The 230,686-nt window shown below is 47.9% G+C and carries 182 protein-coding genes, 2 tRNA genes, 1 other RNA gene, 9 pseudogenes and 3 CRISPR repeat arrays (1 of these 197 only partly in view); of the genes and pseudogenes, 104 read left to right on the forward strand and 90 right to left on the reverse strand.

The features are described 5' to 3' along the window. Window positions 1-147 precede the first annotated feature (147 nt). Both panC and panD read left to right on the forward strand, forming a co-directional pair. The gene (panC, locus tag DYH27_RS11175) at window positions 148-1,005 is read left to right on the forward strand and encodes a pantoate--beta-alanine ligase (RefSeq protein WP_029216629.1); all 858 of its coding nucleotides are present in this window, start codon (window positions 148-150) and stop codon (window positions 1,003-1,005) included. Window position 1,006: 1 nt separating this feature from the next. Continuing rightward, window positions 1,007-1,351 carry an aspartate 1-decarboxylase gene (gene panD / locus DYH27_RS11180; RefSeq protein WP_004354715.1) on the forward strand — a complete coding sequence of 115 codons (345 nt, stop codon included), beginning with the start codon at window positions 1,007-1,009 and terminating at the stop codon, window positions 1,349-1,351. Between the two features lie 263 nt (window positions 1,352-1,614). Here panD and thrS read toward each other — a convergent pair whose 3' ends face one another. Then, complete coding sequence (gene thrS / locus DYH27_RS11185; protein ID WP_013672154.1) at window positions 1,615-3,564, reverse strand: threonine--tRNA ligase; 1,950 nt, start codon at window positions 3,562-3,564, stop codon at window positions 1,615-1,617. 150 nt (window positions 3,565-3,714) lie between these two features. Continuing rightward, window positions 3,715-4,757: a CRISPR direct-repeat array (repeat unit 37 nt; unit sequence GTCTTAATCCTTGTTTTAATGGAAGATACTCATTGAG). 66 nt (window positions 4,758-4,823) lie between these two features. Between thrS and DYH27_RS11190 the strand changes: the two genes are divergently transcribed. After that, window positions 4,824-5,804 carry an IS982 family transposase gene (locus DYH27_RS11190; protein WP_036876464.1) on the forward strand — a complete coding sequence of 327 codons (981 nt, stop codon included), beginning with the start codon at window positions 4,824-4,826 and terminating at the stop codon, window positions 5,802-5,804. A 22-nt stretch (window positions 5,805-5,826) separates the two neighbouring features. Further along, a CRISPR array of direct repeats spans window positions 5,827-8,896; the repeat unit is 37 nt; unit sequence GTCTTAATCCTTGTTTTAATGGAAGATACTCATTGAG. Between the two features lie 233 nt (window positions 8,897-9,129). Here DYH27_RS11190 and cas2 (DYH27_RS11195) read toward each other — a convergent pair. From cas2 (DYH27_RS11195) to DYH27_RS11255, 13 genes are all read right to left on the reverse strand, one after another. Beyond that, a complete protein-coding gene (gene cas2, locus DYH27_RS11195) occupies window positions 9,130-9,600 on the reverse strand; it encodes a CRISPR-associated endonuclease Cas2 (RefSeq protein ID WP_025067537.1) in 471 nt (156 codons plus the stop codon). 322 nt (window positions 9,601-9,922) lie between these two features. Next, a complete protein-coding gene (locus DYH27_RS11200) occupies window positions 9,923-10,939 on the reverse strand; it encodes a CRISPR-associated primase-polymerase type B (RefSeq protein WP_029216520.1) in 1,017 nt (338 codons plus the stop codon). A gap of 104 nt (window positions 10,940-11,043) precedes the next feature. Further along, window positions 11,044-12,036, reverse strand: coding sequence for a CRISPR-associated endonuclease Cas1 (gene cas1 / locus DYH27_RS11205; protein ID WP_025067538.1), 993 nt, complete (start codon window positions 12,034-12,036; stop codon window positions 11,044-11,046). Between the two features lie 104 nt (window positions 12,037-12,140). Continuing rightward, on the reverse strand, window positions 12,141-12,497 hold the full coding sequence (locus DYH27_RS11210) for a hypothetical protein (protein ID WP_029216521.1): 357 nt from the start codon (window positions 12,495-12,497) through the stop codon (window positions 12,141-12,143). Then, window positions 12,478-13,770 (reverse strand): TIGR02221 family CRISPR-associated protein, encoded by a 1,293-nt coding sequence (csx2, locus tag DYH27_RS11215; protein ID WP_025067539.1) that lies wholly within the window; start codon window positions 13,768-13,770, stop codon window positions 12,478-12,480. The genes DYH27_RS11210 and csx2 overlap by 20 nt, the downstream gene beginning before the upstream one ends. Window position 13,771: 1 nt before the next feature. Then, window positions 13,772-14,770 (reverse strand): Card1-like endonuclease domain-containing protein, encoded by a 999-nt coding sequence (locus DYH27_RS11220; protein WP_025067540.1) that lies wholly within the window; start codon window positions 14,768-14,770, stop codon window positions 13,772-13,774. A gap of 212 nt (window positions 14,771-14,982) precedes the next feature. Further along, the gene (locus tag DYH27_RS11225) at window positions 14,983-16,680 is read right to left on the reverse strand and encodes a TIGR03986 family type III CRISPR-associated RAMP protein (RefSeq protein WP_025067541.1); all 1,698 of its coding nucleotides are present in this window, start codon (window positions 16,678-16,680) and stop codon (window positions 14,983-14,985) included. A gap of 3 nt (window positions 16,681-16,683) precedes the next feature. Beyond that, the gene (locus DYH27_RS11230; RefSeq protein ID WP_025067542.1) at window positions 16,684-17,094 is read right to left on the reverse strand and encodes a TIGR04423 family type III CRISPR-associated protein; all 411 of its coding nucleotides are present in this window, start codon (window positions 17,092-17,094) and stop codon (window positions 16,684-16,686) included. Continuing rightward, complete coding sequence (locus DYH27_RS11235; protein WP_025067543.1) at window positions 17,075-18,460, reverse strand: RAMP superfamily CRISPR-associated protein; 1,386 nt, start codon at window positions 18,458-18,460, stop codon at window positions 17,075-17,077. Before DYH27_RS11235 ends, DYH27_RS11230 begins: the two co-directional genes overlap by 20 nt. A gap of 14 nt (window positions 18,461-18,474) precedes the next feature. After that, on the reverse strand, window positions 18,475-19,923 hold the full coding sequence (locus DYH27_RS11240; protein WP_025067544.1) for a hypothetical protein: 1,449 nt from the start codon (window positions 19,921-19,923) through the stop codon (window positions 18,475-18,477). Window positions 19,924-19,927: 4 nt separating this feature from the next. After that, window positions 19,928-20,479 carry an RAMP superfamily CRISPR-associated protein gene (locus DYH27_RS11245; protein ID WP_013672144.1) on the reverse strand — a complete coding sequence of 184 codons (552 nt, stop codon included), beginning with the start codon at window positions 20,477-20,479 and terminating at the stop codon, window positions 19,928-19,930. Beyond that, window positions 20,476-21,951 (reverse strand): Cas10/Cmr2 second palm domain-containing protein, encoded by a 1,476-nt coding sequence (locus tag DYH27_RS11250; RefSeq protein ID WP_013672143.1) that lies wholly within the window; start codon window positions 21,949-21,951, stop codon window positions 20,476-20,478. Before DYH27_RS11250 ends, DYH27_RS11245 begins: the two co-directional genes overlap by 4 nt. Before the next feature lie 3 nt (window positions 21,952-21,954). Beyond that, the gene (locus DYH27_RS11255) at window positions 21,955-22,632 is read right to left on the reverse strand and encodes a CRISPR-associated endonuclease Cas6 (RefSeq protein WP_004353472.1); all 678 of its coding nucleotides are present in this window, start codon (window positions 22,630-22,632) and stop codon (window positions 21,955-21,957) included. Window positions 22,633-23,051: 419 nt separating this feature from the next. On the opposite strand from DYH27_RS11255, the gene DYH27_RS11260 reads away from it, so the two are divergent. From DYH27_RS11260 to mobV, 5 genes are all read left to right on the forward strand, one after another. Beyond that, window positions 23,052-24,275, forward strand: coding sequence for a site-specific integrase (locus tag DYH27_RS11260; protein WP_029216522.1), 1,224 nt, complete (start codon window positions 23,052-23,054; stop codon window positions 24,273-24,275). A gap of 2 nt (window positions 24,276-24,277) precedes the next feature. Next, window positions 24,278-24,661: a hypothetical protein gene (locus DYH27_RS11265; protein ID WP_019189219.1), complete on the forward strand. Its 384-nt coding sequence runs from the start codon at window positions 24,278-24,280 to the stop codon at window positions 24,659-24,661. Between the two features lie 468 nt (window positions 24,662-25,129). After that, window positions 25,130-26,377 carry a primase-helicase family protein gene (locus tag DYH27_RS11270; RefSeq protein ID WP_029216523.1) on the forward strand — a complete coding sequence of 416 codons (1,248 nt, stop codon included), beginning with the start codon at window positions 25,130-25,132 and terminating at the stop codon, window positions 26,375-26,377. Between the two features lie 11 nt (window positions 26,378-26,388). Beyond that, window positions 26,389-26,805: a hypothetical protein gene (locus DYH27_RS11275; protein WP_025067546.1), complete on the forward strand. Its 417-nt coding sequence runs from the start codon at window positions 26,389-26,391 to the stop codon at window positions 26,803-26,805. Between the two features lie 221 nt (window positions 26,806-27,026). Next, window positions 27,027-28,382 (forward strand): MobV family relaxase, encoded by a 1,356-nt coding sequence (mobV, locus tag DYH27_RS11280; protein ID WP_029216524.1) that lies wholly within the window; start codon window positions 27,027-27,029, stop codon window positions 28,380-28,382. A gap of 96 nt (window positions 28,383-28,478) precedes the next feature. Here mobV and DYH27_RS11285 read toward each other — a convergent pair whose 3' ends face one another. Together DYH27_RS11285 and DYH27_RS11290 are read right to left on the reverse strand one after the other, a co-directional pair. After that, the gene (locus tag DYH27_RS11285; RefSeq protein WP_081640769.1) at window positions 28,479-29,846 is read right to left on the reverse strand and encodes a C10 family peptidase; all 1,368 of its coding nucleotides are present in this window, start codon (window positions 29,844-29,846) and stop codon (window positions 28,479-28,481) included. Window positions 29,847-29,906: 60 nt separating this feature from the next. Further along, on the reverse strand, window positions 29,907-31,328 hold the full coding sequence (locus tag DYH27_RS11290) for a C10 family peptidase (RefSeq protein ID WP_025067548.1): 1,422 nt from the start codon (window positions 31,326-31,328) through the stop codon (window positions 29,907-29,909). Window positions 31,329-31,375: 47 nt separating this feature from the next. Between DYH27_RS11290 and DYH27_RS11295 the strand changes: the two genes are divergently transcribed. After that, on the forward strand, window positions 31,376-31,783 hold the full coding sequence (locus DYH27_RS11295; RefSeq protein WP_029216525.1) for a hypothetical protein: 408 nt from the start codon (window positions 31,376-31,378) through the stop codon (window positions 31,781-31,783). Window positions 31,784-32,328: 545 nt separating this feature from the next. Here the strand turns inward: DYH27_RS11295 and DYH27_RS11300 are convergent. The 3 genes from DYH27_RS11300 to DYH27_RS11310 form a co-directional block, all read right to left on the reverse strand. Continuing rightward, on the reverse strand, window positions 32,329-33,828 hold the full coding sequence (locus DYH27_RS11300) for a DUF5687 family protein (RefSeq protein ID WP_029216526.1): 1,500 nt from the start codon (window positions 33,826-33,828) through the stop codon (window positions 32,329-32,331). Continuing rightward, window positions 33,829-34,443, reverse strand: coding sequence for a LolA-like putative outer membrane lipoprotein chaperone (locus DYH27_RS11305; protein WP_013672142.1), 615 nt, complete (start codon window positions 34,441-34,443; stop codon window positions 33,829-33,831). A gap of 114 nt (window positions 34,444-34,557) precedes the next feature. Beyond that, the gene (locus tag DYH27_RS11310; protein ID WP_029216527.1) at window positions 34,558-37,020 is read right to left on the reverse strand and encodes an FtsK/SpoIIIE family DNA translocase; all 2,463 of its coding nucleotides are present in this window, start codon (window positions 37,018-37,020) and stop codon (window positions 34,558-34,560) included. 105 nt (window positions 37,021-37,125) lie between these two features. On the opposite strand from DYH27_RS11310, the gene DYH27_RS11315 reads away from it, so the two are divergent. The 3 genes from DYH27_RS11315 (at window position 37,126) to tilS (ending at window position 40,471) form a co-directional block, all read left to right on the forward strand. Further along, complete coding sequence (locus DYH27_RS11315; RefSeq protein ID WP_013672140.1) at window positions 37,126-37,800, forward strand: 3'-5' exonuclease; 675 nt, start codon at window positions 37,126-37,128, stop codon at window positions 37,798-37,800. Window positions 37,801-37,908: 108 nt separating this feature from the next. Next, complete coding sequence (locus tag DYH27_RS11320; protein WP_025067549.1) at window positions 37,909-39,111, forward strand: class I SAM-dependent rRNA methyltransferase; 1,203 nt, start codon at window positions 37,909-37,911, stop codon at window positions 39,109-39,111. Further along, on the forward strand, window positions 39,101-40,471 hold the full coding sequence (gene tilS / locus DYH27_RS11325) for a tRNA lysidine(34) synthetase TilS (RefSeq protein WP_025067550.1): 1,371 nt from the start codon (window positions 39,101-39,103) through the stop codon (window positions 40,469-40,471). Before DYH27_RS11320 ends, tilS begins: the two co-directional genes overlap by 11 nt. A 257-nt stretch (window positions 40,472-40,728) precedes the next feature. Here the strand turns inward: tilS and DYH27_RS11330 are convergent, their stop codons facing one another. The 5 genes from DYH27_RS11330 to DYH27_RS11350 all read right to left on the reverse strand — a co-directional run bounded on the left by DYH27_RS11330 (window position 40,729) and on the right by DYH27_RS11350 (window position 44,046). Continuing rightward, entirely contained in the window at window positions 40,729-41,244 is a 516-nt protein-coding gene (locus DYH27_RS11330) for a hypothetical protein (RefSeq protein WP_025067551.1), read from the reverse strand. Between the two features lie 115 nt (window positions 41,245-41,359). Further along, window positions 41,360-41,935 carry a crossover junction endodeoxyribonuclease RuvC gene (gene ruvC, locus DYH27_RS11335; RefSeq protein WP_004353484.1) on the reverse strand — a complete coding sequence of 192 codons (576 nt, stop codon included), beginning with the start codon at window positions 41,933-41,935 and terminating at the stop codon, window positions 41,360-41,362. 26 nt (window positions 41,936-41,961) lie between these two features. Next, on the reverse strand, window positions 41,962-42,606 hold the full coding sequence (locus DYH27_RS11340) for an MBL fold metallo-hydrolase (RefSeq protein WP_025067552.1): 645 nt from the start codon (window positions 42,604-42,606) through the stop codon (window positions 41,962-41,964). Between the two features lie 76 nt (window positions 42,607-42,682). Beyond that, the gene (rsmG, locus tag DYH27_RS11345) at window positions 42,683-43,306 is read right to left on the reverse strand and encodes a 16S rRNA (guanine(527)-N(7))-methyltransferase RsmG (RefSeq protein WP_025067553.1); all 624 of its coding nucleotides are present in this window, start codon (window positions 43,304-43,306) and stop codon (window positions 42,683-42,685) included. 83 nt (window positions 43,307-43,389) lie between these two features. After that, on the reverse strand, window positions 43,390-44,046 hold the full coding sequence (locus tag DYH27_RS11350) for an RsiV family protein (protein ID WP_004353504.1): 657 nt from the start codon (window positions 44,044-44,046) through the stop codon (window positions 43,390-43,392). 182 nt (window positions 44,047-44,228) lie between these two features. On the opposite strand from DYH27_RS11350, the gene DYH27_RS11355 reads away from it, so the two are divergent. The 3 genes from DYH27_RS11355 to DYH27_RS11365 all read left to right on the forward strand — a co-directional run bounded on the left by DYH27_RS11355 (window position 44,229) and on the right by DYH27_RS11365 (window position 47,213). Next, the gene (locus tag DYH27_RS11355) at window positions 44,229-44,852 is read left to right on the forward strand and encodes an HAD family hydrolase (RefSeq protein WP_025067555.1); all 624 of its coding nucleotides are present in this window, start codon (window positions 44,229-44,231) and stop codon (window positions 44,850-44,852) included. A 155-nt stretch (window positions 44,853-45,007) separates the two neighbouring features. Then, window positions 45,008-45,826, forward strand: a complete 819-nt coding sequence (gene panB / locus DYH27_RS11360; protein WP_004353444.1) for a 3-methyl-2-oxobutanoate hydroxymethyltransferase — start codon at window positions 45,008-45,010, stop codon at window positions 45,824-45,826. Between the two features lie 211 nt (window positions 45,827-46,037). Next, window positions 46,038-47,213, forward strand: a complete 1,176-nt coding sequence (locus DYH27_RS11365; protein ID WP_025067556.1) for an MFS transporter — start codon at window positions 46,038-46,040, stop codon at window positions 47,211-47,213. A 95-nt stretch (window positions 47,214-47,308) separates the two neighbouring features. Here DYH27_RS11365 and DYH27_RS11370 read toward each other — a convergent pair whose 3' ends face one another. Next, window positions 47,309-49,519 carry a RelA/SpoT family protein gene (locus tag DYH27_RS11370; RefSeq protein WP_025067557.1) on the reverse strand — a complete coding sequence of 737 codons (2,211 nt, stop codon included), beginning with the start codon at window positions 49,517-49,519 and terminating at the stop codon, window positions 47,309-47,311. Between the two features lie 189 nt (window positions 49,520-49,708). Between DYH27_RS11370 and DYH27_RS11375 the strand changes: the two genes are divergently transcribed. Together DYH27_RS11375 and rho are read left to right on the forward strand one after the other, a co-directional pair. Next, window positions 49,709-51,226: a DUF4301 family protein gene (locus DYH27_RS11375; protein WP_025067558.1), complete on the forward strand. Its 1,518-nt coding sequence runs from the start codon at window positions 49,709-49,711 to the stop codon at window positions 51,224-51,226. Window positions 51,227-51,694: 468 nt separating this feature from the next. Continuing rightward, window positions 51,695-53,641 (forward strand): transcription termination factor Rho, encoded by a 1,947-nt coding sequence (rho, locus tag DYH27_RS11380; RefSeq protein ID WP_025067559.1) that lies wholly within the window; start codon window positions 51,695-51,697, stop codon window positions 53,639-53,641. 300 nt (window positions 53,642-53,941) lie between these two features. Here rho and DYH27_RS11385 read toward each other — a convergent pair whose 3' ends face one another. Both DYH27_RS11385 and DYH27_RS11390 read right to left on the reverse strand, forming a co-directional pair. Then, entirely contained in the window at window positions 53,942-55,198 is a 1,257-nt protein-coding gene (locus DYH27_RS11385; RefSeq protein ID WP_025067560.1) for a type IX secretion system plug protein, read from the reverse strand. After that, window positions 55,195-55,641, reverse strand: coding sequence for a hypothetical protein (locus DYH27_RS11390; RefSeq protein WP_004353475.1), 447 nt, complete (start codon window positions 55,639-55,641; stop codon window positions 55,195-55,197). The genes DYH27_RS11385 and DYH27_RS11390 overlap by 4 nt, the downstream gene beginning before the upstream one ends. A 166-nt stretch (window positions 55,642-55,807) precedes the next feature. Here DYH27_RS11390 and galE point away from each other — a divergent pair, with 166 nt between their 5' ends. Then, the gene (galE, locus tag DYH27_RS11395) at window positions 55,808-56,845 is read left to right on the forward strand and encodes a UDP-glucose 4-epimerase GalE (RefSeq protein ID WP_004353506.1); all 1,038 of its coding nucleotides are present in this window, start codon (window positions 55,808-55,810) and stop codon (window positions 56,843-56,845) included. Window positions 56,846-57,614: 769 nt separating this feature from the next. Here galE and DYH27_RS11405 read toward each other — a convergent pair. From DYH27_RS11405 to DYH27_RS11440, 8 genes are all read right to left on the reverse strand, one after another. Then, entirely contained in the window at window positions 57,615-58,043 is a 429-nt protein-coding gene (locus DYH27_RS11405; protein ID WP_004353503.1) for a biotin/lipoyl-containing protein, read from the reverse strand. Between the two features lie 10 nt (window positions 58,044-58,053). Continuing rightward, entirely contained in the window at window positions 58,054-58,203 is a 150-nt protein-coding gene (locus tag DYH27_RS13445; protein WP_169447816.1) for a hypothetical protein, read from the reverse strand. Between the two features lie 17 nt (window positions 58,204-58,220). Continuing rightward, on the reverse strand, window positions 58,221-59,786 hold the full coding sequence (locus DYH27_RS11415; RefSeq protein ID WP_029216528.1) for an acyl-CoA carboxylase subunit beta: 1,566 nt from the start codon (window positions 59,784-59,786) through the stop codon (window positions 58,221-58,223). 165 nt (window positions 59,787-59,951) lie between these two features. After that, window positions 59,952-62,090 (reverse strand): YgiQ family radical SAM protein, encoded by a 2,139-nt coding sequence (locus tag DYH27_RS11420; RefSeq protein ID WP_029216529.1) that lies wholly within the window; start codon window positions 62,088-62,090, stop codon window positions 59,952-59,954. Between the two features lie 396 nt (window positions 62,091-62,486). Next, window positions 62,487-62,825: a hypothetical protein gene (locus DYH27_RS11425; RefSeq protein WP_025067561.1), complete on the reverse strand. Its 339-nt coding sequence runs from the start codon at window positions 62,823-62,825 to the stop codon at window positions 62,487-62,489. Window positions 62,826-62,849: 24 nt separating this feature from the next. Then, window positions 62,850-65,441, reverse strand: coding sequence for a golvesin C-terminal-like domain-containing protein (locus tag DYH27_RS11430; RefSeq protein WP_025067562.1), 2,592 nt, complete (start codon window positions 65,439-65,441; stop codon window positions 62,850-62,852). Continuing rightward, complete coding sequence (locus tag DYH27_RS11435; RefSeq protein WP_004353453.1) at window positions 65,438-66,001, reverse strand: 1-acyl-sn-glycerol-3-phosphate acyltransferase; 564 nt, start codon at window positions 65,999-66,001, stop codon at window positions 65,438-65,440. Before DYH27_RS11435 ends, DYH27_RS11430 begins: the two co-directional genes overlap by 4 nt. Continuing rightward, entirely contained in the window at window positions 66,002-66,274 is a 273-nt protein-coding gene (locus DYH27_RS11440) for a hypothetical protein (protein ID WP_004353446.1), read from the reverse strand. It abuts the gene before it with no gap. A gap of 335 nt (window positions 66,275-66,609) precedes the next feature. On the opposite strand from DYH27_RS11440, the gene DYH27_RS11445 reads away from it, so the two are divergent. Together DYH27_RS11445 and DYH27_RS11450 are read left to right on the forward strand one after the other, a co-directional pair. Continuing rightward, a complete protein-coding gene (locus DYH27_RS11445) occupies window positions 66,610-68,253 on the forward strand; it encodes a diphosphate--fructose-6-phosphate 1-phosphotransferase (RefSeq protein WP_025067563.1) in 1,644 nt (547 codons plus the stop codon). Between the two features lie 467 nt (window positions 68,254-68,720). Further along, on the forward strand, window positions 68,721-69,611 hold the full coding sequence (locus DYH27_RS11450) for a glycoside hydrolase family 25 protein (RefSeq protein WP_025067564.1): 891 nt from the start codon (window positions 68,721-68,723) through the stop codon (window positions 69,609-69,611). Here DYH27_RS11450 and prmA read toward each other — a convergent pair. Next, a complete protein-coding gene (gene prmA, locus DYH27_RS11455; protein ID WP_025067565.1) occupies window positions 69,520-70,386 on the reverse strand; it encodes a 50S ribosomal protein L11 methyltransferase in 867 nt (288 codons plus the stop codon). The genes DYH27_RS11450 and prmA overlap by 92 nt on opposite strands. 179 nt (window positions 70,387-70,565) lie before the next feature. Between prmA and DYH27_RS11460 the strand changes: the two genes are divergently transcribed. Continuing rightward, complete coding sequence (locus DYH27_RS11460; protein WP_081640778.1) at window positions 70,566-71,612, forward strand: hypothetical protein; 1,047 nt, start codon at window positions 70,566-70,568, stop codon at window positions 71,610-71,612. A 42-nt stretch (window positions 71,613-71,654) separates the two neighbouring features. Beyond that, the gene (locus tag DYH27_RS11465; protein ID WP_025067567.1) at window positions 71,655-73,265 is read left to right on the forward strand and encodes an OmpP1/FadL family transporter; all 1,611 of its coding nucleotides are present in this window, start codon (window positions 71,655-71,657) and stop codon (window positions 73,263-73,265) included. A 946-nt stretch (window positions 73,266-74,211) separates the two neighbouring features. Here the strand turns inward: DYH27_RS11465 and DYH27_RS11475 are convergent. From DYH27_RS11475 to DYH27_RS11500, 6 genes are all read right to left on the reverse strand, one after another. Then, window positions 74,212-74,877, reverse strand: coding sequence for a Crp/Fnr family transcriptional regulator (locus DYH27_RS11475; RefSeq protein ID WP_025067569.1), 666 nt, complete (start codon window positions 74,875-74,877; stop codon window positions 74,212-74,214). 113 nt (window positions 74,878-74,990) lie between these two features. After that, window positions 74,991-76,007, reverse strand: a complete 1,017-nt coding sequence (locus DYH27_RS11480) for an FAD:protein FMN transferase (protein WP_025067570.1) — start codon at window positions 76,005-76,007, stop codon at window positions 74,991-74,993. A 131-nt stretch (window positions 76,008-76,138) separates the two neighbouring features. Further along, complete coding sequence (locus tag DYH27_RS11485) at window positions 76,139-76,831, reverse strand: DUF6048 family protein (protein WP_025067571.1); 693 nt, start codon at window positions 76,829-76,831, stop codon at window positions 76,139-76,141. Continuing rightward, window positions 76,785-77,288: a DUF6452 family protein gene (locus tag DYH27_RS11490; protein WP_013672116.1), complete on the reverse strand. Its 504-nt coding sequence runs from the start codon at window positions 77,286-77,288 to the stop codon at window positions 76,785-76,787. The genes DYH27_RS11485 and DYH27_RS11490 overlap by 47 nt, the downstream gene beginning before the upstream one ends. 88 nt (window positions 77,289-77,376) lie before the next feature. Further along, window positions 77,377-78,330, reverse strand: coding sequence for a glycosyltransferase family 2 protein (locus tag DYH27_RS11495; RefSeq protein ID WP_004353437.1), 954 nt, complete (start codon window positions 78,328-78,330; stop codon window positions 77,377-77,379). A 134-nt stretch (window positions 78,331-78,464) separates the two neighbouring features. Further along, on the reverse strand, window positions 78,465-79,004 hold the full coding sequence (locus tag DYH27_RS11500; RefSeq protein ID WP_025067573.1) for a DUF4199 domain-containing protein: 540 nt from the start codon (window positions 79,002-79,004) through the stop codon (window positions 78,465-78,467). Between the two features lie 153 nt (window positions 79,005-79,157). Between DYH27_RS11500 and ffs the strand changes: the two genes are divergently transcribed. Together ffs and DYH27_RS11510 are read left to right on the forward strand one after the other, a co-directional pair. After that, window positions 79,158-79,250, forward strand: an RNA gene (gene ffs / locus DYH27_RS11505) — signal recognition particle sRNA small type. 7 nt (window positions 79,251-79,257) lie between these two features. Beyond that, window positions 79,258-79,331 (forward strand) — tRNA-Thr (locus tag DYH27_RS11510). Window positions 79,332-79,489: 158 nt separating this feature from the next. Here the strand turns inward: DYH27_RS11510 and DYH27_RS11515 are convergent. Continuing rightward, a tRNA-Lys gene (locus tag DYH27_RS11515) sits at window positions 79,490-79,562 on the reverse strand. Between the two features lie 375 nt (window positions 79,563-79,937). On the opposite strand from DYH27_RS11515, the gene DYH27_RS11525 reads away from it, so the two are divergent. Further along, window positions 79,938-81,188 (forward strand): phosphoglycerate kinase, encoded by a 1,251-nt coding sequence (locus DYH27_RS11525; RefSeq protein WP_029216530.1) that lies wholly within the window; start codon window positions 79,938-79,940, stop codon window positions 81,186-81,188. Between the two features lie 571 nt (window positions 81,189-81,759). Here DYH27_RS11525 and rlmH read toward each other — a convergent pair. The 4 genes from rlmH to DYH27_RS11550 all read right to left on the reverse strand — a co-directional run bounded on the left by rlmH (window position 81,760) and on the right by DYH27_RS11550 (window position 84,206). After that, complete coding sequence (rlmH, locus tag DYH27_RS11535; protein WP_025067576.1) at window positions 81,760-82,230, reverse strand: 23S rRNA (pseudouridine(1915)-N(3))-methyltransferase RlmH; 471 nt, start codon at window positions 82,228-82,230, stop codon at window positions 81,760-81,762. Between the two features lies 1 nt (window position 82,231). After that, window positions 82,232-82,795, reverse strand: a complete 564-nt coding sequence (locus DYH27_RS11540; RefSeq protein ID WP_025067577.1) for a Maf-like protein — start codon at window positions 82,793-82,795, stop codon at window positions 82,232-82,234. A gap of 14 nt (window positions 82,796-82,809) precedes the next feature. Next, complete coding sequence (locus tag DYH27_RS11545; protein WP_025067578.1) at window positions 82,810-83,328, reverse strand: KdsC family phosphatase; 519 nt, start codon at window positions 83,326-83,328, stop codon at window positions 82,810-82,812. Between the two features lie 77 nt (window positions 83,329-83,405). Then, window positions 83,406-84,206 (reverse strand): Rossmann-like and DUF2520 domain-containing protein, encoded by an 801-nt coding sequence (locus DYH27_RS11550; RefSeq protein ID WP_025067579.1) that lies wholly within the window; start codon window positions 84,204-84,206, stop codon window positions 83,406-83,408. A 132-nt stretch (window positions 84,207-84,338) separates the two neighbouring features. Here DYH27_RS11550 and kdsB point away from each other — a divergent pair, with 132 nt between their 5' ends. The 6 genes from kdsB to pyrF all read left to right on the forward strand — a co-directional run bounded on the left by kdsB (window position 84,339) and on the right by pyrF (window position 90,067). Then, on the forward strand, window positions 84,339-85,079 hold the full coding sequence (kdsB, locus tag DYH27_RS11555; protein WP_025067580.1) for a 3-deoxy-manno-octulosonate cytidylyltransferase: 741 nt from the start codon (window positions 84,339-84,341) through the stop codon (window positions 85,077-85,079). 111 nt (window positions 85,080-85,190) lie between these two features. Then, on the forward strand, window positions 85,191-85,667 hold the full coding sequence (locus tag DYH27_RS11560; RefSeq protein WP_025067581.1) for an energy transducer TonB: 477 nt from the start codon (window positions 85,191-85,193) through the stop codon (window positions 85,665-85,667). 131 nt (window positions 85,668-85,798) lie between these two features. Further along, window positions 85,799-86,962 (forward strand): AIR synthase-related protein, encoded by a 1,164-nt coding sequence (locus DYH27_RS11565; protein WP_025067582.1) that lies wholly within the window; start codon window positions 85,799-85,801, stop codon window positions 86,960-86,962. A 4-nt stretch (window positions 86,963-86,966) separates the two neighbouring features. Next, entirely contained in the window at window positions 86,967-87,923 is a 957-nt protein-coding gene (locus DYH27_RS11570) for a membrane protein (protein ID WP_025067583.1), read from the forward strand. Window positions 87,924-87,942: 19 nt separating this feature from the next. Continuing rightward, the gene (gene prfA, locus DYH27_RS11575; protein WP_025067584.1) at window positions 87,943-89,055 is read left to right on the forward strand and encodes a peptide chain release factor 1; all 1,113 of its coding nucleotides are present in this window, start codon (window positions 87,943-87,945) and stop codon (window positions 89,053-89,055) included. A 184-nt stretch (window positions 89,056-89,239) separates the two neighbouring features. Further along, the gene (gene pyrF / locus DYH27_RS11580) at window positions 89,240-90,067 is read left to right on the forward strand and encodes an orotidine-5'-phosphate decarboxylase (RefSeq protein WP_025067585.1); all 828 of its coding nucleotides are present in this window, start codon (window positions 89,240-89,242) and stop codon (window positions 90,065-90,067) included. Between the two features lie 504 nt (window positions 90,068-90,571). On the opposite strand, the gene dapA is transcribed toward pyrF, so the two are convergent. The 4 genes from dapA to DYH27_RS11605 all read right to left on the reverse strand — a co-directional run bounded on the left by dapA (window position 90,572) and on the right by DYH27_RS11605 (window position 94,928). After that, on the reverse strand, window positions 90,572-91,456 hold the full coding sequence (gene dapA / locus DYH27_RS11590; RefSeq protein WP_025067586.1) for a 4-hydroxy-tetrahydrodipicolinate synthase: 885 nt from the start codon (window positions 91,454-91,456) through the stop codon (window positions 90,572-90,574). A gap of 202 nt (window positions 91,457-91,658) precedes the next feature. Next, window positions 91,659-92,585 (reverse strand): EamA family transporter, encoded by a 927-nt coding sequence (locus DYH27_RS11595; RefSeq protein WP_013672103.1) that lies wholly within the window; start codon window positions 92,583-92,585, stop codon window positions 91,659-91,661. A 12-nt stretch (window positions 92,586-92,597) separates the two neighbouring features. Continuing rightward, window positions 92,598-93,359, reverse strand: coding sequence for a tRNA pseudouridine(38-40) synthase TruA (gene truA, locus DYH27_RS11600; RefSeq protein WP_029216531.1), 762 nt, complete (start codon window positions 93,357-93,359; stop codon window positions 92,598-92,600). 24 nt (window positions 93,360-93,383) lie between these two features. Further along, a complete protein-coding gene (locus DYH27_RS11605; RefSeq protein ID WP_025067587.1) occupies window positions 93,384-94,928 on the reverse strand; it encodes a ComEC/Rec2 family competence protein in 1,545 nt (514 codons plus the stop codon). A 108-nt stretch (window positions 94,929-95,036) separates the two neighbouring features. Here DYH27_RS11605 and DYH27_RS11610 point away from each other — a divergent pair, with 108 nt between their 5' ends. Then, a complete protein-coding gene (locus tag DYH27_RS11610; RefSeq protein ID WP_025067588.1) occupies window positions 95,037-95,876 on the forward strand; it encodes an EFR1 family ferrodoxin in 840 nt (279 codons plus the stop codon). 92 nt (window positions 95,877-95,968) lie between these two features. On the opposite strand, the gene DYH27_RS11615 is transcribed toward DYH27_RS11610, so the two are convergent. From DYH27_RS11615 to tamL, 11 genes are all read right to left on the reverse strand, one after another. Then, window positions 95,969-96,127: a DUF4295 domain-containing protein gene (locus DYH27_RS11615; protein WP_004353501.1), complete on the reverse strand. Its 159-nt coding sequence runs from the start codon at window positions 96,125-96,127 to the stop codon at window positions 95,969-95,971. Window positions 96,128-96,172: 45 nt separating this feature from the next. Then, a complete protein-coding gene (rpmG, locus tag DYH27_RS11620) occupies window positions 96,173-96,361 on the reverse strand; it encodes a 50S ribosomal protein L33 (RefSeq protein ID WP_004353469.1) in 189 nt (62 codons plus the stop codon). 5 nt (window positions 96,362-96,366) lie between these two features. Further along, the gene (gene rpmB, locus DYH27_RS11625; protein WP_004353458.1) at window positions 96,367-96,630 is read right to left on the reverse strand and encodes a 50S ribosomal protein L28; all 264 of its coding nucleotides are present in this window, start codon (window positions 96,628-96,630) and stop codon (window positions 96,367-96,369) included. A 125-nt stretch (window positions 96,631-96,755) separates the two neighbouring features. After that, window positions 96,756-97,259, reverse strand: a complete 504-nt coding sequence (locus DYH27_RS11630; RefSeq protein ID WP_004353449.1) for a CinA family protein — start codon at window positions 97,257-97,259, stop codon at window positions 96,756-96,758. A gap of 34 nt (window positions 97,260-97,293) precedes the next feature. Further along, a complete protein-coding gene (gene tsaD, locus DYH27_RS11635) occupies window positions 97,294-98,325 on the reverse strand; it encodes a tRNA (adenosine(37)-N6)-threonylcarbamoyltransferase complex transferase subunit TsaD (protein WP_025067589.1) in 1,032 nt (343 codons plus the stop codon). A gap of 65 nt (window positions 98,326-98,390) precedes the next feature. Continuing rightward, on the reverse strand, window positions 98,391-99,254 hold the full coding sequence (gene map, locus DYH27_RS11640) for a type I methionyl aminopeptidase (RefSeq protein WP_025067590.1): 864 nt from the start codon (window positions 99,252-99,254) through the stop codon (window positions 98,391-98,393). A gap of 409 nt (window positions 99,255-99,663) precedes the next feature. After that, window positions 99,664-100,143 carry an SsrA-binding protein SmpB gene (gene smpB, locus DYH27_RS11645; RefSeq protein WP_013672099.1) on the reverse strand — a complete coding sequence of 160 codons (480 nt, stop codon included), beginning with the start codon at window positions 100,141-100,143 and terminating at the stop codon, window positions 99,664-99,666. After that, entirely contained in the window at window positions 100,140-100,646 is a 507-nt protein-coding gene (locus tag DYH27_RS11650; RefSeq protein ID WP_025067591.1) for a DMP19 family protein, read from the reverse strand. Before DYH27_RS11650 ends, smpB begins: the two co-directional genes overlap by 4 nt. Before the next feature lie 152 nt (window positions 100,647-100,798). Beyond that, complete coding sequence (rd, locus tag DYH27_RS11655) at window positions 100,799-100,963, reverse strand: rubredoxin (RefSeq protein ID WP_004353445.1); 165 nt, start codon at window positions 100,961-100,963, stop codon at window positions 100,799-100,801. A gap of 218 nt (window positions 100,964-101,181) precedes the next feature. Further along, window positions 101,182-101,982: an MBL fold metallo-hydrolase gene (locus DYH27_RS11660; protein ID WP_025067592.1), complete on the reverse strand. Its 801-nt coding sequence runs from the start codon at window positions 101,980-101,982 to the stop codon at window positions 101,182-101,184. Window positions 101,983-102,101: 119 nt separating this feature from the next. Continuing rightward, window positions 102,102-104,366, reverse strand: a complete 2,265-nt coding sequence (tamL, locus tag DYH27_RS11665) for a translocation and assembly module lipoprotein TamL (protein WP_025067593.1) — start codon at window positions 104,364-104,366, stop codon at window positions 102,102-102,104. Between the two features lie 152 nt (window positions 104,367-104,518). On the opposite strand from tamL, the gene DYH27_RS11670 reads away from it, so the two are divergent. Both DYH27_RS11670 and hisC read left to right on the forward strand, forming a co-directional pair. Then, a complete protein-coding gene (locus DYH27_RS11670; protein ID WP_025067594.1) occupies window positions 104,519-105,247 on the forward strand; it encodes an RNA methyltransferase in 729 nt (242 codons plus the stop codon). A gap of 49 nt (window positions 105,248-105,296) precedes the next feature. Then, a complete protein-coding gene (hisC, locus tag DYH27_RS11675; protein ID WP_025067595.1) occupies window positions 105,297-106,343 on the forward strand; it encodes a histidinol-phosphate transaminase in 1,047 nt (348 codons plus the stop codon). Window positions 106,344-106,450: 107 nt separating this feature from the next. Here the strand turns inward: hisC and DYH27_RS11680 are convergent, their stop codons facing one another. Continuing rightward, entirely contained in the window at window positions 106,451-107,122 is a 672-nt protein-coding gene (locus DYH27_RS11680; RefSeq protein WP_025067596.1) for a YggS family pyridoxal phosphate-dependent enzyme, read from the reverse strand. Between the two features lie 35 nt (window positions 107,123-107,157). Continuing rightward, entirely contained in the window at window positions 107,158-107,646 is a 489-nt protein-coding gene (locus DYH27_RS11685) for a DUF4494 domain-containing protein (RefSeq protein WP_013672093.1), read from the reverse strand. 225 nt (window positions 107,647-107,871) lie between these two features. On the opposite strand from DYH27_RS11685, the gene DYH27_RS11690 reads away from it, so the two are divergent. From DYH27_RS11690 to DYH27_RS13695, 3 genes are all read left to right on the forward strand, one after another. Next, the gene (locus DYH27_RS11690) at window positions 107,872-109,077 is read left to right on the forward strand and encodes a pyridoxal phosphate-dependent aminotransferase (RefSeq protein WP_025067597.1); all 1,206 of its coding nucleotides are present in this window, start codon (window positions 107,872-107,874) and stop codon (window positions 109,075-109,077) included. 102 nt (window positions 109,078-109,179) lie between these two features. Then, entirely contained in the window at window positions 109,180-110,427 is a 1,248-nt protein-coding gene (locus DYH27_RS11695) for an ABC transporter permease (RefSeq protein WP_025067598.1), read from the forward strand. 56 nt (window positions 110,428-110,483) lie between these two features. Next, entirely contained in the window at window positions 110,484-110,612 is a 129-nt protein-coding gene (locus DYH27_RS13695) for a hypothetical protein (protein WP_257881436.1), read from the forward strand. A 576-nt stretch (window positions 110,613-111,188) separates the two neighbouring features. Here DYH27_RS13695 and DYH27_RS11700 read toward each other — a convergent pair. Then, window positions 111,189-113,492: a transglycosylase domain-containing protein gene (locus tag DYH27_RS11700; RefSeq protein ID WP_013672091.1), complete on the reverse strand. Its 2,304-nt coding sequence runs from the start codon at window positions 113,490-113,492 to the stop codon at window positions 111,189-111,191. 163 nt (window positions 113,493-113,655) lie between these two features. On the opposite strand from DYH27_RS11700, the gene pyrB reads away from it, so the two are divergent. The 3 genes from pyrB to pyrI all read left to right on the forward strand — a co-directional run bounded on the left by pyrB (window position 113,656) and on the right by pyrI (window position 115,608). Further along, the gene (gene pyrB, locus DYH27_RS11705) at window positions 113,656-114,603 is read left to right on the forward strand and encodes an aspartate carbamoyltransferase (RefSeq protein ID WP_029216532.1); all 948 of its coding nucleotides are present in this window, start codon (window positions 113,656-113,658) and stop codon (window positions 114,601-114,603) included. 25 nt (window positions 114,604-114,628) lie between these two features. Next, window positions 114,629-115,048 carry a hypothetical protein gene (locus DYH27_RS11710; protein ID WP_231287419.1) on the forward strand — a complete coding sequence of 140 codons (420 nt, stop codon included), beginning with the start codon at window positions 114,629-114,631 and terminating at the stop codon, window positions 115,046-115,048. Between the two features lie 104 nt (window positions 115,049-115,152). Continuing rightward, window positions 115,153-115,608: an aspartate carbamoyltransferase regulatory subunit gene (pyrI, locus tag DYH27_RS11715; RefSeq protein WP_004352654.1), complete on the forward strand. Its 456-nt coding sequence runs from the start codon at window positions 115,153-115,155 to the stop codon at window positions 115,606-115,608. Between the two features lie 201 nt (window positions 115,609-115,809). Here the strand turns inward: pyrI and DYH27_RS11720 are convergent, their stop codons facing one another. The 7 genes from DYH27_RS11720 to ppdK form a co-directional block, all read right to left on the reverse strand. Further along, window positions 115,810-116,550, reverse strand: coding sequence for a YebC/PmpR family DNA-binding transcriptional regulator (locus DYH27_RS11720; protein WP_004352669.1), 741 nt, complete (start codon window positions 116,548-116,550; stop codon window positions 115,810-115,812). 12 nt (window positions 116,551-116,562) lie between these two features. Beyond that, window positions 116,563-119,031: a phenylalanine--tRNA ligase subunit beta gene (gene pheT, locus DYH27_RS11725; RefSeq protein WP_025067599.1), complete on the reverse strand. Its 2,469-nt coding sequence runs from the start codon at window positions 119,029-119,031 to the stop codon at window positions 116,563-116,565. A gap of 17 nt (window positions 119,032-119,048) precedes the next feature. After that, on the reverse strand, window positions 119,049-119,333 hold the full coding sequence (locus DYH27_RS11730) for a hypothetical protein (RefSeq protein WP_081640775.1): 285 nt from the start codon (window positions 119,331-119,333) through the stop codon (window positions 119,049-119,051). 572 nt (window positions 119,334-119,905) lie between these two features. After that, window positions 119,906-125,794: a CRISPR direct-repeat array (repeat unit 47 nt; unit sequence GTTGTGAATTGCTTCAAAATGTGTATCTTTGCAGTAGCAAGCACAAT). A gap of 106 nt (window positions 125,795-125,900) precedes the next feature. Beyond that, complete coding sequence (gene cas2 / locus DYH27_RS11735) at window positions 125,901-126,233, reverse strand: CRISPR-associated endonuclease Cas2 (protein WP_025067601.1); 333 nt, start codon at window positions 126,231-126,233, stop codon at window positions 125,901-125,903. Then, on the reverse strand, window positions 126,233-127,159 hold the full coding sequence (gene cas1, locus DYH27_RS11740) for a type II CRISPR-associated endonuclease Cas1 (RefSeq protein ID WP_025067602.1): 927 nt from the start codon (window positions 127,157-127,159) through the stop codon (window positions 126,233-126,235). Before cas1 (DYH27_RS11740) ends, cas2 (DYH27_RS11735) begins: the two co-directional genes overlap by 1 nt. Continuing rightward, window positions 127,156-131,424: a type II CRISPR RNA-guided endonuclease Cas9 gene (gene cas9 / locus DYH27_RS11745; protein WP_025067603.1), complete on the reverse strand. Its 4,269-nt coding sequence runs from the start codon at window positions 131,422-131,424 to the stop codon at window positions 127,156-127,158. The genes cas1 (DYH27_RS11740) and cas9 overlap by 4 nt, the downstream gene beginning before the upstream one ends. Window positions 131,425-132,089: 665 nt before the next feature. Beyond that, on the reverse strand, window positions 132,090-134,810 hold the full coding sequence (ppdK, locus tag DYH27_RS11750; RefSeq protein ID WP_036854977.1) for a pyruvate, phosphate dikinase: 2,721 nt from the start codon (window positions 134,808-134,810) through the stop codon (window positions 132,090-132,092). A gap of 206 nt (window positions 134,811-135,016) precedes the next feature. On the opposite strand from ppdK, the gene rlmD reads away from it, so the two are divergent. The 13 genes and pseudogenes from rlmD to DYH27_RS11810 form a co-directional block, all read left to right on the forward strand. Next, window positions 135,017-136,453 carry a 23S rRNA (uracil(1939)-C(5))-methyltransferase RlmD gene (gene rlmD / locus DYH27_RS11755; protein ID WP_025067604.1) on the forward strand — a complete coding sequence of 479 codons (1,437 nt, stop codon included), beginning with the start codon at window positions 135,017-135,019 and terminating at the stop codon, window positions 136,451-136,453. Window positions 136,454-136,484: 31 nt separating this feature from the next. After that, entirely contained in the window at window positions 136,485-136,658 is a 174-nt protein-coding gene (locus DYH27_RS13450; protein WP_155803265.1) for a hypothetical protein, read from the forward strand. A gap of 795 nt (window positions 136,659-137,453) precedes the next feature. After that, on the forward strand, window positions 137,454-139,838 hold the full coding sequence (locus DYH27_RS11760; RefSeq protein WP_025067605.1) for a TonB-dependent receptor: 2,385 nt from the start codon (window positions 137,454-137,456) through the stop codon (window positions 139,836-139,838). 98 nt (window positions 139,839-139,936) lie between these two features. Then, window positions 139,937-140,517, forward strand: a pseudogene (gene pnuC / locus DYH27_RS11765) (nicotinamide riboside transporter PnuC). A 120-nt stretch (window positions 140,518-140,637) separates the two neighbouring features. Next, window positions 140,638-141,405, forward strand: a complete 768-nt coding sequence (locus DYH27_RS11770) for a thiamine diphosphokinase (RefSeq protein WP_025067606.1) — start codon at window positions 140,638-140,640, stop codon at window positions 141,403-141,405. Window positions 141,406-141,628: 223 nt separating this feature from the next. Continuing rightward, on the forward strand, window positions 141,629-142,603 hold the full coding sequence (locus tag DYH27_RS11775) for a glycoside hydrolase family 130 protein (RefSeq protein ID WP_004353840.1): 975 nt from the start codon (window positions 141,629-141,631) through the stop codon (window positions 142,601-142,603). A gap of 153 nt (window positions 142,604-142,756) precedes the next feature. Continuing rightward, the gene (locus DYH27_RS11780; protein ID WP_025067607.1) at window positions 142,757-145,012 is read left to right on the forward strand and encodes a GH92 family glycosyl hydrolase; all 2,256 of its coding nucleotides are present in this window, start codon (window positions 142,757-142,759) and stop codon (window positions 145,010-145,012) included. A 52-nt stretch (window positions 145,013-145,064) separates the two neighbouring features. Beyond that, a complete protein-coding gene (locus tag DYH27_RS11785; protein ID WP_036860757.1) occupies window positions 145,065-147,164 on the forward strand; it encodes a glycoside hydrolase family 20 protein in 2,100 nt (699 codons plus the stop codon). A gap of 232 nt (window positions 147,165-147,396) precedes the next feature. Continuing rightward, window positions 147,397-149,547: a GH92 family glycosyl hydrolase gene (locus DYH27_RS11790; RefSeq protein ID WP_029216653.1), complete on the forward strand. Its 2,151-nt coding sequence runs from the start codon at window positions 147,397-147,399 to the stop codon at window positions 149,545-149,547. A 99-nt stretch (window positions 149,548-149,646) separates the two neighbouring features. Continuing rightward, window positions 149,647-150,738, forward strand: coding sequence for a phosphotransferase enzyme family protein (locus DYH27_RS11795; protein ID WP_007367399.1), 1,092 nt, complete (start codon window positions 149,647-149,649; stop codon window positions 150,736-150,738). After that, window positions 150,735-151,388 (forward strand): carbohydrate-binding family 9-like protein, encoded by a 654-nt coding sequence (locus tag DYH27_RS11800; protein WP_025067608.1) that lies wholly within the window; start codon window positions 150,735-150,737, stop codon window positions 151,386-151,388. The genes DYH27_RS11795 and DYH27_RS11800 overlap by 4 nt, the downstream gene beginning before the upstream one ends. Window positions 151,389-151,685: 297 nt before the next feature. Beyond that, a complete protein-coding gene (locus tag DYH27_RS11805) occupies window positions 151,686-153,893 on the forward strand; it encodes a sodium-translocating pyrophosphatase (protein WP_029216654.1) in 2,208 nt (735 codons plus the stop codon). 485 nt (window positions 153,894-154,378) lie between these two features. Beyond that, window positions 154,379-155,152, forward strand: a pseudogene (locus tag DYH27_RS11810) (phage integrase SAM-like domain-containing protein); the annotation flags it as partial. Window positions 155,153-155,161: 9 nt separating this feature from the next. Here DYH27_RS11810 and DYH27_RS11815 read toward each other — a convergent pair. Further along, window positions 155,162-155,920, reverse strand: a complete 759-nt coding sequence (locus DYH27_RS11815; RefSeq protein ID WP_025067609.1) for a hypothetical protein — start codon at window positions 155,918-155,920, stop codon at window positions 155,162-155,164. Between the two features lie 170 nt (window positions 155,921-156,090). On the opposite strand from DYH27_RS11815, the gene DYH27_RS13620 reads away from it, so the two are divergent. Both DYH27_RS13620 and DYH27_RS11830 read left to right on the forward strand, forming a co-directional pair. Next, a complete protein-coding gene (locus tag DYH27_RS13620) occupies window positions 156,091-157,467 on the forward strand; it encodes a site-specific integrase (RefSeq protein ID WP_025067610.1) in 1,377 nt (458 codons plus the stop codon). Continuing rightward, window positions 157,464-157,868, forward strand: a complete 405-nt coding sequence (locus DYH27_RS11830) for a hypothetical protein (RefSeq protein ID WP_025067611.1) — start codon at window positions 157,464-157,466, stop codon at window positions 157,866-157,868. The genes DYH27_RS13620 and DYH27_RS11830 overlap by 4 nt, the downstream gene beginning before the upstream one ends. Before the next feature lie 209 nt (window positions 157,869-158,077). Here DYH27_RS11830 and DYH27_RS11835 read toward each other — a convergent pair whose 3' ends face one another. Both DYH27_RS11835 and DYH27_RS11845 read right to left on the reverse strand, forming a co-directional pair. Continuing rightward, complete coding sequence (locus tag DYH27_RS11835) at window positions 158,078-158,866, reverse strand: carboxymuconolactone decarboxylase family protein (RefSeq protein ID WP_081640807.1); 789 nt, start codon at window positions 158,864-158,866, stop codon at window positions 158,078-158,080. Window positions 158,867-159,099: 233 nt separating this feature from the next. Continuing rightward, window positions 159,100-159,372: pseudogene (locus DYH27_RS11845) on the reverse strand (transposase); the annotation flags it as partial. Between the two features lie 202 nt (window positions 159,373-159,574). Here DYH27_RS11845 and DYH27_RS11855 point away from each other — a divergent pair. Then, on the forward strand, window positions 159,575-159,919 hold the full coding sequence (locus tag DYH27_RS11855; protein WP_025068505.1) for an ISAon1 family transposase N-terminal region protein: 345 nt from the start codon (window positions 159,575-159,577) through the stop codon (window positions 159,917-159,919). 1 nt (window position 159,920) lies between these two features. Continuing rightward, window positions 159,921-160,904 (forward strand): ISAon1 family transposase, encoded by a 984-nt coding sequence (locus tag DYH27_RS11865; RefSeq protein WP_455430468.1) that lies wholly within the window; start codon window positions 159,921-159,923, stop codon window positions 160,902-160,904. Between the two features lie 336 nt (window positions 160,905-161,240). Here the strand turns inward: DYH27_RS11865 and DYH27_RS11875 are convergent, their stop codons facing one another. Together DYH27_RS11875 and gpmA are read right to left on the reverse strand one after the other, a co-directional pair. Further along, window positions 161,241-162,233 carry a 2-hydroxyacid dehydrogenase gene (locus tag DYH27_RS11875; protein WP_025068420.1) on the reverse strand — a complete coding sequence of 331 codons (993 nt, stop codon included), beginning with the start codon at window positions 162,231-162,233 and terminating at the stop codon, window positions 161,241-161,243. A gap of 33 nt (window positions 162,234-162,266) precedes the next feature. Beyond that, on the reverse strand, window positions 162,267-163,013 hold the full coding sequence (gpmA, locus tag DYH27_RS11880; protein ID WP_025068419.1) for a 2,3-diphosphoglycerate-dependent phosphoglycerate mutase: 747 nt from the start codon (window positions 163,011-163,013) through the stop codon (window positions 162,267-162,269). Between the two features lie 133 nt (window positions 163,014-163,146). On the opposite strand from gpmA, the gene DYH27_RS13455 reads away from it, so the two are divergent. Beyond that, window positions 163,147-163,305: a hypothetical protein gene (locus tag DYH27_RS13455; RefSeq protein ID WP_172462792.1), complete on the forward strand. Its 159-nt coding sequence runs from the start codon at window positions 163,147-163,149 to the stop codon at window positions 163,303-163,305. A gap of 201 nt (window positions 163,306-163,506) precedes the next feature. Here DYH27_RS13455 and DYH27_RS13460 read toward each other — a convergent pair whose 3' ends face one another. After that, window positions 163,507-164,337 (reverse strand): hypothetical protein, encoded by an 831-nt coding sequence (locus tag DYH27_RS13460; protein WP_029216699.1) that lies wholly within the window; start codon window positions 164,335-164,337, stop codon window positions 163,507-163,509. Window positions 164,338-164,468: 131 nt separating this feature from the next. On the opposite strand from DYH27_RS13460, the pseudogene DYH27_RS11900 reads away from it, so the two are divergent. The 3 genes and pseudogenes from DYH27_RS11900 to DYH27_RS11920 all read left to right on the forward strand — a co-directional run. Continuing rightward, window positions 164,469-164,903, forward strand: a pseudogene (locus DYH27_RS11900) (IS1380 family transposase); the annotation flags it as partial. 563 nt (window positions 164,904-165,466) lie between these two features. After that, a pseudogene (locus DYH27_RS11910) lies at window positions 165,467-166,375 on the forward strand (IS1380 family transposase); the annotation flags it as partial. A 280-nt stretch (window positions 166,376-166,655) separates the two neighbouring features. Continuing rightward, window positions 166,656-168,650, forward strand: coding sequence for a helix-hairpin-helix domain-containing protein (locus DYH27_RS11920; protein ID WP_025068416.1), 1,995 nt, complete (start codon window positions 166,656-166,658; stop codon window positions 168,648-168,650). Between the two features lie 50 nt (window positions 168,651-168,700). Here the strand turns inward: DYH27_RS11920 and DYH27_RS11925 are convergent, their stop codons facing one another. The 3 genes and pseudogenes from DYH27_RS11925 to DYH27_RS11935 form a co-directional block, all read right to left on the reverse strand. After that, a complete protein-coding gene (locus tag DYH27_RS11925; RefSeq protein ID WP_029216684.1) occupies window positions 168,701-169,450 on the reverse strand; it encodes a hypothetical protein in 750 nt (249 codons plus the stop codon). A gap of 172 nt (window positions 169,451-169,622) precedes the next feature. Beyond that, a pseudogene (locus DYH27_RS11930) lies at window positions 169,623-170,209 on the reverse strand (SMI1/KNR4 family protein). A gap of 78 nt (window positions 170,210-170,287) precedes the next feature. Next, window positions 170,288-170,464, reverse strand: a pseudogene (locus tag DYH27_RS11935) (hypothetical protein); the annotation flags it as partial. Window positions 170,465-170,591: 127 nt separating this feature from the next. Between DYH27_RS11935 and DYH27_RS11940 the strand changes: the two are divergent. Further along, a complete protein-coding gene (locus DYH27_RS11940; RefSeq protein WP_025068414.1) occupies window positions 170,592-172,046 on the forward strand; it encodes an IS4 family transposase in 1,455 nt (484 codons plus the stop codon). A gap of 242 nt (window positions 172,047-172,288) precedes the next feature. On the opposite strand, the gene DYH27_RS11945 is transcribed toward DYH27_RS11940, so the two are convergent. Then, window positions 172,289-172,798 carry a hypothetical protein gene (locus tag DYH27_RS11945; RefSeq protein WP_025068413.1) on the reverse strand — a complete coding sequence of 170 codons (510 nt, stop codon included), beginning with the start codon at window positions 172,796-172,798 and terminating at the stop codon, window positions 172,289-172,291. After that, the gene (locus DYH27_RS11950; protein ID WP_025068412.1) at window positions 172,779-173,900 is read right to left on the reverse strand and encodes a DUF262 domain-containing protein; all 1,122 of its coding nucleotides are present in this window, start codon (window positions 173,898-173,900) and stop codon (window positions 172,779-172,781) included. Before DYH27_RS11950 ends, DYH27_RS11945 begins: the two co-directional genes overlap by 20 nt. Before the next feature lie 199 nt (window positions 173,901-174,099). On the opposite strand from DYH27_RS11950, the gene DYH27_RS11960 reads away from it, so the two are divergent. The 3 genes and pseudogenes from DYH27_RS11960 (at window position 174,100) to DYH27_RS11980 (ending at window position 178,212) form a co-directional block, all read left to right on the forward strand. Continuing rightward, window positions 174,100-175,401: an IS1380 family transposase gene (locus DYH27_RS11960; protein WP_115338021.1), complete on the forward strand. Its 1,302-nt coding sequence runs from the start codon at window positions 174,100-174,102 to the stop codon at window positions 175,399-175,401. 560 nt (window positions 175,402-175,961) lie between these two features. Continuing rightward, window positions 175,962-176,777: a class I SAM-dependent methyltransferase gene (locus DYH27_RS11970; protein WP_081458250.1), complete on the forward strand. Its 816-nt coding sequence runs from the start codon at window positions 175,962-175,964 to the stop codon at window positions 176,775-176,777. Between the two features lie 134 nt (window positions 176,778-176,911). Beyond that, window positions 176,912-178,212 (forward strand): annotated as a pseudogene (locus DYH27_RS11980) (IS1380 family transposase). A gap of 139 nt (window positions 178,213-178,351) precedes the next feature. Here the strand turns inward: DYH27_RS11980 and DYH27_RS11985 are convergent. Together DYH27_RS11985 and DYH27_RS11990 are read right to left on the reverse strand one after the other, a co-directional pair. Further along, window positions 178,352-178,666 carry a helix-turn-helix domain-containing protein gene (locus DYH27_RS11985; protein WP_004384326.1) on the reverse strand — a complete coding sequence of 105 codons (315 nt, stop codon included), beginning with the start codon at window positions 178,664-178,666 and terminating at the stop codon, window positions 178,352-178,354. Between the two features lie 11 nt (window positions 178,667-178,677). Next, window positions 178,678-178,965 (reverse strand): helix-turn-helix domain-containing protein, encoded by a 288-nt coding sequence (locus tag DYH27_RS11990; RefSeq protein WP_025067441.1) that lies wholly within the window; start codon window positions 178,963-178,965, stop codon window positions 178,678-178,680. Between the two features lie 432 nt (window positions 178,966-179,397). Between DYH27_RS11990 and DYH27_RS11995 the strand changes: the two genes are divergently transcribed. The 5 genes from DYH27_RS11995 (at window position 179,398) to DYH27_RS12015 (ending at window position 184,176) form a co-directional block, all read left to right on the forward strand. Beyond that, window positions 179,398-180,681 (forward strand): VapE domain-containing protein, encoded by a 1,284-nt coding sequence (locus tag DYH27_RS11995; protein ID WP_025067442.1) that lies wholly within the window; start codon window positions 179,398-179,400, stop codon window positions 180,679-180,681. 219 nt (window positions 180,682-180,900) lie between these two features. Then, entirely contained in the window at window positions 180,901-181,875 is a 975-nt protein-coding gene (locus tag DYH27_RS12000; RefSeq protein WP_025067443.1) for a toprim domain-containing protein, read from the forward strand. Window positions 181,876-181,879: 4 nt separating this feature from the next. Continuing rightward, window positions 181,880-182,344: a DUF3408 domain-containing protein gene (locus DYH27_RS12005; protein ID WP_025067444.1), complete on the forward strand. Its 465-nt coding sequence runs from the start codon at window positions 181,880-181,882 to the stop codon at window positions 182,342-182,344. Window positions 182,345-182,702: 358 nt separating this feature from the next. Beyond that, window positions 182,703-183,134: a plasmid mobilization protein gene (locus DYH27_RS12010; protein ID WP_025067445.1), complete on the forward strand. Its 432-nt coding sequence runs from the start codon at window positions 182,703-182,705 to the stop codon at window positions 183,132-183,134. Next, window positions 183,118-184,176, forward strand: coding sequence for a relaxase/mobilization nuclease domain-containing protein (locus DYH27_RS12015; RefSeq protein WP_025067446.1), 1,059 nt, complete (start codon window positions 183,118-183,120; stop codon window positions 184,174-184,176). The genes DYH27_RS12010 and DYH27_RS12015 overlap by 17 nt, the downstream gene beginning before the upstream one ends. 459 nt (window positions 184,177-184,635) lie before the next feature. Here DYH27_RS12015 and DYH27_RS12025 read toward each other — a convergent pair whose 3' ends face one another. Beyond that, window positions 184,636-185,088 carry an NUDIX domain-containing protein gene (locus tag DYH27_RS12025; RefSeq protein WP_025067447.1) on the reverse strand — a complete coding sequence of 151 codons (453 nt, stop codon included), beginning with the start codon at window positions 185,086-185,088 and terminating at the stop codon, window positions 184,636-184,638. 509 nt (window positions 185,089-185,597) lie between these two features. Here DYH27_RS12025 and DYH27_RS12030 point away from each other — a divergent pair. The 30 genes and pseudogenes from DYH27_RS12030 (at window position 185,598) to DYH27_RS12165 (ending at window position 223,512) form a co-directional block, all read left to right on the forward strand. Then, window positions 185,598-186,842, forward strand: coding sequence for a site-specific integrase (locus DYH27_RS12030; RefSeq protein WP_025067448.1), 1,245 nt, complete (start codon window positions 185,598-185,600; stop codon window positions 186,840-186,842). A gap of 29 nt (window positions 186,843-186,871) precedes the next feature. Further along, window positions 186,872-187,279, forward strand: coding sequence for a hypothetical protein (locus tag DYH27_RS12035; RefSeq protein ID WP_244595181.1), 408 nt, complete (start codon window positions 186,872-186,874; stop codon window positions 187,277-187,279). 244 nt (window positions 187,280-187,523) lie between these two features. Beyond that, window positions 187,524-187,823 carry a helix-turn-helix domain-containing protein gene (locus tag DYH27_RS12040; RefSeq protein WP_025067450.1) on the forward strand — a complete coding sequence of 100 codons (300 nt, stop codon included), beginning with the start codon at window positions 187,524-187,526 and terminating at the stop codon, window positions 187,821-187,823. A 21-nt stretch (window positions 187,824-187,844) separates the two neighbouring features. Beyond that, window positions 187,845-188,165 carry a helix-turn-helix domain-containing protein gene (locus DYH27_RS12045; RefSeq protein ID WP_081458228.1) on the forward strand — a complete coding sequence of 107 codons (321 nt, stop codon included), beginning with the start codon at window positions 187,845-187,847 and terminating at the stop codon, window positions 188,163-188,165. A gap of 5 nt (window positions 188,166-188,170) precedes the next feature. Then, window positions 188,171-188,521 carry a helix-turn-helix domain-containing protein gene (locus DYH27_RS12050; RefSeq protein ID WP_023983521.1) on the forward strand — a complete coding sequence of 117 codons (351 nt, stop codon included), beginning with the start codon at window positions 188,171-188,173 and terminating at the stop codon, window positions 188,519-188,521. A gap of 6 nt (window positions 188,522-188,527) precedes the next feature. Further along, on the forward strand, window positions 188,528-188,878 hold the full coding sequence (locus DYH27_RS12055; RefSeq protein ID WP_244595182.1) for a helix-turn-helix domain-containing protein: 351 nt from the start codon (window positions 188,528-188,530) through the stop codon (window positions 188,876-188,878). A 52-nt stretch (window positions 188,879-188,930) separates the two neighbouring features. Continuing rightward, the gene (locus DYH27_RS12060) at window positions 188,931-190,511 is read left to right on the forward strand and encodes a DUF4099 domain-containing protein (RefSeq protein WP_029216419.1); all 1,581 of its coding nucleotides are present in this window, start codon (window positions 188,931-188,933) and stop codon (window positions 190,509-190,511) included. A gap of 75 nt (window positions 190,512-190,586) precedes the next feature. Next, a complete protein-coding gene (locus DYH27_RS12065; protein ID WP_025067452.1) occupies window positions 190,587-192,701 on the forward strand; it encodes a type IA DNA topoisomerase in 2,115 nt (704 codons plus the stop codon). Window positions 192,702-193,105: 404 nt separating this feature from the next. Beyond that, window positions 193,106-193,522, forward strand: a complete 417-nt coding sequence (locus tag DYH27_RS12070; protein WP_025067453.1) for a DUF1896 family protein — start codon at window positions 193,106-193,108, stop codon at window positions 193,520-193,522. Next, entirely contained in the window at window positions 193,512-199,148 is a 5,637-nt protein-coding gene (locus DYH27_RS12075) for a helicase-related protein (RefSeq protein WP_025067454.1), read from the forward strand. The genes DYH27_RS12070 and DYH27_RS12075 overlap by 11 nt, the downstream gene beginning before the upstream one ends. A gap of 296 nt (window positions 199,149-199,444) precedes the next feature. Further along, entirely contained in the window at window positions 199,445-199,867 is a 423-nt protein-coding gene (locus tag DYH27_RS12080) for a GPW/gp25 family protein (RefSeq protein WP_025067455.1), read from the forward strand. Between the two features lie 11 nt (window positions 199,868-199,878). Continuing rightward, window positions 199,879-201,660, forward strand: coding sequence for a type VI secretion system baseplate subunit TssF (locus DYH27_RS12085; RefSeq protein WP_025067456.1), 1,782 nt, complete (start codon window positions 199,879-199,881; stop codon window positions 201,658-201,660). Beyond that, window positions 201,657-204,098 (forward strand): AAA family ATPase, encoded by a 2,442-nt coding sequence (locus tag DYH27_RS12090; protein WP_029216418.1) that lies wholly within the window; start codon window positions 201,657-201,659, stop codon window positions 204,096-204,098. Before DYH27_RS12085 ends, DYH27_RS12090 begins: the two co-directional genes overlap by 4 nt. A gap of 191 nt (window positions 204,099-204,289) precedes the next feature. Continuing rightward, window positions 204,290-205,021: a hypothetical protein gene (locus tag DYH27_RS12095; RefSeq protein WP_244595183.1), complete on the forward strand. Its 732-nt coding sequence runs from the start codon at window positions 204,290-204,292 to the stop codon at window positions 205,019-205,021. A 14-nt stretch (window positions 205,022-205,035) separates the two neighbouring features. Beyond that, a complete protein-coding gene (locus DYH27_RS12100) occupies window positions 205,036-205,920 on the forward strand; it encodes a TssN family type VI secretion system protein (RefSeq protein WP_025067458.1) in 885 nt (294 codons plus the stop codon). Further along, entirely contained in the window at window positions 205,907-207,085 is a 1,179-nt protein-coding gene (locus DYH27_RS12105; RefSeq protein ID WP_025067459.1) for a type VI secretion system baseplate subunit TssK, read from the forward strand. Before DYH27_RS12100 ends, DYH27_RS12105 begins: the two co-directional genes overlap by 14 nt. Before the next feature lie 14 nt (window positions 207,086-207,099). Continuing rightward, on the forward strand, window positions 207,100-207,570 hold the full coding sequence (gene tssO, locus DYH27_RS12110; RefSeq protein WP_025067460.1) for a type VI secretion system TssO: 471 nt from the start codon (window positions 207,100-207,102) through the stop codon (window positions 207,568-207,570). Window positions 207,571-207,618: 48 nt separating this feature from the next. Further along, complete coding sequence (tssO, locus tag DYH27_RS12115; protein ID WP_025067461.1) at window positions 207,619-208,065, forward strand: type VI secretion system TssO; 447 nt, start codon at window positions 207,619-207,621, stop codon at window positions 208,063-208,065. Between the two features lie 12 nt (window positions 208,066-208,077). Next, entirely contained in the window at window positions 208,078-209,019 is a 942-nt protein-coding gene (locus DYH27_RS12120; protein WP_025067462.1) for a PKD domain-containing protein, read from the forward strand. Further along, the gene (gene tssR, locus DYH27_RS12125; protein WP_025067463.1) at window positions 209,016-211,286 is read left to right on the forward strand and encodes a type VI secretion system protein TssR domain-containing protein; all 2,271 of its coding nucleotides are present in this window, start codon (window positions 209,016-209,018) and stop codon (window positions 211,284-211,286) included. The genes DYH27_RS12120 and tssR overlap by 4 nt, the downstream gene beginning before the upstream one ends. 460 nt (window positions 211,287-211,746) lie before the next feature. Beyond that, on the forward strand, window positions 211,747-212,145 hold the full coding sequence (gene tssD, locus DYH27_RS12130) for a type VI secretion system tube protein TssD (RefSeq protein WP_025067464.1): 399 nt from the start codon (window positions 211,747-211,749) through the stop codon (window positions 212,143-212,145). Between the two features lie 108 nt (window positions 212,146-212,253). Beyond that, the gene (locus DYH27_RS12135) at window positions 212,254-214,047 is read left to right on the forward strand and encodes a type VI secretion system Vgr family protein (RefSeq protein WP_025067465.1); all 1,794 of its coding nucleotides are present in this window, start codon (window positions 212,254-212,256) and stop codon (window positions 214,045-214,047) included. A gap of 1 nt (window position 214,048) precedes the next feature. After that, window positions 214,049-215,410, forward strand: coding sequence for a hypothetical protein (locus DYH27_RS12140; protein WP_029216417.1), 1,362 nt, complete (start codon window positions 214,049-214,051; stop codon window positions 215,408-215,410). A gap of 30 nt (window positions 215,411-215,440) precedes the next feature. After that, a complete protein-coding gene (locus DYH27_RS12145) occupies window positions 215,441-219,736 on the forward strand; it encodes a DUF6531 domain-containing protein (protein WP_025067466.1) in 4,296 nt (1,431 codons plus the stop codon). Beyond that, window positions 219,736-220,578, forward strand: coding sequence for a hypothetical protein (locus DYH27_RS12150; protein WP_025067467.1), 843 nt, complete (start codon window positions 219,736-219,738; stop codon window positions 220,576-220,578). Before DYH27_RS12145 ends, DYH27_RS12150 begins: the two co-directional genes overlap by 1 nt. 76 nt (window positions 220,579-220,654) lie before the next feature. After that, window positions 220,655-220,795, forward strand: coding sequence for a hypothetical protein (locus tag DYH27_RS13465; protein ID WP_155803256.1), 141 nt, complete (start codon window positions 220,655-220,657; stop codon window positions 220,793-220,795). Window positions 220,796-220,828: 33 nt separating this feature from the next. Continuing rightward, window positions 220,829-221,005, forward strand: a complete 177-nt coding sequence (locus tag DYH27_RS13470; protein ID WP_169447814.1) for a hypothetical protein — start codon at window positions 220,829-220,831, stop codon at window positions 221,003-221,005. 260 nt (window positions 221,006-221,265) lie between these two features. Next, window positions 221,266-221,400 (forward strand): annotated as a pseudogene (locus DYH27_RS12155) (RHS repeat-associated core domain-containing protein); the annotation flags it as partial. A gap of 252 nt (window positions 221,401-221,652) precedes the next feature. Beyond that, window positions 221,653-222,111 (forward strand): type VI secretion system contractile sheath small subunit, encoded by a 459-nt coding sequence (locus DYH27_RS12160; RefSeq protein ID WP_025067469.1) that lies wholly within the window; start codon window positions 221,653-221,655, stop codon window positions 222,109-222,111. 18 nt (window positions 222,112-222,129) lie between these two features. Then, entirely contained in the window at window positions 222,130-223,512 is a 1,383-nt protein-coding gene (locus DYH27_RS12165) for a DUF5458 family protein (RefSeq protein ID WP_036860321.1), read from the forward strand. Window positions 223,513-223,593: 81 nt separating this feature from the next. Here the strand turns inward: DYH27_RS12165 and DYH27_RS13315 are convergent, their stop codons facing one another. From DYH27_RS13315 to mobA, 4 genes are all read right to left on the reverse strand, one after another. Continuing rightward, window positions 223,594-223,833 (reverse strand): hypothetical protein, encoded by a 240-nt coding sequence (locus DYH27_RS13315; RefSeq protein WP_147287466.1) that lies wholly within the window; start codon window positions 223,831-223,833, stop codon window positions 223,594-223,596. A 294-nt stretch (window positions 223,834-224,127) separates the two neighbouring features. Beyond that, window positions 224,128-226,140 carry a conjugal transfer protein MobC gene (mobC, locus tag DYH27_RS12175; protein ID WP_029216416.1) on the reverse strand — a complete coding sequence of 671 codons (2,013 nt, stop codon included), beginning with the start codon at window positions 226,138-226,140 and terminating at the stop codon, window positions 224,128-224,130. Between the two features lie 60 nt (window positions 226,141-226,200). After that, a complete protein-coding gene (gene mobB, locus DYH27_RS12180) occupies window positions 226,201-227,448 on the reverse strand; it encodes a conjugal transfer protein MobB (protein WP_025067472.1) in 1,248 nt (415 codons plus the stop codon). After that, the gene (mobA, locus tag DYH27_RS12185) at window positions 227,433-227,876 is read right to left on the reverse strand and encodes a conjugal transfer protein MobA (protein WP_025067473.1); all 444 of its coding nucleotides are present in this window, start codon (window positions 227,874-227,876) and stop codon (window positions 227,433-227,435) included. The genes mobB and mobA overlap by 16 nt, the downstream gene beginning before the upstream one ends. A gap of 649 nt (window positions 227,877-228,525) precedes the next feature. On the opposite strand from mobA, the gene DYH27_RS12195 reads away from it, so the two are divergent. The 4 genes in view from DYH27_RS12195 to DYH27_RS12210 are tightly spaced (at most 12 nt apart) and all read left to right on the forward strand, a layout consistent with a single transcriptional unit that may run on beyond the window. Next, on the forward strand, window positions 228,526-229,299 hold the full coding sequence (locus DYH27_RS12195) for a ParA family protein (protein WP_029754964.1): 774 nt from the start codon (window positions 228,526-228,528) through the stop codon (window positions 229,297-229,299). A 5-nt stretch (window positions 229,300-229,304) separates the two neighbouring features. Beyond that, entirely contained in the window at window positions 229,305-229,757 is a 453-nt protein-coding gene (locus DYH27_RS12200; RefSeq protein ID WP_025067475.1) for a DUF3408 domain-containing protein, read from the forward strand. A 12-nt stretch (window positions 229,758-229,769) separates the two neighbouring features. Continuing rightward, window positions 229,770-230,027 carry a DUF3408 domain-containing protein gene (locus DYH27_RS12205; RefSeq protein WP_004351993.1) on the forward strand — a complete coding sequence of 86 codons (258 nt, stop codon included), beginning with the start codon at window positions 229,770-229,772 and terminating at the stop codon, window positions 230,025-230,027. Further along, on the forward strand, window positions 230,024-230,686 hold the 5' portion of the coding sequence (locus DYH27_RS12210) for a hypothetical protein (protein WP_025067476.1). The gene runs 27 nt beyond the window's last position; only the first 663 of its 690 coding nucleotides appear in the window; its start codon is at window positions 230,024-230,026; the stop codon falls past the right edge of the window. The genes DYH27_RS12205 and DYH27_RS12210 overlap by 4 nt, the downstream gene beginning before the upstream one ends.

Here is a 230,686-nt window from a genome sequence, read left to right on the forward strand (position 1 = left end):
TGCAAAGGTACGAAAAAAAAACGAGATACATTTCGCTTTTGGGTTAAAACGAATAAAAAGTAGATTCCATTGAGATTATTTAATTAAATTCTCGTCTATTCAATTATTTTGTTGTTACTTTGCACCCTGTAAAATTATTAGTCACTGATGAAAGTTTTTAAAAAGATTGTTGAACTCCAGAACGAGCTTTTCTCCTGTCGCAAAGAAAGCAGAACCGTGGGGCTGGTTCCTACGATGGGTGCGCTGCATGATGGACACGCATCACTTGTAAAACGAAGCGTTGAGGAGAACGATGTGACGGTCGTCTCCGTTTTCCTGAACCCGACTCAGTTTAACGACAAGGGCGACCTTGAACGTTATCCGCGGACTTTGGAGGCCGACTGCCGACTCGTCGAGACGTGCGGAGCCGATTATGTCTTTGCCCCGTCCGTCGAGGAGATCTATCCCGAAGGGGACAATCGCCATTTCGAATTCCCCCCTCAGTCGACCGTGATGGAGGGTGCAAAGCGTCCGGGACATTTCAATGGCGTCTGCCAGATTGTCAGCAGACTGTTCTATATCGTACGTCCGGACAGGGCTTATTTCGGCGAGAAGGACTGGCAGCAGATAGCCGTCATCAAACGTCTTGTCGATTTCATCGGCATGAAGGACACTATCAGGATTGTCGAATGCCCGATAGTACGTGATGCCGACGGACTGGCGAAGAGTTCGCGCAACACGCTGTTGACAGCTGACGAGCGTGCCGTTGCGCCGAAGATTTATGAAGCCTTGCAGGCAAGTGTGGAATATGCCAGGACACACAGCGTGGCAGAGACCCACGACAAGGTTGTTGCCGACATCAATGCCGTTGAAGGACTTGAGGTTGAATATTTTGAAATCGTTGACGGCAGCACACTGCTTGAGGTTGCCTCATGGGAGCAGTCGCCTTATATTGTCGGCTGCATCACGGTCTATTGCGGCAAGACACCTGTCCGGCTGATCGACCATATCAAATACAGAGGATAGTATGCAGATTGAAGTTTTGAAGAGTAAGTTGCACTGTGCAACCGTCACGGAGGCAAACCTCCATTATATGGGAAGCATTACCATCGACGAAGATCTGTTGGATGCAGCCAACATGATTGCCGGTGAGAAGGTTCAGATTGTCAACAACAACAACGGCGAACGTTTTGAGACCTACATCATCAAAGGCGAACGGGGCAGTGGGTGCGTCTGCCTCAACGGTGCCGCCGCTCGGAAGGCGGTCGTCGGCGATGTGGTCATCATCATTTCTTATGCCCTGATGGACTTTGAAGAAGCCAAGACGTTCAAACCGACCGTCGTGTTCCCCAAAGAGGGCAACAGGCTTTAGTCAATCAGGACAAGAACATTCTTGAAAGCAGAAATCCGTGCGGCGGTAAACCGAAAGAGGGTTCTCCGGAAAGCTGCAAGACAGAACGGAATATATAAAACAGCCATATCCGGGCATTGAATGCCTTGATATGGCTGTTTTATATTGGGAGGGAATACAATTTTGCATGATGCACAGACCGGACTTTTCAGCCGGTCAGGCTTCCGGCATTCCCCACCGTCTCCCCATCCTCTGAACGGAAAGGAAGTCGATGGGGCGGTGCGTCAATCCAGTGTCTTCAGCTGGTCGGCAACTTCTGCATTGATGCGTTCTGCGAAAGCCTCCATGGTCATGGTTGCCTGTTCGCCGCCACCCTGCTGCCGCATGGAGACAAGCCCTTCCGCAGCCTCCTTCTCACCGACAATGACCATGTAAGGTACACGCTTCAACTCGTTGTCCCGGATTTTTCGGCCGATTTTCTCGTTGCGGTCGTCCATGATGGAACGCAAATCGTGCGCATCAAGGTAAGCCTTGACCTTGAAAGCATAGTCATTGTATTTCTCCGAGATGGGCAGGATGGCCACCTGATCAGGTGTCAGCCATAGCGGAAAATGCCCGGCCGTATGCTCGATGAGAACAGCTGTGAAGCGTTCGAGCGAACCGAACGGGGCACGGTGAATCATCACCGGAGTCTTCTTCGAGTTGTCCTCGGCCGTGTATTCGAGCTTGAAGCGGTTAGGCAGGTTGTAATCCACCTGGATGGTCCCCAGCTGCCAGCGGCGTCCGATGGCATCCTTCACCATGAAATCGAGCTTGGGACCGTAGAAGGCGGCCTCGCCCAGCTCTACGCGTGCCTTGAGCCCCTTCTCTTCACAGGCCTGCTTGATGGCAGCCTCGCTCTCTTCCCATACCTCGTCAGACCCGATGTACTTCTCTTTATCGTTAGGGTCACGGAGAGAAATCTGAGCCTCATAGTTGTCAAAACCGAAAGTCTTGAACACCTTGAGGATAATGTCAATATTCGTTTCAAACTCTGTCTTTACCTGTTCGGGACGGACGAAGATATGGGCATCGTCCTGCGTGAAGGTACGGACACGGGTCAGACCGTGCAGCTCACCGCTCTTCTCATAACGGAACACTGTACCGAACTCGGCGATACGCAGCGGGAGGTCTTTGTACGAGCGTGGCTTGTAGGCGTATACCTCGCAGTGGTGCGGACAGTTCATCGGCTTGAGCATATATTCCTCGTCCTCCTCCGGTGTGTGGATAGGCTGGAAAGAATCCTTGCCGTAGTGGGCATAGTGCCCGGAAGTAACGTAGAGGTTCTTGCCGCCGATGCCCGGTGTGATGACCTCCTGATAGTTGTAGGGACGGAGAAGGCGGCGTAGCAGATCCTGCAGGCGCAGGCGCAGCTGGGTTCCCTTCGGCAGCCATATCGGCAGCCCCTTGCCCACACGGTCGGAGAACATGAAGAGTTCCATTTCCTTGCCGATCTTGCGGTGGTCGCGTTTCTTGGCCTCCTCGAGCATGACGAGGTATTCGTCGAGCATCTTCTTCTTGGGGAAGGTGATGCCGTAGATACGTGTCATCTGCTCGCGCTTGGCATCGCCGCGCCAGAAAGCACCGGCCACGCTGGTGATCTTGATGGCCTTTATGGCACCTGTGGAAACAAGGTGCGGACCACGGCAGAGATCAGTGAAATGTCCCTGTGTATATGTCGAGATGGTGCCGTCCTCGAGGTCCTGCTCGATGTGCTCCACCTTGTATTCCTGTCCGTCAGCAGTGAACTCCTTGATGGCGTCGGCTTTTGAAACGTCATGGCGGATTACCGGCTCGTTCTTCCTGGCCAGCTCACGCATCTTCTCCTCTATTCTGGGAAAGTCGTTCTCCGAGATAGTCTGCCCCGCAGCCGGCATCACATCATAGAAAAAGCCGTTCTCCACTGCCGGACCGAAGCCGAACTGAATGCCCGGATAGAGTTCCTGCAATGCCTCGGCAAGCAGATGGGCAGAGGTGTGCCAGAAAGTGTGCTTGCCTTCTTCGTCATCGAACTTGTACAGGGCAATGGTCGCATCTCCGTTGATGGGACGGTTCAGTTCTGTCGTTACGCCATTGACACCGCAAGATACAACGTCACGGGCGAGAGCCGGCGAAATACTCTCGGCGATTTGATAACCAGTCACACCCTGTTCGTATTCACGAACGGAGCCGTCTGGGAAAGTGATTTTAACCATACTACAAATTAGTTTTATAAATCAAATGTTGTGGCAAAGGTACTACTTTTAATTTATAAATCATAATTTTTTTGCCCCCAAAGGCTCTTCTTCCGAATCCTTGTTCTAATATTGAGTGAAGGTTGAGGACGCAAAGCGAATTCTTGCAAAGTCTTAATCCTTATTTTAATGGAAGATACTCATTGAGGCCATTATGTATCGGCAATTATCTGACGCTCGATGCGCAGAGTCTTAATCCTTGTTTTAATGGAAGATACTCATTGAGAGCGTGGTAGCTATGTTTCCGACACAGCAAGATGTATCTTAATCCTTGTTTTAATGGAAGATACTCATTGAGCAAATCTCGGTACAAAACGTGAAAGCATTTATCAGTCTTAATCCTTGTTTTAATGGAAGATACTCATTGAGCACGCCTGGAATCACGCTTTTGGCGTGAGGCTGTGAAGTCTTAATCCTTGTTTTAATGGAAGATACTCATTGAGGCACGGCAAATGTTATTAATTCATTAAAATTTTACGTCTTAATCCTTGTTTTAATGGAAGATACTCATTGAGATGCTGTTAGGCTAATAGTCTAATGTGCATACGCTTTGTCTTAATCCTTGTTTTAATGGAAGATACTCATTGAGAATCATGACGACATTTAAGAATTACACACCCCATGTCTTAATCCTTGTTTTAATGGAAGATACTCATTGAGGTATTGAAAAATCTGAATGGCTTAAAGCAGCCAAGTCTTAATCCTTGTTTTAATGGAAGATACTCATTGAGTTATTCCGGAACCGAATACTGCTGCTCCGATGAATGGTCTTAATCCTTGTTTTAATGGAAGATACTCATTGAGTAACAGATAAGAAAAACAAGGTCGTTATAACATTTGTCTTAATCCTTGTTTTAATGGAAGATACTCATTGAGTAGTCAATCCGAATTTACTTCGCATTGGTCTGTTTGGGCGGTCTTAATCCTTGTTTTAATGGAAGATACTCATTGAGCAGCTTCTCCTGCCGGCCGGCCATCCGGCCGCAGTTTTAATGGAAGATACTCATTGAGGGCTTGCGAACCGGTCGGGAATCTCCACGCCGGTCTTAATCCTTGTTTTAATGGAAGATACTCATTGAGTCATTTTCATGATGGTGAATTTTTGCCTTATCGTTGGTCTTAATCCTTGTTTTAATGGAAGATACTCATTGAGTACGATGTGAAATCGACTTCATTGATTATGTTGTACCCGTTGGCGGAATTAAAATGTAGCTATAATGATATACAAAAAGTTGCACATATCGTTGATTTTTAGTAACTTAGTGAAGTCAAAACCATTAAGTACAAATCCTCGTATGTGCAACTTATACACAAAATTCGTCAAAATCCTTGAGATATGCAAGCAATTCTCTCACAACCTTGTCAATGAGCAGGGAAATATACCCCGTCGTGGTCCCATGCCAAAATTTTCAGATTTGGAGGTCGTTGCCTTGTCCTTGACAGCGGAATCAGAGAGCATTGATAGTGAAAAATGGCTTTTTGATTATAAGCTTCAGGAGTACAAAGACAAAATACCTAACCTCATATCTCGCAGGCAATTCAACGACCGTAGAAAGAATACCGCAGGATTATGCGAAGACATACGAAAGAGAATCGCTGCCCAAATGGACGGTGGGGAAACTCAATTCTTCGTAGATTCCAAGCCGATAGCCGTATGCAGGGTTGCCAGAGGGAAGCGTTGCAAGATGGGGCGAATGGGAGATTTCTCACAAGCACCGGATTTCGGCTTCTGTGCATCTCAAAATATGTATTACTTTGGCTATAAACTCAATGCACTCTGTGGGTTAAGTGGGGTGATACACTCCTATGACTTGTCAAAGGCCAGCGTGCATGACCTCAATTATATGAAAGATGTCAAGCTGGTCTATCATGACTGTAACATCTATGGCGACAAGGGATATATAGGGGCTGATGTTCAACTCGATCTTTTCCAAACGGCTCACATTAGATTGGAATGTCCATATAGGCTGAACCAAAAGAATTGGAAACCAAAATTAATCCCTTTTGCCAAAGCCAGAAAAAGGATTGAAACTCTCTTCTCACAACTCACAGATCAATTTTTGGTTATCAGGAATTATGCGAAAATAACAAATGGTCTGTTTGCCCGAATAATCGGGAAAATTAGTGCGCTGACCATATTACAATATGTCAACTTTATTAATAACAAACCCATCGGAAGAATTAAATACGCACTAAATTAATTCCGCCAACGGGTTATGTTGTGTCTTAATCCTTGTTTTAATGGAAGATACTCATTGAGTTGGTAATTCCCTTAATACGATCTTCTATTCAGGTCTTAATCCTTGTTTTAATGGAAGATACTCATTGAGTTCATTGCGAGTTTTTTGCCTCCAAGTTTTTCTTGCAAGTCTTAATCCTTGTTTTAATGGAAGATACTCATTTAGGTATGACCTCCCGCCGGTCCGTACGCAGACAGAAAGTCTTAATCCTTGTTTTAATGGAAGATACTCATTGAGAAGTCAATTTTATGAAGAAACTGAACGAAATTGCAAGTCTTAATCCTTGTTTTAATGGAAGATACTCATTGAGACGATGTCAGAAGCCCTCAAATGCGCTGTCTTAATCCTTGTTTTAATGGAAGATACTCATTGAGTAATTAAGTATTTAGTTGATTTTCAATTTTTTTATGGTGTCTTAATCCTTGTTTTAATGGAAGATACTCATTGAGGCGACCATGCGAGTGAACAGATATTTTGTAAAGTCTTAATCCTTGTTTTAATGGAAGATACTCATTGAGTGGTAGGCACTCGCTCGAAAGAGGCAACAAGCTGGTCTTAATCCTTGTTTTAATGGAAGATACTCATTGAGTGATTTCGGTAATCCATAAATTGCAATTAATATGGGTCTTAATCCTTGTTTTAATGGAAGATACTCATTGAGTTTTATAGACCACAGTAATGCACCTATGCTGTTAGGTCTTAATCCTTGTTTTAATGGAAGATACTCATTGAGATATCAGAATCTATCAATGATATTTTACCAGATGGTCTTAATCCTTGTTTTAATGGAAGATACTCATTGAGAGTATCAAACTTATTTAAAGTAATATGATTAAAGTCTTAATCCTTGTTTTAATGGAAGATACTCATTGAGGCAGAATTTGAAAAATTCCAAGTTGGTTTTTGACGTCTTAATCCTTGTTTTAATGGAAGATACTCATTGAGAATTAAACAAATAACCCAAAATGAAAATAAACATAGTCTTAATCCTTGTTTTAATGGAAGATACTCATTGAGATATCAGAATCTATCAATGATATTTTACCAGATGGTCTTAATCCTTGTTTTAATGGAAGATACTCATTGAGAGTATCAAACTTATTTAAAGTAATATGATTAAAGTCTTAATCCTTGTTTTAATGGAAGATACTCATTGAGGCAGAATTTGAAAAATTCCAAGTTGGTTTTTGACGTCTTAATCCTTGTTTTAATGGAAGATACTCATTGAGAATTAAACAAATAACCCAAAATGAAAATAAACATAGTCTTAATCCTTGTTTTAATGGAAGATACTCATTGAGTCCTTTATGGATTTTACATAAGAAGGGCACAAGTAATATGTCTTAATCCTTGTTTTAATGGAAGATACTCATTGAGCATCTTAACATGCGAAAAAAACAAGGATTGGCGGTCTTAATCCTTGTTTTAATGGAAGATACTCATTGAGCTTGATGCGGCCCCATGAAGTGCCGGCGATGACATTGTCTTAATCCTTGTTTTAATGGAAGATACTCATTGAGTGCCCAGAATAAATATAAACTTCAAAAACAACAAGAGTCTTAATCCTTGTTTTAATGGAAGATACTCATTGAGACAGCACATTGTAGCGTAGCGGTTCAGCTCTGCCGCCTGTCTTAATCCTTGTTTTAATGGAAGATACTCATTGAGCTGCTGAAGAAGGGCAAGGAGATTACGGTAGAGGTCTTAATCCTTGTTTTAATGGAAGATACTCATTGAGTGAGGTGTGGCAAGATAAAAAGCCAAAACCTACGTCTTAATCCTTGTTTTAATGGAAGATACTCATTGAGCCGTATGCCTCTTCCGCATGGGAGACGCATCCGCGTCCGTCTTAATCCTTGTTTTAATGGAAGATACTCATTGAGCAGCCGGGGGCTGGGCAGCATAGGCAGGGCAATGTCTTGTCTTAATCCTTGTTTTAATGGAAGATACTCATTGAGGACCTGAGATGTCTGCAGAACCTCGTAAGAGAAAGGCGTCTTAATCCTTGTTTTAATGGAAGATACTCATTGAGCCTTCCGAAAGGAGGGGAGGGGAGGGCAGAGGCCGGGTCTTAATCCTTGTTTTAATGGAAGATACTCATTGAGATAACGAGTACTTACAATCTTTGGGGCTTGATGAATAAGTCTTAATCCTTGTTTTAATGGAAGATACTCATTGAGAGGATATACGTGCTGCAAGCAGCTATTTTAGTGTGTCTTAATCCTTGTTTTAATGGAAGATACTCATTGAGAACGAGTTCATCTGGTACGACGGCGACGGAAATTGTCTTAATCCTTGTTTTAATGGAAGATACTCATTGAGCCTGAAGGAGGACAACCTTCAATATTACTGTCAGGTGTCTTAATCCTTGTTTTAATGGAAGATACTCATTGAGCCAACCCCAAGTCAAGGGTACGTACAAAGGAAGTGCGTCTTAATCCTTGTTTTAATGGAAGATACTCATTGAGTGCCCGAAATAATTTTAACTTAAAGCTGACCTATCGGTCTTAATCCTTGTTTTAATGGAAGATACTCATTGAGTTCCTTTGTCTCGTGTTAATCCTGCTGTTCTTGATACAGTCTTAATCCTTGTTTTAATGGAAGATACTCATTGAGTGTAGCAAAGTTAGCGCAAAAACTGCATTTTTCACATAGTCTTAATCCTTGTTTTAATGGAAGATACTCATTGAGAGCTGTCATGGAATGACCCGTGGGTGTCCCTGTCGTCTTAATCCTTGTTTTAATGGAAGATACTCATTGAGTACTTTGAAATGTTTGCACGTGTCGGATAAGTGGTGTCTTAATCCTTGTTTTAATGGAAGATACTCATTGAGCAATCGGGTTCACATTCAAGTATTTGAAGGTTGAAGTCTTAATCCTTGTTTTAATGGAAGATACTCATTGAGGGAAGCGGAAGAGAAAGATAAATTCCGGGCCGCCGCCCTGTCTTAATCCTTGTTTTAATGGAAGATACTCATTGAGTCAAAGAGTACAACAGAAAGCTGTATACGATACAGTCTTAATCCTTGTTTTAATGGAAGATACTCATTGAGAGTAAAGACTTGTATTCCTTTATATGCCGCAGCCTCATGCGTGTAAGACCTAAAAATGCTTGAGGAATTAAGAGAAATTAACCATGTTCCAAGCGAGTGCAAAGGTACGAAAAATTGTGCAGAAAGTCAAAGATCGATGCGTTAAATATTCTTTATGGAGGAAGCATTGCTGCTGCTTTCCCTCATGGGGAGGACATTCTTCCCTCATGTGGAGGGCATTCTCGCTGCCGTCTTCAGAAGAACAATGTGTTGCGCGAACGGATGATGACATCTATGCTGATGTCTTCACCGATGATCTGCATTGCCCGGATCTGATCGGTGGAGATAGGACAGACGATGATGCTGTCGTGGTTGTCGTAAAGCGACTGCACCTCGGCAAGGTCGCTTTTAATTTCATCGTAGACGGTCTTGTCGAGGTCGGCAAGGAAGATGGAACGCTGGATGCGTGTGCATCCTTTCCGTTCCAGGTATTTTGCGATATGATAGCGTACCTTGTCGCTCTCAATATCATACATGACGAAGAATAGCATATTGGTTGCCGGTCTTATGGGTCTGTTTACGATTCCCATGAGAAAATCCACTCGTTCCTGCAGTGTCGGCAGACAGCTGAAGTCGCCGGTCCGTCGGTTGATGACGGGCGATTTCTGCACACCGGCTCTGCTGAGCTTGCGTAAGATTTCTATGTAGGGGATTGCTTTTCGCATGGGCTCTCGGGATGATTCGACTATCTGTTTTGCAGGAAATGTCCGTTTTTTTGAACCTTTACGGTACTGCCTGTTTTCCGACCGGAGGTTGTCTGCCTCCCAATCAATGCCTGTTTGCTTTCTTACTGATGCCCTTCCGGCCTGCAACTAACGCCCTTTTGCAATGCAACTGAGCGTCTTTTCAACAGCCCCTTTCAGACTTTCTGCAAGTAGCTGTAAATGTGTTTTTTAGAGTTGAGGCCGATAACGTTCTTCTAGAGTATTTGACAGAGCCGGCACTCCGCTCCGTGAGCCGGAGACACGGTTGTTCTGTCTGTTTTTTTTACTTCTCCAGAAAATTGCCGACCAGTCCGGCGAGCAGTTCGTTCAGTTCCTCATTGGTTCCGAGACGCGGCGAGACGACGATGCTGAACCCCCGCTTTCCGTAGAAGAGATTTATCTCGGCCTCCTTCTGTCCCAGCCGTGCCCGTATTTTCTTGGCGTATTGAATGTTGATGATTTCAGTCACCTGCAGTCCGGTCGCCTCTATGAAGCATTTCAGATCGGCAATGATTTCGTTGAGCCGTTCGGGCACGTAGGCCGGAGGCGGATCAGGCTGCAGCCGTGCTTTGGGGTTGAGCTGCTGGCGGATGCGTGCCAGCACCTCCTTGTCCGGGTCCTTCGGACGGGATGTCTGCCCGTCATCGCTCTTGCGTGTCACCTTGTCGTGCTCGTCCTGTTCGTGCTTCATCTTGAAGACGGTATCGGGGTCGGCCTCGTCGATATATGCCTTCATGTCGACAGGGATGGCATCAGGATTGTAGTAGGCGTCGGGGTCGATGCTGACAAAACACGCTCTTGCCACATCCGAGGTTCTGCCGTCGGCCACCTGTGTCAGGTTATGGCGCATGGCGAAGGTAGCCGCAAAGGCCTTGTAGAAGATGGAATACAGGCCTGCATCGTAGCACCGTTCCTTGAGCCGGAACATCACCTTTAGACCGTCTTCGCTCGGTGAGGCGAAGCACATCATCACCTGTTCGTCGCAGATGATGTCTTCTCGTACCGTCTTCAGCGACAGCCGCTTGGCAGACAGATGGTCGAAGTCGAGGATGAAGCTCTCGGTATAGGCGAAGTTTTCTTTCCGCCGGAAAGCAGGATAGAACTGTCCGCAGACAAAGTAGGGAAGTCGCCGTTTCAGCTGGGCGTAGCCTTTGGCATCCATGCTGTAGACGATGCGCAGCTGCCGGACGGCGGCGGCGATGGCAGGCTTGGGATTGCGCAGACTGTTGTAAAGATACGCTTCCTGCACTTTCCGCAGTTCGTCTGCCGTTGATTGTATGTTTGTTCCGAATAGTAGCATAGGGAAGAGGTTTAGGAGTTGAAGGAGTTAGGGGGATGGAGTTTATGAGTAAAAAAAGTCCGATGATGCAAGCCTATGTTTTTACCGTTTTACTTTTTACTCTCTTACCTTTTTACAGTTTTAGTTTCCTCTTTGAACTTCTGTGCGAGCGACTGCACGTAGAGAGTGAGCTGGGTGAGGCGCGAGCGTGTGGTGCCTTTCACGGTGACAACCTCATCCATGTAATCGTTGAGCGACTGGATGAGTACACGCCGTCCGAGTGCTTCGAGCCAGTAGGAACCGTCTTCGCGGACGGAATAGAATTCTTCGGTGATGACGTTCTGTGCAAGGAGGGTATAGACGACGTAGTCTATCCATATACGGTACATCTCGATGACATCGTAGACGAGTACCGGGCGGTTGTAGTCGTCCCGGTGCAGCACCCCGATATAGGGGTCGACGCCCGCCTTGATGAGCGCTCCCTCAATCCTGCCGTAGAGGATTCCGTAGCCATAGTTGAGAAAGGCGTTCGCCACGTCGAGCGCAGGATGCTGCGACCGGACGTTGAAACGGAACTGCTCTGGGAGGAAGGCATTGATGGTGTTGAAGTAGATGCGTGAAGCCTGCCCCTCCCATCCGCGGAGCATGGGAGCGATGTCGTTGACGATGTCGCCGTCGAGGACACGGATCTTGTTGCGGTAGTCTTCCAGCCGGGCGACGTTCTTCTCCGTGGGTTCGTCCGTGTGGTCGCTCGTGTCGAAGAGCATCATCAGTGCCTGCTGGTTTTCAATCTTCCTGAGCAGGACCTCCTTGATCCAGTCTACGGCGCGGTGGGAATAGACGAAGTTCAGCTGCCCTTTCCTGATGGTGGAGATGCTGCCGTACTTCGGACTCCATATCCGTCCGATAGGTTTCCCTGTCCGGTCCATGAACATGACTTCTATCTCGTGTTCCACGGCCAGCATCACGGCATCACTCGTGATCTGTGCGCCGCGGCTGATCTGTATGCTGTCTATGCCGACGGCAGGTATGCGCTGTTTTCCGTCGGACGTGCTGATGACGAATCCCTCGTTGTCACGGTTGAGGGAGACACCGTAAGTGTTGAGTATCAGTTCCATAAAGTCTTGTTTTTGATTTTTTATTTTTTCCATACGGCTTTGCCGGGGTTTGATGCCTGTACCTTCCGGAGGCCGGTTTCACGCCAGACCGGGGCTTCCGTATTCTAATATTCTCTGAACCGGACGAAGGAGAACTGCACCAGTTTCCGGTCGCCGTCCAGTTCTTCCACGATTCGTTCTGAGGTTGAGGCTACACAGCACACACCCGCCTCCTTGAGCTGACGGGCGACATGATAGCAGAAGGTCATCTCACCCATGACGTGTACCGTAAGCCCCCTCGCAGGGTAGTGCTTCAGGATGTCGTCAACATAGGCCGTCGCCATTGCCTGCACATCCCCGGCAGAAAGCTCCGGACTGATGTCCGGGAAAGGCATCTCCTCCAGTCCGCCGTATTCCTTTGCCGCAGCAAGCTGTACGGATGACCATGTGGAGAGGGGATGGTTAGAGAGGTTGAGGAACATTGTGTAAGATTTCTTTTATGTTATGGTAATTCTTATCAAATTGAGCTATAAGGTCCTTATCGCTTTTTTTTGCATGATTGATGATGTTCCTGTCTCCAGAAAGTCCTCCATAATATGGTCTTAAGGCCTTAATGACAGGGTGCTCAAGTAACTGGTAAAACAGCTTTTTGAGTTCTATCCTTTCGTTCTTGTATTCCTTCATTTTGATATCTAATGAAAGAAGGACAGAGATAAATTCGCGACAAGTTTTATTTTTCTCTCTTTGAAGCAATTTACATCCAGGAACTATCAAGTCCTGTACCCTGCTGATTGTCATTTCTTCAGCCAAAGTGTATGCCTGTTGTATCATTCCATACTTTCTTGCCCAATGAATTGCAGCCTCAACATTCTCATAGGTATCGTATGGCTTGAAGACGCTGATTTCAGTCTGAACTTTCACAATCAGTTTCTTATGTGCATTTGTAAGGTGTTTCGATTCTTTGACTGATTCCACGAGTGTCTGTAGTTCGTGGATTAGTTCTCCATGTTTAATATCGTCCATTTTACAGGTCGATATTGCTAAGTCGAAACCCATCATTTTTTTCTTAATACGATCCATTTCCTGCTTGTCCTTTCCTTTTCCCTTTACAATGCTTATCAGATTGGAAACAGCTGTCATCTTTCCATATAGATGAAGATTATTGGCGGCAGAGGACAGCTCTTGCAGGCAAATGATGCTTGTCAAGTCAATGATGGGGGCAATCCTGTTCTCTATGGGAATTCTGCTTACCTCGTATGTCGGCCCCAGCTTTTCGAATGCACCGTAATAGACAGCTTTCAGATTTGTCCCCTTTAAGTAGTGAGCATAATTGAACAAGATGGCCGAGAACATAGGTATTGACCGGAAAGCATGTGTTACATCAAAAATGATATTGTCATCTTTCTCCAATTTGTCATAGACGCTGTTAAAGATAGACCAAATATCCTCTTCAGAAAACCCTTCCTTTATTTCTACCATTTCGGTTTGAACGGGTAAATTCATTCTCTTTAGTCGGCTCGAAAGTCCTTCCACTTCGGTGTCCTCCTGCCCATTGTCAATCCAGTTCTTCTTTTTTGAGAGTGCGGTACAGAATATCAGTATTTTGTCTTTCTGTGTCCATTGTCCACACAGAATTTCGACTAGAGCTTCTTGGATAAACCTCACTGGGCGAGCTGAAATGTCCCCCTGAAAGTCATAATAGGTTTCAAGATAATTGTTTGTTCCTAAAAAAGAAACGAATACATTTCGTGCCATACTATAAATCTATTTTCTTTTTTAAAAGTTCTTTACCATCTATGATATTACATATACCAAGTATACGCATTCGTTTATTGATATTTTTGCACGAGGAGTCAGATAGTTTTTCCATTTTGTGAAGCGTGAAAATATAAGGACGTACGCTGAGGCCAAAGTCTTTGCTTATAGCCGCAAGTTTATAAAGATAATCTTCGATGGTATGTTGTGGCTCTTTTCCATATCCTATCATACTGACCTTGCACTCGATGATGTACAGCGTGTTTTCAAACATAAAGGCAACATCTACTTCGTTGTCATTCTGTTCAGAGGCATTACGAAATATCTTTAGGGACATTGCGATATCCTGATTTCGCAAACATAGTTCTTGTTTGATGCGCAGGTAAGTATATTCTTCAAACCAAGTACCTGAGTAATAACGTTTGTCTATAGCTGTAACGGCTTGGTGTGAGTGGACAATCTCACTTGAGAGATAGAAATTACACTTTTTCTGTTTCTCGAACAGCCTGAAAGTAGTTTCTCTATCTTTCAGCAAAGTATTATTACATTCGAACTGAAGTCCGTATAATGTAAAATACTCTTTGAGCGAAATACGGTACTGTAAAGAATGAATCTGGGCATTACGGATATCTCCGTAGGTGTTTTTGCCAATTGGAACATAGTAGAAGGAAGTGTCGAATTTACAAAAGAACTCATAAACCATTAATGCCATAATCTTTGTCCCCCCGGTAAGGTTGACTATGTAATGGGCTTCCCGTGGAAAGCTAGTCTGTGCAAGAATCCGCAGTCCTTTTTGGTACAAGTCACTTTCTACTATAACTTTTACCACGCTGTTTTCTTTCATACCCAGGGCATCTTCAAGGTGAGCTGCAATCCTCTTTTCTTCTGTGTATGGTGTTCCGATAAATAGTAAATCATTGAACTGTCCCTGCATCTCTTTTATGAAGAGGTAGTTGGGGACAAGATGGTCGCTTAGTATAGAAACAAGTATTTTCTTCATACCATTTTATTATAAGATTTTGATTCCGGTAAGTAGGAGAGAATCCTAATAGTGTAACCAGGCATCATTTTCATTCTCAGTGGTGTTTACTCACAGAGTGATTAACAATCGCTTCCACTTTTATTGATTATATCTTTTTTGAATGATGGCATCTTGACAGAAGGACACACCTTACCAGAGGTTTTCATACATATTATGTATGAAAATTTAATCTATTTTATGGGACTAAAATCATTGATAGACATTTTTAGTTTCTTGATGATCTCGAATTCACTTTTCTTTTTCCCAGCCGAAGGATTATAGTTGTCCAGTCGTGGATAGCGGATTGAATAATCTGTATAGTTATCAGAAGCTATCTGTATGAGGTTTCTCACATAACTCCGGTACTCACCAATGCTGATATGGGTATTATCACAGACTTTTCTGTAAAAAAGCTCCATCAGTGTATCTGTTTCTAAGGCATAAGAATCACTGTTGTTGGGCTTAAGGTCTAACTTCAAATCTGTCATTCTCATTTTTCCATAACCGAATGGTTTAGCATATCCTAAAGTATGATGGCATTCCTTATGGTTACAGAATGTAAGTGCTGCCAATAATGCTCCAACTTCATAGGGATGCAGATTATGTATATGTATTTCTGTTGTGAAACTTGCCCCAGCCTTCAACGCTACAAATGAAGATTCGCTTCCTTTCCCCAGTTTTGTTCCTTTCTGAACATGGTTGTGTACTAAATAACGCTTCCATCCTGATATGATTGGATTGTCAGAAGCAAAGGTGGTCAGCTTTTCTCTATTTTGCTGCAAATAGAAAGGATAATACGTTGGTTTTGGGGAGCCTAGAATGAACGTATGTTCACCTTCCTGTTCTGCATTCTCAATGAATGCATTAGAGAATCTTACCCTTCCTTTGAGACATATCTCTTTCTGATTTTTGACATGCGGATTTACATAGCCGAAGAGAGCCTGCGACATATCAAAAGTGTCTCCTTTATAGCTTTCGGGAAGGCAATCATGTATCTTTTTCTGATATGGCATTCTATACAGAAATGAGAATCCAAAATCTTTTACATAGATTCCCGCTTCATCTTTCTCCGACCTGTAAAAACAGGGGGCAAGTCCTCTGTATCCAACAGCTTTCAATTCATCCATACTGGAGAAATTGTGTATTTTCTTTTTCCAGAATATCCAAGACTTGTTTTTATTTTCTTTCTCATGAATAAAGAGGAAATCTTTGAGTTCTTTATCCCTTAGCGGTATGAGATTTCCCTGATTAATAGAAGCTGGAAGAGCAAAGTCGTATTCATGGTGCTTGTTGCTCATAAAGCCAGAGAAAAACCAATAGTGAAAAAGATTGTCTTTCGTCTGGAAGACATAACCGTTCGGTAACATCCTGTACTTCTCACCTACAGTTTTACCTTTTCTAACATCTACTCCCTCCTCGATCTTTATATCCTCATACGAAACTTTCCAGTTGTAACAAGGGATAATATAATATTTCCCATTTAAGAGTATGAGAAAGCCACTTTTGGGGTGGACTTCTTTAAGCTCATAGTCTTTGCTTATAAGGTCTCTCATACTGAACCGTGAATTTTCCGTGAAATTTCTTATGTTGGATAACGTTATTATGTCAAACACCGAGTGCACCATACCCTTGATGGATGTGGATGGTACAAAATACCGACCTTTAATATTGCAACTTCTTTTGTCTTCTGACCTGACGCAAAAAGGACTTTCTGCTTTGAAAGTCACAAATATATTGCCCGATAGTCCATCACTAAAAGGTACATCGTTGGCAAACAGAAATTGGAGTTTCTCTTCTTCTCCATACTTGAAAACATGGTTACTTAGTGGAACGAAACTATATGGATTATAGAATTGTTCTTGTAAAGTTGGTTGTTTGGTTTTATACATAATCTATTCCTCCTTTTTCTTGAATCCGACAAACAGTTCTTTCTCTATTTCCAGTACATTCATGCTGTGGCAGGCGGGGTCGGGAGTCTCCGTCCAGTAACGGAGGAACTCAGCCCACAGGGCATCCGAATGGTCCATGCGCTGGGTGAGATAGCACAGGCGGTCCGTGTCCTTGCTGTTGAAGTCGGATGGCTTCACCTTGTCTATATAAATACGGTATCGTCCATCAACATACTTTATGCTGATGGAAATGCCCTTCTCATGGTTGAACAGATAGCCTTCTGTCACAAACGGATTATGGCCGTCAAACAGTCCTCTGTCAATCAGAGCCTCGGGACAATACACACATGGATGGTTCTTATTGCTCATCCACAGATAGCCTTCGTAAGGAAGGTCAAAGTTTATATTCATCATAGATCGTTTCTCCGTTTTTATTTAGTTTCCCTTTGAATGTTCCGTTGCCGCGGTTCACGCCTCCCCCCAGCGGCAGATAGCCTTTGCAGAGGTCGATCAGCGCTGCTTCAAAGGCTTTGACGATTTTTCCGTCTTTTTCATCTACAGCCGTTTTTCGGAGCATCAATTCAAGGTTGAAAGTCTTTCCGGGTGCATAGAGTACTTCCTCTGAGAAGAGTGCTCCGTCGACCGCTCCACCTGTAAAACGGTCTATCTTGACATGATTGAGCACTTTCTTTTCAAGGGGTGCTTTCTGCTTCTCGATGACATCTGAGAAAAGAATGTTCCCTCGCTGCTTGTTCTTTCCTTTGCGGTCGCCTTCAGAACCGAATAAAGTCTTTACGGCTTTATTTTCTTTGCCGGTACCCTGTTCAAGTTCTTCTGCGGTTTTTTTATCTGCAAATACTCCTTCCAGCCGGTTGTAATGATAGGCCGTGCGATGTGCCAGTGCGCCTTTGACGGAGGAGGCTGGGATGAGTATCACTCGTTCCAGCTCCTCAACAGTTGCTTCTCCCCTGTCCCATGTGACGACCGGTTCCCGCACAAAGGTCATGTCCGACCGGTCGTCGCCGAAACCAGAGCCGAAAAACATGAAGTCGACAGGCCTTAGTTCCAGTGTGTATAAGATGCAGTCAGACTCTTTTGTCGCAGATGGTGTGTACGGCCTGTACCCTTCCCATTCCTTTGCCAGTGACGAGGACTTCCCAAGGTAGAGCTCTAGCTCGTTCGGTACACAGAGATCCAAGTCCCTCCGAAGGATGCCGACAACTTCTATCTTTCCGAATCCGCTCCGGCTTCCACTGCCGATACGGAATCCATCCGATTGGATGATGGAAAGTATCGTGTCCATTATGCCGGGCTTGTCTTTTTCTGCCATCAGTTCTATCTCGAAACAGAAACGTACGCCTTTCGGTACGATTTCTTCATCGAACTTACCGTTTTTCACAGCCGTCCCCTGCTGGTTGATGCGTACATGCTGGCGGATGGGCAGCTCACGGCACAACTGTGTGATTTTGTCTTTTACGAGGTTCAGTCCGTCAATAGGATTCCCGTTGGCCGACAATATCTTGCCTTCAGAAAGAATGATTCGCGACCCCTCTCCATCCTTCTTCGTCTGAAATCCCATCCAATACTCCTGTAGTTCCTCTGGGAGTGAATGTCGGATAAGTCCTGCCAAGGTCGTTGCAGGGATGTAAGGCAGTTCGTTTATATCTTTTGAAACGACAGAGTCGGTCTTGATGTCCTTGTTCCCGCTTCCGATTGCAAGCGGCGTTTCTGTTTCCAGGATGATTCTTGCCAGTTGCCTGTATCTATATGTATTTTTCATTTTAGTTCACTGTTTTATGGTTTACAAATCTTCGCCATTTCTGATGCCAGGTTGATGACAGCCTCCTGCAGATATCCCTTGAAATCCTCATTCTCCAAGAATTCCCAGAGCCTTTCCTTTCGTCCACGTTGATTCCATTTTTCTGCTGCCATTCCGTGGTTGATATAGCCTTTTCCCTCCTCGTCTTGTTTCCTGCTGCCGATGATTTCTTTCAGCTTCTCTTCATCTTCGTAGACCATGGCAAGACTGCGGATGCTTCCCCATTGCGAGGCGAACACATCTTGCTTGAACAGTTCCTTGTTTGTTTCAACAAATTTGTTTACCTCCGTGATGATAATATTCTGTTTTTCAGCATCTTCCTTTCTCTTTCGCAGGAATCGTACCAGGCTGCTGTCTACTCCTTTTCCTCTCTTCTCGCAGGCAGGCTTCTCCTGCTTGACAAACTGGAAGATAGAGTGCCCCTCCTTGTCGCCCTGTAGGAAAACCGGGTTGTAGACAACCTGTCCGAACCCTTCAGTCAGATAGCAGCCTACGGTGCCTGTTGCAGGCGGCATACAGTCTGTCTCTACAAGAAAGACACTTCCTTTCTCTATTCCGCAGCGGTCAGCATCGAACGCCTGCCGCTTGTAGTTCCACGGCGCATACTGGAAGGTGCGAATCTGAGACCGTCCCCAGTCAATCTCTCCATGCTCTATCCCGAGGTCGGCAGGCTGTGGCCGGAACGTGCTGTTCCCATACCCGTCGAAAAAGACAAGGCGGCTGTCTGCATACACGGCGACGTACTGCCGGCTGCCAATGTACAAGGGAGTCTGCAGTGTGGCAGCTTCTTCAAAATCACACTCTGCTATTTCCACGCATCCATACTGTGCAGAACGTGAGCGTCCCACATGATGAAGTCCGCAGATGGCTTTGACAATGGCGTCTTTATACGCCTTTGCCTCCTCGTCAATCTCAATGGAGAACAGCAGGACGAGTCCTCTGCAAAGAGCTTCGTAGCCGAATATCTGGTTGTCCATCGGCCTCCGTGTGTCGCTGTCGTATGCCGACTTGACGGCAAAGTCCTTGTCGACGGTAATCTGCGTGGCAATATGATCCGGACCGAAAGCGCAGAAGCCCTCCCGGCATTGCCTCAGCTGCATTCCCCGGGCGGCATCGTCCTCTACGAGATGGCGGACATAGCAGCCGTCTTCCATTCCTTTCAGTTTCGGATAGAAGAATGCGGCGGGTATGCGCAGTCCCCTTGTGCCGTTGGCTGAAGGGTGGGCATCGCCGAAGCGGACGTGTCCGCTGTGGAAGATGAGCCATGCAGCCTCGTCCGTCTCCTCATATAATTGTGCTGCAACAATCCCCAAAAAGTTGTTCCCCGGAATGAAGTCCAGGCTTCTTCTTTTCCCTTTTGTTGCCGACGAGTCGTTCAGAACAATGTCTGAAAGCAGCTCGCATCCGAATTGTATCTTTTCCATAGTCTTAATCTTCTTTTGTTATCTCACAACGTCCGTAGCCGCGGTTGCGTCCCAGCCCCATCCGCTTGATCCATCTGAAGGCATGGGTCAGTACCTCCACATCTCGCTCGTCGACATTCATCACCGTGCCGTAGACACAGCAGGGTAGCGTAGTCTCCACCTTCCGGAGCGAATGGTCTTTTGCAATACCGTCCGCCCCGATGGCTGTCGATGCCACCGACCGGTAGAGATGTGGCGTGAGCTGCTGGCTGATGATGGCATCCCGTTCTCCTTTGTCGAGTGTCGCATTGGTGAACGACACATCACTTCTGCACCCGAAGCTGTCCGAATCGCCTCCCTGTCCGAAAAGCCGGTGAATACTCTCCTCTGGAACATCCATGAACTGGGTGAGCATGGCAGCTGCCTCACGGAGCAGTCCCTTTACGGTGCGTCCTGGCACATAGGGCAGACCGTCTCGGTCCTTGATGACCAGTTCGTCGGTATCGGCACCTGCGGCAAGTCCCGATCCACAGTGCCAGCTGGAAAAAAATGTTATCTTGTATCTTACGTCTGTCATTGTCTTTCCTCCTTTGTCTGTTGGTTTATAATCGTATGGAGTGCCAGCACATCGTATGCCGGGTACACTTTCCTATCCTTTTCCAACGGTCTTCCGTCTGTGAGTTTTTCAATCAACAGCCGCTGGCTTTCATTCATCGTCAGCAGCCGTTTCAATCTTTGGGCAGCCTTTCCCCCGTTTTCGTACATGAGCGTCAGCCACTGTCTGATACCGGTTTTTATGCCGTCTGTCTGTTCGTCGTCCAGCATTCTACTCAGACTTTCCAGTTCGTCTATACTGTAGTGGGCTGCAGGTTCCTGTCCTTTGTTGAGAAAATAGGGGCCGTAGCAGAATGAGTTGCCATCGGCAGTCGTCAGCTCACGCCTCTCTATTTCATCATAGTTCATGATGAATGAGTCCTGCACCTTGTGGAACATCAGGCAGGAGGGAGCCGTGGCGGCATTGTTTTCTTTTGCCCGCTTTTTTGCCCTGGTACATAGCTGTTCAGCCAGGGTATAGCCATAATAGAAAGGATAAGCCGCTTTTGTAAAAGCCACGCCGGCACAGGCTGTCAGCCGTTCCATGCCGGCTTTCTCCAGAATGCGCCGCAGTTCGCCTTCACCAGTGTTTTTCTCGAACTGTCTCATGAATTCCGCAACATATTCTATTGCGAGGTCTCCGCGGATGATGGCGGTCATGTCGTCTCCCCCCAGCACGATCGGGCGGATGGGTATGGTGTCCTTCCAGCCCTCTTCAGGGCTTACCTTCCGGTAGGCAGCATTGGCGGCAGCAAGTGTCGCATGGTCCAGGGCATGGGAGAACCGTTTGAAGTCGTCTATCTGATGTCCGATTTCCTGCACGACCCGTCCAAGGCCGTTGCCGTCAGCATGGACAATGGCTATCCAGTCGTTCTTCCCTGTCATCTTGGATATTTCAAAAGGAATGGAAGTACCTGCCTGTAGTTTTACGGCCTTTCCGAAGCTCTTCTGGCAGAGACACGGCGTATCGTTGCGCTTCCTTTTCGCAAAGGTAGAGGCATCAAGGGGTTCATTGTTGTCAACAGTTATGATGGGAAAGCCCGTCTGTGGCGACCGTTTCAGTCCGAGCCTCCCTGTCGTCACGCTCCTGCCGGGCCTGTTCCGCTGACTGCGCAGTTTGCCTTCAAGTTCGTTCACAGCCTGTGTGAAATCATCGCCAAGTTCCACAACAGCCTGGCTGATGGTCACTCCAGGTGCCTCGGTCATCACCTTTCTCGGGAACGTACGCACCACCTCCCTGCATTCGGCTTCTGTCTCGAAGACGTACTTCACATTCCCCGCTGCCGATATAATCCGGTTGTTTTCCGTCCACTCTTCTCCCACTGTCTGTTGGAAGAGGTCTGTGCAGATGAACTCTACTAACTCACTTGCTCCGACAATGTCTTTCAGCTCGTTAGTCTGGAAGATGAACCGTTGGATGCCTTGTACAGATGCTCCGTATAAAAACTTTGTCATATGTTATAGATTGTTTTGTTTTTCCTTGGTCAACAGGCCTGCCCCTATGCTGCTGTGTTTTCCCAATCCGACGTATTCAGGCAGCAGGATATTGGTTTTGAAACAGAGGTCCATGCTTGTCAGGCAGACGTGCTTGTAGTTGACGGGGCGGACTGCAGAATAGTCTGTGATGACCGTCTGGAGATGGAAGTCAATGAAGATTCCCAGCCCTTTCAGCAGGGAAAGGATGTTCCCTGTCAGAATCTGTTCCAGCAGATGCAACCGGCCGACCATGCTTTCTGTCGACTGGAACAGTGCATGGTTCGTCTCGTTCAGCGGCAGCCAGCCACGAAGGTGATAGAGGAGGGGAGAGGGAGACTGCCTCACGTCGGTTTCTCCTGAGCTGATGCTTTCGATCTTCAACTCTGTTTTCCTGTTACCGATATTGATGGTGAAATCGCCGTCTGCAAGCAATTCAGCCATGGCCTGCACTCCCTCACCGATACAGACGATGGCTGCTTTTCCACCCATCCGTTTATATTGAATCAACGGGTAGGCATAGCGCAAAGTTGTGCCGTCATGGTTGTGGAACAGCAGGTTGCCTGATGGGACGGCAGCAATGATGGCACCTCGGAACAAAGGCAGTTCCGAATGGTGTAAAGGCAGATTGAACCGGATGGTGAGTGTCTTTATCTGGGTCATAGTTTCTTTTTTCTGTTCAGGCCATTATGTGTCTTACCATTGAATTTACGCAACTCCAGGTATTGGACCTCGGCATAACGCAAATCGATGCACGGTGTTTAGGTTTTTCGATACAAAGATACAGAAAATTGCTGTAATATTTGCATAAAGTCGGCAGTTTAACGCAATTGGGCTTGATTATTAAGGACATACGGCGCAAACTGCAGAAAATCCGCCACCTGCCACGAGGCAGTAATATGCGGATTATTGCGACAGAAAGGTTTTCAAATCGTTACCCGAAAGCAGGGTAACCACCTCCACCAAAAAGGAGAAAAACAGCGATTTTCCGTGCATCCGTTGCTGTTGCTTTGTTGCTCCATATTTTGCATAGCAGGGTTAGGCTCTTTCATGTTTAATTTTGCAACCAAAAAGAAGAGGCAATGGCAAGAAGCACATTCAAGGTGCTGTTCTATGTGAACGGCAGCAAGGAGAAAAACGGTATCGTCCCCATCATGGGGCGTGTAACAATCAACGGCACGGTGGCACAGTTCAGCTGCAAGCGCACCATCCCGAGGGAGTTGTGGGATGTGAGAGGCAACAGGGCGAAAGGTAGGAGCAAGGAAGCCATCGCAACCAATCTCTCGCTTGACAACATCAAGGCGCAAATCATCAAGCACTACCAAAGGCTTTCCGATCGTGAGGCATTCGTCACGGCAGAGATGGTGCGCAACGCCTATCAGGGGCTTGGCAGCGAGTACGACACCCTGCTCAAATCCTTTGACAGGGACTGCGCCTCCCTGCTCAAGCGTGTGGGCAAGGACAGGAGCATGGGGACATACAAGGTGATGCTCAGGGCAAGGGAAAACACGGCGAGGTTTATCCGCTACAAGTACAACCGCAGCGATATGTCGATGCTGGAACTCACCCCCGACTTCATCAGGGACTTCGCCGTGTACCTCAGCACGGTGAAAGGAAACAGGAACGCCACTATCTGGCTGAACTGCATGTGGCTCAAGGGCGTGGTGATGCGTGCGCACTTCAACGGCAAGATACCCAGAAACCCGTTCGCGCAGTTCCATGTCAGTCCGAACACGAAGGAGCGTGAGTTCCTTACGGAGGACGAGCTGAAGGCACTGATGTTGCACGAGTTCGCCGACAGTCACTCCGCCTTCGTGCGTGATTTGTTCGTCTTCGCCTCCTTCACCGCCCTTTCGTTCGTGGACCTGAAGGAACTCACCACCGACGATATAGTGGAGGTGAACGGCGAGAAGTGGATACTTGCGAGAAGACACAAGACGCATGTTCCGTTCCAAGTGAAGTTGCTTGATGTCCCCCTGCAAATCATCGAACGATACAGACCTTATCAGAGAAACAACTCCATATTCGGGGACATCAACTACTGGACGGTCTGCAAGAGGCTCAAGAAAGTCATCTGCGAGTGCGGTATCACAAAGGACATCTCCTTCCACTGCGCAAGGCACGGCTTTGCGACATTGGCACTCAGCAAGGGCATGCCCATCGAGAGCGTGAGCCGTGTACTCGGACACACGAACATCGTAACCACGCAACTCTATGCGAAGATAACCACCGAGAAACTCGACACCGACCTCTCCATGCTCGGCAGTAAGCTCAACGTATCATTCGGCAATATCAAGATAGGATAACAATGAAAGGGAAAGATACAAACAACAATGCTCGTCAGATAATCACGATGGACGAACACGGGAACGTCACTATACCCAACGGCGAGATATGGATGGGCGAGTATGAGATTGCCAACCTGTTTGGCGTGTTCGGACATTCCGTCCGCACGCAGGTCAAGGAAATATACAAGGTCGGGCTGCTGCATCCCTGCACGGCAGAGAGGAACATAAGGGTGGCGGAGGGTCGCTGGCTTGATGCGTACAGCCTTGAAATGGTCATAGCCCTTGCGTTCCGTATCAGGTCGCAAAGGGCAAAAAGGCTTCGGGAGCATGTCATCGCAATGCTGAACGAACGGCACGAAAGGTTTGTCATGCTCCTTCCTGCACGGGCAGGCAGTCCCTGCTGAAACGCCTTGACAGAGGTTTATAGAGGTTTATCCCCTTGTGTCGATGGGGAATAAACCTTTTTCTTTTTGGGTGGTTGAAGGGCAGGGATAACAGTCAGGGACGAGTCGTATAGGACTGCCGAGAAAAGAAAAACATACCGAACACAACTTCTTTTATTTTGATGAATTGATGAATATTGATATAATATGATTGAATATCAAGCGATTGCAAGTTCATCAACATATCATCAGACGCTTGCGAACGATGAAAGAAAAAGGCATTTTCCCTTTTTCAGCAACCCTCGACAAATCCTGCAAAATTATCCTCCTGTTCCCCTCAATTCTTGCTCCGCACCTCCCTGCTTTCCCCTGTTTTTATTCCATTCCGTTTTTCTTTCACCGTTCCGCGCCATTCTTCACAAGTAGTTTTCCGAACGATGTCCGTAACTTTGCACGATGCTATATATCAACCATTTAAGCAAGAAAGAAATGGATAAGAAAAACAATGACGGGCTGCTGGAAGATATGCCCGAAAAAAGAAAAAAGGACGGGGCTTTCGTCCGTGTGGGCACAACGCTCTACAAACTTGCAGACATGCCTCTTGTCGGAGGCGGTTTTGTAAGGAAGCGCATCGTGTGGAACAACGAGACGCTCCGTCAGGACTACGGCAGGGACTATCTGGCGACCGTCCCGAAGTATGACGGTTTTTGCACCGTCCCCGACCATGTGAACTATCAGCCCGTAGTAGGCAGTTTCCTCAACCTCTACGAGCCGACGGGACATCATCCGAAGCAAGGGGAGTTTCCCCATATCGAGGCATTGGCAAGGCACATCTTCGGGGAGCAGTACGAACTTGGCATGGACTACCTGCAACTACTCTACCTGCATCCCATAGAGAAACTGCCCATCCTGCTGCTCGTATCAGAGGAGCGCAACACGGGCAAGAGCACGTTCCTCAACTTCCTCAAAGCCCTCTTCGGGGGCAATGTAACCTTCAACACCAACGAGGACTTCCGAAGTCAGTTCAACTCGGACTGGGCAGGGAAACTGCTCATCCTCGTGGACGAGGTGCTTCTCGACCGCAGGGAGGACAGCGAGCGGCTCAAGAACCTCAGCACCACCCTTTCCTACAAGGTGGAGGCGAAGGGCAAGGACAGGGATGAGATTTCATTCTTCGCCAAGTTCGTACTATGCTCCAACAACGAACGTCTGCCCGTCATAATCGACACAGGAGAGACACGCTATTGGGTGAGGAAGGTGGGGAGGATAGAAAAGGACGACACGGACTTCCTGCAAAGGGTAAAGGAGGAAATACCCGCCTTCCTCTATTTTCTCCAGCACCGCACGCTCTCCACGAAGAAAGAGAGCCGTATGTGGTTCAGTCCCGAACTCATCCACACGCAAGCCCTGAGCAGGATTATACGGAGCAACCGCAACAGGACGGAGGTGGAGATGGCGGAAACCTGCCTTGAAGTCATGGACTGCATGAAAGCGTCCGCTTTCTCTTTCTGCATCAACGACATGCTCCTTCTGCTGAACTGCGCAGGCTGCAGGACGGACAGGACGCAGGTAAGGCGTATTGTGCAGGATATATGGAAACTCACTCCTGCCGAAAACACGCTCACCTATACGACCTGCCAACCGAGCTATGACAACATGCGCCCATACACGGAGGTAAGGCGCACGGGGCGTTTCTACACCGTCGGCAGGAAGCAGTTGGAGGAAATGCAGGGATAGGGGGAGTGGAAATGATGAGACTCAGCTTCGATAAGTGGCTTGATGAGGGCATGATGAAAGCATATTCTGTTGATTTCCAGATTATTGAAACAATATTCATCAATTCATCAGAATTTTCATCACTCCGACTTCGGTGGGAAACGGCAGTGGCATTACAGGCTGAAACGGAACAGGCAAGACACGCTGATATAAGCAACAGAAAAAGGCAGTCACGGCAAGCCGTGCATTCTGTATTTCCAAGCATGCAGGGTATTCAGATATTCGGGTGCAGTCCAAGTATGCCTTCGGAGAAACAAGTCCAATCGGCAGCATCGATGGAGAAACCGTGGGGACTTCAGGTTATAAGGGAAAGAAGTGGCAGGGGCAAATGCCCACGTGGTAAGTACGGTACGGATATTTTCAAAAGAGAAAATACCGTAGCTTATTAGGGGATTTTCTTAACGCTTCACTCTGTGTCCGCTAAAAATCCCTCAATAAGCCAACAGGGTTGCACCCCTCTGGACACCCCCTGCCGAGCCTGTCGGCATAAAGAAACGAGCAAGCCGAAAGGAAGTCTTTCCTCCTTTCAACGATTGTCCACCGACCGTATCTAAGGACATCAAGGCAACGAAAACAAGATAATGACAACATCTAAAAAAGACAAAAGGATATGGGATATTGCGTATTGCATTTGGAAAAGGCAAAGGGAGCCGACAGCGGAATGTCGGCTCACATCGAGCGCACCATCGTGCCGAAGAACATAGACCCTACGAGAACGCACCTCAACCGTGAGTTAATCAGGTTTCCCGACGGTGTGTGCAACCGCACGGCTGCCATACGCCACCGCCTTGACACGGCAGGGCTGAAACGCAAGATAGGGAAGAACCAAGTACAGGCAATCCGCATCGTGCTGAGCGGAACGCACGAGGATATGGAACGAATGGAAAACGAAAGGAGGCTCGGAGAGTGGTGCGATGACAGCGTGGCGTGGCTGAGAGAGACCTACGGGGCGGACAACCTCGTGTCGGCAGTCCTGCACATGGACGAGGAAACACCGCACATCCATGCCACCGTAGTGCCGATAGTGCAGGGTGAGCGCAGGAAGCAGAAAAAGGAAGAGAAGGCAAAGCGCAGGTACAGGACGAAAGCGACAGCCCCACGCCTCTGCGCAGACGAGGTGATGAGCCGTGCCAACCTCATCAGGTATCAGGACACCTACGCCGAACACATGGCGAAGTACGAGCTGAAAAGGGGTGTCAGGGGCTCGACAGCCAAGCACCTCTCCACGCATGAGTATTACCGCAATCTCATCACGCAGGGCGAGGACATACAGGAGAACATCGCCAACCTGCTGGCAAGGGAGGCGGAAGCACGGTGCATCATCGAGGAGGCGGAGCAAGCCAAAATGGAACTCGCACGCATCAAGGCGGAGAAAAAAACGGTGGAACTGAAAAACTCAGCTACCAAGACCGCCACAGCAGCACTCAACGGCATCAACTCCCTGTTGGGCGGTAATAAAGTGAGCAGGCTTGAAAGCGAGAACAGGCAGTTGCATGGTGAGGTGGCGGAACTGAAAGAGAGCATCGGACAGATGCGCACGGATATGCAGAAAATGAAGGAAAGCCACGTCGCCGAGCGGTTGCGAGCATCGGAGCAGCATCAGCGTGAAATCGGCAATCTCAGGCGCATCATCGACAAGGCAAAGGAATGGTTTCCCATGCTTGCCGAGTTTTTCCGTATTGAAAGGCTTTGCCGTTCGGTCGGATTGTCAGAGAGACACACGGACGAACTCCTGCAAGGCAAAGTACTCGTTGTTACGGGGAAACTGCATTCTGATGAGTACAGGCGTTCGTTCGCCGTTGAGAAGGCACGCTTGCAGGTGGGCAGGGAGGAAAGGGATGGGAAGACCGTACTTGACCTGCTCGTGGACAAAGTGCCGATTGCCACGTGGTTCAAGGAAAAATGGGAGAAAAAAATCGAACAGAAATCTATGTTTTGCAAAATGAACAGAAAAATTCGATTATAAAAGAAAAAATATTTTACCAAAGCCATATCTTGTGGGAACATTGGGTAAATACAACGAGGGGGCTTCAAAGCAAAAAAGCCCTCTCGTATTCATTATTTATTTCCGTATTTCTGTGATAGCAGATAGTTTATATCGAAAATTACCATCTTCCTTACTATTGCTTCTTGTTTTTTCAAAATCTGTCTCAGGACCTTTATCTGTATTAAAAGCACCGCTATAATAATAACCACTATCCCAGCCATTCCATCCCATATTACACAACAAATAATACTTTCGTTGTATATAAGAACCTATGGTTTGCCCATTTTTTATGCGGAAGACAGAACGGCTCATTTCTAATAATCCGTGAACCAACCAACAATGCCCACCTGAGTATGAATACCAAGTCTTTATAGTAATGCCTAAAAATTTCTTTTTGTGTTTCGTTTCCTTTGCATAACCACTTACTAATACATAGTATCCTTTCCTTAATTCATTGACAATGTCTGTTTCATTGTAATCTTTTTTTATTCCTCCAGATGAGAACCCTAAATTCTTAAGAGTTCTCGGGATGTTATCAGTAGAAGCGGAACTCCCTTTATTTTCATCAGTTTCATTTTCTGGGTATTTGGCATAAGTAACATCTAAATTTTGTCGTAAACCTAATTGTTGCATAATCCTTGCTATATAAGGGATTGCAGGAGGATATGGATTCCAAGTCTTTACATAACGATTCATAATCTCCCAATCAAAATCATAACCGTTGTATCGTTTGGGAAATTTATAAACGGATAATAATTGTGCAACAGCCGTTGGTACGCAGCCTGTGCTGGATAATTTTCCATCCGTTAATGGGCAAAATTGATTGTAAGGACTTCCCTGCCCCCACTCAACAGGACAATATCCTTCTTTCATTTCGGAAAAAGTTTTTTCCCATTTTCCATATACAACAGAAATTTCATCGTTTTCATTGATTCTGTTATTTTCGTTAAACTCATCAATCTCCTTAATGATTTGGACTTCCATATTTGCCAAAAATGGTACAAGATTAGGATTGTCTATGACACCATCTTGAGGGATTTCTCCTTTATCTGTAAGCACTAACATTGGAGTAACCCTTGTATCTCCGCTCATTATAGCATATCCACCACCTTGAAAATTGAAAATATGTATATTTGTTGAATTATCAACATCTGACCTTGTCATTCCTCCAACTCTTGTATCTATAGAAGTGCCATCTACTTTGAGGGTAAATTTATTTTTCAGGATGGGATTTTTTGGAGCAATAGAGTTTACACGAGTTGTTTTGCCTAAAAGAATTTCATTGAGTTCTGTTTCTGCATCATTGATATTTCTCTCATAGGAAGTTACTATTTTTTCCTCATCTTTTTCTTTTAACTCTATCTCATTTTGCATACATGAGCTAAGAAAAAACAAAAATATAGCGCAAACTATATATATTGTATTGTTCAATTTTAAACGCATATTCTATAAGTATTTAAAGAAAAGGCAATCTCGTTTGAATAGCGAGATTGCCAAAAGATGTTAGTTTAAACGAGCATTTGGATAACATGCCAAATTTATATCGTACAAATCTCCTCCACAATCGAAGTCAATACTTCCGTCATAACGATATAAATACCAACCATCAAAACTTCCTCCCCATCCCATATTAGCATGGCAATAAACATTGTACCTCTTTAAGATCCTGCGAGGTTGTTTTGGTGAAGGAGCCACATTAGAGGGACGAACGCGAATTTGATAACCATCAACAACCCAAGCATGTGAACCATTGGTAAATGCTCCTGTTGCTCTTGTTCCTCTGATGGCTCTTGCAGTTCCTCTACATATAACTGGTCTTCTTGAATTTAAAGAGTTTGCCATGTTTTGGAAAGTACAAGAGTTTTTTCCATCAATATGGACATTCCATTTTTTTACATAATTTGCAACTGCATCTACAGAAACAGAACCTCCTTCACTTGTAAATTTTGTGCCGCTTCCATCTGCAAGATTCTTTATTAAAGAGGCTAACCTTTTATCTTCCTCAGTAAGCTCATGGTATCCCCAAAAAATCGGAGAATAACTTCCTAAATTACCCCAATAAAATTTCTGTCCTTCAGGAGTTGTAATGTCATTGATATTCGGTTGTAAATACGCCAAGACTTGTGCCCAAGCAATAATTGTACACCCTGCAGGATGGCGTCCGTCATAACCATAGCCAAAATCATATTCTGGGGGACATTTAGGCACATAAAGATTATAAGGACTTGTCTGATTCCATTTTGTTTTTAGCATAGGCTCAACTATTTTATATAATTGCCCAGAGGGATTGTCTGTGGCAGAACTACGTGTTACAGGAGTATTGTTTACAAGGTATTCTACATGTTTCATCCCCTTCTTCCTAATTTGCATATTGACATAAGCTTTTGTTTTTTCACGAAGAGAATCTTCGCATTGCTTAATTACGGCAATCTCTTGCAAGGCTATGTTCATTGCATTTTTTATCATCAAATCTGCTGTTTCGTTTGGTGAAAAGAAATCTCCTTCCTCAGAAAAGGCAATAACATAAGGGAAACGGCAATCTGAACTTACAATCATACTAATAGGCTTCTTGGCTTGATGGTCAACCCATTTTAATTTTGTAAAGTATATTTCTTCACCTTTTTCGTGCTGTTTTGTAGTCAAGGATAAACTAATTTTTTCTTTTTGCACATTTGATAAAGAATTTAAGGCAGACCTTGTATTAGATCCCTTAATACTTCCGATGTATGATTTCGCAATGCTTTCAACCTCCTCATCCGATAAGTCTTTCTTATCAGGATAGGCAATACTATTGTACTCTTGTTCAGACAAAGAGATATAAGATTTATGACCGTTATCTATAACGGTATCTACTTCATCCATTTTGTCACTACACCCACTCAGAATAAAGAGTACTACCGGTAAAAATTTTAGATAATTCTTCATAATAAATTGTTTTAGTTTGTATTCGCTTACAAATATAATCAATATTCATGTTGCTTCCAAATTTTTATCACCCTTTTTTCTTATATTGCGTTAAAACACCAACAAATGATGATGGGAATTTTGGGGAATTAGAGTTTTTATGTACTTTTGTAGCAAAGAGCAAACCTCTAAGCAAGACAAGGCAAAGCATAGCAAACAGAACGGTTTCCAAATCGTTACCCGAACACCAGCCTATTGTGCGGAACACCCTTCTACAAAGGGTTGTCGCTTTTCTATCCAAAGTTACAGAAAAATTTTTATTTTCTGATAAAAAAACAAAAAAAACAATTCAATCAATGATTAAAAATGCAGAAAAACACAGTGAGGAAAAATCATATTCTGTACAGGTCTTGGTCGGAATTTCTGCCGTTTACCTGTCGATTGCCATCAGCCCCCTTCTCTTCTCTGTCTTCTGAGGTATTCCCTTTCTGATGTTTCTTTTCCGTATGATCCTGACCTGTAAAATCTGAAAAGAATGTAGCGTGCCGGAAATATATTTACATTACTACTGCATCAGGCTCTGTTTCCAGAGCTTAGGACGTATATAAAATACATTGAGAATACCATGCTGAATTATACAGGCCGCTACCTGTGCGCCAATTAACGCCTACTTGCATTGTAACCAACGCCTACATGCACTGCAGCTGAGGCCTACTTGAAGTCTAAGTAAGCACCTTTTCCTTTCACTGATATATGTAGCTGTGAACAAGCGACTTACAAGACGAATACAGCCTCTCTTCCCTGTCCTGCATGATTCGACATAAAAAAAAGAAGCATACGGGATTCATGAGGACCGCCCGAACAGCAGTGGGTAAAATATCATGACAAACAATATGAGTCGCAACAAAATTCTTTGTATTGACAAGAACCACCGGTTCAAGTTACTTTCCCAGGCCTGCCATCTCAAGAAAACTTTTACGAAATGTTCTGAAAAATTCCGTTGATTTTTTTTAGAGCTGCCTTACCTGCTGTTTCGGAAACCGTCAATCTGGTCATACTGTTTCTTCTTCATTTTCCTGCTGATTGATGCAATCCAACGCCGATGGGCAGCGATGAAAATGATGCCGGAAAAGGACAAGGCAGCATCGGTCAGTCCGGGCCGATTGAGCCACCAACTGCCGATGGCGACAAAGGGCAACGGACTAAAGAGAACAATAAACGGTATGAGAATCAAAATATAAGACGTGCGTTGCATTTTTCCTGTATAGGCGGCATTCAGAGGCTGCGTCACCTTATTATATATAGCCATCTGAAAAAAAATGCGATAGCAGACACCTGCAGTGAAGAGTGCATAGGCGAGGATTGTCCACAGGCTTACCCTGCCGAGGAGAACGGCAGGCAGCAGCAACAGCAGCGGCAGCAGCAACAGTGCAGAATAGAAATAATACTTTGCCAGCAGCAGGGTGAAGATGCTGTCCCGCTGCATGAGCAGGCACTCAAAGTAATTGCCCTCAATGCACATGATTCTCGTGAGAAAAGCGATGCCATAGATGACAAAACTGTAAAAAAGGAATGCATGGCTCTCTTTTGCAGGCAATTCGAGGCCGAGGAACAAGCCCAGTGCATAAAAGGCGATGAAGGCCGTGTTGGAAATGAACAGGTAACGAATCCGTCTGTTACGGAAGATGGACCGTACCTCCAGCTTGAAGTACTCTCCCATGAGATCGAACCGCTCAAGGAATGCAAGCCGTAGAGAGGGTTGCTCCCCGTTGGCGGATGCGGCGGCATATTGTTCCTGACGAGTCCAGTCGTAAAGAACGCGGCGGTTCAGTCCTGTCAGTGCAGCCAGCAGCAGAAGCAGAACGGCATAGACACATACGTTCCCTGCCATCAAGGCATCACCGGCACGGGCAAAGAGGCTGATGTAGTTTTGTGGGGAGGAAAAGAAAAAGGGGGTCGCGGCAGCAGAGAGATAGACAACTGCCGGCAGCAGCCAGTAGCGGAGGCGTTGTGCTATGAGTACCTGAGTAAACTGGAAGAACTGTCCGTTGGCGAGCAGCAACAGATACAGGCCGAGCGTATAGCCTGCCATTGCCTTTACCCCCCGTTCGGGAACGACGGTCATGATGCCGAAAGGAATACATAGAAAAAGAAAAAATGTGTTCTTGACGTGCAGCAGCTGGCGGATAATCAGGCAGTCCGTACAGGCATATTTGGGCAGCGGGAGCAGGAGATAGGGGCGTACCTGTACCGGCCTCCGGCTGTCGGATGCATACCGGAAGACATAGTCGAAGAAGAGTAGAAACGGCAGCAGTCCGAAGATGAAACGGTAGCTGCCAAGATGTCCTGCGGAAACAAGCTCTGCCAGTTTCAGGCCGGCCCATGCCATATAGCCACAAACGAAAACAGCCAACAGGCAGTAAAGATACTTTGCTGCCTTGTTGGCTGTCTGCTGCTCTGCCCTTCTGCCAGACAGACGGAAGAGCGTATGCAGGGTAAATATGGCTTCCCGGCAGGTCATTTACCGGAGGTCTATGATTTCGGCGGACGGATGGCTCTTCCTGTTGAAGGTGAAGAGGGCATCGGAGAGGTTCTTGCGCTGGATGCCGGACACAGTGATGGTAGTCCATTTACCGCCCTGCTTCATCCTGATGGCCTGCAGCTGGTAGTTTTTGCTGACGGTCACATATACTTCCTGCACACTGCGTTGGGCATTAGCTGCCTTCATGTGTACCAGATAGGCGTTGCCCTTGTTCGTCATCGAGAGATCGTACCCCTGCCGGTACATTGTCATCAGGGAATAGGGATTCATCGAGAGCCGCTGTGCTTCGGTGGGAGTGGAAATGTTCACTTCGTTGGTAGACTTCATGTACGACCACTGTGTCTTTCCGTTGAACCAGATGGTCATCTGCGGAGTGGTGGCAACGAACTTCGTTCCTTTTACGGATATTGTGCCCGATGTTCTGCCTACAGAGCCCGGTCTGGAGAGGGCGAAACGGGCGGTGACTCCCCCCTGGTTGGCAACAATGGCAGTAGCCTTGTCCAGACAGGTTCTGGCCTGGTTGGCATTCTGTGCAAAGATGCTGTCTGCCATGAAGATGACTGCCAGCAATAATAAATACTTAATCTGTTTCATCGTTGTGATGTTTTGTCTGTTTTGTTCAAAATAGTCATGGAGGTTGTTACCGACGGACTGTCTTCTCCGGACAGGCGGCACGATGCGTCATCCGGTTTGTCCGCCTTGCGGGTATTATCCACGTAAACTTGCAAGCATATTGTCGAGGCTCACCTCGTCGCCGATCAGCACTTCGCGTGGTTTCGAGCCTTTGGCCGCCCCCACGATGCCGGCCTTTTCCATCTGGTCCATCAGTCGTCCGGCACGGTTGTAGCCGATGGACAGTCGGCGTTGGATCATACTCGTCGAACCCTGCTGGCTGATGACAATGGCACGTGCAGCCTCTTCGAACAACGGGTCGAGACTGTGCGCATCCAGTGAACCGCCTCCGCTCACCTCATCTTCTGACAGCGGCTCCGGAATCTCCAAAGGATGTACCGGTCCCAGCTGGTTGGCGATGAACTTTGTTATCTTCTCAACCTCGGGAGTATCCACAAAGGCACACTGCACACGCACAGGATCGGCGCCGTTGAGATAGAGCATATCACCGCGTCCGACAAGCTGCTGCGCCCCCGGACGGTCGAGGATGATGCGGGAATCCATCATGGCACCGACACGGAAGGCAATACGGCCCGGGAAGTTCGCCTTGATGTTACCGGTAATGATGCTGGTGGTCGGTCGCTGTGTTGCAATGATCATGTGGATGCCGACGGCACGTGCCAGCTGGGCTATACGGGTGATAGGCATCTCCACTTCCTTTCCGGCAGTAAGTATCAGGTCGCCGAACTCGTCGATGATAACGACAATGTACGGCATGAACTCATGTCCGTCTTCCGGGTTCAATTCATGGTTGAGGAACTTCTGGTTATACTCCTTTATGTTTCTCACTCGGGCTGCCTTCAGCCTGTCGTAACGCTCGTCCATGAGCACGCACAGGCCTTTCAGTGTCTTCACGACTTTCTGTACATCCGTGATGATAGGCTCGTCCTCGTTCTCTTCGACAGCTGCCATGAATGGTTTTGCAATCGGGGAATAGACACTGAACTCAACCTTCTTCGGGTCGACAAGTACAATCTTGAGTTCATTGGGATGTTTCTTGTAGAGCAGGGATGTGATGATGGCGTTCAGTCCGACGGACTTACCCTGACCTGTGGCACCGGCAACAAGCAGGTGGGGAATCTTGGCAAGATCTACCATGTAGACCTCGTTGGTGATAGTCTTGCCCAATGCGATCGGCAGTTCCATCGTTGACTCCTGGAACTTCCTGGAGTTAAGGATAGAGTACATGGAAACGATGTTCGGCTTGGCATTCGGCACCTCGATGCCGATGGTACCCTTACCCGGCATGGGTGCGATGATTCGGATGCCAATAGCCGCCAGGCTCAGTGCAATGTCATCCTCGAGGTTCTTGATTTTGGAGATGCGGATGCCCTGTGCCGGAGTGATTTCGTAGAGGGTAATAGTAGGGCCGACAGTAGCCCGTATGCTGCGAATCTGTACGCCGAAGTCGTTCAGCACCTTGATGATGCGGTCCTTGTTCGCCTCCAGCTCCTCCTGGCTTACATAGTTGACCTTGGAGTCGGAATCATATTCTTTCAGTAGGTCGAGGGTCGGAAATTTCCAGTTGACAAACGGCTCGCGTGGGTTGATAGGTGTCAGCGGCAGGTTACTGTTCGCAACAGTCTTTCCCTGTGCCTGTTCATTCCTCCGGGTTCTTTCCACTTCAAAACCGGGAATTCTCTTTCCATCTGTATTCTTCGTATGGCCACTTTCACCGGAAGTGTAGAGCGAATCGGGTTCACGCAGCACCGTTGCCGGCCCCGTCTGCAGATCGATGGGCTGAGAGAGTTCCGGGTCGACAAGTTCCGGAGAATCGTCAGACGCACCATCAGCAATCGTCTCATCGTCATAAAGACTATCGGAAGTTTCTCTGCTGTTATGGTGAACCACTGTGAACTTCACCTTGTCCCGTATGTATCCGATCGGATTCATCATCTTACGTACAACGGTGATGGTCTCCGAAGTAAGATAGGTAAGGTAAGCCAGCATGACAATGACGAGTATCGCCATCAGTCCCGTTGTACCGACAAGGTTTTCCATGTATTGTACGCAGAAAGCACCGTGGTCGCCGCCGGGATTGAACACCTGGTCGCCCATCAGGGGGGTGAGGAGCTTGGCAAACGTAATTGAAGACCATATCATGACGAGGGCCATTCCCATGAACCATTTCATCAGGTTCAGCTTCTTGTAGGCACCCATCATACGGAGACCGCAGAGGATGATGAAGGCTGGGATGATAAAAGCAGGAATCCCGAAACAGCGAGAGATAAGTCCGTATGACAGCAGGGCTCCGAGCGATCCGCAGGCGTTCTGGAATGCCCTGCCAGTGTTTTCGACCTCACCGGGGCGCAGGTCGGTGACAAGACTCTGGTCGGCCGCACCGGTATTGAAATAGCTGAAGAAAGCCACGCAGATAAAAAGCGCAACACCCAGAAGGATAAGCCCGGCAACAAATCCCGTCTTGTCATTAATGATACTGTTGAGTCCGATTGCTTCGGTGAATGTCTTGCTTTTACGTTCCGTTTTTTTCTTTGCCATTGATCAATCTTCGTTTTATCCTTGCAAAAGTAATAAATTCGTGCCACATAAGTTTACGATTTCAGACTTTTTTTCTTAATTTTGCAGGTCAGTATACAATCCGAAATGAACAGAGTATTATACAACAAATTCGACAAAAGCAGAATATCGCAGTTGCCAAGAGTTACTTTTCCAGGCAAGATTGTCGTTGTCCTGAATGAAGCTGAGGCTGAGAAAGCGGTTAATTACCTGCTCTCGCGTGACATCATCGGCATTGATACCGAGACGCGCCCCGTCTTCCGGAAAGGACAGCACCATAAAGTTGCGCTTCTGCAGGCGTGCGACCGTGAAGTATGTTTTCTGTTCCGACTGAACATCATCGGTATACCAGACTGTGTTAAACGGTTCCTCGAAGATACGACCGTTCCGAAAGTGGGGCTTTCGCTGGGCGATGACATGCTGATGCTGCATCAGCGTTCTGCGTTCAAACCGGGCTATTTCATCGACCTCCAGGACTATGTGAAGTCACTGGGCATCGAGGACATGAGCCTCCAGAAGCTGTACGCCAATGTCTTTCACGAACGTATAACCAAGCGTGAACAGCTGTCGAACTGGGAAAACCAGATACTCAACGATAAGCAGAAGCTTTATGCCTCGACGGATGCATGGACGTGTATCAATCTCTATGAACGCTTGCACGAACTGAAGCATACAGGTGATTATGAGCTGGTTGTTGTTCATGAGAAAGAACATACGGATTCTATTCAAACTGAAAAAGCGACAGAGAGCATAAGGATTTGATACTTCTTTTCTGATTACCATCACGATGATATGATTTTTCTTCATGCTGAACAATTCATGTCAGACGGACTGGTGTAAGCAATTTAATCAAAATAATCGAGAAACTTTATGTATAAGCAAATATATCTGAAAAGGGGCAAGGAGGACAGTCTTCTCCGCTTTCATCCATGGATATTCTCCGGTGCCATCAGCAGGATTGACGAAGGACTTGAAGAGGGTGAGACCGTACGCGTCATGACACATGATGGCAGGTTTATCGCTGTCGGACATTTCCAGATCGGTTCTATTGCCGTCCGAATTCTTTCGTTCCGTGATGTAGAGATTGACGACACTTTCTGGGAAAGCCGGCTGAGAACAGCCTTTCAGGTGCGTCGGGCTATCGGCGTTATTCGTGAGTGGAAGGAGGATATTCATTTTTCCCCGAACACCACTTACCGGCTTGTCCATGGAGAGGGTGACAATCTACCGGGACTGATAATCGACGTATATGGCAGGACGGCAGTCATGCAGGCTCACTCCGTGGGGATGCACGTGTGCCGTTTCGTGATTGCCAAAGCTCTTGTGAAAGTGATGGGAGACAGGCTGGACAGCATCTATTACAAAAGTGAGACAACCCTCCCATTCAAGGCTGAACTCGGTCAGGAAAACGGCTTTATCCATGGTGGCACCGATGATGACATTGCAGTTGAGAACGGATTGAAGTTCCATATCGACTGGCTGAAGGGGCAGAAGACCGGTTTTTTCATCGACCAGCGGGAGAACCGTTCGCTGCTGGAACGATACGCCAAAGGGCGTAGCGTACTCAATATGTTCTGCTATACGGGCGGTTTCTCTGTCTATGCCATGCGAGGCGGGGCTGAGCTGGTACACTCTGTGGACAGCTCTGCCAAGGCCATAGAATTGACAGACAGGAATATCGAGCTCAACTTCCCAGGTGACACACGACATGAAGCTATCTGTGAGGATGCCTTCAAGTATCTTGACGATCACGACGGAAAGTATGATCTCATCGTCCTCGACCCGCCTGCCTTTGCCAAACACCGAAAGGCTCTGAAGAACGGACTGCGTGGATATACACGACTGAACTTCAAGGGTTTTGAAAGAATCAAACCCGGCGGAATTCTCTTCACTTTCAGCTGCTCGCAGGTTGTAACAAAGGAGAACTTCCGGCAAGCCGTCTTCACAGCTGCTGCACAGGCAGGGCGCAAAGTACGCATTCTGCATCAGCTTCACCAGCCGGCCGACCATCCGATAAATATTTATCATCCCGAAGGGGAATACTTGAAAGGACTGGTTCTCTATGTTGAATAAGGTCAGGCGTTTCATAGCTTTCGAGCATCTGCTTCAGGCAGACAGACTTTATCTGGTAGCACTCTCAGGTGGTGCCGACAGCGTCTGCCTGTTACTCTGTCTCAAGGAATTAGGCTATCGGATTGAGGCTGTTCACTGTAATTTCCACCTGCGTGGAGAAGAAAGCCAGCGTGACGAACAGTACTGTCAGGAGCTATGTGTACGTGAGAACATCCCACTTCATAAGGCACACTTCGATACAAAGACCTATGCGGCACAGCACAAGGTAAGCATAGAGATGGCTGCACGCAGTCTGCGTTACCGCTATTTCTTCCAACTGAAAGAGACACTGGCAGCAGATGCTGTCTGTACAGGACATCATAAGGAAGATTCGGTAGAGACGATTCTCATCAATCTTGTCCGTGGCACGGGGCTTAATGGTCTGATGGGAATCCGTCCAAGAAAAGGCGGTGTAGTCCGTCCGCTGCTCTGTGTTACACGTCAGGAAATTGAGCAGTATCTCCGCAGCCGTTCTGTGTCGTTTGTGACCGACAGCACAAACCTTGTAGACGATGTGGTACGCAACAAGATCCGTCTGAATATTCTTCCGCAGCTGGCCGAGATAAATCCTTCTGTCAATGATGCCGTCCTGACTGCCGCCAATCACCTCTCTGAGGTCGATGCTATTGTGCGGGATTCTTTGAACATGGCTTTGGATAAAGCTGTCAGGCCAATTGGCTCAACCAGTCCGGGAAATTCTTTTTATCCACTGGAACATACTTTCAAAATTGATTTGAAGGTTGTCCGGCATTTTCCATCGCCTGCCTATCTCCTCTTCCATATTTTAAAGCCGCTTGGTTTCACACCTTCTCAGATTGCAGAGGTTACAGCCCATCTTGAAGGACAGCCAGGGCAGGTCTGGGCATCTTCCACCCATGAACTCACACACGACCGGGACTCGCTTCTTGTCATGCCTGTAGTGGCAGAGAAGCCTCGTGAACTTATCATCCCGGAGACAGGACGCTATGTTTATGATGATGGACTTTCCATCCGCCTGACGAAAGAGAACCGCTCTCCCGCTTCAAGTCCCTCCTTCTCAAGAAATCCTGCCATCATTGACCTCGATGCCTCCTCTATCCGGTTCCCGCTGACCCTCCGCCGTACCGCTGAGGGCGACCGCTTCATGCCTCTTGGCATGAGCGGAACCCAACTCGTAAGCGATTTCCTCACCAATCTGAAGCGTAACCGTTTCGAGAAACGTAGTCAACTTGTTCTTCTCGATGCCTCAGGTGTCATTCTCTGGCTACTCGGTCTCCGTATCAGTGAGTGCTTCAAAGTCAGCTCGCACACAACTTCCTGCCTGCATATTGAACTGCTTTGAGCTTCGTGTATAGTGGGTTGGATTGCAACTGACGATCACTTCGTATTCAACTAACGCCTACTTCGTGTTCAACTAACGCTTACTTGCATGCCAACTAAGCACCGTTTTTTACATCGGTTATAACCATCTGGAAACAAGATGTTTGCAATGTGAGGAAAGACACAGTGGAAAAACGGAATGGGGAACTGACTCCAAATCCATGGAAATGCGCTGACACAATTTGTAAAAAGCATTATCGGCCTGCCATCCATCAGTTTTTATTCTGCCAGCTTCTTCTTCACTTCCGCAAGTGCCGCAATCCAATCTGTGTCAAGCGAGAACTGAGTAAGATAATCTTCACGGTTGAAATAAGCCAGAACGAGGTCTTTGTCGGGATCGTTGTAAAGCGGATGGTTGATGCTTGTATCCCGAAAAATCTTTAGAATGCGGTCCTTGTCACGCTGTTTCACCGCACGGGCGTATTCCTTTGTAAAGAGGTTGACGTACTCGTGCATGTAATAGGCCATCGAATCGAGCTGGGCATTGAGATGGGCAATCTCCTTATTGGACAGTTGACTTGTCGTATCGACGATTGCCGACAAAGTGCGAGTGTTCAGGTAGGTGATGGCATCCACCTTGAAAGAAGCGGCCTTACGTACATTAACATCTTCTTTCGTGTCGGTTGCGACCTTGTAGGCACTCGTGTAAATTTGTTTGGAAACCCGTTCCTGCTGGGCGTTTGCCGACAATGCAGATACGAACAGGAAAGCCAAAGCTATCATTACAGTTTTCATACATTTAAATATTTCTATTATCCTAATTTGTATTTTCGACGAATTTAGAAGTTACCGGTTTAAATCAACAAGGTTCCGATTTCTTTCTTTTCCGCTATGGCAGCCCTTAACCGGCTCATCTTACCCTATCGGTATTCTTCCTGGCAAAATCCTTCCACGAACCATAATGTCTGGCATCTGTAGTGGGGCGGTTCATTTGCAGGAAGTGACAATAAGCAGCGGCAACGGCATCTGTGGCATCCATGAAATGAGGCATCTGGTCGTCGCGAAGATGGAGCAGTTTCTGCAGCATACCGGCAACCTGATCCTTGGAAGCCGACCCGTTTCCGGTGATTGCCATCTTGATTTTCAAAGGAGCATATTCACAGATGGGGACATCATGATGGATGGCTGCAGCAATGGCAACGCCTTGCGCACGTCCGAGCTTCAGCATTGACTGCACGTTCTTGCCGAAGAAAGGAGCCTCGATGGCAAGCTCGTCGGGCAGATACTCGTCAATGATACCCGTGACACGGTCGAAAATCTTTCCCAGTCGCAGATATACATCCTTCTCCTTGCGCATATCAATGACACCCATGACTATCAGTTCTGCCTTGTTCCCACGAACACGCAGCACGCCATAGCCCATGACGTTAGTCCCCGGATCGATACCAAGGAGTATCTTTTCCGACTGTAAATTTCCTTTCTGCATTCCTGACTGTCTGAATCAGACCTATCTCAGCGGTCCATATAGGGATTATGGGCAAGTTCGAAGCCGATAGAAGTCTGGGGGCCGTGTCCCGGATAGACTACGGTGGCATCCGGAAGCTGTGCAAGCTCGCGCAGGCTGCTGATAATCTGGAACATACTTCCACCGGGGAAATCGGTTCTGCCGATACTTCCCTTGAAAAGCGTATCACCGGTGAACAGAACGTTCTCTTCTGCACAATAGAAGGATACTGAACCTTCAGAATGGCCAGGCGTGTGGATGACTCGGAACACATGAGTTCCGAACGAAATCTCCCTGCTCTCGGAAAGCCTCAACTCACCGGCCGGAAGTCTGCAATCCAACTTCATCCCCAGCATCTGTGCAGCTGCCTGCTCCGGATTGTTCATGAATACGGCATCGTCTTCAGCAACCTCCGGCAGAAGACCGAAAGCCGAGTGGACAGCCGCGTCGCCAAGGTGATGGTCAAGATGACCGTGTGTGCCGAGGTTGTGGACAGGGTGCAGTCCGTTTTCCTTTATATAGGAAACAATCGTTCCCTGTTCATCTTCCGTGAGGGCTCCACAGTCAATGATGACACATTCCTTGGTATCGTCACTGACGACGTAGCAGTTTTCCTGGAGAGGGTTGACCTCGAATGTTTTGATTTTAAGCATAAGCGATTATGATGAATAATGACCAGAACAACTATGAAGAGGGCATTGAAAAACGACGAAAATAATCTGCCGGAAGCTATGCCGGTACGTAAACGAGATACTTCTCCTTAAACCACGCTTCATCGAACCATTGTGACAGTTCTGTTCTTTCTGCAATCTTCCGGAAAGGCTTCAGTTCTTCATCAAGATTTCCACCTTTAAGGACCATTACACCATTGGGGAGGGCATTATGCTGGTCACGTGCAATATTTTTTCTGACGATTTTCATCAGGTCTGGCAGCGGCATGACGGCACGTGAGACGATGAAATCGAACTTTCCTTTCTCCTCCTCTCCGCGCTGGTGGACAGGCAGGACATTGTCGAGACCGATGGAATCGGCAACTTCCTTTGCCACCTTTACCTTTTTACCGGTCCCGTCAATGAGTTTGAAGTTGGATTCAGGAAAGAGAATGGCAAGTGGTATTCCTGGGAAGCCACCGCCCGTACCAAAGTCGAGGACGTTTGTTCCTTCCCGGAAACGGATACGGCGGGCAATCGCCAATGAGTGCAGGATATGATGCTCATAAAGATTATCGATGTCCTTGCGCGAAACGACATTTATTTTCGCATTCCAGTCGTGATACAGAACATCGAGTGCGGCAATCTGCTCTTCCTGTCTGTGGGTGAGATGGGGAAAATACTTCTTTATTATCTCTGTCATGATTTTATAGAGGATAAGTGGATGATAGACGATGATGGATGATGGTCATCATTAAGCGATGATGGGTAATCCCTGAGAGGAAATCAATTGTCGACGGCCACCCTCACTTCCTGCCGGCTGATTTCTCCCGGCGTATAGATGAAGACCGTAGAGTCATCTGTTAGAATGAAATTGTCTGCGGGATAGGGACTGATTCCTACGAAATAGCCTTTTGATTGTAAACCCGCAACGTCCCCATTGTCAAGGTCTTCCCGCTCAGCCATACGCCCGATGATTTCCTTTGTCAGTTTTTCTTTATAATCTTTGCCGAATTGTTCCTGCAGGCTGATCAGATGACCGTCCTTCAGACTGAAGTTGCGTGCAATTGTATACTTCGTCGACTGACCGTTACCATTGTTGATGGCAATGTGCGAGAGAGCTGTGACATAATCGCCGGATGCGGCTCTCAGCTCTGTCTTGATGGACAGTTCACCGATCAGCTGGCTCCGTTCTTTTTCTTTCTGACGTATGAGACGTGCCACTTCCATATACTCTTTCACGTATTGACGCACAAAGGCTGGGATAGCAGTCTGTGGAGAAAGACGGTCATAACTGATGGAGAAATAGTCGGGTTGCAACAGCCCCATTCGCAGTAAAGAGTCGTTGACGACAGCATATTTCTTGTCTTTCAGACAGGTGAAAGCAACATGGACATGGCATTGTATCGCATCTGAAAGACGCGCTAAAGTATCAGCAGACACGACAGTTGTTGCAGCCTCAAGCCTTTGGGGGGTGCCTTGCTTAGAGCTGCAGCTTCCAGTCAGCATCAGGACGACCACGGAGAATACGAATAATTTTAATAACTTCTTTGTCATATATAATCGACAAAGTTACAAAAAACTTTTGTAACTTTGCATTATACATATTATAATAAAAGGAAAGAATGGTAAAAGCATGTTTGTTTGATCTGGATGGCGTTGTCTTCAACACGGAACCATTATACACTTTGTTCTGGCACGATATGGGACGGAAGTACTGTCCTCAGATTGCTGACTTTGAGTATGTCATAAAAGGACAGACACTGGTGCAGATATTCGACAGGTATTTTCCGGGTGAGGAAAAAAAACAGCATCAGATTACACAGTCTCTGAATGACTATGAAAAGAATATGCCGTATGATTATGTCGATGGATTCGAAAATTTTATAAAGGATATCCAAAGTAAAGGTATAAAGACAGCCATCGTCACAAGTTCCAATCTTGCCAAGATGGAGAATGTGTACGCCCGGCATCCGGAGTTCAAGAAATACTTTAACGCAATCCTTACCTCTGAAGACTTCTCTGAAAGCAAACCTTCTCCCGACTGTTATCTGAAAGCAGCGGAAAGGCTCGGTGTCTCCACCAAGGATAGTGTTATCTTTGAAGACAGTGCTGCCGGATTGCGTTCAGGCACTGCCTCCGGTGCCCGTGTCATCGGGCTTGCAACCACTCTTCCTGTGGATGAAATCAAGGTTTTCACCCGAGAAGTTATCTGCGATTATAAAGGTTTCACTTTGTCAGTTGACTAAAAAGAAGTAACTTTGCAGGCTGGAAGTGGATTCCAAACTGCATAGTTCTCCGGAACATGGCTTGTCGCCTTTGAATTGCGGGGCATTCACAATCTCGCAAGGCAATCGCAATCTCGTATTGCAGACCGGCTCCAGAGACGATAGGTATTATATATATGGGATATTTAATAACAGACAAGAAAAAAGTTACAGCCAAGACATTGTTGCAGATGAAGGCTGCAGGTGAAAAGATTACCCAGATGACTGCCTATGATTTCACGACAGCCGGAATTATCGACACAGCCGGGATAGACAGTATCCTCGTCGGCGATTCTGCATCCAATGTGGTGGCCGGCAATCAGGATACGACTCCTATCACTCTTGAAGAGATGATTTATCATGCACGTGCTGTGGTCCGTGCATGCCGGCATTGTCTGGTCGTCTGCGATATGCCTTTCGGATCCTATCAGGTAAGCCGAGAGGAAGGAATACGCAATGCGATCCGCATCATCAAGGAGACAGGTGCCGGGGCAGTAAAGATGGAAGGCGGCAAGGAGATTGCCGAGACCGTGAAAGGAATCGTAGACAGCGGAGTCCCTGTCGTCGGACATCTTGGTCTTACTCCGCAAAGCATACACAAGTTCGGCGGATATGGGCTGAGGGCAAAGGACGACGCAGAGGCAGAAAGACTTATAGAGGATGCCCTTGCGCTTGATGCTGCAGGCGTGAGTGCAATCACACTTGAGAAAGTACCTGCTGCTCTTGCCACGAAGGTGACATCGATGGTGAAAGCTGCCACCATCGGTATCGGTGCCGGCAGCGGAACTGACGGACAGGTACTCGTCTATGCGGATGCACTTGGAATGACGCAGGGATTCAAACCTAAGTTTCTCCGTCAGTTCGCCAACGTCGGAAAATGTATGACGGAAGGTGTACAGGAGTATATCAAATGCGTGAAGGAAAAGTCTTTCCCTTCCGATGCGGAAGCATATTGATATACATTGTATTTCTTGCTTCATGATTATCATACGACAGACTGATTTTCTGATAATCATTGAAGATAATCATTGAATAGGATATAATCAAGATATGCAAGACATGGACAGGGCTACACCATCGGTACTTGATGAAACCGTAGGGAAGAAGGGCCGGAGAAGTCTGTCTCTGATTCTGAAATTACAGCTTTTGGATTCTGGAAAATAGCTTATGGATACTCAAAACATACCTGTTCACGTGCGACTTTGGAACAAGCGTTTCTGGATGCTGGCAATGGCAAACCTCCTGCTGGTTATGTCTTCTTACATGCTTCTTCCGGCAATCCCGCTGCGAATGGCAGAGTGGGGGTATACCCAGATCCAGACCGCATGTGTGTCTGGAATCTTCTTTGTGGGAATGTATCTGTTCGGCAGTCTGTCCGGATATCTTGTGCAACGTTATCGGCGCAAAAATGTCTTCTGCATCTCTACATTGCTGCTGCTGGCAGTTACCGGAATTTTCTACTATCTGAACACACTGTCCGATGACACATTGGATTACACACTGCTCATACTGCTCCGTTTCCTGCAGGGAGCTTTCTATGGTCTGTCCCAGCTGGTACTTCTCAGTACGCTGATCATCGACACCGTCGAGGCTGTACACCGTACAGAAGCCAATCATGCCGCAACATGGTTCGGACGTTTTGCTCTTGCACTGGGACCGTTGACAGGCATTCTTGCTTACCGGCACGCACAATTCAGTTCTGTACTGGTTCTTTCGTGCGCCTGTCTGACACTTTCTTTTGTTTTTGTCGGTCTCGTCCGTTTCCCGTTCCGTATGCCGAGCGAAGATCTCCACTGTTTTTCTTTCGACCGTTTCCTGTTGAAAGGCAGCCGCTGGCTGTTCCTTAACATTATGCTCGTCACCTCTGTAGCGGGTCTTCTGCTGACCATCGAGCATACGCCTCATTTCTATGGATTTGTCATGCTGGGCTTCCTCGTGGCTATTCTTGCAGAACGGTTCGCATTTGCCGATGCCGACCTTCGCAGCGAGGCAACTGCGGGAATGATTGCGATGGGAATCGCCATCCTGCTGCTGATAACGAACAGTCAGAAGAGTGTAGACTATATTGCGCCTGTTCTCATCGGATTCGGTATAGGGATAAGCGGCAGCCGCTTCCTGCTCTTTTTCATCAAACTGTCAAGGCATTGCCAACGAGGAACAAGCCAGAGCACCTACCTCCTTGCCTGGGAAACTGGTATTGGAGCCGGGATGACAGTTTCTTTCGGCCTGCTTGGCTGCTCTCAGATTCCTGTATTATGGGTGTGCCTGGGACTTCTGGCTGCTGCTTTGATTCTCTATGTTACTTTTGTTCACGGATGGTATATGGCGCATAAAAACCGGTAGGGTGTGACGGACAGGCCTCTCCCAACCGATTCTTTTTTCCATCAGAAGCCGATACTTTCTCCCTCTCTCCGGCAGGAAGTGTGAAAAGTTCTCCGTCATATCCTTACAACCTCTTTGACACCTTTCACTGTCCGCAGTTTCTTGATAAGCATGTTCAGCTTGGAGTTGTCATCAAGTAGAACAACCAGATTACCTGAAAAGAGACCGTCATGCGAGTCGATATTGATAGACCGCATGACGATTTTTTCGTCTTTAGAGATGACATTGGAAATATTGCTCACAATGCCGATGTCGTCGTTTCCGATGACACGCAGGGTGATGGCATACTGTGAAGAACCCTTCCCGCTCCAGCGTGCCTTGACGATACGATAACCGAAACGCTTGCGCATCTCCGGAGCATTAGGACAGTCGCAGCGGTGAATCTTGATGCCACCGCTGACGGTCACAAATCCGAAAACCGGATCACCGTAGATAGGGTGGCAGCACTTGGCAAGCGAGAAGTCAAGCCCTTTGAGGTTCTGGTCGATGACAAGCACATCATCGTTCTTTCTCAGATACTCTGTCGTCGGGTTCTCAAGCTCGAAGTTCTCCGCACTCTCAGTCTCCTTGGGCTGGTTGAGATTGTGGTCGTGGCTGTAAACCTTCTGGTATTCCTCAATGACATAATTAGGGTCGAGCTTCTCGTCAGCAATCTGTTTGTAGAACTCAGATACCTCTTTGAAGCCCAGCTTGCGCAGAAGATGCCCCATGGTGGCCTCTTCGATATCTATCTTTTTGTTCTTGAACCTTCGTTCAAGAAGCTCCTTGGCATAGAGACCGTCTTTGACCTGTGTCTCTTTCAGTGCCAGACGTATCTTGGCCTTCGCACGTGATGATTTGCAGATGCTGAGCCAATCCTGCTTGGGCTTCTGCGTCGTCGATGTCAGGATTTCAACAGTGTCGCCACTGTGCAGCTCGGTACGGAAAGACACGTTCTTTCCGTTGACCTTCCCACCTACACACTGATTCCCGATTCTGGAATGGATGTGATAGGCGAAGTCAAGCACCGTCACACCCTTGGGAAACTTCAACAGGTCGCCTTTCGGTGTGAAAACGTAGATTTCCTTCTCATAAAGATCGGACTTGAACTGGTCCATCACCTCAAGATTGTCGCCGGCCTCAAGTGCTGAACGGATTGAAGCCAGCCAGTCGTCCATGCCGCCTTCAGCCTTCACGCCTTTATACCGCCAGTGGGCAGCAAGACCATGCTCGGCTATCTCGTCCATGCGTTCTGTGCGAATCTGTACTTCCACCCATTTTTTTTCAGGACCGAGGACCGTGATGTGCAGGCACTCGTAGCCGTTGGACTTGGGAACAGAGAGCCAGTCGCGCAGACGTTTCGGATTGGGCTGGTACATATCCGTTACAATAGAGTAGGCCTGCCAGCACTGCATCTTCTCCTTGTCCGCAGGCGAGTCAAGGATAATGCGGATGGCAAAAAGGTCATAAATGCCCTCAAATCCGCATTTCTGCTTCTTCATCTTCTGCCAGATGGAATGAATGGACTTCGTTCTCCCCTTGATGTGAAACTTCAATCCAGCTGCCTCAAGGTGCTCGCTGACAGGCATGATGAATCTGCTTATGTAGGCATCACGTGCAGCTTTTGTAGCATTCAGCTTGTCTTTAATAAGGTAGTAGGCATCGTGTTCGAGATACTTCAGGGAGAGGTCCTCGAGCTCACTTTTCAGCTGATACAGTCCCAGCTTGTGTGCCAGAGGCGCATAGAGATAACTTGCCTCCTCCGACACCTTCCGCTGTGCCTCCTTGTTCTCCACATCGCGTATCTGCCGCATGAGGTTGACACGGTCGGCAATCATGATCAAGATGACACGCATATCTTCGGCAAAGGACAGCAGGAGATTACGGAAATTCTCGCTCTCGATGACTGGTGTCTTCTGGTAGAGCGTCTGTATGCGGATAAGCCCGTGAATGATTCTTGAGACACCGTCGCCGAATCGATTTTCTATTTCTTCGAGCGAGAGCGTCCCTCTTTGGACACTCTGGTGCAGGAGAATGGCTATGACGGAATCACGCTTCAAGCCTATGTCCTTAACCGCAATGGCAGCTGTCTGCAATGCGCAGAGGATGGGATTCAGCCCGAAGACGTTACGCCGGATGGTATTGTCGGCTATCGAATCGTGCAGGTGTTCGCGCAGCTTGGGAAGGTCGTTTTCGAGAAACGACTGCCCGAGCGTCTCCTTCAGTTCTCCGAGTATCAGCTCCGACTCTTCTTTCTCTTCATCCGTGTAAATGAATATCTCTTCCATAGGGCACATTACGTTTTATAGTTCATGGGCAAAAGTACATAAAAATCCCGACATATAAGCCTGCCGATATGAAAAGGTACAAAGGAAAAAGTCTTTATTAAGAATAAAACAGACAATTCGTTTCTTTCTTTCGATTAAATTCGTTATTTTTGCATTTACAAAACAATCTTTTATAATACTCTACCAATTATGTTGAAGAAAGAAGACCTAAAACAGATTCACGAGAAAGGAATTAGTGAGGAACAGATCAGCAGGCAGCTAGAAGACTTCAGGCGAGGTTTCCCCTACTTGAAACTGGAAGGTGCGGCGACACCAGGACAAGGGGTCTCGGTGCTCGACATGAAAGCCTGTGAGGCAGCATGCCGCACATGGCATGATTATCAGGCGGACGGTCACAGAGTGGTCAAGTTCGTTCCGGCTTCAGGTGCAGCCAGCCGGATGTTCAAGGATCTCTTTGCTTTCCTCAACGGAGACCATGAAGCACCTGTGAGTGAATTTGAAAAAGAGTTCTTTGCCAATATCCATCATTTTGCTTTCTTCAAGGAACTGTCCGGCAGATGTCTGCAACAGGAAGGCAGATCCGCTGACGAACTGATAGCCGACGGACACTATAAGGCAGTTGTTGCCACCTTGTTGAACAAGGAAGGACTGGACTACGGACAGCTGCCGAAAGGTCTGCTCCTCTTCCATTCCTATGATGACGGAATGCGCACGCCTATGGAGGAACATCTGGTTGAGGCAGCACGTTATGCGGAAAGCAACAAGAAGGCACACGTACATTTCACCGTATCACATGAACATCTGGACCTTTTCAAACAGAAAGTTGTGGAAAAACAGGCGGAATACGAAAAGAAGCTGGGAGTCAGCTTCGACATTTCTTTTTCGGAACAGAAACCCAGCACAGACACTATCGCTGTGAACCTCGACAACACGCCATTCCGCAACGAGGATGGTTCGCTGCTCTTCCGTCCGGGAGGACATGGGGCACTGATAGAGAATCTGAATGATATGGACGCAGAGGTGGTATTCATCAAGAATATTGACAATGTTGTGCCTGACCGATTAAAGGACTCGACCGTCAGATGGAAAATGATCCTTGCCGGGAAACTTGTCGAGCTGCAGAAACGTACTTTCGGATATCTGCGCCGGCTGGACAGCGGTCGCTGTACACGTGCAGAACTGGAGGAGATGGTCGGTTTCCTGCAAGATGAACTTTCGTGCCGGAAGCATGATGTACTGAGTCTTGACGATGCTGCACTGGCCGGTTACCTGCACCGGAAGCTGAACCGGCCGATGCGTGTATGTGGCATGGTGAAGAATGTAGGAGAACCTGGAGGCGGCCCGTTCCGGACTTACAATCAGGATGGGACAGTCAGCCTGCAAATTCTGGAAAGCTCCCAGATTGACAAGAATGACGATGCATCCATGAAGATGTTTACAGGAGGTACGCATTTCAATCCTGTTGACCTGGTCTGTGCCGTCAGGAATTACAAGGGCGAGGCCTTTGAACTGACAGATTACGTGGACAAGTCTACAGGATTCATCAGTTCAAAGTCGAAGAACGGGCGCGACCTGAAAGCACTGGAACTGCCAGGACTATGGAACGGAGCAATGAGCGACTGGAACACCGTCTTCGTGGAAGTTCCTCTCGACACCTTTAATCCGGTAAAGACAGTCAACGACCTTTTGCGCGAACAGCATCAGTAGCACTCTGCCGTCATGCCTGTCGGTGGCAGTCAACTTGTCCAACAAGCCAACGAGCACGCCACCTACTACAAATCTTTGAAAAGAGCGGCTGCACATCCGTAGTTCCCAATCGCTTGGGAAAGGTTTTCCCAGTGCCTGGGAACAGCATTCCCATTCGGTTGGGAATGCTGTTCCCAACGGTCGGGAATAACCGGGGCTACAGTAAGGGTACAGGCCTTCTTTTGCCGTTCTTACCTGGGACCGTCCCTTCGGAGTTATATTGCCATTGAGCGGTCATCCCTTTGTGTGTCAGGTCTCCGTTTTCCGTGCAGTTGCTCATTCTCAATAGAATAATCTTAAAAAAACAGGATAATTCTTGTGTGGTTCAAATAAAAATTATACCTTTGCGGCACAAAAAGACACATTTACGGATGTTTCAGCTTATGAAACATCTACGCTATCAAATGTAATTTCCTATACATATTATATATGTTAAGCAAAGAAGAACTATTAGAAAAAGAAGTGTCTGAGCTTGAGACAATAGCTCAGAGCACAGGAGCCGTCTACACCCCGGGCGACAGCAAGGACAAGCTCGTCTATGCCATTCTCGACAGGCAGGCGGAGGAGGCTGGTACGGCACATCCTTTAGAATCAAAGCGCAAGCGTACGAGAATAGCACGGAAAGACACAGACCGGGTTTATTCGGTTCATGGCGACGAGGGGGAGAACTTTGATGTACAGAAGAACAAGGCGGCTGGAGGGGCCGTACAGGCTGCACTGTTCAAGGAGCTTCCCGAACCGAAGACAGAGAAAGAAAAGAGCCCGGAAGAAATACTGGCTTCCATCCCCAAACACCGCGGACGCAAGTCAAAAGCCGAACTGGAGGCCATTGCGGCTGCAGAAGCCGCAATAAAGGCAAAAGCGGAACAGGACAAAAAAACAGAACCGGAGGAGGAAGTAAAGCAGAACAAGCCTGCTGACAACCCTGTCCCGGAGGACTTTATCCCTGAAGATCAGTTCTCCGACGACCGGCCGCAGGACGGGACAGAAGGCAAGGAGGACCTCCTCGCACGCCTGCAGGAGAAAGTGAATGCACACAATATGAACCAGGAAGCTGCCAGTACTCCTGCCGCACCGGAGGGTGTATGGAGCGGAGACCCGGGCGACGGAACAGACTTCATTCCTATTGTCGATCTGCCGATAGAAGACCAGGGAATCGTGCCGAACTATGATATGTTCGACCAGCCGACGACACCCGTCCAGATGCCGTCGTATGAAAATACCGCAGCAGCGGGCAGTGATTCAAAATATGATTTCTCAGACCTTATCAAGGCAAACGGAGTTCTCGAAGTGATGCCTGACGGCTATGGCTTCCTCCGTTCAAGCGACTATAACTATCTGTCTTCGCCCGATGATGTCTATATTGCCAACAACCAGATAAAACAATTCGGCCTGAAGACGGGCGATGTCGTGGAGTGTCATGTGCGACCGCCACGCGAGGGGGAAAAATATTTTCCGCTGACGAGCATCGACAAAATCAATGGACGCAAGCCTTCAGAGGTGCGCGACCGCATTCCGTTCGAGCATCTTACGCCGCTGTTTCCTGAAGAAAAGTTCTCCCTCTGCGGCGATCCACGTACGACAAACCTCTCTACACGTATCGTCGACCTGTTCTCTCCCATTGGAAAAGGACAGCGCGCATTGATTGTCGCACAGCCCAAGACCGGTAAGACGATTCTGATGAAGGACATAGCAAATGCCATTGCGGCCAATCATCCGGAAGCTTACCTGATGATGCTTCTGATCGACGAACGACCGGAGGAGGTTACGGATATGGCACGTACGGTGAATGCCGAAGTCATCGCCTCGACGTTCGATGAACCGGCAGAGCGTCATGTGAAGATTGCCGGCATCGTATTGGAGAAGGCAAAGCGCATGGTAGAGTGCGGGCACGATGTCGTCATCTTCCTGGATTCCATCACCCGTCTGGCCCGCGCCTACAACACAGTGGCCCCCGCATCCGGAAAGGTGCTGACCGGTGGAGTTGACGCCAATGCCTTGCAGAAACCCAAGCGTTTCTTCGGTGCAGCCCGCAACATTGAGGGGGGCGGATCGCTCACCATCATCGCAACGGCACTGATCGACACGGGCTCCAAGATGGACGAGGTCATCTTCGAGGAATTCAAGGGGACAGGCAACATGGAACTGCAGCTCGACCGGAGTCTCAGCAACAAACGCATCTTCCCGGCGGTCAATCTGGTTGCCTCAAGCACGCGCCGTGACGATCTGCTTCAGGATCGTACCACGCTTGACCGTATGTGGATTCTGCGCAAGTATATTGCCGACATGAATTCTATCGAGGCCATGAATTCCATCCACGACCGTATGAAACGTACGGAAAGCAATGAGGAGTTCCTGATGTCGATGAATGACTGAAAGTTTCTTTCCATAAGTCTTGCTTTTTCATAGTCTGAGGAGAGAGACATACAAAGTAAAAGGCTGGTTCCGAAAGTAAACTTTGGAGCTTTTCCTTTCAGGCGGCAGATTCTGCTTTCGTTCTGAAAACATCGCAGACAATGCGGCTGAACGAGGAAAAAGAATCTGATTGCCTGGAAAGAAAAAGAGGCAGAGAGTCGGCAATGTCCGCATATAGGCAAAAGTCCGACGTGGATTTTCAGAACATACAGAAAGTGTATCAAAAGTAGGAAACACAAGAGTTCAGGCTTTTGATACACTTTATTTCTTTATGTATTTTACATGCGCATATCCGACGAGCCTGTCGGTCCGTCCTCCCTGCGGCCGGAAATAGACAAGTGCCTGATAACTGTTTTCCGTCTGGTAATGACAGTTGTCTACCCTGAAAGAAGAGAGCTTTCCATGTTCATCCGCCGTAAGGAACTGATAATTATAATACCCGAACTTTAAAGGAACGACTGCTTCATAATATTTTCCTTCAGGCTGGTAACTCATTTCGTAGGCCGGAAGCAGCCGGTTGCAGGTCCAGTCACCATCAAGATAAAGCCGACAAGGGTAGGGGGCTGGTACATTGAGACGGAAATGTGTCTGGACATAATCACTGGTTGTATTTACGTCTGTGTTGTCGGAATTACGGATGAGAAACGCTCCGTCAGCGTCCTCGTCATAGACATAATTCAGGAAAGGAGATGTGGCAAAGGGATAGACATGATAATCTTTCCCGTCCCAGCTGATTCTGTCAATCCCCATAGAGGCGGCATCCGTTGAGAGAATCTCGAACTTTCTGTATTCATTGCCGGCACAGAAAATATAATCCTGGTTGTGCGTCCATCGCAATCCGTCTGGCATGACATACTGAGGTTTGCTGTTCCAGCGTGCATCCAGCCAGTTACGGTTCTGCATGACAACTGTCCGAATCTGCCGCTGCGGATTGCTTACAGTATAATTCCCATAATCAATCTGCATGTCAACCTGCTGGTGTCTGTCGTTGATGGTCCGGTCTGTCTGGGTGGTAATGGCCAGTCTTACTCCCATGGAATGTTCTGCCGGCTCGGTGAGCATGAAACAGGCCGTAAGCAAAGGCTGGTCCGTAAAATTATCATCATAAACTGACAACCGGTAGTTTCCCGACAGTCTGGGCCGGCACTTGCTGTTGGGTATTTCAAGATGATAGTGTGTATAAAGCGTGTTGGTAAGGGTTGACTCTTTCACATCATCTATTGTGTTTCCTGAAAGGAATCCTTCAGCCACATCGCTGTCGAAAAGGCCTGTCGAGGGCTGCCAGTCGGCTTCGCAGTGCTCCAGCCGGTAAGTCATCCGGCGGTAAGTATGTGTAAGGTCATCAAAGTCGATGCTTATCTTCCCAGTATTGAGGATGGTAATGGGCAGCTCCTGCCATTTCTGATCGGCAGTCACCTGAAGGGAACGGATGTTCCCATCTGTAATCTCGTGCCGCTGTGCTGACACCGCACACGGAAGAGCCAGGCCGAAGATGAAGGATAAAAACACCTTCTTCATTCTTCTTCCTTTAATATGTCATCCAGGAAACTGTCAAGTTCCTTGTCCAGTCCCTGCATGAGGTCGCCTCCGATAATGACAAGATCGTCATCTACAAGATAGAGCTCTGCAACATTATTCCTGTCATCGTCTTCAAGAATGAAGCTGTAAGGCTTCATGACAGACAGATTCTCCACGGTATCTCTCATGCGGTTCAGTTCCGACCGCAGGACAACAGCCGCCTCCTGATAGAAATCATCACTCTTGTTGTCTATCCACTGATCTATGACACAGCGGGTGATCTCATTGTCGCTGTCATCGAAAGCCATGAGATCGCCGCTGTCTTGCGATGCACGCAGATGAATGTCCGTCATCGGCATATCACAACCGCTGGCCATGAATTTCTGTGCGACTTTCTTCAGGAAACGCTCAATCTGCTGCCGGGTCTGTTCAGTTTCGGTCATATCAGATATGTATTGATTTGTTTACCTCGGCAAATATACAAAAAGTTTTCGGTTTTGCAGATGCGTGTACATTTTTTTACGTTCTTTTTTTGAAGGTTATAAAAAAAACGTTATCTTTGCAACATACAGGAACAGAACAGCCTGAAAAGGAAAAACTAAAGATAAAATGAAACAGACAATTCTTGTTACGGGAGGAACCGGATTTATCGGTTCACACACGAGTGTCGAACTGATAGAAGCCGGCTACGATGTCGTAATCGTCGACAATCTGTCCAACTCGAAAATCGAAGTGCTGGATGGCATTGAGAAAATAACAGGAGTCCGTCCGGCTTTTGAGCAGGTCGACCTCCGTGACCGTGAAGCTACAGAAAACGTCTTCCGCAAGTATCCGAAGATTGAAGGCATCATTCATTTTGCTGCATCCAAGGCTGTCGGGGAGAGTGTCCAGAAGCCTTTGCTATATTACAGGAACAACATCATCTCGCTGGTCAACCTATTGGAACTAATGCCTGCGTATGGCGTGAAGGGCTTTATCTTCTCAAGTTCCTGTACTGTCTACGGACAACCCAAGCCAGAGAACCTTCCTGTCACAGAGGATGCACCTCATCAGAAAGCCACATCACCCTATGGGAACACAAAGGAAATCAACGAGCAGATTATCCTGGACTATATTCACAGCGGAGCCGACATCAAGAGCATTGTCCTTCGGTACTTCAATCCTATCGGTGCCCATCCGACCGCATTGATCGGCGAGTTGCCGAACGGTGTACCCAACAACCTGATTCCTTATGTTACCCAGACGGCAATGGGAATCCGGAAAGAACTTACTGTCTTCGGCAATGACTATAATACACCGGACGGAACCTGTATCCGCGACTATATTTATGTTGTTGACCTGGCAAAGGCTCATGTCGCAGCAATGGCACGTGTACTTGATCAGGATACGGACAAGATTGAGTATTTCAATATCGGTACAGGGCGAGGGAATTCCACCAAGGAGATTGTCGAGACTTTCGAGAAAGCTACCGGCGTAAAGCTGAACTGGAAATACGGTCCGCGTCGTGAAGGGGATATTGAGAAAATCTGGGGTGATTGCACCAAAGCCAACACTGTTTTAGGATGGAAAGCAGAAACACCATTGACTGATGTCCTCGCTTCCGCATGGAAATGGCAGAAAAAACTGAGGGCAGACGGCGTGATGTAAGATAAACAATATACGATTAACAAAGTCTGTATTTGTATGCAAAACGGTATTGCAGGTATAACCTGCTTTATTTTGTGTTTGTGTTGTTGTTATCCCTCGATGTGAATCGGGGGATAATTTTTGGTCCTTCCGTTAAATGCGCAGACACCTTTCGTGTAGAACGTATAGCTTTAATGCGAAAGACAGACTTTTTACTGAGTCCATATATCTCCGTTTCCTGCACTTATGTTTATTGAATGTGCCGTCCGATAAAAGTTAAACCGCATGATTTCTCCATACATAGTCTCTTTTAAACAGACAATTCCGCATTCCTCTTGAAAAAGTAAGTCTCCCGATCAAGTTCTGCCGGCACAGCTCTTCTTCAGCTACACGCAGCTGCAGTTCCCGGCAATATTCTGCAAGGTACGGACCGTCGACACTGCTGGTGCTTACCGACAACACAATATGCGACGGGCACCAACACATTTACAGGTAAGGCCGGTCTATGCCTGCCGCTACCATATATTGTAAGGCGGTGATGAGTGGTTAATCACAGACACCGATGTTTACAAAAACAAGACAGCCATATTCAGGCAGGTTATGCCTCAATATGGCTGTTTTGTGTATGCTCCGGTTGAATGCGGTATAGCCAACCGTTCAGATAAGTCCTGTTACTATTGCCTGTACCCTTTGGATGAATGGGAATGTGAAACAGCAATGTGCTGATCAATATTCCCGGATGCCATCAACAACGGATGTGACAGTCCTCTGCAGGAAGGCTATCTCCGGCTTATTCAATGACAACCAGCGGGTCGTCCTCAAGCACAGCCTGCCCAACCTTTACTGCAATTGCCGTTACCTTTCCGTCCTTCTCTGCTTCAATGCTGTTCTGCATCTTCATGGCTTCCAGAACGACGACAGTATCGCCCGCTTTCACATCCTGCCCGACAGTCACCTCTACAGATGTGATGGTTCCGGGCAGCGGGGCTTTGACAGCAGCAGAACTGTTGATGGCAGCAGCAGGAGCAGCCTCATCATTTTCCTCAGCAGCTGCAGGCTTGCCAAGTTCAACCTTCTTTTTCTCGGGTTCGGCAGCCTTCTCCATCTGCACACTGTACTGTTCGCCGTTGACAGTTACTTCAGCAACATTTTCGGCATTGATTTCACCAATCTCGACTTTATATTCTTTGCCGTCGATCGTATATTTGAATTCTTTCATTTGATGTCTGTTATGGTTTCTTTGTCATTATCTCGAACTTGGCATCCCACATTGTCTGCTTCGGCAGAATGGTGATGATGCCCGGTTCGTTGTCGTGAACATTGTTTCCGGCAAACTCATAGAGTGCCATTGCAATCGCTGCATATACATTCTTGTTCATAGTCGCGGCCCCCTTCTTTACATTGGCATACATCCATGCTTCTTGGCCGGCAGGTCCTGCTTCTTATGCGCCAGCTGAGCCAGACCACGGCAGATGCGGAAACGGGTATTACGCGGTTCGATGACATCGTCGATATAACCGAACTGTGCCGCCTGATACGGATTGGCAAACTTCTCGGAGTATTCTTCCTCCTTTTCGGCCAGGAACTGCTTGACATCACCGCCCTGCTCCTTGACCTGCCTGGCCTCCTTTCCGCAGAGAACGGCTACGGCACCTGATGCGCCCATAACGGCAATCTCCGAACTCGGCCATGCGAAGTTGAGGTCGGAACGGAGCTGCTTGCAGCCCATGACAATGTGGGATCCGCCGTAGCTCTTGCGCAGCGTGATGGTAATCTTCGGAACAGTAGCCTCGCCGTAGGCGTAGAGCAGCTGTGCGCCATGGAGAATGACCGCATTGTACTCCTGTCCTGTACCCGGCAGGAAGCCCGGCACGTCAACCAAAGAGACGATAGGAATGTTGAAGGCATCGCAGAAACGGACGAAGCGTGCGCCTTTGCGGCTTGCGTTCACATCCAGCACACCAGCATAAGCTGACGGTTGGTTGGCAACGATACCGACGCTCTGCCCGTTGAAACGTGCGAACCCTGTGATGATGTTCTTGGCGAACTTCGGCTGGACCTCGAAGAACTCTCCGTTGTCGGTTACGGCCTGAATCACTTTGTACATATCGTATGCCTGGTTCGGATCATCAGGGATGATTTCGTTCAGGAGGTCTTCCTTGCGGTCGATCGGGTCGGTACATTCTACATGTGGTGCTTCCTCACGGTTGTTGGAGGGAATGTAAGAGAGAAGTTTCTTGATAAGCTCCATGGCATCCTCTTCGGTCTTGGCAGTGAAACTTGTCACACCGCTCTTTGAAGCATGGACGCTTGCACCGCCGAGGTGCTCTGCGTCAATGTCTTCACCTGTCACGGTCTTTACAACCTTCGGACCTGTAAGGAACATGTAGCTCGTCTGCTCCTTCATGATGATGAAGTCGGTGAGTGCAGGAGAGTAAACCGCACCACCGGCACAAGGACCGAGGATGCTTGATATCTGCGGGATGACACCGGAGGCAAGGATGTTGCGCTCGAAGATTTCACCATAACCTGCCAGAGCAGAGATACCCTCCTGGATGCGTGCCCCACCGGAGTCGTTCATACAGATGACCGGTGCGCCGTTGGTCATGGCCATATCCATCACCTTGCAGATTTTCTGGGCCATTGTTTCGGAAAGCGAACCGCCGTTTACGGTGAAGTCCTGTGCATAGAGATAGACAAGGCGGCCGTCGATAGTCGCTGAACCGGCAACGACACCGTCGCCGAGGAACTGTTTCTTCTCCATGCCGAAGTTGTGGCAGCGGTGAAGTTTGAACATATCATATTCCTCGAAGCTGCCCTTGTCAACCAGCATCTCGATACGCTCACGCGCTGTGTACTTCCCACGCTCATGCTGCTTGTCGATGGCCTTCTGACCGCCGCCTAAGCGGGCCAGCTCGCGCTTCTCCACGAGTGCCTTGATCTTTTCAGTCTGTTTACTCATAACTTGATTTTATTTTCTTATTTATAGCTTCATCAGTTATTGTCTGTTCCCGACAGCTTTCCGGCCACTTCTCTATAAGCCGAAAAGCCATTGTACAGAATTAAATGCAAAATTACTAAAAAAGGTGGAGATAGTAATCTTCACCTCTTTAAATATTGTTAAGGTTCATCTCTGTCTCCGGCGGCGGTTGGCGGGGAAGTTCGGGTTGAAGCTTTTATGCCGGCCGCCATTGTGTCTGTCAGACTTCCTGTGCGTTCCGGCAGCTTTTTCTTCTTGTTTCCGATGCTGCTTCATGTCTGCCGTCTCCGGCGTGCTGCCCACGGCTTTCGGGTCATAGACAGCCCTTGGATGATGCTTTGGGGAATTGTCGTAGAGCTTGGAAATCAGGTCACTACGCCCAATCCGTTTTAGTTCACGTTCAATGTCTCGGCGTGCTTCCGGTTTATACCAGAAAAAGAACTGCCGCTGGGCAAGTTTCTCTTTCGGTGTCTTGGCGGAGAATATCGGTTCGAGCGTGTAAGGATCATAGCCCGTGTACCAAGCCTCTGTAGAGACCGTCATGGGGGTAGGGGTGAAATCCTGCACCTGCTCCAGGTGGAAGTCAAGGTCTTTTGTCAGTACAGCCAGTTCCGCCATATCCTCCTCCTGGCAGCCCGGGTGGGACGAGATGAAGTAAGGAATGATCTGCTGGCGCAGTCCCTCTTCACGGTTGATGCGGTCAAAAATATTCTTGAAGGCGTAGAACTGCTGGAAAGATGGCTTGCGCATGAGTTTCAACACACGGTCTGACGTGTGTTCCGGAGCGACCTTCAGCCGTCCGCTGACATGGCGTGTAATCAGTTCACGAGTATATTGCCGCGCAGCCTCATTGCTCTTTTCATCTTTGCTTCTATGTAGCAGGAGATCATACCGTACGCCGGAACCGATAAAGCTCTTCTTGATGCCCGGAAGTTCGTCTACTGCATGGTAGATTTCGAGCAGTCGGGTATGGTCTGTTTCAAGGTTCGGGCAGATTTCCGGATTCACGCAGCTGGGCCGCTTGCAGTGTTCACACGCCCGCTGGTTCCTGCCGGCCATGCCGTACATGTTGGCCGACGGCCCGCCGAGGTCGGACAGGTAGCCTTTGAAATCGGGCATTTCCATCACCTGCTTCACCTCCTTCAGGATGCTTTCCTTTGAACGGCAGCTGATGAATTTCCCCTGGTGGGCGGAGATGGTGCAGAACGCACAGCCGCCGAAGCAGCCGCGGTGAATGTTCACACTGTGCTTGATCATCTCGTAGGCGGGGATGGTTTTTCCACGGTACTTCGGGTGCGGCTCACGCGTATAAGGCAGGTCGTAGGCAGCGTCTACCTCCTCCGTAGTCATCGTAGGGTAGGGCGGGTTCACGACTGCATAGACGTTGTCAACGGCCTGCAGGATACGCTCTGCATGTTTTTTGTTGGACTCCTCTTCAATATACCTGAAGTTTTCTGCCTGGTACTTTTTGTTGTGCAGACAGGCTTCGTGCGAATGAAGCACAATGTCTTCCTCCTTGATTCCCCCGGGAATATCCGATTCCTTGCAGAGATAAACGGTCTGCGGGATATACTTCAGGTCTTTGACGCTCACGCCGTTTTCCAATTCCTTTGCTATGCTGACGACCTGCTTCTCGCCCATGCCATAGATAATCATGTCGGCATGGGCATCACATAGAATGCACTTGCGGAGGCAGTCTTTCCAATAGTCATAGTGGGTGAGACGGCGGAGTGAGGCCTCAATGCCGCCCAGGACAATGGGCACGTCGGGATAGAGCTGCCTGAGGATATTGGCGTAGACAATGCTCGGGTATTCCGGGCGCAGGTCGTGTCTGCCGTCAGGCGAATAAGCATCTTCCGACCGCAGACGGCGGTTGGCCGTGTATTTGTTTACCATCGAGTCCATGGCACCGGGTGAGATGCCGAAGTAGAGACGCGGCCGACCCAGCTTTTTGAAATCACGGAAGTCGCCATGCCAGTCGGGCTGAGGAACAATCGCCACCTTGTAACCGGCAGCTTCGAGCGTCCTGCCGATGACGGCTGCGCCAAAGGCCGGATGGTCAATATAGGCATCGCCGGAGAAGAGGATGACATCCAGTTGGTCCCATCCACGAAGCTCCACCTCCTTCTTGGTGGTAGGCAGGAAGTCGGTCAGCTGGTATCTTGACGGTCTTGAGGATTTCACTTCTTTTCCTGACGCATCTGTCCTCTCCTGTCGCTGCCGGACAGGAACTGCCGGTCTTTTTTTCTGCTTTCCGGGTTTTATATTTTGCTTATTTGAACTCAAACGATTTGATGTTTATATTGTATTTCCGTAAATTAGAGGGACTGACCGAGACTGCAAAGCGAAAACCTTACATTGCACGGGAAGACCCCGCTGCGGACCGTATCCGGATGTCGGACCTACCCTTTAGGGGAACGACGTGCCACCTCCGCACGATGCCGACCGCTGTCTTAACACAGCTGGAAACCGTCCGCCTATTGCATCTGCATACTTTCAGAAACTTACAGTCCGGCATACGGAACCTTTCCACGGGGTATTCCCCAGACGGCAATCCGCCGATATGCGTGGTATTCCCAACTATACGGGAACGACATTCCCAGTCGTATGGGAATGATGTTCCCAACGCCTGGGAATCATATTCCCGAACAGCCGGGAATCTTCACAGTGCAGTTGTCCCGGCTACTCTGCCATGAGGCTTTCGTCATCGGTATCATCGGCATCTTTGTGCGCTGCCGCCCACTGCCGGTAGAGTGCGACGAGATTCCCCAGTCCGATGGCTTTCATATTCTGGTTATAGATTACGTCCAGGCACAGATCCAACAAGTCTCTGTCCTTTCCCGGCTCAGACTCAAGAAGTCCACGGATATTGAACTTCAACCTGTCAAGGATATTCTCGTCAACAATTCCATTGGAGTCAACCAGCCCGGAGAGAAGCGAATATTTCCGGATGGTTTCAAGGTGTCTGTCGCTGACCTCTATGCTCCGTGTCCCGGAGGCGTTTGCTTGAATTTTGTACATAGTCATTCTGTTTTCAGATTATTTTCATTCGCTCATCATATAATTGACAATTCCTTTCATCATCCGGCTGCGCGTCGGAGCATCCTTGATACATTCAAAGGGGAACGACAGGGTGAATACGCAGTTGTCTGCACCTTTGTAAGCTACGGCTGCACCATGTCCGTCAGCATAGTTCAACACGCTGAAAGCACCGTCCGCCGGCAGGATATTGTCGGGTGTGTAAGCACCGTAATGCTGTTCGTTGATGGTGCGGTAGACATCAAACGACATTCCCATTCCGCTGACCGTTGAATTATAATTGTCTGTATTGGCCCCATCATACGAAATACGGAGATTGTCCCTCAGCCAGGTCTGCTCGTCACTGCCCTGCATATCCGAAGCGAGATAAGAACCACTGACCAGCAGCCTTCCATGGCCGTTCAGGTATTTTGTTATCTGCTCCCGCAGAGCGGGCTTGAAGGTCTTATAATAATACAGGCTATGCCCGTCGTCCTTTTCATTGCCGAGGAGCAGGTCGACCAATGCATACCTGGACAGGTCTACCTCACCGTATTCCACAGCCTTGCTGTCACAGCTGACGATGTTGTATTTTCCGGCATGGCACAAGGCTTCCGAGTGTTCCTTTACATAATCGAAGTCGTTGCCGGCAATCACCTTGCCGACAAGCTCTTCTCCGCCGTACCCCAGTGCGTCAGGTCCTTCCTTTCCCATCATGGACTTGTCGAAGTTGGCCTGCCTTCCTGCCCATCCGGCGACAGGACCATAGCTCAGTCCCGGGTCAGCTTCAAGGTCAAATCCCTGTTCCGTACCGGTGTTGACAACTGCCGGAGACGTCAGACGGTGAAAGGCATTGACGATGAGAATGGTCCTGTCTGCCCCTTCGTTGTACAGGGCTGAAAGTGTTTCTGTAGGGAAGCTCTCACCACCGCGGTTGCAGGCAGTCACCTTGAAGTTATAGACCCTTCCGGGCTGCAGCTCCAGTTCGTAATAAGGATTGCGGACATTCACCCCATTGTCGAATCCACCTGCCCCGATGGCCATATACACATTGTAAGATGTCGGTGCAGCGGTCGGTTCGCCAGCATCGCCTGTAGCCTTCCACTGCAGTCGCACTTTTCCAGGCGATATGTATTCTATCTTGAAAATATCAGGGGCAAGCGGCTGGACTGTATATTGCCTGCCATGCATACTTGCTTCGAACTTCAGAATTGTTTTATAGATAGAGCGAGCCAATGTGAATTTGAAATTGGGATCCTGTCCCAGTCTGATGTCTGGAAAATTCTGATGCGAGAGAGTCTCAAGAATGGCAGAGGGGACTTCCGGCAGCCTGGTCTCGCTGTAGTTGCGGTCCCAAACGGAACGGGTTGCCCAGTTGACGTGGAACGTCCTGTCAATATCTTTCTTCGCATTGGAAACTAACTGTTCTGCAAACAACCTTGAAGTCTTTCGTGAGATTCCATCACCTAAAGTGCTGTTTCCCTGCTGTGTAGTACAGATTCCCAACGTCCCGAAATAGCTGCCGTCAGCCTTTACACCGGCATCGCTGTGAATTGCCAGCGAGAACTCGACAGGAACTTTCTTCCCATCCTTTCTGTCGGGAAGATAACAGGAACCTCCTGCCAGCCAGTTTGTCATCAGCGATCGGGAGTTGATGTCGTCGTTGTAGTCATTAGAACCATTGCTCTTGCTGACGATGCCCCATGGAGCACCTGCCCACTGTGCAGCGTATCTCGCCCCTTCAAGGAAACGAGGCAGCCCGCTTACCATTCCTCCACGGACAATGTTTCCCATGCCACCACCAAAACGGACGGCGTCAGTGGTGACAATTCCTCTATGTGAGCTGTGGTTTGTGAGTACTACGGAATTGTTGATACCGTTTCCTTTGTCAAAGTCGAACGTTCCCAAATAAACCCATGTTCCTCCGCCCATACGCTGGTTCACACAGAAATGTGTCTCCTGTCCTTTGTGAAATACAATGTATTCCGCATCATCCACGCTTTTCTTCTGCGTCTGATAGCTTACGTACACTGCATATCTTCCACTCTCGGGGATTGTAGGCTGATAGATCACAGAACTGATTTTGCTGTTACGCTTTCTTGCTTTTACCTGCCGGGCCGTACCGGCTGTAAAAGGGTTCTCGCCGTCGTTGTAGCTGCCGTAATGCTGTGCAAAGCCCGGGACGGAGGTGTCCGACCACTTCTTCTTCAGGCTTTCCTCCTTGTAATTGCTGCTACGACCGTCATTGTCGACTATCACTTCGTTCTTCTGCCAGTCTCTTTCGCGCGGAGTAAAGACGACGGCTCCCGCATGCTCAAGCATGGGAATAAGGTAGGGGAGGACTATCGTCTGTGTGTAGAGGTCCTCTGTCGTACCAAACAGGATAGGACGCTGCCACTTCCATCCCCCCTTTCTGGCATCATAATATCTTCCATGCGACGACCACACGGAAAGATGCCTGTTCTGCAATCCCTCTGTAATTTCATTCGGTCGAGACACATTCTCCACCCATGGTGTACCGTTGTAATTCGTCTTTCCCCATGTTGACCTGCCAGCCTGTGCGTATGTATTTACGAATGACATGGCGGCAAGTGCCGTACACAGCAGTCTAATCTTCATTCTTCCTCTGATTCTCCTATCGTAAACAGTTCTGGATGTTTGCCTTTAAAGTTCTTGAAATAAAGTTTGATTTCCTTCATGTCATGTTCCAGATCACCGGACGGCCTGATTACTTTCGAGCACTGGATCAGTTTCTTCTCATAGTCAATGCCATAAAGATGGATGGGCAGCCGGGCCTTCAGTGCGATGTAATAGAATCCTTTCTTCCAGTCCGGATTCAGACTCCGGGTACCCTCGGGAGTGATACAGAGCTGGAACCTGTCTGCATGTACGGCATAGCCGGCTAATCTGTCGGTCATGCTCGTGTGCTTGTCACGCCAGACGGGAATACCTCCCAGCTTGCGGAAGAGCGTGCCGAACGGCCAGAAGAACCATTCCCGCTTCATCAGGAAATTGCTCTGCTGTCTTTCAGCCCTCGCATACAGCTGTCCTATCAGGAAATCCCAGTTACTCGTATGGGGTGCAAGGCAGATGACAGCCTTGTCGGGCAGTTTGCACCTGATGTCCTTCTTCCACCCCATGACATCATAAAGAAGCCACTTGGATAATCTCTGAAACATTTATACGAGGTTATTGATTTGGTCTACAATCTCATTGACTTCTTTATTGAACTTATCCTTTAAGTCTTTGAAATAGACTTTGGCTGCCATGCCCGGTTCTATATGAGACACTCTTCTGATGTAGTTGTTGTGCATGACCAAAATGGATGTGAGAATAGCCTCCGTATTGTCTGCATCGTGATTTTCACCATAGAGAGAGGCGGCAACGCCCTCTGTGAACAGGTCACCACAAATGTAATTGATGGTGCGCTTTAAATCTCTTTTGTTGCTCATTTTTAATCCTAAATAGCTGTATTTTACTTTTATCGTTCAAAGATAAATAAAAAAACAGAAAGGAAAGACTTTCTTATATAAAAATAGAGTTAAAATTTTAATTTAGCTTCTTTTCCTTTCTATTATCGGATAAAAAAAGTAATTTTGCAGAAAATAAGCTGCGCTCGGCAAAACAGGAGCAGACTCCATTTGCCCTCACTTGCATTATTTTTGCAGAAAATAAGCTGCGCTCGGCAAAACAGGAGCAGACTCCATTTGCCCTCACATACATTATTTTTAGCAGAAAGGAACAGACATTAGATAATCATTATATTTAACTCATTTAAGGTAAACAAATGGAAATTAGCGCATTGCAGAAGGAAAGATCAGGCTATCAGCCAAAGTTGCCAAAGGCTCTTCAAGGTGCAGTAAAGGTGAAAGAAGGTGCTCCTACACAGAGCGTCGACAATCAGGAGGACATCAAGAAGTTATTCCCGAACACTTACGGAATGCCTCTCGTTGAGTTTGAGCCGGCCGAGTCGGCCAACAATGCCAAGATGAACGTCGGCGTCATCCTCTCCGGCGGGCAGGCTCCCGGCGGGCACAATGTCATCTCCGGCCTATTCGACGAAATCAAAAAGCTGAACCCGGAGAACCGTCTCTATGGTTTCCTCATGGGACCTGGCGGGCTTGTTGACCACAACTATGTGGAAATCACAGCAGACTACCTTCAGTCTTACCGCAATACGGGCGGCTTTGACATGATCGGTTCCGGCAGAACCAAGCTGGAAAAGAAAGACCAGTTCGAGAAAGGACTTGAAATTATCCGCAAGCTGAACATCAAAGCCGTTGTCATCATCGGCGGTGACGACTCCAACACCAACGCCTGCGTATTGGCAGAGTATTATGCTGCCAAGCAGTACGGCGTACAGGTCATCGGCTGCCCGAAGACCATCGACGGCGACCTGAAAAACGACCAGATCGAGACATCCTTCGGTTTTGACACGGCTACCAAGACTTACTCCGAGCTGATCGGCAACATAGAGCGCGACTGCAACTCTGCACGCAAGTACTGGCATTTCGTCAAGCTGATGGGGCGTTCCGCCTCTCACATCGCGCTTGAGTGCGCATTGCAGACGCAGCCGAACATCTGCCTTATTTCAGAGGAGATTCAGGCCAAGGACCAGACTCTGAACGATATCGTCGAGTATATTGCCGATGTCGTGGCTCATCGTGCAGCGCAGGGCAACAACTTCGGTGTCGTGCTGATTCCGGAAGGTCTCATCGAGTTCATCCCTGCCATCGGCCGACTGATCCAGGAACTGAACGATCTGCTGGCTGCTCATGGGGCAGATTACATGCATCTTGACGAGGACGCACAGCGTAGATATATCCTTGATCATCTGTCAGCAGAAAACCGGTCTACCTTCGAAACGCTGCCAGAGGGAGTTGCCCGTCAGCTTTCTCTCGACCGCGACCCACATGGAAACGTACAGGTTTCGCTCATCGAAACAGAGAAGCTTATCTCGGAAATGGTTGCTGCCAAGCTCGACCAGTGGAAGCAGGAGGGAAAGTTCGTGGGCAAGTTTGCAGCCCAGCACCATTTCTTCGGCTATGAAGGCCGTTGTGCAGCTCCTTCCAACTTCGATGCAGACTACTGCTATGCTCTTGGTTCATCAGCCGCCCAGCTGATTGCCAACGGCAAGACTGGCTACATGGCAATCGTCAAGAACACAACGGCGGGCACCGACCAGTGGAAAGCAGGAGGCGTACCTATCACGATGATGATGAACATGGAGAGACGTAACGGCGAGATGAAGCCTGTTATCCGCAAGGCGCTTGTTGAACTGGACGGTGCTCCGTTCAAGGCTTTTGCCGCACAGCGTGACAAGTGGGCAAAGGAGACCTGCTACATTTACCCGGGTCCTATCCAGTACTGGGGGCCATCCTCCGTATGCGACCAGACAACCAAGACACTTGAACTGGAGCAGGCCAGATAATGTAAAACCACAGGAAGAGATGGGGGATGATCGCGTCCTCCGTTTCTTCTTTTGTTTTAACAGATGCCACTTCTAAAGCTGTCTTATAACCCCATAGCTGATACTGCCGGAAACGCATCGGTCAACGCATTGATTCCTTGACAGTTACAAAGCCATGCGAAAAGGTGCTTAATTGCAATGCAAGTAAGGCTTAGTTAAGGTGCAAGTAAGGCTTAGTTAAGGTGCAAGTAAGGCTTAGTCGGAATGCAAGTAGGGCTTGGTTACACTGCTGGTAAATGAATGGTTGCGTTTCAGGTTGTACATGGTTATATCCGCAGATGCGTTTATAGCATCCACCGGCGATAACAGGACACCCAGGAATCGTTATCGGGAAACAGGTATCTATTCCTATGATGAAAAAACATGAGACTCTCTATCTTCACAGATGTCAGACAATAATTTAGATTTAATTTAACAACAGCAAGTAAATGGCTGGTTCTAAGATGTTTCATTCAATCATAAAATCCTGGAACAACATTCCAGGCTGGATGAGATGGATTGGAATGATATGTCTTGCTGTACTGTATAGCTTCTTTTTTTATTTCTTTTTTGTCGCACCCACCGGCTTCAGATGGCGTGCTGTTTACGGAGATCCGGATTATCCTTCCGGATATGCCATCCACGGCATCGACGTAAGCCGGTACCAGGGGACAATCAACTGGAACAGACTCAGGAATGCGATGATAGAACGGTCGCCCATCCGCTTCATCATCATAAAATCGACAGAGGGTGACAGTCATCTTGATGCGAAGTTCAGGGAAAATTTCTATAACGCCAAGGAATCTGGCTTTATACGAGGCGTCTATCATTTCTGGAGCAACCACTCGCCGGCACGCCGGCAGGCCTACTTCTTCCTCGCCATGGTCCATCTGCAGCCGGGAGACCTGCCGCCTGTACTTGACGTAGAGCACAAGCCTAAGAACATCAGTACGGAGGAGTTTCAGCAGAATGTCCTTACGTGGCTGCATATCGTAGAAGACAAGTATCACGTCAAACCCGTCATCTATACCTACTACAAGTTCAAGGACCTTTATCTGTCAGACTCGCGCTTTGACGATTATCCTTACTGGATTGCCCATTACTACGTGGACCAGATGGAGTATAAAGGAAAATGGAAGTTCTGGCAGCATACCGATGCCGGGAAGCTGCCAGGAATTGCGGGGTATGTGGATCTGGACATCTACAACGGCAGTTTCTATGACCTGCAGCAACTGCTTATCCCAGAGGCTAAATCCGTTCAAGAAGCAGGCAGCACCAGCCATGATTCAACAGACGTAGACTCTCTTTCAGACCCAGCTCCGCTGCCTTCTGGAGAATAGGAGCTGCATCCTGCTCGTAGAATCCGCTTAGAATCATCTTTGAATCCGCCGTGCTGACACCGGCAAAAGCCTCTAAATCATCAAGGATGATGTTCCGGTTGATGTTCGCCATGATTACATCAAAGACTCCGTTCACATGGGACAATACGCTCTTGTCACCCTCAAGCACATCAATCTCCACACCGTTCAGTTCCGCATTATGGCGGGCATTGCGTACACTCCACTCATCAATGTCATAGCAGACAGCCTCTCTTGCACCGCACCTGGCAGCCACGATGCTCAGAATACCCGTACCGCAGCCGCAGTCGAGTGTCCTCTTTCCTTTCAGCTCCTGATCCAGCAACAAGGAAACAATCATCTGGGTCGTTTCATGTGTCCCGGTACCGAAAGCCTGCTGCGCATCAATGACAATTTTCATCGGAATGGCATCCATTGCATCAGGGAAAGAACCTGTTTCTTCCATGTTCTTGCAGACAATGGCACATCGGCTGTCTATGATGATCGGATCGAAGCCTCCTTTCTCCCATTCTTCATTCCAGTTTCTGTCCTCAACCTTGCTCGCCGTGAACGACACCTTCACGCCTGGCATGGGAAGGCTTTTCATGGTGTATCCGAGTGCATCAGCATCGAAAAGGTCTTCCTGACAATAGCCGACAAGTCCATCCGGTTCGTCCGAGAAAGATTCAAAACCAACTTCACCGGCAAGAGCCGCAATTATGTCCCTTACATCCTGTGAATCAGGTGCAGCCGTGAACTTTACTTGTATATATTTCATCTTGGTGTTAAATTTCTACTGCAAAAGTATAAAAAATAGGGAAAAACCTATCACGGATTAGGGAAATTCCGTATATTTGCAATGAAAGTTGTCTTATTTTTGCATTATCAGAAATGTAGACATACATTCTGGTGAAGACAGTGATTGAAACGGATTATGAACTTAACAACAAAGGGTATATGAAAAGAACAGTATTACTTTCGGTTTTACTTGGTACTATGCCGCTGCTGTCAATGGCACAGGATGACCTTTATTTTACCCCGTCAAAAGCAGAACAATCTGCTTATCAACAGCATAAAATGGAGGAAGAACGCCCTGTCTATTATAGCGGTATCGGTAAGTCTAATGACGAATACAATCGTCGTGGCAAGTATAATTATAAGAAAATAGGAGTTGATTCTCTTGGAAACGATATCTTTATGTCTCGTATCTCTACGTTGCATGGCGACTCTGTAGTGTTAGATACTATCTATGGAGGTTTCACTCGTAAGTACGAAAGTGATAACGATGACTTTGCTTATAGCAGAAGAATGAGTCGCTTCGATGGCTTCTGGGGTGGCTATTATGACCCATGGTTTGCTGGTCGCTCTTCGTTCTATGTAGGATGGGGATGGCGTTCACCTTATTATGGTGGTTGGTATGACAGGTGGGATGATCCATGGTCTTATGGTTATTATGGTGGCTATCCTTACTATAGCTATTATGGTGGTTATCCATATTATGGCTACTACGGCGGTTATCCATATTATTATGGTTATGCTGACTATGGTTGGTACAACCCATGGAGCAGATATTATGGCTATTATGGTGGCTATCCTTACTATGGTTATAGAAGAGGTGGCTACTATGCTTATAATGGTCATACGGGTACAGCTAATCACTGGGGTAACTCTCCAAGAGACTTTGGCTCTCAAGCAAGAAGTGGTTCCTATGACAACGGACGATCTTCTTTCTCAAGTCGTCGTGGCAATGTGAACCAGTATGGTAACAATGCATCTCAGAGTAACGATATGAGAAGTTACTATGACCGCTTCGCTGGCGCACGTCAGAATGGTTTTGAGAATCAGACACGCTCTTATTCTCAGCCAGAGCGCTCTACATTCTCACAGCCTTCACCAAGCTCATTTGGTGGTGCAAGAGGTGGTGGTAGCTTCGGTGGCTCATATTCTGGCGGTGGAGGCAGCAGCTCTGGTGGCTCACGCAGTGCCTTCGGTAGTCATAGATAGTATTTAGGATAATGAATGTTTAATTAATAGAGAATATCAGAAATGAAAAGTAAATATATTTTCTTTGCTGTTTCGTTGTTTGCTGCTTTGTCTGCAAATGCACAGGAGACATACGAGAATGCTAAGTTAGCAGGAGAGGACTTGAATGGTACTGCACGCTACGTTGGTATGGGTGGAGCCATGGAAGCCTTGGGTGCTGATATTTCTACTATCGGTTCTAACCCAGCTGGTATCGGTTTGTTCCGTCACAGCAATGTTAGTCTCAGTGCTGGTCTTCTTATGCAATCAGATGGTAAGGAGTTCTCTAATGGTAAGAAGACTAATCTGAGCTTCGATCAGATTGGTGGTGTCTATACTACTCGTACTGGTCAGAAGTCTTTTCTTAACTTTGGTTTCAACTATCATAAGAGCAAGAACTTTGATTATATCCTTAATGCTGCAGGCTCTTTGAATGGAAGTTCACAGAATAAGCAGTCATATATTAAGGGTGCACTTGGTAATCAGAGCGAGGGTGGTTTCTTTGTTAAGAATAAGGATGGTGAAAATATTGGCTATGTAAATTCAACTCCAACTTCAAAGAGAGCATACACTTGGAGCCAGATTGATTACCTTTATTGGAATTCATTGATTCCTGGTAGTAATGGACTTTATAACTATGAGAAAGCTACTGGTTATACTTTAGACCGTGCGCATACTGGCTATATTGGTAACTACGACTTTGCTGTGAGTGGAAACCTCAATGACAGGGTTTATCTCGGTTTGACATTCGGTATGAAGGATGTTAATTATAAGGGATATAGTGAGTATCGTGAGAATTTCAATAATGGTGGAGTTGTTGTTCGTGACGAGAGAAAGGTAACGGGTTCAGGTTTTGATATCACTGCTGGTGTAATTGTTCGTCCAGTAGCGGAGTCTCCATTTAGAATTGGTGCATACGTGAAGTCTCCAACATGGTATGACTTAACAACATCAAATGCATCAGATCTTGTTTACGCTCAGGGTACAACAAATAAGAAATCTTACAGTAGCAATTCATACGATTTCAAGATGTGGACACCTTGGAAGTTTGGTTTCTCTCTTGGTCACACCGTTGGCAACTACCTTGCTTTGGGTGCAACATACGAGTATGAGAATTATAGTAATATTAATAGTAGAGTCAATGATGGTGGATACTATGATTATTACGATGGTCAGTACTACGAGTCATCAAGTCCTGATAGGATTATGAATGCTCACACGAAGGAAGTTCTGAAAGGTGTTAGTACTTTGAAGTTAGGTATTGAGTACAAGCCAGTAAGTAATGTTGCTTTACGTATAGGTTACAACTATGTAAGTCCAAAATATGTAAGTGATGCGCAGAAAGATCCCGGTCTTGCTTCTTTAGGTACATTATATTCTTCAACAACAGACTACACAAACTGGGGAGCAATCAACCGTCTCACATTAGGTGTTGGTTATCAGATTAAGAAGTTCAATATTGATTTAGCTTATCAGTATAGCACACAGAATGGTTCTTTTGCTCCATTCTCTAATATTAGAGATGTTTCTATACCTTCTGGTGCTACAACTGTAAAGGAGTCTAACGTTGCAACAAGCACTGATGTTAAGAACAACAAAAGTCAGTTGCTCCTCACATTGGGCTATCGCTTCTAAGATGGTCGAAAGACAAATGGGAAGATACATCAAAAGTGTATTAATATAAATTCATGAATGAAAAGAGTGCGCTGTAAGCATACCAATAATAAAGAACCATATCAGTAAATAAAGAACCATATCAGGACTCCGTGTTGAGTATTGATATGGTTCTTTTTTTTAACGGTCAGATAAGAAAGAGAGCTATGTCAGATTCCGTGTTAAGCATTGATATGACCCTTTCTGTCAACTTTAATAACATCATACTTCAGGCTGCCAATACGTATATTCTATAGGACAGCAAATCTATTTATCATAAGTCCCATTACCTGAAAACCGTGTACGGGAGGACGGACGGGCGGTCCGCAGCGGCTCCCCGCACGTCTATCGGGCTGGAATCCCCGCAGATCATTCCGGCCTGTGCCCATAATCCCAGAACGGGACACGGCGGCGACAACGGATAGCCGCGGACTGACAGCATCAGGCCTGCGTTGACATCCAGGACTTCCTGACGGCCGGCGGCTCCGTCCGCGATGTCTGCGAACCTGTTCCCGGCACCTCCAGATTCCGTCCCTTGACACACACATGGAATTCCGGGCCGTCAACATTATTACAAGGTTCGGGCCGTAGACACGACCGGTGTTTAACGACGACACGGTATGTGACTCACCGACAACACGGTATGTGACGGGCGTCAACACGTTTTCATGAACAAGGACTTATTTCCTTTACAAAGGGAGACATAGTACTGGAAAAAGCCGGGATGGAGATCCATACAGAACCCTACTTAACGGGGTTGATACGATGCCATCTGGCTGGAAGGCATGGAACTATACTGCATTCAAACTGATTCTGCAGAAGAAGAAAAGGAAGAGAGACAAGGGCAAGATGGACTTCTTTGAAGTTTTATCGGACACCAATCATTAGAATCAATACCTCCTGCCATACAATGAAGACAACAGAAAACTTAATCACGCAGTGCTTCCAGTTGCGGAATAGTAAGGACTCCCCTGCTCATGGACAGTAGACCTTCGTGCTGCATCCCGTTAAGCATACGGGAAATATTAAGCCGGCTCTGGTGCAGTTCGTGGGCAAGATCCTCCATCCTTATCTTCACCACTTTGGGTCCGGCTTGTGTAAGACAGCGGAGGCGGAGAAAGTCTACAAACTGCTGCCGGATACCGTCCGACTGCCGCCGCCATGGAATACGTCCCATTCGCTGTGCCAGCATCGATATACTGTTGAGAAAATTCAGACGGAAAATGAGATGGTTGTCGAGGAGGCGCAATACTTCCTGCTTGTCCAGGGAGAGCAGACTGCAATCGGTCTGTGCAATGAAGTCCTTGGTGTAATGTTGCATAAGTCCGAACAGAAGTTCCGGCTGAATCACCGATGGCGACTTCATCTCCTCTTCTATACAGTACCGGTGGCTGTCGGCGTAGCTGATGACACGAAGAATCCCACTCATAAGGAAAAAAAGCTGTATACATTTTTCATCTTTCCTGACAAGTGGTCTGCCTGCTGTCAGCTTATGAAAGCCGAACTTCGTATGTTCTACTATATCAGAATGTTCATCTGTACTGATTCCGATGAAAAGAGGTAATTCAAGGAGCTTGTTATAGAGTTGCAGCATTCGTCTGTTGATTATAATTTATTGACAGGCAGCACATGGAGCTTAAGGGTGAAGACTGACGAGCCGGATGGATTGTCTGTCCAAAACAGCATCTGCATTTCAATGCCTATCCCCTACTCCACTACTTTCCCTTTCATAGAAGGACTGTACCAAACCCTCAGTTTTCCTCTTGCATCCAAATAAATGAAATAGGCCATTAATTCGGGATGACGTGCAAGGAGTCTGCGTGCTTTCTCAATACCCATCACCATGAATGAAGTGGCATAGGCATCTGCCGTAGCGCAGTTCTTTGCCAGCACTGTGGCCGACAGCAGGGAATGCTGTACGGGATAGCCTGTTTTAGGATCAATGGTGTGGGCATATTTTTTTCCGCCCTTGTAATAGAAGTTCCGGTAATTTCCACTTGTCGCCATCGCCTTATCAGTGACATTCAAGACGGTTTCAAGTTCCTGATTCGTATTCAGACTGTCATCCGTCGGCTTTGTAACACCGATTTTCCAAGGCAAACGCTGTTCGCTGTTTCCCTTTGTGACAATCTCGCCGCCTATCTCCACCATAAAATTCTCAATGCCATTGCGGCGAAGAAGCCGTGCCACAACATCCGAACCATACCCCTTGGCGATGGCGGAACAGTCTAACATCGTGCGGCGGTCCTGCTTTCGTATCGAATTGCCGACAAGTTCCACCTTTTTATATCCGACGATCCGGCGCAGACTGTCAATCTTCTCCTTGGACGGATGCTGTCCTGTCTTGAAACCGAAGCCCCACATATTGACCATCGGTGCGACGGTAATGTCGAAGGCTCCATCTGTATCTTTGGACACTTCCTCTGCCAAAGTGAACACTTCGTCGAACATACTGTTTACCTTTACCGGTTTGTTCCGGTTTATCTGAGAAATCATTGAGCCGGCATCAAAGGTCGAAAAAGTCTCGTTGACCTTTTTCAGCTCGGCGTCAATCTGCGGCTGCAGGTCTTCATTGCTCTGGTAAGTGATGTGGTAGACCGTTCCAAAAACAAAGCCGGTATTATGTTGGTAAGGCATTGCATGCTGACAACGGACAATGGCAATCGAACCGATAAGCAGCACAAGCAGGAACGGGACTTGCCAATACAGTTTTTTCTTGTTCATTTGTGTTATTGATTTGCGTAAAAACGAAAGACTACAGCAGAAAACAGATGGTACCGATACGCTTTGAAAATGCCGTCAACCAGCATACAGACAGGTACAATGTATCGGATTGCGGATAATCCCACTTTCCTTTATAGTTCAAGAAGGATGTTGAAAGTGGCACCGAGCCGTGACGAACCTCCCCGCCCATAGCCGGGGACGTACCAGGGTTCTCCGATGCCGTCAGCCTTATGAGCCAGCCGTAACTTGTAGCGTACCGTCCACCCCATACGTATCATTCCCCATATTCTGGCATCCACCCCTCCGACAACTTCTGCCCAGAACTGGCTTCCCTTGTTGCCGACGGCACCATAAGCAGCCTGTGTTCTCCAGATAGGGTCGGCTATACCCGGACTGTGGACATCATATTTGAAAGATGTATACCCTAACCGTCCACCGACGAGAAATCGGTAATCGTCATGCTTGTTCTTGAGCATATTGAAGTCGCAACCCACACGTGCAAAAGGCGCACTTGTCTTGAATTCCGTACCAGTCGTTTCATCGCTCTTGTCAGCCTTCCCTACGCCGGCCTCGACGACGGGATAGTATCTGTCCTTGATATTCAAGCGCAGCAAGGCTTCGTACTGTCCGTAAGAAGCAAGCGAACGCATGGCGGGGCCAATGGCATCGACCCCTACTGCGATACCACGGAAGAAAGCTGTGGAGTCTTCCTTCTCCTTCACAGCTGATGCCCTGCGTTGTGCGTCGGCTGTACCAGAAGCCAGAAGGAACAGTATGCTAATGAGCAGTAAAGCGGATAAGGATGTTCTCTTTCGTTCCATCATAGTCAACGTTTGGGTTATTGATTTCTATCCGGCTGATACGTGTTCCCGTAGCTGCAACGGAAGTGAGTGTATGGAAGAAAACGGGCGAACAGTCGACGCTCTCGAAATGGCTCACATTCGTTTTTCCGACCGTCACGGTATCGACAGTCGTCAGGCCGTCCTTGCTTGTAAAAACAAAGCGCAGCCGGTCGCTGTCGCCACTGTAGCTCATCGGCAGGCTGAACTTCGTCGTCTTGACCAGCCGGTTCAGCAGCACCGTGTCGGTCTTGTTCTCACGAATTGCCGAAACTGTAAGCGTATCGCGCAGTGTATCGCCCTGGACAACATAGTTTGCCAACACACCATTTGTAACAGGACAGTCTATTTCGGTACAGGAGTTCAATCCTCCTAACCCACCCAAAAAGAGCAGAAAAAGCCCGATCTGTTTTGTCATTTGTCTGATATTACTGTTATTCATCTTCCAATTGTCTCTTCAACCGGCAGGAAACACCTGCCTCCTCTGTGCAACCGGCCGCCCCGACCGTTTCCGTTTTTATAGTTGTCTCCTATATTTCTTTTTCTATCTGATAATCATTCCTGTGTGGATTGCTGCGACTGATAAGGTCGCCGACGAAACCTGCAAGGAAAAGCTGTGTTCCCAATACCATTGCGACAAGGGCTATGAAGAAAGAAGCATGGTCGGAAAGCAGGTCACCATAGACACCGTTGACAAGCATCACACACTTCTCTACAATCAACCAGACAAAGGCGATAAAGCCTATGAAGAACATGAACGACCCCATCAGACCGAAGACGTGCATGGGCTTCTTGCCGAAATTCGTAAGAAACCAGAGCGTCAACAGGTCAAGATACCCGTTGAAGAAACGGTTTATGCCAAACTTCGACTTCCCGTACTTGCGTGCCTGATGGTGAACCACCTTTTCGCCGATATGCGCAAAGCCAGCCTCCTTGGCAAGATAAGGAATGTAACGGTGCATCTCACCATAGACCTCAATGTTCTTCACCACATCGCGGCGGTACGCCTTCAGTCCGCAGTTGAAGTCATGCAGGTTATGCACACCGCTGATCCTGCGTGCCGTAGCATTGAACAGCTTTGTGGGAATCGTCTTCGACAGGGGGTCGTAACGTTTCTGCTTATAGCCGCTGACGAGATCGTACTTATCTTCCGTGATCATTCGGTACAGCTCGGGAATCTCATCGGGAGAATCCTGAAGGTCGGCATCCATTGTGATGACGACATCGCCCTGTGCAGCCTTGAAGCCACAGTAGAGGGCAGGGCTCTTTCCATAGTTGCGACGGAACTTGATGGCATGGACGTGTGAAGCATCCTTGCGCTGAAGTTCTTCAATGACATTCCAGCTGCTGTCGGTAGAACCATCGTTGATGAAGATGATTTCATACGTGAAGCCGTTGGTGTTCATCACACGTTGAATCCATGCATGTAATTCCGGTAGACTTTCTTCCTCATTGAAGAGAGGGATGACAACTGATATATCCATATTTCGAATTAGAAGTTTTGAATGACAAGTGATGATTTAATTGAGGTTGAAGTTATCGGCAAAGCATAATTTGGATTGGAATCATGGGACAATATGAAGATGAAATCTTAAGGACCTGTATCCTTCATTCATTGTCATAAATCCCGACTTTTAACCTGTTTCGACATGACAGCCGCAATAAAAAGCGAGCAGACACCACCCAGCATGATGGCAGAAACGAAGCTGCTGGAAGCCAAGGAATACGGCTGGAAAGCTTCCGGCAAAGCCGCCATGAACTCATTGTAAGGAATCCCGACGGCAGCAAGCGTGCTCTTGCCCTCACTGCTTGAATAAAGGCCGGAAACCATCATGAGCAGTCTGCCGTTGTCAATAAAATACATATAAAGCCACTGCAGAAGGCTGAAAATGAGTGCCGCATTGAAAAAAACACGCAGACAATAAAGCAGACTGCGCCGAAAAGAAATGACACCTCTGCGCCCCTCCTCTCGGAATACCCTCAGACGGTAAGCCACGAAAAAGGGTGTAGAGAGCGTCAGCAGCAGACTGAACTGTGCCAGCACAGGCAGGAAAGCCGTACCCAGCAGGCAGGCGAAACTCGCCGACCACACGATGGCAAGGTAGAAACCGTCATAACGGCTGTAAGCCGTCAGCTGTTTGAAATCTTCGTAAACCATAATGCAAATGTACGGATTAATTATTATAAATAATGTAGTGTAATATCAAAATTATATTTTTTTGTTAAAAACGGAAAAAGTCCCTCTTCCTCTTTGCCATTCTGAATTAAATCAGTATCTTTGCAACCGCTTTACTTTTAGAGCACAGAATATGGGCAAGTCTCCTACGACCAGCTCCCTTTGAATCCCCCAGGACGGGAACGTAGCAAGGGCAGAAGGTTGTAGCGGTGCGATAGGAATTGCTTGCCCACCTGCCTCTTTAGCTCAGTTGGCCAGAGCACGTGATTTGTAATCTCGGGGTCGTTGGTTCGAATCCGACAAGAGGCTCGAAATAATAGAATGACTAAGAACACAGAAGAAGGTATGCCGCAAGGCATACCTTCTTTCGTTTTCCGTAAGTCCAGTCATCTGGACCCATGATGAAGACACCCCCATAAACGAAAAGGGGAACAACCTTTACAGTTGCTCCCCTGTCTCTTAGGAAGTGATCCGCATGGGGCTCGAACCCATGACCCCAACATTAAAAGTGTTGTGCTCTACCAGCTGAGCTAGCGGATCTCCCTGTGCTTTTATTAAAAGCGAGTGCAAAGGTAATGAGTTTTTCCGGTAACACCAAATTATTTGCAGTTTTTCTTTTCTTTCCCACGCAGAACACTGAATACAGAAGATACAAAACGCAGGCCCGGATACAGGAATACGGCCACCTGATTTGAGAAAAGAAGACCCTTTGCATTGAATCTTGAACAGCTGCTTAATGGGAAAAGCAACCGGTTGAAAGCTGCATCACGGATGCCGGCCTCTTCCTCTGCAGCCGGCCAGCAGAAAATTAATGGCCTGTTACACAAAAAAGATGGGAATTGATTTCCCCAATCCGTCAAAAAGTAGTATTTTTGCGGTAAGAAAACAATTACGTTACAAATAATAAACAAACAAATGAAAATTAACGATTTCAACTTCGCCGGACACAAGGCTATCGTCCGCGTAGACTTCAATGTGCCTTTGGATGAGAATGGCCATGTAACCGACGAAACACGTATCCGTGGTGCGCTGCCTACACTGAAGAAGGTGCTGGCAGACGGCGGTGCGCTCATCATGATGAGTCACATGGGCAAGCCGAAAGGCAAGGTAAAGCCGGAACTCTCATTGAGCCAGATTGTCAAGAACGTAAGCAATGCTCTCGGCGTTGAGGTCAAGTTCGCCAAGGACGCAGGCAACGCCGATGCAGAGGCCGCAGCATTGAAGGGCGGAGAGGCACTTCTGCTCGAGAATCTCCGCTACTATCCAGAAGAGGAAGGCAAGCCGGTCGGTGTTGAAAAAGGCACGCCAGAATACGATGCTGCCAAGGCGGAGATGAAGAACCGCCAGAAAGACTTTGCCAAGAAGCTCGCCTCCTATGCCGACGTATATGTAAACGATGCTTTCGGTACGGCCCACCGCAAGCATGCTTCAACAGCTGTCATTGCCGACTACTTCGATGCAGACCACAAGATGCTGGGATTCCTCATGGAGAAAGAGGTGACAGCCATCAACAATGTGCTGAAGAACGCACAGCATCCGTTCACAGCCATTATCGGCGGTTCAAAGGTAAGTTCCAAGCTCGGCGTAATCAAGAACCTCCTCGACAAGGTTGACAACCTCATCATCGGCGGCGGTATGGGATACACATTCATCAAGGCACAGGGTGGAAAGATCGGAAAGTCACTCCATGAAGACGACCTGATGCCGGAAGCATTGAACGTCATGGCTGCTGCCAAGGAGAAGGGGGTAAACCTCTCTCTCTCTGTTGCTACCGTCTGCGGGAAAGAATTCTCCAACGACACAGAGCGCAAGACTTTCCCAATCAACCAGATTCCTGACGAATGGGAAGGCATGGATGCTTCCGAGGAAAGCATCAAGGCTTGGAAGAAGATCATCCTCAACTCCAAGACCATTCTCTGGAACGGTCCGGTAGGAGTCTTCGAGCTGGAGAACTTTGCCAAGGGTACCGGTGAGATCGCCAAGGCTGTTGCCCAGGCAACTCAGGAAAACGGTGCCTACTCGCTCGTCGGCGGCGGTGATTCCGTTGCAGCTGTCAACAAGTTCGGTCTTGCAGACAAGGTTTCTTATGTTTCTACCGGTGGCGGTGCCATGCTCGAGGCCATCGAGGGCAAGGTGCTCCCGGGTGTAGCAGCAATCGAAAAGTAAGATTTAATTTTCTTTGACCATATCAGGCCGTTGTCCTCCGCATGGGAGACGACGGCCTTTTTTGTTACCTTAAGCCGCACAGGGAAGTTCAGGTTAAGGCAGAAGATGAATATCGTCAGCCCAAATGAGCAACAAAACGGTGTCATTCAATGCTGCACTTTGGAATTTCACCCGCTAAAGCAGGCCATATTCCCAACGGCCGGGAATCATATTCCCAAACACTTGGGAATCATGTTCCCAAACACCGGGAATATTGTTCCCAAACTGTTGGGAATATCAGCATCCGTAGTTTAATGGTCTGAATTGACTGCTTTTAATTGTAGCTTAATGCTTCTGCCCGACTGTTTTTCATCTTACTTTAGAATTTGGTTGACGAGTTTGAAAACTTATTCTAATTGCTGTTGACAGTCTCTTGTTTTAATCATACTTGAAGTCTACACTCATGCTGTTTTAATGTTTCCGGTTACCTCCTTTTTTAATTTCCCAAAGGGGAAGCCAGACAGGTAAGCCATGTCGGAAGACCATGTACCTGACGGCTGATGAGGGAATCTGCACCGGATCAGCCGACTTCTCACTCATGGTGATAGGGTTCTCCTTTAATGATCGTGCAGGCACGGTAAAGCTGTTCGGCAAAGATGAGACGCACCATCTGGTGGGAAAACGTCATGCGGGATAATGAGACGGAGTCGTTGGCACGTGCATAAACATCTGGTGAGAATCCATACGGTCCGCCAATGAGGAACAAAAGCCGGCGGGATGTATTCTGTTTCCGTCGCAGCCATTCTGCAAATTCTACGGAACGGAATTCTTTGCCACGTTCGTCCAGCAGCACAACAGTATCAGAGGTCTGTATCTCTTGCAGAATCAGTTCACCCTCCTTCTGCCTCTGCTGATCTTCTGAAAGACTTTTTGTATTCTTCAGTTCCGGGATAGTCGTTACGTTGAACGGCATATAATGTCCGATACGGCTTACATAATCGTCGATTCCCGACCTGAAAATCTTATTCTGTGTCTTTCCGACAAGGAGGAGGACAGTCTTCATATCATAGTTTTTTTATTTCTTCCCACACTCTTTGCACCGGCAAGCCCATGACATTGAAATAGCTCCCGCTTATGGATGTGACCCCTACATATCCTATCCACTCCTGGATACCATACGATCCGGCCTTGTCAAACGGTTTGTAGTTTTCAATGTAATAGGTGATCTCTTCTTCTGAAAGCTGCTTGAACGTGACATCTGTCGTCACGGAAAAGCAACGTTCTTTATCTGCTGTCAGCAGGCAGACTCCCGTCACTACCTGATGTGTCCTGCCGCTGATAAGACGGAGCATACGGTGGGCATCCTCGGCATCCTTGGGCTTGCCGAGTATTTCGTTGCCGACAACGACAACCGTGTCAGCCGTGACTACCAGGTCGTTCTGTCCTATTGTTTCCCTATATGCGTCAGCCTTTTCACGGGCGATGAAGCCAGCCACTTCACTTGCAGGAAGGCTTCGGGGATAATTTTCCGGAATACCCGGCAGGACGCGTACTTCAAAATCCAGATTCAAACCGGCCAGCAGCTCGCGCCGGCGGGGGGAGTTGCTGGCAAGGATAATGTGTTTCATCTGCTTCCTTTCATTTACCAGCCGAAGGCCTTTTCATTCAACACCCATTTGCCCTGTGCCTTCAGCACCTGCTCCAGAATATCACGTGCCACACCATGCCCCCCTTCATAATCGCTTACATAGGTAGAGATCTCCTTGATCTCCGTACAGGCATCTTTTGGACAGCATGGACAACCGGCACGTTTCATTACCTCGTAATCAGGAATGTCATCACCGACGTAAATGATTTCTTCCTCGTGCAGGTCATATTTGGAAAGAAGCTCCTCCCAGGTGCGTATCTTCATGGAACAGTTGATGTAAACATCCTTAACTCCAAGATACTCATAGCGAGAACGGATGTTCTCATTATGTCCGCCGGTCATGATTGCCAACCGGATTCCATGTTTTACTGCCAGCTGAATGGCATAACCGTCCTTGATGTTGATTGTGCGGACCGGATCGCCTTTTCCGTCCATCTGAATGGTAGAAGCTGACAGCACGCCATCCACATCGAAAACAACGGCTTTGATTTTCTGTAAATCGTAGTTTATCATTTCGTAAAGTATTCAAAATAATGAAGTAAAGCGATGAAGATCTTTGGGGCAGGAGACCGAAACAAATCTACTGATAATCAATCTCCTTTTTTATTCAGATCAGAACTGTGGGCAAGGTTGTTTATACCTTCAGAAAGCATCCGATAAAGATCCTGTAGATTTTCTTTGCCGTTCATCAGTTCCAGCTGCCGTTCCATCACGTTTCTGTCACCACGCACTGCCGGTCCTGTCTGTGCTTCCGCCGGACTTATATTATGGATTTTCTGCGTTGTCTCATCTATCAAAGGCAGCAGAACATCAAAAGGGACACCGTGCTCGTCGAGTATGCCAGAAGCCACGCTGTAACAATAGTTCGTGAAATTGCAAGCCCATACAGCTGCAAGATGCAGATACTGCCTGTCCGAAGAGGACAAGGAGAAAATCCGACGGGACAGCCGACGGGCAAAGTTCCGGATCTGTTCTTCTGTCTCCTGCGTGTTTCCCTCTATGAAGACTGGAATATCCGCAAAACAGACATCATGGTTTTTGGAAAAAGTCTGCATAGGGTAAAACACGCCATAATGCCGTGCCTGTCCCTCAAAACAGCGCATGGGCATGGAGCCCGCCGTGTGGAGAAACAGTTTGTCTTCCCTGCCCTTGCAGACCTCTGGAATCAGGCTGCACAACACGCTGTCTTTTACGGAAATCACGTAGATATCGGCATCATTACGAAGCAATGTAATATCCGTCAGCCAGTCGGCATCAAGTATTTCAGCCAATGTACTGGCAGCCTCTTCCGTACGACTGAACACCTGACAGACCGGCACACCGGCACTACGCAGCGACTTGCCCAGTTGTGTTGCAAGATTGCCTGCACCTATCAACGACACCTTCATCATACCGACAAATTTAATACTTTTAAAGGAAATAAGTCTGAAATACACTTCCATTTTAAAAAAGATTTGCTATTTTTGTACGTACTTCTGCCAAGGAAGTGTGACATATCAAACTTTAAAAGGATAAAGGAATCTATGGAATTTATCGGAATTATCCCGGCTCGCTACGGCTCTTCACGTTTTCCTGGAAAGCCTCTTGCAATGCTTGGAGGAAAGACCGTCATCGAGCACGTTTACAGACAAGTAAGCAGCGTGTTGACAGATGTCTATGTGGCCACAGACGATCCTCGTATTCAGAACGCCGTTGCAGCGTTCGGCGGAAAGTCCGTAATGACCCGTCCCGACCATAAAAGCGGTACGGACAGAATCTGCGAAGCACTCGATAAAATCGGTGGCAGCTTCGATGTTGTCATCAACATCCAGGGTGATGAACCTTTCATACAGAAAAGCCAGATTGAGACGGTCATGCAGTGTTTTGATGATTCACGCACACAGATTGCCACGCTGGGCAAGCCTTTTGAGACCATTGAGGCTGCACAGAATCCCAATTCGCCCAAAATAGTCCTCGACAACAATGGCTATGCCCTTTACTTCTCACGCTCCGTCATACCCTTTGTTCGGGGCAAGGCGACTTCGGAATGGCTTTCCACCTATCCTTTCCTCAAGCACATCGGGCTATATGCCTACCGCACAGAAGTGCTGCGTGAGGTGAGCCGTCTTCCGCAATCCTCGCTCGAACTGGCCGAAAGTCTCGAACAGCTGCGATGGCTGCAGAACGGTTATAAAATCAAGGTAGGTCTGACAGATGTAGAGACAATCGGCATTGATACGCCGGAAGACCTGCAACGGGCAGAGCGGCAATTGTCCGCCCTGTAAGCCGGAGGGCTGGTGTGTGGCAGATGATAGAAAGAAAAATATACGGTCTGTCCAGCTGATAATCAACAAATATTAACTACCTTTGCAAGGAGTTTTTAAACCCCATCGATAATGAAGAAATCAACCTTGACATTCCTGTTCCTTATGTCTGTTTTCGCAAGCATACAGGCACAAACCGCCGGGATGCCTGCCGATACCACCAAGATCTACCGTGTCATTGACAAGATGCCACAGTACCCGGGCGGACAGGGGGCACTGAGAGCCTTCCTCGTATCGAACCTTCACTATCCTGTGATAGCAGAGAAATCCGGAGTCCAGGGAAGAGTCGTCATGAAGTTTACTGTTGGAAAAGACGGGAGTATCAGGAATTTGTCGGCAGCAGATTGCAAAATCACAGATTATGACAAAAAGGTTTTCAACAGACTGACGGCTGGTGAACAGGAAAGACTTAGAAAAGCATGTGCCAAGGGATTTGCGAAAGAAGCCGTACGTGTCGTTCGGGCAATGCCGAAATGGGAACCAGCCGAGATGGATGGGGAAAAAGTAGACGTAGCGTTCAGCCTGCCGGTCAGTTTCAGACTCAAATAGATCAAACATCTGACAGAGACAGATGCGTCTCCCTCCCCACAAAAGACAAGGAACAGGAAACCATACAGTTACTCGGATGGCATCCCATGCGCCCAACGGATAAACACTCCTTGAACAACTACTATTCAATTATGAACAACAGATATATGATGCGTGGCGTAAGTGCTGCCAAGGAAGATGTACACAACGCCATCAAGAACATTGACAAAGGTCTCTATCCGCAGGCTTTCTGCAAGATTATCCCTGACATACTCGGTGGCGACCCGGAGTATTGCAACATCATGCACGCTGACGGAGCCGGCACGAAGTCGTCACTCGCTTATATGTACTGGAAGGAGACCGGGGACATCAGCGTATGGCGCGGCATCGCACAGGACGCCATCGTCATGAATACGGACGACCTGCTCTGTGTGGGGGCGGTAGACAATATCCTGGTCAGCTCCACCATCGGCCGCAACAAGCTGCTTGTGCCGGGCGAAGTAATATCTGCCATCATCAATGGTACCGACGAACTCCTGGCTGATATGCGCAGGATGGGAATCGGCATCTATCCTACGGGGGGCGAGACAGCCGATGTGGGCGATCTTGTCCGCACGATTATCGTGGACTCGACGGTCACTTGCCGTATGCGCCGCAAGGACGTGATCGACAATGCAAACATCCGTCCGGGCGATGTGATCGTCGGTCTTTCGTCGACCGGACAGGCGACATACGAGACCCGTTACAATGGCGGCATGGGCAGCAACGGACTGACCTCCGCACGTCATGATGTCTTTGCCAGGTATCTTGCAGAGAAGTTCCCGGAGAGTTACGACCATGCTGTTCCCCAAGAACTGGTCTACAGCGGCAAATACAGACTGACCGATGCCGTTGAAGGCTGTCCGGTCAATGCAGGAGAACTGGTCCTCTCTCCCACGCGCACCTATGCACCGGTCATCAGGCGGCTGCTGGACGAACTGCGCCCCGAGGTGCATGGAATGGTACACTGCACAGGCGGCGCGCAGACGAAGGTCTTGCATTTCGTTGGGGACAACTGCCGCGTCGTCAAGGACAATATGTTCCCAGTCCCTCCGCTCTTCCATGCCATCAAAGACTGCAGCGGAACTGACTGGAAAGAGATGTACCAGGTATTCAACATGGGGCATCGCATGGAGATATATGTCCGGCCGGAGGTGGCCGGACAGGTCATTGCCATCAGCAAGTCATTCAACATCGACGCTCAGGTCATCGGACATATTGAAGAAGGCAAACGCAGCCTGACCATCAAGAGCGAGTTCGGAAACTTCGATTATTAAAGCCATGACTATAAAGGATGCCATATTACTGAGCCTGGAAGATTTTCCCAATGGTGCAACAAGTCGTGAGGTATATGAGAATATCCTCCAGAGACGTATCTTTGAATTCAACAAGGAGGCAAAGACACCCGATGCGACAACCTGTGCACAATTGACAACAATGGTGAAACATGGGGATGTCCGCATTAAACGTTTTAAGAACGATAAAAATGTTTATTGTTACCTCCTCTGCAAGTATTCTTCCAGTTCAGAGAATACTGTTACGACACAGCCTTCTCCCATGAGAACAAAAGCCAGCTTTCATGAAAGGGACTTGCATCCTCTTCTCTGCAGTTATCTCAATTACAGAGGAATTATGGCAAAGACCATCTTTCATGAGAAGTCTACAAAAGCTGAAGATCATCAGAAGTGGGTACATCCTGACATAATCGGAGTAAAATTCACCGGGCAGAAGAATTCTATCTGCAACTCACTCTTCAAAGCATTAAACAAGAACGATTCCCTGTGCCTGTACTCTTATGAATTAAAGCGCAGGATAGACAATGATTATGAGTTAAAGAAATGCTTCTTTCAGGCTGTATCAAACTCAAGCTGGGCCAATAAAGGGTATCTTGTCGCATTCGACATAAATGAAGACCTTAGAGAAGAACTCGCCCGCCTGAATCATTCTTTCGGTATAGGATTCATATTGCTCAAAGCCAACCCTTACGAGAGTCAGGTGTGGTTTGATGCAGTAGACAGACAGTTGGACTTCAGTACGATAGACAAACTATGCGAAATCAATGCGGACTTCAAGGAGTTCATTAGACTTGTAGAAGCAACGATGACGGCCGATGACAAACACTTCAATCCCTCTAAGGCTGCACTCAGTAATATATGTGATAAATTCCTCCTTGGTGATGGAGAAATACAACAATATTGCATAGAACACAAGATCCCGACAACAGACGAAGAAATATAATAACACAGAATAAATCAAAATGACAGATAACAACAATATCCTTCAGAAGCTCGACGGTCTTGAGGCCCGTTACGAGGAAGTATCTACGCTCATTACCGACCCGAGCGTCATTGCGGACCAGAAACGTTACGTAAAGCTGACAAAGGAATACAAGGATCTCGGCAACATCATGGATGCCCGGCGCCGTTACGTCAACTGTCTTACGACCATCAAGGAAGCAAAGGACATCATTGCCAACGAGAGCGATGCCGAAATGAAGGAGATGGCCCGTGAAGAGCTGTCAGAGAATGAGGAGCTGCAGCCGAAGATTGAAGAGGAAATCAAGTTCCTCCTTGTTCCGAAAGATCCGGAAGACGGCAAGAACGTACAGATGGAAATCCGTGGCGGTGCCGGCGGCGATGAGGCCGCATTGTTTGCCGGCGACCTTTTCAATATGTACAAGCGTTACTGTGACAAAAAGGGCTGGAAGCTGTCTGTCACTTCTGTGTCGGAAGGAGCCGTAGGCGGTTTCAAGGAGATTGACTTTGCGATTGAAGGCGAGAACGTGTACGGAACGTTGAAGTATGAATCCGGCGTTCACCGTGTGCAGCGGGTACCTGCAACCGAGACACAGGGGCGTATGCACACCTCTGCCGCAACAGTGGCCGTTTTGCCGGAGGCTGACAAGTTTGAGGTGAACATCAACGAGGGCGACATCAAGTGGGACACTTTCCGTTCCAGCGGTGCCGGCGGCCAGAACGTGAACAAGGTGGAATCCGGTGTCCGTCTGCGCTATCCGTGGAAGAATCCTAACACGGGGGAGGTCGAGGAGATTCTCATTGAATGTACCGAGACCCGTGACCAGCCGAAGAACAAGGAGCGTGCACTGAGCCGTCTGTACACATATATCTATGATCACGAGCATCAGAAGTATATCGACGATATTGCCAGCCGCCGCAAGACGCTTGTCTCTACGGGTGACCGCAGTGCAAAGATCCGGACCTACAACTTCCCGCAGGGCCGTGTTACCGACCACCGCATCGGCTTTACCACTCACGACCTCCAGGGGTTCATGAACGGTGATATCCAGGAGATGATTGATGCTCTAACGGTAGCAGAGAATGCAGAGAAACTGAAGGAAACAGAGTTATAAGATTTCAACCTATACAGCAGGGATATGCCGAACCGGCAAATGAAAGATGACCAGTAGGGACAGGCACCCTCGTCTATCCGACACACGTTGGAATGTGCGGACAGACGAGGGTGCCTGTCCCTATTGATTACTTACATGGACTTTGACGTGATTCCTTCACATAATATTTCATTAAACACTCAATATGAACAGACAGCAGCTTATCCACCAGATCTTCACGAAGAAAACCTTTCTTTGCGTCGGTCTCGACACAGACATCAGCAAGATTCCTGAACATCTGAAAAACGAGACTGATCCGATCTTCGCCTTCAACAAGGCAATCATTGATGCCACAGCCCCTTATTGCGTGGCCTATAAGCCCAACCTCGCTTTCTATGAAAGCTATGGACTGAAAGGCATGATGGCCTTTGAAAAGACCATCCAGTATCTGCAAAACCATTACTCCACACATTTCATCATTGCTGATGCCAAGCGTGGCGACATCGGCAATACCTCGAAGATGTATGCCCGGACATTCTTCGAGGAATACGACCTCGACTCTGTCACCGTCGCCCCCTACATGGGAGAAGACAGCGTGAAACCCTTCCTCGAGTATAACGGCAAATGGGTAATACTTCTGGCACTGACCAGCAACAAAGGCAGCCACGACTTCCAGCTGACGGAAGACAAGTCCGGCGAACGGCTCTTCGAGAAAGTGTTGAAGAAATCACAGGAATGGGGAACACCCGAGAATCTGATGTATGTCGTCGGTGCCACACAGGGCAGGATGTTCGAGGATATCCGCCGAATTGCCCCAGAGCATTTTCTCTTGGTGCCAGGTGTCGGGGCACAAGGAGGAAGTCTACAGGAAGTCTGCAAATACGGGATGACAAAGGACTGCGGTCTGCTTGTCAATTCGTCCCGCGGCATCATTTATGCCGGCAAGGGAACAGACTTTGCAGAAGTTGCTGCCCGGAAGGCCAGAGAAATGCGGGAAGAAATGGCCGTTGAACTGAATCGATCCGTCAGGTGAATTATGCAGTCAAGGAACTGGAAGAGGATGTGCATCCCAGACATAAGACCTTAGCAGAACAGCGAAGACTCAAGTTGAGAGCTGTAAAATATGTTTACAAAAAAGAAGTCCCTCTAATTTAGATTTCCGACTTATATGGATTTGCTTCTCACTTGTAACATACAGCAATCCAATCTGTTACAAATCAGTATGGAAAAGAGGCCTGAATGGAGGCCAACTAAGCCCCAGTAAGGCCCCAACTAAGCACCACTTGGACCTCAATTAATGCCTGTTAAGGATGCAGATAAGCCCCGCTTGAAATCAGGGACGATTTTATCTTTACAAAAGATAAGCCGATAGAATGCAAAGACAGGAGATAAGCCTTGATGTATGAAGGCTTATCTCCTGTCAATCTGATACCGTAGTAAAGTGAAAAAGCCACTATAAAAAGGCCGGTCTCATAACAACAGGTATGTGTCTGCATGAAACCCTTAGCAATATGCCTTGCAGCATATCGTCCCTGCTTCAGATTCTCATCCCCTTCAGAATATCATTCATTTTCTGCTTCGTTTCAATACGCGTCGGAACTAAAGGAAGACGCAGAACATTCTCGATCATCCCCATGTCATTCAGCAAAGCCTTGCAGCCTGCCGGGTTTCCATCGACAAAGAGCAGTTTATAAAGTTCCGTAAACTGATGATGTATCTTGCGCGCAGGCTCATACTCACCGTTGAATTCCAGACGGATCATACGTGAGAACTCCTTGGGAAGTGCGTTGCCGATAACCGAGATGACACCAACTGCACCGCTTGCAATCATTGGGAAGGTCAGCGCGTCGTCACCGCTGATCACCTCAAAATGTTTCGGTTTGTTCTTGATGATTTCATCCACCTGCTCAAGACAACCGGATGCTTCTTTTATGGCTACTACATTTTCAAACGCCGAAGCAATACGGACAGTCGTCTCCGCAGTCATGTTCACCCCCGTGCGACCCGGCACATTGTACATTACAACCGGCAGCGGGCTGACCTGTGCAATTGCCTTGAAATGCCGGAACAACCCTTCCTGGCTTGGCTTGTTGTAATAGGGACAGATGCTCAGGATTCCGTCAATACCACTCCAGTCCGTGGCTTTGATTTCGTCTACGACGGCCTCAGTATTGTTTCCACCACAATACTTCAGAATCGGTACACGTCCATTGACCAATCGTTTTATCACGGCAGTCAGCTCGTTTTTTTCAGCCTGCGTCAGGCAGGGAGCCTCACCTGTCGTAGCAAGGATACAGAAGAAATCGGCACCATTGTCCAGCTGATATTCAACCAGTCTTACAAGTGCATCATAATCTATACTGCCATCTTCCTTGAATGGAGTTATCAATGCTATACCTAAACCATGAAAAACATTCTGCATAGTAATTTATCGTCTTTAAAAGACGCACAGTAAAGACTCCCCGGGGAGCAAATGCGCAGTCCTGTTCGTATTCTGACACCCAGAGAGCGTCTGTCAATATCGTTGCAAATATAGCAAATTATTGCCAATCATCAAAGACTTTTGTACTTTATCTTCAAGGGCAGGGGGACAACCGGTCCAACCCGGCTCACAGCCTGTCACATTAGTATGATCCTATCCAAAGGCATATCATTCCAAGAAGAACGAAACACAGGTCGATTGCCTTTGCCTTCAGGTTCTTTTCCCTGAACAGCAATGCACCGCAAAGGAAAGAGACAATTACTGACCCTCGGCGTACCATCGATACGATGGAAATCATCGCACCAGGCATTGACAGTGCATAGAAGTAGGCGAAATCTGCCATCGAAAGGAAAAGGGAAATGAGGAGAACTGACCATTTCCACTTGAAAGGTGTATGAGCCGCCTTGCTGCCATGCCTTCTCACCTTATATATTATGAATACCGCTGCCATCATCAGGCATTGATAGATGTTGTACCAGCTTTGCGCCATCATGCGGTCAAGTCCTACTCCGCCGTTCTCAGGACTTGCCATCAGATACTTGTCGAGCAGACCGCTGCACGTTCCCGTCAATGCTGCCAGCACAAGGAAGCATATCCACTTGTTGTGGCTGAAGTCAATGCCTTCTTTCCGGCCGCTTCGCGCAAGCAGGAACAAAGAAACCACTGCAAGAACGACACCGGCCCACTGCCAGCCGTTCAGCCGTTCTCCAAATACGGCCATTGCTCCCACAAGCGTCATCACCGGACGTGTGGCATTGACGGGACCGACAATCGTCAAGGGGAGATGTGCTATGGCGAAATAGCCGAATACCCATGACAGCAGAACAATCATGCTCTTCAGCAGGATCCAACGGTGCATCTCCCAGCCGCCGGACCCGACATGGAAGATACTGCCATCAAGCACACGAGTGTCCTGTGACAGCAGAATCAACGGCAGAAATATAGCCGAACAAAAGAGGGTGTTGAGAAACAGCACGGGTATGACATCGTTCCCACGCAGAGAGTACTTCTTCGATGTGTCATAGAATCCCAGCAGAGCTGCCGAGACAAAAGCCAGTAAAACCCACATGAAAGCGTTGTTTTAGTATTTTATATCCCAAAGGAAGAGTGCATTTCCGGGCATACTTTCGCCGGCATCACTTCTTGTTCCTCCGTCTACAATCTGCCTGAAGTCAGCCAGAGACAATCGCCCTCTCCCTACATCGACCAGAGTCCCGACAACCGCACGCACCATATTGCGAAGAAAACGGTTGGCAGTAATCACAAAACACCAGTTGGCGATTGTACTCCCCGAGGACAAGGAAAGCCCGTCCCCGGAAGGTATCCAACGTGCTTCCGTCAAATTACAAAAGGTGGTTTTTACGTCTGCACCAGCCTTGCAGAAACATTTGAAGTCCTTCTCCCCTATCAGATAAGAAGCAGCCTCATTCATCTTGTCGAAGTCAAGCGGGTAATGTATCTCACATGAGTACCGGCGCGAAAAGGGTTGTTTTCCGGTATGGATATAATAGTGGTAGGTTCTTGATACAGCTGAGAAACGAGCATGAAGATCCGCACTGACGGCCTTGATTCTGCTCACAGAGACATCACGAGGCAGCAGACGGTTCATCTTGTAAACAAGCTGTTCGCTGTCGAACGGCTGTGCCGTATCGAAATGTGCCACCATCATCCGTCCATGCACACCGGCATCCGTACGGCCGGCGCCTGTTACGGTGATTGTCTCTTTCAGCAGGATAGACAACGAGCGTTCAAGGACTTCCTGTACAGAAATACCGTTCGGCTGGATCTGCCAGCCATGGTACGCCGTCCCGTCGTATGACAGGGTGATAAAGTATCGTTGCATAATCATGTGCAAATTTACGAAAAATTACCTGAAATCTGTCTTTCCGGCAAGAAAACTCCATAACAACCACACACCCATCAGCATGGCATAATATACAGCCAGCTGGAAGAGAGTAACGTGCAGGTTTCCGATACTTGCCCAGGGAAAAGATGCAAGCCAGTGAAGTGCCGTGTCCTGACAGTAGACCAGTTGTCCGGCCATTTGACCGAAAAAGGATGAAAGAACCGGAAAAGGAGAGAGGATCAGCATGAAGACGGATGACCAGATAATCATCATCGTCCCTGGTACAGCGATGAGGCTGCCGGGGATGAAAACCGTAGAGAAACGGCAGAAATAAAAAGCTATCAGCGGGGCTGTCCCCAACTGTGCGGCAACCGATACCGCCGTCATCCCCCATAACCACCTGCCTGCGGCACAATGCTTCAGATACCGGGAAGACAGAGTCTGATACAGGAGCGGATAGAACAGCAGTATCGACCACACGGAAACGAAAGACAGCTGGAAGCCAATATCGAAAAGGCTGAGAGGATTGCAGAAAAGCATAATGACCGCTGTCAGAGCCAGCGTATTCACCGAAAGCCGGTCTCTGTTCAGAAGACTGACAAACGAATAGATTGACAACATCATAGCAGAACGGACCACAGAGGAAGACATTCCGACCAATACGACATAACTCCACACTGCAAAGAGCACGGTTAGCTCACTGATTCCTTTCCGCCGAAGTCCCGGCAGCAAGCGTTCAACCCGCCCCAGCAGAAGCATCAGCAGCCCATAGACAACCGTCAGATGCAGTCCAGACAAGGCAAGCACATGACTTGCACCGGTGATGGAATAATCCTCCTTCAGCTCTTTGCCAAGCAGGTGCCTGTCACCCAGCGTCATGGCGGTCACAACAGCCAGGGCGTCCCCCTCAAGATTGTCAGTCAACTTCTTCATGAGTTTCTGCCTGCATATAGCAGCCGTCAGGAGCGACCTCTGGAAAAAACTCATTGGATGAAGATTCACCTTTTTCTTCCGCCATTGGTCAGGGCAGATGAATGTTTCCGCAGAAAAACCGTGCAGTCTCAACCATCGGGCATAATCGAATGTCGCATACGAAAAGTTCATAGGCTTCTCCAGATAAGCCATGGCCTCTATGCCATCACCCGTGTGCAGGGACCGGTAACGATTCGTCAATGTGTCACGAAGGAAGGAGGCTTTGACCTTCAGCAGGCCGTTTCTCCTTATAACCATCAGATCCGTCTGAACAACTTTTCCATGGATAACCGGCTCGGAAAGAAGAACTGCATTGAATCCGGCAATACGTTCCGGCAGTTTCACCTGCATAGACAGCTGCCGATCAGCTACCAATGCAGCTCCCGTCATAAAGACTGCAACGAGCAGCAGCAGACTTTGGATGTACTTCCGATGCCGCATGACAGATGCCGCAATGACCATACCGACGGCCATCGCCCACCACCACACCGGTCCGACCTTATCCACGACTGCATCGCCCACGGCAATACCCAGCGACAGAGGTACAAGCAGCTTTACTGCGGGATACATCAGCAGGTCCATTTTCCGTTTCATAGCATCATGCTTTCACGTACCAGCTGCAAAAGTAATAAAAAGAAACGAAACGGCAAGGATAACTCTCCTAATCTTGCAGGAACAGCAGATTATAAGTATCTTTGCCGCATGATATTCTACTTTTCAGGTACAGGCAACAGCCAATGGGCTGCAAAGATGCTGGCAGCAGAAACCGGCGACACACTTGTCTCCATTCCGGATGTACTCGAAAGCGAATGCTGCTTCGACTTAAAAAGCGACGAACACGTAGGCTTCATCTTTCCGATACACGGCTGGAGAGTACCCCGCATCATAAGGGAATTCCTGGACAGGCTATCGTTCAGGACGGCAGAAGACGGTACCGGCTGCACCAGACATTATTGCTTCTGTCTTGTCACAGCCGGGGACTCCATCGGTAAAGCCATGGAGTGTTTCCAGCGGCAACTCATATCCATACCGGCCGGACGGTCACTGACGTTAGAAGCAGTAGGTTCCCTGGTCATGCCAGAGTCGTATGTCGGTCTGCCCAGCATGGATGTAGATACAAAAGAAAGGGAATCCATCAAGAAAAAGACGGCGGCAAAAGAGTTGAAGCAGTTTTCCCAAGCTATCAGAGGGCATCTTTGCAGCATGAAAGGGAAACCATGGGGATGGGAAAGGCTGAAACGAGGCCCGATACCCTCTTTCTTTTCAGGTCCGGTCGGAGAGTTCTTCGAACGTTTCCTTATCACCGACACTCCCTTTCATGTGGACAGCAGCCGGTGTGTCAGATGCGGAATCTGTGCCAACGTCTGTCCCGTAACCGACATAAAAGGAGGATTGGGCTGTGAGCCGGAGTGGATGCACAACGGTAAATGTCTTACCTGCTTCTCCTGCTACCATCACTGTCCACACCATGCCATCGAATACGGAAAACGCACGAAGAAAAAAGGACAATACTTCTATAACAGGAACAAGCTATACCCCTGACACCCCTCCCGCCATCATGAGGTCTGCCGTACAGGCATAAAAAAACTGTAGACAATATGCCTACAGCTTCTTTTATTTTATCTCTATCGAAATCAATTCTTAAAGAAATCCTTGACGGCCTCATTGGGAACCATCTGCTCATCGAAAATATAAGCACCGGTCTTGGGGCTTCTTACCATCTTGATAACCTTTGAATATGCGCGACCATCCGATGAACCTTCATGGAGGGTAGCGACCGCTTTCTTTGCCATGGTCTGTCTTTTTTAACTATTAACTATACTCTTTTGTGAGCGAGCTTACTTGATCTCCTTGTGAAGAGTCATCTTCTTGAGAACAGGATTGTACTTCATGAGCTCAAGACGCTCAGGAGTATTCTTACGATTCTTTGTAGTCACGTAACGGCTTGTACCAGCCAGTCCGCTGTTCTTCATCTCGGTACATTCCAAGATAACCTGGACTCTGTTTCCTTTAGCTTTCTTTGCCATGATATTTAGTCTCCTATTACCTTAATGTCCTTCCAGTCAACATAGCCCTTGGAAACAGCCTGCTTGAGCGCTGCATCAAGACCCATCTTATTAATAAGACGAAGACCAGCAGCACTGATCTTCAGCTCAATCCAGCAGCCCTCTTCTACGTAGTAGAATTTTTTGCTGAAGAGGTTTACATCAAAGCTTCTCTTTGTGCGGTGCTTTGAGTGAGACACATTACAACCGATCTGTGCCTTCTTTCCTGTGATTTGACAAATCTTAGACATTTCTATCTTTGTTTTGTGATTCGTTAATTGATACCTATTCCAAACAGGGTGCAAAATTACAAAAAGATTTCAAATAGACAAAACTTTCTCTATGATAATTGCTTATTTTAATCTTTTTTGCAGGTTCATTCTGATTTTATGTCCATGTCTTTCAGGAAATCAAGCATCAGTCGGATGGCTTTGTTGGTGGCAATGGCGAGGTTGATGTCCCGGCCGAAGTCCTCGGTCAGTTTGAATGTCCTCACCTCTTCCCTGTTGCCGTAAGCCAGCCAGATTGTGCCGACGGGAGCCTCTTTTGTTCCGCCGCCGGGACCGGCATAACCTGTCGAGGCGATGGCGAAATCCACGCCGATGGCATTGAGGGTGCCAAGGACCATCTCGCGTGCGACTTCTTCGGAAACGGCTGTCTGCTCCTCGAGCACTTCGCTGGATACGCCGAGAAGTTTCACCTTTACCTCATCGGTATAGGCGACAATACCGCCCTTATAATAATCGGAAGAGCCCGGAATGGCGATGATCGCCTCGCTGATGCGTCCTCCCGTACAGCTTTCGGCTGTACCGATTGTCAGTCCTGAGGCATAGAGGATGTCGCCTATCTGGCGGGATATAATCTTACTTTCAAAATCCATAATTCAATTTTTATAAAGGAGTGACTGTATGTTGTTACTCGAAAGTTACCTTGCTGAAGACAGGAATGTCCATCTGCGTGAAATCCCCGTCCCTGTATTTGAATGTCCCGACGCAGGCTATCATCGCAGCATTGTCGGTCGTATAACTGAACTTCGGAATGTAAATCGTCCAGCCATAACGCCCGGCATGGTCACGGAAGGCATTGCGCAGACCATTGTTGGCAGAAACGCCGCCGGCAACGGCTACATGCCTGATACCCGTCTGCTTGACGGCCATGCGCAGTTTCTTCATGAGAATGTCCACGATGGCATGTTCCAGACTGGCTGCGATGTCTTCCTTGTGATGCTCGATGAAATCGGGATCGTCCTGTACCCATTTCCTCATGTTGTACAAGAACGAAGTCTTGAGACCTGAAAAGGAATAATCGAAGCCGGCGACATTCGGCTCGGCAAACTTATAGGCCAGCGGATTCCCCTGCCGTGCGAGCCTGTCGATAACAGGACCACCCGGATAGCCCAGCCCCATGACTTTCGAGCACTTGTCAATCGCTTCACCGGCCGCATCGTCGATTGTCTGGCCGAGTACTTCCATGTCGTTATAGGCATTTACCTTTACAATCTGGGAATTACCGCCGGAAACCAGCAGGCAGATGAAAGGGAACGGCGGCATATGGCTGTCGTCTTCGCTTTCCTTGATGAAATGGGCCATGACGTGTCCCTGCAGATGGTTTACCTCGATCATGGGTATGTTCAGCGAACGTGCAAAACCCTTGGCGAAATTGACACCGACCAGCAGACTGCCCATCAGTCCCGGCCCGCGTGTGAAGGCGACGGCCGAAAGCTGTTCCTTTGCGATGCCTGCACGTTTCAGAGCCTGGTCAACCACAGGTACTACATTCTGCTGGTGTGCCCTTGATGCAAGTTCGGGGACGACACCGCCATAAGCCTTGTGTACATCCTGCGAGGCCGTCACATTGCTCTGAATGACATTATTCTTCAGTACAGCCGCACTGGTATCGTCACAGCTGCTCTCTATACCTAATATGTAAATATCTTTCTTTTCCATTGTCGTCATTGATCTGATGGTGGCAGAGCCGGACCACATGACTCGTGCAGCCCCGCCCCTTCTCGCTAATGCGTCAGGATTTCCACCCCATGTTCCGTCATAACGAAAGTATGTTCCCACTGGGCCGACGGAAGTTCGTCGGCGGTGATGACTTCCCATCCGTAGGGATCGTCGGCATCGATGAACACCTTCCAGGTTCCCATGTTGATCATCGGTTCAATGGTAAACACCATCCCCGGCACCAGCAGCATGCCCGTTCCCTTGTGACCATAATGGACCACATCGGGCTGTTCGTGGAAATCGAGGCCGACACCATGACCGCAGAGATCACGTACGACACCGTAGCCGTTCTTCTCCGCATGCTTCTGGACGGCATGGCCGATGTCTCCGACATAGGAGTACGGCTTTGCAGCCTCAGCTCCCAGGTCGAGGCACTCTCTGGCAACACGTACCAGCCGTTCTTTCTCCGGGGTCGTTTTTCCGCCGACGATGAACATACGGCTTGCATCAGCATAGTAGCCGTCAACTATCGTCGTCATGTCAACATTGATGATATCACCTTCCTGAAGCACATCCTCCGTCTTGGGAATACCGTGGCATACCACTTCGTTGATGCTCGTGCAGACGCTTTTCGGGTATCCTTCATAATTCAGGCAGGCAGGAACCGCATTGTGGTCCTTGCAGTATTGCATACAGATATCGTCAATCTCCTGTGTGTTCATCCCTACGTGGATAGCTTCGGCAACGGCATCCAGACAGCCCGTATTTACCACTCCGCTCTTGCGGATGCCTTCAATCTGCTCCGGCGTCTTGATAAGGTCGCGTGTCGGAACCAGTTTGCCCTTCTTTTCGAGAGCCATTATCTTCAGATCCATATCGGTAGGCTCCTGCCCTGGAAGACAGTGCCACCTTTTCTTTTTCAACTGCATAATACCTATATATTCGTTCTGCAAAATTACGATAATTAAAAGACAATACAAAATAAATCAAGCCCTTTTCTTGTACAGGGCATTGATCGGGCCGACTGACATGACCGCCCAGAGACAATGCTGTATGAAACTGTCCTTTACAGAGCTGCGAAGCGTTACAGAGGGCGATTGGATACAAGGAACGACATATTCTGACATTTCTTAAGCAGATCGCAGAAAGTTCCCAACCGTCTGGGAACAGTGTTCCCAACAGTCGGGACCTCTGTTCCCAATGCCTGGGAATCCCGTTCCCAGACGGTTAGGAAGACTTCGGCTGTGGCCAGGCTGTAACCTCGGATTGCAATACCCATGACACCGTCCGGATCCAGAAATTTTCCTTGATGTTATCCCGTAAACCCATCGGTCTTCTTTAATAATGTTTCCTTGCACGGTCCATTTCCCGCCGGTCTTCCTTTTCCTTCAACGTCTGTCGCTTGTCATACTCTTTCTTGCCTCGTGCCAGTGCAATATCCACCTTGGCACGCCCATGTTCGTCTATGAAAATCAACGTCGGGATGATGGTGAAGCCCGGGGTCTTCGATTCTGCCTCAAGGTTGCGTATCTCCTTGCGTGTCAGCAGCAGTTTACGGGGACGCCTGGCTTCATGATTGGCGTACGACCCGTAGAAATAAGGAGAAATGTTCATTCCCTGCACCCACATTTCTCCTTTGTTGATATAGCAGAAAGAATCGACCAGCGAAGCCTTCCCTGCACGGATCGACTTTATCTCTGTACCGGTAAGGACAATACCCGCCGTAAAAGTATCGACAAAGAAATACTCGAACGAGGCTTTCTTGTTCCTTATCTGTACAGGCGATTTCCTCCTTCTCTCTTGTTGTTCCTTGTTCATTCTTCAATCGTTGCAAAATTCTCAATATGGTCGTCAATATAAGCCGCAATCATTGCCGTCCATTGCTCTTCGTTGACGATGAACGCATCATCAAAATCATCGAACTCGGGCATCTGCTCGTACAGAGCCATGAAGTCGCTGTCGGAGACTACTGCCTCTATCGCCTCGTGATACTTCTCGTAATACTTCTTTGCATGGCGGATGTGTACATACAGCTCCCGCAGTCCCCAGTTACGCATGGCAACGGCAAAAGGATTCCTGAAGATAAAAGTTCCATAGCCATTGTAAATCAACTGGATGTAGCCGCCCTCCATCACCTCCTGGTGAAGATAGCTCCACGCCAGTAATGTAATCTGGTCAGCAGTAAGCTGCTGCATGGTCTCCAGTGTCAGACTGTTGCCTATTGCACTACTGATGGCATCAATGAAAACCTGGACAAAGCTGTCCATCCCCTCTTCTGCGGCTTTGCGTATATCGCTGTCTTTAACTTTCACGTCGGTCATAGCTGTTGTCTTACAAATTTTATAGCACTGCAAAGATAAGGCTTTTTATTGATTAAACACAAAGAGCCGTCTAAAAACAGAGCATATATGCCAAAAGAAAAAGTCTGCCCAGAATCCTGAGCAGACTTCTATGTTCTGAAATCTAAATCTGATTATTCGTCAACGGGCTTGAAATCATCCTTTCCTACACCGCACAGAGGGCAGACCCAATCATCTGGGATATCCTCAAAAGCCGTACCCGGCTCAATGCCGCCGTCTGGATCGCCTACCTCCGGGTCATAGATATACCCGCAGGTTTCACATTCGTATTTCTTCATAATGTTTTTGATGTTTATGATGTTAAATATTACCTTTGATTATTTATCGGACGCAAAGTTATAAGTATTCTGCAATAATTACAAGCTAAAACCGTTAAAAAATGTCATCTCCCGGTATCTGCTGCATACCGGACAGCAGCTGCCATGTTTGTCCGGCAGGAACAGGAAGGCGGTTTTTAGCGGTCTCATCCATCTTTTCGCACACGCTGTCCGGGTGTTCAGAGTTCAAACACCTCGCTCGGTATCTTGCGTTTCAGCACGTCAAGCATGAAGTCTTTCCCGGCAATGATGCCACTGTCACGCAGCACCGCCTCTATCGTCTTCTTCGCCAGTTCCGGATGATTGTTTTCATCACTCAGATGGCACAGCCACACATAGCGCAGAGCCGGGGAGGCATTCTCCACAAGTGCCTTCGCACAGGCTTCATTGCTCAGGTGTCCGTCGGGGCCGCTGATACGTTTCTTCAGATGGCGTGGATAAGGGCCTGCTTCCAGTTTCTCCGGTTCATGATTGGCTTCAATCACAAGATAATTTGAGATGGAAATATAATGGGCGATGTCTTCTGTGATGTGGCCGCAATCGGTCACCAAGGTGAAACGGATGCCACCGCACTCTATAGAGTAGCCCACACAGTCTGTGCTGTCGTGCGGAACACCGAAAGGAGTCACACGGAATGCCCCGATCATGATTTCCTTACCCTTTACCAGATTCTTTGCCAACTGGCTGTCGATTTTCCGTCTCACACACCAGTTCCGGCTGATGCCCCGATGGACATCTTCCGTAGTATATACCGGCAGATGCAGGTCGCCGCTGATGGAACCGACCGATTTCACATGGTCAGCATGGTCATGGGTGATAAGCACATTGTGGACCATGCTCAATTGCAGACCGTAGTTGTGGAAATGTTTCTTTAGAGAGCGAATACCGACACCGCAGTCAATCATCAGACAGTCGGTGCCTGTATAGAGAAGATAGCAATTACCGCTACTACCACTGCCGAAAGATAGAAATTTCAGCATTATCTTATTATTTTAGGCAAATGTAATAAAAGATTTTTGATAGGCAAAACCGTTGGTAACATTTGCCGAAAGTTTCACATTTATTTTATGAATAATTAAATATAACGGGCCTGGCGGTCTCAGAAAGGAAGTCCGACGGCAAAATGGAAAGTAAAGTCTCGCTTCATATTCGGATGCCACAGGGCATAATGCTCTTCCGTACTGGCATAGGCCGGATTGACAGCTTTCATACCGCCGTCGAAACGAAGGATGAAGTAATTGAAGTTCAAACGCAGTCCCAGTCCGTATGCCACAGCCAGCTGCTTGTAGAAGTCCTTGAAATGGAACTGGCCTCCCGGCTGCTCCGCATAATTACGGAGCGTCCAGATGTTTCCCGCATCGACAAAGACTGCACCGTCAAGTTTCCAGAAGAGATGCGTGCGGTATTCTGCATTGAGATCAAGTTTCATGTCACCCGTCTGGTTGATGAAGTCTATCCTTCCGTCAACACCACGGAACTTTCCTGGTCCCAGTTCCCTTACACTCCAGCCCCGGACAGAATTGGCGCCGCCCGAGAAATAGCGTTTCTCAAAGGGTAAGACCGTACTGTTCCCATAGGGGAAAGCAATGCCGATACCACCATGCAAAGCCAGGGAGTTGCGGTCGTCGAAGTGGAGTATCTGCGTGTAGTCAAAGTCGAACTTCGCATATTGTGCATAGGCTATGTTGAACAGTGTCCGCTTGCCCTGACTGTTCTCCTTGAACTTGAACACACTGCCCAATCCGTTCAAGACATTCCCGGCCAGTTCAGCCCATGCCCTGAAGGCATGGCTTGAACTGCTGTAATGCAGTCCGAAGCCCGTGCGCATGATGAACAGATCCTGGTAATTATACCGCAGAATGGCGTTGCGTGTCGTAGCATTGTCCAGATAGTCGCGCTTGAAGGTGTCACTGATCCACGGCATGTAGATATAGCTTAGGTCGAGGAGGTCGAAGTCGTAGGTAAGATGATGGACAGGATCTGCCCAATGGTATTTCCATGCTGAAGAGAATATCCTGCGGTAGAATTCCGGACGGTTCTGCAGATTCCAGCCCACAGAAACCTCCGAGGCGGCAGTACTTCTCCGCCTGAAATCCCTTGATATGAACGGAGCCAGGAAGCGCGGGAACTGCAGACGTGCCTGCACGCTGTACTCTTCGTAGTCACTGTTCTTGTAGCCTTCCAGCCCTTTGATGGCCTCGAAGGCGGCCCGAAGCTCCACACTTAAATGTTCACTCCCCCGGAAGAGATTGCGGTTCTGGTAAGACAGCACGGCCGCCGCCCCCAGGTCTCCGGCCGTATTCGTCCCCTCCGGCTGGAAAGAAATGGTGTTGGGCTTGTTGTTGGAAACCTGGATGTCGGCATCCAGATAATGTGTCGAGGAGGTCGTATAGGCAAACGACCTGCCGATAACCAGACTGTCGAAGCGGGGCGTCTCCCGGAAGTTGATGCCCGTGTAACGCACTGCACCGAGGCGCGAGAAGTTATTGTAAGTCTTCTGCAGGTCCGTCGCAGAGAAATACTTTCCTTTTTCAATCAGCGTGTTGTCTTCAAGCACACTCCTACGGAGATGGAAGCCCGTGGAATCGCCTGGAATGAAGTTGACCTTGTTGATGATGTAGCGTGGGTGAAGCGTCGGCCTGGCACTGCTGCTTTCAACATATTTCATCAGATGCAGCGTCACACTTACATGCTGTCTGCCTTGGGTGGAATCAGCTGTATAATAGATGAAATCCTTATGGAATCGATAGTAGCCGGAGTCATTGAGGATATGCGTAAGCCTTTTGCGTTCATCGTCCAGAGAGGTAACAGTAAACTGGTGCGGACGCTCCGTGTCTGACGAAAGATGGGGCGCAAGCACCTTTCTCACAACGGAGTCTTCTATATCATAATTGAAATGGTCGATGATATAAGGTTCTCCCGGATGAAGCCGGTAGATGGCGGTAAGTTTTTTCCCTTTGATTTTCCTGTCAAGTTCGACAGAGGCTTTCATGTAGCCCATATTCTGCATGGCGACTTTCAAGTCCTCACACGAAAGCCGTGCCTGGAGCGTGTCATACACCACAGGCTCCTCGCCCATCCTGCGCAATGTCCGGTTGATCCACTTCGTGGTGTCCTTCCCTGCCATGACGTATGTCCCCAATGGAATCTTGAAAAGTGAGAACCACCGGGAGTTGCCTTTCTGGCGTACATACTGCATTAAAAGCGAGGAATTGATGTCCTTACGGTCAGAACGCAGTTCGACCTTATCCAGAAGATACTTCCCCTCCGGAACCAGACTGCCTGATGAACACGCTATGATGACAAGTGTTGACAGGCATGAAAGAAACAGTGCGGCAACCTTATATAATCTTGAAAACAACATGGATAATCTGTATGATCTTATGCAAAAACTATGCAGACAGGACACAGAAGAGGACCCGCCTTCGTCCTGCCGGATGCAGCTAACTCATGCAAAGTTACTAAAAAGTTGAGAGTAACAGGCGGTGGATGGATAGTTTTTTGTAAATTTGCGAAGTGATATCAAAGAATAGAACAAAACTGATTCGTTCTCTCGAGACCAAGAAAGGCAGGGAGAAGGCTGGACTGTTTGTAGCAGAAGGGCCGAAAGTTGTCAGCGATCTGCTACACGGAGGATTCTTAGCAGAAGAGGTCCTGGAGGATATCGAGGATATCAGGAAGGTTTCTTTTCTCAAGCATCCACAATCGGTATTGGGCATCTTCAAAATGCCGGAAGAAGCTGATGAGACCTCCAAGGATTACTCCAAAACATTCCATGAACATATTGAGGGGCAGCTCGTACTTGCTCTCGACAGTGTGCAGGATCCCGGCAACCTTGGAACGATTATCCGGATAGCCGACTGGTTTGGGATTGATGACATATTCTGCTCCCATGAGACGGCAGACTGCTGGAATCCGAAAGTGGTACAGGCTACGATGGGAAGCATCGCAAGAGTGAAGCTGCACTACCTGGATCTGAACCTGCTGATAGATAATCTGCCGATCGACTATCCGGTCTATGCCACCCTCCTTGACGGGAAAAACCTCTATGCACAACCCCTCACGGCACACGGCATGATTGTAATGGGGAACGAAGGAAACGGAATAACTCCGTTGCTCAGGACGAAGATCAACCGCAAACTGTTGATTCCGAATTACCATGCCGGACGAGAGGCGGCAGAATCTCTGAATGTCGCTGTTGCCACATCCATTGTCTGTGCAGAGTTCAGAAGAAGACAAGGATAAACACCGGGCACCATGACACCTTTCCTTAAATAACCCTCAAAAGTTGTGTATGATAGATTTACAGAGATTAGTCAGACCGAACATCCTGAAGCTGTCCACCGGTTTCCATGCTGAAAGCGAAACCGACGGACAACCTTGCCGCATAGCCCTTGATGCCAATGAGAATCCGTACAACAAGCCCTTCAATCGCTACCCATCCGATTGCCAACGTGAACTCAAGGCGCAGCTCGCAAAGCTGAAAAGGGTTGCGGATAATGAGATTTTCCTCGGCAACGGGTCCACGGAAGCCATAGATTTATGTTACCGCATCTTCTGCCAGCCGCGAATCGACAATGTCGTAGCCATAGACCCCACCTGCCGACTGTACAGACAGTTCGCAGCTGTCAATGACATTGAATACCGGCCTGTTCCGTTATCCGACGATTTCCAGCTGGATGCTTCACAACTGCTCAAGGCCTGTAACGGACATACGAAGCTGGTATGGCTCTGCTCGCCCAATACACCGAGCGGGAATACACTTGACACGGAAGAAGTAGAAAAGGTGTTAAGGACATTCCACGGCATGGTAATCATCGACGAAGCCTACTCCGACTTCTCCCGCCGAAATCCCTTCCGCATACGGCTGGCCGAATTCCCCAACCTGATAGTCCTCAATACGTTTTCAAAGGCGTGGGGCGGAGCTGCCGTGCGGCTGGGCATGGCATTCGCACAGAATGCAGTCATCGACTTGTTCAACAAAGTGAAACCGCCTCACAACATCAGCCGGATGGCACAGGAGTGTGCGATTGACTTGCTCCGTCACCGTTATGACATAGAAGATTGGACAAAGATAATCCTGCTGGAACGGCAGCGTGTGATGAAAGCATTCGAAAGTCTGAACTGCTGCGAGAATGTTTATCCCTCCAGTGCCAACTTCTTTCTGGCACGGATGAAAAATGCCCGGAACGTGTACGGCTATCTTGCCGAAAAGGGCATCTGCGTATATGACTGTTCCCAGGAAGCATTATGCGAAGACTGCCTGCGGATTACCATAGGATCGAAGGCTGAAAATTCCGAAATCCTCGGGCTACTCAGATTCTACAGTCCTGCAGAATAAGTCCGGAAAATACCGGGACATATACGAATGCCCCTTCACACCGGTATGCGTCCCAGTGATAAGTCCGGTCCGGATACCCAACTCACAGAAGAAATAAGGAACAGAGACTAATAGACACGAGGACCGAAGATGGCTGTACCGACGCGGACCATGGTGGAACGGCATTCCACGGCAATCTCATAATCATGGCTCATGCCCCATGAACGCTCTTTGAACGCCGGATCATCCGCAAAGAATCTTGCCTTCAGCTCATCGAAAAGGTCAGCTGCCAAGGTCATCTCCCCTCTGATCTGACTGCGGTCGTCCACATTCGAAGCCATCATCATCAGCCCCGAGATGTGTACATTACGAAGTTCCTTCCATTCACCGTTTTCCAACAGTTCACGGCAGGCGGCAGGGGTGAAGCCATACTTGCTCTCCTCTTCTGCAATATGCAACTCCAGCAGGACATTGATGACGCGGCCGTACCTGGCCGCCTGTTTGTTGATCTCCTTCAACAGCTTCAGTGAATCAACGGCCTCTATCATCGAAATGTAAGGAGCGATATACTTTACCTTGTTCGTCTGGAGATGACCGATGAAATGCCACTCGATGTCCTTCGGCAGACTCTCCACCTTCCGTGCAAGCTCCTGTTCCTGGCTCTCGCCGAAGACACGCTGGCCCTCACGGTAGGCAGCCTCGATATATTCGACAGGATGGAACTTGCTGATGGCAACCAACCTCACACCATCAGGAAGACTCCCAAGCACTTCGCGTAAATTCTTTGCTACATCATACATAATCGTAAGCTCCTTTCCTTTATCGTTACGACCGGTTACTGCTCGAACTCCGGTTTTTCCTCTGCACCGCCCTTTCCGCCGGCACGATGTTCAAAGACATCCATGATCTTTGTTTCGGTAATGGCGGCAATCTCATAGTCTATCATGGTCGACTTCATGACCTCATCCACGTGCTTGACAGCGCCGTTCACAGAATGTGCCTGAACGAGATAGGTCACGGAAGAACGCCTTTCCTTCTCGGTCTTCTCGTCAATCGTGATAAACGAAAGCCTTGCCTTGAACCACTTGTCATCGGTGTCAACATCACTGAAGAAAATCTCGCCATAGACTGCCGGAGCAATTGCCTTCACATCAAACTCGCCACTCACATAATGCGACATCTCCTCCGTGATGAGTTCTTCAGCCTCGGAGAAGCTGAGGGCATCAACCACATACTGTTCTATGACCTTCTTGTTCTGACCGTCTTCCATGGTCTTGTCATATCTTACCCTTGTCTCAAACCACGTGCTTGTTCTACTTCTCATATTTGTCTTTCAGTTTTTAAGCCCTGTCCCCCTTCATCAGAAACATACGAAGAGAAACGCAAAAGGCGGTTTTTACAGCTGTGCAAAAGTAGTAAAAAATCTGCGTTAATCATCTAAATGTGCGGTTAAAATAAAAAAAATGTCTAACTTTGCATCATAAGTAAAGAATACAGGAGTCATCTCCTGCTACTCTCTCCTGCTATCAGGAGAACAAACAAAGTTATTATGCCGGAAATATCAGTTCGTGGCCTTGAAATGCCGGAGTCGCCTATAAGAAAGCTGGCTCCGCTTGGCGTTGCGGCAAAGAGCCGTGGTATAAAAGTCTACCATTTGAATATCGGTCAGCCAGATCTCCCCACACCACAATGCGGACTGGATGCCCTGAAGAAAATTGACCGCAGGCTGCTGGAGTATTCACCCTCGCAAGGCTTTCTTTCCTATAGGGAGAAGCTCTGCGGATTCTATAAGAAATTCAACATCAACGTCACGCCGGACGACATCATCATTACCGCCGGTGGGTCAGAAGCCGTGTTGTTTTCGTTCATGGCATGCCTGAATCCAGGCGACGAGATCATCGTTCCGGAACCGGCATACGCCAACTATATGGCATTTGCCATCTCGGCAGGTGCAAAGATCAAGACCATCGCAACCTCCATAGAGGAAGGCTTCGCTCTGCCCAAGGTAGAAAAGTTCGAAGAGCTGATCAACGAACGGACACGCGCCATCATGATCTGCAATCCGAACAATCCGACAGGCTATCTTTACACCCGGAGGGAAATGAACCAGATCCGTGACCTTGTGAAGAAATACGACCTTTATCTGTTTTCCGATGAGGTCTACCGTGAATACATCTACACGGGATCGCCCTACATCTCTGCCATGCACCTGCAGGGCATAGAGGACAACACCGTACTGATTGATTCCGTATCAAAGCGATACAGTGAGTGCGGCATCCGCATCGGCGCACTGATCACGAAGAACGAGGAAATACGGAAGGCGGTGATGAAGTTCTGTCAGGCCCGCCTCTCCCCGCCCCTGATCGGTCAGATTGTCGCCGAGGCAAGTCTCGATGCGCCGGAGTCCTACTACCGTGACATCTATGATGAGTACGTCGACCGTCGCAAATGTCTGATCGACGGACTGAACCGCATTCCCGGCGTCTACTCCCCCATCCCCATGGGTGCATTCTATACCGTAGCAAAGCTCCCTGTCGACGACTCGGAAAAGTTCTGCCGCTGGTGTCTCGACGAGTTCTGCTACGAGGGGGAGACGGTCATGATGGCACCGGCCAGCGGATTTTACACAACTCCCGGTGCCGGCCGCAACCAGGTACGTATCGCTTATGTGCTGAAACGTGAAGACCTGCAGCGTGCTCTGGTCGTATTGAAAAAGGCACTGGAAGCATATCCCGGACGAGTGGAAGAGGAGTGATGGCGGCGAACTTCGGGTGTTTTCCAGCACCGCCCCTCATTGTCTATTTCCATCCATCCCTGCTCATCATCGTTCATCCCGCCCCATTCCCCGACACAAAGCATGAACTATCCGCTTTTCATTGCCCGAAAGATATACAACGGAGGAGACAAGACACGGAAAGTGTCGAAGCCGGCCATCCGCATTGCCACCGTTGGCGTCGCCATCGGCCTGGCGGTCATGATCGTGTCCGTCTGCGTCGTGCTGGGCTTCAAACACACCATCCGTGACAAGGTGGTGGGCTTCGGAAGCCACATCACCGTCGCCGACTTCCTTACCCTGCAGAGCTCCGAGCAGTACCCCATTCAGGTGAGCGACTCCCTCATCAAGGTACTGAAGGCGGTACCGGGAGTAAGGCACGTGCAGCGTTATGTCTATACGCAGGGCATATTGAAGACCGACAATGACTTTCTGGGTATCGTGCTGAAGGGGGTAGGCCCCGACTTCGACTCCACCTTCATCCATCACAACATGGTGGAAGGCTGCCTGCCTCATTTCTCTGACACGAAGAGCCATCAGAAGCTGGTCGTCTCCAGAACAATTGCCGACAAACTCGATCTAAAAGCCGGACAGCGTATCTTCGCCTACTTCATCAACAAGCAAGGTGTACGCACACGAAGGTTCACGATAGCCGGCATCTATGCCACGAACATGAAGCAGTTTGACTCCCAGATATGCTTCACCGACCTGTACACGGCCAACAAACTCAACGGCTGGGAACCTGACCAGTACAGCGGAGCTGAGCTGCAGGTAGATGATTTCTCGCAGCTCGATGCCGTCTCCCTCCGTGTATTGGCGAAGGTGAAGAACACTGTCGACCACTATGGAGAAACTTACTCCTCCGAGAACATCATTGAGCAGAACCCGCAGATTTTCTCATGGCTCGACCTGATGGACATGAACGTGTGGATCATTCTTGCGCTCATGACCGCCGTTGCCGGTGTCACGATGATTTCCGGACTGCTGATCATCATCCTCGAACGCACACAGATGATCGGCATACTAAAAGCGCTCGGTTCGCACAACCGACAGATACGTCACATCTTCCTCTGGTTTGCAGCCTTCATCATCGGAAGAGGACTCTTCTGGGGCAACCTCATCGCACTGGGCTGCATCTTCCTGCAGAAATGGACAGGGCTCGTAAAACTCGACCCGCAGACCTATTACGTCAGTACGGTGCCCGTAGAGCTGAACATTCCGCTCATCATCGCCCTCAACCTCGCTACCCTGCTGGTATGTGTCGGAGTCCTCATTGCCCCGAGCTATCTTATCAGCCATATCCATCCTGCCCGGTCCATGCACTATGAATAGACGGACACCCCGTTCCTTTAACACCAGTTTCCAAATCTTAAATTCTCAACTTTCCCATGCCCCAAGAAGAATACAGCCGGCTGGGCACTGGCTTCGTGCATTGCGCCGGCACAGAATGTTCAAAAGCCGGCGAATGCCTGCACCGCACAGTCTACACAATGCGCAGCAAGCACACGAACCTGTAGATATAATTAATGGGTTTATCATTTACACCCCACACTGATTCTTTCCTGTCAGTGTGCCGAGGGCAAACACCAAAGGTGCTGAGGGTGTACACCCATGGTGTCAAGGCTCAGTACGGATCACGTTAAGCATGATAAGAATCAGATAGAAGTTGTTTGTTATTGAAAGTAAGCTTTCTGTGATAAACATCATATCCCCTGATAAAGAGTCTGCCGCAGAAGAATATGCTTTAAGATAAGACACAGTCCGACATTTATTCACGGCAAGTGCGCTTGTGGTCGGTCTGCTGTGAATTTATTTTCCTGTCACTCTGTAAATGCATATAACATACTGATAAACAATGTATGAGTGAAGGATGTTAAAAGTGACAGCAAATGAGAAATAAACTTTTGTTGTAAACAGTTGGTAATTCTGTCCTCATTGTCAGCATCCTGACCAATCTAAACTGTATAAGATTTTTTTTAGTAGACTACCCCACGAAAAATCTACCATCACAGACTGCCGCCGTACAGCTGCGGCACATGGGCTAATCATATGACGAAGCTGTAAACACAACGGCAGGCACCTGACAGACGGTTTCAGAAATATTCTTCCTGTATGCCGTTCACATTGATTGTATCCGTCGTCTGGCAAGGATTGAACTTGGCAGGGACGGCAAACTTCGCAGTCTGTCTGTAACCCAACCGCCTGTCGGCGTAGACGCTTTGCATATAGTAAGCCCACACAGGAAGGGCGGTCGTGGCCCCCTGCCCCATCGAAGTGTTGTCGAAATGGATGTCCCGGTCCTCACCGCCTACCCAGCAGCCACTGACAAGATCGGGCGTGATGCCCATGAACCAGCCATCGGCATTGTTGTTCGTCGTACCCGTCTTGCCGCCTATATCCGCCGTGAGGTGATAGGCATAGCGCAGCCGGCTTCCCGTACCGCCCTGAATGACGGCACGCAGCATGTCAATCATCTGATAGGAGCTGACTTCTGAGATAACCTCGGTCATCAGCGGCTGGAACTTTGCGATGACGTTTCCATGGCTGTCTTCTATCTTCGTGACAAAAAGCGGTGCGCAACGGATTCCGCCGTTGGCGAAGGTGGTATAGGCACTTGTCATCTCACCGACGGAGGCTTCACACGGTCCAAGGCAGAGTACGGGGCCTGCGTTCTTGTCTATGTCAGGATTGTTCAGACCGAAGTCATGTAGGATATTGACAAACTGTGACGGTCCGAGCAGATTGATCAGGTAAGCTGAAATCCAGTTGTTAGACTGCTGCAAGCCCCACCGCAGCGGCACTTCCTGGCCGTACCTGGCATGCGATCCGTTACGAGGTGTCCATCCGCCGTAAGTGCGCTGTACGTTCGGAGCCAATGTACACGGGGTCATGCCGTTCTGCATGGCAAGTGCATAGAGATAAGGCTTGATGGTCGAACCCACCTGCCTCCGGCCGCCCATCACGACATCATACTTGAAGTGCTGGTAGTCAATCCCCCCCACATAAGCCTTCACGGCTCCCGTATGCGGGTCCATGCTCATGAATGCAGCACGCAGGAATGACTTGTAATAGCGGATGGAGTCTATCGGCGTCATCACCGTGTCTATATCACCGTGGTAGGTGAAAAGCGTCATCTCGTGAGGTGTGCGGAAGCTGCGTTTGATTTCTTCCGGTGTAGCTCCCTGTTCCTTCATGCGCTGGTAGCGCAGGCTCTGGCGGCAGGAACGGTTCAGTATCTCCTTGATGGTACGGCGGGAGATGTTCGACGAGAACGGAGCATTCTTCTTGTAGCGGCTGGCAAGATTGAACTGTGCCTGCAGATAACCGCCCACATGCTTGCGCACCGCCTCCTCGGCATACTGCTGCATTCGGGTATCAATGGTCGTATAGATACGCAGTCCGTCCGTATTCACATTGTAAGGTTCGCCGTTACGCTTCGTGTTCTTGTTGCACCACCCGTAGAGCGGGTCCTGTTCCCAGGCGATGGAGTCAAGTACGAACTGGCGGTTCTGCCACGTCTGGTAGTTCTCACGCTCGGGTTTTCTGGCCATCATGTACTGGCGGAGGAAAGCCTGGAAATAGTCAGCCGAACCGTTCACAGGCTTGGCCTTTGTGAAGTGTATGCCCAGCGGACGCTGCGACAGTTCCGCATATTCGTCCTTCGTGACATAGCCGGACTTCACCATCTGCATCAAGACCACGTTGCGACGCTGCAGGCAACGTTCCGGATGGCGGAGCGGATTGAACATGGACGGGTTCTTGCAAAGCCCTACCAACAGGGCCGACTCCGTCACGTTCAGATTGCGCGGTTCCTTGTTGAAATAGACATTGGCTGCCCGCTTGATGCCAACGGCATTATGTAGGAAGTCGAAGTAATTGAAGTACATTGCCAGAATTTCCTCCTTTGTGAAGTGGCGCTCCAGCTTGACGGCGATAATCCATTCAATAGGTTTCTGCAAGAGACGTTCCAGTGTACTGTGCGCTTTCTCGGAGAAGAGCTGCTTTGCCAGCTGCTGTGTGATGGTCGAACCACCGCCCGCACTCGCCTGACGCATCACACCACGCTTCACGATGGCACGTCCCAGAGCGATGAAGTCGATGCCCGAATGCTCGTAGAACCGTTCGTCCTCCGTGGCAACAAGCGCATGGACAAGATGCGGCGACAGACCGTTGTAGTCGATTGCCACACGGTTGTTGTTGTCTTGGTTCCATGTCCCGATGAGCTGCTGGTCAGACGAATAGACCTGAGAGGCAAACTTGTCGATTGGATCGGAAAGCTCTTCCATATCAGGCATGTAGCCCACCCATCCATTCCATACTGAAACGAAGAACACGGAGATGGAGCCTAAAAGAACTATGAGGAATCCCCAGAGGAAATGTACGAAATGCCTTCTCATAAACTGTGAAAATATTATGCAAAGATAATGTAAATCAATGGATAAGCAAAATAAATGGATATTTTTTTACTGCTGATGGATATTTCCTTTTCCATGCTTTGATGGAAAGAAAATTAATACGTACCTTTACAAACGGAAAGAACCAAAACATCACAAACAGAATATGGAAAAGCATGACCTTGTGAATATCCAAGGATTGGACCGTGACCAGCTGCTCTACCTCATCAGGATGGCCCGGGAATTCGAGCGGCATCCGAACCGCGAGCTGCTCAAAGGAAAGGTGATCGCAACGCTCTTCTATGAGCCTTCTACACGAACCCGCCTCAGTTTTGAGACTGCCGCCAACCGGCTCGGCGCACGTGTCATCGGCTTCACTGACGCAAAAGTATCGAGTGTCAGCAAGGGAGAAACGCTGAAAGACACCATTCTCATGGTCTCCAATTATGCAGACGCCATCGTCATGCGACATTATATAGAGGGGGCTGCACAGTATGCTTCCGAGGTTGCACCGGTGCCGATCATCAACGCCGGAGACGGGGCACACCAGCATCCCTCACAGTGTCTGCTCGACCTCTACACGATCTATCAGACGCAGGGTACGCTTGAGAATCTGAATATTTATCTTGTCGGCGACCTCAAATACGGCCGGACCGTCCACTCGCTCATCATGGCAATGCGGCATTTCAACCCGACGTTTCACTTCATCGCCCCTAAGGAACTCGCCATGCCGGAAGAGTACAAGCTCTACTGCCGTGAGCATGGCATCCGCTTTGAAGAGCATGAGACTTTCACGCCGGATGTGATAGCCAATGCCGATATTCTCTACATGACACGTGTGCAGAAGGAACGGTTTTCCGACCTGATGGAATACGAACGGGTGAAGAACGTCTACATTCTCCGGCGCGATATGCTCTCGCAGGCACGGCCGAACATGAAGATTCTCCATCCGCTGCCTCGTGTCAACGAGATTGCTTACGATGTGGATGAAAGTCCACACGCTTACTTTATCCAGCAGGCGCGTAACGGTCTCTTTGCCCGTGAGGCTATCTTCTGCCACTGCCTCGGAATATCACTGGAGGATGTAAAGAACGACAGAACGATTCTGGAGTGAGGTCCTCAAATTGAATGGAACTGATATGCACAGAATAAAGCCAATCACATTTCCCGTCCTTATATCACTCTTCCTTGCAGCTGTCTGCAGCTGTTCTGCGACCGAAGAAGACGAACGGTGGTCACCTATGGAATGGACATCGGAACTTCCGGGTAATCCCAAGGACATGACCGTTCCTGCCCGGGGCGGCTCTTTCAGGCTGACCTGCACGAACTATCATCATCCGTGGCTCACAGATGTGAAAACCGCCGACACGACAGTCCATGCCACGGTGATCGGACAGGATTTTCTTCATATCAGACATGACTGGTATGATGTGGAAGTGAAGAAAAACGTTTATCATATCACCATCCAGCCCAACACAAGCGGCAAGCTGCGCTGTCTGTACATCGGAGCGACGGCGGGCGACATCTTCGACCGGATAAAGATAACACAAGAAAAATAAGATATATGCTCATAGTGCCTGTGAGTTAACAAGTAAATCGGCCCGATAACATCCGTAGGCACTCCTCATCGTTTGGGAGACCGGGTGGGGCTTCTCTATTCAATATGTCAAAGAAAGAACGCCTGGTAGCCGCCATTGAGAACGGCACCGTCATTGATCATATCCCAGCTGAAAAAACCTTTCAGGTGGTCAACCTATTACAGCTCCAGAAGCTCTCCACGCCTGTCACCATCGGCTATAACTTCTCATCGAAGATGGTAGGCACAAAGGGAATCATCAAGGTGAGCGACAAGTTCTTCACGGATGATGAAATCTCCCGTCTGTCGGTCGTGGCACCGAACGTGGTGCTGAACATCATTAATGACTATGAAGTGGTAGAGAAGAAGAAGGTGGTGACACCGGACGAGCTTCGGAGCATCGTAAAATGCAATAACCCCAAGTGCATCACGAACAACGAACCGATGGACACGATTTTCCACATTGTTGACAAGGCACACGGAATTCTCAAGTGCCATTACTGCGACAAGGAGCAGGAGATGGACAAGGTGGAACTTGTGTAGTCCCGATTCGGGAAAAGAAGTCAAGTACTAATGTCGGACACTTACGGGACAGACAACCACTATCTTACAGGATTGTGATTTCCCGTGCCGTCTTAAGATTACAACCATAGGGAACGAAAAAGAGCAGTGCATACTTCGTGTATAGACTGCTCTTTTTTTGTTTCAAATGTCTTCACCCCCTTACACAGAGGAGACGAAAGATTACGCTTCTTCCTCTTCTGCCGGCCGCATATTCGTATAGACGTTCTGCACATCGTCGAAGTCTTCCAGCTTCTCGACCATCTTGTCAATCGTCTCCCTCTGTTCAGGCGTCACGTCCTTCAGATCGTTGGGAATACGGGTGAACTCGGCAGAAGTAATCTCGAAGCCGTTGTCCTCCAAGTGCTTCTGAATATCGCCGAAGCTGGTAGGCTCACCGTAGATAGTAATTTCATTCTCTTCGTCATCCTCATCATACTCATCATCGACTCCGTAGTCAATCAGATCGAGAATCAGCTCATCCATGTCCACTCCCTCTTTCTTCTTGAAAGTGAAGACAGCCTTATGGTCGAAGAGAAAGCTAAGAGACCCCTGCGTGCCGAGATTGCCATTGAACTTGTTGAAAACTGAGCGGACATCGGCGACCGTACGTGTCGTATTGTCCGTCAAAGTATCAACGAACACGGCAATGCCATGAGGTCCATAACCCTCGTAAGGAACTTCTTTGTAGTCGCTCTGGTCCTTGCCCATCGCATTCTTGATGGCACGCTGGATATTGTCCTTCGGCATATTCTCACGCTTGCAAGTAGCGATGATGGCACGAAGACGCGGGTTGTTCTCAGGCTCCGGACCGCCTGCCTTGACAGCGATGGCGATTTCCTTGCCTAACTTGGTGAATGTACGGGCCATGTGACCCCATCTCTTGAGCTTAGTAGCTTTGCGATATTCAAATGCTCTACCCATTGGATTTGTCTGTTAACGGAGTTCTGCTCCGAGTTTATTTGTTAAATTCTTGATTAGTTTCTGCATGATGGCATCAATCGCCTTGTCGTTGAGCGTCTTGCTCTCGTCCTGAAGAATGAAATTGACAGCATAGCTCTTCTTGCCCTCCGGCAGATTCTTTCCCTGATAGACATCGAAGAGTTCGACACGCTTCAGCTGCTTCTTATCGGTCTGACGGGCAATCTCCTCAATCTGTACGAACTCTACTTTGTCGTCAACCAGCAGTGCAAGGTCACGGCTGACAGCCGGATACTTGGATATTTCCTGGAACTGGAGTCTGTTCTTGCGGATGGCCTTCATCAGCCCGGCCCAATCCAGTTCGGCATAGTAAACCTTCTGCTCAAGGCCGAAACTCTTCAGGAGCCTGTAGCTGAGAATACCCATTTCCACCAGCACCTTACCGGCCCGTGTCTTCAAGGCAATCGCCTTGTCGAACACATTGTTATCGGATTTCTCGCTGACGAGCAGGCCCTGTGCGACGCCGATACGGTGGAGAATATTCTCAACGTATGCCTTCAGTTCATAGAAAGAACTCTCCTCGTCAGGGTGTGCCCACGAACCCTGCACACGCTTTCCAGTCACCCATAATGCCATATGATAGTCCTGCACATAAGCCTTGACGGGACTTTCCTCCGTCCATTTCTCCTTATTATATTTATAGACATTGCCCACCTCGAAGAAGCGCAGGTTCTGTGCCTTGCGGTTCACATTACGGACAATGCTCTCCAGACCGCCGAAGAGAAGCGTCTGGCGCATTACGCCCAGGTCAGCCGACAGGGGATTCATTACCTTTACCGTCTCCTCCCAGGGATAGGCATTGAGTTCTGTTTCCTCATAATAGGAACTCTTAGAGAGGGAGTTGTTCATGATTTCAGAGAAGCCCTCGCCCACCAGCTGCTCGCCGATGATGTTCTCCCGATGGTAGTTCCTGTCGGCTTCTTCCGCAATCGTGAGCGATGACTTCAGCTCTGTCGGAATCTCCACGTTGTTGTATCCGTAGATACGGAGAATATCCTCGACCACATCACACGGACGCTGGACGTCTACGCGATAGGCAGGAACAAGCAGGTCAAGCCCCTCGGCATCTTCCTTCTGCACCCGCATTTCAAGGCTCTCGGCAATGTGCCTGATGGTTTCGTGGCCCAGTTTCTTGCCGATGAGGCGGTCGCAATATTCATAGTTCAGACGGACGGGGAAATCCTCCATCTTCGTCGGATATTCATCACGGACTTCCATGCTAATCTTGCCACCGGCCAGTTCCTTGCAGAGGATAGCCGCCTGCTTTAATGCATAGACAGTCCCGTTCGGGTCAATACCGCGCTCGAACCGGAAGCTGGCATCAGTCGAAAGGCCATGCCGGCGCGCGCTCTTGCGGATCCATGTCGGATGGAAATAAGCACTCTCCAGCACGACGTTCTTCGTTGTCTCGTAGGTCCCGCTACCCTTCCCGCCGAAAACACCGGCTATGCACATCGGTTCTTCCGCATTGCAGATAGCGAGGTCGTGCTCCCCGAGCGTATGTTCTTCTCCGTCCAGGGTGACAAATTTCTTACCTTCGTTCTTGTCTTTGACGATGATATGATGCCCCTTGACCATGTCCGCATCAAAGCAATGCATCGGCTGTCCGTAGGCCATCATGATGTAATTGGTAATATCGACAATATTGTTGATCGGGCGCAGACCGATGACATTCAGTTTGTCCTTCAGCCACTTCGGGCTTTCCTTCACTTCGCAGTCGGTTATGCTCAGACAGGCGTAGCGCCGGCAGGCATCCGTATTCTCGATGGTCACATCGATAGGAAGGTCGTGGTTGTCAACCCTGAAGGCACTGCAGTCCGGACGATGAAGCGATGTCTTGTAACCATTCTGCGTCAGCCAGGCATAGAGGTCACGGGCCACACCGTAATGGCTCAGCGCATCCGCACGGTTGGCCGTGATGTCTATGTCAATCAGCCAGTCGCTGTCCAGATGATAATACTCGGCGGCAGGCTGTCCGACAGGTGCATCCTCCGGCAGTACGATAATGCCGTCATGGCTTGCGCCGACACCGATTTCATCCTCAGCACAGATCATACCGAGGCTCTCCACACCACGCAGCTTACTCTTCTTGATGGTGAATTCCTTGTCGCCGTCATAGAGCACGCAGCCCAGATCAGCCACAATGACTTTCTGTCCTGCAGCCACATTCGGTGCGCCACACACAATCTGCTGCGGTTCGCCCTTGCCGAGGTCGACGGTTGTCACGTGGAGATGGTCAGAGTTGGGGTGCGCCTCACAGGTCAACACTTTGCCAACGAAGAGTCCTTTCAGTCCTCCACGTATTGTTTCCACCTCGTCCAGTGCATCAACCTCAAGTCCCGTAGACGTCAGTGCGTCTGCCGTCTCCTGCGGGGTCAGGTCAAAATCGACGTATTCCTTAAGCCATTTATATGAAATCTTCATTATATCGATATGTTGTTTTATTCCGAAATACGTGCAAAAGTACGAAAAATCCCAGACATGGCAAAGAGATAAAAGAAAAAAGCGGCACTTTCACCATTCACCATTTGTGCTTCCACGCTTCCATACAATCCCACAGCACCGTGATAATGAAACTCCTCAGTCGTGAATTGCTTCAGAATGTATATCTTTGCAGCAGCAAGCATAATGGCTTTCGTATCTTGGAATCGGTAGAGGAAAGGAGTTCTTCCGTGCATCGACAGGAAATAAAACAGAGGCTTATAACATACAGCAAATGCCGGCATTATATGTCTTCGGTAACCGAACCCGAATGAATATCAGTGCTGCTCGGCAGGCATTTGCATAAGTCAGCCATCAGTGTCTTGCTGTATAGGATAGTGACTGGATTAAACCGGCCTTTCCTGCAGATGTGCTGATGCCAGACACTTATGGAGTTGCCGACAGACACCGGGCGTGTTGATGGCCCGCACCATGCCATATATTGCCGGGAGGGGAGCCAACTTGCAGCTGGCGAAGAGCTGTGCCGGCAGAACTTATTTCATCAGGGGGATTACTTTTCCGAAGACAATGCGGAATGGTCTGTTCAAAAGAGATTGCACAGGGGGATCATGCTGTTTGAGTTTTATCGGACAGCCTCCAATAAACATAAGTGCAGGAAACGGAGATGATTTATGGATTCGGCAAACGGTCATCCCTTCGCAGCAAGCCTATACGCTCTACGCAGCAGCCAACTACACATTCCTGAAAGCCAACTACGCCATTCAACTGAAAGCCAGGAATAAATCTGTAAGGCAGCAGGCAAGACCGACCAAAAGTCAAAACACGAGTTTAAGCTTACAAAGTCGTCCGTTTGGTGGTTGTGAATTGCTTCAAAATGTGTATCTTTGCAGTAGCAAGCACAATTTTCCGTGTATCTGTAAGTATTCTATTACGTTGTGAATTGCTTCAAAATGTGTATCTTTGCAGTAGCAAGCACAATCTTCGCCTAATAGTAACCCTTTCACGTTTTGTTGTGAATTGCTTCAAAATGTGTATCTTTGCAGTAGCAAGCACAATTAACCTCTGCGCACGCCCAAAAACAACATCGTTGTGAATTGCTTCAAAATGTGTATCTTTGCAGTAGCAAGCACAATAGATAGCAGAGTTAAAGCAGGCTACAAAAGGTTGTGAATTACTTCAAAATGTGTATCTTTGCAGTAGCAAGCACAATATTAGAACGCTTTTGGGCGGAGGAAGACATGTTGTGAATTGCTTCAAAATGTGTATCTTTGCAGTAGCAAGCACAATTACTATAGCCATCTACAGTACGCTTCATGAGTTGTGAATTGCTTCAAAATGTGTATCTTTGCAGTAGCAAGCACAATTTCTGAGGCTGTAATAAGTGCGGTCATCTAGTTGTGAATTGCTTCAAAATGTGTATCTTTGCAGTAGCAAGCACAATCTGAAAAACGAAAACGCTCAGATGGATTCAGTTGTGAATTGCTTCAAAATGTGTATCTTTGCAGTAGCAAGCACAATAATCAACATTGAAAGACTCAACATCAGGTTGTTGTGAATTGCTTCAAAATGTGTATCTTTGCAGTAGCAAGCACAATTCATCGTATGTCGCATGATTCTTCTGATGGGTTGTGAATTGCTTCAAAATGTGTATCTTTGCAGTAGCAAGCACAATAGATATCTGTCTGATTGAATGCGGATCTTTGTTGTGAATTGCTTCAAAATGTGTATCTTTGCAGTAGCAAGCACAATTTGTACTTTTCCCGATGCTGTTCACAACGCGTTGTGAATTGCTTCAAAATGTGTATCTTTGCAGTAGCAAGCACAATTAGAAAGCATCTGGTAATTTTCAATATTGTGTTGTGAATTGCTTCAAAATGTGTATCTTTGCAGTAGCAAGCACAATGACAGCGCCGGAAAAACCAACCGAAAAGAGGTTGTGAATTGCTTCAAAATGTGTATCTTTGCAGTAGCAAGCACAATAGGATTATTTACTTCTGTAAGTTAGGGCAAGTTGTGAATTGCTTCAAAATGTGTATCTTTGCAGTAGCAAGCACAATCAGCAGGCTCAGCAGGCTCATCAGGCTTAAGTTGTGAATTGCTTCAAAATGTGTATCTTTGCAGTAGCAAGCACAATGCAGAAGAAGACATTCCGCCACCAAAAAGAGTTGTGAATTGCTTCAAAATGTGTATCTTTGCAGTAGCAAGCACAATATAACCTCATGAGTATAAGGATTTATGATAGTTGTGAATTGCTTCAAAATGTGTATCTTTGCAGTAGCAAGCACAATAACCTCATAATCAAGTGTAAAATGCTTACGTTGTGAATTGCTTCAAAATGTGTATCTTTGCAGTAGCAAGCACAATCTTCTTGCCATCGTTGTCGCTTCCTGTCTTGTTGTGAATTGCTTCAAAATGTGTATCTTTGCAGTAGCAAGCACAATTCAGCAATCTCACCGTCAGCATTTACACCAGTTGTGAATTGCTTCAAAATGTGTATCTTTGCAGTAGCAAGCACAATAGACACTGGCTATCTCCTCGATGAGCTGGGTTGTGAATTGCTTCAAAATATGTATCTTTGCAGTAGCAAGCACAATCTCCGTCGCCGTGGTTGCCGCTCTTGGGCTGTTGTGAATTGCTTCAAAATGTGTATCTTTGCAGTAGCAAGCACAATAGCCGCTATAGAAGCTATTCCGTCTATGGCGTTGTGAATTGCTTCAAAATGTGTATCTTTGCAGTAGCAAGCACAATTGCAGTGGGAAAAGAACACGTTTGGCTTGAGTTGTGAATTGCTTCAAAATGTGTATCTTTGCAGTAGCAAGCACAATTCCAGCTGCTCCAGGTGATCCTGCTCCAGCGTTGTGAATTGCTTCAAAATGTGTATCTTTGCAGTAGCAAGCACAATGCAGAACGTTTACAAGCGTATGATACAGGGGTTGTGAATTGCTTCAAAATGTGTATCTTTGCAGTAGCAAGCACAATGAAGGGTCTACCGAGGTGAGGAACGTGCCGGTTGTGAATTGCTTCAAAATGTGTATCTTTGCAGTAGCAAGCACAATATGAGACAGAGGTTAAGACCGACTTTGGGTGTTGTGAATTGCTTCAAAATGTGTATCTTTGCAGTAGCAAGCACAATCAGGCAAATCAAGCATAGGCAAGCGCACGAGTTGTGAATTGCTTCAAAATGTGTATCTTTGCAGTAGCAAGCACAATTGAATCGTCTTATGGTTCTTTGGATTATTCGTTGTGAATTGCTTCAAAATGTGTATCTTTGCAGTAGCAAGCACAATGGCAAGGCACTAACAGGATTTGAATTCATCGTTGTGAATTGCTTCAAAATGTGTATCTTTGCAGTAGCAAGCACAATTGTCAAATCTGGTGTTCCTCTTGAGAAAGTGTTGTGAATTGCTTCAAAATGTGTATCTTTGCAGTAGCAAGCACAATATAAGATAAGGCAAGTAAACGCTCGTTATGTTGTGAATTGCTTCAAAATGTGTATCTTTGCAGTAGCAAGCACAATAACTAACACGCTCATAACTATTGTGTTTTAGTTGTGAATTGCTTCAAAATGTGTATCTTTGCAGTAGCAAGCACAATTCACTAATAGCGGATAACTGTGCGCTGTAGTTGTGAATTGCTTCAAAATGTGTATCTTTGCAGTAGCAAGCACAATTACTTCGTCTCGAAAGTATGTGCCGTCCTCGTTGTGAATTGCTTCAAAATGTGTATCTTTGCAGTAGCAAGCACAATAAAGCCTTTGGCGGTTGAGATTGCACTTGTGTTGTGAATTGCTTCAAAATGTGTATCTTTGCAGTAGCAAGCACAATAGAGGATGTAAAGAGTGGCACAGAGTACACGTTGTGAATTGCTTCAAAATGTGTATCTTTGCAGTAGCAAGCACAATTCGCCAGTTAGTTCGTAATGGTGTGATGCCGTTGTGAATTGCTTCAAAATGTGTATCTTTGCAGTAGCAAGCACAATAGTTGATTAAGATTTTTTTTTGTGTTTTCAGTTGTGAATTGCTTCAAAATGTGTATCTTTGCAGTAGCAAGCACAATCTGGGCGTAATTTACGATTCAGGTCACTGGGTTGTGAATTGCTTCAAAATGTGTATCTTTGCAGTAGCAAGCACAATAATATCGGTAGAAATACCGGACACCCAGTGTTGTGAATTGCTTCAAAATGTGTATCTTTGCAGTAGCAAGCACAATTTCTTTGTTCCTTACTCTGCTCTGTGGATGGTTGTGAATTGCTTCAAAATGTGTATCTTTGCAGTAGCAAGCACAATGAAAGCAAGATCAGCAGACTTGAGAGGCACGTTGTGAATTGCTTCAAAATGTGTATCTTTGCAGTAGCAAGCACAATCAACTGAGCTTTAGTCTTATTGTCGATACGGTTGTGAATTGCTTCAAAATGTGTATCTTTGCAGTAGCAAGCACAATAGAACAGCAGGATTAACACGAGACAAAGGAGTTGTGAATTGCTTCAAAATGTGTATCTTTGCAGTAGCAAGCACAATAGGAGAACGAAGCACAGCTGCTTCGTACGGGTTGTGAATTGCTTCAAAATGTGTATCTTTGCAGTAGCAAGCACAATATTTGGTCTTCGGTGATTTCGAGAGCGGTAGTTGTGAATTGCTTCAAAATGTGTATCTTTGCAGTAGCAAGCACAATTGATTAGCCTCTCGATTAATCTGAAGATTGGTTGTGAATTGCTTCAAAATGTGTATCTTTGCAGTAGCAAGCACAATTGTCATAGTTAGGCGACGGCTTCATCGAAGGTTGTGAATTGCTTCAAAATGTGTATCTTTGCAGTAGCAAGCACAATTCGAAGCGAACAACCGTCTGCTTGGTTGGCGTTGTGAATTGCTTCAAAATGTGTATCTTTGCAGTAGCAAGCACAATTACGCACAGATTGACCTCGACAAAGCACTGTTGTGAATTGCTTCAAAATGTGTATCTTTGCAGTAGCAAGCACAATGAGACGTTCGCACACGTCTCCGCACTGTTCGTTGTGAATTGCTTCAAAATGTGTATCTTTGCAGTAGCAAGCACAATTGCAGAGGGCAGGTTTTTATTATTAAATTTCGTTGTGAATTGCTTCAAAATGTGTATCTTTGCAGTAGCAAGCACAATCAGACTGCAAGAAGCGAAGGAACAAGTCAGTTGTGAATTGCTTCAAAATGTGTATCTTTGCAGTAGCAAGCACAATGTCCCGACGGTCTTATGGCCGGCGACGGCGGTTGTGAATTGCTTCAAAATGTGTATCTTTGCAGTAGCAAGCACAATTACACCTCGGTTTCAATGTCTGCAATAATGGTTGTGAATTGCTTCAAAATGTGTATCTTTGCAGTAGCAAGCACAATCCTTTGGCGGTTGAGATAGCACTTGTACACGTTGTGAATTGCTTCAAAATGTGTATCTTTGCAGTAGCAAGCACAATTGCTTCGGGTATCTCGTAAGGCTTGCCGTCGTTGTGAATTGCTTCAAAATGTGTATCTTTGCAGTAGCAAGCACAATCGACTGACTAATATTGCCATTAACAACCATGTTGTGAATTGCTTCAAAATGTGTATCTTTGCAGTAGCAAGCACAATCGACGGCTTTCTCGATACCCTTAACGGATAGTTGTGAATTGCTTCAAAATGTGTATCTTTGCAGTAGCAAGCACAATGTCCGTGAGGCGAAAGGCGACCCCCAGGAGGTTGTGAATTGCTTCAAAATGTGTATCTTTGCAGTAGCAAGCACAATCAACAAACTGGTAGACGGTGAGCCTGTAGAGTTGTGAATTGCTTCAAAATGTGTATCTTTGCAGTAGCAAGCACAATAGAACAGTTTGCAAGGCATTGCCACTAACGTTGTGAATTGCTTCAAAATGTGTATCTTTGCAGTAGCAAGCACAATAACTCTCACCGTCACCAAGAACACGACGCGTTGTGAATTGCTTCAAAATGTGTATCTTTGCAGTAGCAAGCACAATCGTTTCTTCTGCTATTGGTTCTTCTTATTTGTTGTGAATTGCTTCAAAATGTGTATCTTTGCAGTAGCAAGCACAATTTCACCCTCAAAGTAAGTACTGCAAGAAACGTTGTGAATTGCTTCAAAATGTGTATCTTTGCAGTAGCAAGCACAATATATATTCACGCTTCAACTTCGCGGGAGTAGTTGTGAATTGCTTCAAAATGTGTATCTTTGCAGTAGCAAGCACAATATATATTCACGCTTCAACTTCGCGGGAGTAGTTGTGAATTGCTTCAAAATGTGTATCTTTGCAGTAGCAAGCACAATAAATCGAAAAGGTCATTAAAATCAAAAAATGTTGTGAATTGCTTCAAAATGTGTATCTTTGCAGTAGCAAGCACAATATTATTGTTCAAAGGGTCTAAAGAAAAACCGTTGTGAATTGCTTCAAAATGTGTATCTTTGCAGTAGCAAGCACAATCATCACCGGACAAAATTTTATCAAGGATCTGTTGTGAATTGCTTCAAAATGTGTATCTTTGCAGTAGCAAGCACAATAAATCGAGAAGTCATATACAGCTGACAATCGTTGTGAATTGCTTCAAAATGTGTATCTTTGCAGTAGCAAGCACAATATTCTTCACATTAGGAAAAAGATGAGACGGGTTGTGAATTGCTTCAAAATGTGTATCTTTGCAGTAGCAAGCACAATCGATACAGGCTCGTTTGAATTTGTTCCTAGTTGTGAATTGCTTCAAAATGTGTATCTTTGCAGTAGCAAGCACAATTGAAAATAAGTATTGCTCTGATTCTCAGTTAGTAACATTGTTTTTGTGCAAAATAAAAACTGCAATCTAAAAGAGTCCTATTGGTAATGATAGGACTCTTTTTCTTTTAGAATAATTCAAGTTGCTGCCCAGGAGCGTTGGGTGTTTGTGCCTGTGCCCCACAAAAAAACTCTATCTCACCAAACTGTTTGTCTGTAATAACCATAATGCAAACATTGCCAGAATTAGGCATAAAAGACTTTACTCGCTTCACATGTACATCCGCATTCTCTCTGCTTGCACAATGACGAACATAGATTGATAATTGAAACATAGTAAATCCATCTTTCATCAAATCTTTCCGGAAAATAGTATAAGCACGCTTTTCCTTGTTTGTATTAGTTGGAAGATCAAAAAAGACCATCACCCACATAACCCTATATTCGCTAAGTCGTTGCATCAAAGAAAAGAAGGATAAGAGATTTCACGAGCTTCCCCATTATAGCACTTCGCAAGACTTGCAGCTGTCAAGCCTGCAGCAATCATCAATGGGCTGCGCTTACCACTTATAACAACGTCAAGAACTGGTATTGACAACATTTCCCGCTTTAAATCTACTGTCAAGTCATCTGAAACCTCCATCTTTTTCATCGTTGAAAGGACCAGATCGTCCACAAACGGACGATAAGGTTCCATAATATCATCTGCTAAACAATATGCGTTATAGCGGTTATGATGATGAATGCCATAGACAGGCAACAGTCCGCTCCCTACCAAAGCCCGGGCTATCACAGCACGAAGAATCGCATACCCATAATTCAACAGATTGTTAGGTGGAACACCATCCTTGTCCCTTGTGAAACCATCAGAGAAAAAATTCTTCCAGTAATAGGCTGCAGCTTGCGCTTCATGGTTATCAGCATCATCACTCCTGACTTTACGGGCAAAGACATGAAGCGGAGCAAATGATTTAGACGTATTCTTCTGTAAGCAATACGCTTGGTTCTCTATCTTAGCTTTTACCGTTTGTTGCCACAGTTGTTTACGCAAAGGAACTGCAGCTTCAATCTGATTACGAAAACGCTCCTGATGCAAGGTATTACCAGAAAGAGGAAGTAACATTCCCGTAGGCATACATTTACTATCGCAGGTTATCACTGCAGCAGAGTTGACTACTAACTCTGCCAATGCACCTTGTGTAATGGTTATCTGCTTATTGTCCAATACCACTACACCAATATCTTCTATGGGAATTGTTCTTATAGTTTCCTGTTTCACGATATCAGGAAGTTCTGCTTTCTCCACTCCAGGAAGTCGAATGACCAACTGTCCATTGCGAAGTGAGAGATAAGCAGGATTCCCAAAATATAAAGTTTTCTTTATCATCGATGATTAAAACTAATCTTACCATTCTTAATAACAAAATCACGATTCTCGCCCATAATAAGAAACTTTATTGTTTTAACACCACAGCGAATGATATCGGGCAATTTCGCATAATCTTTAACAGATTCTCCCATAGCCTCTTTTGCAACCAGGTGGTTTACCATTCTAATACGTAAGCCGTCATTCTCAAACCCATTTATCTTATATAATAATTTACTCAAACTAACATTATCTAAATCATATAATTCCTCCGGGTTTTCCTTATAAAGCAAGATCATATCACCAGTATGCAACTTATAGTCAAGCATAAGCCGATTGCCTTTCTTGTCTGTAATAAATTCTGGGATGTCTTCTACCCCTACCTTACGATGACAGGAAATATCATACAGACTATATATCTTAAACTCGCGAGTCTTGCCATTTGTATAACAGCACATTGCATACAAATCTCCAACAGCTGCATAGAAGTAGCGTTTATATTCCTTCTCTGATTTATAAGCCTGCTCTTTTATCTTCAAAGCGTTTTTCTGCTTAGTTTTACATCTTATATGCCTTATTCTGTACAGCTTTGTATCAACCTCGCCATTCTTACCCTTCTTTATCATATAGATTCCCTGCTCACAAGCATCCTTAAAAGAAGTTCCCTCTGGGAATTGCCCCTTCATCAAAGCAAAAAGTTCCTTGTCAACAATGGCTTTCTCAAGGTCATCCCACGAAGCGAAGCCACTGTCTGCCGTAGACTTCTTATACTTCAGTTCTCTACGTATTACAAATTTAATCGTAGGATCAACCAAAGGATGTCCCTCTTTTAGCAGGACTTTTCCATCCTTATCCTTTGCAAACTGCGTTATCGCACCATAATAACTTGCCTTATGAATTTCACCTCGCAAGGCATCTCCTGTCTGCCACCGAGGGTTATCCATTCCCCCCACAATATGCCCTCTCTTTCTCAACCGACGGCGTACTGGTGTAAGAGCTTGGTTATTTACATGGTGATTAATAATAATGTTATCATTTATAAACGTACCAATCTCCGAAACATTATGTCCTATCCTACAAGCCTTAACTTCTTTATTAAGCTGATTTTTCAAGCCATCAAGTTCTTGTTTCAGTCCTGTCCTATCCTCATTTCCCGAGAAAGATAACATCTTATTAACCTCTTCTATCTTAGCAAACAACTCCAGCATACGCTCTCTCTTTGCAGCACCTGGGATTATCGTCAGAGTTGTTGCGTCTATAGCATGATGAGAATGTAAACTACGGTCTTTCTTTTCGTCTACACTTTGTATACCAAGTATCTTTCTGAATTTAGCAGTTACATCTCCTCGTTGCACATCTACATGTGGGAATATACTCTTCAGATATAAAACTGCATGACGAGTTATAACTCGTGTATCCACAAGCTGGCTGTTCTTAAATTCGTCCGTAACTTCAGTTATTGTAAAACGCTCCAACTTCTTTGTCCAGTATTCCAGTTCCATCTTCCATAGATGCATCTCACGCATACACTGGTCCTTACGGTCTTTATTCTGAGCTCTTCTTGCCTGCCCTCTCCAGTATTCCACATTGCGATTAAGACGTTCCACCCTGTCTGCCCATCGCTGCAGTCTGGGCTTGATAGGAGAATACTCTTTACCATCTATAACAACAGACTTGTCATAATTCGGCAGATCTGCAGGAATATGATTCTTCTTTATGAAACGATTGTAATGGGCATCACACAAAGTCAGATTCATATCCGAACTGTCAAAGCTGATACTTTCAGGAATGGTATGTTCAACATCAAACGAATTCGGATCAAAAAGATTCGACAGGTTGATAGTACGTCCTGTATACATGCACTGTCCACCCTGTTCTAACCAGAGTTTGTACTTCTTTATATCCTTATGATAGGTCTTCGCTTCCGTGAAATAATCCATCTCACGCTGATCTATCACATATCGTGCCTTATCGATATCAACAGTACTTATATTATCACGTTTCGGGTAAAACTCTGCAAGAATCTTCTTTATCTTTTCATTTTCGTCATGACGGATTCTATTGTAAGTATCCAATGCCCACTTTCTATTAGCATCATTCAATTCACGTGCAGTCTCTACAACAACCCTTGTTTCATCCGGAGATATTACCCCATCATCCAAGAGTTGATTTACTCTCTTTCTCAAAGTATTAAGTACCCTCAACACTGTAGGATTCTTTATTGCACCAATATCAGGATTACCCAGTCTTAAAGCAGAGCGATCCTTACCTGCAGAAACAGGACGATAAATGGCGATTTGTGACGGATGATATAACTTCTTCCATTGCTCTCCCTTAACCATTGGGAATCTCTTTACAAGATACTCCTCAAAGCAATCCCCTAACTTAGGAGATTCTACAAACTTACGCTCGCGACTTTTGAAGAAGTACTGATACTTATTGCGGACTTTCTGTAAAATATCAGTCTGCTCATCGGCATCCAACAAACTCCACTTCCTTGTACCTATATTACTCTCAATCTGTTTGATAATATCTTTTTCATCAGACTTATCTAATTGATACTCATAGTTATGATCGGCAAAACGGTATTCTTCTGATGCAGATTTATACTTGGCTATAAGAGCATTAACAATATTATTAATCTGTTTTTCATACCCAACCTGTGCTTCCACACGATGATAATCTTCTGTAACAGAAAGAATCTCACCATCAGTTATCTCTACAATCTCTGGAACCTTAGCAAGTAACACTGCATCAGAGTATTTCAATCCCAATATCAACATCTTATTGATATTACGAATAGCCTTCTGACTCAACATAGCATAACCTTGAGGCATTGCCGACCAGATACGGACGAGTTCTTCTGCTTTCTTCTTCTCCCACTTTAAATTATCTTGTGCAAAAGACAATACCGCTTCTGGTTCCTCTGCATCATAACAGAAGTGCCATATATCTTCAATAGAATATGAAACTCTATGGAACGAAGCGTTATTCTTACCATGCGCCTGTCTCTGTTTTTGCCCATCAACACGGAAAGACTCCCAATCCTCTCCCAGAATCTTTCTGAACCGGGCTGTTATAGGACAGCCGGCAACACTCGTACTGTCTTTATAGTTGATAGTCTTATCATTATAAGAGAAATGAACACCCAGACGCTTCTCAAGATATTTCCGAATATCCGCGAACTTGAATTCTGCCCTGACAAATGCTAAAAAGCAGTCATTATAAAGTTCGAACCGTAATTTCATCGGGAGTTGTTCTGCTTGTTCCTCTTCAGACATTCTGACCTTGATATTATTAATCAGTGTCCAAGCACGGAACTTCTCAAACAATGGATGCCCAATGGCACAACGTGGCTTTGTACGTTCAAGTGTACATTTACCCACATTGCCACGTTGCGAACGTAATGGACGTTTATAAAAGATTGTACCAATATTTTTCTTCTCACTAACAAGGCGTTCATACAACTCATTTTCTACAGACAAGCCTTGCTGGAACTTAAAAATGGTTTCTATTTCTCGCTGAAATTGTGAACGTATTGCTCGATAATCATTATTGTTCCGTACTCTCACACCTTCGTCTTCCAACTGAGCAAAAGCAACACCAACTGTCAACAGGTTATTCTCCTTCATATAGGTAGACAGCCCCTTTGACAGTTTCTCCTCAGAGGCCTTCATTTCTCCGGCGACATCTGTAGCTTCATCTGTAAGTGATTGCTTGCTATTAGTTTCCTGCTGTGACAGAGTTTCTCCCTTACTACTCTTAAACCCACGATGCTGAGCAATATGATACAAAGCACGCCCCAGTTTGTAACGTTCAATAGGCTGATCGAAATCAAACTGACGAGTAACAAGTTCTCGGCGCAACTGATATGGGCTGGAATAGTCAGGTATGCCATCCCTATCAAAATCCAGCATTATCCAGGCATTGAAGTCCTTATCATCTATAGGATACTCTCTGAAGAGTCCTCTCTGTTTATCATAAGTGCGCCATCTCATTAAAGATTCAGGAGACATCGGACAAAACCCGTACTTAATAAGTAAATCCAAGGTTGCCCACAACTTACGACGTCTTGCTTCATTCAATCCACGGCTTCTGCTATGCGCAGAACGCTGTGCTGCTAATGAATATTCACGTCCGTTACTTTCCTTATTAACGCTACTTCTGAAAATATCAGAAGAAAAGAACTCTAACTGCCCTTTCAAGTCATCTGAGAGGTCCAAATTTCTTACCGAGGAGCCAATAGAATTAGTACCAAGGTCTAAGCCTAAAACTTTTTGTGTCATATTTTTATGGTTTTGCTTGTATATTCAAAAAATAGTTGTAAATTTGCAACCAGATACACTGTGAAGACTTTTCACAACAAGGCTATAAGCCGAAGATTTTCTTGTCCCTGCGGTCAACCGTAGGGGCTTTTTTTATGTTGTTTTGCACGTTTTACATTCATCGCACAGACTTCATTTAGGTTCTTAGTTTACAGATAATATAAGCTTTCAGATTAATATAGTGCAAACTTAAATATTTTTCCATATATTTCCAAATTACAAGAGGAAAATATCAGTTTCAGTCCAACGGGTAACAAGACGATGGCAACTATTCGATTCAACTACCAACCCTGATAATTCACCAATAGGATTACAAGGGACAACACGAATCCCACTTTACATTCTCCTTCGATAGTGGAACCATAACCGGTAGTCAAAGCTTGAAAAGGCTGCCTGATGAAGGCTTGACAAGTTGTTTTTCCATCTCTCGCTTATCGATTCGTTCATACTGCTGGTAAGTTCCGGTATGCCCTGCCGTTATGGTGCAGGTATTGGTAAGTTTCAGCGTTCAAAAGTACACGGAAAGTGTGTACAAATGCACGTCCGTCCCTTTACGAAATTAGGCCGCAACCCCTGTCTTACCAAGGAGTTACAGCCTATTTTTTTGTGTTTCAGCTTATTGCTCTTTACTCTTCCACTGCTGCCTGCGCAGCTGCAAGCCTTGCAATCGGCACACGGAATGGAGAACAGCTGACGTAATCAAGACCTACGCGATGGCAGAACTTGACCGAGGTCGGCTCACCGCCATGCTCGCCGCAGATTCCACACTTGAGGTTCTTGCGGGTCTTACGTCCTTTCTCTACCGCCATTTTGATCAGCTGACCGACACCTTTCTGGTCAAGGACCTGGAACGGGTCGACATCAAGGATCTTCTTTTCAAGATAGCTTGGCAGGAAGCTGGCGATGTCGTCACGGCTGTAACCGAACGTCATCTGCGTCAGGTCATTGGTACCGAAGCTGAAGTATTCCGCCTTCTCTGCAATGACATCAGCTGTCAGGGCTGCACGTGGGATCTCAATCATCGTACCCACCTTGAACGGAACTTCCACTCCTTCCTTTTTGAAAAGTTTGCTTGCGGTCTTGCGGATGATGTGCTCCTGGACATCAAGCTCGTTGACAATGCCTACCAGCGGGACCATGATTTCCGGTTTAGGATCAAATCCCTCTTTCTTCAACTGGATAGCAGCACCAAGGATTGCCTTTGTCTGCATGGCGGTAATCTCCGGGAAGGTATTTCCAAGACGGCAGCCACGGAGTCCCAGCATTGGGTTATGTTCGGAAAGCGAGCTTACCCGCTCCTGGATAAACTGAACACTTACACCCATTTCCTCTGCCATGGTTTCCTGGCCCTTCAGGTCGTGAGGAACAAACTCGTGCAAAGGCGGGTCAAGCAGGCGGATATTCACCGGCATGCCGTCCATACACTTCAGAATACCATAGAAATCCTGTTTCTGATAAGGCAGGAGCTTGTCAAGTGCTTTCTCACGGTCTTCGGTACTGTCAGCAAGAATCATCTCGCGCATGGCCTTGATTTTCTCATTCTCGAAGAACATATGCTCCGTACGACAGAGGCCGATACCTACAGCACCGAAGTTGCTTGCCACCTCAGCATCGTGTGGCGTATCAGCATTGGTACGGACAACCAGCTTCGTATATTTCTTGCAGAGATTCATCAGCTCGGCGAAATCACCAGTCACCTCGGCAGGACGGGTCTTGACCTCACCGGCATAGACTTCACCTGTAGAACCGTTCAGCGAAATATAATCGCCCTCACGGATTACAGTTCCGTCGATTTCTACGGTGCGTGCCTTATAGTCTACCATGATAGCTCCTGCACCGCTGACGCAACACTTGCCCATGCCACGCGCAACCACTGCAGCGTGCGAAGTCATACCGCCACGTGCAGTCAGGATACCCTCTGCAGCAGACATACCTGCAAGATCCTCCGGAGAAGTCTCGATACGTACCATGATGACCTGATGTCCATCCTCATGCCACTTTGTCGCATCATCGGCAAAGAACACGACCTGGCCGCAGGCTGCACCCGGGGAAGCCGGCAGACCGCGCGTCAGGACATGGACCTGTGTCAGTGCCTCCTTGTCGAATACAGGATGAAGAAGTTCGTCGAGCTTGTTCGGCTCGCAACGTAGGAGAGCCGTCTTCTCGTCGATCTCCCCTTCGTGAAGCAGGTCCATGGCAATCTTTACCATTGCCGTACCCGTACGCTTTCCGTTGCGTGTCTGGAGGAACCACAGCTTGCCTTCCTGTACCGTAAACTCCATATCCTGCATGTCATGGTAGTGTTTCTCCAGCTTGTCCTGAAGAGCATACAGCTGGGCGTACAGTTCAGGCATGGCCTCTTCCATCGAGGGATATTTCGTACTGCGCGTCTCTTCGTCTATATTCTGCTGTGCAGCCCAGCGGAGAGAGCCTTCCTTGGTAATCTGCTGCGGTGTACGGATGCCGGCAACGACATCCTCGCCCTGTGCATTGATAAGATACTCTCCGTTGAAACGGTTTTCGCCGGTTGCCGCATCGCGTGAGAAGCAGACACCTGTCGCCGAGGTGTCTCCCATGTTGCCGAATACCATGGCCATGACAGTAACGGCTGTACCCCACTCCTGCGGGATGCCTTCCATCTTGCGGTAGAGAATGGCACGTTCATTCATCCAGGAGTCGAACACGGCACAGACCGCCCCCCAGAGCTGCTCCATCGGGTCGGTCGGGAAATCCTTTCCGGTCTGCTCCTTGATTGCCTGTTTGAAGAGAACAACCAGCTGCTTCAGCTCGTCAACGGTCATTTCATTGTCGAGTTTGATGCCACGCTGTGCCTTGACCTTCTGTATAATAGCCTCAAACGGATCAATGTCTTCCTTGTTTACCGGCTTCATGCCCAGCACCACATCACCGTACATCTGTACAAAGCGGCGATAACTGTCAAAAGCGAAACGCTCATTACCGGTCTTCTTGGCCAGTCCCTCGACGACACTGTCGTTCAGACCAAGGTTAAGAATGGTATCCATCATTCCCGGCATGGAGGCACGCGCGCCCGAACGCACACTCACGAGGAGAGGGTTGGCCGGATCACCGAACTTTGAGTTCATCAAAGTCTCGATATGTTTTACGCTCTTCTCCACATCCGCTTTCAGCAGGCCTACTACAGTCTCTTTACCCTTCTCAAAATACTCGTTACATACATCGGTCGTAATTGTAAAACCCGGAGGAACAGGCACACCGATAAGATTCATCTCTGCCAGATTGGCACCCTTGCCACCAAGGAGATTTCTCATGTCAGCCTTACCCTCTGCCTTACCGTTACCGAAGGTATAAACTCTTTTTTCGCTCATAATTAAAAATGATAATGAATTTTAGTTATTTATCTTTAAGTGCAAATATACCAAAAAACAGGTAAAGCAACAAACTTTTCAAAGAAAATTGCTATCTTCACCTTACATTTTTATGCTGTTAGCGGACACAGGACCGATTAGGAACTACCAATCAGGGTACAAATGGAAAAAAAGCAGTACCTTTGTCCCGAAATACAAAACAGATTATGAGCAGAAAAAGAAAGCCGTTACCCATTCTTGAAAACGTCACGATAGAAGCTGTGGCAGCCGAAGGGAAGTGCATTGCCCATGTTGATGACAAGGTCGTCTTCGTTCCCTTTGTCGTTCCGGGGGATGTCGTAGACCTGCAGGTGCGCAGGAAGAAACGCACTTACTGTGAAGCTACGGTCGTCCGTTTCATCAGCAGGAGCACGGTACGCGAAGAACCGATGTGTGCGCATTTCGGCATCTGCGGCGGATGCAAATGGCAGAACCTGCCTTACGCCGAACAGCTGAAGGCGAAGCAGCAACAGGTCTACGACCAGCTGAGCCGCATCGGCAAGGTAGAGCTGCCGGAGTTCAGGCCTATCATGGGATCGGTACACACGAAAGAATACCGCAACAAACTGGAGTTCGGATGCGCCAGCAAACGCTGGTACACAGCAGAGGAATTACAGGCTCTGCCGGAGGATGCCGGACTGTCAGAGGGGGCCATCGGCTTCCATATCACAGGAGCTTTCGACAAGGTCTACCCTATCGAGAAATGCTGGCTGATGGACGATCTCTGCAACCAGATCCGTAACGACATCCGTGATTACGCTCTCGGGACAGGCATGAAATTCTATGACATCAGGGCACAGCATGGTCTGCTGCGCGACATCATGGTGCGCAACTCCAACACAGGTGAATGGATGGTACTCATTCAGTTCCATTATGACGAGGAGGAAGACGATGCGCGGGCAAAAGCTCTGATGCAGCACGTCGCCGACCGTTTTCCGCAGATCACCTCACTTTTCTATGTGGACAACCAGAAGGGGAACGACACTTTCAACGACCTCGACCTCATTGTCTTCAAAGGCAACGACCACATATTCGAGACGATGGAAGACCTGAAGTTCAAGGTAGGCCCGAAGAGCTTTTACCAGACGAACACCGAACAGGCATACCATCTCTATTCCGTAGCCCGCGCGTTTGCCGCCCTCACAGGCAACGAACTCGTCTACGACCTCTATACCGGTACAGGAACCATTGCCAACTTCATCGCCAGGAATGCCCGGAAAGTCATCGGTATAGAGTATGTCCCGGAAGCCATAGAAGATGCGAAGGTCAATGCCGAAATCAACAAGATTGACAACACGCTTTTCTATGCAGGCGACATGAAAGACATCCTGACAGAAGACTTCATCTGCCGGCACGGCCATCCGGATGTCATTATCACCGATCCGCCACGCGCCGGCATGCACCAGGATGTCATCAGCGTTATTCTCGGTGCAAGTCCGAAACGCATCGTTTACGTCAGCTGCAACCCTGCCACACAGGCACGCGACCTGGCCTTGCTCGATGCCGACTATAGGGTCGCCGCCGTCCAGCCGGTAGATATGTTCCCGCATACGCCGCACGTGGAGAATGTCGTCCTTCTTGAAAAGAGGGAAGCAGTGTCATAAGCTGTCCCGGAAGACCTGTCCCCAAAGAACGATGTCCCGGAATATCCGCCTACCCTTCCACGCAGGGTCTCCGGCACCGGCTGCCCGCATGGCAGGGCTTGCCGGCTTTCACCAGTCGCAATGCGACAGGCAGAGCATCTACAACCACCACATTGTCGGAAAATTGGCGACACGTTGCCAGAAGTTGGAACCAGTAGATAATTAATGACAAGTTTTCATTTACACACTGCACACTGATTCTTTGCTGTCAGTGTGCCGAGGGTAAGCACCAATGGTGCTGAGGGTGTACACCCATGGTGTCAAGGCTCAGTACGGATCACGTTAAGCATGGTAATAATCGGATAGAAGCAGTTTGTTATCCTTGAAAATAAGCTTTCTGAATAAACATCATACTCTCCCCCAATAAAGAGTCCGCCGCAGAAGAATATACTTCAGGATAAAACACAGTCTGGCATTCATCCACGGCAGATGTGCCTGTGACTAGTCTGCTGTGAAATTATTTTCCTATCACTGCCGTCACTCTATAAATACATATAACATACTAATAAACAATGTATTAGTGACGAATGTTAAAGGTGACAGCAAATGAGAAATAAACTTTTGCAGTAAACAGTCGGTATTTCTGTCCTCATTGTCAGCATCCTGGCCACTCTAAACTTTAGATTTTATTTATAAGTAGAATGAGTCTACCCCCACCTACTGTCCCCAAAAATTGGGGACATACTGCCAGAGAAATTGGCAATACATCGACAAAAAACTGACAGGTGCAATTTCTCAATGAAGGTAATTGTAAGATTGAATGAAGTGGGATTACAGGTATTTATCCCGGGTTCATTTGGACATATGACAAGAAAGTATTACCTTTGCACCGGTTTCCAGAATGGAAGCTAAGGGGTGCTTGCCTGTTTGGGCTTGCTGAGATTATACCCATTGACCTGAAACGGATAATGCCGTCGTAGGGAGACTCCCCTTTATTTCTATCTTAATATCCCTGAGAGATATGAAAAGAATCATTCTTTTCGCTGCTGCACTGACGTGCGTGGCAGCAACAAAGGCACAGACCACGACCGACACACTGAAGCAACAGCAGCTGGACGAAGTAGTAGTCTCGGGTGTGCGCGTCCAGAAAAACGCACCCTATGCCGTAGCCAATATCAAGAAAGACGAACTCGAATCGTTCTCCAAAAGCGGACGTGAGCTCCCCTTCCTCCTCGCACGGACACCGGGCGTGCTGGCCTGGGGTGAGAACGGCCTCGGGACCGGTACGGCAGCCATGCGCATCCGAGGTGCCGCAGGCAGCCGAATCAACATCACACTGGACGGTGTGGCACTCAATTCGCCGGAGGACCAGACGGTGTTCTGGGCCAACATGAACTCCTACGCCTCACTCATGGGCAGCGTGCAGATACAGCGCGGCATCGGCACATCGACCAATGGAGACGGTGCTTTCGGCGGCTCTGTATCAATGGCGACAAGTACACCGGGCAGAAAACCGAGCGTGGAAGTGAGCGGTTCTTATGGTTCATACAACACCTATAATGCCGGTGTGAAGTTCTCCACAGGCCTGCTGTCTAATCACCTTGTTTTCGACGGAGCCTACCATGAAACCGCTACCGACGGCTATGTACACGGCACCGCCGGTCGGTCGGGCTCTTACTATGGCGGACTGACCTGGCTGGACGACAACTTCCGCATCAGCTACAAGAACATCGGCAACTTCGAGAAGACAGGACAGGCATGGAACGGTGTCGTTACGGGCAGCAATGACTTGAGCCTGATGGATGGCACCTACGGTGTCAGGACAGGCATCACGACCTATAAGGACCTGTACGACAGAGGGCTGGGGAAATTCAACCAGCTCTATGAATATCTGCAGACCGATGCCGGCGGGGCTTTCGTCAAGGATGCCGACGGAAACTATCAGACAGAGCGTTACACGATGCGTGACGGTTCTTTCTGGAACAAGACGACGGATAATTTCTACCAGAACCACAACCTCCTGTCGTTTGCCTTCCATCCTTCCGCCCACTGGAGTCATCATGTAACCCTGCATTATACCTATGGTTACGGCTATTACAGTGAATTCAAGCATAACACGAAATTTGCGAAATTCGGCTTGACATTCACGGACAGCAACGGTAAATTTGTCAAGAAGTCCGACTTCGTACGCCGTAAAGGATTGTCACAGCATACATACGGCCTTGTTTATACGAGCAACTACAAAGACGGGAACTGGGATGTAATGGGCGGTCTGAACCTTCAGCAGTTCCGTGGCAGCCACTTCGGCTACCTCACTTATATAAAGAATGAGGAGGCGGATGCGAAGTATCGTGCTGGTGGGAAGGATTATAAGTATTATGACTCTGATGCACATAAGTATGATTACAGCGGATTCTTCAAGGCAAAATACAACTTTGCAGACTATTGGAACGTGTTTATGGACTTACAGATTCGCCACGTGGAGTATATGACCGATGGTCAGAACGACCGTTTCTATAAAGTCGGAAGTGGCTATCAGAACCAGCTCTTAGACATCAGCGAGCGTTATGACTTCGTCAATCCGAAAGCAGGAATCAGCTATTATCGTGGTGGTCACAAGGCTTATGCATCTATTGCGCATGCCAGTCGTGAGCCAGAACGTAATAACTTCACCAATAACGGTAGTTATCCTGCACCATCACCAGAGCGTATGATGGATATCGAAATGGGCTATCAATACAATGGTCGCAACTGGAGAGCAGGGGTGAACCTCTATTATATGGACTATAACAACCAGTTTGTACAGACTGGTGCGCAGAGTGATATCGGTGTGAATCTGACTACAAACATCAAGGACAGCTATCGTATGGGTGCTGAGTTGGAGGCAGGCTGGAGCCCACTGTCATGGTTGACCGCTGAGGGTAACGCTGCCCTGAGCCGTAATATCATCAAGGACTTTGACGAGATGGCAAGTGTAGATTGGGAGTCTTCATTCCGTAAGATTCATTACAACCACTCTACTTTGGCATTCTCACCATCAGCCATACTAAATGGTATGCTCAATCTCCATTACAAAGGTTTTGAGGCTGTATGGCATACAAACTTCGTAAGTCGTCAGTATCTGGATAATACAGAGAACATGACGCGTTCGCTGCCATGCTATTCACAGACGAATGTCAACCTCAGCTATAGCCTCCGTCCTACCAAGCACATTGCCGGCTTGAAAGAAGCTGTGTTCGGTGTGAACCTCAACAATATCTTCAACCGCCATTATGCTGCCAGCGGATGGGTCTACACCTCCATCCTCGACAACAACGGTCACCCTAACGAGAACCGTTACACGCAGATCGGGTTCATCCCAATGGCCGGATTCAATATGATGGGAAATGTTACGCTGAAGTTTTAGAAAGAGAAGCCTCTCCCCCCATCCCTTCCGGGGAGGAGGAGAGAGGCTGGTTAGCGGTCTGTGGAGGTGATTGCGTCGTTGTTTATTTCTATTTTATCATGACATTAGATATGTTCGGCTGTCTCGTCGGCCTCATTTACATCTATCAGGAATACAAGGCGAGTATCTGGCTCTGGCTGACAGGAATCATCATGCCTGTCATCTATATGTTCGTCTATTACGAAGCCGGACTGTATGCCGACTTCGGTATGCAGATCTACTATACATTGGCAGCGATCTATGGTTTCCTCTATTGGAAATTCGGACCCAAGAAGGGGGGGAGAGGGAGATTCCCATTACACACTATCCACGTCGCCTGGTACTGCCCTCCATCCTTGTGTTCCTCCTGCTCTGGGGTGGACTGTATCTTGTCCTCATCCATTTCACCAACTCTACCGTCCCTGTATGGGACAGTTTCGGCAACGCGCTCAGCTTCATCGGACTGTGGGCGCTGGCAAAGAAATACATCGAACAATGGTGGATATGGATCGTTGTTGATGTGGAACTGGCAGGCCTCTATCTGTATAAGGAGATTCCTTTCACCGCAGGGCTGTATGCTTTGTACGCTGTTATTGCCGTAGCAGGATACTTCAAGTGGAAGAGATGCCTCCATCCCACGGAGAAGCGAGGGAACACCTGACTGAAAAAGTATAACACGGTATTCGCCGGGGCAGGTCAACCCCGATTGTCTCAAGGCTCCATGACGGACAATGCGATAGGAGTCAAACACATTCAAAACACATATAAAAGGCCAGAACAAATGATAAACAACATCAAAACGGGAGTGTCCACATTTCTTTCAGAGACAGGCAGCGGACAGCCTGTCAGCTCTCAACTCCTCTCTGCAGGGTTGGGGAAGACTTTGGCCGAAGGTTTTCAGGCTGTCATTCTTGCAGCCGGCGACTTCCCCTATCATGTCATTCCTCTCCGAATACTGCGAGAAGCCGACAACCTTGTCGTGTGCGACGGCGCACTGGAAGAACTTCTCGAGTACGAGATAGAACCGGCGGCTGTCGTCGGAGACGGTGATTCCCTCTCTGCCGCACTGAAGCAACGCTATGCCCACATCTATCACCAGATATCCGAGCAGGAGTTTAACGACCTCACCAAGGCGACGCTCTTCGCCCGCTCGCACCTGCAGATGGATGCTTCGACGCACATCCGTCCCCGTTTCTGCTACCTCGGAACGACCGGAAAGCGGGAGGACCACACGCTGGGCAACATCTCCCTCATGCTCTATTACCATCGACAATTGGGAATCGACCCGGTGATGGTAACGGACTACGGCTGGTTTGTCCCGGCATCGGGTACAACCCGTTTCGGTTCTTTCCCCGGACAGCAGGTGAGCATCTACAACGCAACCTGCAAAGAGCTGGCAAGCGAAGGCCTCAAATGGGATGCCTATCCTTTTCAGGAAATGTGGCAGGGAACACTTAACGAGGCACTCACAACCGAATTCACCATTCATGCAGACGGTGACTACCTCGTTTACAGAACACATCGAAAACAGAACAAAAACAAGGTTTAGAACCGACCTTGAGAAAACCGACAAGACAGAAAGGAAAAAAACAAAAACGGTCTCCGGAACATATCCAAAAACGAAGGAGAACACGACTGACACCCCTGTTAAGAAGTGTTTCCCCTGCTTAACGAATAATAAAAACTCGTCTGTTATTGAAGTAAAACACTAACTTTGCTTGTAATTATTATGTATCGAAGTTTACAGAACTAAAAGCATAAAACTATTTACAATGAAAAGTTTAAAAGATATTCTTCCCTGGGAAGACCGCCCGGAGGGATGCAAGGACGTGATGTGGCGTTATTCTAAGAATCCGATCATCGGCCGTTACCATATCCCGACATCAAACAGTATCTTCAACAGCGCCGTCGTTCCTTTTGAAGACGGTTATGCAGGTGTGTTCCGCTGCGACAACAAAGCGGTGCAGATGAACATCTTCGCCGGCTTCAGCAAGGACGGCATCCACTGGGAAATCAATCACGAACCCATCAAGTTTGAGGCTGGCAACACCGAGATGATTGAGTCAGAGTATAAGTATGACCCGCGCGTCACATGGATTGATGACCGCTACTGGATCACCTGGTGCAACGGCTATCACGGTCCGACCATCGGCATTGCCTACACCTTCGATTTCAAGAAGTTCTATCAGTGCGAGAATGCCTTTCTGCCGTTCAACCGCAACGGCGTGCTCTTCCCCGAGAAAATCAACGGAAAGTATGCCATGCTGAGCCGTCCGAGCGACAATGGCCATACACCTTTCGGCGACATCTACATCAGCTTCAGTCCTGACATGAAGTACTGGGGCGAACATCGTTGTGTCATGAAGGTGACGCCATTTCCGGAGAGTGCATGGCAGTGTACGAAGATCGGCGCCGGCTCTGTCCCCTTCCTGACGGATGAGGGCTGGCTGCTCTTTTATCATGGGGTCATCAACACCTGCAACGGCTTCCGCTATTCAATGGGGGCAGCCATTCTCGACAAAGACCATCCGGAAAAGGTGCTCTATCGTACCCGTCCTTACCTTCTGGCACCTGCAGCGACCTATGAACTGCAGGGCGACGTGCCCAACGTCGTCTTCCCATGTGCCGCCTTGCAGGACGGTGAACGTGTAGCCGTTTACTACGGTGCGGCTGACACGGTTGTCGGAATGGCCTTCGGGTACATCAAGGAGATCGTAGCATTCACGAAGAACAACAGCATTCTATAAAGAAGCCTTGCCCACGCTGTAGGGACAGATGTCTTTGTCTGTCCTTACAGCGTGTATGCCATGCACGGTCTTTCATCACCCACTCTCCATCAGCAATCCCCCGACATCCGGCATTTACTACCCACCAATCATCATTCCCCTTCATCATCTCACATGAAACATAACTTTCTCCTTGGGCTTCTCATGTCCCTTTCTTTCCTCTCGCTGGAGGCAGCAGGCAGGGAAAGAGAAGAGCCTGTCGACCTCGTCAATCCTTTCATCGGCACATCCAACTTCGGTACTACCAACCCGGGGGCGGTGTGCCCCAACGGCCTGATGTCGGTGGTACCGTTCAACGTGATGGGCTCCGACCTGAACAAATACGACAAGGATGCACGCTGGTGGTCGACACCCTACGAGTACCACAACGTTTTTTTCACGGGTTATTCTCATGTCAATCTGAGCGGTGTGGGCTGCCCGGAGGTCGGCTCACTGCTGCTTATGCCTACGACCGGAAAGCTGAACGTAGACTATAAGGAGTATGGCAGTACATACGACAAGGAGGCTGCCCAGCCCGGCTATTACTCCAACCACCTTGTCAAATACGATGTGACGACGGAGGTGACAGCCACTCTCCGCAGTTCCGTTGCCCGCTTCACATTCCCGAAAGGTGAGAGCCACGTCCTGCTGAACCTCGGCGAGGGACTGACCAACGAGACGGGAGCAATGGTAAAGAAGGTGAGCGACACGGAATGGGAGGGCGTGAAGCTGCAGGGAACATTCTGTTACAACCCGCAGGCTGTCTTCCCCATCTACTTCGTGATGCGTGTCAGCAAGAAGCCTTCAGCAGCCGGCTACTGGAAGAAACAGCGGCCGATGACGGGCGTAGAGGCGGAATGGGATGCCGACAACGGCAAGTACAAACTCTATAAGACCTACCAGAAGGAACTCGCAGGCGATGACATCGGCGTATGGATGGACTACGATACCGAGGCCGGCGACCAGGTGGAGGTGCAGATGGGTGTATCGTTCGTGAGCATGGCGAACGCCCGTGAGAACCTTGATGCCGAACAGCGAGGCAAGGACTTTGATGCCATCCGTGCCGAAGCACGCACGAAATGGAACGACGATCTGTCCCGCATACTCGTCGAAGGAGGAACGAAGACGGAACAGACCATATTCTATACCGCACTTTATCACACACTCATCCACCCGAACATACTACAGGATGTCAACGGACAGTACCCTGCCATGGAGCGCAACGACATCCGCACGGTGAAGGAGGGAAACCGATATACGGTCTTCTCGCTGTGGGACACCTACCGCAACGTGCATCAGCTGCTGACACTCGTCTACCCGAACCGGCAGCGCGACATGATCCGCACGATGATTTCCATGTACGACGAACACGGCTGGATGCCGAAATGGGAACTCTTCGGAAGAGAAACTTACACGATGGAAGGCGATCCGGCCATCCCTGTCATCACGGACTCGTGGCTGAAAGGACTGCGCGGCTACGACATCAACAGGGCTTACGAGGCGTTCCGCAAGTCGGCTCTGACGAAAGGAAGCGACAACCCTCTGCGTCCGGATAATGATGAGTACATAGAGAAGGGATATGTCGCCCTGCACGAGCAGTTCGACAACTCCGTCTCCCATGCCCTCGAATACTACATTGCCGACAACGCCCTTTCACGACTGGCAGCGGCATTGGGAAAGAAAGACGATGCCCGCCTGTTCCACAACCGTGCTTTGGGTTATCGCCATTACTTCAGCAAGGAGTACGGCATGTTGCGCCCTCTGATGCCCGACGGGACTTTCTACAAGCCCTTCAACCCACGTCAGGGAGAGAACTTCGAGCCGTCCCCCGGCTTCCACGAAGGCAATGCCTGGAACTACACGTTCTATGTTCCGCACGACGTGACGGGACTTGCCAGGCTCATGGGAGGACGGAAAGCGTTTGTCAGCAAGCTCCAGAGCGTGTTCGACAAGGGTTATTACGACCCGGCAAACGAACCTGACATTGCCTACCCTTACCTCTTTTCCTATTTCAAGGGGGAAGAATGGCGCACACAGATGCTGACCCGCAGGCTCTTGAAGGAGTACTTCAAGAATGCACCGGAGGGTATTCCCGGCAACGACGACACGGGGACCATGTCGGCCTGGGCGGTATTCAACATGATAGGGTTCTATCCCGACTGTCCCGGCGACCCGTCTTACACGCTGACGTCGCCGGTCTTCGACAAGGTGACCATCCGCCTGGACAAGGAGCAATGGGGAAAAGACCAGCTTGTCATAGAGACCGTGCGCCCTTCTGCCGAGGCCGTCATCATCCGGAAGATGGAACTGGGCGGGAAGCCGCTGAACCGGTACCGAATCACGAACGACGAACTGTTGAAGGGCGGAACATTGAAGTTCTATCTGAAATAAGCCTCCCGACAGCATTGTCAAACCTAAGAAACAAAAACGACATTTACCGTATATGATGAGAAAACATATCCTTTTGAGTGCAGCCTTCCTGCTGCTGTCAACTGCCGTTCCGATGCCTGTTGCAGCTCAGAACATCATCCCACAACCTGAGCATATCAGTCTTTTGAAGGGTCAATTCAAGCTGAATAAGGGCTTGAAGATCGTGACCAATCTTACAGGCAGTGACTTCAAGGTGCTTAACCAATATACCTCTGAGGTAATGAGCCATCCTTTGGTTTATGCGAAGAACCCTTCTCAACAAGCCGTTTTTCGCTTGATTTGCAAGGGGACAGCCCAACAGGCTGCACAGGCAATGGACAGCGTGCGCCTGCAAGGCTATGAGCTGGAGGTGACACCTAAGGGAATTACCATCCAGTCATTGACACCTACGGGACTGTTCTACGGCCTGCAGACCGTCCGTCAGCTGGAGAAAGACGGGAAAATAGCCTGCGTAAAAGTCAAGGACACGCCTCGTTTCGCTTACCGGGGGCTGATGATCGACTGTTCCCGCCACTTCTGGACGAAGGAGTTCCTCAAGAAACAGCTGGATGCGATGGCTTATTTCAAGCTCGACCGTTTCCACTGGCATCTCACTGACGGCGGCGGCTGGCGCATGGAGGTGAAGCAGTACCCTCGTCTGACAGCCGAAACGGCCTACCGGACACAGTCGGACTGGACCTGCTGGTGGATGGACAAGGACCGCCGTTACTGTCCGGCAGGAACACCGGGAGCATACGGTGGCTATTACACACAAGCGGACATCAAGGATATCGTACGCTATGCGGCAGCACGTCACATAGAAATCATCCCCGAGATTGAGATGCCCGGACACAGCGACGAGGTGGTCTTCGCCTATCCGGAACTGTCGTGTACAGGCAAACCCTACACACAGTCAGACCTCTGTGTAGGAAAGGAAGCCACCTACACCTTCATGGAAAACGTGCTGAAAGAAGTGATGGAACTCTTCCCCTCCAAGTATATCCACATCGGAGGAGACGAGGCAGAGCGTCGCACATGGAAGACTTGTCCTGACTGCCAGAGAATGATGAAGGAAAATCACTTAAAGGATGTAGCCGAGTTGCAGAGCCATTTCACCCATCGTATGGAACAGTTCTTGAACCGTAACGGTCGTAAACTCCTCGGTTGGGACGAGATTATGGAAGGCAAACTGGCTCCTAACGCAGCCGTGATGTCATGGCGTGGGACTGAAGCAGGTATCGAGGCTGCAACAAGCAAGCACCATGTAGTGATGGCACCGCAGCAGTTCTATTATCTGAATATGTATCAGGACAATCCGATGGAACAGCCGAAGGCACAGGGAGGTTATACCCGTTTGGATAAGACCTACAATTATGAGCCCATCCCAGCGAAGTATAAAGGAACCAGTCTTGAGAAGTATATGGATGGCGTGCAGGCCTGTGTCTGGACGGAATTCATCGCCGAACCCGGCCATTTAGAGTATATGCTCTATCCTCGTCTGTTGGCTCTGGCAGAGACAGGATGGACGAAGCAGCGCACAGGATACGACAATTTCCGCCAGAGAGCAGTTGTGAATGTCGACCGACTGAGACGTGCGGGCTACAATGCCTTTGACCTCTCAAAGGAGAAGGGTTCACGCATCGAAAGCCGTAGCATAACACAACACGAAGCAATGGGCCGCCCCGTCACTTACCTGGGACGCTATGCAGAGAAATACAGGGCGGAAGGCGACAGCACGCTGACCAACGGACTGCGAGGCGACTGGGGCTATCTTGAGGGACGCTGGCAGGGCTTCATAGACAGTACCGGCATGGATGTCGTCGTCGATATGGGCAAGGTGACAGAGATACGTGACGTGGAAGTCGACTTCATGCACCAGTACGATGCGGTAATCTATGCTCCGGCATCCGTTGAGCTGATGGTCTCCGACGATGGGAAGAACTACAAAACGATTGACACCGCACAGCCGGGAGTAAAGACAAAAGAGGCCTATCTTGTCTATCCTTACCAGTGGAAGGGTAACGCCAAGGGACGCTATGTACGCATAAGGGCACTCTCCCGTGAGAAAGACGCATGGATATTCACCGATGAGGTGATTGTCAACAGAATCATCAGAAGCTGCGGGAAAGGATAAACGGGAGAGCTTTCCGCCATATTCCCAACCGGTCGGGAATCCCGTTCCCAACGCTTGGGAATGCTGTTCCCAACGGCTGGGAACAGCATTCCCAGATACCGGGACAGCCACAGGCTTCATGTGCCGGGACAACAGACAGCTGACAGCCGGCCGGAAAAGCATGACATCCGGGAACGGAAAACAGCCTCATCAGCTGACGGATCAGACAATGAGATTAAAAACAATTCAAGATATGAGAAAAAGGTTCTTAACATTGGCGGTGCTTACCGCCGCCGCTCTCTTCGCCTTTGCGCAGGACTACACGCAGTATGTCGACCCGTTCATCGGAACAGGCGGACACGGCCATGTGTTCCTCGGAGCCAATGTTCCGTTCGGAAACATTCAGGCGGGTCCTACACAGAAGAAGCAAGGCTGGGACTGGTGTTCCGGCTATCATTACAGCGACTCGACGGTCATCGGATTCGGGCAGATGCACCTCAGCGGAACAGGTATCGGCGACCTGGGAGACATCTCCCTGCTGCCGGTCACCGACCCGGCACAGCGGGAGGTGAAGTTCGCCCATCGTGCCGAGCACGTCAGCCCCGGCTACTACTCGGTGATGCTGGCTTCCGGCGTGCGCGTGGAGCTGACGGCGACCCGGCGCGTGGCTTTCCACCGCTATTCCTTCCCTGCCGATGCGGCGAAAGGGTATGTCGTACTGAACCTCGCACAAGGTATCGGATGGGACAGGATGACCTCGTGCAGCTTCAAGCAGGAGTCGGACAAGACCATCAGCGGCTTCCGTATGTCTACGGGATGGGCCAAGGACCAGCGTGTCTATTTCGTGGCAGAGTTCTCGCAGCCTGTCAGGTTGCAGGAAAACGAACGTGACACCATCGGTGTCTATGCCCTTGACGACACCGCCCGGCCCCTCCTTGTAAAGGTGGGCATCTCTGCTGTGAGTGTAGAAAATGCCCGGCAGAACCTGCAGCAGGAGCTTCCCGGATGGGATTTCCGCAATGCTGTTGCCCAGGCGAAAGCCGAATGGAACCGTGAACTGGGCAAGATCGCCGTCAAGACGGAAGATGAACACGCAAAGCGCATATTCTATACGGCACTCTACCATACGATGATTGCACCGTCGGTATTCAATGACGTCAACGGCGAATACCGTGGGGCAGACGGAAAGACACACCGGGGCGACTTCACCGACTATACCACCTTTTCACTCTGGGACACTTATCGGGCCGCCTTCCCGCTGATGACGATCATCCATCCGGAAATGCAGCGCGATCTTGCCCAGACGTTCCTGCACATCTTCAAAGAGCAAGGCAAGCTGCCGGTATGGCATCTGATGGGCAACGAGACAGACTGCATGGTGGGCAATCCGGGCATTCCCATCCTCGTGGACATTGCCCTGAAAGGCTTTGATGTGGACAAACGTGCAGTGCTTGAAGCCGCCAAGGCTTCTGCCATGCGTGACGAACGCGGCATGGGACTGCTGAAGAAATACGGATATATTCCCTGCGACCTCGACCCGGAACGTGAGACAGTTGCCAAGGGACTGGAATATGCACTGGCAGACGCCTGTATAGCAAAGCTCGCCAGGCAGCTGGGCAGAACGGATGATTACAAGTATTTCCACAAACGCAGCCAGTCGTACCGTGACTTCTACTTTGACCGGAAGACGAAGTTCATGCGGGGCGTGACTTCGGACGGGAAGTTCCGTGAACCGTTCGATCCGTTCAGCACCGTCCATCGCCAGGACGACTATACCGAGGGCAATGCCTGGCAGTATGTATGGCTCGTGCCGCATGATGTACACGGACTTGTCGCTGCCTTCGGCGGTGAGAAGCCGTTTGTGTCAAAGCTCGACTCCCTCTTCATCGTCCATGGCGACATGGGAGCTGATGCCTCACCGGACATCACGGGGCTGATCGGCCAGTATGCACATGGCAATGAACCAAGCCACCATATATTATATATGTACAACTATGTGGGACAGCCATGGAAAGGTGCGGAGAAGATACGCTACGTGCTCAAGAACCTGTATCACGACGACTTCGACGGTCTGAGCGGCAATGAGGACGTAGGACAGATGTCGGCATGGTACATCCTTTCGGCACTGGGAATCTATCAGGTGGAGCCGGCCGGCGGCAGATACATCATCGGATCGCCGCTCTTCGACGAAGCTGCCGTGAACGTGGGAAACGGCAAGACATTCCGTGTCGTGGCGCATGACAACAGCCCGGAGAACATCTATGTCCAGCGTGCCCGGCTGAACGGCAAGCCCTATACCCGCTCGTACATCGACTTCAAGGACATCGCCTGCGGCGGCACGCTCGAGCTGACGATGGGCAGCAAGCCTTCTCGGTTCGGCGTAAAACCGGCAGACAGACCGTAGGAGGCTGGAGGGGTCAAGAGCGTTAACTTCTCTAACACTCTTGCCCCCTATGACTCCTTCCTCAAAACAAACAATCTTCAAATAAAACCTAATAAAACCATGCTCGATTTCATCAATGTCGTCTCACAGTTCCGCATCGAAGGAGCTGTCGAAAGCGTCAGTCCGATAGGAAACGGACTGATCAACGAAACGCTGCATGTGACCACTGTGGGGACTGACACTCCCGACTACATCCTGCAGCGCATCAATGACACCGTTTTCACCGATGTAGACCTGCTGCAGCACAACATCGAGACGGTGACAGCACATATACGCCATAAGCTGGAGGCACAGGGCGAGCAGGACATCGACCGCAAGTGCCTGCGCTTCATAGAGACTTCGGCTGGCAAGACCTATTACAAGGACGGCAACGGACGCTACTGGCGCATGAGCGTCTTCATCCCTGATACCTGCACCAAGGAAGAAGTGAACCCGGAGAATGCCTTCTGCTGTGGCGAGACCTTCGGCAACTTCGAGCAGATGCTGGTAGACTTGAAAGAGCCTTTGGGTGAGACAATCCCCGACTTCCACAACATGGAACTCCGTCTGCGCCAGCTGCAGGAAGCTGTGAAGGCAGACAGGATGGGACGTGTCGCCTCGGTACGTGACATCCTCGGCGAGCTGGAATGCAGTGCCGACGAAATGTGTCTTGCCGAACGGCTCTACCGTAAGGGGACACTGCCCAAGCGCATCTGCCACTGTGACACGAAAGTGAACAATATGCTGTTTGATGCCGACGGAAAGGTTCTCTGCGTCATCGACCTCGACACGGTTATGCCGAGCTTCGTCTTCTCCGACTACGGCGACTTCCTGCGTACAGGTGCCAACCGGGTGGCAGAAGACAGCGACGACTACCAGTCGGTAGGTCTGAAAGAGGATATTTTCCGTTCGTTTACCGAGGGCTATCTCGGTTCGGCAGGCAGCTTCCTGACACCGGTAGAGACAGGCCATCTGCCTTACGCCGTGGCACTCTTCCCTTATATGCAGTGTGTCCGTTTCCTGACTGATTACATCAACGGCGACATCTATTACAAGATAAAATATCCCGAGCACAATCTTGTCCGCTCACGCAACCAGCTCCTGCTCTACCGTGACGTACGCCGTCATGACCGGATGATGGCGGAGTTTGTCGAGAAAACCTTGAAGCTATGAAACGGATAGAAGCAGTACGTCTGGGCTGTCGGCAGGTGAAGGCCGCTGACATTCCGGCCCTTTTCAGGAAGAACGGGGTAGCTTACCACAGGATAGACACGGTGGACTGGCCTTCAGATTATCCATATTATCCGGATGTAAAGTTTGCCATTGCCCATAAGGGCGATTGTCTCCTGCTGCATTACAAGGTAGAAGAAGACTGCGTACGAGCCGTTTCGGGGGCCGACCTGGGTCCTGTCTGGGAAGACTCCTGCTGCGAGTTCTTCTGCTGTCCGGATACAGAAGGAGGCTATTACAACCTCGAGACCAACTGCATCGGGACGGTGTTGCTCTGCAACGGAAAGGGCCGTGAGAACCGTACGCCGGCCTCTCACGGAACACTTGCGGACATCGACCGCTGGGCCTCCCTGGGATGCGAACCGTTCGGAACGAGAGACGGAAGACAGGCATGGGAGCTTGCGCTCGCCGTGCCCGCCAGCTCGTTCTTCCGTCATACGCTGAAGAATCTCTCCGGACAGACGGTAAGAGCCAACTTCTATAAATGCGGCGACAAGACACGTCAGCCCCATTTCCTTTCATGGAATCCCATCAGTCTGCCCGCTCCCGACTTCCATTGTCCGGAATTCTTCGGTGAAGTGACTTTTCTGTAGCCCATCCACAGAATATTGCCTGCATCAGAAGCCGGAATTGCTGATGGAGCAAGCGGCGGAAAGAGCTGCCGTCCCATCCTCCTCCGGAAGCAACACACAGGCACACACCGCCCGGACTTACCCCCTAAAAAGCTCCCCGTCCCTTTCCACTCTCTGCAAAGAGAATGAAAGGGACGGGGGGCTTTTTTGATCAGACATTCAGAAATAAAAAGGATAAAAACACTTGCATCCGATATTTTTTTATATATTTGCGGACAGAAAGGGGCATCTATTACAATAACCTAAAACATACTGAATATGGAACACATTCCACAAGTATTCTGGCTCATTCCCATTGCTTCCGTGTGCGCGCTGGGAATGGCATGGTATTTCTTCAAGTCCATGATCAAGGCCGAGGAAGGCACACCCCGCATGAGAGAGATTGCTGAATACGTGCGCCGAGGAGCCATGGCCTACCTGAAGCAGCAATACAAGGTCGTCCTGATCGTATTCATCATTCTGGCTGCTGTCTTCGCCATCATGGCCTACGGTTTCAACGCACAGAACGCCTGGGTTCCTTTCGCTTTCCTGACAGGAGGGTTCTTTTCGGGACTGGCCGGGTTCTTCGGAATGAAAACAGCCACCTATGCCAGTGCCCGAACAGCCAATGCCGCACGGAAAGGACTGAACGACGGACTCAAGATCGCCTTCCGCTCCGGAGCAGTCATGGGACTGGTCGTCGTCGGCCTGGGACTGCTTGACATTGCTTTGTGGTTCATCGTCCTGACCTGGTTCTACTCGGACAAGATGACGACAAGCGAGATGCTCATCACCATAACGACAACCATGCTGACCTTCGGTATGGGTGCCTCTACGCAGGCACTGTTCGCCCGTGTAGGCGGCGGCATCTACACGAAGGCGGCCGACGTGGGAGCTGACCTTGTGGGTAAGGTGGAGGCGAACATCCCCGAGGACGACCCGCGCAATCCGGCGACAATCGCCGACAACGTGGGCGACAATGTCGGCGATGTGGCCGGCATGGGAGCCGACCTCTACGAGAGCTACTGCGGTTCGATTCTCTCCACGGCAGCCCTGGGCGCAACTGCCTTTGCCGCCTCGGCGGGTGATATGCAGCTGCGGGCCGTCATCGCCCCGATGCTCATCGCCGCCGTGGGTGTGTTCCTCAGCCTGTTCGGCATCTTCCTGGTAAGGACTAAAGAAGGGGCGACAATGAAGGATCTGCTGCATGCCCTGGGACTCGGTACCAACACGGCCGCCCTGCTCATCGCAGCCGCCAGCTTCGTAATCCTGTATCTTCTCGGACTGGAAAACTGGCTGGGTGTCAGCTTCTCGGTCATCGCCGGTCTGACGGCAGGCGTGGTTATCGGTCAGGCAACGGAGTACTACACCTCCCAGAGCTACCGTCCGACGAGAGACATATCCGAGGCAAGCCAGACCGGTGCGGCAACGGTAATCATAAAAGGTATAGGAACAGGCATGATTTCCACCTGCATCCCCGTACTTTCCATATCGGCAGCCATCATGCTGAGCTACCTCTGTGCCAACGGATTCGATATGTCCATGTCGGCAGCATCCATCCAGCATGGCCTCTATGGCATCGGCATCTCCGCCGTCGGGATGCTGTCGACCCTGGGCATCACCCTGGCGACGGATGCCTACGGACCTATTGCCGACAATGCCGGTGGCAACGCCGAGATGAGCGAGCTGGGAGAGGAAGTGCGCCACCGCACGGATGCCCTCGACGCACTGGGCAACACAACCGCCGCCACAGGCAAGGGCTTCGCCATCGGGTCGGCCGCACTGACGGCACTGGCACTGCTGGCCTCCTATATCGAAGAAATCAAGATTGCCATGGCACGCGTCGGAGAGCAGATGACCAACGTTGCCGGTGAAACGATAGATGCCACAAAGGCGACTATCCCCGATTTCATGAACTTCTTCCAAGTGAATCTGATGAACCCGAAGGTGCTTGTCGGTGCGTTCATCGGTGCCATGGCCGCCTTCCTGTTCTGCGGCCTCACCATGGGTGCTGTCGGCAGGGCTGCCGGAAAGATGGTGGCCGAGGTGCGCCGTCAGTTCCGTGAGATCAAAGGAATACTCGAGGGAACAGGCACGCCCGACTACGGACGATGCGTAGAAATCAGTACACAGAGCGCACAGCACGAAATGATCATCCCATCCCTGCTGGCCATCATCATCCCTGTTGTCGTGGGGATCGTGCTGGGGGTTGCCGGAGTGCTGGGCCTGCTGGTCGGCGGCCTGGCTGCCGGTTTCACCCTCGCCGTATTCATGTCGAATGCCGGCGGTGCGTGGGACAATGCGAAAAAACACGTTGAGGAAGGCAATTTCGGCGGCAAAGGCTCCGACTGTCATAAGGCAACTGTCGTGGGCGACACCGTCGGCGATCCCTTCAAGGACACCTCCGGACCGTCGCTCAACATCCTCATCAAGCTCATGAGCATGGTCAGCATAGTCATGGCAGGGCTGACCGTCGCCTGCCTGTGACAACAGATCTCACATCGTATCCATAGAGACCATGACCCGACTTGCATGGTAAGAGAAGTTTACATTTGCAGATGTAAACTTCTCTTACCATACCTGCAGAATCCGTACATATGCTTACCTGTATGGCAACTAAGCACTAATAAGGATTCAACTAACGCTTACTTGCATCCCAACCAAGCCTTACTTGGGGCGCAACTAATCCTTGAAAATGAAGAAAAAACGAAGTTGGTGTAAACTGACTGATAATGAGCATAAAACGGAACGATTTGCATAAAATTTCCCTGTTCGCAAAGGGCAGCAAAATGCAGATTCAGGCAGAAGTTCAGTTACTAAACCGTTACCCTATTTTGCCATAGGTAACGACGGAGCAATGTCAGGTAACTGAATTATTTTCGCCCCGTGTGGCTGTTGCTTCGGTCGGCAGTTTTCTGCATAAGTGAAGAACGCTTTAATTCGGGTAACTTTGCCCATAAAAATTAAGGCGTATGAAAACAGAGAAAATGAAGGTGCTGCTCTACCTCAAAAAGAGCGGTCTGGACAAGTCGGGTAAGGCTCCGATTATGGGGCGCATTACTATCGGTCGTTCCATTGCGCAGTTCAGCTGCAAGCTGTCCTGTAACCCCGATTTGTGGAATCCCCGTGAAAGTAGAATGGACGGCAAGAGCCGTGAGGCGGTGGAGGTGAACGGCAGGCTGGAGAACTTGCTTGTTTCCATTCAGGTTGCCTATCAGTCTCTGCTATCCAAAGGTTGCCCATTTGACGCAACCGATGTGAAGGGGCTGTTTCAAGGCAGCGTACAGGCACGCTGCATGCTCACCGAAAGGCTGGACATGCTCATCAAGGAGAAGGAAAGTCATGTTGGCATAGACATCAAGGAAGGAGCCATACACGGCTACCATTCCACCCGAATCCATTTGCAGAGATTTATACAAAGGAAGTACAAGGTATCGGACTTGGCTTTCTCACAACTCACGGAGCAGTTTATCTACGATTTCGGACAGTACTTTGTGGGTGAGTGTGGCTTTCAGGAATGTACGTTCTATAATGCCGCCACCTTCTTGAAAACGGTATGCAGGCTGGCATACCGTGAGGGGTTGGCAGATACGCTCTTCTTTGACAAGGCGAAAATATCAAAGGGAGACAACAAACTGCCAAAGGCTCTTGACAGGGAAGCATTGGACAAGTTGAAGGTCCTCCGCTTCGAGGACTTGGAGGAGGAAATGGAAACGGCAAGGGACGTTTTCCTTTTTGCCTGTTATGCGCTGTGCTTATTTACATTCATTTTTCCACCTTTTATAGTAATTCTGTAATCCAGTTTTTTCTCCACCTTTAAAGAAACTACCACTATTTAATGTCTCAATTAATTTTTCTATATCCTTAGCGTGTCTTGTTTCCCAATGTAATTCTCTAACTAAATATGAACCAATAATGTCTGCATTTAACTCTGGTTCGTACTTATGCAAAGCCTTAATAAAGGTCTTAGCTCTATCATTATCCTTTGGGTGTGATATTCCAGTCGACATATTTATTGAAGCTGTCAATTGTTGCATTGCACGTTTTACTATGCAACTCGGTTCAGGAAATGCTTCTTCTTTTTTTTCTTTGCCCGAAATCTCAATAGCACTCCAAGTTTTTATCCATTTATCTGTTAATTTTCTTAACCAAGGAATCGCAATAATATATTTCACAGAATGATAATCATCAATTTTTAATAAATCATCAGAGTCAATTCCACAACATATTACAATATCTGATGCATTACCATGGATTGCATTTTTATAAGTCAACTTAGTCTCAAATTTGAATGGGACTGGACAATCGGTAAACTTTAAACCATTAAATAACTTCTTAACTATTTCTGAACCAAACAATCTTTCAAACCAACCAGTATTTTGCTTTGTGTGAATATAAAGAACTATTTTTTTTATCGAAGAATCCTTTTTTGCAAGTTCACAGGCAAACTGCATTGCCAATTTATAAGCATCATCATCATTGGCTTCTGTATCAATGTAAAATTTTGTATCCATGTTTATTTATTTTAGACTCTGTCTTGGGTTATAAAATCCCTTAATTCCGCAGCATAAATTCTTGTGAGAACTCCAAGTGCCTGAGAAACAAAGTTCTCAAAACACTTGGATATGTCAGAAATTTCACCTATCTTGGTGCTGCAAACATAACAAGTAAGCAAAAATTTGACATGACAAAGGTAGCAATTAAAAACGAGAATATCGCTTCTTTCGGAGGAATTTATCACATCATGGACGTTTTCTCAAAGTTGGGCTTTGAAAAACTTACCGAATCTGTATTGGGTAAACGTGGAAGTAGCGGCAAAGCATTCAGCCATGGAAGTATTTTCGGCTCTCTCTTCTTCAGCCACCTTTGTGGTGGAGAATGCCTTGAGGACATCAATGTGCTTATAGGGCAGTTCAAGCAGAGACCTGACACGCTATTACCCGGTGCCGACACTGTGGGACGTGGACTAAAGGAGCTTGCCGAAAAGAATATTGTCTATAAGAGCGAGACCTCCGACAAGTCGTATAGTTTCAACACTGCAGAGAAGCTGAACACCTTACTTTTACGGATGATACGGAGGATGGGGCTTATAAAGGTAGGCAGTCATGTTGACTTAGACTTTGACCACCAGTTTATTCCAGCCCACAAGTTCGATGCAAAGTATTCTTACAAGCAGGATTCTGGCTATTTCCCTGGTTGGGCTTCCATTGGGGCAATCACGGAGGACTTGTTTGAAGAACCCCGTTTCTACCTCAAAAAGCGTGGACTGAAAGGAACGACCATCAACAACTATCTCTGCTGGCTGAGTCGGCTGATGTACCGTGCGGTCAGTCAGAACATCATACGCTGTAATCCCTTTGAGAATGCCAAGTATGAGAAAGAGGATAAGAATATACGATACTTACAAAAATACGACGTGGCAAGGCTCATGGCTATGAGGATGAATGACAGCGAGGCGGAACAGGCAAGGCTGATGTTCATTTTCTCCTGTTTCACGGGACTGGCTATTGCGGATATGGAAACCCTGCAATACAAGCATATCCAAACCGCAGCGGACGGACAGAAATATATCCGCAAGGAGCGACAGAAGACCAAGGTGGAGTTTGTCGTACCGCTGCACCCAATAGCGGAAACTATCATCAGCCATTGCAGGAAAGCAAATCACAACGACTTAACAACAGGACAGGACGAGCAGACGATGAAAGAAAAAGGCGACGGCTTTGTCTTTCATCCTGATAGCAGCCGTAGCGTGATGAATAGCAAATTGTACATTGTGGGCAAGGCTTGCGGTATCAGCCAAAGGCTTTCCTTCCACATGGCACGACACACCTTCGGCACGATGAGCCTTAGTGCAGGAATACCCATCGAAAGCATAGCCAAGATGATGGGGCATGCTTCCATATCAAGCACGCAGATTTATGCACAGGTGACGGACTGCAAGATTTCGGAAGACATGGACAGGCTCATCGCCAAACTTTCCTCAAAGGAAAAGAAAAACAAAGAGCTGGTGGGAAATGAACCCTTGAACATATTAGCATATAAGAAGGAGGAAACGGCATGAATACAACAAACAGACCAAAGACTGGCATGGAGCGTAGTCGCCTTGATTGGAGCGGCAATATGCAGGTAATCCGCAAGGGAGGCGGCGAGATAGCCATGACGGAGGGAGAACTTGCGAGGTTTTTCGGTGTGACATGGAAGAAACTTAACGGCAAGCTACAAGTGATACAGAAATCTTCCAACCTGCACCTTGATGAAATGTGTGCAGGTGAGAAGGCAATGGTCAAAGATAATGAATTGACAGGTTATGCACCGCTTTATCCGCTCTCGGCAATCATCGCCCTCGCCTTTCTGCTGGACAGCATGGAAGCTCACTTGTTCAGAAAGTATGTCTGCCATAAGGTACAGCAACCCGCAACTTCCATAACACCGATATTCCTGTCTGGAGGTACACACCATTGATTTATTCCTATCTTTTTCTTTCACCGATATTATCCTACTACATTACTACAATAAGGAGTAATACGATGAAAGAGAAAGGATTAGGATGTAGTCAGAGGCAGCGGATAGAAATCACTACTTCTTGACTACATTCTACATTAGTCAGTTCAAAATGCATGATTGTAGGCTAATAACTCGCGAAATGAACTTTCTATAGGGAAAGCAATGCCTTATTTGAGTTTGTCGTAGATGTCATCAGTGACAGGTTCCAACCATTCGTTCGATGAGCTATCTTCAACGTGAGTATTGTAAGTCAGGTGCTGCATCCAACTGTCTCTGGCGGCTCCGTGCCAGTGTTTCACGCCCTCGGGGATGGCGATGACGGTCCCGGGCTTCATCTCCACAGCCTCCTTGCCCCACTCTTGGTACCAGCCACGGCCAGTAACGCAGATAAGCACCTGAACGGATTTGTGATGAATGTGCCAGTTGTTGCGGCAACGGGGTTCAAACGTTACATTTACCACGCCCCCCTTGTCAGCCTCCATCGGAGCGAGATAACTCAGCCCTATGAAGTATTTGGCATAGCCCGTGTTAGGCTCGCCAATGGGATAGGGTGTGCTTGCCTGAAATTCTTCTTTGGTCTGTATGTCTGAAGTCCACACCTCCTTGGCCATGTTGAACACCGCCCATGCCTTAGGCCAGCCTACATAGAAAGCGGCGTGAGTGATCATCTCCGAAAATTCCTGTCGGGTCACGCCATTGGCTTTGGCCGTATTCAGGTGATATTTGAGCGATGAGTCGGTGATGCCTTGCGCCACGAGTGAGAGAATTGTGGTAAGCGAGCGGTCATGCAGGCTCATCTCTTCCTGACGGTTCCACACTTCACCGAAAAGAATGTCATCATTGAGATGAGCAAATTCCGGTGCGAACTCTCCGAGGGCGGTACGTCCTGCGGTCTGCTTGATTTCTTTCCTTTCCATATTCTTTTGTGCTTGAATGCCCATCACAGCAGTTGCCATGAGAGCCCAAATTATTATTCCCTTAATTCCGCAGCATAAATTCTTGTGAGAACTCCAAGTGCCTGAGAAACAAAGCTCTCAAAACACTTGGATATGTCAGAAATTTCACCTATCTTGGTGCTGCAAACATAACAAGTAAGCAAAAATCTGACATGACAAAGGTAGCAATTAAAAACGAGAATATCACTTCTTTCGGTGGAATTTATCATATTATACGCGAGCTCGGGATAAGCTTAGTATGCAAATAGTTCTAACTGCTTTGATTTTTCGACATAAACAGGGAGTGCTTCAGGTTTATTATCAAAAAAGCAATAGGTTGTTAGGGCAGAACATAGGTTCATGATGAAGTTGTGTATTGAGCTATGTCGCGAGTGTACGAGGTTAGCTTTATTCTTCAAGAGTTCATTGATGCTCTCGATGATATAGCGTTTTCTTAACATTATCTTATCCCACATGGGCATCAGCTTGTTCTTCATCTTAGCCGTTAGGCCATGAACGAGTTGGATACTCAAGAATACACGAGGCATGAGCTCTACAAAGTTTTATCCCGAACTCGCGTATTATTTCTGTCCCTCTGAATTAGAAAAGGCTATTGATGGGTGGGTGAAATACTATAATGAGAGGAGGTTTCGGGTCAGTCCTAAACCCCAGTTGCAAACCTACTTCTCTTAAGCGCATAATTTCATAAGTATTTATTACCTTTGCATCATGAAGAGTGACCAACTATTACGTTGCATCTTTCCAGATGTACTTGCCGACTACTTTGATGTTGTCGATATTCAAGAGGGTGTTTCCCAGTTTGACTTTTGGCTTGACGAGCGTAACTTTATGGAAAAGTCAGACCATAAGTTAGGCACTGTAAGCAGTTATGGTTTTACCAGCGAGCGTGTAATTCAGGACTTTCCTCTTCGTGGCAAAGCCGTCTACCTCCATGTTCGCCGACGCAAGTGGCGTGACAGTTCCAACGGAGAGATATTTACTTATTCATATGATGACTTGACGGCTGAGGGCAGTAAACTATCCCCCGAGTTCGTTTCTTTTTTAAAAGAATAGAATTGAGTCCACTGCAGAGAGCATCGCAAGCATCGGTGCGCACTATGGCGTAAATGGCAAGCAGTTATCCACACAGTACAAGGAACATTTCAGTGACTACCGCAGCTGGGATCAGTTGGATCATGCTCAAGACTGGCTATTGTTTGAAAATAACATAGGTGAGAGTCTAAGTATTGATGAGACCTGTCTAAGCAGTGGCGAGGTCTATACTTTTCTGACCAACAAGGCGGGAAAGGGCAGAAATGGAACTTTAGTGGCTGTGGTTAAAGGGACCAAGGCAGAGGACGTTATTCAGGTTGTCAAGAAGATAGACCTGTCCAAACGAAAGACTGTCAAAGAGATAACACTTGATTTGTCATCTTCGATGATGCGCATAGCCCGTGCCGTTTTTCCCAAAGCACTCATTACCAATGACAGGTTTCATGTGCAGAAACTGTATTATGATGCTCTGGATGACATGCGTATCGCTTACCGGTGGATGGCAAGGGATAAAGAGAATGAGGAGATAAAAGAAGCTAAAAGTGAGGGAAAGGAATATATACCATTTAGATACAGCAATGGTGACACGCGTAAGCAGTTGCTCGCCAGGGCAAAGTTCATATTGACCAAGCACAGGACCAAGTGGACTGAAGCACAGAAAGCCAGGGCGGAAATCATCTTTGAACATTATCCTACACTGAAAAAGGCATATGATCTGGCTATGAAACTTACCGATATTTATAACATCAAGAGCATCAAGGATGCTGCAAGACTGAAGCTGGCTAAATGGTTCAATGAGGTTGAAGAGCTGGGAGTGGACAATTTCTACACGGTGATTGACACGTTTGAAAATCATTATCAAACCATACTCAATTTCTTTGTAAACAGAGCAACAAATGCAAATGCTGAGTCATTCAATGCCAAGGTTAAGGCATTCAGGGCACAGTTCAGAGGAGTCACAGATATTCCTTTCTTTTTATATAGGCTTATGAAATTGTGTGCTTAAGAGAAGTAGGTTTGCAACTGGGTTTTAGGACTGACCCGAGGTTTCATGAATCGTTGGACAATCTTACACCTAGAGATGTATATTTAGGCCAAGGGGAGAAAATTAAAAGAATAAGAGAAACAATAAAGCAAAATTCAATCAACAAAAGAATTTCTGAGAATAAAAGAATGATATTACAGCATAAATAACTACATTTGCAGTTGTGCACTTTTATTTGACAACGTACAAGTAATGATAAGCCCCCCCTCTTTAGCCTTTTAAGATGCTCAAATTTCAATTTAAAAGTCCATCTTCTTATAAATTGAGTTTTGACACACCCTCCATTATGGATAGCACTCATTGTACTATATTCTCTAATTCCTCGTTATACTTGAACTTACGAATATTCTCTAGGGTGGTGGTTGCTATATTATGCAGGGCCTCCTTGGTAAAGAAAGCCTGATGCGAAGTGATGATTACATTCGGCATCATCAGCAAGAGGGCAAGTTTGTCGTCGTCGATCATCCTGTCCGAGCGGTCCTCGTAGAAGTAGTTCTTTTCTTCTTCGTAGACATCCAGTCCTGCCGCCCCAATCTTGTGAGCATGGAGTCCGGCGATAAGGTCTTCTGAATGAATGAGTTTTCCACGCCCCGTATTAATGATCATTACGCCGTCCTTCATTTTGGCAATACTGTCCTTGTTGATGATAAAGCGGGTATCATCTGTCAGAGGGCAATGTAATGAAATAATATCGGATTGGGAATAAATCTCATCAAGACTACAGAATTTCACGCCATATTGTTCCGTCAGCTCTGGTTTGGGATGAAGGTCATAGGCAAGAATCTTCATACCGAAGCCATAAAGGATTCTGACGAGCTCCCTCGCGATACGACCCATTCCGATCACTCCTACCGTCTTGCCATACATGTCAAAGCCGAGGAGTCCCTTCAGCTTGAAGTTTCCTTCACGGGTTCGTGATACGGAACGATATATTTTCCTGTTAAGTGACAGCATCAAGGCTACAGCATATTCTGCCACTGCATGGGGAGAATAAGCAGGCACTCTTACAACAGGAATCTTACCCTTGGCAGCCTTTATGTCCACATTGTTGAAACCTGCGCAGCGAAGAGCAATCAGTTGGATTCCCATACTTAGCAGGCAGTCAATCACTGCGGCATTGCATTCGTCGTTCACGAAGATACAAACAACATCCTTGCCCCTGGCGAGTTCTACCGACTCAAGACTTAACCGTTCTTTGTAAAAGTGAATGTCGTAGCCATACTCCTTATTTATCTGCCCGAAAGATTCCCTGTCGTAGCTTTTGGCATCAAAGAAAGCAATTTTTACCATATTTCTCAAATTATTCGTAAACTTATAGGTTCATTAAAGTCTCTTTCCCTGATTTGCTACAGCCTGTTGCTTGCGCTGTATCTCTTCCTGATCGCCCAAGTAGTAATCACGAAGCAGCTGAAGACTATTATCAAACTCAAACACATAAGGGGTTGCCGTAGGGATATTGAGTAATGAAATATCGGTATCGGAAATCTGTTTCAGATGCTTCACAATGCCGCGAAGACTATTGCCGTGTGCAACGACAATAACCTGATCACAGGTCATCAGGCTTGGGAAAATTTCACATTCCCAGTAAGGCATCACCCTTGCAATGCAATCCTTCAGAGATTCAGTTTTAGGCAATAGTGCGGAAGGCACATCCTTATACCGGGGATCATGCGTGGAGCTAAAAGGAGAATCATCAGCAAGCAAACGAGGGGCTACGTCAAAGCCGCGCCTCCATTGATAAACCTGCTCATCTCCAAATTTAGCAGCCGTTTCAGCCTTATTCAGCCCTTGCAGTTCTCCATAATGCTTTTCGTTAAGACGCCATGACTTCTTGACGGGAATCCAATCCTGATCCATTGTATCCAAAGCAATGTTGAGTGTCTTTACGGCACGTTTTAAATAGGATGTGTAAGCTCGGTCAAAATGAAAGCCAGCCTCTTTCATTAGCTGTCCGGCATTCTGCGCTTCAACGACACCCTTCTCACTCAAGTCAACATTTACCCAACCGGTAAATCTGTTTTCCTTGTTCCACAGGCTTTCGCCATGTCTTACTAATACTATTCTTTTCATACCTTAATTCCGCAGCATAAATTCTTGTGAGAACTCCAAGTGCCTGAGAAACAAAGTTCTCAAAATACTTGGATATGTCAGAATTTTCACCTATCTTGGTGCTGCAAACATAACAAGTAAGCAAAAATCTGACATGACAAAGGTAGCAATTAAAAACGAGAATATCACTTCTTTCGGTGGAATTTACATCATTTTTTTTGTGGTTTTTCAAACTTCCCCATTGGTTTGGGTGGGGGATTTCATGTCTATGCAAGAACCAAGAATCCTAGAAAATCCCCATATCAATGGATAAATCCCAAAAATGTCACTTCAATATATAAAAGTACCTCACAAGGAATAATGCTGCGGAATTGAGGTTATATTTAACTTTTATTTAAATATTGCCGGCTGTATTTTTATCGAAGCACAGTCTACCCAGTATTTAGTGATTTGTTTTTTCTGGAGTACTTTCGCGAGTATAAGGCAACGCTCTGGTATTATCTACGATTTGGTTCTATTTATGTGTCTTTTCCTTGTGTGCAATGCTTTCACCATTTTGGTAATAAATCTTACGTTGAATATAGCTATTATCATTTTTGCTTTCCCGCTTTTGTGCCACAAGCCAGTAACCCTCACGCAGATGATTTTTAACTTGTCCGCGTTCTTCATACAAACCGGTAGCAGTATCATCGCATTCTTCTTTCAATGGTTTGCTAATATATCCGAACTCTTGTGGATACCATCTGACAAATCTGCCATGGGGATTAATGATATACATGTATGTATTTTCGCGTGAGAGAACTATTTGAGGATTTTCTTCGGAACCATCATCAGAACTCAATACCTCTACGCTATCGGTAATAACTATTCTGCCATTTGCCATGCACGCAAAACTTCTTTTCCATGCACAACCACCCGGTACGTAAGAGCAGATTACCATTTTGTCTATGCAACGATTATAATTATCCAGTGTTTGTATACTGTATGCGGGGTAGACATCATAGTCGTCTTGGTTCAGAAACGAGAATATGACAACTTTAAATCCATATCTGTCGGGAAGCCGTTTATAAAATCGTGCTGTAGAGTCTATGCCATCTCCGGAGTATAATCTTTCGTTAACAAAGGTGTTTGGTGAAAATGCTGCCGCTACCGAAGTATGGGGACTGTTACGAATAGATTCACGAATACTATCGACATTACTCGAATCACAGGCTTCTATACTAAAAGGCAGGCGCTGGATAGGAAGAGTATTCCAGTTGATGAACAAAGTATCTCCTGCGCAATAGGTCGTTATTACAAGAAATAGAAGAACCACAATAGCTAATTTTTGTGCTATATTTATCATATACCTTAATTCCGCAGCATAAATTCTTGTAAGAACTCCAAGTGCCTGAGAAACAAAGTTCTCAAAACACTTGGATATGTCAGAAATTTCACCTATCTTGGTGCTGCAAACATAGTAAGCAAAAAACTGACATGCCAAAGGTAGCAATTAAAAACGAGAAGATCACTTCTTTCGGTGGAATTTATCATATTATGGACGTTTTCTCAAAGTTGGGCTTTGAAAAACTTACCGAATCCGTGTTGGGCAGACGCGGAAGCTGTGGCAAGGCATTCAGCCATGGAAGCATCCTGGGCTCTCTCTTCTTCAGCTACCTTTGTGGAGGGGATTGCCTTGAGGACATCAATGCGCTTACAGGACAGTTCAGGCATCGACCTGGTACGCTGTTACCCGGTGCCGACACTGTGGGGCGCGGACTGAAGGAGCTTGCCGAAGAGAATATTGTCTATAAGAGCGAAACCTCCGGCAGGTCTTACAGTTTCAACACTGCAGAAAAGCTGAACACCTTACTTTTACGTATGATACGGAGAATGGGACTTATAAAGGGTTCTTCCATTAAAAGCGTGGATGTTTTTCGTATAGCTTTAAAGGAAGAACCGGAGTTGCTCATTAAATAAAACATAGCCTAGACTGTCTTGGCTACCTACTTTATTATCATCCTCCAACGCAGAAAACCTTTTCATGTAAATACTTTGAAAATCGCAGACAACATCTTGAAAAATCATGATATAATTACAGGTAAAATACCTGCAGATAAAGGCAAAAATACATATAAAAAGCAAGTTTGCAACCAACAGTAAATCAGTTAGTTATAAAGCAGTGCAAGAATAGGTGCTTAATTGGACTTCAAAAGGGCGTCAGTTAGACCTCAAAAGGGCGTCTATTGCAAGTCAATTGGGCGTCTTTTCAAAGCCAAAAGGTCATGTATTGGTTTTGGGTTGTATGAAAATAGTTTACAAATATTGATTGATATGGGAACAAGTTGTTTGTAGAAGACGGAAAGACATGGTATCTGTTCGCCTTTTCTGCATTTTTTCTGTGCTTTATCCTCCTTTGTGAGACCATCTGATTTTGGATAGTCATACCATACAGGTGTATAAGCCTTTGTTCTGTTTCCTATCTACGTATTTAACGGGAGAACCTTGTAAAGGCGGGCAGCCATATTGACCTGGGCTTTGACCACCAGTTTATTCCTGCCCGCAAATTCGATGCAAAGTATTCCTACAAGCAGGATTTTGGCTATTTCCCTGGTTGGGCTTCCATCGGGGGCATCATAGTCGGAGGTGAGAACCGTGACGGAAACACCAATGTGAAATTCCATCAGGAGGATACGCTTCGCCGCATTATGGACCGTGTAACCTCAGAACTTGGTGTGGTAATAGAGCGTTTCCGTGCCGACTGCGGGTCGTTCTCAAAGGAGATCATCCAGACCGTAGAGCAGCGCTGCAACACGTTCTATATATGTGCAGCCAACTGTGGCAGCCGACACGAGGAGTTCCGCCAGCTGGAAGAATGGAAGAGCGTTGAGGTTGGTTATGAGAGATGCGATGTCACCTCCGTCAGCATGGACAACCTCATCGAAGGAAAGTCATACAGGCTTGTCGTACAGCGTACTCCCTTGAAAGACAGGCACGGCAGGGAACAGACGGATATGTTCGGAGTGATATACACATACCGCTGTATCCTTACCAATAACCGGACATCCACAGAGAAGGACATCATTACATTCTACAATGAACGTGGAGCGAGCGAAAAGAACTTCGACATACAGAACAATGACTTCGGATGGTCGCATCTGCCCTTTTCCTTTATGGCTGAGAACATGGTTTTCATGATGGTTACCGCCATGCTGAAGAACTTCTATCTCTATCTCGTCCGTCATATCAGCGATAAGGTCAAGCCATTGAAAAAGACAAGCAGGCTGAAAGCCTTTATCCTGCATTTTGTCAGCGTGCCAGCAAAATGGGTACGCACTGGAAGGCAGAACGTTCTGAACCTATATACAAATAAAACCTACTACGCTGAGGTCTTCATTGAATAAACATCATTTCTTTGTGGCTTTTCATACTTCCCCATTGGTTTGGGTGGGGGATTTCATGCCCAGGCAAGACCCAGGAAGCCACGAAAAACCTCATAACAACATATAGAGCCCCAAAAAGACATCTCAACATATAAAATCGCCTCACAAGGAAAAACGCTGCGGAATTGAGGTTAAAATCCAGTTCTCAGCACGGATGTTTTTACTTTTATTGCTGTTTTGTTTGCTTTTATCAGAAACAAAGGCTATATTTGTTGCCTTAATACTTTGAAAGTTATACCGAATGAAGAAGCTACTACTGACCTGGCTCCTTGGACTTGTCAGTCTTAATGCCATCGCACAACAACCCTGTAAATGGGAAGAGTTGCTTGATGAACTCTATGCCAATACCGAAGAAAATACAACAGTGAAGGAGGAAACTTTTGAACTGCTGGCTGGGCTTGCAGAACATCCACTGAACATCAATACGGCAACACGGGAAGAAATGGAGCGCATCCCATTCCTGACGGCTGAACAGATTGAGGAACTGCAAGCCTACGTTTACCAGTATCATGGCATGCAGTCATTGGGCGAGCTTGCCATGATTGAATCCCTTGATGTGGTACGCCGCCAGCTTCTTCCTTATTTTGTCTATGTTTCTCCAGCAGAAGAACACAAACAGTTCCCCTCTCTTAAATCTATATTGAAGGGTGGAAAACACACGTTGATGTTTACTTCTCACATTCCTTTCTATAAGCGGGAAGGCGACCGCAACGGCTATATCGGCTATCCTTATGCCCATTCTTTCCGTTACACCTTCCGTTATGGCGATTATGTTCAGGCAGGAATTGTGGGTGCACAAGATGCAGGTGAGCCATTCTTTGCGCATGGCAACAGTCTGGGTTATGACCATTACAGCTTCTACGTGCTGTTAAGGAAGATGGGGCGGATGAAGGCTTTGGCGGCAGGACGATACAAGGTGAATTTCGGACAGGGACTTGTCATCAACAACTCTTTCTCCTTTGGGAAACCTGCCATGCTCTCAACGCTCGGCAGACAGTCCACAGGAATCCATACACATTCATCCCGCTCGGCAGTCAATTATCTGCAGGGAGCAGCTGCAACGGTGGAGATGGCAAAACATCTCGACCTCACAGCTTTCCTTTCCTACCGAACCATTGATGCCACACTCTCTGGCAGTGGCACCATCAAGACGATACTCAATACCGGCTATCACCGTACAGAACGAGAGATGAACCGAAAAGATGCTGCCTCACAGTTTGTCGCCGGGACACATCTGAGCTGGTCATCGGGTGCTTTTCGTGTAGGATTGTCGGCTCTTTACACCTGTTTCGATAAGGAACTGACGCCCAACACCTCATTATATTACCATCATTACGCTCCGTCGGGCAATAACTTCTGGAACGTCAGTGTGGACTATGGCTATCAGCATCCCCACTGGTCATTGGCTGGTGAGACGGCAGTGGACGGCAAAGGCAGTATTGCCACGGTGAATAACCTCTCCTTTCAGGCTGCACCTAACCTGTCATTCCTTGCTATCCAACGATATTATGGCTATCAGTACACGGCACTTCTTGCACGTGGATTCGGTGACAACGGAGCGGTTCAGAACGAGAGCGGAATCCTTGTAGGGGCTGACTGGAACGTGACACGTGGCTTGTCACTCATGGCTTACACTGATTTCGTTTACTTCTCACATCCTCGTTTTGGTGCACATACTGCCAGCAAAGCGTGGGACAATCTGCTGATGCTTACCTATATCCGCCAACGCTGGTCACTTCTGGCACGTTACCGGCTTCGGATACGTGAGAAAGACAATGCCGAGAAGACTGCCCTTGTGAACGAACTGACGCAGCGTGGACGTTTCACACTGACTTATTCTGCCGATTCATGGAGTTGTAAAAGCCAGTTGGATATAGCTGCAAGCAGTTATCTCAATCGAAGTTTCGGCTATATGTTAAGTGAGTCAGGCACATGGATGCCGCTCTCATGGCTCAGTCTTACCGGCACATTAGGCTACTTCCACACAGCCGACTTCTCCTCCCGCATCTACATCTATGAGCGTGGTCCGCTTTACTCCTTCAGCTTTCCGTCCTTCTTTGGCAGGGGAATGCGTTATAGTCTCTTTGTACGGGCTGACTTTTCAAGCCATCTTATGCTCATCCTTCGCAGTTCAACCACCCATTACTTCGACCGTAACCACGTCTCTTCCGGGCTTCAGCAGGTCAACTCTTCAACACTAAGTGGACTTGATATTCAACTTCGATGGCGATTTTAAGTACTTGTCCCGTATGTAATTGCTATCCATAAAGTAGATGACAGGGGCTGTTATTCGCCAAAGGCATCGTAGTTTCCCATACGTAGAAGCATCGGGAAATGGCGTCGATAGCGATAAAGGGGGAAATCTCCTTCGTCCCCAAAAGAAGTAAAATCAAATTGATGCGTTGCCTGATATTTTGCGGACGAATTGTGTTCATCAACATAGATATTGGACAGGCATGGCTGCCCGTCATACATGTTAATGAGGATGTTATAGGCATACTTGTATCCTTGTCCTGCTTCAAAACTCAGTTCTATACCCTCCTCCCCTGCTGTTATATTCTCAAAACTCAGCATTGTTTCAGCTTCCGTGTTGCGAATAACATTGGTGTAAACCCATCGTCTTCCCTTGTATTCTATCGCAAGAAGGCGGTCGGTAAAAATCGAATCCGTAATAGTGTCAACAGCTGTCGTCATGGTTATCGGAGATAAAACAGCGGCATTCATCCCTTTGAATGATGCTTCTCCCATCTTTACATAAAAGTCAGATATCCGAAATCCTTTCCATGTATAAAATCCCTTCCAACGGTTTGGAGTAGGACAACTAAGCTGTATCGTATTATTCACAAAACTTGTCAAGTGCTGAATCGGCTTCCCATAATATCCTGTTACAGTATCAACCTCGGCATCATACCCGTATTCTATCAATGGGTTTCCTGACTTTTCATTTGTCTCAGCTGTGTCGGACGGAAGACTGCAAGCCATGCAATTAGCTGCAGCCAACATAAGTAATAAGAAGGAACACACCTTTCTTTTCATATTGTTTTTTATGTTATATACTCTAATAACGTTTCCGATTCGGATTTCTTGTATACCCGTTGTTAATACCCTTATAAGAGTGTTCGTCAATACCCTTATATGGGTGTTCGTCAATACCCTTGTATGGGTGTTCACTGATACCCTTATATGACTAATATCACGAGGCTTTATATTACCTTTTAATTGGGGTGGTATAAAGGTCTTCATCTGTTTTTCTTCCCCTCTCATCAAACAGTGAGTATATCCTCTTTAACTCTGATATAAGCATTTGCTCGAACGTTTCCCATTGGAATAGGGAGGTTGCATCGTCTCTATCACAATAGTGCACGGTGCTTGTTCTTTTATCTATATAAAGATAAGAACCGTCCCAGTCATAACCGCCTATAAAGAAATGGTCGTCTGTGGCATTTCGAGGTCTTTCCCGAATGTTTGCCGTAATAATCGAAAACGGTTGGCGGCTTTCATCAGTGCTTCTTTTATAGTTTCTTCTTAACCCGTCTAAACAAAAGGTTCCAACCAATATGTCTAACCCATTGCTTACATCTAACAAGAATTTTTTATAATCGATGGGAATTTCCATGCCCAATTCTTTCTCCAATGCTTGGACATCGTTCTTACTTAGCGGAGGATACAGGGTGTTTAGCCAAGCCTCGGGGGCTATATGGGGCGCTTTCCTATAAGGATTGCACCGGTGGATTGGGATTCTTCAATACCCTGGTTCTGAAATCTATAAATTAAATCCCTATATGTTTTATTCATATTCTATTTTTCTATATACGCTATACTATTTATGGTAAAGGCTCATCATTAAAAATGAAGAATTTGACAATAGTTGATTTAATCTCTATTGATTTTCTTCCCACTTGATGGATTCCTGTAATTACCATTATGCCTACTAAGATGTTCTCCACCTTTCTTCACAAATTCAATATTTGACGGATCACCAGCATCTTCTGGATGTCCTTTTACACTATTAATGTGATGTCCTTCGTAACCCTTTACTTTTCCTGTTTCTTTTAATTCCTTTAACTAAAGTTTCCCACCCTAATAAATAGATAGGAAAATAACAGTTTGTCGAATTTTCTTTGTAAATTAGTAATCGCTAAAGAACTGATTTTAAAGACAAGACAACAAAACTGTTATGGAAGCAAAAATAGAGAAAATAAGCGAGTTATCCAAACTTTTGAGTGTTAAAAACCGAATGAGTGATGATTTGTTTCATCTTTTTGGCAAGTTTGGCATCGGTCATCTGTTATCTCGTCTGTCATTGGAGAAACAGGACGGAGTTTCCGCTTCGGAGCTGATCCTTTCTCTTTGCCTCTTCCGCATTGTTGGTAAGAGCATCCACAGTATATGCAAGCATAAGATATATGAGCTTTCAAATCATGGCAAGAACTGTTTCTATCGCATGATGATTCGCCCGCAGATGGATTGGAGACGCCTGATGAACCACTTTGCCCTGCGTTATATGTGCCTGTTGCGTAAGTATGGCGAAGCTCCTCAATCCGACACCACGACATGTTTCATCATAGATGACACTGTGCCTGGGAAGAGTGGCGTGAGAATGGAGGGTATCAGTCGTGTTTTCGATCATGTAAAAGGCAGATGCGTATTGGGCTACAAACTGCTACTTTGTGCCTTCTTTGACGGCAGGACAACCTTACCCTTTGACTTTTCACTGCATCAGGAAAAGGGGATGCAAGGCGACTGCGGGCTGACAAGACAGCAACGCAGAAAGGCATATCATACCAGGAGGAACACCTGCAATCCTGATTATAAGAGCTTTCAAGAGTGTAAGATGTCCAAGATGGAAGTCGCCATGGACATGCTTCGCTGTGGATGGAAGATGGGGTTGCATGCGAAGTATGTGCTTACCGATAGCTGGTTCACTTGCGAGCAACTTATGGCGTGTGTCAGGAGCATAGGTAAAGGTGCAATGCACTTTGTCGGACTTGCAAAAATGGGAAAGACGAAATACGCTGTATCAGGCAGGAAGAAAAATGCTGCAGAACTCATTGCCACCTATGAACGTGAACGAGGAAAAAACCGTCGTAAATACAAATGTCGATATATTCAGCTCAACGGCAACTTAGGAGATATACCTGTTAGAATCTTCCTCATCAAGTATGGTAGAAACTCCACATGGAACATCCTGCTCACCACGGATACTACGATGTCTTTCGTAAAAGCCTTTGAAGTATATCAGATCAGATGGAACATAGAGGTGATGAACAAGGAGACCAAGCAGTATCTCGGATTAGGAAGTTATCAAGGTTGCGACTTCAATGGTCAGATAGCCGACGCTACGCTGTGTTACCTTACATATACCGTCATGGCCTTGGAAAAGCGGTTCACAGAATATCAAACCATGGGGGAACTCTTTTCGGACATGGAGGGCAATCTCATGGCACTCACGTTATGGAAGCGAGTTCTTGCCTGCATCGAACGAATTCTTCGCATTTTAGGAGAAACACTAGGGGTGACACCCCAACACCTTATGACTACGATCTGCGGCAACGACAAAGAGATGAGCAAAATCCTTGTAATGGCTGAAGCATTGGAAAAATGGGATGAAGTATATGGACAGACTGCATAACTTCTATTAGCCATGTGTTAAAACTCAATGGATATGGGGGACGAAAGGCAAAGGTAAATGAGAAAAGCCAGTGTTTTAAGGGGTGGGAAACTTTAGTAATATATTACACTGGCAAACAATTAGTTAGGAAAAATCTGAATATCCCTACTTAGGTATCCAAATCTCTAGAGAGATGGGGTAAAGAGCTGTTTTCGGTAGTTGTTATTATTTGAATAAAAGAGGTCAAACTATAACTGTTATGCTTAACGTAAAGAACACACCTCTTGCTCAATGGTAGTAATAATAGGTTTGATACGTCTATAATCGTTCAGAATTGTAGATGGTGCATCATAGGTTGTTGTTGTTCCTACAGTATGAGTATGAGCTGCTTTGTTTCTTTTATCAGAGTATGTGTCTACAATATTTTTAAATTGATTAATATCTATTTTGTCAAGCACATTTTCAAGATTATAGGCTCCTATAGTTATACTTAATATTCTTAGGATATTATTTTCATACTTAAAACCATAATTCTTTCTTATTTGATTTTTTATGTAGGTGTTAATATTGATCTCAACTATATGATTATCTAAATAATCATACAAAATTTGATCTATACTTTGTTCAATCCATCCGGAAAATTCTATTAAGGCTGTTTTTGACAAAAGGATAGGTAATTCACAATTAGAATCCGATACATATTCTAAATATGTATTATCTAAGTTAGCTAATGTGTTTTCAATATTTGAATAATTAACCACGGCTAAACACATTGATTGCAGATTCTATTCTACTTTTAACTTTCTCTTCAGAGCTTAAACCTTCCTTCATCTCTTCTGGTTGAAATTTAGGTTCCTTTAAAAGTTCTTCGTACATTTTATTTAATACTTTGCTGTCTTTGTCTGTTAATGTTGTAAGATTATATGCAATACCAATCATTACAGCTTCTGCAATATTTTTAGAATCAATTTTTTCTTCAAGTTTATTTGCAATATTCAGTGTTCTCTTGAAGATGTCCTTTAAATATTTTATATTGTCATCTGTCGTGTCTTTATTTTCATTCATGTACGTATTTAAAAAAGCAGCAAGTTTTCCCTTGTAATTGGAATAAGATTGATAAAATGCGAAGAAACGTAAAATACGCTCTTCATTATTAAATCTTGCTTTGTCAACTTTTTTTTGATCTGTATTTGCAAATGTATACCATTCTGGGGTTCTAGCTAATTCTTTAAGTAAGGTGTTAAAAGAACCCTGAAAAATACAGTTTCTTATTTCTTGATTATATAATTTATTCCCTCCGGAGTTTAGTCTGTAAAAAATCTGAAAGAGATATTTCATATGTTCCGGATTCTTAGAGTCACACCTAAGAACAGTAATGGGGATTGTTACGTTTTCTAAAATTTCAACTAAATGGGGGTTTTCTTTCTTAATTTCAGAAACTTTTTTGTTTGAAATTCGTGGATCAACATCGTCGTTTTTTGACAATAGCCAATCATTTTGTTCATTAAGAAATTTAATAATAGAAGATATACGTTGTAATCCGTCTATTACCATTCTTTTTTGTGTTGATATGTCGAGACTTATGCACATACTTGGTATGGGCAATTGTTTCATTAAACTGTCGATAAATAGTGTTTGAGCAGGATTTCTCCATACTTCACCTCTTTGAAAATCAGGATTTATATTTATTTGATTTTTTAAATACATACGGTATATGTCTGCACAAGAGCGTTGCTCGTTGAATGCAACGATGTCAGGTGGAGGCATAACAGAAGGTGATGCATCTTCTTCTTCTTCTTTTGTACGGTCGATCATATCCTTTATTTCTTCAGAAGATATTCCTGGTTCAATGTTAAGTGTTAAATGTTGATCCATATTGTAAAATGTTTATTTGCAAAGATAATACTATTCGTAGAGTAAGAAGAATTTTCTTTGTTTTATTCCTTAATTCCGCAGCACAATTTCTTGTGAGAACTCCAAGTGCCTGAGAAACAAAGTCCTCAAAACACTTGGATATGTCAGAAATTTCACCTATCTTGGTGCTGCAAACATAACAAGTAAGCAAAAATCTGACATGACAAAGGTAGCAATAAAAAACGAGAATATCGCTTCTTTCGGTGGAATTTATCACATCATGGACGTTTTTTCAAGGTTGGGCTTTGAAAAACTTACCGAATCCGTGTTGGGCAGACGCGGATGCAGCGGCAAGGCATTCAGCCATGGGAATATTTTCGGCTTTCTCTTCTTCAGTTACCTTTGTGGTGGAGAATACCTTGAGGACATCAATGCGCTTATAGGGCAGTTCAAGCAGAGACCTGACACGCTGTTACCCGGTGCCGACACTGTGGGGCGCGGACTGAAGGAGCTTACCGAGAAAAATATTGTCTATAAGAGCGAGACCTCCGACAAGTCGTATAGTTTCAACACAGCAGAAAAGTTGAATACCTTACTTTTACGGATGATACGAAGAATGGGGCTTATAAAGGTGGGCAGTCATGTTGACTTAGACTTTGACCATCAGTTTATTCCAGCCCACAAGTTCGATGCAAAGTATTCTTACAAGCAGGATTTTGGCTATTTCCCTGGTTGGGCTTCCATTGGGGGAATCATAGTCGGAGGTGAGAATCGTGACGGAAACACCAATGTGAGATTCCATCAAGAAGACACGCTTCGCCGAATTATGGACCGTGTGACCTCCGAGCTTGGTGTGGTAATAGAGCGTTTCCGTGCCGACTGCGGGTCGTTCTCGAAGGAGATCATCCAAATCGTAGAGCAGCGCTGCAACACGTTCTATATACGTGCAGCCAACTGCGGCAGCCGACACGAGGACTTCCGCCAGCTGAAAGAATGGAAGAGTGTTGAGGTTGGGTATGAGAGATGCGATGTCACCTCCGTCAGCATAGACAACTTAATAGAAGGAAAGTCATACAGGCTTGTCGTACAGCGTAGTCCTTTGAAAGACAAGGATGGCAAGCAACAGACGGATATGTTCGGAGTAATATACACATACCGCTGTATCCTCACCAATAACTGGACATCCACAGAGAAAGACATCATTACATTTTATAATGAGCGTGGAGCAAGCGAAAAGAACTTCGACATACAGAACAATGACTTCGGATGGTCGCATCTGCCCTTTTCCTTTATGGCTGAGAACATGGTTTTCATGATGGTTACCGCCATGCTGAAGAACTTCTATCTCTATCTCGTCCGTCATATCAGCGATAAGGTCAAGCCATTGAAAAAGACAAGCAGGCTGAAAGCCTTTATCCTACATTTTGTCAGCGTGCCAGCAAAATGGGTGCGCACTGGAAGACAGAACGTTCTGAACCTATATACAAATAAAACCTACTACTCTGAGATCATCATTGAATAAACAACATTTCTTTGTGGTTTTTCATACTTCCCCATTGGTTTGGGTGGGGGATTTTATGCTTAGAAAAGACCCCAAAAACACCGAAGCACCTTATATCAACATATAGAGCCCCAAAAAGACATCTCAACATATAAAATTTTCTCACAAGAAAAAATACTGCGGAATTAAGGTATTATATCAATTTAAAAGTTCAAATCGTCTTCAATATCTATGACGAAAAAGAAGTAGGCTTCTTCACTTATGACTCAGATACTGGAAAAACTAAATATGCAGTAAGGGCAGATGGTAATCCGATTTTCTTCTATTTCTTTGGATAACAGTATACGCTATATAGATTTATCTTTACCATAAGGCGATTATGTCAAAATACCTATTTATAAGTATTGCTACTTACAAACAAAAAAGATATTTTTGCAACTGAGACAAAGGAACATAACTGTAATTTAGGATGTTTATACTAGCATAATTCTTGTTCTGAAGCGCACAGTCCAAGTAAAGGGTGTACGCTTCTCATTAAAGCAGGAAATAAATAATTCCTAAGAACCAAATAAAAATAAAGAATGATGGATACAAAACAACTTACAGGTATTCCCGAAACAATGCTTACCACACTTTGGGCGAAGGCCACGGAGACAAAGCGACCGGATGCTTTGTTGAGGGATATTTATGCAACAGAGATCATCAAACATGTGGATTATGATTTCTCTAAATTTAAGAAGGGAAAATTCTCACAGGCTGGTGTTTGTGTTCGTGCAAAACTAATTGATGATGAAGTGATAACGTTCTTAAAAGAATATCCTGACGGTGTCGTAATACAATTGGGGGCAGGGCTTGACGCTCGATATCAACGTCTTGACTGTCCACACTGTGCTCATTGGTACGATCTCGATTTAGAAAAAGTTATCGATATACGGCGTCGTTTTATACCTGAGACTGAGACGAATACTTTTCTTTCAATGTCAATGTTCGACTACAAATGGATAGAAGAGGTAAAGAAATATAATACCCCCGTGCTGATTATTCTTGAAGGAGTATTGATGTACTTTAAAGAAGAGCAGGTAAAAGCTTTTATAAACGAATTGTGTAGCCGCTTGGATAAAGCTACAATACTAATGGACATCTTATGTTATGTACTCGTAGGGAAAGCTAAACATCATGACGTAATCAGTAAGATGGATGATAATACGGAGTTCTTATGGTCCATACTGCATACCAAAGACATGGAGAAATGGAATAATCGTTTACATCTTATCCGTGAATACTTTATGAGCGATTACGATCATGGACGTTTTCCATTGATATTCCGCCTGCTTTATAAAATTCCGTATTGTTATATTCGCTTCAATCAGCGTATAGTGCGATTGGATATTTATTGAATACCTTAATTCCGCAGCATAAATTCTTGTGAGAACTCCAAGTGTCTGAGAAACAAAGTCCTCAAAACACTTGGATATGTCAGAATTTTCACCTATCTTAGTGCTATCAAATAATAAACAAGCAAAAATCTGACATGACAAAGGTAGCAATTAAAAACGAGAATATCACTTCTTTCGGAGGAATTAATCACATCATGGACGTTTTTCAAAGTTGGGCTTTGAAAAACTTACCGAATCCGTGTTGGGCAGATGCGGATGCAGCGGCAAAGCATTCAGCCATGGAAGTATTTTCGGCTCTCTCTTCTTCAGTTACCTTTGTGGTGGAGAATGCCTTGAGGACATCAATGCGCTTATAGGGCAGTTCAAGCAGAGACCTGATACGCTGTTACCCGGTGCCGACACTGTGGGACGCGGACTAAAGGAGCTTACCGAAAAGAATATTGTTTATAAGAGCGAGACCTCCGACAAGTCGTATAGTTTCAACACAGCAGAAAAGTTGAATACCTTACTTTTACGGATGATACGAAGAATGGGGCTTATAAAGGTGGGCAGTCATGTTGACTTAGACTTTGATCATCAGTTTATTCCAGCCCACAAGTTCGATGCAAAGTATTCTTACAAGCAGGATTTTGGCTATTTCCCTGGTTGGGCTTCCATTGGGGGAATCATAGTCGGAGGTGAGAATCGTGACGGAAACACCAATGTGAAATTCCATCAGGAGGACACGCTTCGCCGAATTATGGACCGTGTGACCTCCGAGCTTGGTGTGGTAATAGAGCGTTTCCGTGCCGACTGCGGGTCGTTCTCAAAGGAAATTATCCAAACCGTAGAGTCGCGCTGCAACACGTTCTATATACGTGCAGCCAACTGCGGCAGCCGATGTGAGGACTTCCGCCAGCTGAAAGAATGGAAGAGTGTTGAAGTTGGCTATGAGAAATGCGATGTCACCTCCATCAGCATGGACAACTTAATAGAAGGAAAGTCATATAGGCTTGTCGTACAGCGTAGTCCTTTGAAAGACAAGGAGGGCAGGGAGCAGACGGATATGTTCGGAGTAATATACACATACCGCTGTATCCTTACCAATAACCGGACATCCACAGAGAAGGACATCATTACATTCTACAATGAACGTGGAGCGAGCGAAAAGAACTTCGACATACAGAACAATGACTTCGGATGGTCACATCTGCCCTTTTCCTTTATGGGTGAGAACATGGTTTTCATGATGGTTACCGCCATGCTGAAGAACTTCTATCTCTATCTCGTCCGTCATATCAGCGAAAAGGTCAAGCCATTGAAAAAGACAAGCAGGCTGAAAGCCTTTATCCTACATTTTGTCAGCGTGCCAGCAAAATGGGTACGCACTGGAAGGCAGAACGTTCTGAACCTATATACAAATAAAGCATACTACTCTGAGGTATTCCTTGAATAAACAGCATGTCTTTGTGGTTCTCACATTCCCCATTGGTTTGGGTGGGGGATTTCATGATTATGCAAGAACCAAGAATCCCAGAAAATCCCCATATCAATGGATAAATCCCAAAAATGTCACTTCAATATATAAAAGCACCTCACAAGGAATAATGCTGCGGAATTGAGGTCCTATAACAATCCTCCAGTAATCTCTCCAAGTCCGAAGCCTTGTAGAGAATCTTTCCTGCAAACTGCGTGTAGGGAATAATCTTTCTGTCTCGATAGTCTTGCAAGGTGCGAGGGCTTATATACAGCCGCTCACACACCTCCTTGCCCGTTAGGAAATGCTCACCTCCAAACAGGGGCTTGTGCGTCTGTGCCACTTCCTTAATTCTCCTGCTTACGCTGCTGATAGCGGACAGCACCACCTGCATCTCGTCCGCATCCATGCTTAAATCTCTAACTGTTTCCATCTTTTCATTGTTTATTTGTTGTTCTTGGTTTTCTCTGACTTTGTCTGTAACAACCGTTCCACGTCTTCACGCTTGTAATGGCACTTGTGTCCGATTTGTGTAAACGGAAGCATGCCCGTATCACGGTAATGCTGCAAGGTGCGCTTGCTGATGTTGAGTAACCGACACACATCTCCGTTGTGCAGCCAATCAGTGTGCTTACTCGATTCTCCAAATGCCTTGTGGCAGGTCTGGGCAAGAGCGACAATTTCGTCCCTCAGCATTGCCCATTGCTTGTCGGTAATGATAAAATATCCCATAGCGTTATATTGTTTTGTTTATATTTTCCTTTTGCGATTTGCTTTCCGTCGCATGTTTCTGCGTGCAAAAGTATGCGCTTCTTTCCATTCCACAAAGCGGCAAAGGAACAGCAGGGAAGAATAGGGAAACAGAAGGAAATGAGGTTATCTTTCTTACTCTTCTTCCGGTCCTTATCTTCCTTTTTTCTACGTTTGTTTTAGTCAAAGCAATACAGTGCTGATTGAAGCAAACAGGTACAGACATTTCCTATTACTTTTCTACACTTGTGCGCTTGTTCTTGGCTTAAATCCTTATTTTCCTGCTGTTTCCTGAAAGAATTCCGTAAGAAATCTATTGCCAATGAGCGCAACATTATGCAAGCATGCTCAGATTGCTTGGAACATTGACATTCTCGCCGTAACTTCACACTTGGAAACCAAAACGGGTAAACAATGAAAAATGAAGCAGATAAAAGCAGAATGAAAACAACTGGCAATTCTACCGAACGCAGGGGAAACACCTCCAAGAACAGCGAGATAGAAACCTATCTCCGTGCGCACTATGCGTTCAGGTATAATACCGTGCTGGGCAGGACGGAATACCGAAGCAGTAAAGATGCAAGCAATCGTTTCACAAAGGTTGGTCGCTATGAAATCAACTCTCTCCGTAGGGAGCTTGATTTAGATATGGGCATCATTACCTCCTCCGACAATCTCTATTCCATCATCGAAAGCAGCTTTTCGCCACGCATCAATCCCATACAGGACTACTTCAAGGCTTTGCCAGAGGTTGATGCTTCAGAAGTGCTGCACAAGATAGAGGTAAACCAAAGCACAATAGCCAACCTTGCATCGTGCGTTATCGTCCGCAACTCTGAAAAGTGGCTGCCATACCTTACCAAATGGCTTGTTGCAGTGGTTGCCAACGCTATGGATGACCGTGAATGCCGTAACCATACCTGCCTTGTACTGACAGGAGAACAAGGTAAGTTCAAGACTACCTTTCTTGATTTACTTTGTCCTCCTGCCCTTCACGGTTACAGCTACACAGGAAAAATATATCCGCAGGAGAAGGACACACTTACTTATATCGGTCAGAACCTTATCGTAAACATTGACGACCAACTCAAAGCCCTCAACAAGCGTGATGAGAATGAACTCAAGAACCTTATTACCTGTCCGATGGTTAAATACCGTATGCCTTACGACAAGTATGTGGAGGAACACCCACACTTGGCGAGTTTTGTAGCATCGGTAAACGGCAATGACTTTTTGACAGACCCGACAGGAAGCAGGCGTTTCCTACCCTTTGAGGTACTATCTATTGACATAGAACGAGCAAAAACAATTTCTATGGATGCCGTCTATGCCGAAGCCAAAGCCTTGTTAAACGCAGGCTTTCGATATTGGTTTAACGATGAAGAAATCACGGAACTCTACAAGGAGAGTGAGGACTTCCAAGTACAGACCGCAGAAATGGAACTACTATTACGCTGTTTTGAAAAGCCAACAGAGGACAATCCTCATTGTGCTTATATGACCACTACCGAAATACTCGCTTATTTAGGTGTTTATACGCATCAACCTTTGACACTCAAACGTATGGGCGAAGCACTCAAAAGAACTGGCTTTGAAAAGGTAAGCAAGAGGCGTGAAGGTTGTAGTCCTGTCTATGTGTATAAGATTAGGAAAATCCACCCCTGCCCACTGGTAAATAGCTGTAGTAGTTTGATGTAGTAGCGTATGTAGTATAGTTGTTTACTACAACTCATACCTGAATGTCAATCACTTACAATCAAAATATATGTAGTAAGAAGAAAGTGAAAAAAGTTTGCTGTGGAAAAACTTTAGGAAACGAAAAAGCATCAATGAAGTTTACCCTATCAGTATAATCAAAATATAATCCGATATAAAAATCAGGATGGAAAAATGTTCAACCAATAAAACAATATGACAATGAAAGAAGAAGATTTATCGCGCATTAAGCGATACCCCATAGTGGAGTATCTTGAAAGGAAAGGTATCAAACCAGTGCGCAGGACACCTGCCTATGCTCTCTACCATTCACCGCTTCGTGAAGACACACATCCAAGTTTCAAGGTGGACACTGAGAAGAACCTTTGGATAGACTATGCCGAAGGCAAAGGTGGAAGTATTATCGACCTTTGTATGCGGTTAGAGGGTTGCACGCTGTCGGAAGCCATCCGCCTTTTGGGGCGGAACGCTCCCGATTATACTGCTTGCAATTCTCAAAAGGCAGACAGGGCAATGAAAAGAAGTAGCATACCTATGGCATCCGCAAGTGGAGTAAGGAGACTGATAGAAATATCAGACACCTTACCTCCACACTTATTAAAGTATCTTCAGGAAGACCGCTGCATCGACATGGAAAAGGCGATGCCCTTTCTATGTTGTATCAGCTATGAGATAAGAGGTTTTCATTACCAAGCCATTGGTTTCGCCAATCAATCGGGAGGTTATGAGCTTCGAGATAATGGAACGTTCAAGGGAACAATAGCACCAAAGGACATTACTCCGATATTTACGGACAGAGCTGAGCCAGTTTGTATATTCGAGGGGTTTATGGACTTTCTATCCTTTCTTTCAATGAAAGAAGAAGTTATCCACCACTGTCTTGTGATGAACTCCGTAAGCAATGTGGCAAGGAGTATTCGCTATCTCCATGATGCAAATGTTTTCTCCATCCGTGCCTTCCTTGATAATGACGAGGCAGGACACAGGACTACGGAGGATTTCGCAAAGGCTGGTTTCAAGGTAGAGGATATGTCCGTGCATTACAGGAGTTTCAAAGACCTCAACGAATATCATGTCCACAGGGTACGTAAACAGCAGAAAGGGCAATCACTGAAGATGCCACAAACACAAACCAATCCCATAAAGGTCAAACAAGTTAAACATAAAATGAGATAGAAATATGAAAAAGAAAACAAATACAACAGAAAAAGATTTTTCATGGCTTTTGGGTGTAGAAGATGAAGCAGATGACAAGTCCACTTCAAAAGCAGAAACTATTGTTCAAGAAAAAGAAAGACAATCAAACGTACAGAAACAGAAATATGACAGTCCACAAAGCGTATTAGAAGTTACATCAGAGATTTCTGGACCATCACAGCACACAGAGAACACACCCATTCAGAAACGCATCAGTGCCAAGATGAGAAAGAAAACACTCGGAGCATACAAACAAGCCTACCTTATGCCAACCAAACTCAGTAATAGAAAAGCAGTCTATCTGAGCAGGGAGACACAGGAACGTACCGACTTCATTGTGCGTAGATTAGGCGACAGAGGCAGCAACCTTTCAAGTTTCGTGGAGAACATCGTGCACCTCCATTTGGAGGAATACGGTGAGGACATAGAGAAGTGGAGAAGATTGTAAGCAGTTTGAGACTTTATCATACGATATACAAAAACAGTCGACTGTTTCTAAAAATCACTCGACTGATTTTTTTATTCAGTCGAGTGAAATTATGAGTATTGATGAATGATGGGAATGCCACGAACGCAGTTAGTCATAGAATGCACGGTATTTGTTTTTAGGCTATAAAACGTTTTAAGCGTATATAATTTGTTCGGTAGCACCAGCAAGACGTCAGTTTGTACCCACAAACTGCGCTTGCTCCCCTCGTTCGGTTATCGGGGAGATTAGACCGTAATCACTCCGTTCTCATCGGTCAGCATTCAGGAATTAAGAAATAACAAACCATCTACAATGATAAACTTTCAAAGAAACTTATATGAAAAGATACAAGGGAAAAACTGCCCGATGGCAGCCAAAGGATAAGGAAGAACAGCGGATGAATAAGACAGAGTTCATCAAGGTAAGATGCACCTTAGAAGAAAAGCAGCGTATTAAGTCAAAGGCAGAAAGTACGGGACGTAAGTTTTCCGATTACTGCCGTGAGATACTCCTAAATGGAGAGGTGGCTGCCGTTCCCAAGATGACCGAAAATGAAAGGGAAGCCATTGCCATACTTCAGCATACAGGAAGGTTCTACGGGCAGATTTCTAACCTCATCAAGGTCAAGAACGAGGATTGGTTACATATCACAAAGAACCTCTCGCTATGTGCCAAAGAGGCATTTAAGCGATTTTACGACCCCCATTTTCATGTGAACGATGAGATATATAAGGTCTTAAATCTAACAAGAGATGATAGGAAAATGTAAGGCGATAGCGCATGGCAGCACGGCTTTAGACTATATTTTCAGAGAGGGTAAACTTGGCAGTCGGCTTGCCTTCCACAACCTTTGCAGCAGGGAGCCAAAGACTATCTATGAGGAAATGAAAGTGGTCAGCGACTATAACAGCCGTTGCAGGAACAAGTTCCTGCGTATTGAAATCGGTATCGCACCACAAGACGAGAAAAGACTGCCTGTATCCGAGCTTATGGGAATAGCCCATCTGTTTGCCAAGCGAATGGGACTTGACAACCACCAATGGGTGGCGGTAACGCACAAGGACACCGACAACAGACATATTCACATCATCGCCAACCGCATCAGCCTGTTTGGTGAGGTCTATGATACTACTTTTGTGAGCAACAGGGCAGCGAGAGTGGCGGAGGAAATAAGCAGAGAGAAAGGCTTGACCATCGCAAAGGAGATTAAGGCAGAAAGGAAACACCAAAAGACAAAGGCTAATCCCACGAGAGAGCAAACAAAGCATCAAGTACAGAATGTTTGTTATGCCCTGCTTGACAAGTACAAAGGAACAGGTATCACGGGACACTCCATGTTCCTTTATGAATTGAACAAAAACGGCATTATTATAGAGCGTATGAAGAACAAGCAAGGTAATGTCTATGGCTTGAAGTTCTCCTACTGTGGACAGACATTCAAAGCTTCCGAAATCGGCAGGGAGTTCGGCTACCGTTCCCTGCAGAAGAACTTTGAACCAACCAACAGGGAAGAGCCAAGGAAACCACATCTAACAGTACAAGAGCCGACAGAAAGGAAAGAACGCCCTGATACAGGTTATCAACTCGTACCTCCAAGCTGTTCCTCAATTTCACGAGACAATGACACCCCACGAGTGCAAGATTCCATTGGTGCAGTGGCAGACACCATTGTTGGCGCAGCTGATGAAGTTGTGGAAGGCTTGGGCGATTTGATTACACCATCCACACAGGGCAATGACTATGCTGAAACAGCGTGGCAGCGCAAGCTCAGATACCAAGCGAACAGAAAGAAACGAGGGAGAAAACTATAAGCCATACGAGTTTACAAAAACGCAAAACAAAGAATTTCTTAGCATAAACGCTTGTTATTCGGTAACAAAGTATTATCTTTGCAGACAGAATAACAAGCGTTCTTTGTTAGGCAGAAAACAGCGAAGTCAAGTAGCTCGCTCGTTTCCAGATCGTTACCTATTCAATTGTATCGTCAAGGTAACTTCTTTATTTTCAATCAGTTGTATTTCAGATATTATCTTGGCGTGCAACTAAGCACCTTCTCCTACGAAAGATATAAACTCTTGAAATACAATTTATTACAAGTCTGTCAGAACAGCATCCTTTCTGTTCTCATGACAGTCTCTCTTGATTTTCTCGAATATGAATTTTCATGACAGAAAATACAGAATGGCATACTCTCAGCAAAGTCCTCCCCACCCTGTCTCATCCGACAGAAAACGCTTCTATCATGTTTTTCCTGTTCCCAGATGAAGCGTTCAGAATGCCGTTCCAGCAGTGGCACGCCCCTCCATCAGCCGTTCAGCCTCTTTGAGTATCTCGGCATGGTCGAAGGCAAGGCAAGGGAGGTCTGACAGCAGGAACCATCCGGCCTGCGCCGCATCGTCCTGTCCCTTGACTGTTACGGGGCTGTCAAGAACCGTGTAATATGCTACGGTGATAATTCGCTCACGCGGGTCACGGTCTACAGCATCAAAGACACCGACCCGGTACAGTCCGCCGACCGTCAGACCGGTTTCTTCCTCCAGCTCCCGGCGTGCAGCCCGGGCAGTCGTCTCGTCGATATTCATGAAGCCGCCCGGGAAAGCCCACATTCCCTTGCACGGCTCATTTCTGCGCTGTATCAAGAGCAGTTTCATCCCTTCGGCAGTGTGTGCAAACACCAGACAGTCTGCCGTTACTGCCGGATGCGGATATTGATAAGTGTACATATTAGAGAATGGTCTGAATCCATAATACTTCTTTTTTTCACAGGCCAAGTCAGGTTCTTCACCCGACGACGGAGACCGGGACGGCTCGACTTAGGACGGGCGGACTTATGGCCGGAGCAAATGTACAAATAATATATGAAACGGAACATCTTATGACAGGAAATTTAAGAAACAAGACTATTTACCTGAGGAAAAGTACATATAAAATATGAAAAACGGAAAAATGTAGCGATAATGTTATCAATCAAAGACTTAAAAGGGCTTTGGAAAGCAGCGTAATGCCAACCGTGTACGGTCTTTATGCCAAACTGTGACAGCGTTCCGTCTCCTATTCGTAACCCCTGCAAGGGTAATGATAGATAGGTGGAAAATCAAGGAAATTCGCTTTGAAATAGGCTGTTAGGCTGAAAATTCCAACCCATCGGTTTCTTATTCCGCGTTCCCCTCGATTTGCTTAGTGGACAACTGCTCCACAGTAAATAATTTTGCAAACGAAAGGAACAAAAGCAATGAGAAGTACATTTTCAGTCATCTTCTATTTGAAGAAAGACAAGGTAAAGAAAGACGGTACATCGCCCATCATGGGACGCATCACCGTGGACGGCACACAGGTGCAGTTCAGCTGCAAGGTATCCATCGAACCGAACCTCTGGGGCATCAAGGGTGGTCGTGCGATTGGTAAGAGTGTAACGGCACGGGAAGTCAACCGGATGCTCGATAAACTCCGTGCAGGTATCACAAGGCATTATCAGGAAATCATGGAGCGCGACAATTTTGTCACGGCCGAGAAAGTCAGGAATGCTTTCCTTGGTTTGGAATACCGCTGCCAGACACTCATAAAGATTTATGACCACTTCATGGAAGATTATGCCAAGAAAGTCGACTGTGGCATGAAAGCAAAGAGCACGTTGACAAAATACCATGCCGTATACAGTCACCTAAAGGACTTCCTGCAATCACGCTATCATGTGAGTGACATTGCATTGAAAGAAATTCAACCAACATTCATTACCGATTTTGAGACTTACCTGCTTGCAGAAAAACACCTGCATTGCAACTCTGTCTGGGTATATTCCTGTCCCGTCCGCATGCTGCTGCACAGGGCGGTAGAAAACGGCTGGCTGATGCGTTATCCATTCCCTGACTGCAGTGTGCCGAAAGAGGAAACAGAAAAAGGATTCCTTACCAAGGAGGAACTCGGACAGCTTATCAACGCCCCGAAGATGAACTTCAAGCGGACATTCATCCGCGATCTGTTCCTTTTCTGTGCTTTCACGGGACTGGCTTATATAGACCTGAAGAACCTTCGGGAGGAAAATATCGTGTCCAACCCGCTCGACGGCAGTGTATGGATACACACCCATCGACAGAAAACAGGTGTGGAAACAAACGTCCGCCTGCTTGACATTCCCCTTCAAATCATGAAGAAGTACAAAGGCCTGTGCGACGACGGGCGTGTCTTTCCCGTCCCGGCCTATAATTCCTGCAAAATAATACTACGTACCGTCATGAAGAAATGCTGCATCCACAAACACATTACTTGGCACATGGCGCGCCATACGATGGCAACGGTGGTATGCCTTTCCAACGGCATGCCTATCGAGTCCGTCAGCAGCGTATTGGGGCACAAGTGTATCTCCAGCACGCAGATATACGCCAAGATTACCAACGAGAAGCTGAACAAGGAAATGAATATACTCTCGGAGAAACTTGCCGACATCAGTGAATTCGTCACCTCAGAGACTTTTGCGTAATGGTACGAAAAATAAAAAATGCTTTTATTATGACAACATCCAAACAATATATATATAAAAAGGAGGAACGAACGATGAAACAACGAGACATCATTTATTTGAAAGAGAATGAATTTTGTATCACGGGTGCCGCCATCTGGATGAGCGAGTGGGAACTGGCGGAACTCTTCTACGCCACGCAGGGTGAGATACGGGCAGCCATCAACCGCGTACTGAAAGACAGTGCCATGCCAACCTGCCACAGCACGAGATATATGCCCCTTGAAAACGGTTATGCTGCCGAGGTCTATTCCTTGGAGGCCATCATCGCCATTTCCTTTTATCTTCATACGGGATTTGCGGCAAAGTTTCGCAGATGGATAACACAACGGATTACAAAAGACAGCCGACAGGTAGCCTCCTTGCTACTCTATGTCGGTAGCGGGTTGGAATGCTGAATCGGCAGAGATAACAAAACACTATTCGAATACGCTATTCAAGAAACAAAATCCGAGAAACGAAAAAGAACGACAACGGGCGGACGGTTTTCACCAGAAAAACTGTCCGCCCGAGTTGTTTTCTGTCATTTTGTTGTCTCTATTGTCTCCATAACGACGCCACAAGCTGCCACATGCTACCAAAACAGACCGAGAATGCAGATAATGCTATAATTTTGTAATGTATTCATTAAACAAAACAGAAATGGAAGTAATTATCATTGAGAAAAAGACATTCGAGAAGATCGTATCGGATGCTCTTGCTTTGGAAAAACAAGTCAACGCGCTCTGTGCGATGAACAACGGAAAACCAGCGAATGCTTGGCTGGACGGTGAAGGCGTCTGCCGTCGGTTGCACATCAGTCCCCGCCGCTTGCAGACTCTCAGGAACAGTCGCCGTCTGAACTATGCCCAAATAGGACGTAAGTTCTATTACAAGGCAAAGGATATCGAGGACTTTCTGCTAAGCTGCAAAGAAGAGACCCATAAACAAGAAAAAATATGACACCGCTATATCCACAGACAAATGAAAGAAAATGTATTGACCGAACAAGACGAACCGATATTCTCCCTGCTCCACTCTTTCGAGAATATTCATAAGGGACTATCATCTCTTTTGGGGAATTGCCGCCCACCACTCAACGGCGAGCGGTATCTCACCGACAGGGACGTATCGGCACTGCTGCGGGTCAGTCGCAGAACCCTGCAGGAGTACCGGCACAGCGGCAACCTTCCCTTTTTCCGTTTAGGCGGGAAAATCCTTTACAGGGAAAGTGACCTGCAAAAAATGCTTGGGAGACGTTGCCACAGTCTATCCGACAATTCAGGTATAAGTTCACTAAAATGATGAATATGGAAGTAATCACAATGGAAAGCGTCGCCTATCAGCAGCTGATGGGCCGCATCGAAAGTATTGCCTCTCATATTGAAAGACTGGAGGCAACCCGAAGTGTGCAAGGGATTCCCGACACCCTGCTTAACACCCGTGAAGCAGCGGAAATCCTGCATGTCAGTACCCGAACCCTGCAACGCCTGCGCAGCGAGAAGCGTATCGACTTCGTCATCCTGCGCGGTAAGTATCTCTATTCCGCCCGCGAAGTCGGGCGCATCATCGATGAGGGACGTCTCAAGGGCGATCCTGCCACCATCGAGGGACTACGACAACACTTCAACCTGCGTACAGGTAAAGTCTCACTTAAATGATTGTATATGAGGAATATAGACTATGACACGAGGCTTTTGGAAATGATGCAAGACATCTCGGAACACCTCAACAGACAGGACAAAGAATTGGAGTTGATCGTGCATAAGATTGATGAGGAACTGCATGCTTCGCATCAGGAAGAGTGTGAGCACCTGTTGGACAACCAAGACCTGTGCGACCTCCTCCACGTCAGCAAACGGACCTTGCAGCGTTACCGTACTTCGAAAATGATTCCCTATTTTCAGCTGAAGCATAAGATCTATTATAAGCTCCACGATGTGCATGACTTTATCGAAAAGTATATAAAACCGTCAGGTAGGAAACTACCGGACACAATGGAACTATTCAAAATATGATAAGGGCTTATGATGAATGATTGAATAAACAACAAAATAAACGTAAGTAAAAATGGCAAAGAAAACAAAAGAACAGGACGTCTTGCTCGTCCGCGACGAGAAGACGGGAGAGATCGGTGTCATCGCCGGCCTCGGCAGTGACGGAACACCCAAGCGTGTGCCCCCGAAAGCAGAGCACGCTCAGGACTTCCTGAAGTTCGACCGCGGGGGCGACATCTTGGACAACTTCTTCCTCAACTTCATGCGGCAGTGCAAGGAGCCCTCTCGCTTCGGCTTCTACCGTGTGGCGGCCGAGCAGGCGGACAAACTCATCGAAGTGATGAAAGACCTGCTCAAAAATCCCGAGGGCAACCGCGAACTGCTCGCCCCGCACAAAATCGACATGACACCTTATCATAAGGCAGTACAGGAAGAACAACAACAAAGTCAACAGCAAAATCAACAACCCACAAACCCCACAGAAGAAATGAAAGAGAAACAGGAACAGCCGCAGGTAGCACAAGAAGCCGTCGGGCAAGAGAAAACGAATGACGGCAACGGTCAGAAAAAGGAAAGTACCTACAAGCCCATCGACGAGAGCAAAATCAACTGGCAGGAGCTGGAAGAGAAATGGGGCATCAAACGCGACGAGCTGGAGAAGTCGGGCAACTTGAAACGGATGCTCAACTATGGCAAGTCCGACTTGGTGAGTGTCGCTCCGAAGTTCGACGGGCAGACCTTCGAGACCGCCGCCCGTCTTGCCTTCAAGGTGCAGGAAGACGGTACGGTGCGCCTTGTACCGCACTTGGTGCAGACCGCTCCCAACCTCGACCTCGAATACAAGGGGCACCGTTTCACCGAGGAGGATAAGCGCAACCTGAAAGAGACGGGCAACCTCGGCCGTATCGTAGACCTTGCAAACACTGAAACAGGTGAACTCAAACCATCGTTCGTGAGTATCGACCGCCAGACCCATGAGCTGATCGATATCGCCGCCAACCGGGTGCGCATGCGCGACACCATCGGCAAGACGGTGCTCTCCGAAACAGAAAAAGCCCTGCTGCTGACAGGTGCACCGCTCAAAGGCAAGGAAATCGAGTTGGAAAATGGTCGCAAGTTTACCGTCACCCTGCAAGTGAATGTTGAGCAACGCGGCGTCGAGTTCGTTCCCGGCAGCGGGCGCAGCCCGAGAAAACAGCAACGGCAGGACGGCGATACCATGCAGGGACAGAAAAGCGAAAGTCCCAAGCAGCGCGAGAACCGTTGGACGACCGATGACGGCAAGATACGCCCCATCGGCAAGTGGAAGAACATTCAGTTCAGCGACGAACAGAAGAAGGATTACTGCCAAGGCAAAGCCGTCAAGTTGGAGAACGTGCTCGACAAGAAAGGGCAGCCCTGCACGATGTACCTCAAGTTCAACTACGATAAAGGTCGTCCCTTTACCCACAACCAAAATCCAGACCTTGCCCAAAGCGTTGCCCCATCCAATGAAAGCCGCGTGCAGGTTGCCGTCAACAACGAGGGCAAAACCAACGAGGCGACCAAGCACATACAGCAGCCCATCGAGAAAGGGCAGGTTGCCCCGAAAAACGAACAGCAGGCACAGCAGCAGAAGAATGAACCCAAGAAGGCCAAGGGCATCCGCATGTAACCCCGGTGCCGACCACTAACATCCAATACAGTATCCATCATCAAGAAACAACATCAACAATAAAAAGAAAACAAAATGAAGACAATCATTGCAGAAAAGCCGAGCGTCGCCCGCGAGATAGCCCGCGTGGTGGACGCCCGCAAACGGGAAGAAGGTTATTTCACGGGCAACGGCTATGCCGTGACGTGGGCGTTCGGGCACCTTGTGCAGCTCGCCCTGCCCGAAGCCTACGGCATAAAAGGCTTTAACCGCGACGCCCTGCCTGTCATCCCCGAGGCGTTCAAACTTATCGCCAGAGCAGAAAAGACAGAGAAAGGCTGCAAGCCCGACAGCGGCGTGCTCAAACAAATCGACATCATCCGGCGGCTCTTTGAAGAGAGTGAGCGCATCATCGTGGCGACCGATGCCGGACGAGAGGGCGAACTCATCTTCCGCTATCTCTACCAATACATCGACTGCCACACGCCTTTCAACCGCCTGTGGATCAGCTCGCTGACCGACAAGGCCATCCGCGAGGAACTCAATAACCTGCGTAATGGAGCAGACTACGACAACCTCTACCTTGCCGCCCGTGCCCGCAGCGAAGCCGACTGGCTCGTGGGCATCAACGGCACGCAGGCGCTCAGCCTTGCCGCCGGTCGGGGCACCTACTCCGTCGGTCGCGTACAGACACCCACGCTGGCGATGGTCTGCGCCCGCTATTGGGAGAACAGACGCTTTACGCCCGAAACCTTCTGGCAGCTCCATCTTGCCGTGAAAGGCGAAGGGGAAGAGGTGGTGAAATTCACCTCCGAGGAAAAGTGGAAGGACGGCGAAGCGGCAAACGGCCTTTACAAGCGTATCAAGGAAACATGCAAAGAAGTCCGTATCACGCAGGTAGAGCATAAGCAGAAAACCGAAGAACCGCCCCTGCTTTACGACCTCACCACCCTGCAAAAGGAAGCCAACAGCCGCTACGGACTCACGGCGGAGCAGACGCTCGCCATTGCCCAAAAGCTCTACGAGGCCAAGCTCATCACCTATCCCCGCACGAGCAGCCGCTATATTCCCGACGATGTTTTCGAGACCATCCCCAAGCTGCTCGAAAAGCTGCAACGCGACGAACAGTTGGGAAGTCATGTCAGCCATATAGATACGCTCGCCCGTCGCAGCGTGGATGCCGGCAAGGTGACCGACCACCACGCCCTGCTCACCACGGGACTGCACCCCATCGGCATCTACAAGGACGAGCTGACCGTCTACCGCATGATTGCCGCACGGTTGGTCGAAGCTTTTTCTGCACCCTGCATCAAGGAAGTCACCACCGTCAGGACGGATGTATTGACATGCGATGGCGAGAAATGCTGCGACACGGCGTTCACGGTTAAGGGCAGTGTCATCCGACAGTCGGGCTGGCGCGGTGTCTGTGGCGATACGGACGGCGACACAATCCTGCCCGACTGGAAGGAGGGCGACGTGCTGTCCCTTTCCGCCTGCTCCATCACAGAGGGAAAGACCAAGCCCAAACCACTCCACACCGAAGCGACATTGTTGGCTGCTATGGAGACAGCGGGTAAGGAGATAGAAGACGATACCCTGCGGCAGGCTATCAAGGACTGTGGCATCGGTACGCCTGCCACCCGTGCCGCCATCATCGAGACGCTGCTCAAACGCGAATACATGGTGCGTGTGAAAAAGACGCTTGTGCCCACCGAAAAGGGACTTGCACTCTATTCCATCGTCAAGGGCATGGACATCGCCAATGTGGAGATGACGGGCAGGTGGGAAGCCGAGCTCGCACGTATAGAACGGGGTGAGAAAGCCTCCGCCGACTTCAATACCGAGATAGAAGCCTATACGCGCCGGATAACCGCCGACCTGCTCGCCTCCGAAAAGCTTTTTCGCGCCCGTGAGACCACTTTTGCCTGTCCCAAATGCGGCAAGGGCAGTATGCGGTTCTATGCCAAGGTGGTCAAGTGCGACAACGAGGCCTGCGCCCTGCCCCTCTTCCGACAGGTGGCGGGCAAGCTGCTCTCCGACAAGGAGATCACCGACCTGCTCACCGAGGGGCGTACCGCCGTGCTGCATGGTTTCAAAAGCAAGCAGGGTAAATCCTTCGATGCAGCCCTTGCCTTCGACGAGGAGTTTAGAATAAAGTTCATCTTCGATGATACAAAAAACAAGTCAAAGGGTAGGAAAAACGGAAAATAATGCGTACTTTTGCCACTGTTCACAGTTCATAAAGCGTTTTCTTTCTTTAGATGACTGTTTTATTACTTTACTGTGGATTTAGTGGTTGGCACTCGGTGGGGACACCGGGTGCCTTTTGTACATATCCCGTTTTCTTCCCTTTTTACTTCTCTTTCCCTTATATAATATCTGCAAAGATGTTCGGATAAGGAGTGCGATGCAAGAGCAACCGAGTCTGTCGAATTATCCTCGTGATGAGAAATATTTATCATCGTGAAGATAATTTCGTCTCATCGTGTAGAGAAATATTTCTCATCACGAGGATAATTTGGAAGTATCAGTAGAAGAGCTATGAGAAGTGCAGTAGGAAAGCAACAGCTTTGCCTATAGGGAAGCAAACGGGAACCAACTAAACAAACAGCATCATGAAACAATCAGACAATGGGCAGGAGCTGTCCTATTACGGACTCTACCTGCGACACTATCTTCAAGAGAACAGATTTGAACAGGCCTCGAATGCCGATTTTATCGACAGCCGCGCCGCCCTTGCCGCCGAAACGTTCGGATGGGCACGGTGCGAGGGCTATTCCGTTGACGGCGCGCAGGAGCTGGCAATGGAAGCTTTGCTTGACGGGCTGCACCGCTCGGCTTACACTTTGCTTACGGATGTGCTCGAAAACGAGTTCGAGGGCGAAGTGCCTTTGGAAGCCCGCGAGGCAACCGCCGAGGCGTTGCTGCCACAGGTAAGGCAGCTGTGCGCGCAGAGCGAACGCACGGAGGAGAGTCTTTACACCGAAATCACGGGAATGGTCGTACTTTATCTCGAACGTCATGGCATTTAACAGGAAAGCAAGACTCTCGGGCAACATCGAGGCGATACGCACCGCCTTTGCCTTGGACAGAGAACAGCGCATGCCCACCGCCGAAGAGCGACAGGCGTTGGAGCGTTATTGCGGTTTCGGCGGATTGAAGTGCATCCTCAATCCCGCCGGCAGTCTGGCGGACGCCGCGCAGTGGGCGAAGTCCGACCTCGACCTCTTCGCCCCCACGGCGGAGCTGCACCGACTGATCCGCGAGAACAGTGCCGATGAACGGACATACAAGCGATACATGGACAGCTTGAAATCCTCCGTGCTTACAGCGTTCTATACACCTGCTGAGATAACGGAGACTATCAGTGGCGTATTTAACGAAAACGGTATCGCCCCTCTTCGTATGTTGGAACCCTCAGCCGGTCGCGGTGCTTTCGTGGATGCCTTTTTGAAGGACAACCCACAGGCGGAGGTCATGGCATTCGAGAAAGACCTGCTGACGGGCAAGATACTCTCGCATCTTTATCCCGAACAGCGGGTGCGCATCGAAGGTTTTGAGCGAATAGAAAAGCCTTTCGAGGAATACTTCGATGTGGCCGTCTCAAACGTTCCCTTCGGCGATGTTGCCGTGTTCGATGCGCAGTTCGAGAAAGGCTCGGCAGTGCGCAGGGCGGCTGCCAAGAAGATACACAATTATTTCTGTCTGAAAACACTCGATACGGTGAGAGATGGCGGCATCGTCGCGCTTCTCGTTCCGCAGGGCGTACTGAATGCGGACAGTAACAGTGCCGTGCGCCGGTTGATGCTGAATCAAGCCGACCTGCTCTCCGCCGTGCGCATGCCCAACAACCTTTTTACTGAAAATGCAGGTACGGAGGCCGGCTGCGACCTGCTCGTCTTGCGAAAACGTGTCGGCAAGAAGGAACTCTCGGAAGACGAAAAGCTGCTGGCTGAGCCTGCAAAAGAAAATCGGGATAACATCCCTGCGAATGCGTATTTCCTCCGTCATCTCGATCGTATTGTCCGTACTGAAGAAAAACGCTCCACCGACCTTTATGGCAAGCCGGCGATGGTCTACCTGCACGAGGGCGGCGTGGAGGGTATCGCCCGTGACCTACGCAGAATACTGTCGCAGGATATCCAAATGCGATTGGACTTGCAGCGATATGGGCAGGAGGTGAAGATTGAAGAGAAGACGCAGAATATATCTTTGCAGGGGGCTTCTGTACAGAAGACTTCTGTTTCTCCCGTTCAAACACAAACCAGTGAAAAAGAGAAGGCTTCTTCTGAAACCGTCAGAGAAAGTCAATCACAGCAGGCAGGTTCCCCCAGCCCCATGCTGACCTTGTTCGATCTTTGGGAGTTTACCGTAGCAGAACAAAAACAGGCTACAACGGGCAAGAAACAGAAAAGGGAGAAAGCGGAGAAAACGAAGACAAAGCCAAAAGCAAAAGAGAAAACGGCCAAAAGCAAGCCCAAGGAACGAAGCCTGTTCGATGCCACGCCGAAGAAGTCAGAAGCAAACGACCTCTATGCCGGACTCGACTGGGAGACCAACCCGCCCATCAACGGCTTTTATGAGGTGATGATGGACATGACGCCCGAACAGCGGGCAAGAGCTTTACAGGTAGGCAGGCAGGAAGTGCAGGCAGATAAGGATGCCATTGCATCAAGGGAGCGTGTGGAGAAAGAGAATGTCGAGGAAGAGAAAAATAAAAAGGAAGAGACAACAAAGATGTCTGCTTCCATATCGGGCATTTCTACTTTGACACCTTCAAAAGAAGAAATGCTCGCGCCCCGTGTGCTGACACAAAAGCTGCAACCCCATTACAAGGAGGGTACGCTTGTGGATGAGTATTCCTTGGACTATGGCAATCAGGTCGGCGTGCTCAAAAACCTCACGTCCTACGGTGCAGTCTTCTCTCCGCTCGATCTACCTCTTCTGCTCAAAGAAAAGGCGCAGGCCTATATCCACGTCCGCGACACCTACGAAAAGCTGTATGCCTACGAAGCCGAACGGCAAGAAGAAAATGCCACGCTTCGCTCGAACCTGAACACCTACTACGACGAGTTCGTCATGCGTTACGGTGTCCTCAACGCCCCACAAAACGTGGGGCTGGTGCTCATGGATGCAGGCGGGCGCAACCTTCTTGCCATCGAGCGCGAGGAAAAGGGGCAGCTTGTCAAGTCGGACATCTTTGAGCATCCTGTGTCGTTCTCCGTGCAGCAGACGGAGCATACCGACACGCCGGAGGAAGCCCTCTCCCTTTCACTCAACCGCTACGGCAGTGTAGAACTGGGCTATATGCAGGAGCTGACGGGCAGCAGCGAGGAGGAACTGCTCACGGCGCTCAAAGGGCGTGTCTTCTTCAATCCGCTCGTCGGCGGCTATGAAATCAAAGACCGTTTCGTGGCGGGTAATGTCATTGCCAAGATGGAGGACATCCGGCAGTGGCAGCAGGTGCACACGGAAGCGGACAGCCGTGTGGACGAAGCCCTCGCCGCATTGGAAGAGGCCGTCCCCGAACAGATACCCTTTGCTGACCTCGACTTCAACTTCGGGGAGCGGTGGATACCCACGGGCGTGTTTGCCGCCTACATGTCCCACCTGTATGAGACGGAGGTCAAGATTGCCTACTCGCCCTCGCTCGATGAGTTCTCGGTAAGCAACACCCGCACGAACGTGAAAATCTACGAAGAGTTCTGCGTCAAGGGCTACTACCGCAGCTACGACGGCATGTCGCTTTTAAAACATGCCCTGCACAATACCGTGCCCAACATGATGAAGTGCATCGGCAAAGACGAGAACGGCAACGACATCAAGGTGCGCGATGCCGAGAAGATACAGCTGGCCAATGCCAAGATCGACGAGATAAGAAACGGTTTTACCGACTGGCTCGAAGCGCAGTCGAAGGAGTTCAAGGACAGGCTCACCGACCTCTACAACCGCAAGTTTAACTGTTTTGTACGGCCGAAGTACGACGGCTCGCACCAGACCTTCCCCGATCTCGACCTCAAGGCACTCGGCGGCAAGTACGGCATCTCTGCCGTCTATCCCAGTCAGAAGGACTGCATCTGGATGCTCAAGCAGAACGGAGGCGGCATCGCCGACCACGAGGTCGGAACAGGAAAAACGCTCATCATGTGCATTGCAGCCCATGAGATGAAACGCCTCTCGCTGGCCCATAAGCCGATGATTATCGGACTGAAGGCGAACGTGGCAGAGATAGCTGCAACGTACCGGACTGCCTATCCCCAAGCCCGCATCCTCTATGCCTCCGAAAAGGATTTTTCTACGCAGAACCGCGTACGCTTTTTCAATAACATCCGTAACAACGACTATGACTGCATCATCATGAGCCACGACCAGTTCGGCAAGATACCGCAATCGGTGGAGATACGGCAGAACATCCTGCAAGAAGAACTCGACACGGTGGAGGAAAACCTCGATGTGTTGCGTGGGCAGGGACGGAACATTTCTGTTTCGATGCTCAAAGGTTTGGAAAAACGCAAGCACAACCTACTGGCGAAGCTCGAAAAGATAGCGCATGAAATCAACAGCCGTAAGGACGACGTGGCAGACTTCGCGCAGATGGGCATTGACCACATCTTCGTCGACGAGAGCCATCAGTTCAAGAACCTGATGTTCAACACCCGTCATGACCGTGTAGCGGGACTGGGCAACAGCGAGGGCAGCCAGAAGGCGCTCAACCTGCTCTTTGCCATCCGTACGATACAGGAGCGGTCGGGCAAGGACTTGGGGGCGACGTTCCTTTCGGGAACGACCATCTCCAACTCGCTCACCGAGCTGTACCTGCTCTTCAAGTACCTGCGTCCCAAGGAACTCGAACGGCAGGACATCCGCTGCTTTGACGCGTGGGCGGCCATTTTTGCGAAGAAGACCACCGACTTCGAGTTCTCCGTAACGAACAACATCATTCAGAAAGAGCGTTTCCGGTATTTCATCAAGGTGCCGGAGCTGGCGGCGTTTTACAACGAAATCACCGATTACCGCACGGCGGAGGATGTGGGCGTTATCCGTCCTGATAAGCACGAGATACTGCACAACATCCCGCCCACACCCGCCCAAGAAGTCTTTATCAAAAAACTCATGGAGTTTGCCAAGTCGGGCGACGCCACGATACTGGGACGTGAAAAGCTCTCAGAAACGGAAGAGAAGGCAAAGATGCTCATCGCAACAGACTACGCGAGGAAAATGGCGCTCGATATGCGCATGATCGATCCCACCTACGGCGACCATCCCGACAACAAGGCATCCCACTGCGCCCGGATGATTGCCGAGTATTACCAAAGGTACGATGCACAAAAGGGTACGCAGTTCGTCTTTTCAGACTTGGGCACCTATCAGCCCGGGCAATGGAGCGTTTATTCGGAAATCAAGCGCAAGCTCGTGGAGGATTACGGCATCCCTGCCCATGAGATACGTTTTATACAGGAGTTCAAGAACGAAAAAAACAAGAAAGCAGTCATCGAGGCGATGAACGACGGACGGGTGCGCGTGCTCTTCGGCTCCACCTCCATGCTCGGTACGGGTGTGAACGCCCAGCAGCGTGCCGTGGCGGTGCATCATCTCGATACACCGTGGCGACCGTCCGATCTTGCCCAGCGCGACGGACGGGCGGTGAGAAAGGGCAATGAGATTGCGCGGCGCTATGCCGACAACAAGGTCGATGTGATTATCTATGCGGTGGAAAAGTCGCTCGACAGTTATAAGTTCAATCTCTTACACTGCAAACAGACCTTTATCTCACAACTCAAAAGCGGGGCGATGGGCGCGCGTACCATCGATGAAGGGAGCATGGACGAGAAGTCGGGCATGAACTTTTCAGAATATATGGCGATTCTCTCGGGCAACACCGACCTGCTCGACAAGGCACGGTTAGAAAAGAAAGTCGCCGCTTTGGAGAGCGAACGCAAGTCGTTCAACCGCGCCAAGCACGAAACCCAGAACAGGCTCTTGGAAATGACCAACCAGTTGGCTTTCGACAGGGCGGCAAAGGAAAAGATGTCCGAGGATTGGAAGAAGTTCGAGGCGGTTGCAGCGAAAGACAAGGACGGCAACTATCTCAATGCCCTCGTGCTCGACGGTTTTCCCTCACGGGATGAGAAAGCCCTCGGTGCAAAGTTGCAGGACATTGACAAGAATATAAACACGGGTGGTGCGCCGCAGCGTATCGGCGAGCTTTACGGCTTTGAGGTGAGTGTGACCACGGAGCGGGTATTGAGCGAGGGGTTGGAGTTGACGCAGAACCGCTTTTCCATCAAGGGCAACTACAAGTACACGCACAATCACGGGCAGATAGCCAAGGCGGATAAGGAAGCGGCGGCAAGGAACTTTTTACGCGCGTTGGAGCATATTCCACAGACGATTGCCCAGTACAACGCTCGTATTGAAGAACAGGAACAAAAGGTGGCGCAGATGCAGCCCATCGTGTCGAAGGAGTGGAAGAAGGAGGACGAACTCAGAGGTCTTAAATCCGAACTCGCAGCCTTGGACAGGAAGATACAGCTGGATTTGGCTCCGCCCGCACCTGATTCTGCCGAGCAGAAGGAGACGAATACGCCGTCCGAGCAGAACAAAGATGAATATAGGCAGGACAACTCGCAGAGGACGGCTTACAGACCATCGCTCTAAAAAATTTAGTGGGGGAATGGAGCATAGCTCCTACTAACAAGAAATATCATATTTTTTTGTATGGTTCCAACAGAATAGATTGATTATGGATATGCTATTTGTCTTTAGAACGCCTGTCTCCTTTTTGAAAGTGAAACTTCTATATTTGTATGTGAATGTATTAAGAATTAAGTCCTTACCTGATTAAAAAATCTTCTTATTTGTCGGAAATTCATGGTACAGGAGAATAAAAAACGAGAAAAGATACCGTTATTTACCCAAAAAGATGTATATTTGTATCATTATTTCAGCCTACTATGGAATATTTGAAACTTCCATTGGATTTATCTTCTGCGTTGGAAGGTAAAATGGAGCGGTGCTCTTATGAAGAGTCCATCGCCCAACACATCATGACATTGATCGTATCCCAATACGGAGAGGTCGAGAGTAAGGACGATTACGGTTCTGTGATTTGGAACTTGGAATTCAATCAAACTGTTTTTAATCAAGATTGGGAGGAGAACGTCAAGAAATCGTTGGAAAGAACCATTTCAGAATATGAACACCGGTTAAAAGACATCAAGGTACATGTTGAACTGGCGGAAGTCGAAGATGAGGTCAGGAGCAAGTTCCCCAATGCACGTCGCCGTGTAAGAATTGGTGTGAAGGGGGTACTGATTTCGAATGACAAGCCTTTCCATTTCAGCACATACCTTTACGTCAGTCCCCTTTCGCAATAAAATTTTTCGTGATGATAGATAAACGACAGCAAGACATCAAGGAACGCATCTCGCGACATGCAATGGATTTGTGGGGAATATCCGATCCCAATCAGATGGATCCCGTCATAGACTTGTTGCTGGATACGTTTGCCTACAACAGCAACAGGCTCTATCAAGACATGGAGGCTGCCGATGCGGCGATATTGCATCAACTCGCCCGTATCCTCGTACCGCGCAAATGGTCATTACCCATGCCCGCCCATGCATTGATAACGGCTAATCCTGCATCTGACGATACCCGTACATTTTCCATAGAAGATCACTTCTACACGGACAAGATGTTTTTTGAACGGGGAACCGTCCGGCTATACTTTACTCCCTTGACCGCCTATCCGCTAATTCGCGGGCAGGTAAGGTACACCATTTTCAACAACAAAGTCTGTACCCACCTTGACGATGGACGGCAAATCATGTCCGCCTTGTCTACGGTCAACAGACTTGGCAACAACGAGAACTCGGTATGGATTGGTGTGGATATTTCCGAAAAGAACCTTCTAAGTGCAGAATCCCTTACCCTCTGCATCCTGCCAGAAAACAACCAACTGACACCTTTCATCAAGGAAATGCGTACCTATGATACGGACAATCATCCCATACATTCGCACTTTCCACATTTTTCGATACCCGACAAGGAAAAGTACCATTATTTTGACGACATCAGCGATTATTACGCAGACAATTACATAACGTTGGACTTGGCTGAACATCCCAACAGGGAAAGCCTGTGCCATACCCCATTACCTAGGGCATGGGAAGCTAACGGGACAGATAAGGGAGTGGAAAAGGTCTGTTGGTTCAGGCTGCAGTTCCCGGACATGCCGTCACATGTTGATTTCGGCAAGATAAGGATTCTTACAAATACTTTCCCCGCAGTCAACAGGCAACTGATTTCCAAGAGACATGATTTCTCTGAAGAGGGGAATATCATCTCACTACCTTGTGAGGAAGACACTCACTTTTTGCATGTGGACAGCCTACAAGACAACAAGGGGAGGAATTATGAGAATGTGCAGTCACATTACGAGGAACACCCCAGCGGAGCTTTCAGCATGTATTTCGGCAACCTTGAGAAATTCGATTCGGACAATGCCCGCAGTCTCATCATAAGGCTTATGCGGCTGTTACGGGAGGATGGTTCTGCCTTCTTTTCCGACAGTTCGGAATCCCTTGACAGTGAACTTTATGAACTTTACGAAAAGATAAGCAAGCTGGATAAAAGCACGTACGATATGGTTCAGAAAGGGGCAAGGCCACGCGTATTCTTATTGGCCTATCCTGAAAAGGACGCTGAAGACGTAGAAGTGAAATACTGGCTTTCGGATGGATACACGGCCAACGGACTGGACGAGAGAAACCAATTGTTCCAGCATGACATGGACAAATATCAAAACGTCGGCCTCCGTTTCCAAACGGCGACGACACAAGGAACCGCACACAAGGACGACCAGACTTTGATCGACAGCTTGCGTTACGGGCTTCTGAGCGGGGATCGCATTGTCACACGGGAGGACGTGCGCAGCTACATCTACCATAAGTTGGGCGGCATGGTGAAAGACGTCGACATTCGTGACGGGGTTGCCATCTCGCCTGACGTGAGAAAGGGGATTGTGCGCACAACGGAGATAAGGATCAGAATGAAACAAAGGACAGAGAACGAGTACCTCGATCTCCCCGCTACCGCACGTTTCCTTGAAAGGGAACTGACAAAACGTTCCATCAGCAACATACCTTATAAAGTATCATTCGAATGAACGAACAAAATTATAGCACCAGTCTTTTGGCTGCCATCAAGTTAGCAAAGGCAATGGCACGGCAAGACAAGCATCATTCCTATGGTGTTGCCTACCTTGCTACGGCGATGATGACAGAACAGACCGGTCTGCGGGAGATATTGACCTCCATGCAGAAAGATGTGGCGTATATCATGGACTGGTTCGACACCCATAAGGAGATGTATATCTCAGCCGGCAATGACGCTTCGGATATCGTAGCCGACGGAGAGGTAAAACTTGTGCTGGACGAGGCAGAACGTTCCAAAATAAAGTTGGGAACCGATGCTGTAGATGCTTTATGTGTGTTCACTGCTATCGTAAGAGATGGTGTTGTATATTCACATCAGCAGATCGAAGGACTTGGAGTCTCGGAAGAAGAAATCTTGGACTACTTCAATGCGGGTGCATCCTCCTTCGTCAACGGAACTGAACAAGAACTGCCCTCGTCCATACAATATGCTTCTGACCTGAAGAGACCGGACGTGTTGGAAGAGGGAAAGACGGTTATTGGGCGTAGCAAAGAGGTGAGGCTTATCCTCGAAAACTTAGAACGGGCCGAAAATAAGGCTGTTCTGTTAGTGGGTGCACCCGGTATCGGAAAGACAGCCATCGTGAAGGCGTTGGCGTATGAGGTGGCTTCCAATAAAGATGAGTTGATAAATCAGACATCACTCGTCGATTTGAACACGCCAAAGGTCTTGGCACAGACTTCTTCCGAAGCCGAGGTAGGGCAAAAGATAACTGCCTTATTGCAGAAACTCAATCCATCTAAGACGAAGACAGTCTTGGTTATCGATGATTTGCAGATGCTTTTGGAAAATGGTAACACTTCCAATGCCACTTCTCTTATCAATATTCTTGATGCACAGATCAGCGATGGAGCGGTAACGCTACTGATGCTTTTATCGACAGATGCTTATAGGAAGCACATCGAAAAGCATCCGATTGTCAATCGGTTGAACGTCATCAATGTAGAACCATTAGAGCCTAATATTCTAAAAAGTGCGCTCTTGGGGCATAAAACACTTTTACAGGCACATTACAGTTTGACAGTTACTGAGGAAGCCATCGATAGTGCTTGCAGCTTGGCTAATCGATATTATAAAGAGAAAAGCCAGCCTGCATCCACATTAGACTTACTTGATAGTACGGCAGCTTCCGTGAGATTGAGCAATAAGAATGCTAAAGAGATCATCGCTCAATTGACCGAAACTTACAATAAGCATTGCAAGCAGCCCATAGAAGACGTAAAAGACCGCGACTTGTATCTGCTTTATCATACGATTTTTAGCAAAATCAGTGTGGTACTCCTTTCTAAAATCGCAGATAATTTTATCCTTAGTGATGAAGATACAACCCAACAGAAGTTAGAGAAAATAGGTCTGATATTGAAAGAGCTTGCAGAAGTTTCCTCTCAGGGCATACAAGCCGTTTCTCCGCTTGAAGTGGAAGCGGTTGTCGCCGGTGATACAGGGATACCCATTGGTAAGATACAGGCACAGGAAAAAGACCGTCTGTTGGGAATTGAAACAAAACTATGCGAACGGGTTAAAGGGCAAAATAAGGCTATAACCACCCTTTCGGATGCCATTATTGAATCACGTAGTGGACTGAGTGACCCGAAGAAGCCTATTGGGTCTTTCTTCTTTCTCGGGCCGACAGGAACAGGTAAGACTGAACTGACCAAATCACTTGCCGAACTCCTCTTTGATGACGATTCTGCCATGATTCGTTTTGACATGTCTGAATTTAAGGAAGAGCATTCTGCTGCACTCCTTTACGGTGCCCCTCCGGGTTATGTCGGTTATGAGGAAGGTGGATTGCTGGTTACGAAAATCAGGCAGAAACCATATTCTGTGGTATTGTTCGATGAGATAGAGAAAGCACACAGCAGTGTCTATGATGTGTTTCTCCAAATGATGGACGAGGGAAAAATACATGACAAGCTGGGGCGTGAAGGGGACTTTTCAAATTCCATCATTATCTTCACCTCAAACATCGGCAGCCAATGGATTGCCCAACAAATACAGGAAGGGCATCAGCCGAAGTCCAATGAACTCATAGAAGTGATGTCGAAATATTTCCGACCGGAATTTCTCGGACGTCTGACAGAGATTGTTCCTTTCTCACCGATTACGGAATCTGTGGCACAAGAGATATTTATGCTCCAGTTCTCACGTCTCCAAAAACAGTTGTTTGACCAAAAGAACATTCAGGTAGACTTGGCCCCCGAAACGATTTCTTATCTGACGGAAAAAGGCTTTTCACCACAGTATGGTGCACGCCCCATAGCCGGCGTAATCAGAACCTATCTGAAAAAGACCATCTCGAAACTGATTGTTTCCGAAACGATCAAACAGGGTGACCGAGTGCTTGTTGCCTATAAGGAAGGGAATTTGCAATGGGAAAGGGTATGATGAATAGCAACGAAAAATACGCAGAGAATTTTGTAAGGAGTGAAGCAGGCAAACTCCTTGCCGAAGTGTTTTTCAGGGAACTCCAATTCATATCAGGGGATGGGACTCTTTCTGACAGACTTGTTGTACGTAATCGCGGGATGAACAGTCGCGTCTGGTCGCAGGATGTACTTGGCATACAAACGGAAGATTTGCCAAACACGTCAAAAGAACGGGTCGTGCTGCACCTTGCCCGTAATGGCATTTACCACCAATTGCCCGAATTCCTTTTCCATCCCATCTCCCTCAGCACGCCAAGCATGACCAATAGTGAGGTGGTGGCAGCCATGCGTGCCAACAGGAAAAAGGAGGAGGAAGCCATCAGGTTCTTTCAACCTTTCGACACCGAATTTTTCAAAGACGGCGTCAATATGTTCAAACGCAGTCTGAGCCTTTTCGACGATCCGTGCAGCAATCGCATATTGCAAAACGTTGCCACCCTTTTCAGTCTACAGGCGAGCTCCTTAAAAATGGGGGAAAAGTACAGGCTGATGTTATTCCTCTGCAATGCCCGGGAATATAAGGAGAACCTGCCAGCTTTGGAAGTCGTCCTCCATACTGTCTTTCGCATGCGCGTCGCCTTACAATACAGGCCTCACCATATAAGCGAATCGCCCTACAAGTCGTTGGGAGAATGCAGGTTGGGGATGGACTCCGGCCTTTCTGGGACGTTCACCAGTGAATTGGAAGACGTGGAGGCAAAGATATACCTTGAAGAGAACATTGGAAATGAAGGGCTCCTCAGGGAGAAGATGGACGCAGTAAGGTTTGTCCTGTCTTTCTTCATCATATCTTCCAGGCACGTCAATGTCATCTACACGGTCGAGGCAAACACGGAATTTGTGTTGGGAACGAACCTTTTGGGTTATGACACCAACCTCTAAAATAAAGCAGTATAATGAAGCCATTAATATTATTTTTCCTGAAATATTTGCTGGCGCCCCTGCTGGCAGCACTTTTGTTGTTCGTCATGAACGCCTTGAAATCCGTCAGGCAGAAGCTCAGCATGAAAAAGGTCATCGTCTTCTCGCTGCTTGCCGGCCTTTGCTTGGGGCTGCCCTCACTTTTCGGCTTTCTAAGGAACGAATTCGTATGGGGCGGACTGATCCTCACTGTCATTTCATACCTCTTGCTCGGCATCCTGTTTGTCCTTGTCTTAAAAGCTGTGATGAAAGATGGAGAAAACGGTGAAGCCATCAGCATCCTGATCATGGTCACGTCTTCCATAATAGGCGCGTGGATTTATTACCTCGCTTTCGATTGGGCTAGTGGCAGCCTTGCCTATACGGCCTGGGCGATGACCTCCGTGATGTGGTTCATGGTTCCCTATTTCACCTGCATGAGTTTCGAAAAGTTCCGCGACATCCGCCCTCCGGTCTACGCCCTATGGAAAAGCGACAGCGGAAATTTTAACCGCAGCTACTGGGACACCTTCGACAGTTTCAGGGCTAAGGCGGTAAAGGTCCGCATGAAACGAAAGAAAGGTGACGTGGGATACACCACTTTCACTGTCCGGCTCTCCGACGGCATCCCTTTGGGAAACTGGTTCGACTGGCTGGTGGAAGACCATAATAGGCGTTTCCCGCAAACGAAGATAGAAACGAAGATGGACAGCCCCGAAAGCGGCTGGATCTTCTACACGAGCAAATGGTTCAAGTATCCGCTTTTCATACGCATACTTGACCCAAACCTGCCTTCCGAGGAAAACCGGATAAGGAAGGGGCAGGTAATATACATCAAACGAGTAATAAGCATTAATCACATACAGCATGAAGAAGATTGACCATCTGCCCGTCAACTGGGTGAACGGACTGAAGTTGAGCAACGGGCATTTTTTCGAGACCTACTATAATATGGTGGACACCGTAAGGCATAGTCGGGAAGGAGGCCTTGCCTCCTACGACTACGGATTCGGTGAAAATCCGTCAGGAACGGACTCTCCCATAGAGTTGGAGACGACAGGCGACACCATAGACACGGCTTGTGTTCGCCTGAAATCCTGCAATGCCGTCACCCGCAACGGATACACCATCCTCTACGACCGTGAACTTTACGGAGAGTATGTCCCGACCGTGAAAGTGAAGGACTCAGACATCGTTACCGACAAGGAGAAGGGCAGTGGTGACACAACCGGAAAGGGAAAAGCTTTCTACATAATCCTTTCCGTCAATCCCTACAAGTTGCTGCCTGTGGGGTTCCCCGACCCTGAGGTGACACCCCTCCACCACCCGTATGTCCTTCCTGAGATAAGCCTGCGACTGATGCCTGCAACGCAGGTGAACAAGGAATATATGGAGCATAACTGCATCATTGCGGGGAAAGGTGTCATGGAAGGGGGAACGGTTGTAATTGATAAGGACTATATCCCGCCTGTGCAGCGCGTATGCCACGATGGGCGGTTGATGTCATTCCTTGACGTCTTCAGAAAACACGTCCAGTCCCTTTACGACTACTCCCTTGCGGTCTTTCGGAAAAACGTCAGGGATTCACGCGGGGACAGGCTGATGGACAACACTTTCACCCTCTGTAATGCGGTGCAAAGGTTTTATGCCATGCACATCTTTGACTTGAAACACCTTGCCCCGGAACAGCCACCCGTACATCTGGTGCAATTGGCCAACGAACTTGCCGTTAGGTTACAGACAGCCCTGCGTACGATTCCTGAGAAGGAAACCGAATACCTGCTCCAATATTACCAAGAATGGACGAACGTAAGTCCTGCAGACTTCCAACAAGCTCTATGCGGAGTAGAGAACGCCGAATACCGGCATACGGATATGCGCCCTTCCCTGCTAAATGTCAGCAGCCTCATGAAGACGCTGGAGAAAGTCTTCAAGAAGATGAGCGAGTTGGAGTACGTAGGACTGATGCGGGAGAACATTATCCTGAGTGAAGACAGCGATGGGAGTGCTTCGGAAGAAAGGCAGGCCAAGCACATGTGGGATTAAAACAAGACTTCGGTATGGAAGAGAAAAACAAGAAAGAGCGCAAGGAGGCGAAAGTGGCGTTCCTGACATGGTTCTCATTCACCCTGTTGCTTTTCCTGCTCTTTGGAGCCTTCACGCTCACTACAGCGCAAAGAGGCATCAGCATGCTTGAAGACAAGAAAGCGCGGTATGACGAGATTTTCAGGAAACAGGCGGACTATAACTTTCGCTTGGACGAGATTTTCAGGAACATGAACAGCCTGACCACTAAGGAGAGGAGCGGCAACGAACACAGGCAGCTGCAACTGCTCATCACCCAGGAGTGTGACAAGATGGTTGAAGAAATAGGCACGTCCGACGCGGACAGTTCCAATTATGCCCTCTATAAGTCAATCTTGGAACAAGTTAGCACCACACAGGAAACCATAGACAGGTATAACAGCGAGGCGCGTAAGCGCGAATACAATCTCGGACAGTTGCAAAAGGGACGCCACAAGCTCAGGTAGGTAATTTTCACAAACAGGCATCATCACATAAAAAGGAAAGTGTAGGACATGACAAAAGACGAAAACATTTGGACAGGGATTAAGTTTCTCCTGCTGTTGCTCTTCTCGGTGGCGTTGACGTACATTCTTCTTTGCAAGTATTTCGTCCACATACCAGAATCAGGAACAGAACAACTCGTAAAGGACATCGACGAGTCCGAAGCCATCCTTGTCGACCAACAGGCGATGGCAGACAAATTCGACAGGATAAGGGCGGACATCGACTCCTTGAACTTCGAGGTGCAGCAGGTGCAACATACCAGTGAAATCAAGGCCGACATTTCACAGTTGCAAGACGCATACAAGAAACATGGCCGAAACCCAAAATACTTGTATGGCGTGCAGGCAAGCAAGTTCTTACAGGGATATTTCGACATTCGGGAAAACCTCGGTTACACCGTCAGCGACAACAGGCTCATCGAGGAAGACTTGGAAAAGATAAAGGCAAACATATAAAAAATACTCCTTATGAACGAAAGACAAAAAATCCTGCTGGCAATAGCCTCTTTCTTGGCCGTTGTCGGCCTTGTGTTACTCCTGCTGCTCCCGTCCGGATCAACATCCAAGAACCTGGATTTCTATATCCACGACGCCAACGGGAACAATCGGTTGGAAGTGGGCGAGGCCATCGGTTTCGTCGTCAACGAACCCGACGGGCTGGAAGGCAAATCCGTGCTCTGGAAGATGGGCAACGGCGACAGCGTTACGGGACATCCCAACATCCGATATACCTATAAGAAGGCGGGGAAATACCTTGTCACCTTGCAAGTGGACGGCAAACGCATCCTCAACAAGACGATACAGGTCATCGACATGAAAGAGAAGGTGGAGGTCGACTCTGTCCCTAAAATCAACGGTGTGTCGCAAGGGTACGAAGGCGAAGACCTTGTGTTCTCCGCCGAAGGGCACGGCATGGACACGTGGTATTGGGAGTTCGGCGAGAGCGGAACCGTTGATGCCTTTGACCGACAGGTGGTCTACAAGTACGACAAGCCGGGAAAATACGTCATTAGGCTCAAGACCAACGTGTCTCCCCGACCTGTAGAACACGCGATAACCATCCTGCCCAAGGTGGAGGACATCATGGAACAGGCACAGGTAGACACGCTCACGCTTGTCCAAAACGACATCAAGCGGCGGTTGCAGGCCATTGCCAACGCACAGGTATCAGACAAGGCAACCTTTTTTGCCAACATGAACTACATCAAGGAGAAATACTTTTATTACGATGCCGACCAAGTGATGGTCGAGGTGAACGGCAAACGCTTCAATGTCTTTCCGGACTACTGCCAAAGTTTGCATTTCTTGGAAAGTAACTACAAGAAACGGGCGTTCATAGAGGATGTCAAGATAGACGACCTGCACCACATCACCAAAATACAAGTAACCCAAAAATATATTGGAAAATGAAACATTTTACCTATGCCACCCTCCCCAACAGAACTATGGGATTTGTATTCTTCACCTTGGCGTTTCTCTCTTCGGCCAGCGTACACGCACAGGTAAGCAAATACGAGCGGTTGCGTTGCATTGGTCGACACACATTCAATTTCATGCCCGACGCGCAACACCCATCCTTACATAAGAACAAGGACTTGCTTGTGGTCTATTCCGACAGGGATGCCAACAAGGCATATTCCAACCGCTTCGCACAAAGGGTGTTGGGCGAGCAGAAAATGGGCAGTGCTTATTATGTCACCGATGAGAAAAACGGATTCTATAAGCTGGTGACCGCCTCGCCAAACATTATTGGCAAACCCAAGGGGGTGTTCAGCGTATTCTATGGTAGCAAGCGGCACCTCAAGGACGCGGCGAGCGCACCGTTCGTGGGATGGATTTCCAAAGATCGCCTCTTGCCTTTCGGCCATGCCTTCGTTTCCCCTATCAATAATCGCCCCATCAAGTTCCGCGTGGGCGCAACAACCGTCAATCGCCTTTTCAACCTCCATCCCTATTGCAAGGCAGACAGCATACTGGTTTTCAAAAATCCATTTTTCGACGGAAGAGCCTCGAAAAGCGTCTGCTGGGGACAGGTCGTTTATGCCTACAAATATGACGAGAGCAAGCAAGCCGTCCTTATTTCCGACAGACCGGAGCTGAGCGACACCGCACGGAAGGTGTTGGGATGGATACCCAGCGACATGATTGCCGAAGTGGGACAAAACAGTGCATGCCTACTGAACGAGGATACGTTAAACGGAACGCCGCTGCAATCCAACCTGCTTTTCTTCCTTAACGGCAACAAACCAAGCCAAGACTTACGTACAAACCTGCCCTTGGCGGTATGGGATATGGACCGAAGCCGCATTATCAACATCAAGGGCGGCGATTTTCCCGTGTCTGAAATCAGGCGCATGTACAACGGCAGCAAACGGCTCAACGTGCACCTGCTGTTTTTCGAGAAAGACAAGGCCGAGGTTAGGGCATTGGCAAGCACCTTGCAAAGCGTCGCCATGAAAATTCCCCAGAACTTCCAAGCCGCCTACTCCATCACTTCCATATCGGACAACGGCAACCGGCACCTGAAATGTACGCCCGACTATTCGCAATGGCTCACTTTCCTTGAGTCGGCCACTTCCGGCCGTACCGCTTCCGCCACATCCCCTGCAGGGTTCCATGCGGCTCTCAACACCATCCTCAACACCACCCCATACGTGAAGTTTGAGAACGACGTGTTCATCATTCTGGGTACGGACGAGACACCGGCCTTCACATCGCAGATCAAGTCCAAGTTGGCGGCACGGTCTGCCTGCCTGCTCTTCATCCAGATGCAGAACAAGGACAACACGGCTCATCAGAATTTCATTCTACAGTCCAAGGAGTTGCTCGACGACAACATTGCGGGCTATATGGATTTCATCACCAGGTACATCGCCGCCCCCAAGTGGGACAAGCCCAGCCTGTTTAAGGATCTGAGTACCGAAGACGAAAACGCCTACCTGCTTGAAGTTCCGCAGAACAGCATTGCTGTCGGTGGATTGGTCTTTCCCAAAATCAACGGCAAACTGTCCAATCCCGGTTTCTCCAATATATTGGATACGCTCTTTTTGCAGATTGCCACCAAAGACAAGGAACTTTTGGCCTCGCTCACCGAGTGCAGAAACAAGCTGGGCGTACAGAGAGCCGTCCCTGCCAAACGTATGGAAAGCCTTTGCACCGCTGCGGCTTCGTCCGCTACCAATCTTGACAGGGTCAGCGTAAACGAGACGTTCTATCTTGACACGCTGCTGTCCGACATATCCCTGCGTGACTCCATTGGCGGTTACCTTTTCGATGCAGGCGAAATGAAAACGCTGTTCGAAGGCTGGCGTGACCTGATGCCTTACTTCTCTTCCGGCATGGGCAAGAAAGAAGTCAAGGTCTTACGGAAACTCTACCGCCGACAAGTCCGCAACATCGATGACATCTACCGTAGGAAAATGCTTTCGGGAAAGTCCACCATCTCAGACCTGTTCTACTACAAGACGGGCATACCCTGTGCCGAGGAATTGAGTAAGACGATGAGAATAAAGGACCTCACGCGAAAGAAATGTGAAGTGAACCGTTGGGACGAGCGCTATCAAGATATGTACCAGCGCCTGTTGCGGTTGGAGAACCTCTTCAAGTCCAACAAGCTGCAAATGGTGACCGTTACCGGTACTACTTTTTATTTTGTTCCCATGCAAGAGATGCTATAGTTGGTGTGGCATCCCAAGTCACGCTACGACTTGTTTGTACTGTCGCTACCGGTTGCAGGTAGCGGCAGTACAATGCTTTTGTAGCATGGCGACCATTCGTCGGTAGCGACAATACCAAACACGAGGGCCGAGATAACGGGCATAGCTCAGACATTAGCACCAACAACCTTAAATGGTTTTTAAGAGAACGAATCTTTTATATAAATATTGTTAAACGAAAAAACTTTCTCCACTTTATTTATTGCCGTTTTAAAATGATATTACTAACTTTGCTATCGGATACAACAGATTGCAAATCTTCCTCTTTCTTTTAGAGCAAGACTGTTTTTCAGCCGACAGAGGAGACTTCAAGAAGTTGTTGAGGTTTTCTCTTTTTTGTTTTCACGCCGGCATGATGACAGGAAACTGAAAGGACCTCCGAAAACATTATTTATTCATAAACAATTAAAAATTTTTCACTATGGGATCATTCAGAGCAACATTGGAATTGGGCGGCAAGGAATATGACGTCCTGTATTCGAACTATGAATTCAGTCGCAACACCGACTCTAAGGGTAAGCCGTCGTCGAGCATTTCGGGCGGCAGGGTGAGCGTGACGGTCGAGTCTACGGAAGACACTACCGCCATTGAGGCGATGCTCAACAGCCAGTTCAAGCCAGTTGACGGCAAGATTATCTACAAGAAGACCGACGAGGATGCCAAGATGAAGGAGATCGAGTTCAAGAACGCCTACATCGTGCACTACAAGGAGACGCTGGACACCACCAACGAGGTGCCCATGACCATCGCCATGACCTTCTCGGCCGAGACGCTTACCGTGGGCAACGCTGAGCTGGACAACCGCTGGCCGAGGGTATAGCGCACTTTCACAGTCGATAACGGGCTTACTGCCGACGGACAATAGGCCGAAGGCGGAAAGCCCCGTTTTGTTTTCAGAGGATAAGAATTAACATAACATATATAGAATATGTCGACACCCAACAATAACATTACTGTCAGCATCGGCGGTAAGCCGCTTTTTTCATTTAAGTCGCTCAAGTTGCACCAACCCATCAACGACCATCACCGCTTTGAGCTTACCCTAGATATTGAGGTGGCGGCCAAGGCCTTGAAAGACGGGACTGAATGGTTAGGCAAGCGTATACAGTTCAAGAAAAAAGAGGCAAAGTCACCCTTGTTCATTGGAGTCGTCACGAAGGTTAACGCCTATCGGAAAAACCTGGACAGTGGGTATGTCTGCGTGTCGGGTTATTCTACCACCTACCTGCTGGAAAACGGTAAGAGCTGCCACTCGTGGCTCGGGCACACGTTGGGCAAGATTGTCAAGGATTTGTGTACAAAGGCTGGCGTGCAGGCACAGGTGGCCCCGGAGCACAATAAGCCTGTGGGGTACATCTGCCAATACAAGGAATCCGATTTCATGTTCATCCGCCGACTGGCCATGAAATACCAAGAGTGGCTGTATTATGACGGTACCAAGCTGGTCTTCGGGAAGCCGAAGAAGCCTAAGGCCGTGAAGCTGGAATTCGACACTACCCTCACCTCGTTCGAGATGGGCGTGCAGACATTGGCCCGACCTGCCAGAGTCTTCTCCTACCAGTCGAAGAACGACCAAAGCATGGCGGAAGATACGCCGAACAAGCCTTCGGGACTCGACCAGCTGGGAAGCAAGGCCTTCCAAGCTTCATTGGAAATGTTCAAGGAACCGGCCTTGCAGTATGCGCACTCCCGCGTGCACCACATGCAGGAGATGGAGATGTACGTAAAGAAGAAGCAGGAGGCGGAGGCTGCAGAGTCGCACTATATGGTGGGGACGAGCGAGGAGGTTCAGCTCACTGCGGGCTCAGTGGTAAGGATAACCAGTCCGTTTGGCGAGCGCATCGGCAGTGTAACGAAAGCCTCGCTGGGCGAGTACCTCATCATCGACATCGAGCATTCGGTGGATGAAGGCAACTATTACGGCAACAAATTCAGAGCTATCCCCTCCGGGGTACAGAGCCTGCCCCTTCCCGATGTGGAACTGGCTGTGGCCGAGACGCAGATGGCCAGGGTTACGAGCAATGCCGACCCCGAGGGAAAGGGCCGCGTACAAGTACAGATGAACTGGCAGACGGGTGACATGTATTCCGACTGGATAAGGGGACTGACGCCCGATGGCGGTAGTAGCGACAGCGTTGAGAATAACCGTGGTATGGTATTCATACCTGAGGTGGGCGACTACGTGCTGGTGGGGTTCCGCCATAATGACCCCAACCGGCCCTACATCATGGGCAGCCTATTCAATGGCAAGACGGGAAAAGGCGGTGGAGAAGGAAACAACACCAAAAGTATAACCACGAAGAGTGGAAGCACGATTAAGCTTGATGACAGTTCTGGAAGCATATTGATTGCAGACAAAACGGGGAAAAACCTCATTACAATTGACGGCACCGATTCCATTACCATGTTGTCCGCCAAGACCGTGACCTTGTCCAATGGAAAGTCCTCCATAATGATTGAAGACGAAAAGGTTACCATTTCTGCAAAGGAAGTAAATATTGCTGGAGAGTCGAATATTGTGTGCACTTCCGGTGAAAGCGACAGCCTTGCCATCGCAAAAGGGAAGGGTGTAGGCGTGAAAGGCAAGGACATAAGCATACAGGCGAAAAACATTGTCGGAGCCTCCGGTGGCAATTCAGTGACAGTGTCTTCCCCTTCCACATCCATCAACGGAGACGCCAACGTCACCATTGATGGTGGATTGGTTAAGATAAATTCATAATATGGCGGCATCGGTTTCAATAGCGAGTGAATTTGGTAAGGTACAAGACTTGTGGCGCAGTATAGAACGCGACGAGAATTGGCGCCTTGCCATTTGGGAGGCGCAGGTGGAGGACGTGGACATCGTGGACAAGTTCATGGAGGTGGAACGCTCACCAGTAGGAGAATTCAGCGATGTGTTCTTCCGTTTTGATGCGTCATATCAAGGCAATATCGGAGAATTTACCAAAGCACTGTGGGAGGAATATGTCGGCTGGTTTGACGAAAAGGTGCCGGCAGAGTTCGACATTATGGCAGCCCTACGAAAAGACGGACGACTGTTGCAGGAATATCATCCTGATACTTCTTTGGGCTTTACGGCGGAAAATTTATGGAACGAGCTGTTAAAGCTCAAGAATTGCATTAAGGGGCTTGACACAAGCCATTTTTGCATCTACATTCCCCCGACGACATATGATGGATTAGAGACCACCGATTGGTTTCGTTCGGTGGTTGACCACGTACCTCAGGGCATCCGATTGGTGACCGTCGATTTCGCCAAACGGCGTAAGGTGAAGCTTTCCGCCTCGCAAAAGGTAAGGTTGCTGAAACCAAAGCTCAACATGGCCGATGCCATACGGAATGAGATGGATAAGGAATGCGGTTCGTATGACCCCACCAACATAGACAGTCTCTACACACGACAAATACGCGCGGTAATGGATTGTACGGCCAAGCAGGATGAAGCTGTATTGGACAAAGAGGTGGGCACATTGCTTGGCCTTTCACGCCAACTTGGCCGTGAAGATGCCATTGTAACGACTCCCATGATTGCTGCACAGGCCTATTACATTATCCGCGATAATGACAAGAGCCTATTCTATTGCGACCAGGCAATCAAGGAGTCGGAAAAGCGCATGAAGCCCGACGATATGACGGCCTACTCGGTATGGAAGGTGGCTTTGTTCCAAAAAGCTGCCATACTCGTGGGGAACAAGAAACGCAAGGAAGCGATAGAACTGTACGAAGACGTTGCAACAGAAGCAGCCCGGAGGGCAGACGTGCTTTACGCCCTTGAAGGCTACCGTATGAGCGGCTTCCTGAATGACGAATTGGGCAAGCGCGAGGAGGCGTTCATACGCTTACTCTTGGCCCTGGAGACAGGAAGTCACCTTGCCATGAATCTGAGGCGCGCCTCCACTTTCGTGTATGCCGCAAGTATGGCCGTGCAGCTTTGCCGAAAGATAAGGGGCAAGCAAGACTTGGAGATATTGGAAAGTCAGTTGGAACAATGGCTGGGAGCAGATTGGCACAAGCTTACAGAGGCGTTTGACCGGCAAGTGGAGCCCACACTCCATAAGCCTTCGCTGTTTGGCCGCAACTGATATTGACGTAACAAAAATAAGACACATCACATGGCAATAGAAGGAAATCCGCTGATACTTGCCGAACGCGCGTTCGGCAAGCTCTTCAAGAAATCCAAGGACAAGCTGGACGAGTTGCAGAAAGATTTGGCGAGCGTGGTGCCGAGCATGCCCGGCATGCCCGTGGGTACATATTTTGACATTGGGCTGGGCGTGGACATCCACGCCACAACATGGCCCTCTTCGCCTTGCATGCCTGTTCCTGCCTGTGCGATGGTGTTCGACATCATGTCGGCCATCATGTCACAGGTTGCCCCCGCACTCCCGTCGCCTGATGGTGGACTCGGCGCGATGGCCGTCAAGTTGCTCAAGGGTATGGCTCCCTCTGTTAAAGTACACGGGCGATGGGTGGCCCAGGCCGGCGTGTCGATGGTGCAACTTCCTGCGATGGTACTGCACGTCTTCCCCGTAACCGCGCCTTTTGCCGATGCGGAGATGTGGATGGGTAGTTCCACGGTGCTTGCCGACGGGGGCCCCTGCTCCACGCAGTTTCATCCTGCACTCTCGTGCAACACCTACGGTTTCCCCGACGAGCGGCCGACACACCCCGGCAAGTTCAACCGTCCGCTGAAGTCACGGGTGCTGCCCACGCAACTGCTCACTGTCATCACCTCTGCTGGCAAACCTGTGCTGGTGGGAGGGCCGCCTACAATAGACCTTTTCCAATTGTTCATGAAAGTTGGCCTGACGGCATTGGCCAAGACCAAAGCCTACCGCAAGGCAAGCAAGGCCTTGGACGATGCCCTTGCCCAAACGCCATTGGGAAAATTGAAGAAGAAGGCTAATTGCTGGCTCTTCGGCGAGCCGGTGGATGCTGCCACGGGCAGGGTGTTCCACACCAACGTGGACTTCGAGCTGCCCGGCCCCATCCCCATCGTGTGGGAACGCACCTATTACAGCGACGCCGACGTGGACGGGCCGTTGGGCTACAACTGGCACCACAGCTACGGCATGGGCGTGCGCGAGATGGAGGGGCTCGGCATGGCGTTCCGCCACAAAGACGGCAGGGAGACAGCTTGTCCCTTCCTCGGCATCGGCGAGACGTTCTACGACAGGCGCGAACACCTGGAATGGATGCGCGAAAAGGCGGGCTATGCCATCCGTGACGACAATGCGGGGCTTACCTACCGCTTCGAGGGGACGGAACGGGCCGACGGGCTGCGGATGGTCTCCGAAATGTCCGCACCCGACGGCGCATGCGTGCGCCTGCATTACCGCGCGGGCGGAAGGTTGGACCGGATTACCGATTCGCGTGGCGAGACCCTCCACGTGCAGACGGACAACCAAGGGCGCATCACAGGAGTACACTTGACTTCCGACGGCAGGAACACGTTGCTCGTGGGCTACAGCTACGACGAGGCGGGTAACATGGTATCCACGGAGGACGCGCTGGGAACGGTGAAACACTTCCGCTACGAGGGACACCAACTGGTGGAACTCACCAACCAGTCGGGCATGAGCTTCCATTGGGAATACGACGGCAAGGGCGAGTCTGCCCGCTGTGTCCACACATGGGGCGACGGCGGGGTGATGGAACACCGCATCGAATACGGCGAGGGGGTCACCCGCACCACCAACGGCCTGGGTCACACCACCGAATACTTCTATGGCGAGGACAAGCTGATATATAAAATGGTGGACGCCAACGGAGGCGTCACCCGACAACACTACAACGAATTCGAGGAACTGGACGTGTCAGTGAACCCCGAAGGCTACAGCCACCGCACCGTCTTCAACGAGTTCGGCCTGCCTGCGCTGACGACGGACGAGGACGGTCGCCAAACGCGTTACACCTACGATGCAAGGCGCAACCTCACCTCGGTGACGACGCCCGAAGGCAGGCGAACGGCATGGGAATACGACAAGTGCGACCGCGTGGTGGAACGCACGCTTCCCGGCGGTGAGAGCTATGCCTACACCTACGAGGGGAGCGACCTGACTACCATTACCGACAGCGAGGGGCGTACTTTCACATTGGCATACAACGAGCGGCATGAACTGATACGGCTCACCTTCCCCGACGGGCTGCACCGCGATTGGCGGTACGACGGCCGTGGCCGCATGGTGTGGGCGCGCGACGTGCTTGGGAATGTGACGGCCTACGCCTACGACGACGCCGACAACCTGATATGTATCGAGGAAGCGGACGGCAACGTGCACAACCTCGTGTACGACGCCTCGGGCAACCTCATCAAGGCATCGGACATGCTACACGACGTGGAGTTCGACTACGGACCGCTGGGCACGCTTACGGGCAGGCGGCAGTTCGGCCGTCACGTGCGTTTCGGCTACGACAGCGAGCTGCAGCTACGCGAGATTGTCAACGAAGGCGGGGAACGCTACGCCTTCGGGCTCGACGGACTGGGTCAAGTGGTGGAGGAAACGGGCTTCGACGGCCTGAAAAGAAAATACCTGCGCGACGGAGCAGGCAGGGTGATACGGGTGGTACGCCCCAACGGTCGGCAGACGGACTACGAGCTGGACGGGGCGGGCAACGTGTTGGAGGAACGCCACCACGACGGACGCATCAGCCGTTTCGCCTACGATGATGACGGCCTGCTGCTGCGTGCCGAGAACGGCGAGACGAAAGTGGCCTTCAAGCGCGATGCCGCTGGGCGCGTAATAAAGGAGACACAGGGTGAGCATAGCATCGTGCGCACGTTCGGCCCGACGGGGAAGCACGTGCATACGGAAAGTAGCCTTGGGGCAAGTGTGGATTACGGCCACGACGAACAAGGGAGGTTGCAAGAGATGTCGAGTGGGGAATGGACGGCCAAGTGGCTGCGCGACAGTGTGGGGCTGGAGGCCGAACGTCACCTTACGGGTGGCGTGCACGTCACCACCCGGCGCGACAGGTTCGGGCGCGAGACGTTCAAGAGCGTAGGTGCGCGTAACGTGGAGCAGTTCCGCCGCCGCTACACGTGGGACATGGGCAACCGCCTGCTGGTGGCGCGCGACGAGATTACGGGACGTGTGGCCCGATATGATTACGACGAGTTCGACAACCTCATCTTGGCCGAGTACGAACGCGGCGGCGAGGTGGAGCGTCTCTACCGCGTACCCGACCGCATGGGCAACCTCTTCGAGTCGCGTGAGAAGGATGACCGCAAATATGACGCAGGCGGACGATTGGCCGAAGACCGCGAGTTTTTCTACCACTACGACTGTGAGGGCAACCTCGTGTTCAAGGAGTTTAAGGAAATGGCTTTGCGCGGTGGCATTGTCGCCCCTATTAATAAGGAGCAGCTCGAGACTGAACTGAGTATCCGTTTCCGCGCTTTCGGCACGGGCTGGCGTTACGACTGGCAGAGCGACGGCATGCTCGCCCGCGTCGTTCGTCCCGACGGCAAGGAGGTCTCGTTCGCATACGACGCCCTTGGCCGTCGCATCCGCAAGACATACGCAGGAACGACCACCCACTTCGTTTGGGACGGCAACGTGCCACTGCACGAATGGACGGAAGAAGCAGAAGAAAGCATGGTCACCTGGCTCTTCGAGCAAGACACGTTCGTGCCTGCCGCCAAGCTTGTTGCCAACGGTGACTGCTTCTCCATCATCTCCGGCTACCTCGGCACGCCCATGCAAGCCTACGACAAAAAGGGCAACAAGGTTTGGGAACAGGAGCTGGACATCTACGGGCGACAAAGGAAACGGCCATCCGCGTTCATTCCATTCAAGTACCAAGGTCAGTATGAAGATGCGGAAACAGGATTGTATTATAACAGGTTCAGATATTACGACCCGAATGCGGGGAGTTATATCAGTCAAGACCCAATTGGGCTAAAAGGTGGCAATCCAACGTTATACGGTTACGTAGGAAACACCAACAATTGGTATGATATTTGGGGACTGAGACCGTTCGGACATGCCGTTGGTGATATAGGTGAGAAAGCTGTAATCAATGACCTTAAAAAGAACGGTTATGAGATTATTGATGTAAAGTACGGCTCTAACAATGGTATTGACGTGCTTGCCAAGAACCCCAATACAGGAAAATACGATGCTTTCGAGGTCAAGTCTTCGACGGTGGGCAATTTCAACCTCTCTGAAGCCCAGATGAATCCTAGTGATTTTGTTAAGACGCGACTTAATGAAGCTGAGCTCCGGGGCAAGATCAATGAAGACACTCGAGCAGAGATAATGTCTAAGCTAGGCGAAAGGAAAATCGCCTATGTGGACATAAAGAGAGGGAAAAAAGGAAAGCTATATGCCGATTCCATTAGCTATGAAAATTGGGATACAGAAACGAAAAGAATAGAAAAACTGAAAAAAGGAGGACATCATTAATGAAAAAAAAAGTATTCGACAGACTTGTGGAACGTGAGTTGAAAAAATTCAAGAACTATGTCCAAAGCGACTTTATGACAAAGTTTATCTCAGACATGTCCATTGACTACAACAACTACATCAAGCATGATACTGCGTATGGCAATTACTTTGGGATGCACTTTTATCCCTTTTGGCATAATCCCAATCAAGAAGACTTTACGGGAATAATCGATTCTTATATGTTGGAATACATGGTCTGCACAATGTATGTCCATGACCCCGAGAAAAAATTCCGTTATATGTTGGTTGGTGCGTCCTCACTCTTCTTGGCCATCCTCATTTTTGGAGACGACAGAGAGAGGGACACCATGTTCCATTCCATAGTCAACCTGATAAAAGAATACATAACGATGGAGTACAGCATTAATTATCAATCCACCACCCTCCAAGAGGCGTTTTTGCTGTACGACATCCAAACCAATAGCAAGAACCATGACCAGTGGACACCCTACATCACGGTATCACTGACCCCACTCTATCAAGATTGCATGGACAGCATCCTCTCTGACGACGAGGAACGTGTCAATACCCTATTATCTGACATGCTTGACTACCATTTCAAACAGTCAAACGTCGACAATTTCGTGCGCAACGAGTTCACTTTCCCTTCACAGAAAGTATTCCCCACGGAGATTTTGGCTCTCATCCACTATCGGCATACGCAGGGGAAATCCATCGGCTTCATCGATGACGAAGTTTTGAGCGTGTTCGTACCATACATAAAGGCAGGCAACTTCCGTCCCTCACCAGCAGTGGAGAAGGCAAGAAATGACATGTATGGTCTTCTCGGTATAAGATGAAATGGCAAAGCAGCGTACTCGTTAAATCCTACTAAATAGGGGTAACATTGCCACCACCAAAGATTCCGGTGGTTGATTGGCCGAAGACCGCGAACATTTCTACCACTACGACTGCGAAGGCAACCTCGTGTTCAAGGAATTTAAGGAACTGTCGTGGGGCGGTAACGTCATCGCCCTATTAATAAGGAGCGGCTCGAAACCGAACTGGGCAATATAATAGATATAATAATTCTTAACCCATAGTTTAAGTATGATAAAAAAGTATGATGGGACGACCGTAAACGAAAGATTATTCGTTGCAAAAAAAATTGATGAGTTTGACCAAGCCGTCAATGAGAGAGATAGAAGAAAGGTTATATCAATTTTACAAAGCGTTGAATTAACTGAATCTTCAATTTATTCGATATTATCCTCATTAGGCCTATAAGGATTATTGATTAAAACTTGTCATAACTGGCATCAATATGACAAATAGAAAATGACACATGATATGGCAATAGGGAGAAATCCGCTGATACTTGCCGAGCGCGCGAGAAGGACGACCGCAAATATGACGCTGGTGAACGGTTGGCCGAAGACCGCGAACATTTCTACCACTACGACTGCGAGGGCAACCTCGTGTTCAAGGAGTTCAAGGAAATGGCGTTGCGTGGCGGCATTGTCGCTCCTATTAATAAGGAGCGACTCGAAACGGAACTCTACATCTACGGCCAGCAAAGGAAACGGCCATCCGCGTTCATACCTTTCAAGTATCAGGGGCAGTACGAGGATGCCGAGACGGGATTGTACTATAACAGGTTCAGGTATTACGACCTGGATATAGTGAATTAATCTGCTAGGCATCTTTGTCAGTATGTGAAGGGTAAGGTGATAAGGACGGTAGTGTCAAATAGGGTTATATTTATCTATTACTTTATTTATACATGATTTGCCACGTCGGGAAAGTTGCAAAATAGCAAAAACTCATTTTTTACCTCTTTTTGTTTATTTTTCCAACTTAATTTTATATCTTTGTGAGCAAAACTTCTCATACGAGTGGGAGGCGATAAAATATCAAATTAAAAGCTTGAGATTATGGCAATTTATGATTATGGAGTTGGAGGCAACGAGGTAAAAGTCGATGCCAATGAGTCGATAGCAGACATCCCGTCCAACCGAACATTATTGGTACAGAAACTTACGGATGATGCTCCTGTCAGTCCAGAAGCAGTTTACGGACTTCAAACGGTGGAAGATGTGTTTGAACATTTTGCGCCGTCGGTCGAGTTGGAAATGCAGAACGAAAATGGTGAAGATGTAACCGAAACGATGACTTTCAAGAACCTTGGTGACTTTGATGCCAAGAACATGATGGAACACAGCGAGTTTCTCAGTAAACTCAATGTGGAAAAAGAACAGAACACAAAGATTGCCCGCCAACTTTCTTCCAATAAGGCTTTGCTGAAAGCACTTGAAAATCCTGAAAAGAAACAGGCCATCATCGATTTGTTGGAAGCTTCTCTTGAAGAAATAAAAAGCATGGATGCTAAATAATCCCACAAATAAGAAATAATGGAAAACGAAATAAAAGTAAAGGAACAACAGCAGGCAGTAGTAACAGGAAAGTCTGCTGTAAGAAAAGAAGTGCCATCGGCAACTTCTGCTTTAGAAAAATTGAAAGAATATGGTGGTTTTGCATTCCTTGAAAACATCATTGACGGTTTCTCCAATCTGAATCCTACACGCAAGGCACGTCGCAACATCTTCCTAACGGACGAACAATGGGCGGGTGAACGTAAGGTGCTTGCCAATCGTCTCAATGTATGGCTGGAACTACTCAAATCTGGCGAATCTGCCGAGAAGATGAGAGATAAGGCCAAGTCTAAAGCCCAAAGTGTAGAAGAACTGCTTAATAAAAACCTACATACGGCGTTAAACCGTGTCCACGATTTGGAAACAGCCTATCGCTCTGTAGCCCTCTTCTATAAGAATACAGAGAGCAGCAAGGTGAAGAATGTAACCATCGTCAATGCAGACATGGCACAATTAAAGGATTTGGATAATACACTCTTCATTGATTATATCGGTAATGAACTCAGTCAGAATTTCGATAGGTTGGATTTGCGTAGAAACTACTCGATTCTTATCATACCGGGCTATTTGGGTTCCAACGCCGTGCTTGACAAATGGGCTAAGATGGCACATGATAACAAGGTGATGCTCGTAACGGATTTCCAAGACTTGGAAACACCGGATGATGTCGTCGATATCTTCTTCAATGCTGACCATACGGGTGGCGATGTTTATAAGTCGAATGTCATCATGACCTGCAACTACCTTTTGGGTAGACCTAAGGTTACAGAAGTCGGCGAAGAAGAAAATCTCTATGTTCCCGGTTCAGGTGCTCTTGCAGGAAAGATTTACAGCACGTTAATGTCTCAGGTGGTTGCCGGCAAGAAGTTCGGTAGTCTCAATGAGGTGGAAAGCGTGCGCTTTGACTTGAAGAAAAGTGAGATTTCCGAACTCGAACGTATGGGATTAGTGCCAATGGTAAACGAATACAGCAAGGTAATGGCATTCTCTGCCAAAACTCTTTTCAACGGTGATAATCTCGGTCTGCAAACCTATTCTGTTGTGCGCGTATTCGACTACATTTCCAAGGTGCTGTTCGATTTCCTCAACCGCCGCGCCTTTGAGAATTGGACGACCCGTACAGAAGCCGACTTGCGAAGTCAAATCGTTAAGTTCTTGGATAGCATCAAAGGCCCGTCACGACTGATTGAGAAATTTAAGGTTATCAGGATAGAACAAGACCCTAACCAAAAGGACAGGGTGTTGCTCGACATTCATCTTACTCCATACTTCCCTGCAAAGAGTTTTGTCATTCAGCTGGAAGGACGCAAGGGCGAAGAACCGGAAGAAGCCAATTGGGAAAGTCAGTATAACCAAGAGTAGAAATTATATTTCCCAAGAATAATTGTAGATAGAAATCACCCCACTCATTCAATGAAAAATGGCAGGAAAATCCTGCCATTTTCATTTCTCCAACACAAATCTAATCACCTGATAAATAATCTTTATCACATTCCATAAGATAACAATGGGAGCGAGAAAAAGCCCTATCAGCCAATAGACAATCACCTTGATAATCGTCAGGACACCGAGCTCTTCCAAAGTCATGACAACTCCCGGCATGCGAAACAGGAAATTGCACAGCTGCCATCCTGCCACCAATGCGACAAGGAAATATCCGCTCATAAAAGCGTGATCGCTCATGCTGTCGAACAAGAAGTCCCATTTGTAGCCGAGAAAGAAAACAACGGCATAAACAATCAGAAAGATGACAGAAGTTAATATGGACGTGAACCGTTTCTCTTTCCGGCAATCTACGCATAAAGTATTTGCATTATGCCCGGCACATTCCGCGCACAATCCTTTCTGACATTTGGAGCACTGCGTAACGGCAGGTCGATCAGGGTGATAGGAACAATTCATAGCACAATATCATTTGGTTCATTGCAAGTACAAATATAATGAATTTATGGGACTTTTGCAAATCAAACCGTTATTTTATTGGCTTTTAGGTAAAAGATAAGACAAAGACTCGTCATTCTTAATCCGTTCCAGCTCATCTTTTACGATCTGCTTGACCTCCGCCTTGATGCGGTTATAATTCTCCTGTATCTTTTCCCGCATACGGTCGTTGCCCTCAGCATCGGTGAAGTCGGTGATGATGGGAATAGGCTTATACCGTTTCGTCTCGGCAGCCACTTGGGCGTTGTCGATGACTATCTCGGCATGGAAAATCTTCTGTTCGATACGCTCGTCGAAATTATCCGACACCGAGCCGACGAACATTCCCTGTGTCAGTCCCGAAATCTTGCTCGGCGGTATGAGGGCATCCATCTGCGTATTGATGGACGTTGAAATGTCCTGTCGGTTGATGGAGATGGACTGCCGCTTCTGCAACACTTTTCCGAAACGTTCCGATAACGTCTTCGCCGTCTCTCCCACCACCTGTCCCGAAAAGATGTTTCCTACCGTGTTCATCACGACTTTCGCCTCCTTGTCGCCGTAGTCGCGCGTGAGCTGCGAAAAGTCCTGAAAACCCAGACACACCGCCACCTTGTTGCTACGCGCCGTAGCAATGAGGTTGTCGAGTCCCTTGAAGTAAATCGTGGGCAACTCGTCGATGATGACCGACGATTTGAGCATCCCTTTCTTGTTGATGAGTTTCACGATGCGCGAGTTATACAGCCCCAGTGCCGCCCCATAAATGTTCTGGCGGTCGGGATTGTTGCCCACGCAGAGTATCTTCGGCTCTTCGGGGTTATTGATGTCGAGCGTGAACTCATCGCCCGTCATCACCCAATACAGCTGCGGCGAAATCATCCTCGACAGCGGTATCTTCGCCGAGGCAATCTGCCCCGCCAGCTGCTCCATCGCTCCACCCTGCCACGCGTCCATGAAGGGAGAAAGGTAGTTCTCTAATTCGGGATACGACGTGAGAATGGGAAACACATCCTCGTACTTCCGGTTGAGCAGTTCGATGGCATGTGGAAACGTGCAGTATTTCCCGTCTTGATAAATGCGCAGATACCAGATGATGGCGGCAAAGAGGATAATCGGACTCTCCACGAAGAAGTCACCCTGCTTCTGCACCCACGTCTTGTTCAGGTTGAGCATAATCGTATAGGCACTCTCGTAGGCATCCGAAATGTCCGTCATGAAGTCTGGGTGGATGGGATTACAGCGGTGCGACCGTCGAGGGTCGTCGAAGTTGATGACATAGAACTTCGGTTTTATCTTGTACCCGCCCAAGTGGTTGATGAGGTGATTGTAGGCAATCATCGACAGGTCGGGAAACTTGAAGTCATAGACATACATCGAATACCCCTTTTCTATTTGCTGCTTGATGAACGAGTTGACCACGGCATAGGACTTTCCACTGCCCGGCGTGCCCAATACGATGGTGGCACGGAACGGATTCACCACATTAATCCACCCGTTGTTCCATTTCTTCTTGTAGTAAAAGCGTGTGGGCAGATTGACGGAATATTCATTTTCCATATACCGCGTCTCCTGCATAAAACTCTCGTTTTCGTTGTTGAACACATCGTCCATCAGGTTGTGTTTCAACAGTCGGCTCATCCATAGCCCTGCCATCAACAGGCAGGCATACCCCGCTGAAATCATAACGACATAAAGCCCCACATCGATAGTAAAAGGCAACGGCAGACGGAGCTGCCAACCGTTGAGAAAGAACAGCACACCGCCCACTCCGAGTGCGACATATATCTTCCTCCATGTTATCTTCTCACCCTTCACACCTTTCGTTCCCAGACACGAAAGTCCCAAGAGCACCACGGCAAAGAGTTTTGTATAAAGCATAGAGGAGAAGAGTCCCGCCGTTCGCTGGAAGTTCATCAGGATGCGGTCTACCACGCCGATGTCGAGCCCCCACGTGCGGATGGCTCCGTAACCATACCAATACACGTTAATGACCACCAAGATAATACTCACGGCACGCAGAAAATCCATGATTTTCGCCAATGCCCTTAAATCGTCTTCCTGTTGCATAATCTATTTTCTTTGTTAATTGTTTTTTATTGTGTCGTTGTTTACATCGTTTGTTCAGTCTCCCTATATTGTCCGCCCTTTGCCCTTTCGTTTCTTGCGCCGTTTCATCTTTCGGATAAAATCTTCCTCTTCGACGTTTATAGCCTGACCGGAGGGATTAAGGAGCCCGAGGCCAAAGGAAGGATTTTCGTTGTCGTCTTGGACAACAGAGTGTTCCTGCACAGTCTCTTCGGAATGAAGAACAAACGGCATCGGCTTTTCATCTGCGTATGACAAAGTAAAGTGCTCTTGCAGGGCATTGGCGGAGAGTTCCTTGCACATGCGCGAGCCGTTGAGCACGCAGCCCGTTCGGTGGTCGATGAAGGTGGCTCCGTAGATGCGACCCTCGTCGGTAAGACGCAGCACCGTGTCGATACCCTTGCCTTTGAGCAGATTTACGAACTTGTCCCTATGGTAGGTCTCTCCGAGTGCTTGAAGCACTGCCCGTTTGGTGGGCTCGGTAAATTTCTTTTCGGCTATCTGCTTCTTCGACAAAGAAAAACGTTTCTCAATGGCGGCATAGCCTGCGGACTTGCCGAAGAGCGACGCCTTGAAAGGATTGCCCACCTTGTTGCCTTTATCGTCCGTTGCCGAGTAGACCAGCCCGTGATACTCCCGTCTTCCTACCTTTCCTCGCGTCTCTTCCACATGGATATTGTAGAGCGAAAGCAGGGCGCGGTATTCACCCATCGTCTGAAAGCGGTAACGGGCGGTGAGAGAAAGAAGCACGCTTGCGATTTGCTTTTTTACATCGCCTTTATCGATGTTTATCTTATGGGCAGCTTCACGTAATTCGCCTCGTTTGCGTTCGGCGGGATGCAAAGAAAATTCCTTTTCGAGTTCCTTGCGTATGCGTTCGCTCCTGCGGAAAAGAAAGTCCCTGTCGATGCGTTTACCCTTTTCGTCGACATTGACCGATACGATGTGCACATGGTGGCGGTCGATGTCCTCGTGCTTGACTATCACATAGGGCTGGTTGCCGTAGCCAAGCCTCTCCATATACGCCTGTGCGATGTTTGCCATCTCCATATCCGTGAGTCGGTCGTCGGGATGCGGATTGAGCGAGACGTGAATCACCGTGTTGCGTGTCCTGACGTTTTCGGGCATGCAGTTACAAAAGTCACGCAGCAGCCGGGCGCAGTCCATCTGTCCGTCCCCGCCATCGAACACTCTGTTGGTGGCAAGGAGTTTTCCCTCGTCCGCATTCACCTTCTGAGCGTTGTAAGCAAGTGCGCCGTAGAGCGAACTGCCGATGCTTATCTTTGCGACCATTGCTGCTCGAAGGTTTGGGTGAGACGAATGATTTGCTGTGTGATGAGCACCAATTCCTGCGTGCATTTCTCCAATTTATAAAGCAGTGCCATCGCCTTTTTCTCGGAAAAGTGTACGCGCAGTTCCTTGACAACTTGGTTGTAGTTGTTGCCCACGGCGCGGTATTGCGCATGAAAAGACGAGAGCTTGGTGTAATAATCGAGCAGCGTCTTGTCCGTTTTTATCACGCGAAAAGACTGCGAGAAGACACGGGCCTTGATGAAAACCGCACGGGCATAGACACCCGATTGGTCGTACATGGAGAGAAATTTAAGCCATTCCTCGTCATCGAAACGCACCATGACGCAATGCGTCTTCCTTGTCTCCTTGGGGTGCTTGCCCCATTTGGGGGTGTCACCTGCACCCCTGTTTTCATTTTCTTTTTTCATATTTCTGTGGATTAAGTGGTTTTGCGACTCGGCCGCCGTGCCGGTTGTTCCCCTATATGGGCAGAACTGCCCTTCAAAGGATTTACGACTTCGGAGAAAATCCTCCCTCTCCCTATGTAGAGAGGGCACCTTTCGGGAGTTACCCGAAAGCCTTTGAGTAACTCAAAGGACATCTTGCTGTGTCTTTGAGGACACAAACATCCGCCTTCGGACGGATGAGGGAGTTACCTTCAGAAGCCGTCAGGGAGAACACCGACCGACAGAGCTCGTCGCTCGGGTGCAAAATTAGGCAGAATATCCACCCGAAAACCGATAGGAACGACGCCAAAAGCTGCCACAATGACGCCACAAGCTGCCACGTGGCTGAAAAACGATACAAGTACCGACATTTTGTTGTTTATTTGCACCGACAAACCAAAAGACGTCAGTCAATCTGCCGGTTGGTTGAGAGAGACTCATGCCCCAATGGCCATTGGTTGGTTGCAACCGACACTTGGTTGTCCGTTTCTCCGGCAGTATCTCTGCAAGGAGAATAGGCGGTCACAACCGACGGACGGCGAGAATATGGTTGGAACATCAAGCGGAAGAACCCGACAAACCGACAAACAAATGTATCAATATATGTATCATCCATAAAACCAAGAAGACAATGGACAAACAAAAAGACAAACCACTGTATGTTGCTTTCTCCACCCAGAAAGGCGGAGCAGGCAAGACCACGCTCACGGTGCTCATGGCGAGCTACCTGCATTACGTAAAGGGATATGACGTCGCCGTCATCGACTGCGACTTCCCCCAGTACAGCATCCATGACATGCGCAAGCGCGACATGGACACCATCATGAAGGATGACTATTACAAGGTACAGGCGTATGACCTGCTCAGACAGCTGGGCAAGAAATACTATCCCGTCGTCTGCAGCCGCGCCGAGGACGCCATCACCTCCGCAGAGAGCCTTTGTAGGGGAGGCAATATGCCGGACGTCATCTTCTTCGACCTGCCCGGTACCATCAACAATGCCGAAATCGTCAATACCGTATCTCGGATGGACTATATCTTCACGCCCATCATCGCCGACCGTGTGGTGATGGAAAGCTCTATCAAGTTCGCCACCGTCATCAACGAGCAGATGGTCGTCACGGGCAAATCCGCCATCAAGGGGATTTACCTGATATGGAACATGGTGGACGGGCGCGAAAAGACGGAGCTCTATGAAGCCTACGAAAAGGTGTGCGCGGAGTTCGCCCTGCCCATCCTTTCCACCCGACTTCCCGACAGCAAGCGGTTCCGCAAGGAGATGGCATCCGAGCGTAAGGCGGTGTTCCGCTCCACGACATTCCCCACGGACAAGAGCCTGCTGCGGGGAAGCAATGTGGACAGGCTCGCAGACGAAATACTTGACATTATAAACCTCAAAAGATAAAGACAATGGCAAAGAAGACAAGAGTGGAAGACATCGACAGCAATTTCATCATCAACTCGTTCCGTCGGGACGACATGAGCATCCCACCCGAAGCAAGGACGAACGGAGTGGAAAGTGAAAAGCAAGAAGAGTTGGAAGATGAGGCGCCTATGGGAAAAGAAGCAGGCAAGGAAGAAGAACAGAAGACGGAGGAAATGCCGGCACGCCGCAGACGATCGAAAGACAGGGAGCAGGAATACCTTGCCGCCTTTCACAAGGAAGTGGACATCCCTGCCCGTATCGGTAAGACTGTGTACATCCGCAAGGAGTACCACGAACGGATACAGCGTATCCTGCGCATCATCGCCAAGGACGAGGTGTCACTGTTCAGCTATATAGACAATGTGCTGACCTACCACTTCGAGCATTTCGGCGAAGAAATCAAAAAGTTATATGAAAACAACAGTTCAATATTCTAAAAACAAAAGACAATGGAAAAGAAAGACAACCTCTCCCTTTACAGGGAAACATTCTTGAAGAAGACGCATTACACAGCAAGAGACGGCAAACAGGTGTACATTCCGGTCGTCTATCATGAGAAGATGCTCAAAATCGTACAGCTTATATGCAGCAACAGGGTTAACATCTCGGATTTGCTGTGCAACATGCTCGAAGAACATTTCAGAACGCACGGAGAAGAACTCAAAGCCCTCTATGAGGAAGCCCTGCTTAAGAACATGGAGCTATGACGACCTTTCTCATCATTGCCCTACTGGCATACAATGCTTGGCTGGCCTATCACCTTTTGAGTCGGCCGTCTGCCTCCAAAGGGCAAACGGCTTCAGAGGAAGAAACCAAAAAGAAGCGCGAAGCGCAGGACGAGGCTGCCGATATCGTGGGTAAGAGTCGTTTCAAGATGGAAGCCTCCGTACCCGTTCAACAGGAAAGGACGACGCCACTCGCTGCCACTACGGCGCCACAAGCTGCCACGCAGGAAAAAACGGAGGCGGTAGACATCGAAGACACTATCTTTGCCGACGAAACGGATGAGAAGCCTTCCCTGCAAATTCCCGCCGACCGCCTTGACGAGACCTTCACCGACATCAGGATAAATGATGTTGCAGGCGAGAACGAAGACGCAGAGGACGGAGAGCCCGACATGCCCACGGCAAGGGGAACGAGCTTCGAGGACATCGACAGGGCGGTGAAGTCCGTGAGAAAGCCCGAAGCAGACGAAGCGGAAAAGCTCCACGCCGGCAAGACCTTCAAGGACATCGCCGAGACGGAACTCTTTCAAAAGCTCACCGAGAGCTTTGCCGGCATCTCCGACAGAGTCAACGAAGTCATCGACCTCTATACCGCCCGTGCCACAGAGGCAAAACCGCTCGTCCTGCCCACGCGCATCGAA

The sequence above is a fragment of the Prevotella denticola genome, assembly GCF_900454835.1.
Lineage (GTDB): Bacteria > Bacteroidota > Bacteroidia > Bacteroidales > Bacteroidaceae > Prevotella > Prevotella denticola.

Coding starts and splice junctions, on each gene's coding strand:
- cas2 (WP_025067601.1), bottom strand. CDS start 126,233: ATGCAACGACTTAGCGAATATAGGGTTATGTGGGTGATGGTCTTTTTT.
- DYH27_RS11920 (WP_025068416.1), top strand. CDS start 166,656: ATGAAGAAGCTACTACTGACCTGGCTCCTTGGACTTGTCAGTCTTAAT.
- DYH27_RS13460 (WP_029216699.1), bottom strand. CDS start 164,337: ATGATAAATATAGCACAAAAATTAGCTATTGTGGTTCTTCTATTTCTT.
- prmA (WP_025067565.1), bottom strand. CDS start 70,386: ATGAAATATATACAAGTAAAGTTCACGGCTGCACCTGATTCACAGGAT.
- DYH27_RS11690 (WP_025067597.1), top strand. CDS start 107,872: ATGCCGGAAATATCAGTTCGTGGCCTTGAAATGCCGGAGTCGCCTATA.
- DYH27_RS11995 (WP_025067442.1), top strand. CDS start 179,398: ATGAAAAATGAAGCAGATAAAAGCAGAATGAAAACAACTGGCAATTCT.
- DYH27_RS11490 (WP_013672116.1), bottom strand. CDS start 77,288: ATGAATAACAGTAATATCAGACAAATGACAAAACAGATCGGGCTTTTT.
- rho (WP_025067559.1), top strand. CDS start 51,695: ATGTTAAGCAAAGAAGAACTATTAGAAAAAGAAGTGTCTGAGCTTGAG.
- DYH27_RS11255 (WP_004353472.1), bottom strand. CDS start 22,632: ATGACCCAGATAAAGACACTCACCATCCGGTTCAATCTGCCTTTACAC.
- DYH27_RS12085 (WP_025067456.1), top strand. CDS start 199,879: ATGATAGATAAACGACAGCAAGACATCAAGGAACGCATCTCGCGACAT.
- DYH27_RS11700 (WP_013672091.1), bottom strand. CDS start 113,492: ATGAGAAGGCATTTCGTACATTTCCTCTGGGGATTCCTCATAGTTCTT.
- DYH27_RS11830 (WP_025067611.1), top strand. CDS start 157,464: ATGAATACAACAAACAGACCAAAGACTGGCATGGAGCGTAGTCGCCTT.
- DYH27_RS11780 (WP_025067607.1), top strand. CDS start 142,757: ATGAAACATAACTTTCTCCTTGGGCTTCTCATGTCCCTTTCTTTCCTC.
- tilS (WP_025067550.1), top strand. CDS start 39,101: ATGTTGAATAAGGTCAGGCGTTTCATAGCTTTCGAGCATCTGCTTCAG.
- DYH27_RS11550 (WP_025067579.1), bottom strand. CDS start 84,206: ATGATGAAGGTGTCGTTGATAGGTGCAGGCAATCTTGCAACACAACTG.
- DYH27_RS12045 (WP_081458228.1), top strand. CDS start 187,845: ATGAAAGAAAATGTATTGACCGAACAAGACGAACCGATATTCTCCCTG.
- mobA (WP_025067473.1), bottom strand. CDS start 227,876: ATGAAAAAAGAAAATGAAAACAGGGGTGCAGGTGACACCCCCAAATGG.
- DYH27_RS12165 (WP_036860321.1), top strand. CDS start 222,130: ATGGAAAACGAAATAAAAGTAAAGGAACAACAGCAGGCAGTAGTAACA.
- pyrF (WP_025067585.1), top strand. CDS start 89,240: ATGAACAGACAGCAGCTTATCCACCAGATCTTCACGAAGAAAACCTTT.
- DYH27_RS11305 (WP_013672142.1), bottom strand. CDS start 34,443: ATGAAACAGATTAAGTATTTATTATTGCTGGCAGTCATCTTCATGGCA.
- pyrI (WP_004352654.1), top strand. CDS start 115,153: ATGTCAAAGAAAGAACGCCTGGTAGCCGCCATTGAGAACGGCACCGTC.
- DYH27_RS11475 (WP_025067569.1), bottom strand. CDS start 74,877: ATGCTGCAACTCTATAACAAGCTCCTTGAATTACCTCTTTTCATCGGA.
- DYH27_RS12160 (WP_025067469.1), top strand. CDS start 221,653: ATGGCAATTTATGATTATGGAGTTGGAGGCAACGAGGTAAAAGTCGAT.
- DYH27_RS12000 (WP_025067443.1), top strand. CDS start 180,901: ATGAAAGAAGAAGATTTATCGCGCATTAAGCGATACCCCATAGTGGAG.
- DYH27_RS11390 (WP_004353475.1), bottom strand. CDS start 55,641: ATGACCGAAACTGAACAGACCCGGCAGCAGATTGAGCGTTTCCTGAAG.
- gpmA (WP_025068419.1), bottom strand. CDS start 163,013: ATGAAAAGAATAGTATTAGTAAGACATGGCGAAAGCCTGTGGAACAAG.
- DYH27_RS11230 (WP_025067542.1), bottom strand. CDS start 17,094: ATGATGAATATAAACTTTGACCTTCCTTACGAAGGCTATCTGTGGATG.
- tsaD (WP_025067589.1), bottom strand. CDS start 98,325: ATGGAAAAGAAAGATATTTACATATTAGGTATAGAGAGCAGCTGTGAC.
- DYH27_RS11415 (WP_029216528.1), bottom strand. CDS start 59,786: ATGAGTAAACAGACTGAAAAGATCAAGGCACTCGTGGAGAAGCGCGAG.
- DYH27_RS12150 (WP_025067467.1), top strand. CDS start 219,736: ATGAAAAAAAAAGTATTCGACAGACTTGTGGAACGTGAGTTGAAAAAA.
- DYH27_RS11710 (WP_231287419.1), top strand. CDS start 114,629: ATGCACAGAATAAAGCCAATCACATTTCCCGTCCTTATATCACTCTTC.
- DYH27_RS11440 (WP_004353446.1), bottom strand. CDS start 66,274: ATGAGCAACAAAAGAGATTTAAAGCGCACCATCAATTACATTTGTGGT.
- DYH27_RS13695 (WP_257881436.1), top strand. CDS start 110,484: ATGCCCCAAGAAGAATACAGCCGGCTGGGCACTGGCTTCGTGCATTGC.
- DYH27_RS11265 (WP_019189219.1), top strand. CDS start 24,278: ATGAAAGGGAAAGATACAAACAACAATGCTCGTCAGATAATCACGATG.
- DYH27_RS11525 (WP_029216530.1), top strand. CDS start 79,938: ATGAAAATTAACGATTTCAACTTCGCCGGACACAAGGCTATCGTCCGC.
- DYH27_RS11720 (WP_004352669.1), bottom strand. CDS start 116,550: ATGGGTAGAGCATTTGAATATCGCAAAGCTACTAAGCTCAAGAGATGG.
- hisC (WP_025067595.1), top strand. CDS start 105,297: ATGATAGATTTACAGAGATTAGTCAGACCGAACATCCTGAAGCTGTCC.
- DYH27_RS11560 (WP_025067581.1), top strand. CDS start 85,191: ATGAAGAAATCAACCTTGACATTCCTGTTCCTTATGTCTGTTTTCGCA.
- DYH27_RS11695 (WP_025067598.1), top strand. CDS start 109,180: ATGAACTATCCGCTTTTCATTGCCCGAAAGATATACAACGGAGGAGAC.
- DYH27_RS12195 (WP_029754964.1), top strand. CDS start 228,526: ATGGACAAACAAAAAGACAAACCACTGTATGTTGCTTTCTCCACCCAG.
- DYH27_RS11340 (WP_025067552.1), bottom strand. CDS start 42,606: ATGCTTAAAATCAAAACATTCGAGGTCAACCCTCTCCAGGAAAACTGC.
- DYH27_RS12010 (WP_025067445.1), top strand. CDS start 182,703: ATGAAAAGATACAAGGGAAAAACTGCCCGATGGCAGCCAAAGGATAAG.
- DYH27_RS12080 (WP_025067455.1), top strand. CDS start 199,445: ATGGAATATTTGAAACTTCCATTGGATTTATCTTCTGCGTTGGAAGGT.
- cas1 (WP_025067538.1), bottom strand. CDS start 12,036: ATGGAACTGATACTCAACACTTACGGTGTCTCCCTCAACCGTGACAAC.
- DYH27_RS11960 (WP_115338021.1), top strand. CDS start 174,100: ATGACAAAGGTAGCAATAAAAAACGAGAATATCGCTTCTTTCGGTGGA.
- DYH27_RS13445 (WP_169447816.1), bottom strand. CDS start 58,203: ATGAACAAGAATGTATATGCAGCGATTGCAATGGCACTCTATGAGTTT.
- DYH27_RS11485 (WP_025067571.1), bottom strand. CDS start 76,831: ATGATGGAACGAAAGAGAACATCCTTATCCGCTTTACTGCTCATTAGC.
- cas1 (WP_025067602.1), bottom strand. CDS start 127,159: ATGATAAAGAAAACTTTATATTTTGGGAATCCTGCTTATCTCTCACTT.
- ruvC (WP_004353484.1), bottom strand. CDS start 41,935: ATGCAGAAAGGAAATTTACAGTCGGAAAAGATACTCCTTGGTATCGAT.
- DYH27_RS12100 (WP_025067458.1), top strand. CDS start 205,036: ATGAAGCCATTAATATTATTTTTCCTGAAATATTTGCTGGCGCCCCTG.
- panB (WP_004353444.1), top strand. CDS start 45,008: ATGGGATATTTAATAACAGACAAGAAAAAAGTTACAGCCAAGACATTG.
- DYH27_RS11650 (WP_025067591.1), bottom strand. CDS start 100,646: ATGACCGACGTGAAAGTTAAAGACAGCGATATACGCAAAGCCGCAGAA.
- map (WP_025067590.1), bottom strand. CDS start 99,254: ATGCAGTTGAAAAAGAAAAGGTGGCACTGTCTTCCAGGGCAGGAGCCT.
- DYH27_RS11365 (WP_025067556.1), top strand. CDS start 46,038: ATGGATACTCAAAACATACCTGTTCACGTGCGACTTTGGAACAAGCGT.
- DYH27_RS11200 (WP_029216520.1), bottom strand. CDS start 10,939: ATGCTACTATTCGGAACAAACATACAATCAACGGCAGACGAACTGCGG.
- DYH27_RS11310 (WP_029216527.1), bottom strand. CDS start 37,020: ATGGCAAAGAAAAAAACGGAACGTAAAAGCAAGACATTCACCGAAGCA.
- DYH27_RS13315 (WP_147287466.1), bottom strand. CDS start 223,833: ATGAGCGATCACGCTTTTATGAGCGGATATTTCCTTGTCGCATTGGTG.
- ppdK (WP_036854977.1), bottom strand. CDS start 134,810: ATGAGCGAAAAAAGAGTTTATACCTTCGGTAACGGTAAGGCAGAGGGT.
- rpmB (WP_004353458.1), bottom strand. CDS start 96,630: ATGTCTAAGATTTGTCAAATCACAGGAAAGAAGGCACAGATCGGTTGT.
- panC (WP_029216629.1), top strand. CDS start 148: ATGAAAGTTTTTAAAAAGATTGTTGAACTCCAGAACGAGCTTTTCTCC.
- DYH27_RS12025 (WP_025067447.1), bottom strand. CDS start 185,088: ATGTACACTTATCAATATCCGCATCCGGCAGTAACGGCAGACTGTCTG.
- DYH27_RS11730 (WP_081640775.1), bottom strand. CDS start 119,333: ATGCCGGCATTTGCTGTATGTTATAAGCCTCTGTTTTATTTCCTGTCG.
- DYH27_RS11875 (WP_025068420.1), bottom strand. CDS start 162,233: ATGGTAAAAATTGCTTTCTTTGATGCCAAAAGCTACGACAGGGAATCT.
- rlmD (WP_025067604.1), top strand. CDS start 135,017: ATGAGCAGAAAAAGAAAGCCGTTACCCATTCTTGAAAACGTCACGATA.
- DYH27_RS11275 (WP_025067546.1), top strand. CDS start 26,389: ATGATGAGACTCAGCTTCGATAAGTGGCTTGATGAGGGCATGATGAAA.
- DYH27_RS11405 (WP_004353503.1), bottom strand. CDS start 58,043: ATGAAAGAATTCAAATATACGATCGACGGCAAAGAATATAAAGTCGAG.
- DYH27_RS11425 (WP_025067561.1), bottom strand. CDS start 62,825: ATGTACAAAATTCAAGCAAACGCCTCCGGGACACGGAGCATAGAGGTC.
- DYH27_RS11300 (WP_029216526.1), bottom strand. CDS start 33,828: ATGACCTGCCGGGAAGCCATATTTACCCTGCATACGCTCTTCCGTCTG.
- DYH27_RS13455 (WP_172462792.1), top strand. CDS start 163,147: ATGACAAAGGTAGCAATTAAAAACGAGAATATCACTTCTTTCGGTGGA.
- DYH27_RS11630 (WP_004353449.1), bottom strand. CDS start 97,259: ATGGATTTTGAAAGTAAGATTATATCCCGCCAGATAGGCGACATCCTC.
- DYH27_RS11330 (WP_025067551.1), bottom strand. CDS start 41,244: ATGAAAACTGTAATGATAGCTTTGGCTTTCCTGTTCGTATCTGCATTG.
- DYH27_RS11815 (WP_025067609.1), bottom strand. CDS start 155,920: ATGGATACAAAATTTTACATTGATACAGAAGCCAATGATGATGATGCT.
- DYH27_RS11385 (WP_025067560.1), bottom strand. CDS start 55,198: ATGAAGAAGGTGTTTTTATCCTTCATCTTCGGCCTGGCTCTTCCGTGT.
- DYH27_RS12060 (WP_029216419.1), top strand. CDS start 188,931: ATGGCAAAGAAAACAAAAGAACAGGACGTCTTGCTCGTCCGCGACGAG.
- kdsB (WP_025067580.1), top strand. CDS start 84,339: ATGGAATTTATCGGAATTATCCCGGCTCGCTACGGCTCTTCACGTTTT.
- DYH27_RS11270 (WP_029216523.1), top strand. CDS start 25,130: ATGGATAAGAAAAACAATGACGGGCTGCTGGAAGATATGCCCGAAAAA.
- smpB (WP_013672099.1), bottom strand. CDS start 100,143: ATGAACAAGGAACAACAAGAGAGAAGGAGGAAATCGCCTGTACAGATA.
- pheT (WP_025067599.1), bottom strand. CDS start 119,031: ATGAAGATTTCATATAAATGGCTTAAGGAATACGTCGATTTTGACCTG.
- DYH27_RS12050 (WP_023983521.1), top strand. CDS start 188,171: ATGGAAGTAATCACAATGGAAAGCGTCGCCTATCAGCAGCTGATGGGC.
- DYH27_RS12035 (WP_244595181.1), top strand. CDS start 186,872: ATGACAACATCCAAACAATATATATATAAAAAGGAGGAACGAACGATG.
- tamL (WP_025067593.1), bottom strand. CDS start 104,366: ATGTTGTTTTCAAGATTATATAAGGTTGCCGCACTGTTTCTTTCATGC.
- DYH27_RS11235 (WP_025067543.1), bottom strand. CDS start 18,460: ATGAAAAATACATATAGATACAGGCAACTGGCAAGAATCATCCTGGAA.
- DYH27_RS13620 (WP_025067610.1), top strand. CDS start 156,091: ATGACAAAGGTAGCAATTAAAAACGAGAATATCGCTTCTTTCGGAGGA.
- DYH27_RS11795 (WP_007367399.1), top strand. CDS start 149,647: ATGCTCGATTTCATCAATGTCGTCTCACAGTTCCGCATCGAAGGAGCT.
- cas2 (WP_025067537.1), bottom strand. CDS start 9,600: ATGCGAAAAGCAATCCCCTACATAGAAATCTTACGCAAGCTCAGCAGA.
- DYH27_RS12005 (WP_025067444.1), top strand. CDS start 181,880: ATGAAAAAGAAAACAAATACAACAGAAAAAGATTTTTCATGGCTTTTG.
- tssO (WP_025067461.1), top strand. CDS start 207,619: ATGACAAAAGACGAAAACATTTGGACAGGGATTAAGTTTCTCCTGCTG.
- DYH27_RS11605 (WP_025067587.1), bottom strand. CDS start 94,928: ATGAAACGGAAAATGGACCTGCTGATGTATCCCGCAGTAAAGCTGCTT.
- dapA (WP_025067586.1), bottom strand. CDS start 91,456: ATGCAGAATGTTTTTCATGGTTTAGGTATAGCATTGATAACTCCATTC.
- DYH27_RS12140 (WP_029216417.1), top strand. CDS start 214,049: ATGGCGGCATCGGTTTCAATAGCGAGTGAATTTGGTAAGGTACAAGAC.
- DYH27_RS11220 (WP_025067540.1), bottom strand. CDS start 14,770: ATGAAGAAAATACTTGTTTCTATACTAAGCGACCATCTTGTCCCCAAC.
- rlmH (WP_025067576.1), bottom strand. CDS start 82,230: ATGAAGACTGTCCTCCTCCTTGTCGGAAAGACACAGAATAAGATTTTC.
- rsmG (WP_025067553.1), bottom strand. CDS start 43,306: ATGACAGAGATAATAAAGAAGTATTTTCCCCATCTCACCCACAGACAG.
- DYH27_RS11985 (WP_004384326.1), bottom strand. CDS start 178,666: ATGGAAACAGTTAGAGATTTAAGCATGGATGCGGACGAGATGCAGGTG.
- DYH27_RS11805 (WP_029216654.1), top strand. CDS start 151,686: ATGGAACACATTCCACAAGTATTCTGGCTCATTCCCATTGCTTCCGTG.
- cas9 (WP_025067603.1), bottom strand. CDS start 131,424: ATGACACAAAAAGTTTTAGGCTTAGACCTTGGTACTAATTCTATTGGC.
- DYH27_RS11800 (WP_025067608.1), top strand. CDS start 150,735: ATGAAACGGATAGAAGCAGTACGTCTGGGCTGTCGGCAGGTGAAGGCC.
- DYH27_RS11945 (WP_025068413.1), bottom strand. CDS start 172,798: ATGTGTTTAGCCGTGGTTAATTATTCAAATATTGAAAACACATTAGCT.
- DYH27_RS11355 (WP_025067555.1), top strand. CDS start 44,229: ATGGTAAAAGCATGTTTGTTTGATCTGGATGGCGTTGTCTTCAACACG.
- DYH27_RS11260 (WP_029216522.1), top strand. CDS start 23,052: ATGGCAAGAAGCACATTCAAGGTGCTGTTCTATGTGAACGGCAGCAAG.
- csx2 (WP_025067539.1), bottom strand. CDS start 13,770: ATGGCACGAAATGTATTCGTTTCTTTTTTAGGAACAAACAATTATCTT.
- DYH27_RS13450 (WP_155803265.1), top strand. CDS start 136,485: ATGTCCCGGAATATCCGCCTACCCTTCCACGCAGGGTCTCCGGCACCG.
- DYH27_RS11465 (WP_025067567.1), top strand. CDS start 71,655: ATGAAAAGTAAATATATTTTCTTTGCTGTTTCGTTGTTTGCTGCTTTG.
- DYH27_RS11370 (WP_025067557.1), bottom strand. CDS start 49,519: ATGGAAGAGATATTCATTTACACGGATGAAGAGAAAGAAGAGTCGGAG.
- DYH27_RS11290 (WP_025067548.1), bottom strand. CDS start 31,328: ATGAAGAATTATCTAAAATTTTTACCGGTAGTACTCTTTATTCTGAGT.
- thrS (WP_013672154.1), bottom strand. CDS start 3,564: ATGGTTAAAATCACTTTCCCAGACGGCTCCGTTCGTGAATACGAACAG.
- DYH27_RS11785 (WP_036860757.1), top strand. CDS start 145,065: ATGATGAGAAAACATATCCTTTTGAGTGCAGCCTTCCTGCTGCTGTCA.
- DYH27_RS11495 (WP_004353437.1), bottom strand. CDS start 78,330: ATGGATATATCAGTTGTCATCCCTCTCTTCAATGAGGAAGAAAGTCTA.
- DYH27_RS12075 (WP_025067454.1), top strand. CDS start 193,512: ATGGCATTTAACAGGAAAGCAAGACTCTCGGGCAACATCGAGGCGATA.
- DYH27_RS13470 (WP_169447814.1), top strand. CDS start 220,829: ATGATAAAAAAGTATGATGGGACGACCGTAAACGAAAGATTATTCGTT.
- pyrB (WP_029216532.1), top strand. CDS start 113,656: ATGGAAAAGCATGACCTTGTGAATATCCAAGGATTGGACCGTGACCAG.
- DYH27_RS11610 (WP_025067588.1), top strand. CDS start 95,037: ATGATATTCTACTTTTCAGGTACAGGCAACAGCCAATGGGCTGCAAAG.
- DYH27_RS12120 (WP_025067462.1), top strand. CDS start 208,078: ATGAACGAAAGACAAAAAATCCTGCTGGCAATAGCCTCTTTCTTGGCC.
- DYH27_RS11225 (WP_025067541.1), bottom strand. CDS start 16,680: ATGTATAAAACCAAACAACCAACTTTACAAGAACAATTCTATAATCCA.
- rpmG (WP_004353469.1), bottom strand. CDS start 96,361: ATGGCAAAGAAAGCTAAAGGAAACAGAGTCCAGGTTATCTTGGAATGT.
- DYH27_RS11970 (WP_081458250.1), top strand. CDS start 175,962: ATGATGGATACAAAACAACTTACAGGTATTCCCGAAACAATGCTTACC.
- DYH27_RS12055 (WP_244595182.1), top strand. CDS start 188,528: ATGAGGAATATAGACTATGACACGAGGCTTTTGGAAATGATGCAAGAC.
- tssO (WP_025067460.1), top strand. CDS start 207,100: ATGGAAGAGAAAAACAAGAAAGAGCGCAAGGAGGCGAAAGTGGCGTTC.
- panD (WP_004354715.1), top strand. CDS start 1,007: ATGCAGATTGAAGTTTTGAAGAGTAAGTTGCACTGTGCAACCGTCACG.
- DYH27_RS11445 (WP_025067563.1), top strand. CDS start 66,610: ATGGAAATTAGCGCATTGCAGAAGGAAAGATCAGGCTATCAGCCAAAG.
- prfA (WP_025067584.1), top strand. CDS start 87,943: ATGACAGATAACAACAATATCCTTCAGAAGCTCGACGGTCTTGAGGCC.
- DYH27_RS11950 (WP_025068412.1), bottom strand. CDS start 173,900: ATGGATCAACATTTAACACTTAACATTGAACCAGGAATATCTTCTGAA.
- DYH27_RS11320 (WP_025067549.1), top strand. CDS start 37,909: ATGTATAAGCAAATATATCTGAAAAGGGGCAAGGAGGACAGTCTTCTC.
- DYH27_RS11450 (WP_025067564.1), top strand. CDS start 68,721: ATGGCTGGTTCTAAGATGTTTCATTCAATCATAAAATCCTGGAACAAC.
- DYH27_RS11775 (WP_004353840.1), top strand. CDS start 141,629: ATGAAAAGTTTAAAAGATATTCTTCCCTGGGAAGACCGCCCGGAGGGA.
- DYH27_RS12200 (WP_025067475.1), top strand. CDS start 229,305: ATGGCAAAGAAGACAAGAGTGGAAGACATCGACAGCAATTTCATCATC.
- DYH27_RS11430 (WP_025067562.1), bottom strand. CDS start 65,441: ATGAAGATTAGACTGCTGTGTACGGCACTTGCCGCCATGTCATTCGTA.
- rd (WP_004353445.1), bottom strand. CDS start 100,963: ATGAAGAAATACGAATGTGAAACCTGCGGGTATATCTATGACCCGGAG.
- DYH27_RS12015 (WP_025067446.1), top strand. CDS start 183,118: ATGATAGGAAAATGTAAGGCGATAGCGCATGGCAGCACGGCTTTAGAC.
- tssR (WP_025067463.1), top strand. CDS start 209,016: ATGAAACATTTTACCTATGCCACCCTCCCCAACAGAACTATGGGATTT.
- DYH27_RS11545 (WP_025067578.1), bottom strand. CDS start 83,328: ATGATAAACTACGATTTACAGAAAATCAAAGCCGTTGTTTTCGATGTG.
- DYH27_RS11245 (WP_013672144.1), bottom strand. CDS start 20,479: ATGACAGACGTAAGATACAAGATAACATTTTTTTCCAGCTGGCACTGT.
- DYH27_RS11615 (WP_004353501.1), bottom strand. CDS start 96,127: ATGGCAAAGAAAGCGGTCGCTACCCTCCATGAAGGTTCATCGGATGGT.
- DYH27_RS11375 (WP_025067558.1), top strand. CDS start 49,709: ATGTTGAAGAAAGAAGACCTAAAACAGATTCACGAGAAAGGAATTAGT.
- DYH27_RS11685 (WP_013672093.1), bottom strand. CDS start 107,646: ATGAGAAGTAGAACAAGCACGTGGTTTGAGACAAGGGTAAGATATGAC.
- DYH27_RS12065 (WP_025067452.1), top strand. CDS start 190,587: ATGAAGACAATCATTGCAGAAAAGCCGAGCGTCGCCCGCGAGATAGCC.
- DYH27_RS12145 (WP_025067466.1), top strand. CDS start 215,441: ATGGCAATAGAAGGAAATCCGCTGATACTTGCCGAACGCGCGTTCGGC.
- mobB (WP_025067472.1), bottom strand. CDS start 227,448: ATGGTCGCAAAGATAAGCATCGGCAGTTCGCTCTACGGCGCACTTGCT.
- DYH27_RS11770 (WP_025067606.1), top strand. CDS start 140,638: ATGATAAACAACATCAAAACGGGAGTGTCCACATTTCTTTCAGAGACA.
- DYH27_RS11315 (WP_013672140.1), top strand. CDS start 37,126: ATGAACAGAGTATTATACAACAAATTCGACAAAAGCAGAATATCGCAG.
- DYH27_RS12135 (WP_025067465.1), top strand. CDS start 212,254: ATGTCGACACCCAACAATAACATTACTGTCAGCATCGGCGGTAAGCCG.
- DYH27_RS11500 (WP_025067573.1), bottom strand. CDS start 79,004: ATGGTTTACGAAGATTTCAAACAGCTGACGGCTTACAGCCGTTATGAC.
- DYH27_RS11285 (WP_081640769.1), bottom strand. CDS start 29,846: ATGCGTTTAAAATTGAACAATACAATATATATAGTTTGCGCTATATTT.
- DYH27_RS11250 (WP_013672143.1), bottom strand. CDS start 21,951: ATGACAAAGTTTTTATACGGAGCATCTGTACAAGGCATCCAACGGTTC.
- DYH27_RS11240 (WP_025067544.1), bottom strand. CDS start 19,923: ATGGAAAAGATACAATTCGGATGCGAGCTGCTTTCAGACATTGTTCTG.
- DYH27_RS12070 (WP_025067453.1), top strand. CDS start 193,106: ATGAAACAATCAGACAATGGGCAGGAGCTGTCCTATTACGGACTCTAC.
- DYH27_RS11480 (WP_025067570.1), bottom strand. CDS start 76,007: ATGAACAAGAAAAAACTGTATTGGCAAGTCCCGTTCCTGCTTGTGCTG.
- DYH27_RS12040 (WP_025067450.1), top strand. CDS start 187,524: ATGGAAGTAATTATCATTGAGAAAAAGACATTCGAGAAGATCGTATCG.
- DYH27_RS11435 (WP_004353453.1), bottom strand. CDS start 66,001: ATGTTTCAGAGATTATCCAAGTGGCTTCTTTATGATGTCATGGGGTGG.
- DYH27_RS11460 (WP_081640778.1), top strand. CDS start 70,566: ATGAAAAGAACAGTATTACTTTCGGTTTTACTTGGTACTATGCCGCTG.
- DYH27_RS11570 (WP_025067583.1), top strand. CDS start 86,967: ATGACTATAAAGGATGCCATATTACTGAGCCTGGAAGATTTTCCCAAT.
- DYH27_RS11990 (WP_025067441.1), bottom strand. CDS start 178,965: ATGGGATATTTTATCATTACCGACAAGCAATGGGCAATGCTGAGGGAC.
- DYH27_RS11660 (WP_025067592.1), bottom strand. CDS start 101,982: ATGCTGAAATTTCTATCTTTCGGCAGTGGTAGTAGCGGTAATTGCTAT.
- DYH27_RS11595 (WP_013672103.1), bottom strand. CDS start 92,585: ATGTGGGTTTTACTGGCTTTTGTCTCGGCAGCTCTGCTGGGATTCTAT.
- DYH27_RS11940 (WP_025068414.1), top strand. CDS start 170,592: ATGGAAGCAAAAATAGAGAAAATAAGCGAGTTATCCAAACTTTTGAGT.
- DYH27_RS11855 (WP_025068505.1), top strand. CDS start 159,575: ATGAAGAGTGACCAACTATTACGTTGCATCTTTCCAGATGTACTTGCC.
- DYH27_RS11295 (WP_029216525.1), top strand. CDS start 31,376: ATGTTGCTTCCAAATTTTTATCACCCTTTTTTCTTATATTGCGTTAAA.
- DYH27_RS12205 (WP_004351993.1), top strand. CDS start 229,770: ATGGAAAAGAAAGACAACCTCTCCCTTTACAGGGAAACATTCTTGAAG.
- DYH27_RS11680 (WP_025067596.1), bottom strand. CDS start 107,122: ATGTATGATGTAGCAAAGAATTTACGCGAAGTGCTTGGGAGTCTTCCT.
- DYH27_RS12090 (WP_029216418.1), top strand. CDS start 201,657: ATGAACGAACAAAATTATAGCACCAGTCTTTTGGCTGCCATCAAGTTA.
- DYH27_RS11565 (WP_025067582.1), top strand. CDS start 85,799: ATGAACAACAGATATATGATGCGTGGCGTAAGTGCTGCCAAGGAAGAT.
- DYH27_RS11210 (WP_029216521.1), bottom strand. CDS start 12,497: ATGTTCCTCAACCTCTCTAACCATCCCCTCTCCACATGGTCATCCGTA.
- DYH27_RS11540 (WP_025067577.1), bottom strand. CDS start 82,795: ATGAAACACATTATCCTTGCCAGCAACTCCCCCCGCCGGCGCGAGCTG.
- DYH27_RS11835 (WP_081640807.1), bottom strand. CDS start 158,866: ATGGCAACTGCTGTGATGGGCATTCAAGCACAAAAGAATATGGAAAGG.
- DYH27_RS11760 (WP_025067605.1), top strand. CDS start 137,454: ATGAAAAGAATCATTCTTTTCGCTGCTGCACTGACGTGCGTGGCAGCA.
- DYH27_RS12105 (WP_025067459.1), top strand. CDS start 205,907: ATGAAGAAGATTGACCATCTGCCCGTCAACTGGGTGAACGGACTGAAG.
- tssD (WP_025067464.1), top strand. CDS start 211,747: ATGGGATCATTCAGAGCAACATTGGAATTGGGCGGCAAGGAATATGAC.
- DYH27_RS11790 (WP_029216653.1), top strand. CDS start 147,397: ATGAGAAAAAGGTTCTTAACATTGGCGGTGCTTACCGCCGCCGCTCTC.
- DYH27_RS11925 (WP_029216684.1), bottom strand. CDS start 169,450: ATGAAAAGAAAGGTGTGTTCCTTCTTATTACTTATGTTGGCTGCAGCT.
- galE (WP_004353506.1), top strand. CDS start 55,808: ATGAAACAGACAATTCTTGTTACGGGAGGAACCGGATTTATCGGTTCA.
- truA (WP_029216531.1), bottom strand. CDS start 93,359: ATGCAACGATACTTTATCACCCTGTCATACGACGGGACGGCGTACCAT.
- mobV (WP_029216524.1), top strand. CDS start 27,027: ATGGGATATTGCGTATTGCATTTGGAAAAGGCAAAGGGAGCCGACAGC.
- DYH27_RS12030 (WP_025067448.1), top strand. CDS start 185,598: ATGAGAAGTACATTTTCAGTCATCTTCTATTTGAAGAAAGACAAGGTA.